Origin of the sequence: Sandarakinorhabdus sp. (assembly GCF_051860625.1) — a bacterium.
Classification (GTDB): Bacteria; Pseudomonadota; Alphaproteobacteria; order Sphingomonadales; family Sphingomonadaceae; genus Sandarakinorhabdus.
The window spans coordinates 1-174,761 of record NZ_JBHYDQ010000008.1; the positions used below are offsets into that span (position 1 = coordinate 1).

Below are 174,761 nucleotides of genomic sequence, written 5' to 3' on the forward strand. Positions count from 1 at the left end.
TCCCTTGGAGGGCCGACCAACCCCGCCCCCCCTCGGGGTGGTGGCGCCGCGGGCGCCGGAGGGGGGCTCCCAGCGAAAAGGCTGGGCGCCTGTTTCGGCTGGCGCCACCCCTCCGTCTCGCTTCGCTCGCCACCTCCCCTGGAAGGGGAGGAGCAAAAGGTTCAATCCGGCAGATGCACCGGCGGCGCTGGCCGTGGCTTGCGCAGGATCAACAGCAACGGCAGCACGGAAACCGCCATGATCGCCATCGCGCGGAACACATCCAGATAGGCGATCATCAGCGCCTGGCGGTTCACCGCGCCATCGATCACCGACACGACCGCGCCGGCCCCGGCCGCCGCCAATGTCGCTGGATCGGCCCACGGCACGCTGAACGGCGTGATGCCGCTGCCGATATCGGCGTGCGAAATCTGGGTCTGCCGCTCCAGCAGGGCCACCGCCACGCTGATGCCGATCGAACCGCCGATATTGCGCAGCAACATGTAGATGGCCGCCGCATCGGTGCGCAGTGCCGGCGCCAGGCTGGCAAAGGCCACGGTGTTCAGCGGCACGAAGATCAGCCCGAGCCCGGCGCCCTGGAAAAAGCCGGTGACGACAAACGGCCAGGCGCCCTGATCAGGCGAAAACAGGCTCATCCCCCACAAGGCCGCACCGGTGGAGACAAACCCCACCGCCAGCATGCCGCGCGGATCGACGCCGCGGCCCAGCAACTGCCCGGCCGACATCATGGCGATCATCATGCCGATGCCGCGCGGCATCATCAACTCGCCCGCCGCCACCACCGGATAGCCATAAAGCGTCTGCACCATCGTCGGCAGCAGCGCCGTCGTCGCCACCAGCAGAAACCCGACCAGGGTGATGAACAACATGCCGGTCAGCGCATTGCGATCGGTGAGCAGTTCACGATCAATGATGGCGCCGGGTCGCGACAGCGCGTGCACCCCAAACGCCCACAGCGCCGCGATGGCCAGGCCCGCCTCCAGCCGCACTTCCCAGCTTGCCAGCCAATCAAGCTGCTGGCCGCGATCCAGCGCCAGTTGCAGCGCCGCCATGCCCAGCGCCAGCAACGCAAAGCCCAGCATGTCGAACCGCCTGGCCGGCAATTTCGGTTCCGGCAGCGATGCGGCGGCCGTGGTGAAGCAGATCAGCCCGAACGGCAGGTTGATCAGGAACACCCAGCGCCAATCGAAATTCTCGGTCAGCCAGCCGCCCACCACCGGGCCCAGGATCGGCCCCACCATCACGCCCACGCCCCACCAGGCCATCGCGGGCCCGTGTTTTTCCTGCGGCCACACGTCCAGCACATAGGCCTGGCCCAGCGGCGCCAGAAACGCCCCCGAAGCGCCCTGGATGATGCGATAGATCACCATTTCCGAAAGACTGCCGGCCAGCCCGCACGCCAGCGAAGCGATCGTGAAAATGGCGACACTCCACAGGAACAACCGCCGCCGCCCGATGCGCGCCGCCAGCCAGCCGGTGATCGGTGTGGCGATGGCAGTGGCGACGATATAGCTGGTCAACACCCAGGTGATGCTGTCGGCGGCGGCATTCAGGCTGGGCTGCATGTGCGGCAACGCGACATTGGCGATGGTGGAATCCAGCACCGTCATGAAACTGCCGAGCATTACCACCATGGTGACGACGACCGGCGATGCGCCCGGCGTTGCAATCGCCGGCACAGAAGCGCCCGGGGCGCTGCTCACTTGGTGATCACCTTCACCTCGGCCGACAGGCCCGCGATCAGCGGCATCGGCAACTTGGCTTGCTGCGGCGCGTCCAGCTTCACCCGCACCGGCACGCGCTGCACCACCTTCACCCAGTTGCCGGTGGCATTCTGCGCCGGCAGCACCGAAAATTCGCTGCCGGTGCCAACCCCGATACTGTCCACCCGGCCGGGCAGCACGATATCGGGAAAGGCATCCAGCCGCACTTCGGCGCGCTGGCCGACCCGCATTTCAGCCAGCTCGGTTTCCTTGAAATTCGCCTCCACAAAGGCACTGTCCGTCACCATCACCGACAGGCCGGCAACGCCCTGGATCATCACCTGGCCGGGCAGCAGCCGGCTGGTCTGTGTCGCGATGCCATTGGCCGGGCTGCGGATCAGCGTGCGCGACAGATCGAATGCCGCCTGGTCGCGCGCGGCGGCCGCCGCCAGCACCAGCGGATGATTGGCTTCGCTGGTGGCGATGCCGGCGGCCTGGCGGGCGCTGCGATCATCGGCAAGGGCACGATTGAGTTCGGCGCGCGCATTGGCAACGGCAAATTGCGCCTGCTGCAAGCGCGCACGCGTGGCAAAGCCGCGATCGATCAGGGTCTGCTGCCGGTCCAGTTCGGTGATGGCAAAGGCCAGCGCCTCCCGCTTGGCCGCCACATCGGCAGCGCTGCCACCGGTGCCGGATTGCAACTGGCGCACCTGCAGGCGGGCATCGGCCAGCCGGGCTTCGGCCTGCGCCAAGGCGATGCGGAACGGCTCGTCGGCCAGCTCGATCAACACCTGGCCGCGCTGCACCGGCATATTCTCGGTCACGTTCACGCGCAGCACGCGGCTGGTCACGTCGCTGGATATCGCCACCTTGTCCACCCGCACATAGGCATTGTCGGTGCTGACCTGGCCCCGGCCGGACCACCACAGATACACACCCACCGCCACCACCAGCAGCGGCACCGACAGCATGATGATGCGGGTGCGGTTTCGCGATCTGGCCGGTGCTTCCGCCAGCGCGGCAGGCTTGATCGGTGCGTTCATGCTTCCCGCCCCAGATTGGCGCGCAGCTTGACCAGCAGCGCATGCAGCATCGCCTGTTCGGCCGCATCAAAGCCGACCAGCATTTCGGCGCGCAGTTCGGCCGCCACCGGCGCCAGATCGGCGAGCATGTTGTTGGCATGCGGTGTCAGGAACAACTGCCAGGCGCGGCGGTCGGCCGGATCGGCGCGCCGCTCCACCAGCCCGGCATCGGCCAGCCGATCGACCATGCGACCGACGGTGATCGTCTCCACCTCCAGCCGTTCTGCCAGAGCCGCCTGGTTGATGCCCTGCGCCCGCGCCAGCGCGATCAGCACCTGCCATTGCGCCCGCGACACGCCGATACGCCGGGCGCGCGCATCAAAGCGCCGGCGCAGCATCCGCGCCGCATCCGTAACCAGCACGCCGATGGTGTCGGGTACCGGAAAGGCAGCGGCGCCGACATCCGGCTCCGCGTGATCAGGCGGCGAATCGACAAGCTTTGGCGGCATGCAAAAAAATAGCATACATGCTTATCACCAGCCAGATGATGATCAGCACGGCGCCCTGCAGCCCTGCAAACTGACAGGGCGCCGCCGCCGGCCGATGCTGCGTCACACTGGCATAGCGGGCGATGCTGTGGTTAACCTGTGATTAGGCCGCAGGTGGCGGCGAGCGGGGGATCCTGGTGGCAATGGCGCAACCGACGGCAGGCAACAGATGATCGAGCTGACCGACGTCGGCCTGTTCAGCCATGGCATGGCACTGCTGGCCTATCTCGCGCTGGCGGTGGCTGCGCTGTCGCGCCAGCGTGGCACGCTCAACATCTGGCTGGCCGCCGCCGCGCTGGCCACCGCTGCCTGGGCTGGCAGCTTCGTGGCAACGATGCTGGTCGATCCTGGCTTCCAGATCTGGATTTCGCGTTTTCAGACCGTCAAGATCGGCGCCTGGATCGGGCTGTTGCTGTATCTGCTGCGGCCGGCCTGGCTGGGCGGCGAAGGCAATGATCGCACGGCCTTCTGGGTGGGCGGCGTGCTCGGCTTCGTGCTGGCGCTGCAACTGGTCATCGATCTGGCCGGCGCCGGGCAGGATAGCCTGATCGGCGAAGGCAATGTCTCCGCCAGTTTCTTCCTGGTGCTGCGCATCGCGGTGTCGGTCACCGGGGTCGTGCTCAGCCACAATCTGTTCATCAACAGCCGGGAGGCCGATCGCTCCGGCTTCCGCCTGATGGCCATCGGGCTGGCCGGGCTGTTTCTGTATGATCTCAATTTCTACACGCTGGCCTTCCTGCTGCCGCCGGGTTCGCCCGATCTCTACAATATCCGCGGTGCCGTCGATGCCTTCCTGGTGTTGCTGTTCCTGTTTTCCACCCGCGATGCCTGGGTGAAGGGCGCGCGCGTGTCGCGCACCGTCGCCTTCCAGACGGTCGCCTTTTCCGGCGTCGGATTCTATCTCATCGCGATGTCGCTGCTGGCCTATGCGCTGAAGCTGGTGGGCGGCAATTGGGGCGTGTTGCTGCAGGTCACCTTCCTGTTTGCCACCGCGGTGGTGGGCGCGGTCGTACTGGTGTCGGATCAGGTGCGGGCGCGGCTGCGCATGTCCATCGCCCGCAATTTCTATCGCTATCAATATGATTATCGCGCCGAATGGCTGCGCTTCATCACCACCGTTTCGGCACCGGGCGAAGCGGCCGCGTTGCCGGTGCGCGTGGTGCAGGCGGTGGCCACCGTGCTCGATGCGCGCGGTGGCTGGCTGCTGGTGCCCGAAGAGGATCGGCTGCAGGCCTTGGCCAACTGGCAGATGCCCGACAGCCAGCCCCAGGCCATCGCCATCGACAGCCCGCTGGTAACCTGGCTCGCGGCTGGGGATCGCGTGCTGGATCTCGATCTGATTCGCGCCGGCGAAGCCATGTCGCCGCCGCCGCTGCCCGAATGGCTGGCGGCCGATACACGGTTCTGGCTGGCGGTGCCGGCGGTCAATCGCGACAATCTGGCCGGCGTGCTGTTGATCGGGCGCAGTCTGGTGCCACGCAAGTTGGGCTGGGAAGACGAGGAACTACTGAAAACCCTGGGTCGCCAGGCCGGCAGCTATATCGCCGAAAGCAGCGGCCAGGCCGCGCTTGAGGAGGCCCAGCGCTTCGAGGATTTCAACCGGCGCTTTGCCTTCATCCTGCACGACATCAAGAATCTGGTCAGCCAGTTGTCGCTGCTGTCGCGCAACGCCGAGCGCCATGCCGACAATCCGGAATTTCGCGCCGACATGATCGAAACGCTGAAAGTCTCGGTGGAAAAGATGAACGCGTTGCTCGCCTGGCTGTCGCAGCGTGCCGGCGGCGGCACCGGCGATGATCAGGAGGTGCCGATCGCCGGCTTGCTGCGCCAACTGGTCAAATCGCGCCAGGCGGCCTGGCCATCGCTCAGCCTTAACCTGCCGGCCGACACGCCGCAGATCGTGCGCGGCGATGGCGGCCGGCTGGAACAGATGTTTGCCCATCTGCTGCAGAATGCGATGGATGCCTCGCCGGCCGGTGCGCCGATCCGCATCGATCTGGCGGTGGCCGGCAGTGACGTGGTGGTCACGCTTGCCGACCGCGGCCACGGCATGTCGGCGCGCTTCATCCGCCAGGAATTGTTTCAGCCGTTTCACAGCACCAAGGCCGGCGGCTTCGGCATCGGCGCCTATGAAGCGCGCGAGATTGCCCGCGCGCATGGCGGCCGGCTTGACGTGGCCAGCCGTGAAGGCGAAGGCACCAGCTTCACCATCACGCTGCCGCTTGCGCGTCCGCCGGGCCGGATGGCACACGGGATCAGCAAGCCTGCCGTGCTGGCAGGAGAGGAACAAGCGTGAGCGACAAGCCCAAGCTGCTGCCAAAATTGCTGGTGGTCGAAGATGATCCCGGCCTGCAGCGCCAGTTGAAATGGTCCTATGACGATCAGGAAGTGATCATCGCCGGCACCCGTGATGCCGCCATGGAGGCATTGCGCACCCATCACCCCGCCGTGGTCACGCTCGATCTGGGCCTGCCGCCCGATCCCGATGGTGTCAGCGAAGGCTTTGCCACGCTGGAGGCGATCCTGCAGGCGCGGCCGGCGACCAAGGTGATCGTCGCGTCCGGCCATGGTGCCCGCGAAAGCGCCCGCCGGGCCATCGCACTGGGCGCGTTCGATTTCTATCACAAGCCGGTCGATATCGACGAACTCGGCCTGATCGTGCGCCGTGCCTATCATGTCGCGGAACTGGAAGCCGAAAACCGCCGCCTGGCCGACAGCGCGGCCGGCACGGACAAGGTGCTGGGCACCATCGTCACCGGCGCGCCGGAAATGATCAAGGTGGCGCGCATGGTGGAGCGGGTCGCCAGCGCCAATGTGTCGGTGATGCTGCTTGGTGCGTCGGGCACCGGCAAGGAATTGCTGGCGCGCGGCCTGCACAATGCCTCTACGCGGGCGAAAGGCCCGTTCGTGGCGATCAATTGCGCTGCCATTCCGGAAAATCTGCTCGAATCCGAATTGTTCGGCCATGAACGCGGCGCGTTTACCGGCGCGGTGAAGATGCAGGAAGGCAAGATCGAACTGGCCGAGGGCGGCACCTTGTTCCTCGACGAAGTCGGTGATATCCCCCTGCCGCTGCAGGTGAAATTGCTGCGATTCCTGCAGGAACGCGTGATCGAACGCATCGGCGGGCGCAAGACGATCCCGGTCGATGTGCGCATCGTCTGCGCCACCCACCAGAATCTCGACGAGATGATCGTCCAGCAGCGGTTCCGGGAAGATCTCTTCTATCGTCTCGCCGAAATCGTCGTGCGCATCCCAGGCCTGAAGGAACGCCCCGGCGATGCAGCATTGCTCGGGCAATATTTCCTGACCAAGTTCGCGCGTGAGAATGGCCGTGAGTTCAAGGGCTTCACCCCCGATGCCATCGCCGCCATGGCCGATTGGCACTGGCCCGGCAATGTGCGCGAACTGGAAAACCGCATGAAGCGCGCGGTGATCATGGCCGAAGGCAATCGCCTGTCGGCCATTGATCTCGATCTGGTCGCCAAGAGCGATGAAGCCGCGCTGACTCTGAAGGCCGCCCGCGAAGGCGCCGATCGCATGGCCATCCGCCGCGCCCTGGCCCGCAGCGATGGCAACATGAGCACGACCGCCAAGCTGCTCGGCGTCAGCCGCCCGACGCTGTACGACATGATGAAGACCTACGGCATCGAAAATATCGACTGACCCCGGGACTGAATCCGGGATCGAATTTGACAGCGCTGTTGCATCTGGCGCCGCCAGCCTGTAACCCCCGCGCTGGCTCGGAGCGTAGCGCAGCCTGGTAGCGCATCAGACTGGGGGTCTGGAGGTCGCAGGTTCGAATCCTGTCGCTCCGACCATTCTCATTTCCCCCTTCTGTTTCCCCTCTCCCCTCGCGGGAGAGGGCGACTCGGCGAAGTCGAGCGGCCTGCCCTGTCCTACACGAACCAATAGGGTTAAACATGTTGCCTTCCACGCAAGGAAAGGCACCCCCCAATGTCCATCTTAAACGCCCTGATCGCCCCCGTCGCCGGCCTGATCGACAAGATCATCCCCGATCCCAAGGCCCGCGACGCCGCCAAGCTCGAACTGCTGAAGCTGCAGAACAGCCAGGAACTCGAACTGCTGAACACGCAATTGTCGGCCATCGTGGCGGAGGCGGGCAGCAACGATCCCTGGACCAGCCGCGCCCGCCCCAGCTTTCTGTATGTGATGTATGCGCTGCTGCTGTGGTCGATCCCGATGGGCCTGATCGCCGCCGTGCAGCCGCAAATGGCGCACGACATCGGCCAGGGCATGACCCGCTATCTGAACGGCCTGCCCGAACCGCTCTACGCCCTCTTCGGCACCGGCTACCTCGGCTACACCGCAGCCCGCCAATGGGGGAAGACGAAAGGCACGGACAAATAGGCCGACCCGCAACTCCTCTTGGCTGCGGGAGGGGAGCCTTTCGTGCGTGAACCTTCTGCTCCCCTCCCGCTTGCCGGGGGGGCTGGGGGTGGGCCTTCACTCCCCCCGATACACCCCCGCCAACCGCGCATAGCCCGCCGCCCCGGCCCGATTGCGCGCAATCTCCTCCGCGCTCAACAGCCGCAGCAATTTCGCCGGCCGCCCGGCCCATAATTCCCCCGTCAACACCCGCTTGCCCGGCGTCAGCAAGGCGCCCGCTGCCAGCATCGCGTCTGGTTCCACAACAGCGCCGTCCAGCACCACCGCCCCCATGCCGATGAACGCGTGATCCATGATCGTGCAGCCGTGGATGATGCAGCCATGCCCGATCAGCACATCATCGCCGATCACCGTGTCATACCGCCCACCGGTGACATGCACGATCGTTCCGTCCTGGATGTTGCTGCGCGCGCCCACCGTGATCGCCCCGACATCACCGCGCAGCACGCAGTTGAACCAGATCGAACTGCCCGCGCCGATCGTCACCCGCCCGATGATCTGCGCGCCGGGCGCGATGAACACATCATCGGCCAGTAGCGGCATCTGCGAACCAAATGGGTGAAGGCTCACGGAAACAGCGGCGCCTGTTCCAGGCCCATGGTTTCTGGCAAGCCGAACATCAGGTTGAAATTCTGCACGGCCTGGCCGCTCGATCCCTTCACCAGATTGTCGATGGCGGCGATCACGATGGCGCGGCCGGGCACGCGATCGGCGAAGACATTGATCACCACATGGTTGGACCCGCGCACCATGCGGGTGGCAGGCGCCACGCCAATGGGCAGCAGATGCACGAACGGCTCGGCGATATAGGCATCGGCCAGCACCTCGCGCAGATAATCCACGCCATGCGCGGTTTCGACCACGATGGTCACCAGCTCGCCGCGGTTCATGGGCACCAGGTGCGGCGTGAAGCTGATCGTCACGTCCCGCCCGGCGCGAAGGCTCAGTTCCTGCTCCATTTCCGGCATGTGGCGATGCCGGCCGATGCCATAGGGGTGCACGGCTTCGGCCACTTCGGGGAACAGATTGGCCTCTTTCAACCCGCGCCCGGCGCCAGACACGCCGGACAGCGCATTCACCGTGATCCGCTCGGCCGAAATCGCATGGCTCGCGACCAGCGGCAGCAGCGCCAGCAACACCGCGGTCGGGTAACAGCCAGGGCATGCGACGATCCGCGCCGCCGGCAACGAACGCCGCGCAAATTCGGTCAGGCCATAGACCGCACCGGCCAGCAATTCCGGCGCCGGGTGCGCGACACCATACCAATCGGCATAGGTGCCGGCATCCTTCAGCCGGAAATCCGCCGAAAGGTCGATGATGCGCTGCCCCGGCAGCCCGCTGAGCAATTCCGCCGACGCTGCATGCGGCAGGCAGCCGAACACCGCATCGATGCCGGAAAAATCGATCTCGTCGGCTTTCACCAGCGCGGGCAGGGCAGGGTAGGGCGCAAAATGCGGCCAGATCGCCGCCATCGTCTGCCCGGCCTTGGCATTGGCCGCCAGCGCGGCAATCTCCATGCGCGGATGCGTGATGGCCAGACGCACCAGATCGGCCCCGGTATAACCCGAAGCCCCCAACACCGCGATGCGCAACCGATCCGTCATGGAGGCGCGTTACGGCAGGGGATGGTGTAGTGCAAGGGACGCCGCTCAAGCCAATTTCAACGTCATTGCTGGAATGCAACGCAAAGATGGTTCCCACGCCGCCTTGAATGGCCTGTCAGAGGGGGCAGATTAACTTAAAATAAACGTTACTATGGCGTTATGATGTATATTTAGGGTTCACTGTGGATGGTAGATAAGCGTCCAAGTAATTTAGCCTAGTTAAACAGTCTGCGCCTATGGGATGTGTCGATATGGGAATCGTAAATTACTTTGAGGAGATAGTTGATCGTCATATTGAACAGTTATTTGAGTCGGAAGGTTACATTAGTAAAAATAGTTTAGTTCATGATCAAGAACAGCTGAAAAGTTGTTTTCGTCCGCTTCTGAGCGCGATCGAGTCAGCTTTGGAGAAGCCTGAATTTGATCTCATTGCTCAAGTTGAAAAGGCAACATGGGAAAAATCGAGGGCGGAAAACGAACTTAGGATTGTAAATGATGAATTATTATTGACAAAGGAAAGACATTCTATTACCGAAATTGAGCTTTCACTTGCTCGAGACGAAGTTCTTATTCTAAGAAAAGAATATGAAGAACTATCAACGGATTTCGACCGCTGGAAAAAGAACGTCTGGAAAAATGAAGCCAGTCTAAAAAGAACGATTGACGAGCTTCAAAAAGGCGCGCGTCAGATGCGTGATGATTGCCAAAAAGAGTTGCAAAATCTAAAAAATCAAATCATTAAAAATGAAAATTATTTTCGAGAAGAAATAGATACGCTTAACAAGGTAAAATTAGGTCTCAAAAATACTATTAATGCTCAACAGAGGTCAATCAAGGAACTTGAAAAGCAGGCAATGAGAGCGCAGGTTTCCTTCAGATATTAGATTTTTTTTGTGTACCGTGATGCAAGTAAAAACTTTAATCTCCGTCGCTTGATTCGGGAGATTCGGCCTGGTTTAGGCCGTTTCACGCGCCCAACAACCGCGCCGCCAGCGGCGCGTGATAGGTCAACACCCCCGCACAGCCCGCCCGGCGGAAGCTCATCAGCGCCTCCAGCACACCGCGGTCCCGATCCAGCACGCCCGCCGCAATCGCCGCCTCGATCATCGCATATTCGCCGCTCACCTGATACGCGAACACCGGCACATCGAACGCGTCGCGGATGGCACGGATGATGTCCAGATACGGCATCCCCGGCTTCACCATCACCGAATCCGCGCCTTCCGCGATATCCAGCGCAACCTCGCGGATCGCTTCGCGGCTATTGGCCGGGTCCATCTGATAGGTTTTCTTGTCGCCCTTCAGCACACCGCCACTGCCCACCGCATCGCGATAGGGGCCATAGAAGGCCGAGGCATATTTTGCGGAATAGGCCATGATCTGCGTGTTGTGGAACCCGTCCGCCTCCAGCCCGGCGCGGATCGCCGCCACCCGCCCGTCCATCATGTCGGATGGCGCAATGATATCGCACCCCGCCCGCGCCTGGTTCAGCGATTGGCCGATCAGCATCTCCACCGTCGCATCGTTCAGGATTTCGCCGGCCTCGCTCAACAGGCCGTCGTGGCCATGGCTGGTGTAGAGATCGAGCGCCACATCGGTGAGCACGCCAATCTCTGGCGCTGCATCCTTGATGGCGCGGATGGCGCGGCAGATCAGATTGTCCGGGTTCAGCGCCTCTGCCGCATCCTCGCTGCGCTTGTCGGCGCTGGTGTGCGGGAACAGCGCCACGGCCGGAATGCCGAGCGAAGCAGCCTCCTTGGCGGCCTTGGCCAGCCGGTCCACGCTCAGCCGTGATACGCCCGGCATGGTGCCCACCGGCACGGCCTGGTCATGGCCTTCGGTCGGGAACAGCGGCCAGATCAGATTGGCCGGCGACAGGCTGGTTTCGCGATGCAGATCGCGGCTCCACGCGGTCATGCGGGTGCGGCGGAGGCGAGCGGCAGGATAGGCGGCGTGAGTCATGCAGGTGGATTACCGTGCAGGATGGGCGCTGTCATCCTCCGCCATCGCCAGCGGGTCACGGCACAGCGCCGGGCCGCATCAAACACCGCCGCAGCCCATAAGGTTGAATTGCATTTCCGTAATTATCTGCTATTTCCCAAGGTCGAGAAAAGCGGCTCCTGATCATACCCGGACGTCCCGGGCAGTTGGCAGGGCAAATCCGCTGGGGAGTTCCCAATGCCTCGTTTCGCCGCCGGCGTCGTCCGTTTCCAGCAGGAAGTCTACCCCGAGCGGCAGGCGTTCTTCGAGAAATTGAGCAAGAGCCAATCCCCCGAAGCCCTGTTCATCACCTGCTCCGATTCGCGCATCGAAACCGCGATGCTCACCCAGACCGAGCCGGGTGACCTGTTCGTCTGCCGCAACGCCGGCAATATCGTGCCGCCGCACAGCAGCCAGACCGGCGGTATCACCGCCTCCATCGAATTTGCCGTGTCGGCGCTCAAGGTATCGCACATCGTCGTATGCGGGCACACCGATTGCGGCGCGATGAAGGGCGCTCTGAACCTCGACAAGCTGGGCGGGCTGCCGCACGTTCGGGAATGGCTCGGCCATTCGCGCGCCGCTGTGGAAATCGTCGCAGCGATCGGCGGGGATCTGAATGAACACGACAAGCTGTTGATGCTGCTGGAACAAAATGTCCTGCTGCAGCTCCAGCACTTGCGCACCCATCCCTCCGTCGCCGTCCGCCTGGCCATGGGCGACATCACGCTCCACGGCTGGGTTTACGACATCGCTGAAGGCGAAGTCCTTGCTGTTGACTTGGCCACCGGCAAATGGTCGCCCGTCTCCAATCGCTATGCCGACGCCTTTGCCAAGGCCGCCGCCGCAACCGAGCACGAGCACAGCCACGCCTGAACCGGCGTGGCCAGCCGGCGTCACATCACCGGCCGGCCGCCCAGTGTCTCCGATAATTTCGCCACGATTGCCCCGCGCGCGCGGGCCGAAAGCGCCTTGCGGTTCGGCGTTTCGGCCGGGCTGAACGGCGCCAGGAAATGCACGCGCGCTTCCCAGGTGCCGGGGCGCGACAGCAGACGCCAACTGTTGGCGGCGCCGGTTTCCATGCCGATCCACGCCAGGTTGCGCCCGGCTTCGTCGCAATCGATCACCACCGGTTGCACGGTCGCGCCCGGCGGCGGCGGGATCAGCATGGCAAACAGCGGCGCCTTGAACGGCAGCAGGCGGCGGCCATCGCTGGTGGTGCCTTCGGCAAACATCGCCACCCGGCTGCGCCCGGCAAACACCGCGCGGATGGCGGCGATCTGCGCGGGCACGCCCATGCGGTCGCTGCGGTTGACGAAAATCGTGTCGTTGATGCGGCACAGGAACGCCAGCCCCGGCCACAGCGCGATGCCATGCTGCGCGACAAACACCGCGCCGGTGCAGCCGCCCAGGATCAGCGCGTCGGTCCAGCTGAGGTGGTTGGCGATGTAGAACACGTCGCGGTCCACCGGCTGGCCGATCACCCGCACGCGGATGCCGCAGGCCCGCGCGCCCCAGCCCAGAAAGCGCTGCGCCCACGGCGTTTCCCAGCCCATCGCGCGCCACAGCAGTTGCGGCGGCACACAGATCGCCGCGATGGCCGCCAGCCACAGCGCGCGAGCCGCCACACGCGCGCCGCCAGCCGGATCAGCGGCAAAGGCTCGTGCAAACCGCGCCACCGCAGCGCCAATTCCCGGCACCGGCGGCGCGACGAAGCCGCTGGCATCCGGCATCGGCGGCGGCCAGTTTTCGGGCCATGAATCGGGGGCGGTGTCAGCGTCCATCGCAGCCCTTCTTGCCGCATCCCGCGCTGCGCCGCTATGGGGCAGTTCATGGCACAGATCGTGATGCTCGATTCAGGCGTTGGCGGGCTTTCGGTGCTCGATGATGTGCGCGCCCTGCTGCCGGCGGTGGACATCACCTATGTCGCCGACAATGCCGGCTTTCCCTATGGCACCAAGACGGAGATGGAGGTCGCCACCCGCGTCTGTGCGCTGGCCGGGCGGCTGATCGAGCGGTTGCGCCCCGATCTGCTGGTGATTGCCTGCAACACCGCGTCCACCATCGCGCTGGCCCACGCCCGCGCCGTATTGGATGTGCCGGTCGTGGGCACGGTGCCGGCGATCAAACCGGCCGCCGAAGCGTCGCGCACCCGCGTCATCGGCGTGCTCGGCACGCAGGCGACGGTGCGCCAGCCATATGTCGATCGCTTGTCCGCCGATCATGCCGGTGATTGTCTGGTCCTGCGCCACGGCTCGGCACGGCTGGTGGAATTGGCGGAGGCGCATCTGCGCGGTGAGGCGGTGACCGCCGCCGATGTGGCGCCGGAACTGGCCGGGCTGACCAATCAGCCGGGCGGTGACCGCATCGACCAGATCGTGTTGGCCTGCACGCATTTCCCGCTGCTGGAACCACAGCTTCGCGCCGCCGCTGCGCCCGGCATCGGCTTTGTCGATGGCGGCCCCGGCATCGCGCGGCGGGTGGCGCATCTGCTCGGTGCACGCGCCGGCCATGGAACCGGGCAGGGCCGCGCGATGTTTACCAACAAGGACTCAGAGGTTGACCTGCTCCGCCCGGCACTGCACCGCTACGGCCTCAACATCGATACATGAAGGCGAGCCATGGCCCTGGACGACGAGCAATTGAAGGAACGCATGAACCGTTTCGTGCCGCCCACCACCGAAATCCTGGGCCAGGAAATCCTGGAAATCGACAGCGCCGCCGGCCGCGTGAAGATGAAGTTTCAGCCCGTCGCCGCCTGCCGCAACCCGATGGGCAATATCCAGGGCGGTATCATGGTCGCCATGCTCGATGACGCTGCGGCGTTCGCGGCCATCGTCAAATCCGGCAAGCGCATCGGCATCCCGACGATCGAACTGAAGACCAGTTTCTTCGCCCCCGCCAAGTTCGGCGTGCCGCTGTTCGCCGAAGGCCGCTGCATCAAGCTGGGCAAGCGCGTCGCCTTCATGGAGGCCGATCTGTTCGACGAGGATGGCAAATTGCTCGCCCGGCTGACCACGTCGGCCATGCCCATCGACCTGCCGGAACCCGGCCAACTGGTAGAACGCAAATGACCAGCGAAGTCCTGTTCGAAACCCGCGGCCACGCCTTGTGGGTCACGCTGAACCGGCCCGAAGCGTTGAACGCGCTCAACCATCCGATGGCCGTCAGCATTCACCGCGCCATCATCGATGCGATGGCCGATCCCGCCATCGCCCATATCGTCATCACCGGCGCCGGTGACCGGGCATTTTGTGCCGGCGGTGATGTCGCGCTGCTGGGGCGCGAAGGCCGCCAGAACCGCGAACTGTGGGAAAGCTTCTTCCACGACGAATATCGCATGAACCAGGCCATCGCCCGCTGCGGCAAGCCGTGGGTCGCCCTGATCGACGGCATCACCATGGGCGGCGGGGTTGGCCTTTCGATCCACGGGCCGTACCGGGTCGCCACCGAACGCACGCTGTTTGCCATGCCCGAAACCGGCATCGGCCTGATTCCCGACGTCGGCGGCACCCATGCGCTGGCGGCGCTGCCGGGTGAGATCGGCGCCTGGCTGGCGCTGACCGGCGCGCGGCTGAAGGCGGCCGATTTGCGCTATTGCGGCATCGCCACCCATTATGTGCCGTCCACCCACCTGCAAACGCTGGGCGACCTGCTGAGCACCAGTCACGAGCCGGTTTCCGACATCCTCGCCGCCTTCGATGAAGACGCCGGCGAAGCACCGCTGGCCGCCTATCGCGATGCCATCGATTATCATTTCGGCCACGACAGCGTGGAGGATATAATCGCCGGCCTCGATCGCGGCGATGACTGGGCGCAGCAGCAGGCCGCCACCATCCGCCGCATGTCACCCACCAGTTGCAAGCTAAGCCTCGCCGGGCTGCGCCTGGCACGCGGCGTCGATATCGAAACCGCACTGATCACCGAATATCGCATGGTCTGCGAAATCCGGAACGGCCATGATTTCTTCGAAGGCATCCGCGCGCAGCTGATCGACAAGGATCGCAACCCGCAGTGGAACCCGGCGAGCTTCGAAGCGGTCAGCGAAGACGATGTCGCCCGCCACCTGGAAGTGCCGGAAACCGGCGATCTCAGCTTCGAATAGGCCGTTCGGAACCAGGCCTGCCACCACATAATCGGCACTCCTCGTGTCCCCATCGCCGCGCTGCACGATATCGGCGTGGCTGGCCATTTCGGCCGGCATCAACTGCCATTGCCGCCAGCCGGGCCGGGGGCTAATGGGCAGGGCAGATCGTCAAGGACGCGAAAGATGCCCGAAAATGCCCCAAAGCCGGTGATCGCGCTGGCGTCCGATCACGCTGGCTATGCACTGAAATCAGCGCTCGCCCTGGAATTGCGCGCGGCCGGGCATGACGTGCTGGATCTGGGGCCGGAAAACGAGGCCAGTGTCGATTATCCCGATTATGGCCGCGCGCTTGGCGAGGCTGTGGCCGCGGGCCAGGCGACGCACGGCATTGCGGTGTGCGGCAGCGGCATCGGCATTTCCATTGCCGTCAATCGCATCGCCGGTGTGCGCTGTGCGCTGGTCACCAGCGGCTTGATGGCGCGGTTGGCCCGCCAGCACAATGATGCCAATTGCATCGCGCTGGGCAGCCGGATAATTGGCATCGAGACGGCGCGCGATATCGTGGCCGAATTTCTGGCCACCAAATTCGAAGGTGGCCGCCATGCTGGCCGTGTCGCCAAGCTGGGTTGAGGAGACAGACATGAGCAGCCGTCCCATCGTGGCCCAGCCCGCCGACACCGGCTTTTTCGAAACGCCGGTGGCGCACAGCGATCCGGCGATTGCCGCCGCCATCGCATCCGAACTGGATCGCCAGCAGAACCAGATCGAACTGATCGCCTCTGAAAATATCGTGTCCCGCGCCGTGCTGGAGGCGCAGGGCAGCGTGTTCACCAACAAATATGCCGAAGGCTATCCCGGCAAGCGTTACTATCAGGGCTGCCACCCTTCGGACATCGTCGAACAACTCGCCATCGATCGCGCCAAACAGTTGTTCGGTGCCGCCTATGCCAATGTGCAGCCCCACAGCGGCGCGCAGGCCAATGGCGCGGTGATGCTGGCGCTGACCAAGCCCGGTGACACCATCCTGGGCATGAGCCTGGATGCCGGCGGCCACCTGACCCACGGCGCCAAGGCCGCGCAGTCGGGCAAATGGTTCAACGCCGTGCAATATGGCGTGCGCCGCGAAGACCATCTGATCGATTATGACGAGGTCGAACGGCTGGCCGTCGAGCACAAGCCGGTGCTGATCATCGCTGGCGGCTCGGCCTACCCGCGCATCATCGATTTCGCGAAGTTTCGTGCCATTGCCGACACGGTCGGCGCGCGGCTGCTGGTTGATATGGCGCATTTCGCCGGGCTGGTTGCCGCCGGCATCCACCCGTCGCCGATCCCGCACGCCGATGTGGTGACCACCACCACCCACAAGACCCTCCGGGGCCCGCGGGGTGGCATGATCCTGTCGCGCGACGCCGATCTCGGCAAGAAATTCAACAGCGCAGTGTTCCCCGGCCTGCAGGGCGGGCCGCTGATGCATGTGATCGCCGCCAAGGCCGTGGCCTTTGGCGAAGCGTTGCAGCCCGAATTCAAGGATTATGCCCGCGCCGTCGTCAGCAACGCGCAGGCGCTGGCCGCGCGGCTGGTGGACCGGGGCTGCGCCGTGGTTGCCGGCGGCACCGACACCCACCTGGCGCTGATCGACCTGTCGCCAAAGGGCATCACCGGCAAGCAGGCCGACGAGGCGCTGGAGCGTGCCGGCATCACCTGCAACAAGAATGGCGTGCCGTTCGATCCGTTGCCGCCGGCGCAGACCAGCGGCATCCGCGTTGGTTCGCCGGCCGGCACCACCCGCGGCTTCGGCATCGCCGAGTTTCAGCAGATCGGGGACATGATTGCCGACGTGCTGGACGGGTTGGCGGCAAACGGGCATGATGGCAATGCCGGGGTCGAACAGGCGGTCAACCAGCGGGTGCGGGCCTTGTGCGCCCGCTTCCCGATCTATCCGGTTGGCTGACCCGCGCCAGAGGAGCCAGCCATGAACGACCAATCGCGCGACGAAAAGCCGAAGGATTTCAACCAGAAGGTTGATGATATCGCCGGAGACGCATTGGAGGCCGGCAAGAAATTCGTGGAAACCGACGCCGGCCGCAAGGTCGCCGGCGCCACCGACACGATCTTCGAAACCGCCGAGGAACTGGCACGCAAGGCCGCGCAAAGCGAGCTTGGCCGCAAGGCGCTGGCCAGCGACGCCGGCAAGCAGGCCGCCGATCTGGCGAAACAGGCCGATAGCTGGACCAGGGACAAGATCCCCAACACCCTGGCGCGCAACGTTGCCATCGGTGCCGGTGCCGGCGTCGTCGCCAGCCTCATCCTGCCGTTTGGCGCAGTGCTGTGGGGCGTTGCCGGTGCCGGCCTGGGCTTCCTGCGCACCGTCACCAAGAAAAGCTGATGCGCTGTCCGTTTTGCGGCAATGACGACACCCAGGTGAAGGACAGCCGGCCGACCGAAGACGGGTCGGCGATCCGGCGGCGGCGGCAATGCCCGGCGTGCGGCGGCCGCTTCACCACCTTCGAACGCGTCCAGTTGCGCGAACTGGTGATCGTGAAGAAAAGCGGCAAGCGCGAACCCTTCGAGCGGGACAAGCTGGCGCGCAGCATCGAAATCGCCTGCCGCAAGCGCCCGGTGGAACCGGAACGCATCGAACGGCTGGTCAATGGCGTGGTGCGGCAACTGGAATCGCTGGGCGAAAGCGAGATCGAGGCGCCGGTGGTGGGCGAACTGGTGATGGCGGCATTGCAGGCGCTCGATCCAGTGGCCTATATCCGCTTTGCCAGCGTCTATCGGGATTTCCGCGAGGCGAAGGATTTCGAGACGTTCGTGGGCGGCCTGTCCGAAGCGGTGAACGGCACGACGCCGCAGCCGGAATGACCGTGCTGCCGCCCAATCCGCCGGCCCCGACCTGTCCGGCTATCGTGCTGGTGCGCCCGCAACTCGGCCAGAATATCGGTGCGGTGGCACGCGCAATGTTGAATTTCGGTTTTACCGATCTGCGGCTGGTGCAGCCGCGTGACGGCTGGCCCAATGCCGATGCCGGGCCGTCGGCGGCCGGCGCGGATGCGGTGATCGATCAGGCCCGTGTGTTCGACAGCTTGGGCGAAGCGGTCGGCGATTGTCACCTGACCCTGGGCACCGCGATGACCACGCGAGACATGATCCGCCGCGTCACCTCGCCAGCCGGCGCCGTGGCCGAAATGCAGGCGCTGCCCAGCCGCAGCGCGCTGGTGTTCGGCCCGGAACGCACCGGGCTGACCCGCGACGATCTGCTGGCCTGCCACGCCATCTGCACCATCCCCAGCAACCCCGATTTCGGCAGCCTCAATCTGGCGCAGGCGGTGGCGGTGCTGGGCTATGCCTGGGTGGTGGGGCAGGATACGCCGGCCGCCAGCCTGATGGTCAACCACGACGGCCCCGCCGCGCAGGCCGAATTGTCCGGCCTGATCGCGGCGCTGGAAGCAAGGCTCAGCGAAAACGGCTGGTATAATCCGGCGCCCGGCCTCGCCGAAACCTCGCGGCGCATGCTGGTCAATATCTTCACCCGCCCCGGCTTCACTGGCGCCGAAGTGCAATTCCTGCGCGGCGTGGTGCGCAGCCTGGCCACCCCGCGCAGCCAGCGCCAGGATCGCGGCTGAGGCGTGGCCCGGCGCCGTTGCTGCTGGACACAGGGTAAAGGACCGCACAGGGTTACCGCTTGGCAATGTCCTATCCGTCTCCCACCCATCCCGTTGTCCCGCGGTTCGGGATCGCCGTGGCCAATCTGCACGGCGGCACGGTGGTGGCCGCCAATCCGCTCTGGCACAGTCTCGGGGCCTTGCAGGATGTGCCGCAACGGGTGAAGCCGCGCGGCCGCGGCGCGGCGCCAGACTTTGTGCCGCTGCTGTTTGACGGCCATCGCCTGCCGGTGTGGACGGCGCTGGCCGCGCCCGCGCACAGCCGGCACTGGCCGGAGCTTGCGGCGCTGGCTGCGGCTGATCCTGCCTCCATCAATGCGCTGGCCTTTGTGCCCAGCCGGGTGGCCGCATTCCCGGCGCTGGCGGCCCGCACATTTCGCCTGGCCGAAGCCGAACGCGAAACGCTCGCGCTTCTGCTGATTTCGCACGATATTTCCGAACTTGCCGATCGCCTTGGTCTCAGCCGCGCTGGTGCCCGTCGCCGGGCCGAGGCGCTGTACCGCGCCATCGGCGTCAACAGCCTCAGCGGCCTGCAGGCGCAGACGACCCGGCTGCTCACCGACGAATTCGTGTCGGATCACCAATATGAACTGGGGCTGCAGGCCGTGCTGACACTGTCGCCGGCGCAGGCCAGTGTCACCCGCCTGGTCGGGGCCGGTTTTGCTGTGCCGGATATCGCCGCCCGGCTCGGCCTGTCGCAGCACACGGTCCGCGATCATGCCCGCGCCGCGCTGGACAAGGCGCTGGTGCCACGGCTGAAGGATCTGGCCCAGATCGCCAACGAAGCGGCGGCCGTGCACGCCATCGCCAATGGCAGCGATGGTCTGCATCATGATCGCGGCGATCTGCTGGATGCCACGCTGATCCTGCACCGCGGCGGGCGTCAGATCGGCGTGGCCGATTTCGGTCCGCAAACCGGTGTGCCCGTGCTGGTCTGCCACGGCGGCATGGCAACGCGCGGGCTGGGCAGCCATCTGCGCGCGGCGCTGCAGCGGCAGGGTTTTCGCCCCATCGGCATCGATCGCCCCGGCTTTGGCCTCAGCGATCCGGCCGATGGCAATCCGCAGTTCGAAACCGCGGCCGACGATATGGCCTTCGTCGCCGCCGAACTGGGCATCGGCCCGGCGCTGCTGTTTGCCAATGATGGCGGTGTCGCCAGCGCGCTGGCCTTCTGGCAACGCCATGGCGACCGCGCGGCCGCGGGCGTGCTGATCTCGCCGCGCCCGCCGGCTGGCCCGCGCGCCGGCAGCCGGATGGTGGACCGTTTTGCCCGCGCCGCCCTGCAGCGGCCCGAAGCCATCAACGGCCTGTGGAAACTCATCCGCCAGCGCGCCGGTTCGGCGCTGGCGGCGCGTTTGTCGGAACGGCTGTTCGCTGGCCATCCGGTCGATGCCGCGCTGCTGGCCAATCCCGACTTCCGCGACGGCCTGATTGCCGAGCTGCTGACCTGCGGCATCCGCAGCGGGCTGGGCATCAGCGCCGAACAGAGTGAATATCGCCATTGGCAGCCGCGCCCCGGCGGGCCATCATGGCCTTGGGCGATCATCCTGGCCGAACATGATCCGTTGTGGGCGCCTTCGCTGAAAACGGCCGACAGCCGCCGCGTCTGGGACGTGCTGGGCGATCCGGCCTGGCATGTGCTGCCCGGTGCCGGCCGCTTTGCCATCACCAGCCACGCCGATGCCATCGCCGCCATTGCGGCACAGCATTGGCAGGCGGCACGCGGTGCCGGTTGAGCCCTGAAAAGACGCGATTTTATCGAAAATAACCATAAGGGGGATCAATCGTCCTGCCCGATATGCTCCATCGGCCCTGCACTGTTCCGGGGACCGACAATGGCATCAGCACGCAACAATCTTCTCTTGTCAGCCTTCGTCATGCTGGGGGCGCTGGCCGCCGGGCCGGCGGTGGCCGCGCCTGTTGAAATGCGCATCACCCAGCCGGCTGGCAATGTCCAGTTCAGCTATTTTCTGTCTGGCCCGGATGTCTATCTCGATTACCAGCGCGACTTTCAGGCGGCGCAGTTCGCTGCCAGTCCCACCTGGGATTTCCGCTTCCGCTATGATCCCGCGCTGGGCGGTGATCATGGCTTTGAATTCGTCAGCGGCCAGTTCGGCAACTTCACCGATTTCGCGCTGTTCACCCCGACGATGCAATACACCGCCAACAGCGGCTTTTTCTTCCAGCTATCGCGCCGCGATCAGATCACGGGCACCCTGTCATACACCACCGATGTTTTCCTCCGCTTTCAGGATACCAACGGCTATTTCGGCGCCACCCCGCCGAGCAGCTTCGATGTCTCGCAGCTCAATTCGGTGCAGCTCAACTTCGAAACCCGGCGCGCCGGCGGTGTGGGCACGGGCTGGAGGATCGCCCGTATCGGCGCGTCGAGTGCCGAATTCTTTCCGGTCGGTGGCAATGGTGACGGCCCCGGCCCCGGCCAGCAGCCCATCGGGGCCGTGCCGGAGCCGGCCAGTTGGGCGATGCTGATCGCGGGCTTTGGCCTGGTGGGGGGGCGCTTGCGCCGCCGCCGGGTGCAACCGGCCTGACCGGAACAACAAAAAGGGCCACCAGCGCGCTGATGGCCCTTTCTGTCGAACGATCTGCCGTCGCCCCTTTGGGCACCCCCCAACTCAGGCGACGGCAGGATATTCAGTCGGTTCCGGATCGCGCAGCGAATAGCCGCGGCCCCAGACGGTTTCGATGCAGCCCGACGTCGGCGCACCGGCAAGAAATAGTTTCTTGCGCAGCTTGCAGACGAACACGTCGATGATCTTCAGTTCGGGTTCGTCGCGGCCGCCATAAAGATGGGTAAGGAACATTTCCTTGGTCAAGGTCATGCCCTTGCGCAGCGACAGCATTTCCAGGATGGCATATTCCTTGCCGTTCAACGCGACCCGCTTGCCATCCACCGTGACGCTGCGTGCCGCCAGATCGATCGCCACCGGCCCGGTGATGATCACCGATTGGCCATGGCCTTGGCTGCGCCGCACCAGCGCGTGCAGGCGGGCCATCAATTCCTGGCGATCGAACGGCTTGGTAACATAATCATCCGCACCGGCGCCGAACCCGCTCACCTTGGTGTTGGTTTCGGCATCGCCCGACAGGATCAGCACGGGGGTGTTGATCCGCAGTTGGCGCAACTGGCGCAACACTTCATGCCCGTTCATGTCGGGCAAGGTGAGATCCAGCATGATCACATCGAATTCATAGGTGCGGGCATACTCAAGCGCGAGTTCGCCCGTACTGGCAGTTTCATGCTCGATACTCGCATCATCAAGCATACGCTCGACACTGCGTGCCATGGCACGATCATCCTCGATCAATAGAACGCGCATGCAAAACTCTCCGGATTCGGATTGACCCCCACCAGACGTGACACGCCTGGTTCCGACCCCAACGAATGTGTAACCAGTATTGACGCCATGCGTAAATCCCCCTGCGGCAAATTTTCCGCAAATAATTCAGAATGTTCACTCATCATTAATGTTGGTTTCGGAACTGTCGAACAACGGTCGGTAAATCTGCACGCGTGTAACCCGCAATCCCGGGGTGCCGACCTTGTCCACCGCGCGTTGCCAAAGCTGAATTTCTTCAATGCTCAGGCGCCAGCGCTGGCAGGCACTGTCCAGGCTGATCCGTCCATCGTTGATGGCCTTCAGAACCGCAGCCTTGCGACTGGGTACCCAGCGCACCGTGTCGGCGGGGGGCAGCGCATCACTGCCGAAACCGGGCGGCGGTGGAGACATGAACGACATCTGACCTCCTGCGTGCGGTCCAAACTACGCGACCGTTACTTCAAAAGTTGCGTGATACACCTAACACGGCCATCCCGCCTGAGCCTTTACGGTTTCCTCACGCTTGACGGCGCGCATGGGCATCCCCATGCCGCAGTATCATGACACAGAACGTGACACTTGGCACCAATTTGTTAACCATACCGACAGATACGCGGGCCGTGCTGGCGCCGCTGGCCGGGCGGCGCGTGGCCGTGGCGATGTCGGGCGGGGTGGACAGTTCGGTGGTGGCGGCGCTGGCCCATGCCGCGGGCTGCGACGTGGTGGGCATCACGCTGCAGCTTTATGATCAGGGGGCCGCCGCGCGCCGGCCGGGCGCCTGTTGCGCCGGTGCCGATATCCGTGACGCCCGCGCGGTGGCCGAGCGTCTGGGGATTGCGCATTTCGTCATCGACATGGAAAGCCGGTTTCGCGCCAGCGTCATCGATGCCTTCGTCGATGCCTATGCCGCCGGGCGCACGCCGGTGCCGTGCGTGGAATGCAACCGCACCGTGAAGTTCACCGATCTGCTCGCCCTGGCGCGCGATCTTGGTGCCGAAGCGCTGCTGACCGGCCATTATGTGCAGCGCATCGCCGGCCCGGCTGGCGCGGAGCTGCACCGCGGCGCCGATCACAACAAGGACCAGAGCTATTTCCTGTGGACCACCACGCAGGACCAGCTCGATTATCTGCGCTTCCCGCTGGGGGCGCTGGCCAAGGCCGAGACTCGCGCATTGGCCGAAAGCTTCGACCTCAGCGTGGCGGCCAAGCCCGACAGCCAGGACATCTGTTTCGTCCCCGGCGGCGATTATGCCGCAGTGGTGGAACGATTGCGGCCGGAACTGGCATTGCCGGGCGATATCGTCGATGCCGGCGGCACGGTGCTGGGCCGGCACAACGGCATTCACCGCTTCACGGTCGGGCAGCGGCGCGGGCTGGAACTGGGCGGCCATGCCGCGCCGCTCTATGTGATCGGCATCGATGCCGCCGCAAACCAGGTGATCGCCGGACCACGCAGCGCGCTGGCGGTGGGATCGGTGCGGCTGGATGGCATCAACCGATTGGGGACATGCGATGGCCCGTTGCTGGTCAAGGTGCGATCCATGGCCCCCTTGGCGCCGGCGCGGCTGGCTGGCGATGTTATCACGTTCGACGCCCCGCAATATGGCGTTGCGCCGGGGCAGGCGGCGGTGGCCTATGTCGGGGAACGGCTGGTCGCTGGCGGCACCATCGCTGCGACGGTCGCGGCCTGAGCCGGACCCAGACACGGGCAGCGTCAAGCAACTGACAATGTGCCAGCCAATTGACACCTGCAACGTCAAGATTTTGACTCGCAACATCCTGTTAACCCGTCACATCCACGGCCCGCGTTAACTATCGCGGTTGGCACGCTAATTGCCTTGGGTTGGGGCATGAGCACACCCGTCCCCGCCCTGCCGCCGCCGGCACCGCACTGGTTGCCCGGCCTTGCCAATCTCGATCCCGCCGATCTCGTCATCGTCATCGGGGATCAACGGCCGCTCGTGCCGCCGCTTGAATCGCGGCTTGAATCCCGGCGTGCCCTGTATCTGGCGCCGGCCCGCCGCGGCCAGGCCCGATTGGCCGGCCGCCACCTGCATATCGATGTCGCGCCGGGCGACGAAGCCTGGGCGCTGGCGCTGGCTGCGGCCTTTGCGTTTCCGGATCGGCCGGCAGCGGCTGACCCGGCCAGTCTGGCCCTGCTGAAAATGGCCCGCCGCGTGGGGGCGACGCCCACCAGCGTGCTGATCGAAGGCGCCACCGGCACCGGCAAGGAAGGGCTTGCCCGGCTGGTCCATGCCGCGTCGCCGCGTCGCCACAAGCCGCTGGTGGCGGTGAATTGCGCCGCGCTGGCCGAACAGATGGTGGAGGCCACGCTGTTCGGCCATGAACGCGGCGCCTTCACCGGCGCCGTGCAATCCGCGCCCGGCCTGGTGCGCAGCGCCGACGGTGGCAGCCTGTTCCTCGACGAAGTCGCCGAACTGCCGCTGGCAGCGCAGGCCAAGCTGCTGCGCGTGTTGCAGGAACGCGAAGTGCTGGCCGTGGGCGCCACCCGCCCCGTGCCGGTGGATGTGCGCATCATCGCTGCCGGCAACCGCGATCTCGCCGCCGATGTGGCCGCTGGCCGGTTCCGGGCCGATCTCTACTGGCGGCTGGCGGTGTTCCCGCTGCGCACCCTGCCGCTGAACCAGCGGCCCGCCGATATCCTGCCTATAGCCGCGCACTGGCTGCTGAACCGTGCGGCCGGCGATGGCCTGGTACCGTGGCTGACACCATCCGCGCAACAAGCCCTGCTGGCCCATGATTGGCCGGGCAATGTGCGGGAACTCGGCAATGCACTGGATCGCGCCCTGGTGCTGTGCGACGGCCCCGATATCACGGCCTGCGATCTGGTGATCGACTCGCTGCCGACCCGGTTGCCACCACCGGCATCACTGGCGCTACCCGCTGTGACTGCCGGTTCGCTGGCACTGCCTGGCGCCGTGCGCGTCGCCGAGCAGGACGCCATCGCCCGCGCGCTGGCCGGCAATGCCAGTCGCCGCGACGCGGCCCGGTCCTTGGGCATTTCCGAACGCACCCTGCGCTACAAGCTGGCCAGCCATCGCCGGCCTGATGGCATGGCCGCGATGGTGCAATGATGCTGCCGCCGGTCGACAGCAGCGCCATCCTGAAGCTGCGCCAGCAGATACTGGCGCGCAACGACGCCCTGCGCGCGCCGCTCGATCAGGGCGTGGTGCTGCCCGGTGCCGAACAACCCCGCTTCGGCGCTGCGCTCGACAGCGCGCTGCGCCAGGTCAGCGCCATTCAGGATCAGGCCAGCGCCGCCGTGACCCAATATGAAACCGGCCAGAGCCACGATCTCGCCAGCGTGATGATCGCCCGCCAGAAAGCCTCACTTGCCTTCGAAGCCACGTTGCAGGCGCGCAATCGCCTGATCGGGGCCTACAAGGATGTGATGAACATGCCGTTGTGATGGTTGGGATTGCCTGAACCATGAGCGACGCTGCCGTCCTCTCCGTTGATACCGCTGTGCCTGCCGCGGCACCGGCGCCGATGGCGGATCGCCTGCGCGGGCTGGCCGGCAACCCGGCGGTGGTGCAGGCGCGCCCGGCCTTGATCGTCATTGCCGTGCTGGCGGCGCTGGCGCTCGCCGTGATGGCGCTGCGCACGCCGGAATGGCGGCCGCTGTGGCCCGGCCTGTCCGAAGCCGATGCCGCCGCCGTTACCGAGGCGCTGGCCGCCGCCAATTTCGATTACCGGGTCAACAGCGACACCGGCACTGTCGAGGTTGCGGCCGGCGATGTCGCCCGCGCCCGCATCCTGCTGGCCGGCCAGGGCCTGCCCAAATCCAGCGCCGCCACCGGTGCCGGGCTGGACAACATGCCGCTCGGCGCATCGCGTTCGGTCGAGGCCGCCCGCCTGAAGGCCGCGCTGGAACGCGAACTGGCGCTGTCGGTCGAAGCCATCGATGGCGTGAAGGCCGCCCGCGTCCATGTCGCCACCCCCGAACCGTCGGTGTTCATCCGCGACCGCGCCGCGCCATCGGCCAGCGTGTTCGTCACGCTGGCACCGGGCCGCAGCCTGTCCGAAGCGCAGGTGCGCGCCGTCATTTGGCTGGTCGCCACCTCGGTGCCGGGCCTTGCCGGCGATCGGGTGAGCGTGGTCGATCAATCCGGTACGCTTCTGTCGGCCGGCGTGTCGGGCGATGGCCAGCAACTCGCCTATCAGCAGCGGCTGGAAGGCCTGGTGCGCGAACGGCTGGTGAAATTGCTCACCCCGATGCTGGGCCCCGGCCGCTTCACCGCCGAAGTCGCGGCCGATGTGGATTTCTCGCAGAACGAAGCCGCCAGCGAACGCTACCAGCCGCAGGGCACCGTCAAGACCGAACAGACCAGCCGCAACATGGAGGGCACGCCGCCGCCGGCCGTCGGCATCCCCGGCGCGCTGACCAACACGGTGCCGCAAGCCGCGCAGGTAACCGGCAACCCGCCGCCGCCCGCTGCCGCTGCGGCCGCGCCGCCCACCGTGACCGCCGAAACCGCGGCCCGCATGTGGGAAATCGGCAAGGATGTGTCGGTAACGCGGGCCGGCGCACCGCGCGTCAAGCGGCTGAGCGTGGCGGTGCTGGTCGACAGTGCGGCGCTCGGCAAGACAGCGACAAAGGACATCGCCAATATCCAGCGGCTGGTGCGCGGCGCCATGGGCTATGACGCGGCGCGCGGTGATCTGGTGGAGGTGCAGATGCGTGCCTTCGCGATCGAGGATGAGACGCCCAAGGCCTGGTATCAGGCGCCGGCGGTGCAGGATTATGGCCCGTGGGCGGCGTTGGCTGGCGGCGTGCTGTTGCTGCTGCTGGTCGGCTTCCTGATGTGGCGCGGCCGCCGCAAGGCCAAGGCGGCAGCTCTTGCCGCTGCGGCAGCCGCCGGAGACGCCGGCGCGGCTGCAGCGGCCGCGGGCAGCACGCTGGGCAACATGCTCGGCGCCATCGGGCTGGGCGGCCTCGCCGAAGTTGCCGGGCTCGGCCCGTCGCCGCTTGCGGTCGGCGCGGACGGCGCGCCGCTGGACGGCGGTGAGCTGAAACGCGCCGCCCCGCAGGCGCTGGATTATCAGGACAAGCTGGGCCAGGCCCGCGATCTGGTGACGGGCGATCGCGACCGCGCGATGGCCGTGGCGCGGCAGATGCTGCTCGCCGACAATCGCCCGCAGCCTGAACCAGCCGCCACTGAACCAGAAGAACCGGAAGCGGAGGCCGCATGAGCGCGCTGCCCGCCGCCAAACCCGATCCCGCCGCGCATCTGACCGGTGCGCAGAAATGCGCCATCCTGCTGCTGGTGCTGGCGGAAACCCAGGCCGCCGAAATGCTGTCGGGCATGACCCCGGCCGAGGTCCAGCAGGTCGGCGAAGCGATGCTGACCGTCGCCGAAATCGCGCCGGACGCCATAGATGCCGTGCTCGATGAATTTCTGGCGCGCACCGCGCAGGTGACCGCGCTCGACAGCCAGGGCCGCCAGGTACGCCAGCGGCTGGGCAAGGCGCTGGGTACGCCGCGCGCCGAAACCATCATCGAACGCATCGGGCCACCGGCGGCCGGCCGGCGCTTTGCCGTACTCGATTGGGTGGATGGGCCGGCGTTGGCCAAGCTGATCGCCGATGAACATCCCCAGGCCATCGCCGTGGTGCTGGCGCATCTGCCCGAAGAGCGCGCGGCGGCGACGCTGGATGGCCTGCCCGAAGATCTCCAGCCCGAAGTGGCGGCGCGGCTGGCGACGCTGCAACCGGTCAACATCCAGGATCTGGCCGCGCTGGAGGCCGATCTGGAAGCCAAATTGCGCGGCGTTGGCACCAACCGCGACCAGGCGACGCTCGCCGGCACCGAATTCACCGCCGCCGTCATCAAGAAGGCCCGCGGTCGCGGTGCGCTGCTGGAGGCGCTGATGAGCGTCAACGCCGATCTCGCCGCCGAACTGGAAAGCCAGCAGTTCATTTTCGAAGATCTGCTCGGCCTGTCGCAGAAGGACATGCAACTGGTGCTGCGCGAGGTCGATCCCGGCCAGCTTGCCGTCGCGATCAAGGGCGCCAGCGCGTTGCTGAAGGATCAGATTTTCGGCGCCATGTCGAAACGCGCCGCGTCGCAATTGCAGGACGAACTGGCCGATCGCGGCCCGATGAAGCGCAGCGAAGTCGATGCGGCGCAGCGTGACATCTGCCGCACCGTGCGCCGGCTCGGCGACAGCGGCGCGCTGACCCTGCCCACCGCCGGGGAGGCGATGCTGTGAGCGTGCACGATCCCCGCATGTCTGCCCTGCTTGGGGCACCGGCACCCGCTGCCGGGCTGGCGCGCCTGCTGGCCAGCCTCAACCCGCCGCCGGAACCCGAACCGGCGCCGGAACCGGCCATCGATCTTGCAGCGCTGCTCACCGAAGCGCGCGCCGAAGGTGAGGCCGCCGGACGCACCGCCGGCGAAGCGCAGGGCAGGGCCGCCGCCGAAGCGGCATTGGCCCCGCTGAAAAGCGCGCTAACCGTAGCAGCCGATGCGGCCCGCGCCGCCTGCGCTATCGATGAGGAGGCGCTGCGGCCGTTGCTGATCGGGCTGGTGCAGGCCGTCGCGCAAACCGTGCTGATGGCCGAACTCACCGCTGGCCGCCGCGCATTGGCCCCGCTGGTCGCGGCTGCACTCGCCGAAGTTGCCGAATCGGCCTTGCCCACCTTGACCGCCCACCCTGACACGCTGGCGTTGATCAACGCCGATCTGCCGCCCGGCCTCATCACGCGCCCCGACCCCGCGCTGCCGCCTGGCCATGTCGCCGTGGCTGGCCCGGATTATCGCATCGAAGCCGGCCTCGCCGAGCGGCTGGCGCGCATCATTGCGGTGCTGCCATGACCGCGCGGCACCCCCGGCCCGGCCCGGCAACTGCGGCCCTCGCTGCCATGATCAACGGCTTCCGCCTGCCCGATCTGACCGTACGGCGCGGCGGCGTCGTGGTCGCCGCCGATGGCGCCATCATCGAAGCGCTGGGCATCCACGGCGCCATCGGCAGCCGCGTGACGGTGGGCGCCGCAGGGGCTGCGGCCGAAATCATCGGCTTCCGCGATGGCCGCGCGCTGCTGATGGGCCTGGCGCCGCTGGCCGGCATCACGCCTGGCACGTTGGTGCTGCCCGATCCCCATGGCAGCGCCATCCCGGTCGGCGCTGCGCTGCTCGGCCGGGTGATCGATGGGTTGGGCCAGCCGCTCGACGGGTTGGGCCTGCCCGTCACCACCGCGCTGGTGCCGGCCAGCCCGAAGCCGCTGCCGCCGCACGCCCGCGCCCGCGTCACGCAGCCGCTGCCCACCGGTGTCCGCGCGCTCGATGCACTGCTCAGCTTCGGCCAGGGCCAGCGCATCGGCATCATGGCCGGGACGGGTGTGGGCAAATCGGTGCTGCTCGGCCAGATCACGCGTTGGGCACAGGCCGATGTCGTGGTGGTCGCGCTGATCGGCGAACGCAGCCGCGAAATCAGCGACTTCATCGAAACCGAACTCAATGGCCCGGCCCGCCACCGCACCGTCACCATCGCGGTGCCAGCGTCGGACGCGATGCTGTGCCGGGTGCGCGGCGCGCAGCGGGCCTTTGCCATCGCCGAATGGTTCCGCAGCCAGGGGCAACAGGTGCTGCTCATCCTCGACAGCCTTTCGCGGGTCGTCCACGGCGCGCGCGAAGTGGCGCTGGCGCGCGGCGAGCCGGCCGGCGCGCGCGGCTTTCCGCCATCGTCGCTGCAACTGATCGCCGATCTCGCCGAGCGCGCCGGCGGGGATCGGGCCAGCGGCGGCGCCATCACGCTGGTGGCGACCGTGCTCGCCGAAAGCGATGACCGTGCCGATCCGGTGGTCGATGCCGCACGCGGCGTGATGGATGGCCATGTGCTGCTGTCGCGGCGCCTGGCCGGGCGCGGGCAGTTCCCGGCCATCGATCTGGTCAACAGCGCCAGCCGGGTGATGATCGATATCGCCGCGCCCCCGCACGAAGCCGCCGCGCGCAGCTTCCGCCGCATGGTGGCGCTGGCCGAGGAAAATCGCGATCTGGTGCTGATGGGTGCCTATGCCCCCGGCGCCGATCCGGAGCTGGACATGGCGCTGGCGCTGCAACCGGCGCTGGCGGCATTCATGATGCAGGCCCGCGATGTGGCGACCGACTGGCAAGACAGCATCGCCACCCTGATCGAACTGGTGGCACCATGAGCGCCATCGATCGCCTGATCCGCGTCCGCCGCATTCGTGAACGCCTGGCGCTGGCCGATCTGGCGCGGGCGCAAGGGCAGGCGGCGGCCGATGCTGCGCTGCTGGACCGTGTGCGCGGGCTGGTTGGCGGGCAGGCCGATGGTGTGCTCGCTGCCGCTGCCCGCTCGGCACGCGCCCGCATCGATGGCCAGTTGCAGGATATCGCCGCCGATGTCGCGCTGCGCCGCGACCGCTCCGCCGCCATCCGCGACGACGCCGGCCGGCAATTGGCCGCCGCCCGCGCCGCCGTCGATGCCGCCATCGCCCGCCGCGCCGAACAGGAGGGATCATGCTGAACCTGGGACCCACGCAGCCGCTGCTGCCCGGCGCGCTGCCGATCCTGACGCCGCCAACCAGCGTTGACGGCACGCCGCCGCTGGCCTTGCCCGTCGTGGCGCCGGCCCTTGACCTGCCGATCCTGGCTGCAGCGCCCGCCGTCGCGCCACCGCCCGCCCAGGATTTCGCCAGCGTCCTGGCAGCCACACCATCAGCGCAGCCATCGTCGCCGGAACAGGCCGTAGTCTTCGAACCCGATGGCGAGGCAGTCGACGCCGCGCTGGTCGTGCTGCCGCACCCCTGGGCGCTGATCCTGGTCCCCGAACTGGCCAATCTGCCCGCCCCGGCCCACGACACCGCGCCAGCCGGCGATGATCCGATACCGCTGCAGACATCGGCGCAAGCCGGTGCGCCCGCGGCCACCATCCGGCCGTCGGCAAGCCGCATGGCCGCCCTGTCGTCCGATCCGGCGCGACCGCCCATGCTGCCGGTGCTGCCGCCAATGCTGCCGGCTGCCGCCGCAGGCACGCGCGCAACCGCAACGCCACGACCAACGCCAGCACGATCATTGCCAGTATCGGCGATCGAGGCCGTGCAAGCCTCCGTCGTGATGGCCCCGCTGGCGACGTCGGCAGCATCGCCAATGGTCTCGCCAGCGGCGCAGCAGGATGGCGCGCCTGGCAGCACAGCGCCGAAGCTGTGGCCAACCCGTCCTGAAGCAACGTTGCCTGCACAAAAGATTGCCGGCGCAAGCCCCGTCGCGCATCGCCCCGTCGCCCATGGGCTTTCGGCAGCGCAAGGCGATACGGCCGTCAGACCGCGCGGGTGGCAGGCCAGCGTGCCGGCCGTGGCGCCTGGCCCCATGACGCCGGCTGCACCCGCAGCGCCAGCCGCCCAGATCCGGGTTGCGGCCGCCCCGGCCTTTGCGCCGCCGCCGGCGGATGCTGATGCGATACCGCACCCAGCGCCACCAGCCCGACCCACGCCGCTTCCCGCCGCGCCCGCTGCACTGGTTGCGCCCGGCCCGGTGCTGCCGCCCGCCGCAGGGCCACGGGCCACCCATCATGACCCGGCGGCCGCACCCGCCGATTGGCCACTGCCCGCCCGCATCGCCCGGCTGCGCGCCACGATGGCACCGGCGCTTCCGGCCGCCGGGCAGTCTGTCCCGCCGCCGGTCGCAACAGCCGGGCCAACCGCGCCGCCAGACCGGCCCTCACCACCGCCCGTGATCTCCGCCGCGCCCCCTGTGGTCAGCCTCCGCTCAGCATCGTCCGCGCCAGCGATGCCCATGCCATCTCAGCCTGCGCCGCCAGTCCAGCCAGAGGCGGCTGCCCCGCTTGCTCCGCCTGCGCAGCAAGCGCCCCCGCCCGTGGCGGCAGCACCCTGGCCGACGCAGCCAGCGCTTTTGCCGGCGCAGCAACCACAGCCGGCGCAGCGAGCATCATCGACGGAGCCGGCACTCCTGCCAGCCCAGCAAACACCACCGGCCCAGCAAACACCACCGGCCCAGCAAACACCACCAGCCCAGCAAACACCACCGGCCCAGCCAGCACCCTTGCCGGCGCAACAAGTACAGCCGGCGCTGGAAGCCCCCCCGCCGGCCCCGCAACCACAGCCGGCGCCGCAAACACCCGCGCTGGCGGCCGCCATTCCCACCCCGCCGCTGCCTGCTCCAGCGCCGGTGGCCGAGCGGACGACACCGCTGCGCGCCGTGCCCAGCCGGCCGCTTGCCGACCGCCAGCCGCTGCACCCGGCAAGGCCAGAACCCATTGACGTCGAAGCGCTGGCCCCGCCCGCCGCGATGCCAGCGTTGGATACCCCGCAGTCCACAACTGCGCCGCCGCCCGCCCCGGCCAGCCCGGCAGCGCCCGCCGCCGCCCCCGCCCCCGCCGCCGCCCCCGTCACGCCGCCGCCGCCGTCAGCCCCGGCCCTGCCGCCCGCAGCGCCCTTGCCCGAACCCACGCTCGCCATCGTGTCGGATCGGCTGGGCGATGTGCGCGTCTCCCTGTCGGGCAGTCTCGATCGGCTGGAGGTCACCCTGTCCGCCGCGCCCACAGCCGCGCCGATCCTGGCCAGCGAAGCGCCGCGGCTGGTGCAGGATCTCGCCGCCGCCGGCGTCGCGCTGGCCAGCTATGCCATCAACGGCCAGCGCGCCGATCTCGCCGCCGAAGCGGGCGGCAGCTTTGCCAGCACTGGCAGCCAGCACCCGCCCGGCCACAACGGCAGCGGCAGCCAGCAGCAGCATGGCCAGTCGCCGCAGCCGCCGGAACCCGCCCGCCGCAGCCGCCGCACCCTCCCAGCCCCTGACCGTTTTGCCTGAAGGATCCGACCATGGCCGATGCCAAGCCTGACAAGCCCGCCAAGCCCAAGCGCAACCTGATGGGCATAGTCGTGCCCGTGTTGGCCTTCGTGGCCGGGGCCGGCGCTGGCGGTGCCGGCGCAGCGATTGCCGTGTTGCAGTTTGCCGGTGGCAATGCCGGCCACGCACCCGCCGGCCATGCCGAGGTCGCTGCCTTGCCCGCCGGGCCGCTGGAATATGTCGAGATCGACAATGCCTTCACCAGCAACCTCGCCGATTCGGGGCGCTATCTGCAGGTCAAATTGTCGATCTCCACCTTCGGCGGTGAAGACGCCGTGGCCGAAATCGCCAAGCACAAGCCGGCCGTCATTTCGGCCGTGCTGGCCGCCTTGGGCGAAGTGCGCGACGCCGATATCGAGACTGTCCAGGCCAAGGACGCGCTGCGCGCCCGCCTGAAAGACGTGATCAACGCCGCCCTGAAGGCCAAGGGCCAGCCCGGCATCGTTGAAGAAGTCTTCTTCACCTCGCTGGTCGTGCAATGAGCCAATTGCTGATCCGCACCGAAGCGCCGACGCCGGACATGTTTGTCGATGATTGGCGGCCACGATCGGCGCAGGCGCCGCGCGACGACGGCGACGACACGCCGTTTGAGCCGCTGCTGCTGGCGCTGGAGGCGGAACTTGCCAATATGCTGGGCCTGCGCGTTGCCGTGCACCCCGGTCGCGGCATCCCGCCCGGCGCGCCCGATGTGGCGCTGGATCTGGGCGGTCTGCTCGCCACCATCCGGCTGGGCGGCGATCCGGGCCGCGCTCTGCCGCACCTGACCGGCATCACCACCGCGCGCCATGCCCGCCAGATCGGCGAAGCGCTGCTGCCGGTCGCGCACCGTTTGTGGCCGGCCGGCAGTCGGCGTCCGGCGCTGGTGGTCGATGTGATCGTGTCGCTGGCCGATGGTGGCAGCGTGGTCGGCAGCATCCGCTTGCCGGCGCCGGCCGAACCGGTGCCGCTGGTGCCGCCGCGCGCATTGGGTGCTGCCGCCTTCGATCTGCCGCTGCGCCTTTGCGTACGGCTGGCCGATGAGGTGGTGCCGCTCAGCCGGCTGCTGCCGCTGCAGCCGGGCCTGGTGGTCGGCTTCAACATCTGCCCCGACATGCCGGTGCTGCTCGGTGATCACCGCGTCGCCTTCGCCGCACTGTCGCCGCTGCCCGATGGCCGCCAGCAGGCCAGCATCACGTCCCTCGATCTCAATCCGACAGGAGAACGCGCATGAGCATCGATCCCGGCAATCTGCACGGCCAGCCCACCGAAGCCCCCGCCGATGTCGCCCGATTGGGGGCGTTCGGTGCCATCAGCGTGCGGCTGGCCATCGAGGTTGGCGGCATCCGCCTGAAACTCGCCGATGTGCTTGGGCTGGCGCCGGGCCAGGTGCATGTGCTCGATCGCCGTGTCGATCAGCCGGTGGATGTGCTGATTTCCGATCGGCTGGTGGCGCGCGGCGAGATTGTCTCGGTGGGCGACAAGTTCGGCGTGCGGCTGACCGAAGTGCTGCCGGGCAGCGGGCTGTGACCGCACTTGCGCTCGCCGCCGACTGGTTCGGCGGGCTGAAACGCCGCGCCGCCAATTTGTCGTTTCCTGCCCGCCATGCCCAGGTCGTACAGGCGCTGCAGATCGGCCCCGGCGCGCGGCTGCTGGTGGTGGAGTTCGGCGGCCGCCGCCTGCTGATCGGCCAGTCGCGCGCTGGCCTGGCGACGCTGGGTGAAGAGCCGACGCCGTGAACGAGGTGCTGAACCTGCCGCCGCTGTCGGCGTCTTTGCAGATCCTGCTGCTGATGTCGGCGCTCACGCTGCTGCCGGCCGCGCTGCTGATGATGACCGCCTTCACCCGCATCGCCATCGTGCTTGCCATACTGCGCCAGGCGCTGGGGCTGGGGCAGAGCCCGCCCAACCAGTTGCTGGTCGGCACCGCGCTGCTGCTCACCCTGTTTGTAATGAAGCCGCAGCTTGACCGGATTTACGATGGCGCCTGGGCGCCGATGGTGGCGGGCAGCCTGCCGGCCGAACAGGCCCTCGCCCGTGCCGGCGCCGAGCTGAAGGGCTTCATGCTCACCCAGACCCGCAAGCAGGACATCACCCGCTTCGCCGAAATCGCCGGCGGCGGGCCATATGCGAACGCCGCTGATATCCCGCTGGTGGTGGTGATGCCGGCCTTCGTCGCCAGCGAGCTGAAAACCGCGCTCGAAATCGGCCTCGTCATCTATCTGCCGTTCCTGGTCATCGATCTGATCGTCGCCTCGATCCTGCTGGCGATGGGCATGATGATGGTCTCGCCGGCCACTGTATCCTTGCCGGTGAAGATCGCGCTGTTCGTGATGGTCGATGGCTGGACCCTGGTATTGGGCGCGCTCGCCAAGAGCTTCGGCACATGAACGGCATCGCACCCCAACCGGATGATGTGATGCTCGCCGATCTGGCGCGCGAGGCCGTGCTGCTGTTCGCTGGCAGCGCCGCCTTGTTCCTGGTGCCGCTGCTGGTGGTCGCGGTGCTGGTCGGCCTCATCCAGACGATTTTTTCGGTGCAGGAAAGCAGCATCAGCTTCCTGCCCAAGCTGGCGGCGCTGGTGCTGGTGATCATCATCGCCGGCGAAGCCACCATGCTGGCGCTCGCCGATTTCCTCACCCACGGCCTGATCGACATGGTCGGAGCCATCAGGTGAATTTCACGCTGCCGGTCTTCGATGCGGTGCCGTGGTTCGTGCAGTTCACGCTGGCTGCTGTGCGCCCGCTGGCCTGCGTGGCGCTGCTGCCGCCGCTGGCCGGTGCATCGCTGCCGTGGCGGGCGCGGCTGGCGCTGGTGGCGGCGTGCGCGCTGTTCGGCGGCTTTCGCCCCGGCGCGCCGTTGCTGTCGGGCCTGATGATCCCGGGTGAAATATTGGCCGGACTGGTGGCGGGCTTGGGGCTGGCGCTGGCGTTCGGCGCGGCGACGCTGGCCGGTGAAATGCTGGCGCAGATGGTGGGCCTGGGCTTTGCCAATCTGGGCCCGATGGGCGGCAATGCCGGCGCGCTGTCGGGCCTGTTCACCACGCTGGCCTGGGTGGCACTGCTGGTGGGGGACATGCATCTCGATCTGTTCCTGGCGCTGGCCACTGGCGTGGGGCAACCCGTCGCCGACATGGGCCTGGGCGGGGTGGCGGCGCATGGCGGCCTGATGTTCCTGTGGGGGCTGAAGGTGGCGCTGCCGCTGCTGGCGGTGATGTTGCTGGCGCAAGGGCTGGTGGCGATCGCCAGCCGCGCCGCACCACAATTGTCGGCGATGGCGGTGGGGCCGGCGGCGCTGCTGGTGGCGTTCGTGCTGCTGTTGCCGCTGCTGGTCGATCATCTGCTCGGGCGGCTTAGCCAAGCCTTGGCCAGCGGATTGGGCCTGCTCTGATGGCCGGCGACAAGACCGAAAAGCCCACCCCACGCCGCCGCGAAAAGGCGCTGGAGGACGGCAATGTCTTCGCGCCCAAGGAAGTCGGCGCCGCCGGCAGCCTGGCGGTGGCCAGCCTGTTCCTGGCGCTGGCTGGCCCGGCGCTGTGGGCGGATCTGGCGGGCTTTCTGGCCGACAGCCTCAGCGATGCCGCCAGCGGCAATGTCGCCGCCCTGCTGCGCCGACTGCCGCTGCTGTGGCCGCTGGCGCTGTTCGCGGCCGTGGCGGTGACGGGCTTCGGCTTGGCCATGGCGACCACGCGCCACGTGGCGGCGAAACTGGCGGCACCGAAATTCGCGCGCCTGTCGCCGCTGCAGGGCCTGAAACGCATCTTCGGCTGGCAGGGCTTGCAGGGCGCCGCCACGGCGCTGCTGAAACTGGGCGGCATGGCCGTGCTGGCCTGGGCGCTGCTGGCGCCGCAACTGCCGATGCTGGCCGCCATCGAGGAAGGCGGCCTGCCGGCCATCGGCGCTGCGCTGCTGCGGCTGGCGCTGGCGGCAACGCTGTTGATGATCGTGGTGGCGCTGGCCGACGCCGGCTTTGCCTGGTGGCAGCGCGAGCAGAAATTGCTGATGACCCGCGAGGAGGTGAAGCGCGAATCCCGCGAAAATGACGGCGCGCCCGAACTGAAGGCCGCCGTGCGCCGCGCCCAGATGGCCGCCGCGCAGGGGCGGATGCAAAAAGGGGTCGCGGAGGCTGCGGTGGTCGTCGTCAACCCCGTCCACTTCGCGGTGGCGCTGCGTTACCGCGCCGGCGTCGATGAAGCGCCGGTGGTGGTCGAGAAAGGCCGGCTCGATATGGCCCACGCCCTGATCGCTGCCGCCCGCAGCGCCGGCGTGCCGATCATCCGCACGCCCAGATTGGCCCGCGCGCTGTTCTGGTCCGCCAAGCGCGGCCAGATGGTGCGGCCCGAACTCTTCCCGGCGGTGGCCACCATATTGGCCTTCGTCATGCGCTTCGATGATCCCGAAACCGAAGCCACGCCCGACGTGTTCGTGCCGCCGACCCTGGATTTCGATGAACATGGCCGGCCGCGCAAGGCCGGCGCGCCGCTGCCGTTGTAGGACGCACGATGGCCACCAACGCCCTTACTGCGCTCAACGCCGGCTCCGGACTGGACAGCCGCGCGCTGATCGATGGCCTCGTCGGCGTCGAACGCTCGTCGCGCAGCGAACCGATCACCCGCAAGCTCGACACGCTGAATGCGCGTATTTCCGCGCTCGGCCAGTTGCGCTCGGCGCTGAACGGTATCGCCAACTCGCTGGACACGCGGGTGCGGTCCGGCGAACTCGGCCTGCAACTTGCCAGCAGCGACAGCGCGATCGGCGTGGAGCGCATCGGCACCGGCCCCAGCGGCGCCGTGGCGTCGGGCGTCGCGGTCAACCGCCTCGCCACTGGCCAGCGCCTGACCAGCACGGCCCTGACCAGCGCCAGCGACGCGGTGGGGGAGGGGACGCTGACCATCCTCACCGGCCGCCGCACCCCCGATGGAGAAGGCAGCTTCAGCTTTGCCGCCGGCGCCGCGCCGTCGGTTAACATCACGATCACCCCCGACAACAACAGCCTGTCCGGCCTGGCCAGCGCGATCAACGCCAGCGGCGCCGGCATCACCGCCAGCATCATCGCCAGCCAAGGTAGCGCAACGCTGGTGCTGCGCGGGCAGGAAGGCGCCGACAACGCCTTCATCATCAGCGCCGCGCCAACTGGCGGTCCACCGGGCCTCGAACGCTTCAACCACACGCCCGGCGCTGAAACCCTGGTGCATGGCGAAACCGCGCAGGATGCCGAACTCGTGGTCGATGGCGTCGCCGTCACCCGCAGTTCCAACCGCATCGATGATCTGATCCCCGGCGCCCGGCTCAATCTGCGGCGCACGGCCAGCGGCGTTGCCATCACCGCGGCGCGCGACGGCCAGGCATTGTCCGGCGCGCTTGCCGATTTCGTCGGCACGCTGCAGGCGATGCGGCAATTGATCGGCGATTTCCGCCGCCCGTCGCAGGATGGCGAAGCCCCCGGCCCGCTCGCCACCGATCCCACCGCCCGCCTCCTCGATCAGCGGATCGTCCGGCTGGTGACAGCGGTGATCCCCGAAGCGAACGGGCTGCGCCTTGCCGATCTTGGCGTCAGCGTGGCGCGCGATGGCGGCATCAATGTCGATGCCGCGCGGCTGGCCAATCTGCCCGCAGCGCGCTTTGGCGACGCCGAAGCCCTGCTGCGCGAACTCACCGGCACGGCGCGCCCCGACAGGCCCAATCGCCTGCAGAGCATTGCCCAGATTGCCGGCACCGCCAGCGATGGCCTGGTCCGCCAGCGCGATGCCGCCACCCGCGATCTGGCACGCGTCGATATCCAGGTGGAGACAATGCGCACGCTGCTGACGCGCCAGTTCGCGGCGATGGACACGGCCGTGGCGCAATCGCGCGCCGTCGGCGCCCAACTCGATCAACTGATGGATAGCTGGTTCCGGGCGGAGCGCTAAGTCGCCCGCGCCTCGATATCGAAGCGCCGCATCTTTTCGATGAGGGTCGTGCGCTGCAACCCCAGCAGCCGGGCGGTGCGGGCGATGGTGCCGCCACTGATCGCCAGCGCCTCGCGGATATAGGCGCATTCCACATCGGCAAGCACCTGCCGCAGATCAATGCCGTCCGGCCCCAGGCCGCTGGGCAACGCCTGTGGGGCAGGGGCCACCGTGACCACCGCCACGGCGCGCGGTTCGGGCAGGCGCCGCGATGAGGTCAGCAGCCGGCCCAGGCTCTCGCGGCCGATGATGCCGCCGCTGTGGTGGATGCTGGCACGCTCGACGAAATTGCGCAGTTCGCGCACATTGCCCGGCCACGGCCAGGCCGCCAGCGCCGCCATCGCCGCCGGCGTGAAGCGCACATTCTGCTGACGCTGCGCCAGGAAATGCTCGACCAGCAACGGCACGTCTTCCGGGCGGTCCTGCAAGGGCGGCATGTCGATGTGGATCACATCCAGCCGGTACAGAAGATCGGCACGAAACCGCCCAGCAGCAATGGCCGCCTGCAGATCGACACTGGTCGCGGCCACCACCCGCACATCGACCAGGATCGGCAACATGCCGCCCACCCGTTCGATCACCCGTGTTTCCAGCGTGCGCAGCAACTTGGCCTGCATTGCGGCCGGCATGTCGCCGACTTCGTCCAGAAACAGGGTGCCGCCGTGCGCCGTTTCAAAGCGGCCGGCGCGGGCCTTCACGGCGCCGGTGAAGGCGCCCTGTTCATGGCCGAACAATTCGGATTCCATCAACTCGGCGGGAATGGCGGCACAATTGATCGCCACGAACGGTCGGGCGGCGCGGCGGCTTTTCTGGTGGAGCTTTTGCGCCACCACATCCTTGCCGCTGCCCGAGGGCCCGGTGATCAGCACCGAAGCATCGGCATCCGCAATCATCCGTATTTCTTCGCGAATGGCTGCGATCGCCGGGCTTACGCCTACCAATATTGCGAGTTGGGCTTCATTGGGGTGCAACACACGATCGGTTGCAGCACTGGTGGATTGTCTGGACTGACCGCGCATGTCGCAATCCTTAACGCAAAATCAACATCTGTTGCTATTCTGGAAATCTCTTGTTTGCAGCAACAAGCGTATCAATAAAGCTTAATGGCTTTTCTTCCAGAATGGATGCGACCACTATGATTGCGGGCGCACATGCCGCTTTGGCAGATCGAACCGGAACGGATTGCGAATGATTGAAACGCGCATCTTGCTGCTGGAAGGCGTGCCGCCGCCGGGCTTGCCAACAGCAGGTGCCGGTTGGCGGCTGGTGCCGGCGGGCGCTGATCCGCTGGCGGTGGCGGCCGATCTGGCGCTGGCGGGCGACGATTGCCCGCTGTCCGACCATGAACTGGATCGGCTGGCGCTGCCGCTGTTGGTGCACACCGCCGGCTCACCGCCGCCGCGTCTGCTGGATCGCGCCATCGGCTGGCTGCTGCCCGGTGACGACGTCAACGCGCTCGATCTGCTGGTCGCCGGCGAACGGCTGGGCGTGGCCGAGGTTTCCGCCACCGCCCAGCATATCGCCGCTTTGTCGGCCGACGCCCGCCGCATTGCCGAGGCGCTGGAGCATCTGGCGAAAAACGCCGACGCCGATCCCGGCATCCAGATCAGCGCGGCGCTGGTGCGGCGGCTGATCCGCCTGCGCCGCGACCGAGACCGGCATTTCCCGGCGGAAATCTTTGCCGATCCGGCGTGGGACATGCTGCTCGATCTGATGGCAGCGCGCATGGAGGGGATCGACGTGCCGGTCTCCAGCCTGTGCGTGGCGGCTGCCGTGCCGACCACCACGGCGCTGCGCTGGATCCGCGCCCTGTCCGAAGCCGGGCTGCTGGAACGGCGCATCGATATGGCCGACGCCCGGCGCAGCTTCGTCACCCTGTCCGACACGGCGCAGCTGGCCATGCAATCCTGGCTCAGGCGCTTTGCGACCCACTTTCAGCTGCGTTAGGCGCGGCCTTGCCCAGCAATTCCAGCACCGGCGCCAGGCTGCGATCGGGCGCTTCTTCCATCGGGATATGGCCGATGCCGTCCAGGATGGTGATGCGTGATCCAGGAATGGCCTTGCTGAACCAGGCGCCGACCGTCAGCGGGATGAAGCGGTCCTCGCGGCCCCAGATGATCAGCGTCGGCACCCGCAGCGTGTTCAGCTTGGCGGCGGCATTGTCGTCCGGCCCGGATTGGCCAAAGCGCTGCACGGTGGCGCGGCGATTGCCAGGAAACAGCAGCAACTCCCAATAACGGTCGATCATCGCTGGCGTGGCGATGGCCTGGTTGGCGATCGACTGCTTGAAACTGCTTTCGATCAGCGCCCGCGGCGTCACGGTCGCCATCACTTCCCGGATCACCGGAATCCGCGCCAGATTGAAACCGATCGGCGGCTTGCTGCCCTTGGGCCGCGGCATGCCGCTGGCATCCACCAGGATCAGCCCGGCCAGCCGGTCCGGATGCGCCACCGCATAGCGCCACGACACGCCGCCGCCCATGCTGTTGCCGCCCAGCACGAAGCGCTGCAGGCCAAGCCGGTCGACGAGCTTTTCAACCACCGCGACATAGGCCGCATTGGTATAAAGCCCCTCCCGCGTCGCGCCGGTCAGGCCATGCGCTGGCAGGTCGAGCGTGATCACCCGATACCCGCGCGCCGTCAGCCGCTCTGCCCACGGCTCCCAGGTGTGCAGCGAGGCGTTGGAGCCGTGCACCAGCACCACCGGGAACCCATCGCGCGGGCCTTCGTCGCGCATATGGATGGTGGTGCCCGGCTCCAGCTCGATGAATTGGCTGGCAGCGTTGGCATATTTGGCCTTCAGCGTTTCCGCCGGAATGTCGGGCGTGGCAAACACCGCCCAGGCCAGCGCCAGCAGCCCGGCGATCACCGCCAGGCCGATCAGCAAACGCTTGCCCCAACTGCGCCGCGTGCGTGCCGCCATCAAATCGTCTCGATGCGGACGGGCAGGCCATCCTTGGGCTTGGGGATCGGGAACATGGTGAAATCGCTCTCGACACTGCCCAGCGGCTTGTCGGCGATCACGCGATGGCCTTCCAGCAGCGCGAAAAAGAACATCTTCACCTGCATATAGGCGAAATGCTGGCCCAGGCACATGTGCGCACCACCGCCGAATGGCACCCAGGCATATTTGTGGCGGCCGCGGCTGTTTTCCGCGCTGAACCGCGTCGGATCGAAACGCTCCGGGTCCGGCCAATGTTCGGGCATGCGGTGGCTGACCATCTGGTTGACCCCGATATGGGTGCCGGCCGGGATGACATGATTCTGGAAGGTGAATTCCTTAAGCGCCCGGCGCGGCATCGACGGCACCGGCGGGATCAGCCGCAGCGCTTCCTTGAACACCTGCTCGGTCAATAACATCTCGCCGATATTGTCATAGCTCAGCGCGCCGTGGCGGGCGCGGATGCTGGCGATCTCTTCGCGCAGCTTGTCCTGCCATTCGGGATGCTTGGCCAGGCACCACAGCATCGAGGTGATCGACGATGTCGTGGTGTCATGGGCCGCCATCATCAGGAAATTCATGTGATCGATGATTTCCTGATTGGTCAGCAGTTCGCCATTCTCGTTGGTGGCGTTGCAGACCTGGGTGAAGATATCATCGCCTTGCTTGCCGCGCCGCTTGGGGATTTCCCGCCCGAAATAGTCACACATATAGGCCCGGCCATCGACGCCGCGCTTCATTGCAGTGAACGGCAGCGGCTTGCGGATCACCGCCACCGATGCCGCCACCATGTCGCAAAATGCCTTGTTGATGCGCTGCGCCTCCGGCCCCCACGGCACACCCAGAAAGCTGGTGGCGGCCAGATCGAGGGTGAGCGCCTTGATCGCCGGATAGGATTTGAACGACGTGCCGCGCGCCCACGTCGCCAGCCCACGCGCGATGCCATCATCCAGTTGCGCGAAATAATGGCGCATCGGCTCGGTCTTGAAGGCGACGGTCAGCGTCTTGCGGTGGATGCGATGCTCTTCGAAATCCATCAGCATCAGGCCGCGCGGGAACAGCAGTTCCAGGATTGGCGTCCAGCCCAGATCGTTGGAAAACAGCTTGTCGCGATTGAACAGCACCAGTTCATTGGCATCGGCGCCGATCAGGCTGACGCCCCAGCGGCCGATATCCTGCCGGCGAAACACGCTGCCATGCGCCTCCACCAGACTGCGGCTGGCGCCCAGCGGATTGGCAAGGAACTTCAGCGTGCGGAACAGCGGAAATCGCACCCGCTCCATACCGGGGATATGCTTCAGATCATCAAAGCCCGGATTGGGCAGATTGGCGGGGACGAACTCGCTGTTCGATACCGGGGCATTCATCGGCGCGCTCCTGGTGCATGACGCACGTGCGGAGCCGGGATACGCAAAGCTGCGGCACCGCGCAATGCGCACCGGTTCCCAGCGCCAAAGCGTCACGGATTGCGCCCCGGCCGCGCTGCCCCTTTCCCCGCCGCGCCATGCCGGCTAACAGCAGGCAAGTGAAGCCCGAATTTGATCTGGTGCTGGCCGGTGGTGGCCTGGCTAATGGCCTGATTGCGCTGCGCCTGGCGCAGCTGCGGCCCGATGTGCGCGTGGCCATCGTGGAGGCCGGGCCGTCGATCGGCGGTGATCATACCTGGTCGTCGTTCGGCCTCGATATCAACGCGGAACAGCGCCGCTGGACGCATCCGCTGTTTGCGCATCGCTGGGATTGTTATTCGGTGCGGTTCCCGCGCCATGCCCGCACCTTGGCGGTCGGTTATGGCACCAGCAATTCCGATCGCCTGGCAGCCGTCATCGCCGATGTCCTGCCGCCGGAGCGCATCATCACCAACATGCCGGTGGTGGCAATCAGCCCGACCGCCGTCACACTCGCCGATCAGCGCGTGCTCACCGCCAGCGGCGTGATCGACGGCCGCGGCCAGAAGAAAACCGATTCGCTCGATCTCAGGTGGCAGAAATTCCTCGGGCAAGAGGTGGAACTGGCCGAAGATCATGGCCTGACCGGCCCGATCATCATGGATGCCACCGTGCCGCAGCAGGATGGCTATCGCTTTGTCTACACGCTGCCGTTCGGGCCGCGCCATGTCCTGATCGAGGATACCTATTTCTCCGACGGCCGCGATCTGGCGCCCGAACTGCTGCGCCGCCACATTGCCGATTATGCCGTGCAGCAGGGCTGGACCATCAACCGTGTCATCCGCGAAGAGGCCGGCATCCTGCCGCTGGCCATCGGCGGCGACATCGCGAAATTCCTGGACGAAGGCACGCCCGGCGTCGCCCGCGTCGGGCTGGCTGCCGGCTTGTTCAATCCGGTCACCGGCTACAGCTTCCCCGATGCCGTGCGCATGGCCGATCTGATCGCGACCTTGCCGGATTTCGATGCCGCGACCGTCCACCGCGCTGCCCGTGATCATGCGATCCGGGTGTGGAACAGCCGGGGGATGTACCGCATCCTCAATCGCATGTTGTTCCTCGCCGCACAGGACGAGGAACGGCGCACGATCCTGGAACGATTTTACGAACATCCGGATGATCTGGTCGGCCGGCTTTATGCGGCCGACAATCACTGGAAGGACTGGCCAAAGGTGTTTTCCGGCCGGCCGCCCATCCCGCCGCTGCGGGCACTGGGCACGTTGGTCAAATATGAGCTGGGGTACAAGTGAGCACTGCAGCCGTGATCGGGTCGGGTTTCGGGGGCCTGGCCCTGGCCATTCGCCTGCAATCCGCCGGCATCCAGACCACCCTCATCGAAGCGCGCGATAAACCCGGCGGCCGCGCCTATGTGTTCGAAGAGGATGGCTTCAAGTTCGACGCCGGCCCGACGGTGATCACCGATCCGACCTGCCTCGAAGAATTGTTCGCGCTGTCGGGCCGCAAATTGTCCGATTATGTCGAACTGATCTCGGTTGCGCCCTTCTATCGCCTGCTGTGGGAAGACGGCACCGTGTTCGACTATTCGAACGACGAGCAATCGCTGTTCGCCGAAATCCACAAGCTGAATCCCAAGGATGTCGACGGCTACAAGAAGTTCCTCGAATTTTCCGACAATGTCTTCCGCGAAGGCTATCTGAAGCTCGGCCACGAGGCTTTCCTCGATTTCCGATCGATGTTGAAGGCGGCGCCGCAGATGATGCGCTATGAAGCCTTCCGGTCGGTTTATGCGATGGTCGCCCGTCATATCGAGGATGATCGCCTGCGCCAGGCCTTCAGCTTTCACACGCTGCTGGTGGGCGGCAATCCGTTCAAGACCAGCAGTATCTATGCTTTGATCCACGCGCTGGAGAAGAAATGGGGCGTCTGGTTCCCGCGCGGCGGCACCCACGCCCTGGTGCGCGGCATGGTGAAACTGTTCGAGGATATCGGCGGCCAGGTGCGCATGGGCAGCAAGGTGGAGGCGATCATGGCCGACAGCGGCCGGGTGACCGGCGTGCGCTGCGCCAACGGCTGGTCGGGTCGGTTTGATGCGGTGTGTTCGAACGGCGATGTCGTCAACACCTACAGGGAATTGCTGGGCAGTCATCCGCGCGGTATCGCGATGGCCGCCAGGATGATGCGGCGCAGCTTCTCACCGTCGCTGTTCGTCACCTATTTCGGCCTGAAGGGCACACGCCCGGATGTGAAACATCACACCATCCTGTTCGGCCATCGCTACAAGGCCCTGATGGACGAGATCTACAAGGGCGGCCAGTTGCCCGACGATTTCTCGCTCTATCTCCACCACCCGACCGCGACCGATCCGGACATGGCGCCCGCCGGCCACAGCGCCTTCTATGTGCTGTCCCCGGTGCCGCATCTCGGCAAGCTGAACATCGATTGGGAAAAGGCCGCGCCGCGCTATGCCGATGCCATCCTCGATGCGCTGGAACGCCGCTGCATCCCCAATCTGCGCCGCGATCTGGTGACGATGCGCACCTGGACGCCCAAGGATTTCGAAACCGTGCTCGGCGCCCACCACGGCAGCGCCTTCAGCCTGGAACCGGTGCTGTGGCAATCCGCCTATTTCCGCACCCACAACCGCGATGATGTGCTGTCCAACCTGTATTTCGTCGGTGCCGGCACGCATCCGGGCGCCGGCATCCCCGGTGTGGTCGGCAGTGCCAAGGCCACTGGCAAATTGATGGTCGAGGATCTGCTCGCGAAGAAGGCGGCCTGAATTCCTTCTCCCCTCCCGTTGAGCTGCGCTCGCCTTCGGCTAAGGGGAGGGGCCGGGGGTGGGGCCGTGCCGCCAGGCGCCATCCCACGCAACAACATTCCCCACCCCCAACCCCTTCCCCAAAGGGGAGGGGCGCGTTCGCAATTTACCCCGCTTGCGCCATGTTGCCCATGCGGGCAGGAAGTGACCCGTGTCTGATGTTCTTGCCAATGCCCGCGACGCCATCGCCCGCGGATCGAAAAGCTTTGCACTGGCCAGCCGCCTGTTCGACGCGCCGACCCGCGATCGCGCCATGCTGCTCTATGCCTGGTGCCGGCATACCGATGATGTGATCGACGGCCAGGTGCTGGGCGAAGGCCGCAACGATGATCGCCGCCCGCCCGCCGAACGCCTGGCCGAAGTGCATTGGCAAACCGAGCGCGCGCTGGCCGGCAATCCGGCGCCGGGCACCCCCTACGAAGCCCTGGCCCGCGTCGTGCAGGAAACCCAGATGCCGCCGCGCTACCCGCGCGACCTGATCCAGGGCTTCCGCATCGATATGGAGGCCCGGCCCTTCCTCACCTTCGATGATACGCTAACCTATTGCTATCATGTCGCTGGCTGTGTCGGCGTGATGATGGCCATCGTGATGGGCGTGAAGCCCGATGAGCGTGCGGTGCTGGTGCGGGCCTGCGATCTGGGCATGGCGTTTCAGCTCAACAATATCGCCCGTGATGTGGTGGAAGACGCGATGAACGGCCGCCGCTATATCCCCGATGATTGGCTGGCCAGCGTGCGGCTGGAGCCAGACAGTTTCGCCTACGCCCGCAACCGCCGGCAATTGTCGCGCCTGGTCGCCCGGCTGGTGTTCAAGGCCGAGGAGTATGAGGAATCCGCGCGTTTCGGCACGTCGGCGCTGGGCAACCGCGCCGCCTGGGCGGTGCTGGCCGCAGCGCGCATCTATGGCGGTATCGGCCGCAAGGTGCGCAAGCTGGAAATTGCCGGCCTGGAAAACCGCGTATCGACCACCAAGGCCGAAAAAGCCCGCGCGGTGTCCGCCGCCCTCGGTGAAATGCTGGTCCGCAAGCGCCGCTGGCCGATGCCGGGGCCAGAGCGCGAGGGCCTGTGGACAATGCCTGAGTAGAACCTTTGCTCCCCTCCCCTTCAGGGGAGGGGTCGGGGGTGGGGAATGTGCAACAGTGGGCGCCGCCGCTACCGCGCCCAATGCTCGGCGTTGTCGATCATCCCCATCTCGGCTTTCATCTTCGCCGACGCCCGGATCCGCCCGCGGCCATCGGCTTCCAATTGTGCTTTCAGCTTGCGGATCGGCGGCGCCCAGATGAAGCCGAAGCTCACGGTGCCGTGCTTGGTCTCCACCACATGATGCAGCCGGTGCGCCTGCACCACGCGCTTCATATAGCCCCATTGCGGGTTCCAGCGATGCTTGATGCGGCGATGCACCAGGATGTCGTGCAGGAAGAAATAGATGGCGCCATACATGGTGATGCCGGTCCCGATCGCGGTCAGCATGTGCAGGCCATAATGGGTGCCGATCATCAGCAGCACCATCGACGGAACGGCGCCCGCCACGCCGAACCAGTCGTTGCGCTCGAACTTGCCGACGCGCGGTTCATGGTGGGATTTGTGCAAGACCCACAGGAATCCGTGCATCACATATTTGTGCGACAGGATCGCCACCACCTCCATGACCGCCACCACCAGGAGGGCAATCAAGATGCCCTGCCACCAGTTGACATCGGCGAGCACGGGGTAGCGGCTGGAGAGCGAAGCGAGATACGCGAGCATGATTCACGCTGTAGCCAGAGCCCGCGCAATATGCATTAGGGATGTTGCCGCACCCGCCTTTCGAAAGCTTTTCCCATGCGCCTGGCTGGCCTTGCCCTCATCGTTTTGCCGCTGCTGCTCACTGCCTGCGCGACGCCGGCGCAGCGCATCGCCGGCAAGCTGACCGAACTCGGCGTGCCGCCCGGCCAGGCACAGTGCATGGGCGACCGGCTCGGCCAGCGCCTGTCTACTGGCCAGTTGCGCCGCCTGCAGGACATCGCCCGGCTGAACGGTGAGCGGCTGGAGCGCATGAGCATCCGCGAAATCGCCAATCGCCTGACCGACGATCGCGACCCGGCGCTGATCGCCGAATTCATCCGCGCCGGTATCGGCTGTGCGATCTGAACGGGTTCGGGGCGCGGCCCTGCTGATCCTGCTGCTGCTCGCGGCGTGCGACAGCACCGCCAAGCGCGAGACGCCCACCGAAGCCGAGCCCTACGCCGTGCTGGACAATCCGCCGGCCGATGAAACGCCGCTGCCGTTCGACGATGTCGCCCCCGAACCGCCCGCGCCGGAGGGCGGCGAACTCTATTTCCGCTATTGCCGCGAAGCCCGCGCCGCCGGCGTCGCCCCCATGTACCGCGGCGAACCCGGCTACGCCCCCCACCTGGATCGTGATGGTGACGGCATCGCCTGTGAGCCCTACAACGAGCGCTGATTAAGCGGCAGCCGTCTGCAACGGCGTAATGGCATCCAGCGCAGCACCAGCCGCGCGGCGGGCTTCGGCGAGATCAAACTGATTCTGCAAACGCAGGAAATAACCCGGCGAGAAACCGAAAAATCGGCCAAAGCGCAGATCGAATTCGGCATCGATGGCCTCTGCGCCGTTCAGTACGGCGTCGATACGGTCCGCCGCCAAGCCGGTCGCGCGTGCGACGTCTTCCGCTGATTGGCCCAGCGGTTCCAACAAGTCTTCGCGCAGCCCAAAACCCGGATGCGGGTTGGGCGATTCAATGATAGTCGGTGATCTCGACATCAAACGCATCCCCGTCACGCCACGCAAAACATACACGCCATTGCTTGCTGATGCGAACGCTATGTTGGCCCTTGCGGTCGCGTTGAAGGGCTTCAAGCTGGTTGCCAGGCGGTATGGCGAGGTCGTGTAGAAGAGCCGCGGCATCAATGCGGCGCAACATGACCAGCGCTCGTGCGAGGATGTCGGGCGGTAACCGTCTGACCTTTTCGCCGCGAAACAGTGCCGCCGTTTCCTTGTCGGCAAAGCCACGAATCATGGCCTCGTCTCCATATATCCATGATTGCATCGGCGTTGCCGCTGTAAATCACCAAGTCTTATCGCCCCGCACCGCGTCGTTTCCCGCTCATCCCCTTCTTCTGCATCTTGGAAAACCGCGTCGTCCGCGTTCCCGCCGCCCCGCCAGTCGCGCGCCCCTTCACCGGCGCCGTGCGCTGGTCTTGCGGCACGCCCAGTTCGTCCATTTCCAGCCGCCTGATCTGATCCCGGATGGCAGCGGCCGTCTCGAACTCCAGATCGGCGGCCGCCTTCTTCATCTGCTCTTCCAGATCGGCGATATAGGCCTTCAGATTATGACCGACGAGATGCTGGGTCTCGTCATCGCCGGTATCGACCACCAGCCCGTCCTTCATGCTCACATCGGCCAGCACATCGCCGATATTGCGCTTGATGGTGGTCGGCGTGATGCCGTGTTCGATATTATAGGCGGTCTGCTTGGCGCGGCGTCGATCGGTTTCGCCCATGGCGCGTTCCATGCTGCCGGTGATGCGATCGGCATAGAGGATCACGCGCCCCTCCACATTGCGCGCCGCCCGCCCGATGGTCTGAATGAGACTGGTCTCCGACCGCAAAAAGCCTTCCTTGTCGGCATCCAGGATCGCCACCAGCCCGCACTCGGGAATATCCAGCCCTTCGCGCAGCAGGTTGATGCCGACCAGCACGTCATATACCCCCAGCCGCAGATCACGGATCAGCTCGATGCGCTCCAGCGTTTCGACATCGCTGTGCATGTACCGCACGCGCAAACCTGCCTCATGCAGAAACTCGGTCAGATCCTCGGCCATGCGCTTGGTCAGCGTCGTCACCAGCGTGCGATAGCCTGCCGCGGCCACCTTCTTCGCCTCCTGGATCAGGTCTTCCACCTGATCCTCCACCGGCTTGATCTCCACCGGCGGATCGATCAGCCCGGTCGGCCGGATCACCTGCTCCACGAACACGCCGCCGGTCTTGTCCATCTCCCACGGGCCGGGGGTGGCGGACACGAAAAACGTCTGCGGCCGCATCGCCTCCCATTCCACGAACCGCAGCGGCCGATTGTCGATGCAGCTCGGCAGCCGGAATCCATATTCGGCCAGCGTCACCTTGCGGCGGTGATCGCCCTTGGCCATCGCGCCGATCTGCGGCACCGTCACATGGCTTTCATCGATGAACAGCAGCGCGTTTTCCGGCAGATATTCAAACAAGGTCGGCGGCGGCTCGCCAGGCAGGCGCCCGGTCAGAAACCGGCTGTAATTCTCGATCCCAGCGCAGCTACCGGTGGCGGCAATCATCTCCAGATCAAAATTGGTGCGCTGCTCCAGCCGCTGCGCCTCCAGCAACTTGCCTTCGGCGTTCAGCTCCTTCAGCCGCTCGTTCATCTCGTGGCGGATGGCTTCGGCCGCCTGTTTCAGTGTCGGCCCCGGTGTCACATAATGGCTGTTGGCATAGATCTTGATGCTCTCCAGCTTGGCCACCGTCTCGCCGGTCAACGGATCGAACTCGCTGATCGCCTCGATCTCGTCGCCAAAGAAACTGATCCGCCAGGCGCTGTCCTCATAATGCGACGGGAAAATCTCCAGACTGTCGCCGCGCACCCGGAAATTGCCGCGCGTGAAACTGAGGTCGCCACGCTTGTATTGCATCGCCACCAGCTTGCGGATCACCTCCTTCAAATCGGCCGATCCGCCCTTCTTCAGCGCAAAGGTCATCGCCGAATAGGTTTCCACTGAACCGATGCCGTACAGGCACGACACCGACGCAACGATGATCACATCATCGCGCTCTAGCAGCGCGCGGGTGGCGCTATGGCGCATCCGGTCGATGGCCTCGTTCACGCTCGATTCCTTCTCGATATAGGTATCGGTGCGCGCCACATAGGCTTCGGGCTGGTAATAATCGTAATAGGACACGAAATATTCGACGGCATTGTCCGGGAAGAAGCTCTTGAATTCCCCGTACAGTTGCGCCGCCAGGATCTTGTTCGGCGCCAATATCAGGGCAGGGCGCTGCACCGCCTCGATCACCTTGGCCATCGTGAAGGTCTTGCCCGAACCGGTGACGCCCAACAGCACCTGGTCGCGATTGCCGGCATTGGCCTCACTCACCAGTTCCTTGATGGCCGCCGGCTGATCACCGGCCGGCGTATATTCGGTCTTCAGCACGAACGGCCGCCCGCCTTCGGATTTCTCCGGCCGCGCCGGGCGGTGCGGGGTGAAATCGGGGTGGTCGGCTTCGGCAAGATTGGTGCGAATCTGAATGGCCATGGCTGCCACTATGCCGTGCGTGCGTGCTTTGTTCTAGCGTAACATGCGGCGGACAAGAGCGCGGTCATGCAGCCCGAAATGATGCCACAGCACCGCGCCGGCATGCGCCGCAAACGCCGCGACGAACAGCGCCGACAAGATCTGATGCACAGCGCGCGCCGCCTCCACACTCAACAGCGCGGGCAGGGCGATCCCCAGTACCGGCACCCGCAGCGCGCCGGACAGCAGCAACCCCGACACCGGCAACCCCGCCAGCAGCGCATACAGCGCCGCCTTGTTCAGCCGCGCCAGCGCATTGGGGCTGTCCGGCCCGGCGCTCGCCAGTTGCCAGCCCAGCCGCAACGCCAGCAGTACCAGCACCGCCAGCCCGACGCCCTGGTGCCCGTTCAGAAACTCGGCCCGAATGGCGCCCGCCGGCAGCACCACGACGAAGTATCCCATCGGCAGCGCACACAGCATGAGCACTGCGCTCGCCCAATGCAAGATGCGGCTGGCCTGGCCCCAGGCCGTCCGCCCATTGCGCCCCGGCACCGGACCGGCTTCGCGCCACTGGCCCGGCAGCAGCAACAACAGCCCCAGCAACACTGCCGCGCCGACCAGCCCCATCCCCAGCAACGCCAGCACCTGGCCCTGCTGGCCGGCGGCGTTGTCAAATGTGCCATCCTCAACCGCCAGCCAGATCGACCAGACATTGAAAAACAACGCGATGGCCGCCAGCACCTGCCCAGCAACCCGCGCCCAGCGATTGCCGAGATTGAGCAGCACAGCCACGCCCAGCGCGAGCAGCAAATAGGAAAGCGTCATCCCGGCTGCGTGGCGCACCCCGCCCATGCGCACAAGCGCCACAAATGTCGCTGCCGTTTCCAGCTCAGATCTGATTGCAGTTTGATAGAAGCGTTCAACTCCCTCCCCCTTGCGGGGAGGGCGACTCGGCGCCAGCCGAGCGGGGTGGGGGAGCCCGCCTGCTGCCGCACAAGCAACCCCCACCCCGGGCCTCGCCTGCGGCTCGTCTCCCGCCCTCCCCACAAGGGGGAGGGAGCTTTGTAGTCTTAACCTGAACGCGAACGAGTCTATATCAGCAACGAAATGCTGTTCCCGGCCGAATGCAGCAGCACCGGCAACAGCAAGCTACCCGTGCGCAGCCGCATCCACACCGCCAGCCCGGACGGCACGGTCGTCAACGCCATGGTGATCGCATCGAAGGAAAAGCCGCTATCGCCATAGCCAAAGGCGTGCGCCAGGCCGAACAACAGGCACGACAACAGCGCGCCCCAATGCCATTCCACCCCCAGCCACCGCCACCGCCCCCTGAACGCCTCGCCCAGCACCAGCAGCAACAGGCCCCGATAAAACGCCTCTTCCTCCAGGCTGGGCATGGTCAACTGGAACGCCAGCGTCTCGGCAGACGCATCGTCACCGGGAAACGCGACAGCCAGGGCAACGAAAAACAGGACATAAATCACGGCAACCGGCGCACAGGCCCGCACGCTCCCGGGCGCGTGGCGCAGGGTCAGCCCCGCACGCTGCCAGCCAAACCCCGGCAACGCCGCAATGCCCAGCGTCACCACCAGCGCCAGCCCCTTGCCCTGCCAGTTCCACGCCGCGCCCGGGATCATGTCGGGCAGCGCGCCGTAAAAATTGGTGAGCAGGCCATCATTCACCACCACCAGCACCGCCGCAGCAAGCAGCCAGCCCAAGCCGAAATTCCGCCGGTCTGCCAGGCCAACAGCCGTGCCGGCGCCGATCAGCATCAGGGCAATGCTGGCGATGCTGATGATGCTGTTCATGGCGCCATGCTCCCCGATTTGTGCGGGCTGGTTGGCAGTGGCGTGTTGCTGTGTCAATACAGTGGCACGCGGCGAATGGCAGGCAATCCAACAAGCCTATTTGCAATACATGTATCGCTGCCCTATCTTGTTGCCATGCCGATATCGCTCCGCCTTCCCCCCGACGTTGAGAACCGCCTCTCGGCGCTGTCGGCGCTGACCGGCCGCTCCAAGACTTTCTACGCCATCGAAGCCATCGTCGAACATATCGACGATCTGGAAGACGCGCATCTGTCCGCCGAAATCCTGGCCCGCGTCCGCGCCGGCACCGAAGCGCGCATAACCCTGAACGATCTGCTGGCCGAACATGGCCTGGCGGATTGACTTCGCCGACAGCGCCGCCAAGCAGCTCCGCAAACTCGATCCCCACGTCGCGCGCCGCATCCTCACCTTCCTGCGTGACCGCATCGCGCCACTCGACGACCCGCGCAGCCTCGGTGATGCGCTGCGTGGCAAGGAACTTGGCGATTTCCGGAAGTATCGCGTGGGCGATTGGCGCATCATCGCCGATCTGGAGGATGGTGTGATGTTGATCACCGTGATCCGGCTGGGCAATCGGCGTGAAACTTATCGTCGCTGAGGAGGCATTGAATGGCGCAGGGCAATTGCAACTGCGGGGCTGTGGCCTTCGAGATCGCCGCACCCCCGTCAGACGTATTCGTGTGTCATTGTTCAATCTGCCGCCGCTATACCGGCACCAATGGCATCGCCGTTGTCATCTGCGAAAAATCCGCCTTCCGTTGGCTGAGCGGTGAGGATCACATCACGCACTGGCAAAAACCCGATGCCGACTGGCACAGCTGGTTCTGCCAGACCTGCGGCTCGGCCTTGCCCGGCGAGAATGATGCCGCCCGCATGTTCATTCCGGCCGGATTGCTGACCGACAATGCAGGCGCGCTGATGGTGGCGCATCACATCTGGGTCGGATCAAAGGCGGATTGGGATGAGATCGGCGACAGCGGCCGCCAGCATCCGGGCGCCTTCCAGGCGTAGCGCGGGGCCAGGCAGGCAGGGGGCATGACAAGCGCCGCCGCACCCCGTAAAGCCGTCCCCGCCATGACGTACAGCAGCCAATTTCTGACCCGCCTCGAAACGCGCGGTTTCATCCACCAGGTGACCGATCCGGCCGCGCTGGATGATGCCGCCAAAAACAGCATCATCACCGCCTATGTCGGCTTCGATTGCACCGCGCCGTCGTTGCATATCGGCAATCTCGTTTCGATCATGATGCTGCGCCATCTGCAGCAATCCGGCCATCGCCCGATCGTGGTGATGGGCGGTGGGACGACGAAGATCGGCGATCCGTCCGGCAAGGATGAGGCGCGGCAGTTGCTGACCGACGATCAAATCCGCGCCAACATGGCCAGCATCCGGCGCATCTTCGAACGCTTCCTGACGTTCGGGGACGGGCCGACTGATGCAGTGATGGTCAACAATGATGATTGGCTGTCCGGCCTCGCCTACATTCCGTTCCTGCGCGATGTCGGCCGGCATTTCTCGATCAACCGCATGCTCAGCTTCGACAGCGTGAAGCTGCGGCTGGACCGCGAACAGCCGCTGAGCTTCCTCGAATTCAACTACATGATTTTCCAGGCCTATGATTATCTGGAACTCAATCGCCGCTTTGGCTGCACGCTGCAGATGGGCGGCAGCGATCAATGGGGCAATATCGTCAACGGCACCGATCTGATCCGCCGCGTGGATGCACGCGACGCCTATGGCCTCACCACGCCGCTGATCACGCGGGCCGATGGCGCCAAGATGGGCAAGACCGCCAAGGGCGCCGTCTGGCTGCACGAGGATCAACTGCCGCACTTCGATTACTGGCAATTCTGGCGTAACACCCACGACGCCGATGTCGGCAAGTTCCTGCGCCTGTTCACCGATCTGCCGCTCAGCGAAATCGCGCGGCTGGAAAGCCTGCCCGGCGCCGAGATCAACTCGGCCAAGGAAATGCTCGCCACCGAAGCCACCGCCCTGTGCCGCGGCCGCGCCGCTGCCGAAACGGCGGCCGAAACCGCGCGCGCCACCTTCGCCGAAGGCGGCGCCGGCGAAGACCTGCCGCAGTTCGCCACGCCGGCGCCCATCACCATCATCGACGCCCTGATCGGCCTGGGCTTTGCCGCGTCCAAAAACGAAGCGCGCAAGCTGGTCGCCCAGGGCGGCGCCCGCATCGATGGCGAAGCCGCCGCCACTGACGCCGCCATGGTCGCGCCGGGGCAGAAGGTCAGCGCAGGGAAGAAGCGGCACGGGATGATCGTCTAGGCCGCCCCCGGCAAATCGATCGCCACCGTCAGCCCCGGCTGATTGTCCGACAGCGTGATCGTGCCGCCATGCAGCCGGGCCACCGCGCCGGCCAAACTCAGCCCCAGCCCGGCGCCCTGCATCCCGCCCAATTGCGGCCCCCGCGCTGCATCGAGCCGGCCAAAACGGCGCAGCGCTTCGTGGCGGCGGCCGGCCGGGATGCCGGGGCCGCCATCGGCCACCCACAGCCGGCTGCCCGCCGCCGTCATCTGCGCGCCCACCTCGATCCGCTGGCCGCTGGCGCCATAACGCAGCGCATTGTCGATCAGATTGGCCAGCGCCCGGCCCAGCAACTGGCGATGGGCGCGGGCCGGCACCGGTTCGGGCGCCGTTACCACCAGCGTCACGCCGGCATCTTCGGCCAGCGGCTCATACATGTCGGCCAGGTCGGCGATCATCGCGGCCAGGTCGATTTCGGCGAAACTGTCCCGCCCGATCCCGGCTTCGGCGCGGCTGATTTCCAGGCTGTTGTCCAGCATCGCCAGCAGCGATTCGGCTTCGGCCGACACCGCCGCCAGATCATCGGCATCCACCACCGTGCCGTGCGACAGACGCTCGATGCGCGCCTTCAGCCGGGTCAACGGCGATCGCAGATCATGCGCCAGCCCGTCAGTCACCGTGCGCAGTTCATCCAGCAGTGCCTCCACCCGCGCCAGCATCACGTTGAAGGCCTGCGCCATCGAATCAAAGGCATCGGCCGGCGGCCCGGGCGGCAACGGCACCCGCGCCTCAAGCCGGCCGGCGGTCACATCCCCCACCACATCGGCCAGATCGCGCACCCGTTCGGTGATGATGCGGGTGATCATCCGGCTGGTCAGGAACGCCAGGATCATCGCCAGCGGCAGCGCCAGCAGCAAGGTGGTGGTCAATGTTTCCTGCAACTGCACTTCGGCAATCAGGCTGCGGCCGATCAACAGGCGATGCCCGTCCGGCATCGGTCGGCCGGTGACCATGAACGGCTCTCGCTCGCCGCGTTCATCGAGCATGGCTGGCACCCGATGATAAAGCGAATCGATCGGCACGCCGTCGGGCCAGCGCGGCAGATTGCCGAGCACCAGCCGGTTGCCGGGCGCGGCGAGGTGGATCACCAACGGCCCCGGCACCGCCAGTTCGCCTTCCAGGATGGTCAGTGCGGCCTGCTTGCCGTCATCGCGCCAGGCATCGGCCGCAGCATCCGCAATCGCATCGATGCGCCCCTGCGCTTCGCGCTCTACCTGGGCCTGGGTGGTGCGTTCCAGCAGGATCAGCAGCAACGCGCTGCCCGATACCAGCATCACGAACAGCAGCAGGCTGATCCGCGCCGTGGTGGTGCGCGGCGTGATGCCGGCCAGCCATTCGGCCCATAATCTTGCCCTGGTGGGTGTTGCCTCGGTCATGTCCGCGCTCAGGCGGACACCGGCTCACCACCCACAGCGCCGGCCACACGATAGCCGGCGCCGCGCACGGTCTCAACGATGCCGCCGGCGCCGCCTTCGTCCAGTTTCTTGCGCAGCCGGCTGACATGCACGTCGATCACATTGGTGCCCGGATCGAAATGATAATCCCACACCCCTTCCAGCAGCATCGATCGCGTCACCACCTGGCCGCGGTGGCGCACCAGATATTCCAGCAGGCGAAACTCGCGCGGCTGCAGGTCGATGCGGCGCCCGGCCCAGGTGACCCGGCGGGCGAGCAGATCAAGCTCGAGCTCGCCTTCCACCAGACGCGTCACTTCGGCGGTTGCGGTGCCGGTGGCACGGCGCTGCACCGCTTCCAGGCGCGCCAGCAATTCCGGCAATTCGAACGGCTTGGTGACATAATCATCGCAGCCGGCGCGCAAGCCGCGCACCCGCTCATCGAGGCTGGCCAGGGCCGACAGCATCACCACCGGCGTGTTGTGGCCGGCGGCGCGCAACTGGGTCAGCACGGTCAGTCCGTCCATGGTGGGCAGCATGCGATCGAGCACGATGGCCGCATGATGCCCGTGCAACGCCAGTTCCAGGCCCTGCTGGCCATCGCTGGCGATCTCCACCTGATAGCCGGCATCGGCCAGGCCCTTGGCAACATAGGCGGCCATGGTGGTGTCATCTTCGATACACAAAATACTGGCCATGGCGTGACTTTATGACACTCGCGTAAGAAAACTCAAGAGGCTAGGCCCGGCGGCGTCATTTTCTTTCGCGGTCTGTGTGCAAGCTTGCTACGCACCAGCAGCAATCGTCTTGAGGCCTATCGCGTGTCTGATCCAATACCAGACAATGTTCCACCCGGCAGGCAGCCACCGCCGCCGGGCAAGCCGCGCGTCGAACGGCGCGCGCGGCTGCCACGATTGTTCCTGTGGGTGGTGGCGATCACCATATTCATCGTGATTGCCGCCGGGCTCACCTGGCGGCTGGCCGGCAATCGCCTGTTGTCGGCTGCGCTGGTGCCGGGCGGCGCCTTCGATGCCGCCGCAGCCGGTGCGCCCTATGATTATGCAAGGCCGCAGGCCTGGGCGGCACGGCCCGGCATGGCCGATGATCCCACCGCCTGGCGGCCCACCGGTGCGCCGGCGCCAGCCAAGGGCGATGCGGCGGTGTTTTTCGTGCCGCCCACTGCTGCCTTCGGCCGCGCCCAGTGGAATGATCGCACCGATGCCGGCGACACCGGCAGCCGGCTGGCCGGTTTCCTGCGCACCGAAGCCAGCGCGCTCGCCGATGCCGGGCCGTTGTGGGCGCCGCATTATCGCCAGGCGGTGATCGGCAGCTTCCTGGCCGATGCGCCGGACACGCGCCGCAGTGCCGACGCGGCGCTGGCGCTGGCCTATGGCGATGTCGCGGCGGCGTTCGCGGCGTTTGTGGCGGCACAGCCCGCCGATGCACCGATCATCCTCGCCGGCCACAGCCAGGGCGCGCTGCACCTGCTGCGCCTGCTGAAGGAACAAGTGGCCGGCACGCTGCTGCAGGCCCGCATTGCCGCCGTTTACATGGTCGGCTGGCCGGTGTCGGTCACCGCCGATCTGCCGGCGCTGGGCCTGCCGGCCTGCACGATGCGGGGCCAGCCGGGCTGCATCCTCAGTTGGCAGAGCTTTGCCGAACCGGCCGATCCGGAGGCCGTGCTGGCGGTCTATCAGGCCGGCACCGGCCTCACCGGGGCACCGCGCCGCGACACCGCGATGCTGTGCACCAATCCGCTTACCGGCGGTGCGGCGCCGTCTGCACCGGCCAGCGCCAATCCCGGCAGCCTGGTGCCGTCTGCCAGCCTGGCGGCGGGCGAACTGGTCACGCCCGGCGTGCCGGCGCGCTGCGATGCCAGGGGAATATTGCTCATCGGGGAGGCGCCAACCGGCTATCCGGCGTTCGTGCTGCCCGGCAACAATTTCCATGTCTTCGATTATCCGCTGTTCTGGGCGGCGGTGCGGCAGGATGCGGCAGCGCGCGTGCTGGCGTGGAAGGCCGCAGCGGAGGCAGGGCGCTGATCACGGCGCTGATCACGGCGGCTCCGGCGGAATTTGCTGCCGCGCTGCCGGGCGGCGGCCGGCTGGCTGGCCTCGATGTCGGCACCAAGACGATCGGGCTGGCCACCTGCGACGCAAGCTGGAGCTATGCCAGCCCAGCGCACACGCTGGCCAAGGGCAAGTTCACCCATGATTTCGCCGCGCTGAAGGCCTGGGTGACGAGCGAACGCCTCGCCGGTCTGGTCGTCGGCCTGCCGCTCAACATGGATGGCACCGACAGTTCGCGCACCCAATCGGTGCGGGCCTTCGCGCGCAATCTGGCGCCGCTGGGCCTGCCGCTGCTGCTGTGGGATGAACGCTGGTCCACGGCGGCGGTGGAGCGTGCGATGATTGCCGAGGATCTGTCGCGCGCCCGCCGTGCAGAACGGGTGGACAGGCTGGCAGCGGCCTATATCCTGCAAGGTGCGATCGACGCGCTCTCGCGCCAGATACCCATGCCAGACACCCCAGACACCGAGGAGTGACCCATGAGCTGCCTTTCCCCCGCCGCACGCGCCGTCCTCTATGATCATGCCACCGAACGGCCGTTCACTTCGCCGTTGAACGACGAAAAACGCGCCGGTGACTTTCATTGTGCCGGCTGCGGCGCGCTGCTCTATTCGTCGGCGACCAAATATGAAAGCGGCTCCGGCTGGCCGAGCTTCTGGGCGGCCGAGGACGGCGCTGTGGCCACCACCACCGACACCAGCCACGGCATGGTGCGCACCGAAGTGCATTGCGCCGCCTGCCAGGGCCATCTTGGCCATATCTTCCCCGACGGCCCGGCGCCGACCGGCATGCGCCACTGCATCAACGGCCTGGCGCTGAACTTCGTGCCGGAAGACGCCGCCTGATGCGCCGCGCCCTGCTGGCTTTTGCTGCCGCGCCGCTGCTGCTGGGGCAAGCCGCGCCGGTCGAACCGCCGGTGTATAACGCGGCGGACAAGATCATCGCCGATGCCCCGGCTGCGCACTGGCTGGCCATCGATCCCGACGACATCATGGTGATGGAAACCGCCGCCGGCCAGATGGTGATCCAGCTTGCCCCGGCCTTTGCACCGGCGCACGTCGCGGCCATCAAGACGCTGGTGCGCACCGGCCAGTTCGATGATGGCCGGATTTCGCGCGTGCAGGATAATTATGTCGTGCAATGGGCGGCGCGGCCCGATCCGGCCAAGCCCAGGGCCGCGCCGCTGCCGGCCGAATATGAACGGCCCCTGCAGGGGCTGAATTTCACGCCGTCGCCCTATGCCGACACTTATGCCGAGGCCGGCTTCATCGCCGGTTGGCAGGCGGCGCGCGATGCCAAAGCCGGCCCAAATGGTGGAAGCGTCTGGCTGGCGCATTGCTATGGCACCGTCGGTGTCGGCCGGGACAATCCGCCCGATACCGGCGACGGTGCCGAACTTTACACAGTGATCGGTCACGGCCCGCGCCATCTCGATCGCAACATTGCCAATGTCGGCCGTGTGCTCGCCGGCATCGAACCGCACGCCGCCCTGCCGCGCGGCACCGAGGACCTGGGCTTCTACAAGGATGAAGCCAGCCGCGTGAAGATCCGCCGCGTGCGCCTGGCCAGCCAGATCCCCGGCTTCCCGCGCTGGCAGATGATGGACACCGCGTCGGCCAGCTTTGCCGCCGTCAACACCGCCCGCGCCAATCGCATCGGCTTTTTCGTCCGCCCCGCCGGCGCCGCCGACCTGTGCACCCTGAAAGTGCCGGTCAGGCCGATACCGTGACGCCAATCATCAAGCTGCTGCGTGCTGCCGAGTGGGCGCAGTTCCAGGCCGATGGCGCCTTTGCAGGGTCAGCCGACGATCTGCGTGATGGCTACATCCATCTGTCCACGCCCGACCAAACACCGGGCACGGTCGCCAAATATTTCGCCGGCGAGGTGGGCGCTGTCGCATTGACTGTGGATGCCGACGGGCTGGCCGATGAATTGCGCTGGGAACCGAGCAGGGGCGGGCAGTTGTTCCCGCACCTCTACCGCCCGCTGCGGCTCGACGAGGTGATCGACGTCCGCCGGCTGTAGGTAAGCCTGTAGGTCAGCCCGCCTGCGCCGCCTTGGCACGCACAAATCCCTCGCGCGCCTGGCACCGCGCCCAATAGGCCAGCAAATTCGGCCCCACCTCGCCCAGATGCCCCAGATTTTCCGCCAGCAGCAGCGCATAGGCCACCGCGATATCCGCCACGGTAAATTCCCCGCACAGAAATTCCCGCCCATCGGCCAGCGCATTTTCCGCCCACACCGTGCGCGCCACGAACCAGCGCCGATAATCGCTGGCCACCTTCGGGTTGCGGTTCTCCGGCTTTTCCAGCCGCGTGTATCGCAGCACCAGCGTCTGCGGAAATGTCAGCGTCGCGTCCGATTGGTGCAGGAAATTCAGATAATCGCCATAGCGCGCATCGCCCGGCAGCACCCGCAGCGCCTGCGCCCCATCTCCGCCATATCGTTCGGCCAGATATTGGCAGATGCCGGCGCTTTCGGTCATCCGCACATCTCCGTCCATAAAGAACGGGATCGTCCCCAGCGGATTGATGGCCAGAAATTCCGGCTCCAGCCAGCGCGGCGGAAACGGCAGCAGCACCAGTTCATAGGGCAGGCCCAGTTCCTCCAGCGCCCACAACACCCGAAAACTGCGCGCATCGCGGCAGTGCCATAGTTTCATCATGCCAAACCCCTTCATGATCCCATAATCCGCCCCATATTCATGGCGGCTTAAACTTGCCTCCGCAATCACGGGCGCATGAACAGGATGATGGAAACCATGGTGAGCAAGCTGAAGCTGCTGGGCGGCATCGGATTGGGCGTGGCGGCCGGCGCGGCCATTGCCGTGGGCGTCGCCAATGTCTCCGACACCGGGCGGGTCGCGGCGCAGATCCCGCCGATGGACACCAGCGATGTGCAGCGCGCGGTGCCGTCCGCCGGCCAGGTCGCGCTCAGCTTCGCGCCGGTGGTGAAATCCGCCGCGCCTGCCGTGGTCAATATCTTCACCGCCACCGTCGATCGCCGCCCGCGCAACGCCAACGAAGAATTCATGCAGCGTTTCTTCGGCGGCGCCCCCGTGCAGCCGCGCGTGCAGCAATCGCTGGGATCGGGCGTGATCGTCGGCGCCGATGGCTTGATCATCACCAACAACCATGTCGTCGAAGGCGCTGATCAGATCCTGGTCGCCCTGGCCGACCGCCGCGAATTCAAGGCGAAGATCCTGTTCGCCGATCCCCGCCTCGATCTCGCCCTGCTCAAGGTCGAAACCGAAGGCGCCGTGCTGCCCGTCATCCGCATGGCCGACAGCGACCGGCTGGAGGTCGGCGATGTCACCGTTGCCATCGGCAATCCGTTCGGCGTGGGGCAGACCGTCACCACCGGTATCGTGTCCGGCCTGGCCCGCACCGGCATCGGCGTGTCCGATTGGCAATTCTTCATCCAGACCGACGCCGCCATCAACCCCGGCAACAGCGGCGGCGCGCTGCTGGATGCGCAAGGCCGGCTGATCGGCATCCCCACCGCCATCTACAGCCGCACCGGCGCGTCGAACGGCATCGGCTTTGCCATCCCGTCCAAGATGGTCCGCGTCTTCCTCACCGCGGCCGACAAGGGCAAATTGGTCTCCGGCTGGATCGGCGTGGAGGGTGAGCCTTTGACGGCCGATACCGCCAAACAACTCGGCTTGGATCGCCCCGGCGGCCTGCTGGTCACCGCGGTGGTCCCCGGCAGCCCCGGTGCCAAGGCCGGCATCCAGATCGGCGATGTGCTGCGCAGCGTCGATGGCAAGGAAGTCGCCAACGGCGGCCAGCTCCGCTACAGCCTCGCCACCGAAGGCGTCGGCAAGACGCTGAACGTGCAGCTCTGGCGTGATCGCCGCGCCACCGAAGTCCCGGTCACGCTCGCCGCCCCGCCCGAAAATCCGCCGCGCAACCTCACCCGCATCACCGCGCGCTCGATCCTGGCCGGCGTCACCGTCGCCAATCTGTCGCCAGCCTATGCGCAGGAACTCGGCGCCGGCCTGCCCGAACAGGGCGTGGTCGTCGTCGCCATCGAAGCGGGCGCGCCCGCCGCCCGTTTCCTGCGCCCCGGCGCCCTGCTGGAGGCGCTGGGCGGCCAACCGGTGAAATCGGTGGCCGACGTGACCAGGCTGGCCGGCAACGGCGCCTTGGTCGTGCGCTTTGCGGTCGGCGAACAACGCGCCGAATGCGGAGTCAACAACGCCGGCGGGCTGAGCTGCCGAAGCTGAAACCACAGGCCCGATTGCCGCCAGTCACGCCGGGCGCGCTGCTATAGACATCGGCCATGCACATCTTCTCCCGCATCCCCAGCCCGCTTGGGCACCTCCTCGCCGTCACCGCGCCCGATGGCACCCTCCACGCCCTCGATTTCGCCGATTACGAACCGCGCCTGCGCACCCTGTTCGCCCGCCACCACCCCCACGCCGCGCTGACCCCCGGCGAAGCCCCGCCCGCGCTCACCACCGCGCTCGGCCGCTATTTCGCCGGCGAAACGCGCGTGCTCGGCACCATCCGCGTCGCCAGCTTCGGCAGCGCCTTCCAACAACGCGTCTGGTCCGCCCTGCGCCAGATTCCCCCCGGCGAAACCCGCAGCTACGGCGCGCTCGCCGCCACCATCGGCAGCCCCGGCGCCAGCCGCGCCGTCGGCCTCGCCAACGGCGCCAACCCCATCGCCATCGTCGTCCCCTGCCACCGCGTCATTGGCGCATCGGGCACGCTGACGGGCTATGCCGGCGGCGTGACGCGCAAGGCCTGGCTGCTCACCCACGAAGGCGCGCTGGCTGGCGCACCCTGATCGTTATTGGCCCTGCCGTTGCAATGTGAACAATTTGTGATCTGAATATTGATTGACGACCGTCGTTATTGCGTTAGTTTCCCAATAATGATGCGATCGTTTCTTGCCTTTGCCATAACCAGCCTTGTGGCGTTTGCCGCGCAGGCAACCGTTGTCACCAATCCGGTGCCCGCACCGATTGCCAGGGGCCTCACCGTTGGCCTCAATCTGTTCGGCCAGGCGCCGCACACCAATCTCAGCCCCAGCGTCGCGCGCCGCACCCTGCTGCAATCCGTGCAACCGGTTGGCGATGCGTCCGGCCGGCTGTTCATGCACGACACGCGGGGGCTGATCAGCGTGGTCGGCGCTGGCGGCGGCAATGGGCAGCCATGGCTGGATATCCGTGCGCTGCAACCCGGCTTTCTGGTCACCGCGCCCGTGTCGGTCACTGGCTTGATGGGCTTTACCCTGCATCCCAATTTCGCCGGTGATCCGGCCAGGCCCGGCTATGCAACCCTCTACACCATTTCCACCACGTCACCGCTCGGCACCGCCACGCTTGGCGGCAACGGCACCGGCGTCGCGCATGAAAATGTCCTGATGGAAATCCGCGTCGCCGATCCCGCGGCCAGCACGGCGGCTGTCGTGTCCCAGCGGGAGGTGATGCGGCTGGCCCAGCCCACGCACGACCATGGCCCCGGCAAGATCGGCTTCAACCCCAACGCCGCCCCCGGCACAGCCGATTATGGCAATCTCTATCTTGCCATGGGCGATGGCAGCACCGCTGGCGATCCCTTCAACAACGGCCAGGATCTCACCAGCGCCTTCGGCAAGATCCTGCGCATCAATCCGGCCCAGCAGGACAATGGCGCCGCCTATGCCATCCCCGCCGATAATCCCTTTGCCGGCGATGATGGCGCGCTCGACGAGATTTGGGCCTATGGTCTTCGCAACCCGCAACATTTCAGTTGGGACGAAGCCAGCGGCCAGATGCTGATCACGGATATCGGCCAATCCCAGTTGGAAGAAGTGAATGTGGGGGTGGCCGGCGGCAATTATGGCTGGCCACTGCGCGAAGGCACCTTTGCGCGCGGCGACAGCACTGATCCCAATGTCTATGATACACCCCTGAATGATGGCCGCTTCGTCGATCCCGTGGCGCAATATGATCACGAGGAAATTTTTCGCAGCGGCGAATATAATCTCTCCGCGATCGGCGGCGCCTTCACCTATGCCGGCAGTGCCGTGCCGGAACTGTTCGGCAAAACAGTCCTCACCGATCTGGTGTCCGGCCGCGTCTTCTACTTCGATCAACCACTGCTGCCCGGCGAGCCGACCGCCACCCTGTTCGAAATCGGTTTCCAACTGGATGGTGTGGACGCGACCTTCCGCGCCCTCGAAGGTACACGCTTCGGCGGCCGCCGCGTCGATCTGCGGCTCGGCACCGATGCCAACAACGAACTCTATCTGTTCAGCAAGACCAACGGCAATATCTACACCATGAATTCGCTGCTCGCCGTGCCGGAACCGGGCACCTGGCTGCTGATGATCGCCGGCTTCGGCCTGATCGGCACCCTCCGCCGCCGCACCCGCCACACAAGCGCAATCACCTCGCCCCGTTACTGAAAGGTCGCCTCGCGCCAAGCGCGGCGGGTGAGGGGGGAAGGCGCTGCCCAAGCAAGAAGTGCCTCCGGCGGGCAGGGACTCGTCCCTGCACCCATCAGTTTTCGGGCGGCCCTGTAATCTCGAACGTCACCCCGCACTTGATGCGGGGTCGCGCGCTGCTTTCTTCATCGCCTCGGTAATCGCCACCGTGTCCACGCTCACCCGCACCACCTTGGCGAGCAGGGCGATCATGCTCTCCTTGTAATCAGCAAAGCGATAGGTGTTGAACTTGGCCGCAATCGTCGGGTCGCGCGGCTTCTTTTCTTTGTGCTGGTCCAGCACCCAATCGATCGCGGAACGATTGCCCAGGCGATACTCCCACGCCTCGCGCGGGATGCCGCTGATCTGGGTATCGGCATCCACGATGACCGCACCGGCGCCGGGGTCGGAGCGCAGGATCGGCTTGGGCGCGGTGCCGGCGGTTGGGGCATATGAGGCCATTGAGGAAGTGCCGAAAGCTTAAGCGGAACGAGCGGATCTGATCTATTTTGGACCAAGAACCAACTTTGGCTAATGGGCAGACCATTGCGTCGGTGTCTGTCTCGCAGTAGAATCTGTGTATTAGGTGTTGCGACACAATAGAGAGCCAAAAATTTCTTAGGACATTCGGGCATGGGCATCGAAACGCAAGCAATTCTTCCCGGCCATCTGACTGTCGAGAAAATTTGTGGGCTTTTATCCGCTAATTGCAAATTGACCGTTGCCGGTGCCCGGCAAATGCATCGGCCCGACTACTATATTGTCGAGTTCTTTGACCGAAACGGCACCCCTCAGGCGGTAAACGTATTTCTCAATTCATTCGCTGCTTCGGACTATCAAGAGGTGTTTAAGGGCGACAGCACCTTAGTCACCATGGAGTTTAGCCCGTCAAACTTTGAAGTGGTAAATGCCCTTGCTAGCGTAACCGGGGGCTATATACAGCGAACGGCTGAAGAATCTTGGTTCCGAGCAGATGTTCAAGTGACTTAACAGCATTGGGCTTTGCTTGGCCCGAGGTTCGGAATGCACAAAGATTTAAGTTGAGTTTATGCTTCTTGCCAAAGCCCGAAGGATTTTTTCCTCGAAAACGCTCCTGTCTGGAGCCTTTGCGTAAAGCGCTGCTTGCGATAGATTTGCGTGACTGGTACCAACAGCACGGTCGACTACTAATCTATAAGGTCCATTGTCCACTATGCGATACAGTAGAAAAACAATATTTACGGAAGGATCGCTGATCGCGGTAGTAGTTAAAAAAGGAAATTTATTATATATATAATTGTAGACTTCGTCCTGCATAAGGGCTACCATCTTTGTATCCCAATGGTGATGGTAAAAGCCTTTTCTGATTAATTGCGTGATATAACGTTTGTAAACATTATCCCAATTTAGATTAAATGTTGGTGCTCTTGACAGCGTCTCGCCAAGTACAAGTGCATCATAGGCCGGTCGATATGAACCAGTTACATCGACTGCTTGAGCCTCTACACTAACGAAATTCGTAACGTGGGCTCCATCTAAATCTGCCACGACAAAGTCAACATTTCCGAAATCGCCAAGTTGAACTTCAGGCGCGATGACCTTGTGAATTGGAGGCATTGCCGTCCAGCAATTGTCAACTACGTCTTCAATAACGTCGCGCTCTAATAGTCTCTTCGGGCAAATGATAACGTGCTTTGCGCCACGAAAAACAGAGCAAACTGGAAGGGGTGCTTTCGACGCGGCTTTGACGCAGCGGGTTTTCGTGAAGGGGCATATGTAGCCCTCCGCCGCAGGGTCAAACCCCATTTGCGCGGGTCTACCCAGAACTTCGGCAATCAGAGTTGTAGGATCAACAGGCACGATCAAGCCACCATCTGGAGGTAGCCACGGGCTTCAGTCTGAATCTGCTTTGCGATGGCATAAGCTAACAGCGGCGGAACCGCATTTCCCACCTGTACGAACTGCTCGGTCATGCTACCGAAAAACTCAAAGTGATCCGGGAAAGACTGCAACCTTGCGGCCTCACGAACTGTAAAGGCGCGATCCTGGACTGGATGGATATATGCACCCCAATGAATATCGCACTTGGTTAAAATCGTGCAGGCTAATCCATCGGGTCTTGTCCGGCCATACCGTTTGGTGTGGTCGCTTCGTTTCGCTTTTTTCATTCCTGCCGGCAAAAGTGCAAGTGGAATGTCGCGCCAGGAACCGCCCTGCGGAATATATTTTAGACGCTCCTTGTTAATGCTGGATAACTTGGGCCCTCGATGATTCTTAACGCTTTGACTTTGGAAACGCATCTGTTCTTGATAAGCTGAGAACGGTTTTGACGCGTATTCAACGGCTCCTACCCCCCCCTCCTTCTCCCACACAGGTGGAAGATCGCCGATTGCATTCCAGATAGTGGTGAATGGCTTCTTAGCTTCGCCATGCGTCGCTGCGGGAAAGACATTAGGTAGGCCAAGACGGTTAGCAAGAAAGATGACACGCCGTCGTTCCTGCGGCACGCCGTAATCCTCTGCGCGCAACACGGAAAAATCAACAGCGTACCCCAAAGCTCTAATTTCACCAACGATATGACGGATCAGAGCGCCGCTCGAGATCGATAACAAACCGGTTACGTTTTCCATTACGATGTACTTAGGCTGCAACTCGCTTACAAGCCGCAGATACTCGCGAAAAAGTCCCGCCCGGGGGTCGTGTTCGCCGCGCCCATGGTTATAAACACTGTAACCTTGACAGGGCGGCCCTCCGACTAAAACGTCAAGCTGCCCGCGTTCTAACCCAGTGAGAATAGCTATTTGACCGAAGTTTAATTCTTGAACTGGGGCGGCCAAAAACTTGGCGCCATCGTGAGATCGAACAAAAGTTTCTCCGTACTTGGCTTCAATATCTGAACCGAGCAGTATCTCGTAGCCGGCTTGCCGGAAGCCTTCGCTTAAACCGCCGGCACCACAAAACAGGTCAATGACCGTCCACCTGCGTAACACACCTGTTCCCCTTTTTGGTGCGGCAAGCCTACGGACGTCGAACGAATTTGCCAACAGGAATTCCGGAATTGCAGGGGCACTAGACATTTACGATGAAGCGAAAGTTGGGGCAGGGACCGCCCGTAAACTGATGGGTGCAGGGTCTGCGACCCTGCCCGCCGGAGGCCCTTTTGCCTGTCGTCTGTCCTACGGCCCCTGATCCGGGTTATGCTGGCGATGATGAACAAGACCGCCATCTCAAGCCGCCATGACGCGCCGCCGCCAGGAGTGCCGAACAAATGGCACAGGCCGTGCCATCATATCTGCAAAAGGGTAACTTTGATCACCTTGTAAATTACAAATGCCGATGCGGCTCTTTCCAACACGCAATAAAATCAGGGAGTTGGGCGCGGCCGGCGGCGAAGCCGCCGAGTCCGCAGGCGCTTTGTAGGGAAGGAAGAAAAATGCGCGGCGGAGCCGCGTCGTCGAACGGGTTCAGGCGGCGGAGGGCCGCCCGCCCCGCCGGCCGGGCATTGCGCGGAGTCCGTGGCCGGCACGGCCACGGCCCGCTTAGCCAAACTCCATGATCACCGCGTCCACCGCCAGACTGTCCCCCGGCTTGGCCAGCAATTTCGCCACCACCCCGGATTTTTCGGCGCGCAGGATATTTTCCATCTTCATGGCTTCCACGGTTGCCAGTTGCTGCCCGGCCTCCACCTTGTCGCCTTCGGCCACGGCGATGGACACCACCAGGCCCGGCATCGGGCAGAGCAGATATTTGCTGAGGTCGGGCGGCACCTTGGCAATCATGAAGCGGGCCAGTTGAGCAGCCCGCGGGGTGAGGGTGCGGCATTTGTGGGCGCCGCCGCGGCTGGTGAGGATCAGGGTGCTGCCCTTGCGCTGCACGCCGATGGCAATGCCAACGCCATCGATATTGCCGGTGAAGATGGCATCGCCCACGCGCCAGCCGGATTGCACGATCAGGTCGCGGCCTTCGATCAGCACTTCGTGGCTGCCGGCCTCGCCCGTCACTTCAACCGGGATTTGTTCGCCGTCCAGTTCGACCACCCAGTTGATGCCATATTCGGCACCGTCGCCGGACAATTGCCCGTCGATCAACTGTTCGCGGGCGACCGTTTCGGTGTGGATGATGGCGGCCGCCGCCACCAGCGCATCCCGGGTCTCGGCCGACACCGGGGCACCGTGGAACCCGTCCGGATATTCCTCCGCGATGAAGCCGGTGGTGACATTCTCGCCCGCCTGGAAGCGCGGGTGCTGCATGATCGCGGCCAGGAAATCGATGTTGTGATTGATGCCCTTGATCAGATAGCGGTCCAGCGCATCGGCCTGGGCAGCAATGGCGCCAGCCCGCGTTGGCGCCCAGGTGATCAGCTTGGCGATCATCGGATCATAGAACATGCTGATTTCGGCGCCTTCGATCACGCCGGTATCGATGCGCACCAGACGGCCTGCATCGTCCGGGCCGGCTTCGGGGGGTTGGCAGCGGGACAGCCGGCCGATGGAGGGCAGGAAGCCGCGATACGGGTCCTCGGCATAGACGCGGGTTTCGATGGCGTGGCCGTTCAACTGCACATCGGCCTGGGTGAAGGGCAGGGGCTCGCCGTAGGCAACCCGGATCATCAGCTCGACCAGATCGAGGCCGGTGATGCATTCGGTGACCGGGTGCTCCACCTGCAGGCGGGTGTTCATTTCCAGGAAGTAGAAGCTGCGGTCGGCCCCGGCGATGAACTCCACGGTGCCGGCGCTGAAATAGCCGACGTTTTGGGCCAGCGCGACGGCCTGCTCGCCCATCGCCCGGCGCATGTCGGGGGTGACGAAGGGGGAGGGGGCTTCCTCGACCACCTTCTGGTGGCGGCGCTGGATCGAACAGTCGCGCTCGTTCAGATAGATGATGTTGCCCTGTTGATCGCCGATGAGCTGGATTTCGATGTGGCGCGGCTGTTCGACGAATTTCTCGATGAACACCCGGTCGTCACCGAAACTGGCCAGTGCCTCGCGACGGACCGAGTCGAAGCCTTCGCGGACATCGGCTTCGCTCCACGCCAGCCGCATGCCCTTGCCGCCGCCGCCGGCCGATGCCTTCATCATCACCGGGTAACCGATGCCGCCGGCAATCTCCACGGCATGATCGGTGCCGGTAATCTCCCCGACGAACCCGGGCACGACGCTGACCCCGGCCGCCTTGGCGCGGCGCTTCGATTCGATCTTGTCCCCCATCGCCGCAATCGCCGGGGCGGGCGGGCCGATGAAGGCGATGCCAGCGGCCGTCAGCGCCTCCACGAAGCTGGCGCGTTCGGACAGGAAGCCATAGCCGGGGTGGACAGCCTCGGCACCGGTGGCCTGGCACGCCGCAATGATCTTGTCGGCGATCAGATAGGATTCGGCTGCCGGCGACGGGCCGATGTGCACGGCTTCATCGGCCAGGGACACATGCAGGGACTGGGCATCGGCATCGGAATAAACCGCGACGGTGGCAATGCCCATGGCGCGGGCGCTGCGGATGACCCGGCAGGCAATTTCTCCGCGATTGGCGATCAATATCTTCTTGAACAAGGCACGGCCTCCCTGGCGCTTTGCGGCAAATTCATAGCGGGCATGGCGCGCGGTGCAACTACCGGTTTCTGGCGGTGGCTGCGCAGCGCAATCGATTTTGGCGATGACCGCAACCAAGACGCTGCGTTTTCCTACCCGCATCGACACAGGCATAAGCACGTCACGGAAGGGCGGCGGTGAACACACTCCCCCGAAGCAGCATCCCCCCGCTGCTGTTCATGCCGCCCCGCCGGGGCCATCTCCTCCCCCGAATGGCCCTGGCCACGGCCGGCGCTGCCTTCCCCCGGGGCGGCGCCGGCCACCGGCTTGATCCCGCCCGGCGCGCATTGAGCCGAAAAAAATGGCCGGCGCGGGTTGCCCCGGCCGGCCATTTTAACTGTTTGGCAGAATTGTTCAGCGCGTGGCGATTGCCGTGGCAAGGCGTGCGCGCGCTGCCTTGATCTGCGGCGCTGCCGCTTGCGTGGCTTCGGCCCGGCAGGCGTCAAGGTCGGCCAGTTCCTCGCGGGTGCCGAACACCGGCGTGCCGCACAGCCGGCCCAGCGCATTGCTCAGGCGGCGGTCGAATTGTTGCTGGCCTTCAGCGCTGGCCAGATCGAGGTCAGCTGTCTGGAATGTCACTGAAAATGTCTCGTAGCCACGCTCAGCGGCCACGGCCGGCGCGGCAACCATTGCCGCCATCGCTGCTGCCATCAAAATACGCATGATGTCTCTCCCTCTTCACGAAGGAGAGAATGCGCCAACCGTCATATGGTTGCAATAAGAATGTCATCAAACTGTCATCTATACGTCATTCAACCGCAACATTTCGGCTCAGCCGGGCCGGGCAATCATCAGCCACAGGGCTGCAATCAACGGCACGGTGGAAACCAGGCCCCAGAAAATCCAGCGCTTCGACAAGGCCTTGTAGGCATCGGGCACAGCGTCGCCGGCCGCGAACTGCCGCGCCAGCCGCGACGACTTGATCTGGATCGGCACAATCAACCCCATCCAGATCAGCCCGGCCGCAATGAAACAAAGCTGCGCCCACAGCATCCAGCCTTCCAGCAGCGGGAAATGCCCCTGGATGGCGAGGCCATAGCCACCAACCATGATCAGCACCACGCCCCACACCGTCATCGACCAATCGGTATAGGTGATTAATTTCTGCGCAAAGCCAAGCACTTGCGGTCGGCCATCACGATCGGCGAAGAATTTCCAGATGGCGGTGACGGTGATGTTGCCAAGCAGCATCACCACGCCGGTGATGTGCAGGAATTTCCAGACGAGATAGGTTTCAGGCACGCATCACAGCGGAATATTGTCGTGCTTCTTCCACGGGTTGCTGAGCTGCTTGGTGCGCAGCTTGCGCAGGCCCAGCGCGATCCGCTTGCGGGTGGCGTGCGGCATGATCACCTCGTCGATGAAGCCCATCGATGCCGCCACGAACGGGTTGGCAAAACGTGCCTCATACTCCGCGGTGCGCTGGGCGATCTTGTCCTTGTCCCCGATGTCCTGGCGGAAAATGATTTCCACCGCGCCCTTGGCGCCCATCACCGCGATTTCCGCAGTGGGCCAAGCATAGTTCAAATCGCCGCGCAGATGTTTGGAAGCCATCACATCGTAGGCACCGCCATAGGCCTTGCGGGTGATCACCGTGATCTTCGGCACCGTGGCTTCGGCATAGGCGAACAGCAATTTGGCGCCATGCTTGATGATGCCGCCAAATTCCTGCGCAGTGCCGGGCAGGAAACCGGGCACATCGACAAACGTCACGATCGGAATGTTGAACGCATCGCAAAACCGCACGAAGCGCCCGGCCTTTTTCGACGAACTGATATCCAGGCAACCGGCCAGCACCATCGGCTGATTGGCGACAATGCCCACCGTGTGGCCTTCGATGCGGGCAAAGCCGACGATGATGTTGCCAGCATGGCCGGGCTGCAATTCAAAGAATTCGCCATCATCGGCAACCTTCTGGATCAGCTCGTGCATGTCATAGGGCTTGGCAGCGCTCGCTGGGATCAGCGTGTCGAGGCTGGGCTCGCTGCGCAGCGGATCGTCGCTGGTCGGGCGAAACGGCGCGGCTTCTCGGTTGTTGAGCGGCAGAAAATCGAAAAACGCCCGGGTGCGCAGCAGCGCGTCGATATCATCTTCCAGCGCCAGATCGGCCACGCCGGATTTCGTGCTGTGGGTGATGGCGCCGCCCAGTTCTTCCTGAGTCACCACTTCGTTGGTCACCGTCTTCACCACATCGGGGCCGGTCACGAACATATAGCTCGAATCCTTCACCATGAAGATGAAGTCGGTCATCGCCGGCGAATAGACGGCGCCGCCGGCACACGGCCCCATGATCAGCGAAATCTGCGGCACCACGCCGGACGCCAGCACGTTGCGCTGAAACACCTCGGCATAGCCGCCCAGCGACGCGACGCCTTCCTGGATGCGGGCGCCACCGCTGTCGTTCAGGCCGATCACCGGCGCACCGACCTTCATGGCCGTGTCCATGATCTTGCAGATTTTCTGCGCATGGCGTTCCGACAGCGATCCGCCGAACACGGTGAAATCCTGGCTGAACACATAGACCAGCCGGCCATTGATCGTGCCGCTGCCGGTGACCACGCCGTCGCCGGGGATGATCGTCTCGGCCATGCCGAATTCGGTGCAATTATGCTCGACATACATGTCGAGTTCCTCGAACGAGCCGGGATCGAGCAGGATATCCAGCCGCTCGCGCGCCGTCAGCCGGCCCTTGGCGTGCTGCGCGGCAATGCGCTTCTCGCCGCCACCCAATTTGGCGGCCTCCCGGCGGCGTTCCAGTTCTTCCAATGTCTTCAGCATGGTCGTCCCCGTCAGTCTCTGCCTGTGCTTACCAGCGAGGGCAGATTGGTAAAGTCCTGATCGGCCTTCCCGATCCTCGATCTTGCAGCATCACCGCGCATTTGTTGCTGTACTGCGCCGCGGCGGCCCGCGCGCCGTTGCAGCTTAAGCCAGCAAGGCAAGCATCGCTACCGCTGCACCGAGGTCGGCCTGTCGTTCGGCATGGCCGGCCTCGGCCAGCGGGTCCTTGCCCCATTGGTCGGCCTGCCACAATTCATCGAGATGCCCGATTGACCAGGCCGTGGCGGCATCCATCGCGCCATCCGCCACCGCCAGCCCGATCAGCGCCGATCCCGAAATCGTCACCACCGGGTTCAGTGCCGCCAGCCGGAACGCATCAAAGGCGCGATAGGCAGAGGTGATGCGCGCCAGCGTCGCCGACGGTTGCGGCGCGTGGATGATGCCGGTCACCACGGTGAATTCGATGTCATAACGGCGGCGTGCCCACGCCAGCCACGGGTCCCAGTACGCCGCCTGGTGGTCGACCAGCGGCGCCGGATAATCGGCGCGATAGGCGAGCAGCTCGTTTTCGGCAAACACCGCCAGGCTGGATGCAAAGCCCGCCACATCGGGCATCACCCGGTCGATCGCGGCATTGGCCAGCCCGGTCAGCGGCAGGCTGCGCGGATTGACCCGTTCGCCTTGCGCATTCCATTCGCCGGCAATGCCCTCGGCCAGTGCCAGCGTCGGCACTGCCAAATTTGCCCGCGCCGGGGTGCGCAGCGGCCGGTCGTCCAGCGCCACCCCCCAGCCGCCATCCGCCGTGGTCACGCGCGCCGCCGTCCAGAATCGTTTCACTTGCGCGTCAGCCCCAGATGCCTGGGCCGCACGAACAGGCTCAGCCCGCCGATCAGCACGACGATCAGGCCCGGCACCTGCCCCATCGTCTGGCTCAGCCACAGCCCGGTTGCCATCACCGCCAGCCCGGCAAAGCGCACGCCGACATAGATCAGATAGCGTTTGCGGGCTTCGGCAACAGTCAGGCGTGGTTCGGTCATGCAATCTCCTTACCCGCGCCGGCCCCGCCACAGCAACACGAACGCCAGGCCAAATTGCAGCACCGCCGCCACCCAGAACAAAGCGCTGGGAATGCCGCCAGCCGCTCCGGCACTGCGCCGCGCCAGCACGACGAACGCCGCGCCGAACAGCAACGACAGGATTGCCAGCACCCGGCCCAGCCAACGCAATCGCCCGATCAGGCGACCTGATCGATCAGCCATTCAGCAAGGCCAGCAGTTCGCCGGCATCCATTGCCACGCCTTTGGCGCCAGCCTCGCGCAGCTCATCGGCTTCGTGATAGCCCCAGTCCACCCCGATACTGCGCACGCCAGCGGCGCGGCCCATCGCGATGTCGAAAATCGTGTCACCGATCATCACGGCCTGGCTGGCGTCGGCGCCAGCCTCGGCCAGTGCCGCGCGCAGCATCGATGGGTGGGGTTTCGACGGGTGACGATCGGCGGTCTGCAAAGACACGAACAGATGGTGGATGCCATGATGTTCCAGCGCCAGTTTCAGGCCGCGATCCGATTTGCCGGTGGCCACCGCCAGCGACCAGCCTTGCGCCGCCAAAGCATCGAGCAATCGCCTCACGCCAGGGTAAAGCGGCTCCGGGTCCAACCCTGAATCCGCCCGCAGCCGTTGAAACGCCGTCTTGTAATCATCGGCAAGGCGCATGTGCAGATCATGCGTCTCGTCGGGCAGCAGCGCCTGCATTGCCTCCACAAGACTGAGACCGACGACGCGCCGCGTGGCATGATCGTCGGGCGGTGCCAGGCCATGGCGGGCAAAGCTGCTGGCCATGGCGCGGATGATGTTGATCTGGCTGTCGATCAAGGTGCCGTCGCAATCGAAGACTGCCAATCTTGGGGCCAATTTCATGCTCTTGCCTTTCGGATGGCGGCAGCGCCGCCATGCTCGCCCAGTCGTTCCAGCGCCGCGATCACGCCGGCCACATCGCCAGCGCTGCGGTTCTGGCTGGCCTTCGATGTGGTGCGGATGGCGACAGGGATCAGCTCGAAACCGATGATCGCCTGCATCATCGCTTCGGCCCTGGGCCGGGCCATCTTGGCCATTGTCCAATCCTCGCCCACGCGTGGTTCGAAGGTGGCCGATGATTGGTTCAGCAGCGCTTCCAACGCGGCCAGGTCCAGCGCGCGCACCGGGCCTTCCACCTCCACCGCCGTGTAATTCCAGGTCGGCACATTGGCGGCCGGATCTTCATACCAGTTGGGTGAGACATAATGGCCCGGCCCGCCGATGCTGGCGATGGCGGTCAGGCCATCGAGATGCCGGGCCAGCGCATTGCCCTTGGCGAGGTGAAACATCAGGCTGCCGGCGTCCGTCACCAGCACCGGGGCATGCGCCACCCGCGGACCCTCCGGCGTCTGGCCAAAGATATGCGCGAAAGCCACCGCCGCCACAAAGCCCATGGCGTCGCCATCGTTCCGAAAGGCCGGATTTGGATGCATTGCTTTCCCTGCCGCAATATCCAGCCTGTCGGCAAGGAGAGTCGACGCTTCCTGCGCTGCCCGCTACCCCAGCACCATGGAAACACCGCCGCTCAACCCGATCCCGACTGGCGCGCCCAGCACCGAAGCGCGTGCGCCCGACGAGATCAAGGGCCTGACCTACCCGTGCGGCCGCTGGGTGCCGGGGCCGGGCGAAGCCCATGAAGTCGCACCCGGTGTGCATTGGGTGCGGATGGGCCTGCCGTTCGGGCTGGATCATATCAATCTGTGGGTGCTGGATGCCGGGGAGGGGTGGGCCATCGTCGACACGGGCGTTGGCCTGCCAGCCAGCAAGGCCAATTGGGAGGCGCTGCTGGCCGGGCCGTTCGCCGGGAAGCCCGTCACGCGCGTCATCGTCACCCATTACCACCCCGATCATCTCGGCATGGCCGGCTGGCTGTGCCGCAAATATGATGTGCCGCTGGAAATCACCCGCACCGAATATCTGCTGGCGCGCACGCTCACCCTCGATGTCCGCGATGCGCCGCCCGATGAAGCCGTGGCCTTTTCGGTCCGCGCCGGTTGGAGTGAGGAACAGGTCGCCGCCATGAAAGCCAAGGCCTGGGGCAATTTCGGCAAGATCATTTCCAAGATGCCCGCCGGCTTCAAACGGCTGCGCGATGGCGACATCCTGACCATCGGCGCGCGCCAGTGGCAGGTGGTGGTCGGCCGCGGCCATGCGCCCGAACATGCCTGTCTCGTTACTGAAGGCCTGATGATCAGCGGCGATCAGGTGTTGCCGCGCATCACCAGCAATGTGTCGGTCTATCCCACCGAGCCTTATGCCGATCCGCTGGGTGACTGGCTGGAAAGCATCGATCGCCTGCGCGCCATCCCCGCCGATGTGCTGGTGCTGCCCGCCCACAACGAGCCCTTTTATGGCCTCCACACCCGTCTCGATCAGCTTGCTGCCGATCATGCCGGCAAACTCGAAAAGCTGACGGCCTTTTGCGAAGTCCCGCGCACCGCGGTGGATTGCTTTGCCGCGCTGTTCCGCCGCCCGATCGGCGAGGCGGACTATGGTCTCGCCACTGGCGAGACGGTGGCGCATCTGCACTGGCTGGAAGAACGTGGTCGGGTGCGGCGGGTGAGTGACGCCAGCGGCGTGGACCGCTTCGTGGCGAACTGACGAAGGCCGGGCGGGTTATCGCGCCGGCGCGGTGGCCATCATCGGCACGATGGCAGACAGCAATTGCGATGAGGTGAACGGCTTTTTCATCAGCACGCTGTTCGCCACGCCCAGCGCGCGATGGTCCTGCTCACTGCCGCCCGACAGATAGACCACCGGCACATCCGGAATCAGCGATCGTGCCTGCTGGGCAAGGTCCCAGCCATCAACACTGCCACCCAGCCTGATATCGGTAATGACTGCCGAAATTTCCTGATGCCGGGTGGCCAGCACGGATTTCGCCAACGCGCTGGTGTGGACAGTGATCACGGCAAAGCCGGCAGCTTCGAGCATGTCATGCAGCATCAGCGCGACAAAAGCCTCGTCTTCCACCAACAAGATCAGCTGCGATCGACTCACCCGATGCTCCACACGCGGCAACCGTAAAAACGCACGGTCTTGGCACTAACCATCGTGATGCCGTTGGGTTGCAAAACCTGTGATGAACGGGAACGCAGCAGAGCTTCTAGGTCGCCACCGCCATCTCGTAGAGAAAATCGACGAACCCCGCTGTGCAGCCGGCCAGACCCTGCACAGCCGGATTGATGCTTTCGATCAGGAAATATTCGTCCGGCGCGTGAGCGCCAGCGCCATGGCCCAGGCCGAACTGGCCGGCGGGCAGGGACACTGGCGGCTGGGTGAAGACGCTGCCCGGCCACGACCCGGCGTTGCGCGGATAAAGCGTCGCCGCCGCGCCGAAGCGGGCATAGACTGCCTGCTGCGCGCGCACCACGCGGGCGTTCTCGGCGGTTTCGGTGGGATCATAGCCGCCGGACACTACCACCTCGATATCGCCGAACCCACGCTTGGCAAGGTGGGCGCGCAGCTTGGCTTCCGCCTCTTTGAAGGTCTGGTTGGGGACCAGCCGGCACTCCAGCTTGGCTTCGGCGCGGCCCGGCAGGATGGTCTTGCCGCCCGGCCCGGTATAGCCGGCGACCAGGCCCTGGATATTGACCGTCGGCTGCCCGGCCAGTCGTTCCAGCGATTGCTGCCAGGGTTCGTTGTTGATCCACATCTTCACGCCCATCGCGGCCTTGGCGGCCTCTTCGCTCTGCGCAGCGGCGGTCTGGGCGATCAGTTCCCTTTCCCGCGCGGTCAGCGGGCGGACATTGTCGAACCAGCCGTCGATGGCCGGGGTGAAGCCGTCTTCCTTCACCAGCGTGTTCAGCGCCTGCACCAGATGCCAAACTGGCGAATCGACATGGGCGTGCTGGCTGGAATGGATATCGCCCTTCGGCCCCTTGCCCCAACGTTCGCCGCTGGCGATGAGCTGAAACTCCATCGGGCCTTTCGACCCCAGATTGATCGACGTGCTGCCGTTGCGGCTCTGCCAGGCGGTGGGGATGATGATGCCGTCGCATTTCTTCAGCGCGGCGAGCACTTCGGGGGCCTGCACGATTTCATGGAAATTGGGCGAGGCAATCTCTTCCTCGCCCTCGGCGACCAGCACCAGATTCACCGGCAATTTCTGCCCCGCCGCGCGAAAAGCGTGGAGCGCGGCCAGAAACGCGGCTTCCGGGCCTTTCTGGTTGATGGCGCCGCGCCCGACGATCACCTGGCCCCAACCCGGCCGGTTGCTGATCCGCGCTTCGAACGGCGGGCTGGTCCACTCGGCCGGGTTCACCTGCTTCACGTCATACATGAAATAAAGGCCCACCGTGCGCTTGGCGCCGGCGTCCAGCGTCGCGAAAATGCCTGGCTGGCCCTTGGTCGGCATGCGCTTGACCATCTGGAAGCCGGCATCCTTGATCAGGTCCATGGTGAAGGCGCAGGCCTCCTCCATCTTCCAGTTTTCGGCCGCGATACCGGGATTGCGGATCCATTCCTGAATGCGCGCAATATTTTCCGGCAACTGGCGGTCAATGGCGGCGCGAATGCTTTTCTGCGCGGCGGCAGCCGGTGCGGTGGCGGCACGGGCAACCGCGGGCAAGGCGACGGCCGCAGCGGTTCCAGCCAGCAATGCACGGCGATCAATCGAGCTCATACGGAATATTTCCCAATTCGGTTGCGGCCACAGCCGCGCATTCTGGCCGGCGCACCCTGCCGATGACCTGACCATGGCAGGCCTGCCACCGACAGCCAAGCCCGACATTTCAGCAGCATCCCCTTGTTGCAGCGCAACAATCTGTCCGGTCGCATGGGCGTCATAATATTCATAGGCCAAGCTGTGGCGACAGATTGACACATGCGTCAGATTGGCTAAGGATTAATACGCTGCGATGTCACGCCGCGCCTTGCCCTTCCAGGGCGACCGGCGGCGAGGGGCTGCAGTCAGGAACTGGGTCGCACGCGTTCGACGAATTCAGGCCCATTCCGGCAAGCAGGCGGGGATGCCGAAGTCCTTCCGGAGTCGGCGATTTTTTCCGAGTGGGAGAGGAGTTACCATGGCTGACGATACCAAGGTCTACCCGACCGGGCTGACCGAAAAAGAAGCGATCGAAATCAACGAAGGCCTCAAGTGGGGCTCGCGGATTTTCGGCGCAATTGCCGTTCTGGCGCACATCCTGGCGTTCGCTTTGACGCCGTGGCTGCAGTAAGGGGAGTCTGACACATGAATGAAGGTCGTATCTGGCTTTATGTCAGCCCCAGCGTTGGCATTCCGCTGTTCTTCATCGCGATCTTTACGGTTGCACTCCTGGTGCACGCGTCGATCCTGATGAACACCACCTGGTTCGGTGCCTATTGGCAGGGTTCCGCCGCTGCGGCGCCTGCCGCTTCGGCTGCCCCGATGGAAGCTGCTCCGGCGGCTGACGCGATGGCGCCGATGGAAGAAGCTCCGGCACAATAATCCAATCGCCCGGTTCGCCGGGCCTCAAACCAATCGGCCGGCGTTCCCTCGTGGAGCGCCGGCCTTTTATTGTGCCGAACGCTCAATCCTCGCTGCGGTCCATCAGCGGCCACATCGCCACCAACGTGGCCACCATCAGCGCCAGCTCCAACATGAAGATCAGCACATAGCCGCTGGCTGCCAGCGGCAGGTCCATCCCGATATCGAAACCCTGGCCCAGATCGCGGATGATGCCGCCGATGGTGGCGCCGACGCCCTGTGATGTCGCCTGCACTGCGCCCCAGGCGCCCATGGCGATGCCGATCTGGCCCGTCGGCGCCAGCAGCATCGTCGCGGTCAGCGTGCCGTGCCCGAACAACCCGGTGCCGATGCCCGCCAGCAGCACCCCCAATGTGAAGATCGACGGCGTGTCCGACCCGGCGGCAAAGATGATCAGCGCATAGGCCGGCAAGCCGATCAGCGCGCCAAGGCTGGCCATGCGGAACGGATCGGCGCCCAGGCTGAGGATGTACGACGCATAGGCAAAGCCGAGCAGGCTGCCGAACGCCATGATCGCGCTGAGCATCGTCGTGGTGCCGACACCCAGGTTGAGCACTTCGCCGCCATAAGGCTCCAGCACGATATCCGACATCGAAAACGCCAATGTGCCCAGCCCGACCGCGATCAGGCGCAGCAGGGTCTTCTCCTTGGTAACGAAGATCGCCCAGCTTTCCTTGAACGTCGGCGCCGGGGCTTCGGGTTCGGTGCGGCGGTAATGCGGAATGCGGGCTTCCTGTTTCCACAGCGCCGTGAAGTTCAGCGCGATGGTCACCACGGCGCAGCCCTGCACCACCTGGATCAGCTTGCCCTGGCTGAAATCATCAAGCGCCCAGCCGAAGAAAAACGCCGCCACGATCGAGCCAAGCAGCAGCATCACATACATCAACCCGACCACATTGGGCTGTTGTTCGGGCTTGGTCAAATCAGTGGCCAGCGCCAGGCCGACGGTCTGCGTGGTGTGAATACCGGCGCCGACCAGCAGGAACGCCAGCGCCGCCGCCGGCTGACCCAACCAGACCCGTTCATCATAGGCTTCCTGCGCGCCGGCCAGCACCAGCAGCGCGAACGGCATGATCGCCAGCCCACCGAACTGCACCATGGTACCCAAATAGATATAGGGCACCCGCCGCCAGCCCAGCGCCGATTTATGGGTATCGGATTTATGGCCGATCAGTGCGCGAAACGGTGCTGCCAGCAGCGGCAACGCCAGCATCACGCCCACCAGCGTGGCCGGCACGCCAAGCTCCACGATCATCACGCGATTGAGCGTGCCGACCAGCAGCACCAGGCTGATGCCGACACTGACCTGGATCAGCGACAATCGCAGCAAGCGCGACAGCGGCAGCTCCGGGCTGGCGACATCGGCGAACGGCAGAAAGCGCGTGCCCCACGTCATCCAGACTCGAATCAACTGGGCGTTGACACCCTTTGGGGCGGGAACGGGCTCGGCAGGCATATTGTGTCTCAAAGCCGATTGCTCGGCGCTTGGCAATGGGTTGTCGGGCGTTGCGGGGGGTGTTTACCGCAGGTGTCGGCAGCCTCAGCTCCAATCGAGCACGACCTTGCCGCTCTGGCCGCTGGCCATGGTTTCGAATCCGGTGGCGAATTGATCGTGGCGCAGGCGGTGGGTGATGAGCGGTTCCAGATCGAGCCCGGATTCGATCACGCCCAGCATCTTGCGCCAGGTTTCGAACATCTCACGGCCATAGACGCCCTGGATGGTGATCGCTTTCAGGATGACCGTTGACCAGTTGACATGCACCGGGCCGGACGGAATGCCGAGCATCGACAATTTGCCGCCCATCTTCAGCACATCGACTGCCATGTCGAACGCGGCGGGCGCGCCGGAAATCTCCAGCGCCACGCCAAAGCCATCGGCAATGCCTTCGGCCGCCATCACGTCGCGAATATCCTCGTGGGCAACATTCACCGGCCGGCAATCGGTGAACCGCCCGGCCAGCGCCAGGCGATACGGATTGATATCGGTGATGATCACCCGGCGGGCACCGGCCTTGCGCGCCACCGCGGCCGCCATGATGCCAATCGGGCCGGCGCCAGCGACCAGCACATCCTCGCCCAGCAGATCGAACTGCTGCGCGGTGTGCACGGCATTGCCGAACGGATCGAGCAGCGCTCCGACATCATCAGAGACTGCATCGGGCAGCGACACCACATTGAACGCCGGGATTGCCAGATATTCGGCAAAGGCGCCCGGGCGATTGACCCCGACCCCTTGCGTGTCCGGATCGAGATGAAAACGCCCGGCCCGCGCGGCAGCGCTGTGCGGGTTGATGATATGGCCTTCGCCCGACACGCGCTGGCCCAGTTTTAGCCCGCGCGTCACGGCATTGCCGATCTCGATGATCTCGCCGGAAAATTCATGGCCAATGATCATCGGCACCGGGATGATCTTCGCCGCCCAATCATCCCAGTTGTAGATGTGCATGTCGGTGCCGCAGATCGCGGTGCGCTTGACGCGGATCAGCACATCGTCTGGCCCGCATTCCGGCACCGGCGCCTGTATCGCCCAGATGCCGGGGGCGGCGTGGGTTTTCGCTAGCGCGTGCATCATGTTGTTGGCTGCGATCATGCGACAACTCCCAGGCGGCGGCCAACCGCAGTGAAGGCAGCAATGGCGCTATCGATGTCGGCGCTGGTGTGCGCGGCGGAAATCTGGGTGCGGATGCGCGCCTTGCCATGCGGCACCACCGGATAGGAAAAGCCGATCACGTAAATGCCTTCGTCCAGCAGTTCGGCGGCCATCGCCTGCGCAGCGCGGGCATCACCCAGCATCACCGGAATGATCGGGTGATCGCCGGGCAGCAGGGTGAAGCCAGCGGCGGTCATGCCGGCCCGGAAGCGCGCGGCGTTGGCGACCAATTGTCCGCGCAACGCATCACCTTCAGCCGACCGCGCGATCGCCAGCGCCGCCAGGCTGGCACCGCATACCGATGGCGCCAGGGCGTTGGAAAACAGATAGGGCCGTGCCCGCTGGCGCAGCAGGGCAACGACGTCGCGGCGCGCCGCGATGAAGCCGCCCATGGCCCCGCCCAGCGCTTTGCCGAACGTGCCAGTAACGATATCCACCCGCGCCGGCGGATTGGCCACAAACGCCGATCCCCGCCCGCCCGTGCCCAGAAAGCCGGTGGCATGGCAATCATCGACCAGCACCAGCGCGTCATGCTTGTCGGCCAGCGCGGCAATGCCGGCCATGTCGGCGACCGAACCATCCATCGAAAAGGCACCATCGGTGGCGATCAGCACGGTCTGCGCGCCGTCAGCCCGCGCCTGCGTCAGGGCCGCATCGAGCGCGGCCATATCGCCATTGTCGAAACGGTAGCGCTTTGCCTTGCACAGCCGCACGCCGTCGATGATCGAGGCATGGTTCAGCGCATCGGAGATGATCGCGTCATTCTCGCCCAGCAGCGGCTCGAACACCCCGCCATTGGCATCGAACGCCGCGGCGAACAGGATGGCATCTTCCTGGCCGACATAATCCGCGATTTCGGCTTCAAGCTGCTTGTGAATGGCCTGGCTGCCACAGATGAAGCGCACCGAGGCAAGCCCTGCGCCCCATTCATCGGTGGCGCGATTGGCCGCCGTCGTCACGCGCGGATCATTGGCGAGGCCGAGATAATTGTTGGCGCAGAAATTCAGCACCGGCGCATCACGACCCGCCACCTGTACATGGGTGCCCTGCGGGCCGGTCAACACCCGCTCCGGCTTTTCCAGACCGGCAGCGCGGATTTCATTGAGGGTTGTGGATACGCGACTATAGAATTGCTGGCGCAATTCGGCCTCCCCATGCTGGTGACTGTGGTGCCCATTTTCGGGCGATTATCTCAGCAACCGCACTTAAACGGCCACTGGTGCGACTTGGTGTCAAGCGGCGCAAGGTCGCGGGGAGCCGCTCATGCACCACGAACTTCAGTCTGCATAACAACAATCGCCGCATTGGCCAGCGCGTCGGCACGCTCATTCTCGGCATGGCCGGCATGGCCTTTCACCCAGTGCCACGCGACCCGATGCGGCCGGGCCGCGGCCAGCAGGGCCTGCCACAGATCGTCATTTTTCACCGGCTTCTTGTCAGCGGTTTTCCAGCCATTCTTCTGCCAGCTGATCACCCATTTGGTGATGCCGTCGCGCACATAGACACTGTCGGTGGTCAGATCGACGTTGCACGGCCTGGTCAACGCGTTCAGCGCGCTGATCGCTGCCTGCAACTCCATGCGGTTGTTGGTGGTCAGCGCTTCGGCGCCGTTCAGCTCCTTTTCCTGCCCGCCAAAGCGCAGGATGGCGCCCCAGCCGCCGGGGCCGGGATTGCCCTTGCAGGCGCCGTCGGTGAAAATGGCGACTTTTGGCAGCGCCTCACTCACCCATCATCTCCGCATCTGCGGCCAGATACCAGGCCATGCGCCGCGCAAACGCCATCGGATCCTTGCGCGTCACCAGTGCATCGGCCGGCGTGTTGATCCAGTCATAGCCGCGGGTCAGCGTGAAGCGCAGCGCAGCGCCCGCCGCCAGCAGCGGTAGCGCCGCGCGCTCGACCGGGGTGAGGGCAATCACACTGGCATAGCCAGCCATCAGTGCCGCAGCGCGCTCTGGGAAGAACTGCCGGCCATCGCCCGAAAAACACCAGGCGCCGTGTGTGACCGCCACATCATAGGCGCGGGCATCGGTGCAGGCGAAATAGAAATCAATCAGGCCCGTCACCTTGCCGTCCAGCAGCAGCACATTGTCCGGAAACAGATCGGCATGGATGGTGGCCATCGGCAGTCCGGCCGGCCACTGCGCCGTGGCGGCGAGGCCCGCGTCCACCAGGCCGGGCAGCGCTGCATCAATCTCCCCCAGCCTTCCATCGCAGCGCGCGGCCAGCGGTGCCCAGGCATCGGGCCCCAGCGTGTTGGGGCGCACAGCGGTGAAATCTTCGGCGGCGCGGTGCATTTGCGCCAACGCTGCGCCCACGGCGTGGGCTTGCGCCGGCGTTGCTTCGTTCACGCTCACGCCGGGCAGAAATTCGATCATGCAGGCCGGGCGGCCATTCAGCCGTTGCAGGTGAACCCCGACGCGGTCGGCAATCGGCCCCGGCACTGGCAAGCCCTTGGCCGCCAGATGCCCCATCAGCGCCAGGAACCAGGGCAGATCGCCCTCGGCCACACGCTTTTCATACAGGGTCAGGAAAAAACGGCCGCGCGTCGTCTCGACGAGAAAATTGCTGTTCTCGACGCCCTCGGCGATGCCCTTGAAGCTGACCGCTTCGCCGACATCATAGGCTGCGAGAAAGCCCGCCAGATCATCGGCGCTGACCGGCGTGTAAACCGCCATGCTGAAATCTCAGGCCGTCAATGCACGCGGCAGCTTGAACACCACTTCTTCCACCGCAGTGGTGATATTCTCCGACGCAACAACATAACGATCGTTCAGCGCGGTCAGCACTTCCTGCACCAGCAATTCCGGCGCTGATGCACCGGCCGTGATGCCCACCGTGCTGATCCCGTCGAACCAGGCCCAATCGATGTCGGCGGCGCGCTGTATCAGCCAGCTTTGTGCGCCTTCGCGTTCGGCGACTTCGCGCAACCGCTGGCTGTTGCTGCTGTTCTGCGCGCCGATCACCAGCACCAGATCGCAGCGCGGTGCCATCGCCTTCACTGCCGCCTGACGATTCGATGTGGCATAACAAATGTCGTCACCGCGCGGGCCTTCGATGGCCGGGAAGCGTCGCTTCAGTTCGGCCACCATGTCGGCGGTGTCATCGACGCTGAGCGTTGTCTGGGTCAAAAACCCGAGACTGTCCGGGTCGGCCGGTTGGATACGTTGTGCGTCCTCCACCGTCTCGATCAGCGTCATCGCACCTTCGGGTACCTGGCCGAAGGTCCCGATCACCTCGGGGTGCCCGTGATGGCCGATGAACAGGATGTGGCGCCCGGCCGCGACCAGCCGTTCGGCCTGGCGATGCACCTTGGACACCAACGGGCAGGTGGCATCGACATAGGTCAGCCCGCGTTCTTCGGCCTTGGCCGGCACCGCCTTGGGCACGCCATGAGCGGAAAACACCACCGGCACGCCATCGGGAACTTCATCCAGTTCCTCGACAAAGATCGCGCCCTTGGCCTTCAGGCTGTCGACGACGAACTTGTTGTGGACGATCTCGTGGCGGACATAGACCGGTGCCCCCCAGCGCTCCAGCGCCAGTTCGACGATGTGGATGGCGCGATCAACGCCAGCGCAAAAGCCGCGCGGTGCGGCGACCAGCACATTCAGGGCCGGGCGGGTTGCGGTTGCGGTAACATCAAGGGCGGGTGCAGCGCTGCTCATGGCCCCGCATTACGCGAACTGCTTATGCCGCGCTACCCCCTGCGCAGTGGCTTGCCCCCGCGCCATTTGCCCCATAGGAGGGTGGCCATGGCCGCACCTTATTCGCCCGCGCTTCATCGTTTGGCTCGCCTGGGTCTGCTGGCAGGTGCGTTGTTTGCCCTGGCCGCTTGCGACCGCAATCCGCTGGTGGTCAATCGTTCGTCCTGCCCGGCGGTGGCGGTGGCAGCGTATGTCGGTGACGTGACGTTGTTCCGGCCTGGTCCGCCCGATCTGGCCAACATGGATGTGATTGCCACCATCACCAATGTGCGTGACATCTGCACCGAAACGCCGGACTTTTTCATGTCGCGCGTCACCTATGATGTCGTGGCGCGGCGCACCGACACGGCCGCAGCCCGCACGGTGACTCTGCCGCTGTTCGTGGCGGTGGTGCAGGCCGGCAACCTCGTGAACGCCAAGCAGATTTCCCAGGTGCAGGTGAATTTCGCTGCTGGTCAGGAACGCGCGTTGGCCACCGGCACGGCCACGGCCAATGTGTCCCGCCGGGCCGCCGCAGTATCGTCCGAGATTTTGGCGAAAATCAACCGCAACCGCAAACCCGGTGAGATCGACGCGGCCACCGATCCCATGGCCGATCCCGAAGTGCGCTCGGCCCTGCGCGCCGCCACCTTTGAAGTGCTGCTCGGCTTCCAGCTCGACGACAAGGCGCTGGCTTACAACGTCGCCAAATAGCCGCAGCTACATGACACTCTGGCAGGGTGGCAATCCGGCCATTGACACGGCCACCGCCATCGCCCAATCGCGGTGTGTCGCCGGGGGCAACCTTGGCGCCGCGCGCGGGAGAGTGTGGGGTTGGTCGCAAGGCCGATGCCCACCGCCGAAGGAGCAAGCCGCCCCCGGAATCTCTCAGGCAAAAGGACCGCGCCGGCGTATCAGCGACACTCTGGAAAGCGGGCAGGGCCTTTACGCCGTGCCCCACCGAAGGGGTAAGCCGCAGCTGTAACAGGCCACGGTCAAAGCTCTCAGGTCTGGCGACAGTGGGGGACAGGCGATCGGCAACCATGCCGGGCGCAACGCTGTTGCCGGGGACGATATGGCTGAAGCCGATCTGAAATCACTGCCGCTGGATGCGTTGCACCGCCGCCTGGGCGCGCGCATGGTCGGCTTTGCCGGCTATGCCATGCCGATCCAGTTTGAAGGCATCATCGCCGAGCATCTGTGGACGCGTGAGCACGCCGGCCTGTTCGATGTCTCGCACATGGGGCAGTTGCTGGTGGAAGGTGAGGGCGCGGCCGCCTGGCTGGAGACACTGGCGCCGGGCGATTTTCTGGCTCTGCAGCCGCACCGCACCCGCTATTCGCTGCTGTTGACGGATGATGGCGGCATCATCGATGATCTGATGGTCACCAACACCGGCCAAGACTCTGGGCGGTCTTTCTATCTGGTGGTCAACGGCGCTACCAAGGTCGGCGATATCGCGCACATGGCCGCGCGCTTGCCGGACGGCCTCACGCTCAAGCACATGGACGATCACGCGCTGCTGGCGTTGCAAGGGCCCGCCGCCGTCACGGTGATGAGTCGGCTGGACCTGACCCCGGTTGAAGCCGATCAGCCCGCGTTCAGCGATCTGAAATTCATGGCCGGTGCGCGCTATTGCTGGAGCGGTATCATGCTGGGCATCACCCGATCGGGCTATACCGGCGAAGATGGTTATGAAATCTCGGTGCCCGCCACGGCCGCCGAGGCACTCGCCGAAATGCTGCTCGCCCATGCCGAAGTCAAACCGATCGGGCTCGGCGCCCGCGATTCGCTGCGGCTGGAGGCTGGCTTGCCGCTTTACGGCCATGATATCGATACCAATATCACCCCTGTCGAAGCCGACCTGAGCTTTGCCATCTCCAAGCGCCGCAAACTGGACGGTGGTTTTCCGGGCGCCGATCGCATCCTTGATCAATTGTTCCAGGGCGCGCCGCGCAAACGGGTCGGCCTGGCCGTCGAAGGCCGGCTGCCGGCCCGCGAAGGCGCCACCATCTGGCAGGGCGACGCGCAAGTGGGCGTTGTCACCTCCGGCGGCTTCGCGCCCAGCCTGAACGTGCCGATTGCCATGGCGATGGTTCAAACCCCGCTTGCCGGCGACGGCACCGCGCTGGAGATTGATGTGCGGGGCAAGCGCATCGGCGCGCGCGTCGTGCCAATGCCGTTCAAGCAGAAAAATTACGTCAGGGAAGGGACCAAGTCATGAGCCGTCTGTTCACCGAAGATCATGAATGGATCGATGTCGATGGCGAAACCGCCACTGTCGGCATTACCGATTATGCGCAGGGGCAGTTGGGCGATGTCGTCTTCGTCGAATTGCCCGAATTCGGCCGTGAAGTGACCAAGGGTGGCGAAGCGGCCGTGGTCGAATCGGTCAAGGCCGCGTCGGATGTCTATGCGCCGGTGTCGGGCACCATCACCGAGTCCAACCCGGCGCTGACCGATGATCCGGCCTTGGTCAACACTGCTCCGGAAGCCGAAGGCTGGTTCTTCAAGCTGACCCTGGCGGATGCGTCCGAACTGGACGGCCTGATGGACAAGACCGCGTACGACGCGTTCGTCGCCGGGCTGTAAGTGACCACCGGGACGGCCACACGCTGGGATCCAGCCCTCTATGCCGCGAACGCCGCGTTCGTCCCGGCGTATGGCAACGCTGTGCTCGATTTGCTGGCGCCGCAGGCCGGGATGCGCATCCTCGATCTCGGCTGCGGCGATGGCGTGCTGACGCTGCAACTGGTCGAAGCCGGCTGCGACGTGGTGGGGGTGGACGCTGATCCGGCCATGGTCGCCGCTGCACAGGCCAAGGGCCTTGATGCCCGCCTTGGCGACGCCCGCACGCTGGATTTCGCATCCGAATTCGATGCCGTCTTCACCAACGCCGCGCTGCATTGGGTCGGCCAGCCCGATGTTGTCACCGCTGGCGTCAAGCGCGCGCTGAAACCCGGTGGGCGCTATGTCGGCGAATTCGGCGGCCACGCCAACATCGCCGCCATCCGCACCGCGTTGAAGGCCGTGCTCGCCAATCACGGCTTCCCGGCTGCCGGGGCTGAAACCAGCTATTACCCCACCGATACCGCGTTCCGCGCGGTGCTCGAACGCGGCGGCTTCGCGGTGGAATCCTGCGCCCTCATCCCGCGCCCCACCCCGCTGCCGGCCACCGGCATGGCCGGCTGGCTGGAAACCTTCCGCGGCGGCTTCATCGATGCTGCTGGCGTGCCCGATGCGATGAAAGACCAGATCATCGCCGAAACCGCCGCGTTGCTCGTCCCCGCGCTGCAGGCCGCCGACGGCGCCTGGATCGCCGATTATGTTCGCCTGCGCTTTGCCGCGCATCTTCCGGAGTAAGCCCCCCGTGCGTTATCTGCCGCTCTCCCCCACCGACCGCCAGGCCATGCTGGCCACCATCGGCGCTGCCGATATCGAAGCGCTGTTCGCCGATGTGCCGCCCGAAGCGCGGCTGGATGGCCCCATCGCAGGCCTGCCCAATCACGCCAGCGAAATGGCCGTCGAACGCGCGCTGATGAAGATGGCTGCAAAGAACACCACCGCTGGCTCCGCGCCGTTCTTCGTCGGCTGCGGCGCCTACAAGCATCATGTGCCGGCGACCGTCGACATGGTCATCCAGCGCGGCGAATTCCTCACCGCCTACACGCCCTATCAGCCGGAAATCGCGCAAGGCACGCTGCAAGTGCTGTTCGAATTCCAGAGCCAGGTGGCGCGGCTGACCGGCATGGAGGTCGCCAACGCCTCCATGTACGATGGCAGCACCGCAATGACCGAGGCGGTGTTCATGGCGCGGCGCATCACCAGGCGCGCCAAGTGTCTGGTTTCGGCTGGTGTCCATCCTCACTACACCTCCGTGCTGAACACGCTCACGCGCTTCACCGGCGATGTCGTGGTCGCCGCCACGCCGAGCCTGACGGCAGGCGCCCCCGGCGATGACCTCACCAGCCTGATCGCGCAAGTCGACAAGGACACAAGCTGCGTCATCGTGCAGAACCCGAATCTGTTCGGCCATGTCGCCGATCTCACCCCGTTGGCCGATGCCTGCCACGCCGCCGGCGCGCTGCTGATCGTTGTTGTCACCGAAGTGGTGTCGCTGGGCGCGATCAAATCGCCGGGCGAAATGGGCGCCGACATTGTGGTTGGCGAAGGCCAGTCGCTGGGTGCCGGGTTGTTGTTCGGCGGGCCGTATCTGGGCCTGTTCGCCTGCCGCGAGAAGCACGTCCGCCAGATGCCCGGCCGCCTGTGTGGCGAGACCGTGGATGCGGCTGGCAAGCGCGGCTTCGTGCTGACGCTGTCCACCCGCGAACAACATATCCGCCGCGAGAAGGCGACCAGCAACATCTGCACCAACTCCGGCCTGATCGCGCTGGCGTTCAGCGTGCATCTGACGCTGCTCGGCGAAAAGGGCCTGCGCCACCTGGCGGCGCTCAACCATGCCCGTGCGGTGCAACTGGCAGACCGGCTCGGCCGCGTGCCGGGCGTGACGCTGCTGAATGGCCCGTTCTTCAATGAGTTCACGCTGGCGCTGGGCCGCGAAGCCCGCCCCGTGGTGCGTGCGCTCGCTGACAAGGGCGTGCTGGGCGGTGTGTCGCTGGGCCGGCTGTGGCCGGGGGAGAAATCCCTGCACAATGCCATGATCGTCGCGGTGACCGAAACCGCCACCGATGAAGATTTTGATGCGTTCGAAGACGCGCTGGATGAGGTGCTGGCCTGATGACTGACATGAACAACGTGGGCCGTCCAAGCCGGCTCGATCTGGGTCTTGTTTCCGGCACCGGTGCCGTGGTGGAGACCTTCACCGGCAACCGCGCGCTGATGCTGGAAGAGCCATTGCTCTTCGAACGCGGCGCCGCCGATGGCAGCGGTGTCGATTTCGCGCCCGTGCCGCCCGTGCCTGACCGGCTGGGTGGCCTTGCCCGCACTGCGCCCATCGGCCTGCCCGGCTTTTCCGAACCGGAAGCCGTGCGCCACTACACCCGCCTGTCGCGGCAGAATTATGCCATCGATCTGGGCATCTTCCCGCTGGGCAGTTGCACGATGAAGCACAACCCACGCCTGAATGAGAAGATGGCGCGGCTGCCCGGCTTTGCCGACATTCACCCGCTGCAGCCGCAATCATCGGTGCAAGGCGCGCTCGAACTGATCGACGTGCTTGCCGATTGGCTGATGAAGCTGACCGGCATGCCGGCGGTGGCCATGAGCCCGAAGGCCGGCGCGCACGGTGAGCTGTGCGGCATGCTGGCCATCCGTGCCGCGCTGGATGCGCGCGGGGATACCCGCCGCGTCGTGCTGGTGCCCGAATCGGCCCACGGCACCAATCCGGCGACGGCGGCCTTCTGTGGCTTCACGGTGGAAAATATCCCGGCCAATTCCCGCGGCCGGGTGGATCTGGACGCGATGCTGGCCCGGCTTGGCCCGGATGTGGCGGCAGTAATGATCACCAATCCCAATACCTGCGGCCTGTTCGAGCCCGATTTGAAAACCATTGCCGATGCCGTCCACGCCGCTGGCGGCTATGTCTATTGCGACGGTGCCAATTTCAACGCCATCGTCGGCCGGGTCCGCCCTGGCGATCTTGGCGTCGATGCCATGCACATCAATCTGCACAAGACCTTCAGCACGCCGCACGGCGGCGGCGGGCCCGGCTCCGGTCCGGTGGTGCTGTCGGCCGCGCTGGCGCCATTCGCGCCGATCCCGTTCGTGCGCCGGACGGCAACTGGCCTCGAACTGGTCGAAGAAGATACGGCCGACACCCATGCCCCTGACAGTTTCGGCCGCATGGTGGCCTTCCACGGCCAGATGGGCATGTTCGTGCGCGCGCTTTCTTACATGATGTCCCACGGCGCCGATGGCCTGCGGCAGGTGTCGGAAGATGCGGTGCTCAACGCCAATTATCTGCTGGCCAGCCTGAAGGATATCTACACCGCGCCGTTCGCGGACGGCGGCCCGTGCATGCACGAAGCGCTGTTTTCCGATGATTTCCTGGAAGGGACGGGGCTGACCACGCTCGATCTCGCCAAGGCGCTGATCGACGAAGGTTTCCACCCGATGACCATGTATTTCCCGCTGGTCGTCCACGGCGCCATGCTGGTCGAGCCGACCGAGACAGAGAGCAAGGCCAATCTCGATCAGCTCATTGGCGCCATGCGCCATGTCGCGACCCAGATGCTGGCCGATCCGGAGGCCTGGCGCACGTCGCCGCACTTCGCCCCGCGCCGGCGGCTGGACGAGACGCTGGCCGCGCGCAAGCCGGTGCTGAACTGGAAGGATGAGGCAGCGTAAACCCCTCTCCCCTCGGGGGAGAGGGACGGGCCCGCCTCCCCAGCGGGAAGGATCATTGGCTCATCGCCTTTCGGGGGAGATGGCCAGCGAAGCGAGACAGAAGCGCAGCGTCCGCCGTAACAGGCAGGTCCCCAACAACAACATCGGCCGGCAGTCCGTCGACTGCCGGCCTTTTTCATGTGTGCGGATGCGCAAGCTCAGGTGGTGACCACCATCGGTCGCCGGCGCATGCCAGCGCCGACCAGGCCAAAGCCCAGCACCAGCAGCGCCCACGTTGCCGGTTCCGGCACGGCATTGAAGGCGCCGTCAACGGGCACAATGGTGCCGGAAAGGCGGTTCCACTGGCCGACCGTGTGGTTGTCGCTTTCATAGCCGCCGCCCTTGGTCTGGGTGAACACCACACGGTCAAAGCGGGTGCCGCCGCGGGCGTAGAAGTTCAGGAAGCTGTAGGGTTCTGCGCAATTCCTGTTGGCAAAGGCTGGATTGGGATTGCAGCGATAACTGGCGGCGCCCGGCAGGCCGGCAATGAAATCACGCGCATCGTTGGCGCTGAACGTGAACAGCAGGTCGTTTGCCTGATAGAATTGCACCTGATTGCCGGCATCGAGCGCCGACAGCCAGAAACCGAAATAGGTCACGCCGCCCGCCAGCGATGTGGAAAGATCGATGCTGTAGCCGGCGTTGGAGAATGTCACGGCGTAACGTCCGCCGCCGCCGGCGCCGCCATATTGGTCAGCCCCCATCACCTGGACACCCGAATAACGTCCGGTGAACGATGAACCGCCAAAATCGCTGATGAAGTCGAGAGACGTTCCGATACCAATGGAATCGAATGTTTCGACTCCGACAGCAGTGAAGCCCGCCGAACTATTCTGCGCCCCGGGTGCTTCTGATTCCAATGTCACCGTGAACGGGATCACGGCTTGGGCGCTGCTGGCCGCCATCAGGCTGGCCGCAAAGGCGATTGCCGAAAATTTCATCATGACGTGCTGAACTCGCTCGTTGTTCATAAGAGTTAATCGAGCGTTTCCGCCCGCGTGAAGCGGCGCAGTTACTGAGCGTTCGGTCCGCCGGCAAGGCGCAGCAGCGCCGATTACACCGATGAGTTTGCGCTATACTTTCGGGTAGTCGCGCCTTGCACGGCGGCTCATGGCCAGCGGGCGAGCACCATGTAATCGCTGCCGTCGCGGCCCAACTGGCTTTCCCACAGGGCAAATCCGGTCACCGGCCACTGCAAGCGCGATATTGGCGCCTGCGGCCAGCCACCTCCACCCAACATGGCCCTGCCGCGCGCCACGGTAATATGCGGCACGAAGGCGCGTGGTTCGGGCGGAATGGCAACACTGGCCAGCGCGGAATTCACTGCCTTGGCAAGTGCAGCCACCGGTTCTGCCGGGCGCACGCCAACCCACAAGCTGTCGATCCGCCCGCGATGCTCGAACAGACCGGCGTCGCCCAGTTCGGCCATGAACGGCCGCACATTCACTCGGCCCAGTGCCGCGGCCACATCCTGCGCGGTGTGGCGATCAACCTCGCCGATATAGCGCAGCGTCAGATGCAGTTGATCCTCGCGCTGCCAGCGCGCGCCGGCGACGCCGCCTATGCTGGCCAGCAGCGCCGCTTTCACCGCGGCCGGCAATTCCAGCGCGACGAAAAGCCTGATCATTTGATCGCGTCGAGCTCCCGCTCAACGCTTGGCAGGATGCGCTTGACCATCACGCTTACCCCCTTGGGATTGGGGTGCATGCCATCGGCCAGCACCAGCGTCGGTTGCGCCGCGACTCCGTCGAGGAAGAAGGGATAGAGCGTGACACCATTGGCCTTGGCCACCGCCGGATACAGCCCTTCGAAGTCGCGAACATAGGTCGCACCCAGATTGGGGCTGGCGCGCATGCCGGCCAGCATCACCCGCACGCCCTTGGCCTTGAAGGCCTTCACCATGGCATCGATATTGGCCTTGGCAGTGGCCGGCGATTGCCCGCGCAGCATGTCGTTGGCACCCAATTCCAGGATCACCAGATCCGGCTTGGTCTTCATGCCGGCCAGCACCCAGTTCAGCCGCGCCCGCCCTTGCGTGGTGGTGTCACCCGACACGCCGGCACCCACCACCGTCACGGCGCGGCCGCCAAGTCTGCGACTTTCCTTCAGCGCCTTTTCCAGTTGCGGCGCAAAGCCTTCACCGGGGCGCAACTGATATCCGGCCATCAGCGAATCGCCGAAGGCCAGCACAGTCATCGGGCGCTGCGGTGCTGCTGCAACAACTGCCTGCGACATGAACAGCGCGCCCATCATCAGCATCATCTGGTAAAGCCCGCGGCGACGTCCTACCTGCAATTCACTATCCTCTGTTTTTCTGCGGGACCTGATGCCCAACCCTGCTTCACCAGCCACTATTGTCATTGACGCTCGCGATGTCACCCTTCGGCTTGGCCAAGGTGATGCCGCCGTCGATGTGCTGCGCGGCCTAACGCTGGCCGTGCCGCAGGGGCAACGCATTGCCATTCTTGGTCCGTCCGGCTCCGGCAAATCCTCCGCGATGGCGGTGTTGTCGGGCATGGAGCAGGCCACGTCTGGCCGGGTCCTTATCGCAGGTGCCGATTTCACTGCCATGAACGAAGATGCGCTGGCCCGCGCCCGCCGTGGCCGCATCGGCATCGTGTTGCAGGCGTTTCATCTGATCCCGACGATGACGGCGCTGGAAAATGTCGCGGTCCCGCTGGAACTTGCCGGCGAAGGCGATGCTCAAACCCGCGCCAGGGCAGAGCTGGAATCGGTTGGCCTCGGCCATCGTCTTACGCACTATCCCACGCAATTGTCCGGCGGCGAACAGCAGCGCGTCGCCATCGCCCGCGCGCTGGTCGGCCGCCCGGCGCTGATTTTCGCTGACGAACCGACCGGCAATCTCGATGCGGCCACCGGCGAAACCATTGTCGATCTGCTTTATGGCCGTCTTGCCGAAACTGGTGCCACGCTGGTGCTGATCACCCATGATGCCGATCTGGCGGCGCGCTGCGATCGCATCATCACCATGCGTGATGGCCGCATAGTTGACGATACCATGGCCCTGGCGGCCGCTTGAGGAGGCAACACACGTGACGTTGTTCAGCTATTTCGACGATATCGATGAACTTGAAGGCTTTTTCGCGTTGCCGCAGGGCGAAGGCCCGCATCCGTGTGTGTTGATCGCCCATAATTGGGCCGGCCAATCCGAAGCCGACAATGGCGTGGCGCGCAAACTGGCGGCCATGGGCTATGCCGGCTTTGCCATCGATGTCTACGGCAAGGGCACGCGCGGCGATCCGATGGCCGACAATGGCCATTTGATGGGCCCGTGGATGGCCGATCGCGCCGGCCTGCAACGCCGCCTGCTGGCCGCCGTCGATGCCGCTGTCGCCAATCCGGCGATTGATTCGAACCGTATCGCCATCATCGGCTATTGCTTCGGCGGCCTGTGCGCGCTGGATGTCGCGCGTTCCGGCGATGCCCGCATCAAGGGCGCCGTCAGCTTCCACGGTGTCTATGCCCCCACCGGTCTGCCCACGCAGCCGATCACCGCCAAGGTGCTGGTGCTGCACGGCTGGGATGATCCGATGACCCCGCCCGATGCCACCGTCGCCCTGGGCCATGAACTGAATGCCGCCGGCGCCGATTGGCAGATTCATGCCTATGGCCACACGATGCACGCATTCACCGCGCCGCAGGCCGCCAATCCGGCCGGCGGCATCCAGTATAGCGCTGACGCCGATCGCCGGTCGTGGCAGGCGCTGACCAACTTTCTGGCCGAAACCCTCTGAGTCTCGCGTTCCGCCTGGCCTTGCGGGAATTGCGCGGCGGGCTGGCCGGCCTGCGCATCCTTGCCGTGTGCCTGGTGCTTGGCGTGGCGGCACTGGCCGGGGTCGGCAGCCTGGCCAGCGCCATCAACGCCGGACTCTCCGAGCGCGGGCAATTGCTGCTCGGCGGCGATGTCGCGCTGCGCGTCTCGGGTGCCGTGCCCAATGATGCGCAGCGCAAGACCGCTGCCGATCTTGGCACGGTCGGCGAAATCACCAAGCTGCGCGGCATGGTCTCGCGCGCGGAGTCCGGCACGCAGGCCGTGCTCGCCGAAATCAAGGCGGTCGATGCCAACTGGCCGCTCTACGGCCGCACCATCCTGTCGGGCGGTGGCCGCGTTCGCCCCGGCTATGCCGCTGCCCAGCCGGCGCTGGCCGACAAACTGGGGCTGAAGCCCGGCGACAGGCTGATGCTCGGCCAGGCAAGCCTGATCTACGCCGGTACCTTGATCGAAGAGCCCGACCGAGCCGGCGATGGCTTCGGCTTCGGCCCTGGCCTCGTCGTTCACGGCGATGATCTGAAAATGGCCGGGCTGATCACCTTGGGCAGCCTCTATACCACCGAACTGCGTATCCGCCTCGATCCCGGCATCAGTCTGGAATATGCCAAGGCCAATCTGGAAACCGTGGCCGACGGCGCCCGCATCCGCGATCGCAGCAATGGCGCGCCCGGCACCCGCAACTTCGTCAACCAACTCGGCCAGTTCCTCACCCTGGTTGGCCTGACCGCGCTGGTCGTGGCCGGGGTTGGCGTTGCTGGCGGCGTATCGGCCTATCTGGCCGCGCGCACCCGCACCATCGCCACCTTGAAAACCCTGGGGGCCGACAGCGCCACAGTACGCGCCATCTATCTGTGGCAATTGTCGATCGTCGCGGTTGCCGCCGTTTTCGTCGGCCTCGCCATCGGTGCCGCCACGCCCGCCGTCGTCGCGCGCCTCGCCGCTGCCACCCTGCCGGTCCCGCCGGCCACCGGCCTGCAATGGGCGGCGCTGGCGCAAGCCGCCTTCTATGGTCTTGCAATCGCACTTGCCTTTGCGCTGTGGCCGCTGGCGCAGGGCGCCCGCATGCCCGCCGCCCGGCTCTTGCGCAGCCTCACCGAAGCCCGCGTCCGCCCCGATGCTGGCACCATCGCCATCATCGCCGGCGCTGCCATTGCCGTGCTCGGCCTGCTGGTGTTCCTCGCCGAACAACGCATCTTCGTGATCGGCTTCCTGGCCGGCGCGCTTGGGCTGCTGCTGCTGCTCTGGTTGCTCGCCGGGGCCATCACCTGGGGCGCGGCGCGGCTGCCACGTCCGCGCGGCACGTTGGCGCGGCTGGCGCTGGCCAATCTGCATCGCCCCGGCGCACCGACCCGCAATCTGGTCGTCGCGCTCGGGCTGGGCCTCACCCTGTTCGCCACGCTCGCCACCATCGAAGGCAATCTCGCCGGCCAGATCAACCGCAGCATCCCCGATCGCGCCCCCAGCTTCTTCGTGCTCGATATCCCTAATGACGCGCGCGATGCCTTCCTGGCCAATATCGCCAAGGTCGCACCCGGCGCCACCATCGTCACCGTGCCCAGCATGCGCGGGCCGATCACCGCGGTGAACAATGTGCCGTCCGAGCGTATCGTCGCCCCCGAAGCCTGGATCCTGCGCGGCGACCGCGGCCTGTCCTACGCCGCCGATTTCCCGCCGGCCAACACGCTAGTGCAGGGCAAATGGTGGCCCCGCGATTATGCTGGCCCGCCGCTCATCTCCATCGATGAAGACGCGGCGCAAGCGCTGGACCTGAAGATCGGCGACACGATGACCGTTTCGGTGCTCGGTGTCGAAGTCACCGCAAAAATCGCCAGCACCCGGAAAATCGACTGGCAATCGCTCGGCTTCAACTTCGCGATCCTGTTCTCACCCGGCACGCTCGAAGCTGCCCCTCATGGCTGGATGGCCACAGTTCAGGTCGATCCTGCCCAGGAGCCCGCTGTGTCACGCGCGGTCGCTGGCGAATTCCCCACCGCCTCGATCATCCGCGTCAAGGACGTCATCGGCCAGGTGCAGGCGCTGCTCGGGCAACTCTCCGCCGCGATCCGCGCCGCGGCCAGCGTTACGGTTGCGGCCGGCATCGCCGTGCTGGTCGGAGCGCTGGCCGCCGGCGCCCGTGCCCGCACCTATGATGCGGTGCTGCTGAAACTGCTCGGCGCCACGCGCGGCCAGGTCGCGGCGGCTACATTGGCCGAATATGGCCTGCTTGCCTTCATCGTCTCTGGCCTGGCACTGGTGCTGGGCAGCGCCGCGGGGTGGTTTGTCGTCACCCAGGTGTTCAGCCTGGATTGGACGCCGGATTGGGGCGGCGTGATCGTCACGGTGGCGGTCGGCGCGGTCGTCACCGTCGTGCTCGGCCTGCTCGGCAACTGGCAGGCGCTGTCGGCCCGGCCCGCGGCTGTGTTGCGGCAATTGTAACTGCGGCCCTGTGGCCAACCTGCGACAACTCTGATGACAGTCTCGTAACCTGCAGGCATTGAAAATCGGTGCAATATGCCCGATATTGTTTGGGTGGCCGGCCCGTTGCCGGCAATATGGAGGAAAGACCAATGGCCAATCCAATGGACCCACGGCTCGCAGCCATGCGGGCCCAGGCCAGTGCAGACGCCGGTTACGACGCCGGCCTGCGCAGCTACATGCTCAGCATCTACAACTATATGGCGTCGGGCGTCCTGCTCACCGGCATCGTTGCACTGCTGGTTTATTCGACGCCGGCGCTGTTCGCGGTGTTCTTCAATCCGGTTGGCGCCCCCACCATCCTGGGCTGGATCGCAATGCTGTCGCCGCTCGCCATCATCCTCGGCATGAACTTCGGTCTCAATCGCATGAGCGAATCGACGCTGAAGGGCCTGTTCTGGGGCTTCGCCGCGCTGATGGGCGTGTCGATGAGCGTGATCTTCGCCCGCTACACCGGCGCGTCAATCGCGCAGACCTTCTTCGTGACCGCGGCTTCGTTCGCGGGCCTCAGCCTGTTCGGCTACACGACCAAGAAGGATCTGTCGGCGATGGGCCGCTTTTTGATGATGGGCCTGATCGGGATCATCGTCGCGATGATCGCCAACATCTTCATCCAGTCCAGCGGTTTGCAGCTTGCGGTGAATATCCTTGGCGTGCTGATTTTCGCTGGTCTGACCGCCTATGATACCCAGCGCCTGAAAGAACTGTATTTCCAGGTGGCCGGCACCGATTTCGCCGGCAAGTCGGCCGTGCTCGGTGCGCTGACGCTGTATCTGAACTTCATCAACCTGTTCCAGTTCCTGCTCAGCTTCATGGGCAATCGCGAGTAAGTTTCGCGATACTGGCACGATGATGGGCCCGGCAGGCAACTGCCGGGCCTTTTTTTGCCGCTTCTTACGGGGGAGAGGTCTGACCCGCATCGCGAGCCGTATGAGGGACGAGAGCAATCGAGGGGGCATGCCCCAAACAACTGTTGCAATTCGGCCACCAATTCCGGAATTCCCATCGAACATGATCGAGCCACAAAGTTAAAGCTTCCCTCGACCGCCCTGCCTGCGAACAATGAAAGAAAAATGCTTAAAAGCATTGCAACGAATGTTCTCGGGGGGATCATCAATCATGCGCACCATTACCACGCTCCGTTTTGCCATCTTGGCCGGCGCCAGTCTGCTGGAGACCGCCGCGACGGCGCAGCAGAGCGCGCAGAATGATGCGGACAATGACGACGCGATCATCATCGTCACCGCTTCCAAGCGCACCGCCACCCTGCAGGACACGCCGATTTCGGTGTCGGTGACGTCCGCCAAGGCGATCGAAGCCGCCAACGTTCGCGATCTGCTCGATCTGCAGACACTGGTGCCTTCTTTGCGGGTCAACCAGCTGCAATCGTCTGCCAACACCAATTTCATCATTCGCGGCTTTGGCAACGGCGCCAACAATCCGGGTATCGAACCGTCGGTGGGCGTGTTCATCGATGGTGTCTATCGCAGCCGCTCCGCCGCCCAGATCGGCGATCTGCCCAACATCGATCGTGTCGAAGTGCTGCGTGGGCCGCAATCGACGCTGTTCGGCAAGAATGCGTCGGCCGGCATCATTTCCATCGTCACCCAGGCGCCGCAGTTCGAATTCGGCGGCAATGCCGAAGTGTCCTATGGCAATTTCAACGCGCTGATCGTGCGCGGCAGCATCACCGGGCCGATTTCCGAAAGCGTCGCCTTCAGCCTCGCCGGCAATTACAACCGCCGCGACGGCTATGTCCGCGATGAAGCGCTTGGCATCGATTATAACGATCGCAATCGCTGGGGAATCCGCGGCTCCTTGCTGTTCAAGCCGAGCGATGATTTCAAAATCCGCTTGATCGCCGATTATGACAAGATCGACGAAGTCTGCTGCGCGGTCGTCAACATCGTCGACGGCCCGACCGGAAATGCCGTACGCGCCGTGGGTGGCCGCATCGAAAGCAACAGCCCGTTCGCGCTGCGCCAGTTCACCAACTTCGCGTCCGTGAACGACATCAAGAATTATGGCATTTCGCTGCAGTCCGATGCGCGGATCGGCAATTTTGACCTGACCACCATTTTGGCCTGGCGCGGCGTTGACAGCTTCACCGATCAGGATTCTGATTTCACCAGTGCCGATCTGATCGGTTCGAACTTCAACACCACCGGCATCGATACTTACACCGCCGAAATGCGGCTGGCCTCCAACTTCGACGGCCCGTTCAACTTCCTGGTCGGCGGGTTCTACTTCCACGAAGATATCCAGATCGATTCCGGCCTCACCTTCGGTCGCGATTTCCGCAACTATGCCGGCGCGCTGTCTGGCGGTGCCTATATCAATCTCGAACCCACGCTGCGCGCGCTGCTGCCGGGCACGCCGGCCGGCGCCTTCGGCTCGCAAGGCCAGGGCCGGTTCGAAGATTTCAGCTATCGCAACCGTGCCTTCTCGCTGTTCGGGCAGGCGGATTTCGAAGTCACCGACCGCCTGACCCTCACCGCCGGCGGCAATTACACCACCGATCGCAAGAATGTGGCCAGCAACAACACCACCACCGATGTCTTCTCCGGCCTTGATCTGGTGCTGGCCGGCGTCCGTGCCGGGGTGCCGGCGCAGGTCGCCGCCAATCCGCAGTTCAATCCCTTCCTTGGGCTGCGTGCCTTGCAGTTCCTGCCGCCGTTCCTCAACTTCCCCAATGCCGTGGAAGACGGCCGCACCCGCGACAATAATTTCAGCTACACGCTGCGTCTGGCCTATAAATTCAGCGAGGAAGTGAGCGCCTATGCCAGCTATGGCACTGGCTTCAAGGCATCCTCATTCAACCTGTCGACTGACAGCCGGCCGTTCGCGACACAGTTCATTCCCGGCTCGCCGGCGCAGGTGCCGGCGCCGGCTGCCTCGCCGATCCGCACGGCTGGCCTTGCCGTCACCAACCTCGGCACCGGCACGCGCTTTGCCGGCCCGGAAGACGCCGAAGTCTATGAGGTCGGCGTCAAGGGCAGCTTCACTGGCTTCCGCTTCAACCTCGCCGGCTTCTACCAGGTGCTGCGCGGCTTCCAGGGCAATGTGTTCAGCGGCACCGGTTTCGTGCTGGCCAACGCGCCGCAGGCATCGGTGCGGGGTATCGAACTTGATACGGTGTTCACGCCGGTCCGTGATTTCAGCATCACCGCCAACTTCACCTTCCTCGATGCGCGCAATGATGATTTCCCGGGTGGTTCCGCCCTGCTGAACGGCAGCTTCCAGGTGGTGCCCGTTGATCTGTCCGGCCAGCGTTTTGCCGGCACGCCGGAATTCGCGCTCTCGGTGGCAGCGGACTATACGGCGCGCTTCGGTGATGACATGCGCGCGCTGTTCCACGTCGATTTCTTCAGCGAAAGCCCGGTGCAGATCGCGCAAGGCACCGTGCCGCTGCGCCGTGAAGCCTATGCGCTGAATGCGTCCGCCACGCTGGCGTTCAAGCAGGGCTTCGAAGTGTCGGTGTGGGGCCGCAACCTGACCGACGCGACCTATCTGACCACCATCTTCCCCGGCGTGGCCCAGGCCGGCACCTTGTCCGGCTATCGCAACCAGCCGCGCACCTACGGCGTGCTGGCCCGCTATCGCTTCTGATCGGCGGGCGGCGGGCCGATCAGCCCGCCGCCGCCAGCTCCACCCAGTCTAGCCGATCCTGGCCGAAATGCATCTGGCCGGCGACAAAGCAGGTCGGTGCGCCGAACACGCCGCGCGCCACCGCAGCCTCGGTATTGCTCATCAGGCGGGCCTTGGCGTCGGGGCTTTGCGTCAATGCCAGCAGGGCAGGGGCATCATGACCACCCGCAGTCAGGGTGGCAGCCAGCACATCGGCATCGGCCAGATTCAGCCCCTGCTGCCACAGGCCGGCAAACAACGTGTCGACCACCGCGCCGAACTGGGCATCGCCCTCCAGCCCGGCCAGCATCCGCATCATCGCCAGCGTGTTGACCGGGAAAAACGGGTTCTTGCCCAGCGTCACCCCATCACGCGCCGCCCAGCGCGCCATGTCCTCGTTCATCCAGCGGCCCTTGGCAGCCACCGCGCCGGGCGGGGCACCGCCGGTGGCCTTGAACACGCCGCCCAGCAGGATCGGCACCGGGATCAACACGGCGCCGGTGCGCGCAACGATGCCCTGCAGCCGGTACCAAGCCAGATAGGCGGTGGGCGACCCCACATCGAACAGAAATTCAATCGCGTTTGGCATCGTAAGGCTCCTTCACCAGCGTTCGATCCAGGGTCTCAGGTCAAGCTCGTGCGTCCACGCATTGCGCGGCTGCTGGTGCAGGCGCACATATTCGGCGGCGATGGCGTGCGGATCGAGGATGCCGTCCTCGCTCCTGGTCGCATAGCGATCGGGGAAGTTGCTGCGGATGAAATCGGTGTCGATGGCGCCATCGATGATGCTGTGGACGACATGGATACCCTTGGGCCCCAGTTCGCGCGCCATTGCCTGCGCCAGGCTGCGCAGCGCGAACTTGCCGCCAGAAAAGCCGGCAAACCCCGCCGAGCCCCGCAAGCTGGCGGTGGCGCCGGTGAAGATGATCGTGCCTTGCCCACGCGGCACCATGCGCCGCGCCGCCTCCCGCGCGGTGATGAAGCCGGCGAGCGCGCACATCTCCCAGATCTTGGTGTAGCGCCGGACGGTCTCGTCCAGGATGCCCATCGGCGAATTGGCGCCGATGTTGAACACCAGTACGCGGACCGGCCCGATTTCGGCCTCCACCCGGTCGAACAGCGCGATCATTGCGGCCTCGTCCCGCGCATCGGCGCCAATCGCCACGCATTGGCCGCCATTGGCCAGGATGCGGTCACGCAGTGGCGCCAATTGGTCACCATTGCGCCGTACTGGAACAGCAATCAGGCCGTTTCGCGCAAACGCCTCGGCCACTGCACCACCCGTGGCATCGCCAGCCCCGATGACCACCGCGACGCCCGGACTATCTGCAATTGCAGTCATATCATGGTCTCCAGCCGCTCATGCGCTTCATCCAGCAGGAACCGCAGTGCTGCCAGTCGGCCACCGCCCAGTCGTTCAACCATGGCGTCCTGAGCCGCCTGCCAGCCAGCTTGCGCGGCGGCACGGCGCTGGTGGCCGGCGTCGGTCAGCCACACCAGCCGGCCGCGCTTGTCGGTGGGATCGACGCGGATCGCCACCAGCCCGTCGGCAGCCAACGGCCTAACCAGCCGCGAAACCGTGGAAGCATCCGCCGCCAGCAGCGCTGCCAACGCGCCAATGCCCAGCCCACGCCGCCGCGACAGGCAGGCGAGCAGCCCGAACTGGCCGACGGTCAGGCCGTGGCCCGCCAGCGCTTCGTCATAAATCTGGCTGACCCGCCGCGACAGCCGCCGCACCTTGGCCGCAGTGCACAAGTTCGCCGGTCCGGCTGCAGAATCGTTCGATGTCACACCATCAGCATAATCTGCAATTGCAGCTAATCAAGCCACCAGGGGCCCCGATCAGCGCTTCAACCAGGCCAATGTCCGGCCCCAGGCCAGTTCCGCCGCGGCCTGGTCATAACGGGCTGCGGCGGTGTCATTGTTGAACCCGTGATTGGCACCTTCATATGTGTGCGCTTCGAACTTGGTGCCGGCGGCTTGCAGCGCAGCTTGCCAGGCCGGCGCCATCGCATTCACCCGCTCGTCCAAGCCCGCATAATGCAGAAGCAATCTGGCCTTCACCCGCGATGCACCAGCCACATCCTGCGGCGCTGCGCCATAATAGGCGACCCCGGCCCGCAGCATCGGCCCGGCCTCCACCGCCAGTGCATTGACCATGCCGCCGCCCCAGCAAAATCCGACGGCTGCCGGCACGCCGACGCCGGGCGCAGCCTCGATCAGCCATTTCAGGGTCGCTACGCCATCAGCCACCGTCTGCGCGCGGTCCAGCTTGCCGATCATGGTGCGGGCGACATCTTCGGCACTGTTGGTCCCGTCGCCTTCGGTGGGCGTGCCGCCCAACGGCGTCAGAAAATCGGCGGCAAACACCATGAAGCCCGCCACCGCGAGCCGCCGCGCCAGATCGCGATTATGCTCGTTCAGCCCGCGATTTTCATGGACCAACAACACCCTGGCCGCCTTGCCGGGATCCTTGACCGATCGCGCCAGATAGCCGCGCATGGTCCGGCCTCCGCCCAGATCGGCAACGACTTCGCCTGCCGAAACGCGGCGGTCATCCGGTGCCACCAGCGGCGCCGCATCGGCACGCGCCGCGATCAGGCCCAGCATGCTGCCAGCCGCCGCCGCGCCGCCGGCCAGTCGCGCCATCTCTGCCATCAGCGTGCGCCGGTCAATCCCGTGTCCGTGGGTGAAGCGGTCATACAGGTCGATCATCGCCTGGGTGGGCTGCGAATGCGTCATCGGTGAATCCTTCCGGCAAAGCCGAAGAATAGGCCGAACCCGCAGCAGGGCAAGGCGATCAGGGTAATTCGGGCCGGGCGCGCAATGCAGCCAGGGCTGCCGGCGTGTCGATATCGTCCAGGCAGGCATCCGATGGGGCCGGCACGTGGCTGACGGCAAATTGCTCGATCACGGCCCGGCCTCCGACATCGCCGCTCAGCGTCAGCAGGCGCGGGAAGGCCGCGCGCGGCCAGCGCACTGGATGGCCGCGCCGCCCCTGCCACACTGGTACCACCACTTCGCCCGGTGCCACCGCCAACGCCTTGATCAGCGCCGGTTCGATGCGCGGCATGTCGGCCAGACACACCAGAACGGCGTCCCAATCGGCCGGCACCGCAGCGATGCCGGCGCCCAGGCTGCGGCCCATGCCGTCTTGCCAATCGGCTGCCTCCACAAAATGCGCCGCCCGCCCTGCCAGCGCCGCGCGAACGCCCGCGGCCGCATGACCCAACACCACCACCGGCGGCGGCAAGCCAGCGGCTGCAATCGCATTCACCACATGCGCCACCAGCGCCTTGCCTTGCCATGGTTCCAGCAGCTTGTGCGGCCCGCCCATGCGGCTGGCGCGGCCGGCCGCCAGCACGATTGCGCCCACCTTGCCTGGCCGGCGCGCGGCGGCACGCGGTTCCGGGCGTTCGGCGTCGGGCAGCAATCCGCCTTCGCCCATCGCCGCGATGTCGGCGCCGGTCACCGGCAGCCCGGCCAGCAGACGTTCCAGCACCAGATCAAGGCCATTGCGTTTGGGGCTGCGCGCACAGCCGGGCAGTCCGACCACGGGCCGACCATGCAATTGCCCCAGCACCAGCAGATTGCCGGGATCGACCGGCATGCCAAGCCGCGCCACCACGCCGCCCGCCGCCACGATGGCCGCCGGGATCACGTCGCCGCGATCGACACTGGCCGATGCGCCGGCCAGCAGCAGCACATCGGCGTCCACCGTCGCCAGCCGTTCGGCCAGCGCGGCAGCGTCATGCGGGCAGGGGGCCATCATGTTCAGGTCGCTGCCCAGTGCCGCGATGCGCGCTGCCGTCACTTGCTCCAGCTTTGCCAGAGCCTTGGCGCTGGTGCCGGGCAGGCTGGTCGCCAACAAGGCCACCCGGGCCGGGCGGAACGCCGCGACCGTCAAGGGCCGCGCCATGGCGATGGCTGCCGCCAGGACCGGCTCGGTCACGGCATAGCGAATGATCTTGATGGTGGCGACAATGGCGCCGGCGGCAACCCGCGCAAAGGGTGACAGAGTGGCCAGCGTGACCGCTTCATCGACGGCGTTGATTGCCGCCACCAGCCCCGCCGGCAGGCACAACAGCCCAGCCTGCGTCGCCGCCAGATTGACCCGGCCATGCACCGGCGGCAGCGCGACCAGGCCGGTGCCGGCCAGCGCCGCCGCCAGCCGCGTGGCAGCGGCATCCTCGCCAACATCATCGGGCGCCAGCTGTGCCACCACCACGTCGGTTACGCCGGCCGCCGCCAGCGCGGCCACATCGTCCGCCGTCAGTCGATGGCCCTTGGCCAGCCGCCGGCGCCCAAGTGCCTGGCTGTGCGCCAACAGCGTGCCTTGCGCGGCTGCCAGCGGCACCGGCCCGAATTTCATGGGGTCACAAGCGCCCCGCGCCAGGCGGCCACCAATTGCGCCGCGATCGACAGCGCAATTTCGGCCGGATTGGCCGCACCGATGTTCAACCCGGCCGGGCCATGGATACGCCCCAGGTCGTCTGCGCCAAAGCCTTGCGCCGCCAGCCGTTCCAGCCGCGCCGCATGGTTCTTGCGGCTGCCCAGCGCCGAAATATAGAAGGCGGGGCTGCGCAACGCCGCCGCCAGCGCCACATCGTCCACCTTGGGATCATGCGTCAACGCCACCAGCGCCGTCGCGGCATCCGGGCGCAGATCGGTCAGCGCCTCATCTGGCCAGCGCCGATCAAGCACCACCCCGGCAAAGCGATCATCGGCCGCAAACAGCCCGCGCGGATCGATTACCGTGGCCGCAATGCCCAGGCCCAGCGCCAGCGGGACCAGCGCCTGCGCGATGTGCACTGCGCCGATGATCATCAACCGGCGCGGCGGCGGATAGGCACGCACGAACGGCCCAGCCTCGCCAGCCACTGCCTGGCCGGTTGCCGGATCGCTGCTGATGCTGCGCGCCTCGCCCGCTGACGTCGCGGCCAGCACATCCGCCACCAGCGCCGCGCTCAGGCCATCGTCGGCCAGCCGCTGCACCAGGATCGAAATGCGGCCGCCACAGGCCAGCCCTGCGCGCCAAGCGACATCATCGGCAACGCCAAAGTCCAGAACGGCATGGCCGGCGCCCGCCGCGATCAGATCCTGCGCGGCCAGGATGACATCGGCCTCCACACAGCCGCCCGAAACGCTGCCTTCAAACAGGCCATCCATGCGCACTGCCAGATGGCTGCCCACCCGGCGCGGCGCCGATCCCCACGTGGTCATCACCGTGGCGATGGCGACCCCATGCCCGGCCTGTGCCCATTCCAGACCGGCGGCCAGCGTCGCCAGATCGTCGTCGCGGCCGCTCACAGATGATTCCATTGCCAGGCGAGGAACAGCATCACCAGCAGGATCAGCCCGCCGCCCCACAGCATCGGCGACAAGCCGGCCGGTTCGGACGGCGGCGGCACATTTGCATCTTCAGCCTCCACAATGGCCGTGTCGATCACCGGCCCTTCCACTTCCGTCTTCAGCTTGGCGAAGAAGCCTTCTGCATATTGCTTGGCCGTCCCCTCGATCAACCGCGCGCCCAGTTGCGCCAGCTTGCCGCCAACCTGTGCCTTCACCACATAATCGAGCTGCGTCACGGCCGGGCCCACCTCGGTCAGCACCACATCCGCGCTGCCCTTGGCAAAGCCCGCGACGCCGCCCTTGCCTTCGCCCACCAGCCGATAGCGTTCGGGCGCGACGATATCCTCCAGCCGCACCGTGCCGGCAAAGCGCGCCCGCACCGGACCGACTTTGGCATTCATCTCGCCATCAAAGGTCGGCACATCACCATCGCTGCGCACCAGCCGCTCCACGCCATCGATGCAGCGGGCCAGCACGTCAGGGTCGTTCAGCGCCGCCCAAAGCTTCGCGCGGGGTGCCGCAATCTCCACTGTTCCCGCCAGTTCCATGCGCGCCTCGTTTTCTGCTTGTTGGCTTGGCCGCCTTCGCTTGTCGGGCTCCAGTACGTCAAGTCAACCATGTTGCAAAAGCATGATTGCAAAATTGAAACATATCATTCATGCATGGGGGATGCGGGGGCTTGTCGGTTGCGTTGTTCGGGGGACAAGAAATGAAAACGGTGGAAACAGCCGCGGTCGCGCCGGCTGAGGACGAGATCGTCGTGCGTGGCACGATGAAGTGGTTCGATCCGGTCAGGGGCTATGGCTTCATGGTCCCGGTCACCGGCGAAGGCAGCGACATTCTGGTGCATTTCAGCCTGGTGCGTGAACTGGGGCGGCGCTCGCTGCCGGAAGGCGCCACACTCACGTGCGCCGTCGTGGCCCGGGAACGCGGGCGGCAGGCCAAACGCATCATCGACATCGATCTGTCCACCGCCATCGGCCCGGATCCCGAAACCGCGGCAGCCCGCGCCGCAGATCGTGTCGATCCGCGCGCCATGATTGCCGCGGCCGGTCCATTCGAACCGGTCACGGTCAAATGGTTCAATCGTTTGAAGGGCTATGGCTTTGTGATAAGGCCAGATGCGATGGACGATATCTTCATTCACATGGAAACGCTGCGCCGTGCCGGCCTGTCCGATGTCCAGCCCGGCCATCCGCTGCAGGTGCGGGTCGCGCCTGGCCACAAGGGCCCGCTGGCCGTGGTTGCGGTGCCGATGGGCGCGCCGATTCCTCCAGACGAAGGCGACGCGTGAAGCATTATATTCTGGCGGCGGCCCTGCTGCTGGCCTCGCCAGCTTTGGCGGCCACGCCCTGCCCCAACAGTGGGCTTCGTACGGCAAAAGTCGTGTTTGAAACCGCCAAGGGCCGGTTTCCTTACCAGGTGGAAGTGGCCGCCACGGTCGAACAGCAGGCCTGCGGCATGATGTTCCGCGAAACCATGAAGCCGGGCACCGGCATGTCGTTCCCGATGCAGCCACCGCGTGAAACCGGTTTCTGGATGGAAAACACCATATTGCCGCTGGATATCATCTTCGTGTCGCCGCAGGGGCGGGTGCTCAACGTCCGCCAGGGCCGGCCCTATTCGCGCGACGTTCTGACATCCGCAGGCATAACTGCCGATGTAATCGAATTGGCGGCTGGTGAAGCCAAACGCATCGGCCTGAAGGCTGGCGATCGCGTTCGGCGCTGATCGTCAGGCAGCTCTGATCATCAGGCAGCGTCCGGATCGAGCAACCGCTGCCACCAATTGAGGCGCGGACGCGGCGTCGGGCGCAATTGTTCGATACGCCAGTGCGGCAAGCTTTCCGGCGCTACTTCGCCACCCTTGGGATCGACAATAATCAGCATCCACGCATTTTCGCCCTGACGCCGCGCTGCCAGCCGCAAATTGGTGTCAGCCAGAACAAATTCATGGCGATTGCGCACCAGATGCTCAAGGAGATTGGCCGGCGTATCGGCCCAACCTGGCCCAACGATGCGATCCAGAATCACCCCGCGGGGTGATTGCTGGGCGTTCAGCGCCGATACAACATATTGGGCCATACCAAAGAGGTATGACTAACAGATGCTTAACGCAAGAGAAGTGTCTGTGACATTTGGGTATAATTCGATCCACTTTGGCGGCGATGCGGTAGAACGAATTGAGTTTGCAGCAGATTGCCAAATATGCTGCGGCGGCTCGCCGCACAAAAATGGCGATGGCACATGGTTGCCGCATCCCGCGCCAACGGACCGCCTCGAATCAACTGGCCAGCGACCTTTGCCAGCAGCAGAAAGCCCGCCGCGGGCGCTTGCCCGTCAGCGGCGGAAGAATCGCCGCTGATTCATGGGCATCGGGGTGGTTTTCTCGCGGAACACGATGCGGCCCTTGTCCAGATCATAGGGCGTCATTTCGACATGCACCCGATCACCAACGATCGAGCGGATGCGATTCTTGCGCATCTTGCCTGCGGTGTAGGCGATGATCTCGTGCTCGTTTTCCAGCTTCACGCGGAAACGCCCATCGGGCAGGATTTCGGTGATCTCACCTTCAATCCGAATGATTTCCTCTTTCGGCATGTTACGCCTGAATCCCGCTGGCAAACCGCATGAAATATCCTGTTGTTGCACGTGAAAAGCCACGCCATCCATCGGGTGGCGCCGCGCTGCGCTTGCCCCTTGGCCTGTCGCTCACGAAAAAGCAACCCATCCCCCTTGGCAAGCGCCCCGGTTCGACCGCATGTGTGGCCGCATCTCTACAGGACTACGCCCATGAAAAGCCGTGCCGCCGTCGCCTTTGCGCCCAATCTGCCACTGGAAATTGTCGAAATCGATGTGGAAGGGCCAAAGGCCGGCGAGGTGCTGGTGGAAATCATGGCCACCGGCGTGTGCCATACCGATGCCTATACGCTGGAAGGCAAGGACAGCGAAGGAATCTTCCCGGTGATCCTGGGCCATGAAGGCGCCGGCATCGTGCGCGAAGTGGGCGCCGGCGTCACCAGCGTGGCCCCCGACGATCATGTCATCCCGCTCTACACGCCCGAATGCCGCCAGTGCAAAAGCTGCCTGTCGGGGAAGACCAACTTGTGCACGGCGATCCGCAGCACCCAGGGCAAGGGCGTGATGCCCGACGGCACCACCCGCTTCAGCTACAAGGGCCAGCCGATCTATCACTATATGGGCTGCTCGACCTTCTCGAACTTCATCGTGTTGCCCGAAATCGCGGTGGCGAAAATCCGTCAGGACGCACCGTTCGACAAGGCCTGCTACATCGGCTGCGGCGTGACCACTGGCGTGGGCGCCGTGGTCAACACCGCCAAGGTGCACGCCGGCGCCCGCGCCATCGTGTTCGGCCTGGGCGGCATCGGCCTCAACGTCATCCAGGGCCTGCGGCTGGTGGGCGCTGAACAGATCGTTGGCGTCGATATCAATCCGGATCGCGAACATTGGGGCAAGCAGTTCGGCATGACGCACTTCGTCGATCCGCGCGACATTGGCGAAGATCTGGTCGCGCATCTGGTGGCGCTCACCGAAGGCGGCGCCGATTACACCTTTGATTGCACCGGCAACACTGATGTCATGCGCATTGCGCTGGAGGCCTGCCACCGCGGCTGGGGCGAATCGATCATCATCGGTGTCGCCGAAGCCGGCAAGGAAATCAGCACGCGCCCGTTCCAGCTCGTCACCGGCCGGGTGTGGAAAGGCACGGCGTTCGGCGGTGCGCGCGGGCGCACAGATGTGCCGAAGATCGTCGATTGGTACATGAACGGCACCATTGCCATCGATCCGATGATCACCCACATCCTGCCGCTGGAAAAGATCAACCAGGCCTTTGATCTGATGCACGGCGGCGAAAGCATCCGCACGGTGGTGCTGTTTTGATCGAGACGCTTGGCCGTGCCGCCTGCCATGGCGGGGTGCAGTCATTTCACAGCCATGCCAGCCAGGCGTGCGGCACGGTGATGCGCTTTGGCGTGTTCACGCCGCCCGGTGCCATGGACTTTGCCGGCCCGTTTCCCGTCCTCTGGTGCCTTGCCGGCCTGACCTGCAATGAAGAGACGTTCGCCATCAAGGCCGGGGCGCAGGCGCTGGCGGCCGAACTGGGCTTGATGCTGATCACGCCGGACACCTCGCCGCGCGGGGAGGGCGTGGCCGACGATCCGGCGTGGGACATGGGGCAGGCGGCGAGTTTCTACCTGAACGCCACCAATGAACCCTGGGCGGCGCATTTCCAGATGCAGACCTGGCTGATCGACGAACTGCCGGCGCTGATCGCCGCCAATTTCCCGGCCGATCTGGCGCGGCAAGGCATCACCGGCCACAGCATGGGCGGCCACGGCGCGCTGACGCTGGCGCTGAAACATCCGGGCCGGTTTCGCAGCGTGTCGGCCCTCGCGCCGATCGTGGCGCCCACACAGGTGCCATGGGGCCAGAAGGCGCTGCCGGCTTATCTCGGCGACAATACCGCTGCCTGGGCCGCGCATGATGCCTGCGCGCTGATCGATGCCGGCGCGCGGGTGGCGGACTTGCTGGTCGATCAGGGCGAGGCGGACCAGTTCCTTGCAGAACAGTTGCGCCCGGACCTTCTGGAGGCCGCCTGCGCCCGCGCCGGTATCCCGCTCACCCTGCGCCGCCATCCGGGCTACGACCACAGCTACTGGTTCGTGCAGAGTTTTGTCGCAGACCATCTGCGCTGGCACGCAGCGCGAACTTAAGCCGCATCGCATTCGATCCTCCCCCTCTGGGGGAGGTGGCAGCCGTAGGCTGACGGAGGGGGTGGGGGCGGCATTATTCCGCTTGGCAGCGCCATGGAACCATAACAACTTTAGCCCATGCCCAACGTTCCGCGTCCCACCCGCGACCTTGCGCGAACATTGCGCCGGCAGATGACGCTGCCGGAAGTCATGCTGTGGCAGCATTTGCGCGGTTCCCCTGCCGGCCTTCGCTTCCGGCGTCAGCACCCGGTGGGGCGTTACGTTTTGGACTTTTATTGCAGCAGTCGCGCGCTGGCGGTGGAAGTAGATGGTTACGTGCATCAGCTCGCTGCTCAAACCAGCCATGATGAGGTGCGTGATGCCTGGCTGGCTGACCAGGGCGTCACGATCATGCGCATTCCGGCGACAGATGTGCTGAGGGATGTCGATGCCGTGGTTGGTGCTGTTCTGGCTACCGCAAGGTCGCTGTCGGTGCGGTGAGTGAGTCGCCCCCTCCGTCAGCCTGCGGCTGCCACCTCCCCCAAAAGGGGGAGGATCGAAGGGCTCAAATCCCCCGTGCCACCGGCACCTCGATCAACGTCGGCGCATCACTGCGCAGCGCCGCTGCAAACGCCTCGATCAACCCGTCAATCGATTCCACCCGTACCCCGGCCACGCCATGCGCCGCTGCCAGCGCCATGAAATCAATCGCCGGTTCCTGCAAATCCATCGCCACGAACCTGCCTTCGCGCGCGCTGTGATCGCCGATCGCGCGGGTGCGCTGTTTCAGGATGCGGTAGCTGGCATTGTTGAACACCACCACCACCACCGGCAGCCTGTAATGGGCCAGTGTCCACAAGGCGGCGGCCGAATACATCAGGCTGCCATCGCCGGTCAGCGCCACCACCGGGCGATCGGGATGCGCCAGTTTCATGGCGGCGGCCTGGGGCAGTGCCACGCCGATGCCGCCGCCGCGCATGCCGAACCATGAATCGGGCCGCATCGCCGGCAGCAGGCTGCGCACCACATTCATGCCGGAGGACAGCAATTCCTCGATGATGATCGCATCATCCGGCATCACCTCGCCCAGCCGCTTCAGCACCGCCAGTGGGTCCATCGGGCTGGCATCCATCGCGGCTTCGGCTTTCGCCAGCAGCGCGGCCTTGGCCTCCGCAATACCCGTTGCCACGCCGGCACGCCGTTCATCGCCGCAGCCCGCCACCAGCGCCGTCAGTTCGGGCAGGGTCGCCTTCGGGCAGCCCTGGATGGCAGCGCCGGCTGCGAAATTCTTGCCGATCTGCCACGGCTCATCATCCAGATGCACCACGGGCGTGCCAGGCGCCAACGCCTCGACCCCCGTCGCCTGGCTTTGCGTCAGCAGGTCGGCGCCGATGGATATCAACAGATCATGATCCTGCATCGCCTTGCGCAATGCCGGTGTCATGCGTGGCACCGTGCCCGCAAACTGCGGATGGTCCGACGGGAAGGCAGCGCGGTTGGCCATGCCCTCCATATAGACCGGCGCGCCCACGGCTTCGGCAAACGCCACCATCTCCGCAAACGCAGCGCGGTTGGCCACGCAATCGCCAGCAAAGATAACCGGCCGCTCCGCGCTGCGGATCATCGCAGCGGCCCTGGCAATCTCTGCCGCGTCGCCGCGCAAGCCGGCCCCGATCCGCGTCGGCGCACCCAGATCGAGATCATCGGGGGCAATGGCCGTCAACACATCGCCGGGAATGGACAGGAACACCGGGCCGGTGGGCGCGGTCAGCGCCACTTTCGCCGCCCGCCGCACCGCGCGCGGCAGTTCCTCGATGCTGTTCACCTCGAACGACCATTTGCACAACGGCCGCGCCATTGTCGCCAGATCATCCCACAGCAGCGGCTCGGTCAGGCGGATGCCCATGTCCTGCTGCCCGGCGGTCACCAGCACCGGCGCACCGGCCTTGGCCGCGTTGTACAACATGCCCATGGCATTCCCCAGGCCCGGCGCCGCATGCAGATTGCACACCGCTAGGCGGCCCGTGGCCTGCGCCCAGCCATCGGCCATGCCCATCACCACCACCTCGTTCAGCCCGAGGATGTAGCGCAGCCGCGCCTCCACCACGAAGGCGTCGAGCAACGGCAGTTCGGTGGTGCCGGGATTGCCGAAGATATATTCCACACCCTCGCTGTGCAGGATATCGAGCAGGATATGCTTGCCAGCCCGGCTGACGGCCCCGCTCATGGGATAATCTCATCTTCGGTCACCGGCGGCAGCCGCACGCTGCCATCCAGCAAACCGGCGCCGGGCAGATAGGCGCGGAACATCAGCACGAACGGGCCTTTGGGGGCTGGCAGCCAGTTCACCACCCGCTCGCCACCGGGCCGCGTGTTCTGGATGAACAATTCGATGCTGCCATCACGATCGGGCCGCAGATGCCGCGACCGGTCACCCACCGCAAAGCGATTCAATTCATTGGGCACAAAGAAGAGCCGACCATCCGCAGCCTGTTCATACATGGTGAGCGACCAGAAGCCGCCCACTGGCAGGTTGCCGGGAATGCGCAGCCGCCAGCTCTTGTCGCCGGTCAGGGTGCGGCCCTCGCCATCGTTGCGCGCCGCCACATAAATCGCCTCGAGGCGTGGCAGGGCGGCCAGCCCGCCCATCGCGACCATGCTGCGCAGATCGTCATCTTCGCCATACAGCGCCATGTTGAACGGCGGATACACCCAGCCATTCACGCCGCCGCCCGCCATCATGCCGCCCTTCAGCTCATTGATCAGCGCCGGCAGGCTGTCATCCCACAATGTCCGTTGCTCGGCTGTCAGGCTGTCCCACGCCTGGCCGATGCCGGCTTCGGCAAAGCCCCGCGCCCGCGCCATCAACAGTTCATCGCCAGACCGTTCGATGGCGGCATTCACCGTGGTGATGAACGCCCGACCATAGGGCTGCGCCGGCACTTTCAGATCAAGCGGCGTTTCCCCGCCAATGGCCGACAGCGTGAAGCGTGTCAGGCCATCGGCGGCAGCGGCGAGATCCTCCGGGCCATTGACGACCACCCGCACCAGCAACCACGCATCATTCGACTGGCTGCGCACAATCGTCACGCCGGCCGGCAAATCACCGCGCCACGCCGGCCCAACGATCGCATAGCGCCCGCCATCGACGCCCACAGTGCGCGTGCCCAGCACCGCAGTCACATCGCTGGTGATGGTCATCAACGAAGCGACATGATAGCGCGGCAGCGGCGGCATCGAGAAAAATACCGGGCCATCGCGCAGATCGAGCCACGCCGAAGCATAGAGCGTGTCGTTGTTGGGCGTCGTCACGTCGCGCATCGTGGCATCGGCCAGCGTCACCCGCGGCACCAGCGCGTTCACACCAGTGCCGAACCCGGCTTCAGCGATGCGATCGAGTTGCACCTGACGCGTGCGCAGCATTTCATACGGCGCAAAGCCAAAGCGGAACGCGCGGCGCAGCGCCGCGATCGCCGGCGTGTCAGGCAAGGCGGCAATTGTGGCAGCCGGCTTTGGCGCCGCCGCTGGTTTCGGCGCGATTTTCGCTGCCACTGGCTTCTTCACCGGCGGTGCGGCGGCAGCCGGCGCCGCAAAGGCCAACAGGGCCGCAATCATCGCTATGTGGCGGCGCATCGTCCATCCTCCCTGATCATTTTGCCCGTCCATGCCCAAGGGGGGTGCGCGCGTAAAGTGCAGCGTCGCGAATCGCACCACCCGACCGGGAGAACCATCATGAGCGAAGCCTATATTGTTGCTGCCAAACGCACTGCCGGGGGTCGGCGCGGCGGGCTGCTGCGCGATTGGCACCCCGCCGATCTCGCCGGCAAGGTGCTGGATGCCCTCGTCGACGAGAGTGGCGTCGATCCCGCGCTGATCGAGGATGTCATCATGGGCTGCGTTGGCCAGGGCGGTCAGCAGAGCACCAACGTGGCGCGCAACGCTGTGCTGTCCTCGAAACTGCCCGAATCCGTGCCTGGCACCTCGGTCGATCGCCAGTGCGGGTCCAGCCAGCAAGCCATCCACTTCGCCGCCGCCACGGTGATGAGCGGCCAGATGGATGTGGTGATCGCCGCCGGCGTCGAATCGATGACGCGCGTGCCGATGGGCATGACCGTCAGCCTGCCCGCCAAGGCCGGCATGGGCATGCCCTATGGCGAGGGCATGGCGGCGCGCTATCCGGGCATCCAGTTCAGCCAGTTCACCGGCGCCGAGATGATCGCGGAGAAATATGGCCTGACCAAGGATATGCTCGACGAGTTCGGCTACGAAAGCCAGGTCCGCGCTGGCCGTGCCGCGAAGGATGGTTCGTTCGCCAACGAAATCGTGGCGGTGGACGTGACCACCCATGATGGCGCACCGCACCGCCATACCCAGGATGAAGGCATCCGCTTTGACGTGTCGCTGGACGGGGTGAGGGGCGTAAAGCTGATCAACCCCGATGGTGGCCGGTTGACGGCGGCGACCAGCAGCCAGATTTGCGACGGCGCGTCGGGCGTGCTGATCGTCAACGAACGCGGCCTGAAGGCGCTGGGCGTCAAGCCGCTGGCGCGCATCCACACCATGACCGTGGTCGGCGAAGACCCGGTGATCATGCTGGAAGCCCCCATCGGTGCCACCAAGAAGGCGCTGCAGCGCGCCGGCATGAGCATCGGCGACATCGACCTGTATGAGGTGAACGAAGCCTTCGCCTCCATCCCGATGGCCTGGCTGCAGGTGCTCGGCGCCGATCACGCGCGGCTGAATGTGAATGGCGGCGCCATCGCGCTTGGCCATCCGCTCGGTGCCAGCGGCACCAAGCTGATGACGACGCTGGTGCATGCCCTGCACGCCCGCGGCAAGCGCTGGGGCTTGCAGACGATGTGCGAAGGCGGCGGGCTTGCCAATGTGACGATTGTGGAGGCTCTGTAGGTCTTGTGAAGACCCACCCCCAGCCCCTCCCGCAAGCAGAAGGGGGAAAGCGCTCACGACTCCCCTCCCGCTTGCGGGAGGGGCCGGGGGTGGGAAATGCAGCAGGCGCGGACAGTCGAAAAAAGGAACACCCCATGACCTACACCCAGATCGCCCTCGACATCGACGGCCCCATCGCCACCATCACCCTGGATCGCCCGGAAAAGCTCAACGCCTTCACCGGCGTGATGATGACCGAGCTGATCGCGGCCTTCGACGAGACCGACGCGAACGACGCCGTGAAAGCTGTCATCGTGACGGGCCGTGGGCGCGCCTTCTGTGCTGGGGCTGACCTGTCGGCCGGAGCCGCCACCTTCGATTATGAAAAACTGGGCGGCCACCGCAGTGCCAACCCGGCGGGCGAGGATGGCCAGATCGATTGGCGCCACCCCGCCACCCGCGACGGCGGCGGCCAGGTGACGATGCGGATCTTCCGCAGCCTGAAACCGGTGATCGCCGCCGTGAACGGCCCCGCCGTGGGCATCGGCGCTACCATGCAACTCGCCATGGACATGCGCTTGGCCAGTGACACCGCGCGCTTCGGCTTCGTGTTTGCCCGCCGCGGCATCGTGCCGGAAGCCGGTTCGAGCTGGTTCCTGTCGAAACTGGTCGGCCTGCCGCAGGCGCTGGAATGGTGCATGACCGGCCGGGTGTTTGACGCTGCCGAAGCCGAAAAGGGCGGCCTCACCCGCTCCACCCATGCCGGCGACGATCTGTTGCCCGCCGCCCGCGCCCTGGCGCTGGAAATTGCCGAGAATACCGCGCCGGTCTCGGTGGCGCTCACCCGCCAGATGCTGTGGCGCATGGCCGGCGCCCCCAGCCCATGGGACGCGCACCGGCTCGATTCAAAGATGGTCTATATGCGCGGGCGTTCCGGCGATGCGAAGGAAGGCGTCGTCAGCTTCCTGGAAAAGCGCAAGCCTGCCTATCCCGATACCGTCAGCGAGAATATGCCGGCAGAGGTGTTTCCGTGGTGGCCGGAAGAGAGCTGGTAATTATCGCCGTTGCAGCGGCGAGTTGGTAAAGCTCAGGCCTGTTCCAGCAATTCGGAGGCATCCAGCCCTAGCCGGTTGATCCGCGCCAGCACGCGCGGCCATTCGTCGGTCAGGAACTGCTCACGCTCTTGCGTCAGCAGATTGTTGACCGCGCCTTCGGCGGCAAACAGCCCCACACCCTTGCGTGCCCGCACCAGGCCGCCGGTCTGCAGATCCTGATAGGCCTTGGCCACGGTGAGCGGATTGACCCCGGCTTCGGCCGCCAGCGCCCGCACCGACGGCAGCATGGCGCCATCGCCCAGCGTCAGGATCCGCTCGACGATGACGTCGCGGATCTGGCGGTAAATCGGGCGATCAGTGCTGAACATCACTGTGGTATGGGGCCAGCACAGCGCAAGGTCAACCGTGTTAACCATCTAGACCAGCAGAAATTGGCGCAAAGCCTGTCAGAACGTCGGCGCGATCACAACAACCAGAGCGCCTGCAATTCCCGCACCATGCCCGCCGGCAATGCATCAATCCCGTCGCCGGCACCATCCACCAGATCCGCCGGCGCATCCGCTGCCGCCAGATAGCGCCAGCCCTGATGCGCGCGCAGCGGCCGCGGCTGCACCAGCACCGGGCCCGGCACCAGTTCGATGGCGCATTTCTCGCCCCATGGTGTCGTCGCCATGGCGATGGACAGGATGGTCTGCCGCGCCACCAGCCGATGTGCGATGATCCAGAAGATCGATCCGCCGATCAATTCCTCGGCACGTTTCGGCATGAAGCGTGTGTGGGCGCCGGCGCGGGTCTCGCCCCAGAAATGCGCCTGCCGTGCCGCCAATGTCTCGATATCGGGGCAGCCCGCCGCCACCTTGGTCAAGTGCAGCATCAGCCGAGATATTCCACGCCCACCAGCGTCGCCAGGCCCAGAAACGCGAAAAAGCCCATCGAATCCGTGATCATCGTCACGAATACCGACGATGCCACCGCCGGGTCCGCCTCCAGCCGATCGAGCGTCAGTGGCACCATCACCCCGGCCAGGCCGGCGATCAGGATATTGAATTGCATGGCCACCGCAATCACCAGCCCCAGCGTGACATTGCCGAACACCAGGCTGACGCCCAGCGCCATCAGCACGGCCAACGTCAGGCCATTCAGCAACGCCACCCGGATTTCCCGCCACACGGTGCGGCGCGTGTTGCTCTCGGTCAGTTGGTTGGTGGCCAGCGCGCGCACGGTGACGGCCATCGTCTGATTGCCGGCATTGCCGCCGACACTGGCCACGATCGGCGACAGCGCCGCCAGTGCCACCAGCGCCTGAATGCTGTCCGAAAACGCCCCGATGATGCTGGCCGACACCAGCCCGGTCAGCAGATTGGCGACCAGCCAGCGCGAGCGCGTGCGATAGGTGGTGAACACCGGTTCGTTGATGTCGCCATCGCCGGCGCCCGACAGTTTCAGCACATCCTCGCCGGCTTCGGCCTGGATGATGTGGACCACGTCATCCACGGTGATGACGCCCACCAACTTGCCGGCATCATCGACCACGGCCGCTGAAATCAGCGCATATTTCTGGAACAGCAGCGCGACCTCTTCCTGGTCCATGGCGACAGGGATCAACGTCTGCTCGCGCTTCATCACATCGCCCACCGAAATGTCGGGCGGCGCGGTCAGCAGCCAGCTCAGCCGCATGGTGCCGATCGGCTGGCGCGCAGCGTCGATGACGAAGATTTCCCAGAAGTCCGTCGCCGGATCGATGGTGCCACGCACGCGCTCGATAACTTCGCCCACGCTGATGGTTTCCGGCACCGCCACCAGGTCGCGCTGCATCAGGCGGCCGGCGGATTCTTCGGGGTAATTCAGCGCAGCTTCGATATCGGCGCGGTCTTCGGGGGCCAGCGCGCGCAGCACCTCGCGCTGTTCGTCGGCCTCCAGATCCTCGATGACCGCCACCGCATCATCGGTATCGAGCTGGGTGACGACTTCGGCCACCGCGCCCGGCGACAGCGCGCCGAGCACATCCTCGCGGACATAGTCATCCAGCTCGGCCACGACTTCGGCATTCAGCAGATCACCCAGCGCCACCGCCAACGCACCACGATTGTCCGCAGCAATCGCCGCAAACAGATCTGCGACGTCGGCCGGGTGCAGCGGCGCCACCAGCGCGCGGACATGATCGATATCGTCGCTGTCCAGCGCATCGGCGACATCGCCCACGAAGGCACGGCTCAACTGCCCTTCCTGCAGGGCATCGGGCGCGTCGTCGTCGCGATAATCCAGGCGGGCATCCTCGCTCACGCTGGCGGTTATACGCGCAACAACGACAAGCGCCAGCTTGGGTGCGCGCCCCCGGCAAATGCGTCGCACGTGGACTTGCGGGGCCATGGCGGATCGTTACATTCCCGCCATGGTCCGCGTCTCGTCATCCGTCTGGCCGCTTTATGGCGCGGCGGGAATCGCAGTGGCGGCTATATTGTTTGCCTGGCCGGAGCCACTGGCGCAGGGTTGGGAATGGGCGTCCCTGGCGGCAGCGGTGCTTGGCATATTGGGCAGCATGCCGTTCTGGCGCGCGGCGCAGGCGGATCAGATGGCGGCCGGCAAGTCCGGTATCGGCGGGCTGATCCTGGCGATCTTAGCCGGCATGCTGGTGGCGATCACGATGGTGCATCTCGGCAATGCGGCGCTGTCACCGGGGCCAGTGCGCGAGGCCGTTCTGAACGTGACCAGCAAATACATCAGCCGCGGCCGGCGCGGGCGCAGGGAATATCGCGTGGTGACCTCGCCAGTGCCGGGCGACAGCGGCACCACCACCCACGGCGTCGGCGGGCTGGCCAGCACGTCGGGCAGCTATGATGATTATATGGTGGGCGGCTGCATGACGCTCAGGTGGCGGCTGGGTTGGATGTGGCCGGTGGTGGTCAGCCGCCGCGCCAGCCCGTGCCCGCCGCAGTCATTTCCGGCCAGCGCTTCCGATCTGCCCTTGGCGCGTCCTGGCCCGGCCTGGGGCGGCATCCAGCAACGGCTGGCCCGCGATGTCGCCGCGCTGCCGCTGCCCCCAGAAGGCGTGCGCGTCGAATTTGCCGTCACGGCCGATAGTGTCGGCCGCATCACCGCCCTCACGCCGTTGCCGGGCAGCATCGTCTTGTCACCCGTCGCCACCGAAATCGTCAGCCAGGCCATCATGCGCCAGCCCGGCGCGCTGACCCAGGCCGGTGACTATCGCATGTGGCTGGTGCTGCGGCCGGCAGCCTAGCAAGCTGCGTTTGCGTGGCTTAAGATTGGACAACGGGGAGGGGGGTATATGCAGATCTGGTTGCCGGTCATCATCTATGGCACCACCGTGGCGCTGGGCCTGGTGCTGGGCTGGTATTTCCTCAGCAGCAAACGCCCGCCAAAGGCCATCCAGGCCATCCATTTTCTGACCGGCTTCGGCGGGCTGGAGGTGGTGATGCTGGTCAGCAAGCTGAATCGCGGCACCGCGCCGTTGGGCGACGATGTGAAGATTGCGCTGGTCCTGCTCGGCCTCGCCGTTGTCTCCGGGCTGTTTGCCGGCATCATGGCCAAGCCGCGGCCCGACATCATCGGTCCGGCGTTGCTGGCGCATGCCACCATCGGCGGCACCGCCTTCCTGCTGCTCGCCAACTGGGCGATCAGCGCTTAGTCGGTATCGGCCTCCGGCCCCGGCACAGCCACCATTGGCCCGAAATCATGATCGCGGAACACGGCAGCAAAGCGCGCTTCGTCGATCGCGCCTTCCCAGCGCGACACCACGATGGTCGCCACCGCATTGCCGATGAAATTGGTCAGCGCCCGGCATTCCGACATGAAGCGATCGATGCCCAATATCAGCGCCATGCCGGCAATCGGCACGCTGGGCACGATCGACAGTGTGGCCGCCAGCGTGATGAACCCGGCGCCGGTCACGCCCGCGGCGCCCTTGCTGCTCAGCATCGCCACCCCCAGCAACAGCGCCTGTTCGCCCAGGCTGAGATTGATGCCGGTGGCCTGCGCGATGAACAGCGCCGCCAGCGTCATGTAGATGTTGGTGCCGTCCAGATTGAAGCTGTAGCCGGTGGGCACCACCAGGCCCACGATCGGCCGCGGGCAGCCGGCGCGCTCCATCTTCTCCATCAGGCTGGGCAGCGCGGACTCGGAACTGGATGTGCCCAAGACCAGCAGCAATTCCGCCTTGAGGTATCGCAGCAGCGTGAAGATCGAAAAACCCGCCCCGCGCGCCACCAGCCCCAACACCACGATCACGAACAGCAGCGACGTCAGATAGAAAGTGGCGACCAGCGCCGCGAGATTGGCAATCGATCCGATGCCATAACGGCCGATGGTGAAGGCGAATGCCCCGAATGCCCCGATCGGCGCGGCGCGCATGAAGATCGCCACCAGCCTGAAAAACCCGGCGCCCAGCGCATTGAACAAGCGCACCACCGGCCGCGCCGCCTCACCGGCGCTGGCCAGCGCGATGCCGAAGCTGATCGCGAAGAACAGCACCTGCAGCAGATTGCCATCGACGAACGCCCCCACCACCGTTTCCGGAATGATCCCGGTCAGGAAAGCGGTGATGGTCTGGTCCTTGGCCTTCTTCACATAATCATCGACGGCGCCGGTCTCCAGCGTCGCCGGATCGATGTTCATGCCGGCGCCGGGCTGCACGACATTGGCCACCACCAGCCCGATGATCAGCGCGATGGTCGAGAAAAACAGGAAATAGGCAAAGGCCTTGCCCGCCACGCGCCCGACGCTGCCCAGATTCTGCATGCCGGCGATGCCCGACACGATGGTCAGGAAAATCACCGGCGCGATGATCATCTTGACCAATTTGATGAAGGCATCGCCCAGCGGTTTCAGCGCCACGCCGGTATCCGGCGCGAAATGGCCGATCAACCCGCCGGCCACGATCGCCACCAGCACCTGCACATAAAGTTGCGCATAGAGCGGGGTGCGCTTGCGCGGTGCCGCCAACATGCCTGCCGAAATCGCGATTGTCCGTCTCCCCCCCAAGCTCCCCAAGGCTTCGCTTCGTTCTGAAACGTCGCGGGCGGCCACGCAACGCCGGATTTCGCGTCAGGCGATGGCGATGATCTCCACCGGCTGGCCGGCCAGCATCACCACATCGCCGATGCTCTTGCCGATCAGCGCGCGCGCCAGCGGCGAGACATAGCTGACACTGGCTGCCTCTGGGCCGGCCGCGGGATCGGCCTCGTCATCGCCGACGATGGCATAGCATTGGACGCGGCCATCCTTGCGTTCGAAGCTGACCCTGTTGCCGAACACCACCGTTTCGCCGGCGGGCTGCTCCTCGATGACCTGCGCCGACGCGCGCCGGGCCGACCAGTAACGCAGATCGCGGGTGGCGCGCGCCATGGCGGTGCGATCGGCGCTGATCGCGTCCCCGGCCTGTGCCTCGGCATAGGCGGCACGTGCCGCATTCAGTTCCGCATCGATCTGCGCCAGCCCGCGCGGCGTCACCAGATTGGCATGGGCCGGGATCGGCCGGTCGGGCAGATTGGCGGCGACCGCTTCGGCGTCGGATTCCTTGGTGAAGGCTACACTCATGGCCCTGCTATGCCGGCATGCGCTCAGGGCAGCAACAGGCTGCCGTCGCCATAGCTGTAGAAGCGATAGCCGCTGGCGATGGCATGGGCGTACGCGTTGCGCATCACCTCCAGCCCCATCATGGCACTGACCAGCATGAACAGGGTCGATTTCGGCAAATGGAAGTTCGTCACCAGGCCATCGACGGCCCGCCAGCGATAACCGGGGTGGATGAAGATCGCTGTGTCCCCGGTAAACGCCCGGATCACGCCATCATCGCCGGCCGCCGATTCCAGCAGCCGCAGCGATGTGGTGCCCACCGGAATCACCCGCCCCCCCGCCGCGCGTGCCGCGTTCAATCGCGCGGCCGTCGCGGCATCGATGCTGCCCCATTCGGCATGCATCTGGTGGTCTGCCAGCCGCTCCGCCTTCACCGGCAGGAACGTGCCGGCACCGACATGCAGCGTCACCGTCTCGCGCCCCACCCCGGCGGCAGCCAGCGCGTCCCACAGCCGCGGGGTGAAATGCAGGCCCGCCGTCGGTGCCGCCACTGCGCCGTCTTTCGCTGCATGCAGCGTTTGATAATCCGTCAGATCGGCCGCATCGATGCCGCGGCGCCGCGCGATATAGGGTGGCAGCGGCATCTGCCCCACGCCATGCAGCGCCGTCTCCAGCGGCGCGCCATCGGTGTCGAACTGCCAGAGTACGCCGTCGCCGGTCTTTTCGATCACCGTGCCAGCCAGCACCACGCTGCCCTGGCCAAAATCGATCACATCGCCGTCCCGCAGCCGCCGCGCGTTCTTCACGAAACTCCACCAGCGATTGGCCGCCTCGCGCTTGTGCAGCGTCACCCCGATGGTCGCATCGCCCTTGCGGGCAAATAACTGCGCCGGGATCACGCGGGTGTCGTTCACCACCAGCACATCGCCGGCACGCAGCAAGCGCGGCAGATCGAGAAACCCATGGTCGCCCAGCACGCCGGCATCACGCCCGCTGACACAAAGCAGCCGCGCCGCATCACGCGGGTTCACCGGCCGCAGCGCAATGCATTCGGGTGGCAAATCGAAATCGAAATCGGAAACCAGCATCGGGGGAACAGCCCTTTGGCGGTGAAAGAAAATGCCTTAGCGCGGCGGCTGCGGTCCTGAAGCCCCAGGCGCCGGCCCGGATGTCGGCGGCGGGAAATTCAGCGCCCCCGCCGGGATCGGAGTCGCTGCCGGCTTCAACGCCGCGAAATCGGGCGGTGGCACCTTGTCGGCCGCGATGCTCGCCTTGACGATCCGGGTCGGATTGTCAGGCGGTTCACCTTTTTCGATGCCGTCCACCCATTTCATGCCGTCCACCACTCGGCCCCACACCGTGTAGTTGCGATCCAGCTTCAGCGTCGGCATCAGCACGATATAGAATTGGCTGTTGGCGCTGTCTTCGCTCTGCGCGCGCGCCATGGCGACCGCGCCGCGAACATGCGGCAGATCGTTGAATTCGGCCTTCAGATCCTCAAGCTTTGACCCGCCCGTGCCTGTCGCGGTCGGATCGCCGCCCTGCGCCATGAAGCCATCGATCACCCGGTGGAACACCGTGCCGTCGTAAAATCCTTCGCGCACCAGCGTGCGGATGCGCTCGATATGCTTGGGTGCCACATCGGGGCGCATGATGATGCGCACGCGGCCGCCCGATGACAGATCGAGCACCAGGATATTCTCCTCGCTCACCTGGTCGATCATGCCCTGCAGGCCCGACGGCGCCGCCATTTCCGGCAACTTGGGCGGCGCCTTCAGATCCTTGGGGTCAACGCGCGGCGCCTGCTGTGCCAGCGCGCTGCTCGCGCCCAGCAGGCTCACCGCAAACAATATGGTCAATCGCATCACTGGCCCTTCATCCCGGTCTGCCGGACGCGGGCCTCCACATCGGTGGCCACGGCGCTCGGCACGAACTTGTGGATGTCGCCACCATAGACAGCGATTTCCTTGACCAGACGTGAAGCGATTGGTTGCAGGGCGACATCGGCCATCAGAAACACCTGCTCGATATCGTCGTTCAGGGCCCGGTTCATGCCCGTCATCTGGAATTCATACTCAAAATCGCCAGCGCCGCGCAGGCCGCGCACGATCACCGTAGCGCCCAGGCGCTCGGCAAACGACATCAGCAGCTCATCGAATTCGGCGACTTCCACATTGGGAATATCGGCCGTCTCGCGCATGATCTGCGCCTTGCGTTCGGCCAGGGTGAACATCGGCGATTTGGAAGGGTTGGTGGCCACACCGATCACCAGCCGATCCACCAGCCGGGCGCCGCGCCGGATGATGTCCATGTGTCCCAGGGTGATGGGATCGAAGGTGCCGGGATAGACGCCGATGCGGGGTGCCAAAGCAGTCATTGGGTGTGGCTCCTTACCGGTCACGCTCGACGGCAAAACGCGCGATCGCGCGCAGCAGATCCGCCTCCGGGCCAAAGCCGGACAATTGGCCGATGGCCTGATCGATCAGCGCCGATGCCTGATCGCGGGCACGTTCCAGCCCGAGCAGCGACACGAATGTCGCCTTGCCGGCGGCGGCATCCTTCTGCACCGCCTTGCCGGTCTTGGCCGACGTGCCTTCGACATCGAGCAGATCATCGGCAATCTGGAACGCCAGCCCCAGATCGCGGGCATAGCCACGCAGGCTCTTCTTCTCGGCTTCGCTGGCGCGGCCCATGATCGCGCCGGCCTCCAGGCACCAGACAATCAGTGCGCCGGTCTTCAACTGCTGCAACCGGGTGATGCCGGCCAGATCATATTTCACGTCGCCGGCCACCAGATCCATCATCTGCCCGCCCGCCATGCCCGCCGGGCCCGACTGCAACGCCAATTGGGTGATCAGTTCCAGACGGGCGACCGGGTCGTCGTGGGTGGCCGGGTCGGCCAGAATTTCAAACGCCAGATCATGCAGGCAATCGCCGGCCAGCACCGCCGTGGCTTCGTCGAAGGCCAGGTGAACGGTCGGCTTGCCGTGACGCAGATCATCATCGTCCATGCAGGGCAGATCATCGTGAATCAGGCTGTAGACATGGATACATTCGATCGCCAGTGCCACGCGCAGCGCACGTTCCCGGTCCACTTGGAACAAGTCGCACGCTGCCACCACCAGCAATGGCCGCATGCGCTTGCCCCCGCCCATGGCCGCATAGCGCATCGCTTCATAAAGCCGGGCGCGGCTGTCGGATGGCACTGCCAGCAGCTTGTCGAAGCGCTGGTCGATGGCCTTTCCCATGGCATCAAGCGCCGGTTTCAGCATCAACGGAGCGGGGACCATCGCAACAGCGCCTTTACTGGGCATCAAAAGGGCGGGTGCCGGCGGCTTCACCGGCGGCGCTTTGCTGGATTTGCTCGATGCGCATGCGGGCATCGGCCAGCCGTGCCTCGCACAGGCGCTTCAGGCTCTGGCCCTCTTCATACAGGCTGATCGAGGCATCCAGGCTGAGTTCGCCAGATTCCAGTTGGCGCACGATATCTTCGAGGCGCTTCAACGCAGCCTCGAAGCTCGGCGGGGGTGCGGCTTGCTTGTCCATCGTGCCCGTAATTGAACGGGCGGGAGCGCGGGGTCAAGCCGCGCTGAACAGCGGCAGCCACAGCGGCAAGCACAGCAACAGCAACTTAGCGCACTGCCCCTTATGCTGGCTGGCCAAAGCGTCCGCGCGGCGCGATGCTTGGACCTGCGCTTCAGGAGACAAGCCATGCCGACCACCACCACCGCTGCCGTGCTGCGGGAACGCGGCGGGCCTTACCGCCTGGAAACGCTGGAACTCGCCGATCCGGGGCCGGGGCAGTTGCGGGTCAAGCTGGCGGCGTGCGGTATCTGTTTCACCGATGTCGGCGTGCAGCGTTACGAACAAGGCACGCCGCTGCCGCAGGTGCTGGGCCATGAAGGCGCAGGTATTGTCGAGGCGGTGGGGGCTGGTGTGACCAATGTGGCGCCGGGCGACCGCGTGGTCCTCAGCTACGCCAGTTGCGGTGCGTGCAACAATTGCGGCCATGATCATCCGCAATATTGCAGCAATTTCATGATGTTGAACTATGCCGGTGTATTGTCTGATGGCCGTGCGCCATTCGCGCAGGGCGACGCGGCGGTCTATGGCGGCTTTTTCGGCCAATCCAGTTTTGCCACCCACGCCATTGCGTACGCGCGCAACACGGTGAAGGTGGAGGCTGACGTGCCGTTCGCGCTGCTGGCGCCGTTTGGCTGCGGCCTGCAGACCGGCGCGGGCACCGCCTACAACACACTGGATGTGCAGGCCGGCCACAGCTTCGTGGTGATGGGCGCCGGTTCGGTTGGCCTGGCGGCGATGCTGGCGGCGGTGGACCGTGGTTGCCACAGCATCATCGCGGTGGACCGGGTGGCGGCGCGGCTCGATCTGGCGCGCACTCTGGGCGCCACGCACACCATCCTCGCCGACGGTCAGGATGTGACGGCTGCCATCCGTGCCATCTGCGCCACTGGCATCGATCGCATTGTCGATACCACCGGCGTGTCGGCGGTGGTGCGTGCCGGGCTGGAGGCGCTGGCCAGCCGCGGCGAGATGGCAATGCTGGCCGTAACCGCACCGGGCACCGAAATCAGCTTCAATCCCAACACGCTGCTGGGTGGCCGGTCGTTGAAGGGCGCGGTTGAGGGCGATGCCGATCCGCAGACCTTCATCCCCTGGCTGATCGGACGCCACACCGCCGGCCGCTTCAATCACGCGCCACTGGTGACCGAATATCCGCTGGACGCGATCAACGAGGCGGTCGCGGACATGGCCGCCGGGCGCGTGGTTAAACCGGTGCTGGTGATGGACTAACATCTTCTCCCCTCCCCTTCAGGGGAGGGGTCGGGGGTGGGGACGTGCCGCGAGGCAAAACTCGGAATGAAAGTGGTTTGGACGCCGTGCGCCTCATGCCGAGTGCGGGCGTGCAAATGCATTCCCCACCCCCAACCCCTCCCCTGAAGGGGAGGGGAGCAGTGGTCACTTCCCCGTAAACGCCGCCGGCCGCTTCTGCAGAAACGCACTCACGCCTTCGACGAAATCCGCACTGCGCCCGGCCAGCAACTGGTTGCGGCGCTCGACCATCAGCCCCTCGCTCAGCGACTTGTCCAGGCACTCGCGAATCCCGGCGCGGATCAGCGCATAGGACTGTGTCGGCCCGGCGGCGAGTTTCTGCGCGACAGCGGCGGTGGCGGTTGCCAGCTCCGCATCATCCACCACCTTGTAGACCATGCCCCAATCCAGCGCGGTCTCGGCCGAAATCCGCTCGCCCAGCATCATCATCGCCTGCGCCCGCGCCCGCCCGACCATCCGCGGCAGCATCCAGGTCGAACCGACATCGGGCACCAGCCCGATATTGACAAACGCCTGCAGGAAATACGCCGACCGCCCCGCGATCACGATGTCGCCCGCCAGCGCATAGGAGCAGCCAGCGCCCGCGGCCGGACCATTGACCGAGGTGATGAACGGCACCGGCAGCGCAAACAGCCGCTCCAGCAGCGGATTGAAATGCGATTCGAGCACCGAACCGGCATCCGGCGGGCCCGATCGTTTCGCCCCACCACCAGCACCGCCACCCGCCAGATCGGCGCCGGAGCAAAAGGCGCGGCCAGTGCCGGTGAGCACCAGCACCCGTGCCGTGCCTTCATCGCGCACACGGTCCACCGCGTCGATCATCTCCTCGATCACCCCGACATGCAGGGCGTTCATCACCTGCGGCCGGTTGATGGTCAGCGTGGCGATGCCGTTCTCGGTCTCGAAATTGATGTGGCTGTAGGTCATTGGGTGGTCCTCCCGTTTGGCCGGCAGGATATGGGGGCGGGCAGGGGCCGTCACCCCATCAATCAGCCAAGGTATCCCAATGTCTCGAGAATGGCCGCCAGACAATCGCGGCCCAGCAGCTTGCTCCGCTCCGGCGACCAGCCATATTCGGCGCAGGGCAGATCATCATTATCCTTGAATGGCATTTCCAGCGTCATGGCGAGGCAGCCGAAGCGCTCGGCAAGCTGATTGGTGCTCATCGCCAGATTGGCCGTGCCGGGCCGCGCGCGCGGGTAACCCCTGGCGGTCTGGAAATCCGGCGAAATCCGCGCCAACCGCGCCTTGTAGCCATTGAGCAGCGCAAGCTGTTTTTCGGTGATCGACGGGATGCCATCAAAGCCGGCGATGAACACCTGCGGGATGGCCTCGTCGCCATGCACATCCATCGCGATGTCGCAGCCGGTCTGTTGCATGGCACCCAGCACACACAGCACTTCCGGCGATTTGTCGGCCGATGGCGCCGCCCATTCGCGGTTCAGGTTCACGCCGGCGGCGTTGGTGCGCAAATGGCCACGCACTGAGCCGTCCGGGTTCATGTTGGGCACGATGTGAAACGTCGCCAATTGTCGTAACTTGCGCGCCACCGGGTCAGCCGGGTCGGTCAGGCGTTCGAGAGCACCCTCCATCCACCATTCCGCCATCGATTCGCCCGGATGCTGGCGGGCATAGAGCCAGACCTTGCGCGGGCCATCGCCGATCACCAGCCGATCAATGGCGCGGCCATCCAGGCTGTGGCCAAGCACATCGGCTGCCACGCCGGGCCGCGTGGCGATGCGTGCGATCAGATCATGATGCCGCTCCAGCGAGTACGGCGCGAAATAGGCGAACCAGAGCTGATCCACGGACGGCGTGATCGTGATGGTCAACGTGCCGTTTGCGGATTTCGGGTCGAATTCCGTCTCGGCCCGGCGCCAGGTCTGGCGATCCTCCGACATGGCCGCGCGATAGCCGGGCCAGCCGCCGGGATAGGCGCTGCCATTCAGATCGATGATGCGGATCACGCAGCGCTGCCCGCGCGCGCCAGACAGGCGGAAATGAAACCATTGATAGAAATCGCTGTGCGCGTCCTTGCGGATGCTGAGCACGATCTCGTGCGGCCCGATGATGCGCTCGACGTGGATATTGCCGGAATCGAAATTCGAATCGATGCGAATCATGGTGCAGGCTTCACAATCACGGTCTGGCCGCTGGGGCCGGGAAAGCCGGCCAGCAAGGCACGGGCGAGGCGGGCCGCGGTCGCGTCCTGCATTGTGCCAGACGTGGCGGCGCGGCCTTCCCAGATCACGTTCGGGTCACCGCCGCGCCGGATCTGGAGGGTGAGGACAGCATTGGACACGATCTGCGTGGTTTTGGTCACCGGAACACTCATTCCGGACGAAACCCCACCACGGCGGCCCCCGAACCCGCCACCAAAGCCCACCGAAAGGCCCGATCTGGCCGGTTGCTCGCTGCTGCTGCGCTCCAGCCGGATGGTCGCGGTCAGCACCGCCGGCTGCCCGGTCGGCACCGGCTGAAACCCGGCCCGCGCCAGCTCGGCCGCCACTGCATCGGCGTCGGCCTGGAAGGCCAGGCTGTCGCCAATCATCGCCTCAGCCGGGCCTATCGTGATCGTCGAGCCCGCCAGGGGTTGCGACAGGTGAAAGCGCGTCACCTCCACCTTCGACGGGCCAGTGACGCAGCCCGCCAGCAAAGCAATCGGCAACGCCATCAGAAGGATAGGTTTCATGAGTATGTGGTCGCATGGCCGGGGCGGCAGCGCAACCAGCGTGGTTGACAAAGCGCCGGCCCTCCCATAACGCCTCCATTCCATTTTCACATCCCTGATCCAGCACCGGAATTTGCCATGAAGGTTCGCAACAGCCTCAAGAGCCTGAAGGCTCGCCATCGTGATTGCCAGATCGTGCGCCGCCACGGCCGCACCTATGTGATCAACAAGACCAACCGTCGCTTCAAGGCCCGCCAGGGCTGAAGCTCGTCGCCGCTTGCGGGCGGCGCACCGGTTGATCGATGCACCCCTGCCGTTTGGCGGGGGTGTTGTCGTTTGTGGGTGGTGCAGCCATGTCGTTGAAATCGGTTGTGTTTGATGTCGGCAATGTCCTCTATGGCTGGGATATTCGCGCGCTCTACGCCAAGCTGATCGACGATCCGGCGCGGCTGGACTGGTTCTGCAGCCATGTCGTCACGCCGGAATGGCATTTCCAGCATGATGCCGGGCGGCCGTTCGCGGAAACCTCGGCCGAACTGATTGCGCAATATCCGGCCGAAGCGGATTTGATTCGCGCCTTCGGCCCCCGTTTCAACGAGACGGTGACTGGCCTGGTGCCAGGCATGGCAGCGCTCGTGGATCGGCTGACAGCGCGCGGCATCCCCTTGTATGGCATCACGAATTTCTCTGGCGATTTCTGGCCGGCCTTCCGCGCGACAGCGCCGCTGTTCGATCATTTTCAGGATATCATCGTGTCGGGTGACGAACGGCTGACCAAGCCCGACCCGGCCATCTACCAACTGGCGCTGCGCCGCTTCGGCCTGGCACCTCGCGAGGCAATCTTCATCGACGATCGCGCCGAAAATGTCGCCGCCGCTGCCGCCAACGGCTTCGTGGCGCATCATTTTTCGGATCATGACCGGCTGGTCGCCGATCTGGTCAGCCTGGGCCTGCTCAACGATTCTTGAGCTCGTCGCCGATCAGCCGCACGACATGGACCACGTTGGTTGTGCCCGGCGTCGAAAACGGCACACCGGCAATCAGCACCAGCGGATCGCCGCCCTTGGCCAGCCCCGAACGCAGCGCCATGCGCTTGGATTTGGCCACCATATCCTCGAAATTGGCGACATCGCGGGTGACGATGGCATGCACGCCCCACACCAGCCCCATTCGCCGCGCCGTTGTCTGGCTGGGCGTCAGGCACAGCACCGGCACCGACGGGCGTTCGCGCGCGGCGCGCCCGGCGGTCGATCCGGATATGGTGAAGCAGGCAATCGCCCGTGCCCCGATGGTGCGGCTGATATCGGCCGCCGCCGCAGTGATTGCCGCTGCTGTTGATCGACCGGCACTGATCTGGGTGAAATGCACCCGGCGGTCATAACCGGGATCAGCCTCGACCTGGCGGGCAATGGCATCCATCATGGCAACGGCTTCTTCGGGAAAGGCGCCAGCCGCGCTTTCGGCGGACAGCATCACCGCATCGGCGCCATCATAAATTGCGGTTGCAACATCAGAGACTTCGGCGCGGGTCGGGCTGGGTGCCGTGATCATCGATTCCAGCATCTGGGTGGCCACCACCACCGGCTTGCCCACGCTGCGGGCCAGGGCAACGATGCGCTTCTGGGCCGGCGGCACATTCTGCGGCGGCAGTTCCACCCCCAGATCGCCGCGCGCCACCATCACCGCATCGGCAAGCTCCAGGATCGCTTCCAGACGCTCAAGCGCCGCCGGCTTTTCGATTTTGGCGAGCAGCGCGGCGCGGCGGCCGATCAGGTGGCGGGCCTCGGCGACATCTTCGGGGCGCTGCACGAACGACAGCGCAATCCAGTCCACCCCGACATCAAGTGCAAAATCCAGATCGGCACGGTCTTTCAACGTCAACGCCGGCAGCGGCACCACCACATCCGGCACGTTGACGCCCTTGTTGTCCCTGATGGTGCCCGGCACGTCGACAATGGTATCGATGGCGTCTGCCGATACGGCGGTGACGCGCAGCACGATCTTGCCATCATCGACCAGCAGGCGATTCCCGACGCTGAGGGCGGCAAAAATTTCCTTGTGGGGCAGTTGAACGCGCATCGCGTTTCCGGCCGTTTCGTCCCGATCAAGGCGAAAGGGCTGATCCTTCAGCAGCGCGGCACTGCCGCCAACCACGCGGCCCACCCGCAGTTTGGGGCCCTGCAAATCGGCAAGGATCGTAATCGGCCGGCCGCTCGTCCGCTCGACGTTGCGGACGGCGGCAATCAGCGCCCCCTGGCTTTGATGGCTGCCATGGCTCATGTTGACGCGAAACGCATCGGCGCCGGCCGCATGCAGGCGGGCGATCATCGCCTCGCTGCTCGACGCCGGTCCCAGCGTGGCGAGCACCTTCACCTGGCGGCTTCGGGGTTGAAAAAGACCGTTCATCGTGCGCCTGTCATCCATCGCTGGCACGATAATCAGAGTATCAGCGATATGCGACCGGAGAGTGCCAAAGCCATGACGATATTTGCTGATGATGCAACCCGCGACCGGGTGGAGGCGGCGGCCTTCCGGCGCCTCATGCTGCACCTTGCGCAGCGCAGCGATGTGCAGAACATCGATCTGATGGGCCACACCGGCTTCTGCCGCAACTGCCTGGGCGACTGGTTGCACGAGGAGGCCGAAAAACAGGGCCTTGTGCTGTCGAAGGACGATGGCCGCACCCATGTCTATGGCATGACCCAGGCCGAGTGGAAGGCGCTGCACCAGCAGCCGGCAACCCAGGAACAGCTCGACCGCATGGCCGAATCGCTGGCGAAGAACGAGGCGGTTCGGTAACCCCCTGGGACCGAATTCAGACAGGGACCAGCATGACCGAAGAGAATGTCTCCGCCACGCAACTGCGCCAATATATCGAGCGCATCGAAACGCTGGAGGAAGAGAAGAAGGGCATCGCTGACGATATCAAGGATGTCTATGCAGAAGCCAAGGCGACCGGCTTTGACCCCAAGACGATGAAGGCCTTGGTGCGCCTGCGGAAAATGGAAGCCGCGGCCCGGCAGGAAGCCGAAGCCCTGCTGGAAACCTACAAGGCCGCGATCGGCCTTTGAACGGGGGACATGACATGAAGCTGTATGGGGGAAAATTGTCGCCATTCGTGATGCGGCCACTGCTGGTGAGCCGCGCCAAGGGCGCAGAGGTTGAACTTGATAGTTTCGAGGGCGGCATCAAATGCCCGGAATATCTGGCGCTTTGCCCGACGGGCAAGATGCCGCTGCTGGTCGACGGCGATCTGGCGTTGCCGGAAAGCCAGGTGATCGCCGACTATCTGGATGCGGCGCTGCCCGGCCCGTCGCTTATGCCCGAAGATGCAGCTGATGCCGCCATGGTGCGCCTGATCATCCGCCTCGCCGACGTCTATATGGTGCCGGCGCTGGGCGGCCTGTTCCGCGGCCGTGAACATCCCGACGGTGTGCCCGCCGCCCTGCAATCGATGGGCGAAGCGCTGGGCTATATCGAGCATTATCGCCGTGCCGAGGATGAATTTGCGTGGGGGCACAGCTTCACCCAGGCCGATGCTGCGCTGATTCCGCTGTTTTTCTTTCTGGATGCCCTTGATGGCCCGATGCCGACCAAGGCGCTGGTTGCCGCGCGTCCGGGCCTTGCCGCCTGGTGGGATCGTGCCAAGGCCAGCAGCCTGGGTGCGCAGGCCGTCACCGAACAGGCTGCAGGTCTGAAGGCGATGATGGCGGCCCGGCAGGGCTGATTGCCGCCATCGCAGGCAGCGTCTAGGGTGCAAGGCCAAAGGGGAACAGCGATGCATATGACGTTGACCATCAACGGCCAGGATCACGATGTGGAGGCACCGGCCGCCGCGCTGCTGGTCGAGGTGCTGCGCGATACGCTGGGCATGACCGGCACGCACATCGGCTGCGACACCAGCCAGTGCGGCGCCTGCAATGTGCTGGTGGACGGCAAGGCGGTGAAATCCTGCACCTTGCTGGCCGCTCAAGCGCAAGGCGCGGCGGTGACCAGCATCGAAGGTCTGGCCAACGGCGATCAGCTCCATCCGATGCAACAGGCGTTTCGTGAGGCCCATGGCCTGCAATGCGGGTTCTGCACGCCGGGCATGGTGATCGCCGGGCTGGAAATCGTGCGCAAGCATGGCACCAGCCTGACGCCAGAACTGGTTGCGCACGAACTGGAAGGCAATTTGTGCCGCTGCACCGGTTATATCAACATCATCAAGGCGGTGGTTGCTGGTGCAGCCGGTATGGCCAGCCTTGGGGAGAGCCAGCATGCGTGATTTCGCCCTGCAGCGTCCAGCCAATCTGGCCGATGCGGCATCAGCCTTCGCCTCCGGCGGGGAGGCCGCCTATCTCGCTGGCGGCCACACGTTGATCCCGGCGATGAAATCCCGGCTGCGGATGCCCGATGCGTTGATCGACCTGTCGGCGCTGGGTCTGAACGGTATCACCCGTGACGGTGACCACCTGTGGATCGGCGCGATGACCACCCACGCCGATGTCGCGGCCGGCGCCACCGCCATCCCCGGCCTGGCTGCGCTGGCCAATCTGATCGGGGACAATCAGGTGCGCAACATCGGCACCATTGGCGGCAGCCTGGCCAACAATGATCCCGCGGCCGACTATCCGGCCGCTGCCCTTGCGCTCGATGCCATCATCGAAACCGATCGCGGCAGCCATGTGGCGGCGGATTTCTTCCAGGGCATGTTCAGCACCGCCTTGGCCGACGGCGAGATCATCACCCGCGTCGGCTTCGCGATCCCGCAAGCGTCGGCCTATGGCAAGTTCCGCCATCCGGTGTCGCGCTATGCCATGGTCGGCGTCTATGTCGCACAGCACGCTTCCGGTTGGCGCGTCGCAGTCACCGGCGCCGGCCCGGGCGTGTTCCGCTGGAGCGATGCCGAAGCCGCGTTGGCGGCCGGCACCGAAGCGCCCGCGCTGCCCGCCGATGATCTCAACAGCGACATCCATGCCAGCGCCGAATATCGCGCGCATCTGTGCGGCGTGATGCTGAAACAAGCGGTGACCTTGCTGTGCTGATTGCAGCCCTGCCGCGCCATTGCTAAGCCCGCGGCTTCCTTTTTCAACCAGTTGATCGATCATGGCCGGCCACAGCAAATTCAAGAACATCATGCACCGCAAAGGTGCCCAGGACAAAAAGCGCAGCGCGCTGTTTTCCAAACTCAGCCGCGAAATCACCGTGGCGGCCAAGATGGGCATGCCCGATCCCGCCGCCAACCCGCGCCTGCGTGCTGCTGTGCTCGCCGCCCGCTCCGAAGGCATGCCCAAGGACAATATCCAGCGCGCCATCGACAAGAGCCAGGGCGGCGACACCGCCAATTATGAAGATGTGCGCTATGAAGGCTTCGGCCCCGGCGGCGTGGCGTTGATCATCGAAACGCTCACCGACAATCGCAACCGCACCGCCACCAATGTGCGCACCATCGTGGCCAAGAATGGCGGCAATCTGGGTGCCTCGGGCAGCGTGTCGCATGGCTTCGAGCGGCTCGGCCTGATCACCTATACGGCCAAGGCTGGCAGCAACGACCGCGTGTTCGAAGCCGCTCTGGAAGCCGGCGCCGATGATGTCCAATCCAGCGAGGACGGCCACGAGATATGGACCAGCGTCGAGGCGCTGCACGAAGTCGCCAAGGCATTGGAGGCCGTGCTCGGCGAAGCGGAATCGACCAAATTGGCCTGGAAGCCGGGCCTGATGGTCAGCGTCGGTGCCGATGATGCCGCGCAGTTGATGAAGCTGATCGACACGCTGGACGACGATGACGATGTGCAGACCGTGTGGGGCAATTATGACGTGCCCGAAGACGTGCTTGCCAATCTGTGAGGCTGGCAGCGGCGATCATGATCATGGCGAGCACGCCCGCGGCCGCCGATGCCGTTGCCGACATCAAGGCGGCGCGCGCCGCCTATAATGCCGCCATTGCCGCGCGCGATGTTGCGGGCGTGCGTGCGGCCTTTGGCGATGGCTATATCGGCATTGCCGGTTCCGGCGGCGAAGCGATCATCGGCGCTGATGCCATGACGGATTATTTTGCTCGCGCCTTCAAGACGCCGGGATTCCTCGGCTTCGTCCGCACGCCCGACGTGGTGACCGTCGCGGTCCCACCCGTGCGCGCCATGGAGCGCGGACACTGGTCGGGCGGCAGCGTCTCTGGTCGGTTCAGCGGCGAATATCTGGCCGTGTGGGTGCCGACCGCCACAGGCTGGAAACTGCGCAGCGAGAGCTTTGTGACACTTGCCAACGGGGCACCAAATTAACTCCCCTCCCCTTCAGGGGAGGGGCTGGGGGTGGGGAAGATGGCGACGGTTGACGAAAAGCTGCTTCACGACCGCGCCCGCACCATGCGGACCAACCAGACCCCGGCCGAGCGGCGAATGTGGGCCATTTTGCGTGGCAGCCGGCTAGGTGGACTGAAGTTCTGCCGCCAGGCTGTCATTGGCAGCTATGTCGCCGATTTTCTGTGTCCTGCGCTGGCGCTGATTGTCGAGGTGGACGGTGCCAGTCATACCGATCCGGATCGGGATGCACGGCGGGATTCAACGCTGGCGGCGCAGGGCTATCGGGTGTTGCGTTTTGCGAATTGGCAGGTTCTGGAACAAGGCGAAATGGTTGCAAAATCTATCCTGGAACACGCGAACCAGTTGCCCGCGCGCTGGACCAATGGGCCGCGCAATGGCTCTCGGCCTTCGTTCCCCACCCCCAGCCCCTCCCCTGAAGGGAAGGGGAATTGAGTTCGCGGCTCATCCTGGGCCTTGATCCGGGGCTGGCGGCGACGGGCTGGGGCGTGATCCGGGCTGATGGCAACCGGCTCAGCCATATTGGCCATGGCACGGTGCGCACCGCCGCCAGCGCGCCCTTGGCAGAACGGCTGGCCACCCTCTACGATGCGCTGATGCAGGTGATGACAAGCCATGGCTGCAATGCGGCGGCGGTGGAGGAAGTGTTCGTGAACACCAATCCGCAATCGACGCTGAAGCTGGGCCAGGCGCGCGGGGTGGTGATGCTGGCCGCCGCCAAGGCCGGCCTGCCGGTGACGGAATATGCGACGCGGCTGGTAAAGAAAGCGATCGTCGGCGTGGGCAGCGCCGACAAGACCCAGGTGCATGCCATGGTGCAGCGGCTGTTGCCCGGCGTAGCGGTGACGGGCAGCGACGCCGCCGATGCACTTGCCGTGGCGATTGCCCATGCACATCTCGGCGCCAGTGCGCAAAAGGGCCTGACATGATCGCCCGATTGAAGGGCCTGGTCGACAGCGTCTCGGCCGATGCCCTGGTGCTGGATGTGAACGGCGTCGGTTATCTGGTCCAGGCCAGCAGCCGCACGCTGGCCGCCCTCAACATCGGGCAGACGGTGGTGATGCACATCGAAACCCAGGTGCGCGAGGATGCAATCACGCTGTTCGGTTGCGTGACCGAAACTGAACGGGCCGCATTCCGCGCGTTGATCACCGTGCAGGGTGTGGGCGGCCGGGTGGCGCTCAACATCCTGTCGGTGCTGACGCCGGATCAGGTGGCGCATGCCGTGGCGGCCGGCGATGCGGCGTCACTGGCCCGCGCCAATGGGGTCGGCCCCAAATTGGCGGCGCGGATCACCAATGAGTTGAAAGGCAAGTTGGGCGGTGTGGCGCTGTCCGCCGGCGCCCCGATCGCGGTGCAAGCGGGCAACCGTTTGCTGGAGGACGCGATGGCAGCGCTGGCGGCGCTCGGCTTCCGGCCGATGGATGCCAGCCGGGCGGTGAGCGACGCACTGGCCGAACTTGGCGAAACGGCGGCACTGAATGATGTGGTGCGGGTGGCCTTGAAGAAGAGTGTGCAGTGACGAAGAATTTGGCCTTCCCCACCCCCAACCCCTCCCCTGAAGGGGAGGGGAGACCATCTGCTCCCCTCCCCTTCAGGGGAGGGGTTGGGGGTGGGGAAGGGCGCACGACCCCATGACCGCCGATCTCTCCCCGCAACGTCGCCTCGACGATATCGACGCCGCGCTGCGGCCCAAGGGGCTGGATGAATTCATCGGCCAGGCGGCACTGCGCTCCAACCTCAGTGTGTTCATCAACGCCGCCCGCAGCCGCGGTGAGGCGATGGACCATGTGTTGCTGCACGGTCCGCCGGGCCTGGGCAAGACCACGCTGGCGCAGATCGTGGCGCGCGAACTCGGCGTGGGCTTCCGGGCGACATCCGGCCCGGTGATTGCCAAGGCCGGCGATCTGGCGGCGATCCTGACCAATCTCGAACCGCATGATGTGCTGTTCATCGACGAAATCCACCGCCTGTCACCGATGGTGGAGGAAATTCTCTACCCGGCCATGGAAGACCGCGTGCTCGATATCATGATCGGCGAAGGCCCGTCGGCGCGCAGCGTGCGCATCGATCTGCCGGCGTTCACGCTGGTCGGCGCCACCACCCGCGCCGGGCTGCTCACCACGCCGCTGCGTGATCGCTTCGGGATTCCGCTGCGCCTGAATTTCTACAGCATCGATGAACTGGAACAGGTGGTGACGCGCGCCGCCCGGCTGCTCGATCTGCCGATCACCACCGATGGCGCCCGCGAAATTGCGGCGCGCGCCCGCGGCACCCCGCGCATCGCCGGGCGGCTGCTGCGCCGGGTGCGGGATTTTGCCGGCGGCAATGCCGTGGACCAGCGCCTGGCCGATCAATCGCTCAGCCGGCTGGAGGTGGACCGGCTCGGCCTCGATGCCATGGATCGGCGCTATCTGATGATGATCGCCGACATTTATCGCGGTGGCCCGGTGGGCATCGAAACGCTGGCCGCCGGCCTGTCCGAACCGCGCGACACGCTGGAAGATGTGATCGAACCCTTTCTGATCCAGCAAGGCCTGGTGGCCCGCACCGCACGGGGGCGCATGCTCACCGGGCCGGCGTGGAAACATCTGGGCCTGGTGGCGCCGGCGAGCCAAGCCATATTGCCGCTGCTCGATGAAGAATAACCGGCGCCTGTAACCAACAGCCGCTGCCCTACGAAAGGTCGATCATGCACAATCATCTCCTCGCCTTCCTCGCCCCGGTTGTCATGGCGGCCACACCCGCGCTGGCCATTCCCGCCGTCGGGGAAAAGGCCCCCGCCGTCGCCGGCACCGACATCAGCGGCAAGCAGCGCACGCTGCAACAACTCGCCGGCCGCAAGGGCACGGTGCTGATGTTCTTCCGCTCGGTGGCCTGGTGCCCCTATTGCAAGGCGCAGATGATCGCGATGAACGATGGCGCGGCGGCCCCGCTCGCTAGCCGCGGCTATACGCTGGTTGGCCTGTCCTATGACGATACCGCCGTGCTGGCCAAATTCGCTGCCGAACGCAAGGTGGCGTGGCCGCTGTTGTCCGATCCGCAATCGAAAGTGATCGATGGCTGGCAGTTGCGCGATCCGGCCTATCCGCCTGGCAATCGCGCCCATGGCGTGCCGCGCCCGGCGATTTACGTGATCGATCAAAAAGGCGTGATCCGCGCCCGCATGATGGAAGATGATTATCGCAAGCGCCCGCCGGTGGAGGTGGTGCTTGCCGCGGTGGACGCACTCGGCCAGTAACAACCCCGATAAGGGGGCGTGCGATGATGTTACCGATGGAGAGCGTGCGCGCGGCGTTTCCGGCGCTGGCGTTGCAGGATGATGACCAGCCGCGCTGCTATTTCGATGCGCCGGCCGGCACCCAGGTGGCCGGAAGGGTGATCGAGGCGATGGGCTACGCCATGGTGCAGGCATGCGCCAACGATGGCGGGCTGTTCCGCACCAGCCAGGCCGCCGGCGCGATTGCCGATCATGCCATTGCCAGCGCCGCGGCCTTTTTCGGCTGCGGTGATGATGAAGTGATCTTCGGGCTGAACACCACCAGCCTGTTTTTCCAGATGGCGCCGCTGATCGCCCATGATTGGCAGGTCGGCGACAATATCCTGCTCACCCGCATGGATCATGATGCCAATGTCTCGCCGTGGTTGCAGGCGGCGCAAGCGCGTGGGCTGGAGGTGCGCTTTCTGGAATGGGATCACGAAACATTCGCGCTGAAGCTGGAGTCATTGCCCGACCTGATCGACGCACGCACCCGCGCCGTGGCGGTGGGCCACGCCAGCAATTTCCTGGGCACGATCAACGATGTCGCGGCGGTGTGTGCGGCGGCGCGGGCCGTCGGCGCCATCAGCATTGTCGATGCCGTGCAATCGGCCCCGCATCTCGCGCTGGATGTGGCGGCGATCGGCTGCGATCTGATGGCCGCATCGGCTTACAAATTCTTTGGTCCCCACGCGGCGATCCTGTTCGTGTCCCGGCGCCTGCAGGGGATCATCCCGCCCCTGAAAGTCCGTCCGTCCGCCGATGTGATGCCCACGCGGCTGGCGCCCGGCACGCCAAGCTTCGAGGCGATGGCAGGCACCGCGGCGGCCATCGATCACCTGGCCTGGCTGGGAGAGGCGGCCGGCACCGTCTCGCCCGATCAGCCGCTGCGGCAAAGGCTGCTGGCCGGGCTGGCGGCAGCGCAAGCCCATGAAACCGATTTGATGCGCCGCTTTCTGGATGGGATCGGCGCCGTACCGGGCGTGACTCTGCACGGGATCGCCAACGCAAACCGTCTGCACGAACGCGTTGCCACCTTCACCTTCGAACTGGCTGGGAAATTCAGCGCCGAAGTCGCCGCTGCACTCGCCGCCCGCAACATGTTCGCCTGGCAAGGCTATTATTACGCTTGGGAACCGGCGACGGTGCTCGGGCTGAAGGATCGCGGCGCGGTGCGGGTGGGCTTCACCCATTACAACAGCATGGCCGAAGTCGATCTGCTGCTGGAGACGCTTGGCCAGATCGCCGGCAGTTGATCCACCGGCCCTGTCCTACACAGCCAAATCCTGTCATCATTGCGGCGTCCACAGCTGTTTCCCGGCGGGTTTTCAGGGGGGCTGCGCCAGCGTCAATCCCGCCAGAATCGGCCAAAGCGTCAAAACCGAACAGATGGATCACGCCTCCATGCATGCGAATATGCCACATTTGCCGCTGGATTTTGCGCAACGCCATGGGCAAAGCCACATGTCATGACCACGGCTCCGCGCACCCTCTATCAGAAAATCTGGGATGATCATGTTGTCGGCACGCTGGACGACGGCACCGCGCTGATCTTCATCGATCGCCACCTGATCCACGAAGTGACGACCCCGCAGGCGTTCGAAGCGCTGCGGCTGGCTGGTCGCAAGGTGCGGCGCCCTGATCTGACGCTGGCGGTGCCCGATCACAATGTGCCCACGACAGATCGCCGGTTGCCGATCCTCGATCCGATGTCGAAGGCGCAGTTGGCGACGCTTGAGCAGAATTGTGCGGATTTCGGCATCGAGCTTTACGCCATCGATGCGCCGGAACAGGGCATTGTCCACGTCATCGGCCCGGAACAGGGCTTCACCCTGCCAGGCGTGACCCTGGTCTGCGGCGACAGCCATACTGCCACCCATGGCGCTTTCGGGGCGCTGGCCTTTGGCATCGGCACGTCCGAAGTCGAACATGTCTTCGCCACCCAGACGCTGCTGCTGCGCCAGTCGAAGTCGATGGAAGTACGGGTCACCGGGGCGCTGGGTTTTTCGGTGTCGGCCAAGGATGTGGCGCTGGCCGTGTGCGGCGTGCTGGGCTCCGGTGGCGGTGCTGGCCATGTGATCGAATATACCGGTCCGGTGATCGAAGCGCTGTCGATGGAAGGCCGGATGACCTTGTGCAACATGGCCATCGAGGCCGGCGCTCGCGCCGGGCTGGTGGCGCCGGACGCCAAGACCTTTGACTATGTGCAGGGCCGGCCACGTGCGCCGAAGGGGGAGGCCTGGGATCAGGCCATGGCCTGGTGGCAGACGCTCCATACCGATGCCGGCGCGCAATATGATGCCACAATCACCATCGACGGCAGTGCCATTGCGCCGCTGGTAACCTGGGGAACCAGCCCGGAAGATGTGGTGGCAATCACTGGCATGGTGCCCGAACTCGACAGCTTCGCCGATCCCGGCAAGCGCACGGCGGCCGCCAAAAGCCTTGATTACATGGGGTTGGCGCCGGGGATGCGCATGGAGGACGTGGCCGTGGAGCATATCTTCATCGGCAGTTGCACAAACAGCCGCATCGAGGATTTGCGCATTGCTGCCGACGTCGTGAGGGGCCGCCGCGTGGCCAGCACCGTGCGTCAGGCGCTGGTGGTGCCCGGCTCTGGTCTGGTCAAGCGCCAGGCCGAAGCCGAAGGGCTGGACCGCATCTTCACCGAAGCCGGTTTCGAATGGCGTGAGCCGGGCTGTTCGATGTGCCTTGGCATGAACCCGGATCAGGTGCCGGCCGGCGAACGTTGCGCCTCCACGTCGAATCGCAACTTTGTCGGCCGCCAGGGGCCGGGTTCTCGCACCCATTTGCTGTCGCCGGCGATGGCCGCGGCTGCTGCGCTGACCGGTCGCTTGACAGACGTACGCCAGTTGATGCGCTGAACATCACGCAATTGCTAGCAAATTGATAATAATCGCTGCTGCATGACTCGTTGGTGACCGTACAGGTAATCATTTGTAAACGCCTCTTGCCATAAGTTGCGCTCGAATATGTCGACGGGGCATTGGCAACAGCGGTGAAGATGGGTCGGCTTTCAGGTGAGGACGTGCCGGGCTGGCTGACAAGCTTGTCCCGCAGCGTTGTCGCGTGGCTGGCGGCGCTCTTCATGGCATTGGCGCTCGCTACGCCCGTACAGGCGGAACAGCATCAATTGCCATTCCGTCTGGTGGACTGCGCACAGGAAGCGGCGAACTGCCCTGCTCAGGACGGCGATGGCTGGACGTGGTTCTCGGTCGACGCTGGTCTTGTCAAGTCCTTGCCGTCGCCCTGGAATCTGCTTGTCGACAACACGCGCTTCTCGGCGATGCTGGTGCAGGTCGAGCACGAAGGCGGCCTGTATCAGGTGCGGCGCGGCCAATTCGAACTGGCCCAGAATTGGTCGCTTGGCAACAATCTACGGTTTGAAGTGCCGGTGCCTGGTGCCGACGTGACAGCAGTTCGCATCGGCTTCCGCAACATGGACGCCCCCGGCTTGATGCGCTCGGTCAAGGCGATGGATGAAACTGGGCATGAACGCCATGTCCTGGGCTGGACCGTACTTATTGCCCTGGTGATGGGGGTGCTGTTTTCGGCCTTCGCCTATAATGTGTTTTTGCTGACCTGGCTGAAAACCTCATTCCAGCGCTGGTATGTTGTCTGGGTCGCCAGCGCGCTTTGTTACCTGCTGGTCTGGACCGGGGCCATGCTCAATATCCTGCCCTTTCTGGCGGGCCCGGCGAGCGCGCGCACGTCTGTCCTGTTGATTGGTCTGCTGCTGGTATCGGGTGCGGCCTTCTTCTTTGCATTGATCGAAAAGGACAAGCTGCCGTCAAAACTGGTCAATTTTGGTCAGTTGGCCGGGATGCTGGTAGCCATCACGTCGGTGGTCGCGGCGTTCGACATGGTGTTTCCGGCCTGGTTCAGTGATCGCATGCTCAATCTGGCAATGATCAGCGTTACCTTGGCGCTGATCGTGGGCAGTGTGTTTGCCGCGATGCGCGGCAGCCGCGCCATCTGGTTCTACATTGTCGGCTGGGCACCGGCGCTTGCGCTGCTCGGTATGCGCATCGCGCGCAATTTCGACCTGCTGCCGCAGGATGACATCGTGGACAAGGCCGGCTTCGCCGCCATCGGCTGGGAATCCTTGCTGCTCAGCCTGGCGATTGCTGACCGCTTTCGCCAGTTGCGGCGCGATGCCGACGCCGCCGACGCCGAGCGGGAGACATTGCTGCGCTTTGCGACAACCGATCCACTTACCGGCCTTGGCAATCGTGCCTTGTTCCAGAATTTGCTCGAACAACCAGCGCAGCGCAAAGGCGGCATTGACGTCATTGCGATCGACATCGACTATTTGAAACAAACCAATGACATGGCAGGCCATGATGCTGGTGACGCCCTGATCGTGGCAGTTGCCGAACGCCTGGCGGCGGCTGCCGGCCCGCAGGCGACAATCGCGCGCATCGGCGGTGATGAATTCGTGATCCTGCTGGAAGGTGCGGCGCGTGCGCGGCTGTCTGCGGTGCGCCAGATGATTGCCCTGTCGGCCGGCGTGCCGCTGCGCCATGCCGGCTATGATCTCAGCATCTCCATCTGCGCGGGCCATGCCGCCAGCGAGGAACGCGGCGTGCCGATGGCGCGCATCTTCAAGCAGGCCGATCTGGCGATGTATGCCGCGAAGGCCGCAGGACGCGGTTGCTGGCGCAGCTATGATACCAGCATGGCAGACGAGGCGTTCGCCCGCAGCTGCATGATTGCCGAAGCCCGGGCCGGGTTGGCGACCGAGCAATTTCTGCTGCATTATCAGCCCGTGCAGCGGTTTGATGGCGTGGTGGTGGGATATGAGGCCTTGCTGCGCTGGCAGCACCCGCGGCTCGGTCTGCTCGGCCCTACTGATTTTCCGGATGTGATGAAGGAAGCCGCGATTTTACCGAGCCTGCAGTCATGGGTTCTGGACACGGCGCTGGCGCAGGCCGCGCTGCTGCGCTCCGAAGGTGCTGATCTCAGCATGTCGGTGAATTTCGTGACGGGGCAGTTGCAGGGAACCGCTGCTGCCGTGGCCATCCTCGATGATCTCGCCCGCCATCGTGTGCCGCCGCACGCCTTGGTGGTAGAGGTGACGGAGACGGTGGTGATGGGCGGCCTCGGCGGTGCCCTGATCGAGTGTCTGGAGTGTCTGCGCGACGCTGGCGTCCACGTTGCACTTGATGATTTCGGCACCGGTTTTGCCAGCTTGATCCATCTGCGGGAGGTGCCAGCCAATATCGTCAAGATTGACCGCAGCTTCGTGGCCAGCATGGTCGATTCGGTCACCAGCCAGCAGATCGTGCGCGCCCTGGTGGATCTGGCGCACAGCCTGGGCAAGCAGGTTGTGGCCGAAGGCGTCGAAACCGATGGGCAACGGTTGCTGCTGCGACAGATGGGTTGCGATCTGGGTCAGGGGTGGCTGTTTGGTCCACCGGTGGCGCAACCGCTGCAACGCGCTGCCGCCTGAACGATCAGGTTTCGCGGCCCTGCATCGGATCGAGCACGCTGTCTTGCGCCGTACCAGCCAGCGCGGGGTAATCCGTGCTGAAATGCAGCCCCCGGCTTTCCCGGCGGCTGCGGGCTGAACGCACGATCAGATCGGCCACCGTCACCAGATTGCGCAGCTCCACCAGATCGGCTGTTATCCGGAAATTGCCGTAATATTCCTGCACTTCCTTGCGCAGCGTTTTCACCCGGTGGGCAGCGCGGGCCAGCCTTTTGTCGGTGCGCACGATGCCGACATAATCCCACATGGTACGGCGCAGCTCGTCCCAGTTGTGGGCGATCACCACTTCCTCGTCGCTGTCGGTCACCCGGCTTTCATCCCAGGGCTTGATGTCCGGCACCGGCGCCGGGCGGCCTTGCGCCACGATATCGTCTGCCACGGCCTGGCCGAACACCAGGCATTCCAGCAGGCTGTTCGATGCCAGCCGGTTGGCGCCATGCAGGCCGCTCTGCGTCACCTCGCCGGCCGCCCACAGTCCATCCAGATCCGTGCGGCCCTGCAAGTCCACCATCACGCCGCCGCAGCTATAGTGCGCGGCCGGCACCACCGGGATGGGTTGGCTGGTGCAATCGATGTCGAGTTCCAACAGACGGGCATGGATGGTCGGGAAATGTCCCCGCACGAAGTCGGCACCAAGATGAGTCAAATCCAGCAGCACATGCGCCAGGCCAAGGCGCTTCATTTCGGCGTCGATGGCGCGGGCCACGATATCGCGCGGCGCCAGTTCCAGCCGATCATCATAACGGTGCATGAAGCGGCTGCCGTCGGGCAGCTTCAAGTGTCCGCCTTCGCCGCGCGCCGCCTCGGTGATCAGGAAATTGCGCACGGTGGGGTGAAACAGACAGGTCGGGTGGAACTGGTTGAACTCCAGGTTGGAGACCCGGCAGCCCGCGCGCCACGCCATGGCGACACCATCGCCGGTCGCGCCATCGGGATTGGTGGAATAGAGATAGACGCGGCTGGCGCCACCGGTGGCAAGCACGGTGGATGGCGCCAGGATACGCACGACCCGGCGCTTTTGGGTGTCCAGCGCATAGACGCCGTGGCACCGTCGTTCCGGAAAGCGCCGGCCAACAACGTGGCGGTGGGTGATCAGATCAACCGCTGCCATGTGCGGAATCAGGCTGATGTTGGGATGCGCCGCTGCTGCCCGGATCAACGCCTGCGACACCGCCCAGCCCGTTGCATCATCGACATGCACGATGCGGCGATGGCTGTGGCCGCCTTCGCGGGTCAGATGCCAGCGTTCCGAGACGGTCTCGCCGGGATTGAACGGCACGCCCAGCGCGGCCAGCCGATCGATCGCGGCCGACGCATTGCTGGCGACATATTCCACCGCGGCGCGATGGTTCAGGCCGGCGCCGGCGACCATCGTGTCCTCGACATGCGCCGCCACCGTATCGCCGGCATCCAGCACCGCTGCGATGCCGCCTTGCGCCCAGGCTGTCGAACCCGCCGTCAGGTCGCCCTTGGCCAATACCGCCACGCGGCCATGTTCGGCGAGATTGAGCGCCGCCGTCAGGCCGGCTGCACCCGATCCGATCACCAGCGCATCAAATTGCAGGGCTTCAGGCGGCGGCATTTTTGGCTTTTGGGCCACTCGTCAGCTCCAGGAACACATCTTCCAGATCGGCTTCGCGGGTGGAGACATCCACCACACCCAGACCGGCCGCAGACACCATCGCCAGCACGGCGCCCGCATTGGTGCGGCGCTTGTCGAAGGTGATGGCCAGTTGCCGCGGCCCCTTCAGCTCGACCGACTTGCAACTGCCCAGTTCGGGCGGCGCGACCGCAAGATCACGGTCCACCACCAGTTCCAGCACCTTGTCGCCGGTGGTGCCGAGCAATTTGTGGGTCTCGTCATTGGCCACGACCGTGCCGTGATTGATGATGGCAATGCGGTCGCACAGGCTTTCGGCTTCTTCGAGATAATGGGTGGTCAGCACGATGGTGGTGCCGCCCGCATGCAGTTGCCGCACATAATCCCATAGCAACTGGCGCAATTCGATGTCGACCCCGGCGGTGGGTTCATCGAGCACCAGCACCGGCGGCGCGTGCACCAGCGCCTTGGCGACGAGCAGGCGCCGTTTCATGCCACCCGACAGGGTCCGCGAATAGACATGCGCCTTGTCGTCGAGCCGTACGGCCTTCAACAATTCCATCGTCCGCCGCTTGCCGCGCGGCACGCCAAATAGGCCGGCCTGCAATTCCAATGTTTCGAACGGCGTGAAGAAGGCATCGAACACCAGTTCCTGTGGCACGATGCCGATGCTGGCCTTGGCGTTGCGCGGGTGCTCGTCGATATCGAAGCCCCAGATGCGGGCGCTGCCGCCGGTCTTGTTCACCAGCCCGGCCAGGATGTTGATCGTGGTCGATTTGCCGGCACCGTTGGGGCCGAGCAGGCCAAAGATCGAGCCACGCGGAATTTCGAGATCAATGCCGTTCAGTGCGCGCTTGCCGCCGGCATAGACTTTGGTCAGGCCGGAAAGGCGGATGGCGGGCTCGCTCATGTTATCAGGGATAGACGGTGGGGCAGGGCCGGGCAAGGGGCTGGGGGCTGCGGCTTTTGGTGGGGGCTATGTGGCGGGGGCACGGCCGGCGGCGTAGCCGCCGAGTCCGTGCGGCTTGAAGGAAGCAAGAAGAAAGAACGTGGCGAAGCCACGCCGTCGGACGACACACGAAAAGGGCGGCCTGTTGGGGCCGCCCTTTCTGGTCGCCGGCCGATCTTGCCGGAGTCGGAAAATAGCTGCGCTATTTTCCGACTCCGGCTGCGATGCGATCAGAAGCGATACACCGCCTCCACCCCGAACAGCCGCGGCAGGCCGCGAATGAAGGTGGGGATGCCGAAGGCGCCGCCGGTGTTGCCGGCGTCCATCACATATTCCTCGTTGAACAGGTTGTTCGCAAAACCGATGATCTCCCACTTGGCGTCGGGGTGACGGATGCCGGCGCGCAGATTGACCAGCGTGACCGGGCCTTCCGAAATCAACGGGTTGTTGGGGATTTCGAAGAACATCGACGAACGATGGGTGACGGTGGGCGTGGCGAAAAGTTCCAGCTTTTCGCCCACCGGCACGCGCACGGTGCCGCCGATGGAGCCCTGCCATTCGGATTGCAGGCGGAAACGATCGCCAGCGAAGTTGCCGAAGCGCGGATCATCGTTGATGCGCGCATCGATATAGGCGCCGTTGGCGAACAGATTGAGATTGGGCGAGATATTGGCGCTGATCTCTGCTTCGATGCCCTTGTTGGTGGCATCGGCGTTGACGATCAATGCCGGCGCCCCCTGTTGTGGCACGCTGATCTGGAAATCCTTGTACTTCAGGATGTACGCGCCAAGGCTGAAATTGACCTTGCCGAACGAGGCTTTTACGCCGCCTTCGAAATTGTCGATGATCTCGGCCGGGAACACCCGCACGTTCGGCGTCAGCACGCCGCCAGTGCGTCCGGCGGTGACCTGCACCACCGGGGAGCGGCGGCCACGCGAATAGGTGGCATACAGGTTCACATTGTCCGTGGCGCGGAACAGCACGTTGGCACGCGGCAGGAAGGCGTTGAAACGCCCGCGGCCGGTCAGCACCTGGCCGGCGGTGTTGATACCACCCGGAATCAGCGGCGCACGCGTGATGACCGTGTTTGGAATGTTGGTCGAAATGCCGCCCTGGCGGTTTTCGGTCAGCCAACGCCCGCCGACATTGATTTCCAGGCGCGGCGTCGGGATGAAGGTGGCATCGGCGAAGACGCTGAAGGTGTCGATTGTCGCCGAGTTGTTGAACAGTTCGGCGGCGTAAGGCAGCACGGTCGCGGCGCCGCCGGTCAGGATCGCCGTGGCGCGCGCCGCTTCGACCACACCGGTGGCGTTGTTGATGCAGGCAAGGCCCGGCACCAGCCGCGCGGCGCATTGCAGGAAAATGCCTTCTTCAGAACTGAACGGCACACGCTGGAAGCCGGTTTCCCAGAAATAATTGGCACCGAAGAATGCCCGGAAGGTGTCGCTGGTGTAGTTGGTGCGGGCTTCGAAGCTCAGTTGCTCGCCGCGGGCATCCTCGGCAAATTCCAGATACCAGGCCTGGGTACCGTCGGCGTCGAACACTTCAAGGCTGTCGAAGTTGCGATAGCCGGCGATGGCCGTCACGCTCCAGCTGTCGTCGATCTTGTAGCTGCTGGTCAGGTTGAGATCATAGACGTTACGCGTCAGGCTGGGCTGATCGGCGCCCAGCACGGCCAGGCTGACCGGCGAACCCGCGGCTTCCTTGAACGTGAACGGGCTGGTGGTGCCGCCGGTCGGCGCAAAGGTGCCCGACGAGAAGGCCGTGCCCGGCGCGCGCTGGCCATCATAGGTGCCGACCAGATCAAGCGTGAAATCGGCGGTCGGCGTGTAGCGCAGCGACACGCGTGCGCCATATTGGCCCTGGCCGTTCAGATCATCGATGCGCGGACCGTTCGGCGTCTGCGAGCCTGGACGGCCGGCAATGTTTTCGACCACACCGTCGCGCAGCTTGATGGCGCCGGCCACGCGCACAGCGATGATGTCGTTGCCGACGTTGACGTGGCCATCGATCCGGCGCTGATCAAAATTGCCATAGCCGACACGCACTTCGCCGGACGTGCCGGCGCGCGGCTTGGCGGTGATCACCGATACCACACCAACCGCAGCGGCCGTGCCGAACAGCGTCGATTGCGGGCCCTTCACCACTTCGACACGTTCAAGATCATAAAGATCGAAATAGGAACCGCGTGAGCGGGAGACATCGACGCCGTTCAGATACACGGTAACGGCCGGCGCGCCCTGCGACGAGCCGCTGTCCGACGTGATGCCGCGGATCACGAAGCCGGGGTTGTTGGGCGATTGTTCCTGCACATTGAGGCCGGGCACATAGGCCGACAATTGGTCGAACTGGGTCACGCCGATTTCGCGCAGCGACCGCCCGGAATAGGCGGTGATCGTCACCGGCACGTCATTCTGCTTCTGTGCGCTCTTCTGCGCGGTCACCACCAGCTCTTCACCGATGGTTTCGCCAATCGCTGCAGTGGCCTGCTCATCGGCGTCGGCAGCCATCGCGGGCAGGGCAGCAAACAGGCTGGCGCCAGCCAGCAGGAACATATGACGCATTTTCGAAACCCCTTGTTGATGGCAACGCATCTCGGATGGTGCGCTGCAGCACATCGCGGCCTCTGCCGCCGATAGATTGCAAGGTGATTGCAACGATGTGACAAATTCGTTGCACAGGCCTGCGGCATGATGACTTTTGCGGTTGGTGCTGTTACGGCCACACCATGCAATCGACGAACAGCCACGCCCTGCCGCCGCCTGAGGTTTATGTGACCGATGTTGCGCGCATTTGGTGCGATGGCGATGAACGTGGCGGTGACGGCCATCCGCGCGTGTTCATCCAGATTGGCGCGTCGGGCTTTGCCGATTGCGGCTATTGCGATCGACGCTTCATCCTGTCGGGTAGCCCGGCCGACAAGCGTTGATCGGGGCGTTGATCGTGGCGTTGATCGGGGGTCGCGCGGTGGTGGTGCCAAATTTTCGGGCTGCTCCCGCCCTCGCTGCTCCGTCTCTGGCTATGCTCGCTCTGGTTTTTCTGGCAGCGCCAGCCAGTGCCGCCAAGGTGGCAGCCCCGCCGGTGCTGACCCTGCCGGTGGCGGACAATGGCAATCCCTATATGCAGGTTGCCGTGAAGAAGGCGATGCTCAACATCCGCATTGGCCTGTCGTTCGATACCGCGCTGGTGCTCAATCTGGCAGCGGGTGAGCGCGCGGGCCTCAAGCCATTTCCATTGCTCGGCAAGCGCACGGTAAAGAACAGCTTCATTCCCGGCGGCGCCGCGACCGTGCGCTTCAACCTGACCGGGGTGACGCCGGCCGGGCTGCCGAACAAGACCGTGCCGGTGGTGTGGGTGGACAAGCCGGTCGCCGCCGACGCCGATGGCATCTTGACTGTGGGCGCGTTGAAGGCAGACCGGGTCGATATCGTGTTGCGGCCAACGCCGGCCGGCAGCAAGACCTTTGTGCTGGCCAAGAAGGGCACCGGCGAGACCGGAATCAAGACCAGGGTCGGTGACGAGAATGTCGATATCAGCCTGGAATTGAACCATCCGACCACGGTGGCCAATGCCCGCGCCGGGGAGGCGCTGATCAAGGCCGGATTGGTGCAGCGTGCCGCAGCCGTGGATTATTGGCGGCCGTTTCCGGGTGTGGCGCTGCCACTGCAGTCGCTGACGCCGCGAGCAGGCGCGGCATTGCTCGGGCTGCCGTTGCGCACCCTGGGCACCCGCGTGTCCGAAGCCGAAGCGCGCCGCATCGATGCGCGCGCCAAGGGCACTTCGACCGAAAGCGACGATGAAGATACGATCACCGTCACGGCCGGCCGGGAACGCCAGGGGCGAGGCCGCAGCCCGTGGATCCTGATCGGCCGCGATGTCCTGGATGATTGCAGCCGCATCAGCTTCGATCGCGCTGGCAAGCGCTGGGTGTTGACCTGCAAGTTCGATTAGACTGATCGCGTCGCCACACCCCTTTCCCTTTCGGCACGGCTGGCCCATATCTTGGCAATGACCAACACGCCCGATGCCAACACGCTGTTTTATGCCGATACCGGCCTTGATCCCGACCGCACCGCGCGGCTGGTGTCAGACACGCTGAACGGCTGTGACGACGGCGAACTCTATCTGCAATATGCGGTGTCGGAGAGTTTCGCGTTTGATGATGGCCGGCTGAAGGCGGCCAGCTTCGACACGCAGAAGGGCTTTGGCCTGCGCGGTGTCGCCGGCGAGATGACGGCCTTTGCCCACGCCAATGAATTGTCGGAGGCCGCGATCCTGCGGGCGGCCGACACGATCAAGGTGGTGCGCGATGGCCATGGCGGCACGCTGGCATTGGCGCCGCGCCCGACCAATGCCCGGCGCTATACCGACATGAACCCGCTGGCCGGGATCGATTTTTCCGCCAAGGTGGCGTTGATGCAGCGTATCGATGCTGCCGCTCGCGCCCGCAATCCGCAGGTGGTGCAGGTTTCGGCCAGCCTGCTCGGCAGTTGGAGCGTGGTGGAGATCCTGCGCGGTGACGGCAGCCGGGTGCGCGATGTGCGGCCGCTGGTGCGGTTGAATGTGCAGATCGTTGCCGAAAAGAACGGCCGGCGCGAAACCGGATTTCATGGTCTGGGTGGGCGCTATCTGTATGACAGCCTGTTCGAGGATACCGCGTGGGAAGGCGCCATCGATATCGCGTTGGCGCAGGCGCTGACCAATCTCGATGCGGTTGATGCGCCGGCCGGCCAGATGACGGTGGTGCTCGGCCCCGGCTGGCCCGGCATCCTGCTGCACGAGGCCATCGGCCACGGCCTGGAAGGCGATTTCAACCGCAAGGGCACCAGCGCCTTTTCCGGCCGCATCGGCGAACGGGTGGCAGCGCCCGGCGTGACCGTGGTCGATGATGGCAGCATCGATCAGCGCCGCGGCAGCCTGACCGTGGACGATGAAGGCACGCCGACCAGCCGCACTGTGCTGATCGAGGACGGCATATTGAAAGGCTATATGCAGGATCGGCTGAATGCCCGGCTGATGGGCGTTGACCCCACCGGCAATGGCCGCCGCGAATCCTTTGCCCACGCGCCGATGCCGCGCATGACCAACACCTTCATGCTGGGCGGCAGCGAAGACCCCGGCAATATCCTGTCCAGTGTGAAGAAGGGCATTTACGCCAAGAGCTTCGGCGGCGGCCAGGTCGATATCACCAGCGGCAAGTTCGTCTTCACCTGCACCGAAGCCTATGAGATCGAGGGTGGCAAGCTTGGCCGGCCACTGAAAGGCGCGACGCTGATCGGCAACGGTCCCGATGTGCTGACCCGGGTGAAGGCGATCGGCAACGACATGGCGCTGGACGAAGGCGTCGGCATTTGCGGCAAGGGCGGGCAGAGCGTGCCGGCCGGTGTGGGTCAGCCGACGTTGTTGATCGATGGCCTGACCGTTGGCGGCACGGCGGCCTGAAGCGGGGGAGAAAGCATGTCGGAGTTTTTCGATCACATAACGCCCGAACATGCTGATTTCATTGCGCGCCAGCCAGTGTTCTTTGTTGCCACCGCCGCGCCGGACGCCCGCATCAATCTCAGCCCCAAGGGCCTCGACACGTTCCGCGTGCTCGATGGTGGGCGAGCCTGCGCCTATCTCGATTATGGCGGCAGCGGCAACGAAACCCACGCGCATCTCGCCGCCGACGGTCGCATCACCATCATGGTCTGTGCCTTTGACCAGCCAGCCCTGATCTACCGCATCTATGGCCACGGCCACGCCGTATTGCCGCAGGATCAAGCGTGGACCGAACTCGCCAGCCATTTCACCATCGAACGCGGCGTGCGCCAGATCTTCCGCATCGCGGTCGAAAGCACTCAGACCAGTTGCGGCTGGGCCGTGCCGCGCATGCAGTTGGTGGCCGAGCGCCAGACGCTGCGCAAATATCATGTGCAGGATGATCCCGTCGAACGCCTGACCAAATATCAGGAGCGCACCGTTTCCATCGATGGCCTGCCGGTGCGGCCGCCCGCCTTCCTGCCGTACGACTGATGGGCCTGGCCTGCATCGACACGCTGTTTTCGCCCGTCGAAGCTGAAATTGTGCGCTGCCGGTTGGAATCCGCTGGCATCATGGCCGTGCTGTTCGATGCCGGGATCGCCAGCCTGATCGGGCCCGGCGTGTCGGGCATTCGGGTGATGGTCGATGCCGACGATGAGGCACTGGCCCGCGCCGAACTCGCCCGCCCGGTCTGAGCATCGCCTCACCGGCAAACACCCCATATCGGCAGCGCCGCCCCTGCTGCACTTATGCACCGTTCGAAGGGGCCAGAGTGCAGATGAAGCTGATCACGGCGATCATCAAGCCGTTCAAATTGGAAGAAGTGCGCGCGGCCCTGATGGATGGCGGCGTGCAGGGGATGACGGTGACCGAAGTGCGCGGTTTCGGCCGGCAGAAAGGCCAAGCCGAAACCTATCGCAGCGCCGAATATAATTTCAATCTGGTGCCCAAGTTGATGATCGAGATCGTCGTGGAGGATGAAGATGCGGCGCGGCTGGTCGACTGCATCATGCAGGCCGCCCACACCGGCTGCATCGGCGACGGCAAGATTTTCGTGACTGGCATCAGCCAGGCCATTCGCATTCGCACGGGTGAGATGAATGAAACTGCGCTTTGATCTGGCACGGCGGGTTGCCGGCCTGTCCCTGATGTTGATGCCCGCTGTGGCGATGGCGCAAGAAGCGGCGCCAGTCCCCGAAAAGGGCGATACGGCCTGGATGATGGTGTCCACGCTGCTGGTGCTGCTGATGATCCTGCCGGGGCTGCAGTTGTTTTATGGCGGCCTGGTGCGGGCCAAGAACATGTTGTCGATGATGACTCAGGTCGGCGCGGTCACCTGCCTCGTCATGCTGCTGTGGGTGACGTTCGGTTACAGTCTGGCGTTCGGGCCCGACTCCGCCGCGCCGTTGACCCCCTTCATCGCCGGTCTTGATCGCCTGTTCCTGGCCGGCATCACGCCCGACAGCACGGTCGCCACCTTTACCGACGGGATCGTGATCCCCGAATATGTCTTCATCTGTTTCCAGATGACGTTTGCGGCCATCACCGTGTCCATCCTGCTCGGCGCGGTGGTGGAGCGCATGAAATTCAGCGCTGTGCTGCTGTTCACCTTGATCTGGATGCCTTTGGTCTATCTGCCTATCGCCCACATGGTCTGGGCCGGGTCCGGGCTGTTCTTCGCGATGGGCGCGCTGGATTTCGCCGGCGGCACCGTGGTGCATATCAACGCCGGCGTGGCCGCACTGGTCGCTGCGATCGTGGTCGGCAAGCGGCTGGGCTACGCCAAGGATTCGATGGCCCCGCACAGCCTGACGCTCACCCTGGTTGGCACCGGCATGCTGTGGGTCGGCTGGTTCGGCTTCAACGCCGGCTCCGCGCTGGAGGCCAATGGCTCGGCGGCGCTGGCAATGATCAACACCTTCGTTGCCACCGCTGCGGCCGGCCTCGCCTGGCTGGCGCTGGAGGCGTTGGCCGGGCAGCGCCCGTCGGCACTGGGCCTCGCCTCCGGCATTCTCGCCGGCCTGGTCGCGGTCACGCCGGCGGCGGGCAATGCCGGGCCGTTCGGTGCCATCGTCCTGGGCGCCGTTACCGCAGCAGCCTGTTATCTGGCGGTGGCCAGGATCCGGCCGCGCCTGGGCTATGACGATTCCCTCGATGCGTTCGGCATTCACGGCGTCGGCGGCATTATGGGCGCCATCGGCACGGCCATCGTCTATGCGCCGGCGCTGGGTGGCCCCGGCGCCGCAGATTACGACATGATGACCCAGCTCGGTACACAACTGCTGGCGGTGCTCACCACCATCGGCTGGTCGGTGGCCGGCACGCTGGTGGCGCTGTTCATCACCAAGGCCATCACTGGCCTGCGGGTGGCGCCGGATGCCGAGCGCGAGGGCCTCGACCTGGCTGAACATGGTGAGCGGGCGTATAATCTCTGAAATCTTACTGGCATGGCGGCCGAATTGGGTTATCACGCCGCAATGCCTACGCTTGTCCTGCTTCGCCACGGCCAGAGCCAGTGGAACCTCGAAAACCGCTTCACCGGCTGGTGGGACGTCGGCCTGACCGAAAAGGGCGTCGCCGAAGCCACCGATGCCGGCCGGCGCATGGCCGCAGCCGGCCTGGATTTCGATGCCGCCTTCACCAGCGTGCAGAGCCGCGCCATCAAGACGCTGAACCTGGCGCTGGAAGCCATGGACCGCCTGTGGCTGCCCGTCACCAAGAACTGGCAGCTCAATGAACGCCACTATGGCGGCCTCACCGGGCTCAACAAGGCCGAAACCGCTGCCAAGCATGGCGAGGACCAGGTGCTGATCTGGCGCCGCAGTTTCGATGTGCCGCCGCCGCCGCTGGAGCCAGGCTCGGCCTTCGATCTGTCCACCGATCGCCGCTACGCCGGCATTGCGGTGCCCGCTGCCGAAAGCCTGAAGGACACGATTGCCCGCGTCCTGCCCTATTTCGAAGCCGAAATCGCGCCGCAACTGCGGGATGGCAAACGCGTGATCATCGCCGCCCACGGCAACAGCCTGCGCGCGCTGGTCAAGCATCTGTCGAACGTGTCCGACGCCGATATCCTGCACGAGGAAATCCCGACCGGGCAGCCGATGGTCTATGATCTGAACGACGATCTGACCGCCATATCGCGCCGCTATCTGTAACGCCCGGCGCGCGGGGTATGGGGCCTTGCAGCCACTTTTTTTCTGCTGCCCCCTTTCTGCCGTCGTTGATGGCCTGAAATTCCAACAAGTGCATTTTACAAGGTTAGTAAGGTTCGTGTTTTGCAGCTTTTCTACGCCTTAAAACATATCTTCAACTCGCGGTTTTCAGCTGAGGCGACCGCATCATATGACAGGCTTTGGCGGTGTAGGACAGCGGCCAAGCGGGCCGTGGCCGTGCCGGCCACGGCCCGCGCAGCCCCCGGCCCCCGGCCTTCGCCGGGGCAGGCTTGCGGCTCCGCCGCGCATGTTATTTCCTTTCCATGAACACCCCAGTGGACTCGGCGGCTCAGCCGTCGGCCGCACGCGTGGAGATGATAGAAGAGGGATAGAGATGCCTCCGGCGGGCAGGGACTCGTCCCTGCACCCATCAGTTTTCGCGCAGCCCTCCACCCCCACAACGTCGCCCTGGCGAAAGCCGGGGTTGGGCGTGCTACCGCAACGAACGCGACCATGTTGTATGAGTTTAGTATAGTGTTCCCGGAAGTCTTGGTGGTTGGTCGCATCGGTGATCGGGTTTGGGCGGTCGTGTGTGTGAGGCGGGGGGCGGCCGTGCGGATCATCTCGGTCCGCCGCGCTGGCAGGCAAGAGGTGGCACGTTATGAAGGCGACTGATCTCGACAAGCGCTTCGACGCTGGCGAAGATGTGAGCGATCAGATCGACTGGTTGCGCAGCAAACGGCCCAACACCGAACACAGCCGAGTGAACGTCGAATTCCCCGCCTGGGTGGTGAAAGGCCTCGACCAGCACGCCCAGCGCCTGGGGGGCACGCGGCAATCGCTGATCAAGATTTGGATTGCGGACCGGCTGGGGTGAGGGGGCTTGAATTAACTATGCTGTCCTCGCAACCCTATTAAGTGTGGAAAATAATATACTATTCTGCAATTCGAGTATATTCCTCCCGCAATGCCGATGCCCCATCCTCTAGATCCTGCGTTTGCCAAGATCAAAAGAGCCGATACCCACATCAATGATCTCGATGTAGCCGTGCGCTCCTTCTTAAGGACGGACCCTTATCGACTGATATCAGAGATAAATGCTGAAGGCACTGAAGAAATCTGGAGTTTCAAGATCGATGATTTGCCTAATTTAATCAACGATATCGCTGCCGATGCCGTTCACAATCTCAGGACTCCACTCGACAAAATGTTAGTCGCCGCCGCAGTGAAAGCGGACATGTCGCCCGATTACGTGGGGTTCCCAGCCGGACAGTCAGCTGAACGATACAAGCAAGCTGTCGAAAGGCAGAGAGGTCGACTCCCCGAGCATGTCATAAAGTTCCTTGAAGTTGCAGAAGTTTATCCGGAAGGGAAAGACGCGCTGCTGTTCGCTATCCATGATTTGGATATTCGAGATAAACATCGGGAGATGGTCGTTCCGATCAATCTTGGCTTCAGCGAGCGCCGCTACGGCTCTTTGAGAACCTTCGGGGGCTATCCTCTCAGGTGGGGTTCGCGGCGAGGTACGCATATGGTTCCGGCTCCTGATGCACGTCCTGGTAAGTGGGACATGATCCAAGCAGTCGAGCGGCTGAGGCCTACACTTAGGATGAATGCACTCACTCAAGAGCGTTACTTGGAGTTTAAGGCGCCGCATGATGATATGGAAGTCATGACCACCACGCCAGGAGCAACGGTACAGATAGATATAACGCCAACTCTGAATTTGGCATTCAGTGGAATCCGAAATTTAGAAGCAAAGCCAATTATAAATGTTCTCAATCAGATGAGTGATTCAGTTACGGAAATATTGATAGAATTCCGAAGCCGATTCTTCTGAGCTATGGCATGCACAAGGGCAATTATATAGTTAACTGAGAACGCAGTTTCCGGGACACTATGCTAAATTGGCCTCCACCTAATTCGCGAAATGCAGCCGAACCCCGGATCAAGTCCGGGGTAACGTGTGGAGGTGGAGGTGGATTCCGCGCCGGGCTCAGGATGCGATAGGTAGGGAGTGCTACCTGAAAACTGATGGATGCAGGGACGAATCCCTGCCCGCCGGAGGCCCATTTTGCCTCAATTCCCTCAGTTATCATCCCCTAAGCCGTTATGCGGCAGTGGCAGTCAGGCCGCCTTGTTGCCTATCAGGGGTAGCGACACGGCTTCCACGCTGTCGAGATCGAGGCGGCCGGAGGCGTGATCGATGTCGAAGCCGATAATGTTGCCGTCGGTATCGAAATCGGCGTTAAGGCCGTCGGCCAATTCGCGTGTCTCCGCGGCGGGCAGGTTTCGCAGGGCGATGTAGAGGCTGTCTGTTTCAGGATAATAGTGGAGTTTCATGGCGGTTCTTCCCGATATCGCTTCAATCGAAAGTTTGAAGGAAGCCAAGCCCCGGATCAAGTCCGGGGTGACGTGTCGGGGTGGAGGGCTGCCCGAAAACTGATGGGTGCAGGGTCCGCGACCCTGCCCGCCGGAGGCCTCTTCTTGGTTCTTACGATCGTGCTGGCAGCGCCCCTTCCGTCGCCCTGTGGGCGCCACCTCCCCCAGAGGGGGAGGATCATTCTCAGTTATCATCCCCCATCCGCAGCGCCGCGATGAACGCCTCTTGCGGGATGTCCACATTCCCGTACTGGCGCATCCGCTTTTTGCCTTCTTTCTGCTTGTCCAGCAGCTTGCGTTTGCGCGACGCGTCGCCGCCGTAGCATTTGGCGGTGACGTCCTTGCGCAGGGCGGCGATGGTTTCGCGGGCGATGACTTTGCCGCCGATGGCGGCCTGGATCGGGATCTTGAACAGGTGGCGGGGGATGAGGTCTTTCATGCGTTCGCACATGTGGCGGCCGCGGGCTTCGGCGGCGCCGCGGTGGACGATCATGGAGAGGGCGTCGACCGGTTCGTTGTTGACCATGATCGACATTTTCACCAGGTCGCCTTCGCGGTGGCCGATCTGGTGGTAATCGAAGCTGGCGTAGCCGCGGCTGATGGATTTGAGGCGGTCGTAGAAATCGAAGACGACTTCGTTCAGCGGCAATTCGTAGACGACCTGGGCGCGGCCGCCCACATAGGTCAGGTTTTTCTGGATGCCACGCCTGTCCTGGCAGAGTTTCAGGATGGAGCCGAGATGTTCGTCGGGCACGTAGATGGTGGCTTCGATCCAGGGTTCATCGATCTTCAGGATCGTTGACGGGTCGGGCATGTCGGCCGGGTTGTGCAGCTGGATCTCGGCGCCGTCGCGCTGGACGATGTGATAGACCACCGACGGCGCGGTGGTGATCAGATCGAGATCATATTCGCGGGTGAGGCGTTCCTGGATGATTTCGAGGTGGAGCAGCCCCAGAAACCCGCAGCGGAAGCCGAAGCCCAATGCGGCGCTGGTTTCCATTTCGAAGCTGAAGCTGGCGTCGTTGAGGCGCAGGCGCGAGATGGATTCGCGCAGTTTTTCGAAATCGGCCGCATCGGTGGGGAAGAGGCCGCAGAAGACGACCGGCTGCACTTCCTTGAAGCCGGGCAGGGCTTCGTTGGCGGGGCGCTTGGCATCGGTGATGGTATCGCCGACGCGGGCCTGGGCGACTTCCTTGATCTGTGCGGTGATGAAGCCGACTTCGCCGGGGCCGAGTTCGGGCAATTGTTCGATCTTGGGGCGGAAGGCGCCGACGCGATCAACGAGGTGCGTGCTGTCGGCGGCCATGAACTTGATGGTCTGGCCCTTGCGGATGGCGCCATCGATGATGCGCACCAGCACGACGACGCCGAGATAGGGATCGTACCAGCTGTCGACCAGCATCGCCTTCAGCGGGCGTTCGCGGTCGCCCTTGGGCGGCGGGATGCGGGTGACGATGGCTTCCAGCACTTCAACGATGCCGATGCCGGATTTGGCGGAGGCGAGGACGGCGCCGGAGGCGTCGAGGCCGATGATATCCTCGATCTCCTTCTTTACCTTTTCAGGATCGGCGGAGGGCAGGTCGATCTTGTTGATGACCGGCACGATTTCGTGATCATGCTCGATGGATTGATAGACATTGGCGAGGGTTTGCGCCTCGACGCCCTGGGCGGCATCGACGACCAGCAGCGCGCCTTCGCAGGCGGCGAGGGAGCGGGAGACTTCGTAGGCGAAATCGACGTGGCCGGGCGTGTCCATCAGGTTGAGGATATAATCCTTGCCGTCACGCGCGCGGTAATCGAGGCGGACGGTCTGCGCCTTGATGGTGATGCCGCGCTCCTTCTCGATGTCCATGTTGTCGAGGACCTGTTCGGACATTTCGCGCAGGGCGAGGCCACCCGTGGTCTGGATCAGGCGATCCGCCAGCGTGGATTTGCCATGATCGATATGGGCGATGATCGAGAAATTGCGGATACGGCTTTGGTCGGCTGTCATGCCAGCGGCATAAGCTGCGGCGGCGCGAAGGGCAATGCGGCGTTGACGCCGGCCCCGCTTGACCAGCGCGGCCGCGCGCCATAGCGGAACGGCACTGGATCAGGAGACCCGAATTGACGTTATCGATTGCCATCATCGGTGCCGGCCCGGCTGGATATTACACGGCCGAGGCTGCGCAGAAAATGTGGGGCAATGGCGCCCGTATCGACATCATCGATCGGCTGCCGACGCCTTATGGTTTGATCCGCGCCGGGGTGGCGCCGGATCACCAGTCGATCAAGGCGGTGACCAAGCGGTATGAGGCGACCAATCTGGCGCCGAACACGCGGCTGGTCGGCAATGTGATGGTTGGCCGCGATGTGAGCGTGGACGAACTGCTGGGGCTGTATGATGCAGTGGTGCTGTCGGTGGGGGCGCCGCTGGACAAGCCGATTGGTATTCCGGGGGATGATCTGCCCGGCGTGGTGGGTTCGGCGGCGTTTGTGGGCTGGTATAATGGCCATCCCGATCATGCCGGCCTGGCTGTGGACCTGTCCCATCACGGCGCGGCGATCATCGGCAATGGCAATGTCGCCATCGATTGTGCGCGGATTTTGGCCAAGACGGTGGATGAACTGGCCGGCACTGATATCGCCGGCCATGCGCTGGACGTGCTGAGCCGCAGTGCGGTGCGCGATGTGCATATCGTGGGGCGGCGGGGGCCGCATCAGGCGAGCTTTACGACGAAGGAAGCCGGCGAGCTGGGCCATCTGACGCGGGCGCATCCCATCGTGAAGCCGGGCGATCTGCCGCCGGTCGAAGAGGATGCGGCGCTGGAGCCGGGGCACCGCAAGATGGTGACGCATCTGCGCGGCTTTGCCGGCCTGGAGCGGGGCGACAAGCCGGTGACGATCAACTTCGAATTCTTCCGACGCCCGGTGGCGGTGGAGGGGCAGCACAAGGCCGAGCGGCTGATCGTGGAGACGACGCGGCTGGAGGATGGCCGCGCGGTGGGCACCGGCGAATTGCACGCGATCCCGTGCGGGCTGGTGATTGCCTGCATCGGTTATCGCACGCAAGCCATTCCGGGCGTGAACTGGTCGGATGCGCTGGGGCGGTTTCCCACCGATGCGGCGGGGCGGATTGCGCCGGGCCTGTATGCCAGTGGCTGGGCACGGCGCGGGCCGTCGGGAACGATCGGCACCAACCGGCCGGATGGCTTTTCGGTGATCGAGGCGATGGTGGCCGATGGCATCGCAGCCAGCGCAAAGGCCGGCCCCGACGGGCTGGATGCGCTGTTGGCGAGCCGCGGCGTGTCGCCCACGGATTTTTCGGGCTGGCAGAAGATCGAGGCGGCGGAAGTGGCCGGCGCCCGGCCAGGCGCGCCGCGGGAGAAGATCACGGATATCGCTGCCATGCTGGCCGCCATCTGATGGGCGCCAGGCGCTGGCTGCTGGGGGGCACGCTGGCGCTGGCTGGCGTGCTGGCGGTGCTGGTGCTGGAAACCAGCCCGGCCGTGCCGCCGGCGCCGCCGCCTGGCCCGGAACAGGTGATGCAGGGGCGCAAGGCCTTCACCCGGTTCCGGATTGCGACGATTGAAGGCGACGGCACGCTGCCGGTGCGCTTTACCGCTGATGATGTGGCCAGCATCGCGGCGCTGGCCGGGCGCGGCCTGGGCGTGAACCGCACCGCGGCCAGCATCAGCCCGCAAGGCGCGGTGGGCGCGATGAGCATCGATCTGCCCGCCGGGCTGTGGCTGAACCTTTCGGCGCGCGCGTTGCCGGCGGAATCGGGCTTCCCGCCGCTGGAATTGCGTGCCGGCGATCTGGTGATCAGCGGCGGCGCGGCACGGCTGGTGGTGCAGGCGGCGCGGCAGTTGCTGGTGTGGCGCGGGGTGCCGCTGCAACCGATCGATCGCATGGTGCAGGGGCTGGATGTCAGCAACTCAAGCCTGCGGCTGCAACCGGGGCCGGGCATGGGCCAGACCGGGCTGGTCAGCGGCCTGATCGGGCTGGGCGGCGATCAGATCGATCAAGCGCGCGTGCAGGCGATTTTCTGCACTCTGGCGCAGCAGCAGCGCACCCGGCCGTCAACCGATCTGGCTGTGCACGTCGGCCGCATGATCGACGCGACGCAGGCTGGCACGGCGGCCCAGGCGGTTGCCGAACATCGCGACGGATTGGTGGCCATGGCCCTGCTGGTGGCGGGCAAGGCCGCGCTGCGGCTGGTCGATTCCGATAAATCGCCATTTGCCGCCTGTCCGTTGCCGGAAACGCGCATCGTGCTGGCTGGTCGGCCGGATTTGGCCAAGCATTGGGCGATTTCGGCCGCCCTGGCGGCGGTCGGCGGCCAGCGCACCGGGCGCCTGCTGGGCGAATGGAAGGAACTGGCCGACAGCATGGCCGGCGGTTCCGGGTTTTCCTTTGCCGATCTGGCGGCGGATCGCGCCGGGCTGAAGGTCGGTGTGGCGGCCGTCAATCCGGCCCAGGCGCTGGCGCTGCGCGCCGATCTGCAGCGGCGCGACAATGAAGGCCTGTTGCCGCGCACCATATTGGGTCTGGCCGAGGGCATGAGCCAGGAGCGGTTCAGGGCGCAGTATCGTGACACCGACAGCGAGCGCTTCGCGGCCGCCGTCGCCGAGATCGATCGCATGCTGGCGCGTGGCAACACGCCGGGCGCCACGCTTGGCACCAAGTGAGGGGCACCACCAAGTGAGGGGCAAAAAAAGCCGGTGCGACCGGTGATCAGCCGTTGCGCCACACGAAACCCGCCGTTATAGCCGCGTTTCCGCGAAGCGTCGGGGCGTAGCTCAGCCTGGTAGAGCGCTGTCTTCGGGAGGCAGAGGCCGGAGGTTCGATTCCTCTCGCCCCGACCAGCGGAAAGAAGGGGTTACGGCTTCCCGGGCCGCCCTTCAAACACCGGAACAGGAACCGTCAGGATTCTGGTGTGCGGGCAGGCGGTTGAACATTATGCCGCCATGGCCCGGATGAAGCGCTCACCGACGATGCCGGCAGCCAATATTGCGCCTATGGTTATCAACCGAAGCTGCAGGTCTATGGCCTGCAGCCATCGATGAGCGGCCCGGGTCGCTGCCATGACAACGCCAGCGTCGAGACGTTTTTCAAATCACTGAAGGCAGAGATGATCTGGCGGCAAACCTGGCCAACGCGCCGCGAGGCGCAAGCGGCTATGTTCCAGTAGATCAATGGCTTCTACAAGAGCCGTCGCAGCCACTCGTGCCTTGGCGGAATCAGCCCACTCGCATACGAGGCCAAAGAGGCATCGCGCGTAACCCGACTGGCGCTGAAGGGGATTTCGGCCTGGCCCCTGGTGGCCGCCCGATGGCCAATTTTGCCCGTCGGTTGATGTTGCCGGTCAACAATGACACCCCGCTGCGCGGTTTACGAAGGCGAGGCTGTGGCTGCAACATATTGATTCAACAAGGAATCGAAAGCTCGAACTTGACGATGTTCACATCGTCAACCTTGTAGGTGATGTCCCCTCCGTGCAATTCGGCGCAGCGTTTGACGATGAAGAGGCCCAGCCCCATTCCGCCATAGCGGCTGTCCGATCCGCGCTTTTCATAACCGAACATGTCGCCGTTCATCAAGGACTGGTCGGCCATCGTGTTGCTGATTGTGAACGTGGCGACCATCCTTTGCTCGTCCAGGCCGACCACAAACACCACATCCTTGCCCAAGGGCGAAAATTTCAGGGCATTTTCCAGGAGGTTGCGTATCGCAAGCCTGAGCAGCACGGGATCAACAGCGGCGAAAATCGCATCTTGCTCATATCGGTCCGTGATGCGACCCACATCAGCCGGATCAATGTCGAGAATTGCCAACCTCGCGATGCTGTGCACGTCTGACTGTTCGAGGGCGGGCTGACGACCCGAACTGACCAGGGTCGCACCGATGATGGAGTTGGATATTGCCAACACCACGTTGCCAACCGTGCGCTGCGCCCGGTTGGCCACTTCAATCAAACGTTCCGGGCTACGGGTGCCGCTCGCAAGATCGTTCAGGATGGTTTGCAACGCTGCCTGCGCGTTGTTCAGCGGCTGGCGAACCTCGTGGGTCAGCATCCGCAGCAGGCTCATCCGCTCGGCGGCAACGTCCAACAGCCTCTCTCGTTCCTCAGCCAAAGCGAGTGTCCGGGCCTCAAGGCTCGCTGCACGCCGCTCGAAAAAGATCTGATCCCGGGCACTGCGTCCGGCAATCAGGGCCAGGAACGAAACCTGGATGATGAGGGAGGACGATATCAGCATGACCAGGTTGGTCGCCTGATCCGAATTACTCTTCATGAACGTGGTGTAAGGACCAAAAGGATAAGCGTCCACTACCCTGGAACCCATCCCCACGGCCGATACTGCCAGTGCTATTACTGAAATCCATTGAGCCTTTATGCCCGCCCATGCTTCATTGGTTAGTGTAAAATACAACGAAGCGAGGCAGATAAATACGCCTCCCGTGAGGAGTAACAGCAGCTTAAATGGTGTATTCGGAAAAATTATCAGCAAAATGCCAAGTAGAAACGTGATCCATACAGAAATTATTGGGATAGTGTCGCAACGCATGCGAATCTTGCTGTAGCCATAGGCCAGAACCCTCAGCGCGCCGCCAAACAGACTGAGCGTTGCGCTAAAGGATGCAAGCCAGATCGGGATATCTTCATACGGAGCGCCGACAATGGCAACTGAAATGGCGGCCAGGACATTTGCGCAAGACCAAATATAAACGTCTTTACGGCCGGGATAGAGGACCAACAGCAGTACTGCGAAAATAATATTTTGCCCGCTGAATAGCAGCGTGAGCGGAAGGATGGTTGTGTCAAGCACCTTGCTGTTCTCAATTGTTCTCAAGCAGGATGATCTCGGAGATCTGGTACCCAACCCCATGCACCGTTCTGAACGGCGCCGCGCAATCGGCAAGCTTTTCCACTTTTCGGCGCAGGCGAAACACGGCAGCATCAAGATTGCGATCGTCCGCACTGGGCACAATCCCGGCAGCTTCTGCAAGGTGCGCACGGGCAACGGGCGCCGGCCCGGCTTCGAGCAGAATGCTGACAATGCGGCCCTCGGTTGTCGTCAGTTCCAAAGGCTTGCCCGCTGGTGAAACGAGCATGCGCGCATCGCGGCTTATGGTCCATTGGCCGCGTTTCAGCGCCGATGCCCCCAGCCGGCGCCAGATCGATTGGATCGCGTGATAGACCTGATCGAAGCGAAGGGGCTTGTTGACAAACATGTCCGCTCCGGCGGCGAGAGCAGAATTGAACGCGTCAGGGCCAAGCCGCCCGCTGGCAACCAGGATGCCGGCAGAACTTTGTCCACGTAACAGCGTTGTGAGGTCCACGCCGTCGATGCCCGGCAGGCCCAGATCAATGATGAAGAATTCATACTGGGACAGGCTATTGGATTTGAGCAGTTCCTCAGCCGACGCGTAGGCGGTGCAGCGGGATTTCCTGGCACCCAGATACTTACTCAAAAAGTGAACAAATTCCTCATCATCGTCAACGATGCAGATATTTTCTGGAAAATCACTCACAGTTATTCCATCTATGGTTGCACGTGTAATGCTGTATTATAAATACGTAGCATGAAAATAGTCGTGTGCAGATTCACGCGGTACGTGAAAACTACAATTTATGTCAGGCAATTAGTGCGAAGTCATGACTGATCGCAGAAATCGATTCGGTATTAGGCTGACCATAAAGTCCAGCAGTGCTGTATCCTTTGGCAGCATATCGATCACTTATGATCGAAATAACACAAAAAAATAGTCCGGTTTCGGATTTGGTTGGCGCAGAAAGAGCAGGTAGTGAACATATATTGCCATCGCACCCAATAACGTACGGTGTGCAACAGCAGACGTAAAATATTGATATCAAAGCCATAATAGCTGCCTTGGTTGGCCGGGAACGGGAAGGCGTTCAATCATATATTACTGACGCCCCGGCATTGACGCCTCGCCGCCAATCATATCCTAACCACATATGCGAAATAAGTTAGTCATAGCTTTGATGCTCGGATTGAGCGGGTGTGTTGCGCTTACGTTTCCGGACGCCCGCGGGATGACCGTGAGCACTGCGCCCGCGCCCATGCAGAGCGGTCCAAGCCGGGCCATCTCCAGCGCGCTCGAATGCATGCGCAAGGGCGGCAAACTTGGCGGTATCCGTTTTGCCGTCGCGGTTTACGCCGATGGCACTGGCAAGTCGAGCTTTGGTTTCGAGGGGGCTACCGGTTCGTTCCTGCCGCAGGGCACAACCGCCATGTGGGCCGCCCAGTCGGTGATGATGGCTGGCGGCCAGGCCATGAATTGTTACGAATTGAACACCGAGCGCGCCATCCGCCAGTTTGGCGGGGCTGGCGTTGAAAAGATGATGACCGAGCGGCTCGACAATGCGGCTCCCACCGGATGGATACCAGGCTGTGTGGTTTAATCGGACTATAGCGTTTTTGGGCGTGGCAAGGGTTCTGCATCTGCAAATTGTCGCAGAGCGGTCACGCCTCAGTAGCAGTGAAGGGGTCAAGGACATGAACGTGCGACATGCCCGCCTTGCGGCGGGAACTGGTCCCGCCGTGTCGTTCGCGGTAATCTCGCGGAAGGCGGTGCGCACCATTGCTGTTGTCACGGTGCTGTTTGGAAGCGACGCAATATCGACCATATTCGGTGGCAATACGGCGCGCGCCAATGGCGTGAGCGAGAATTTCTCGTGGCAGTTTATGTCGAGCGGCGACCGGGTGAATCGGGCATTTCTGGAGGATCTTCGGCGCAAGAACGAGAGCGGCTACTATCAACCCGCCAGGATCACCAATAACATCGAAAGACAGTATAACTGCAGTGTCTCGTCCAGCGCGACCGGCAATGTTGGTTCCAACAGTACCTCAAACGCCGGCCCCACGACCAATGGTGCAGCGGCGAGCGGCAAGGCCAACGAAAGCTTTGTCTCGTCCTCCAAGGGTGCCTCCGGCGTGAATAGCGCCAATGTCTCGTCTCAGAACCCTGGGATCGGCGAAGCGGCTTATTGGGACGGTACACGGTGGGCAACCAGCGGGTATTTCTCCAATGGCGTCAATACCGCGGCAGACATCATGCAGAACCAGAGCAATCAGGGTGATGTGACGACGGCTGCCACGGGTGACGTGCGCAGCGTTTCAGGCAACAGCACCAACTACCAGGCGCTCAACTCCACCCAATCGAACCCGGGTGATCAGGTCGCAAATGCTAACGGATCCACCGCATGCACGTTCGGCACGGCCGAATAATGGACGTTGTGCGTGGTATCCCGGCCAAAACTCAGTTTGGCAAGGTTGGCGCTCTGATGGCGGGCCTGTCTCTGGTGCTCGGCGGTTGCGCGACATCGCCGCCCCGCGGTGTCAGTTTCCAGCAGCTTGGGCCCGGTGAAGTCGCCGTGCCGCTCGGCGCCGCGGTCCGCGACAACCGAACGCCGCTTGAAGCCGTGATGGCCTGCTATGCCGACAATCTGATTCAGGCCCGTGACACGGTCAAAGCGCGCTCGCTGGTCTTCAGTGTGGGGGACATCAAGGATTTTACCGGGAAATACTCGATCAACGAAGGCAACGCCGTTACCCAGGGCGGATCGTTGATGGTGTATTCGGCGCTGGGAAAGCTCAATGGCGCCGTTGGGCTGGTCGAGCGGTTCGATTCCGGCATTGCCGAGCGTGAGCTTGGCTACATGGATCGCCGCCAATTGGGCGATGGCCGCACCTATGAGGTCAACGGCCAGAAAGTGCCCTGGGTGCCTTATTACGGCGGCTCGCTCGCCATGTCGGATTTCTACATCGTCGGCGGCATCACCGAGGTGAACTACAACATCAGCTCGGGCGGCACCGAGATTTCGGTCAACAATGTCGGTGCGAAGTCGCGGCGTTTCAACCAGAGCGTCGCGGTCGATCTCAGGCTCGTCAATTCGCGCACACTGGTGGTCCAGAAAACGGTGTCGCTGCAGAAACAATATACCGGCTATGAAGTTGGTGCAGGCACCTTCCGCTTCTTCGGCTTGAGCCTGTTCGACATCAACATCGGTGCCAAGGGGCAGGAGCCCCTGCAACTGGGCATCCGGACCACATTGGAGGAAGCAACCCTTCGGCTTGTCGCGTCCGCCACCGGCGTCGATGCAACAGCCTGCCTTGGTCTTGTCGACAACAAGGTGCCGGCGGACGCGGCCGACAAGCTGCGGGGCGCGTACACGGTCGTTGACGGCCAGGCTGTCGCGGTGCCGGGCTAGGCAGCGGCGCCGGCCGTGAAACCCGATCAGGCGGTCAAGCCCCGTGCTGGTGCGGCCCCCCGTTCGGCCTACCGGTCAGCCCCCCGTGCGGCCGCCGCGACGGCCCGGAAGGCTCCAGCAGCGGCCCTGGCTGCGAAATCTGCCACAATGCCCGGCAAGGCTGCGGCGCCCGCCCGGACACCCGGCAACGGGATCAAGCCCGCTGCTGCCCCGCCGCCGTCTGCCGCAGTTGGCGCCTATGCCGCCCCGGCAGCGCCGGTGATCTCGCGGGGGCCATCGCTCAACATGGCGGAGCAGGGGGTGCGCGGCGCGGCCAGCGGCATCCAACTGGTGTTCGAATTCGGCGACACGGCGGTTGGCGGCGGCATGCAGACCGCGCTCGATCAGGTCGCGGCTGCGTCGAAGCAGGGCGTGGTGACCTTCTCCATCCTCGCGCGGGAAACCGAGCTCTGGGATCCCGCCAAGCGTGACGCGCTGCTCAACCAGCGACTCAACGCCATCATGACAGCCCTTGGCAACCGCGGCGTGCCAACGGCCTCCCTCATCGTGACGTGGCGGCCAGACAAGGCCGACACCTCGATCAACCGGGCCGGTCCCGGTCTGCAGCTTCTCGCATCCGTGAAGGCGGGTGGCTGACCGGCACAAAACAATAAAAACAAGATACGACCTAAATCAACCAAAACAGGGATATGAAAATGACGACGATCAAAATGACACGCAATCGCCTGCTGGCCACGGCCGGCATCATCATCATTGCATCGACCAGTGCGTCGGTCGGCAACGCCCAGATTGTCAGCAATTCGGGCGAGTCCATCATCGGCATTACCCAGAGTGGTACTGGATTCACAATCGGCGCGAGCGTACTGGAGAGCACTGGCGGCTTCGACATAACGTCCGGCGACGTAACCAATTCCACGGTTACCCTGGGCACCTCGTCCCTGTCGCGCAACGTGACCTCGGCCAGCGGCACGGGCAACGATGCGACCCTGAGCGTCACCTCCTCGGTGAACGCTGATACGGCCGTCGCTGCCAACCAGCAATCCACCGCCTCGGCGCTGACCGCAACCTCGACGGTGCTGGCCGAAGTCGCCATCGGCCTGTCGCAGTCGAACACCACGGTGGTTGCCACGGTGAGCAACGACATTGACATGACGATCACGTCAACGGCGGTCACCGGCAGCACGATCCAGGCGAGCTCCAACATTCAGGAAGCCTTCGGCCAGCTCAACAACGCCCGCAACACCATCACCACGGCGGTGAACAGCACCGATGCCACTTCGGCGATCGCCAGCCTGCAGGCAAACAGCGCTTCAACCCTCACGGTTTCGACGACCGGTGTTATCAACTTGGACCTCGACGCAACCGGGACCAGCCTGGTCGAGTTGAGCGGCAACACTCAGCGCGCCGTGGCCGTGGGCAGCACGGGCACCAACACCCAGACGCTGACCGGCAATAATGTGACGCTTGCGGCCAACGATGGCGGCAACGCGACGGCGGGAACCGGTGCCGTGACCGTCGGTGGTTACATCACCTCGTCGGCGCAGACGCTGGCTGCTGACAGCAACGTATCGGCCTCGATCGGCGACCCCACCCTCGTTACCGGTCTTGATGCCTTCGGCACGCTGGTCACCGGAACCTTGACCGCTTCGACCCTGAGCACCGACAGCAACACCGGCGTCGCCCTCGCCCGCGGCAACGAAGTGACCAATGCCACCAGCTTCACGGCAAACAGCCTGACCACGGCCGGCACCGGCACCACCGCGACGGGTATCGCGTCGCTGCAGACGGCGGATGCTTCGACGGTGACGGCCACCGCCTATAACGGCACGGGCGCCATGGCGAACACCGAAATCACGAGTACCGTCAAGGATTCAACAGTGTCCACGTCGCGTAACGCGACGACGGCCTTTGCCGGATCGAACAGCGGGATCAACACCCAGGCCATCGATGTCTCCAACATCACATTGGCAACGACCGGCGGCGCTGCCACGGTGGGCGCAACAGCGGCCGGAACCGGCAGCTTCGTGACCGCATCGACACAGAGCCTGACAGGGGCGAGCAATGTCAGTGCAACGGTCGGCACCGCGGACGGGTTCAACACGATTGTGGGCGGCGCGCTGGAGACATCGACCCTGCGCACCGACAGCAACACCGGCACCGCGGTTGCCCGCGGCAACGAAGTGCTCAACAGCACCACGTTGACCGGCAACAGCATCACTGCCGTTGCTGGCAACGTTGCGGCCATCGGCTCGCTCCAGACGGCTGCTGGTTCGGACGTCACCGCTGACTCGTTTGCAGCCGGCGGGCTGGCCGAAACCAAGATCACGGGCGCTGTGACCAGTTCGACGGTATCGACGTCGCAAAATATCGCAACGGCCGAAGCGTCTGCCAACCGCGGTTCCAACGCGCTGACGGCCAATGTGACGGACCTGAAGGACGGCGTTGCCTACCTCGGCACCGCCACTGCAGCATCAGGTGCCGTCTCGACGGCAAGCTTTGCGGTGGCGAGCAGCCAGACAACGGATGGCGAATCCGACGTGACGGCAAGGATCGGCAGCGGTGGCGGCCCCACCGTGCTGACATCGGTGAATGACGCCGCTGGCGTGACGGGTTCGACGATCGAATCCGACGGCAATCAGCTTCGCGCCACGGCCACGGGCAATCTGATCGTTTCCGGCACCAACAGCATCACGCTGACCGGTTCGGCGATCGATGCCAGCACCGCCCTGACCAACTTCCAGAGCGGCGCCGGTGACGTGACGTCATCGATTGGTGGCACCACCACGGCCGCCGGTGTCACCGTCGCCATCGGGGGTACCGGCGCCTCCAAGATCGATGCGAGCACCGTCAGCGTTGACGGCAACATCGCAGCGGGTGCGGCGACGGGCAACAGCGCCGTCAACCGCATCACCGTGGCATCGTCGGAACTGGCGCAGGGGACTGCGCTGACCACGGCCACGGCCACGCAGACAACCGATGTCGCAAGTGCGGACAATGCGCTGTCGAGCAGCCAGTCGCTGGACGGCACCACGGCGGCCATCGCAAGTACGGTCAACGCCAAGTTCGACATCACGACCCTCGGCGTCGATAACGCTGACGCGATCACGGGCAGCTCGCTGTCGGTCTCGTCGAACGCCCAGTCGGCATTTGCCAATGGCAACACCGTGACCAACGCCATCGCCCTGAGCGGCAACAGCGTGACCACTTCGGGCGCGCTGCTGTCCGAACAGACTGTGGCTGCAGCAAGCCTGACAGCATCATCGACGATGACGGCGCAGGCGGACGCAGCGATCACCGGTTCGACCCTGGCGCTCAACGACAACAGCAACCGGTCCTCGGCCGCGCTGAACACAGCGACCAACAACCTGTCGGCCACCGCCAGCAGCCTGGCCTCGGTATCGACAGGCGCCGATGCCGATCTCAAGACGACCGGGGGCGTAGCGCCCGTTGTCAGCGGTGACCTGGTGCTCAACAACTTCCAGGCGGCCACAACGGCTGGGGCCATCGCGTCAACCGCCACCACCACCGTTGGCAACAACGATGGCGGCGACAAGGACCAGATCCTGAACAGCACGGTCAGGGCCAGCCGCAACGTCACGATTGCGGAAGGCATGTCGAACGTGGCGACCAACACCGCCACGCTTTCGGCGACGACCGGTCTTTCGGCCACGGGCGGCGTGCTCAACACGCAGGCCAATGCCGCCACGGTGGACAGCACCGCCATCAGCACGGTCGGATTTGCGGTCGGTGCTGCGACCAACGGTG

At 64.8% G+C, this 174,761-nt stretch carries 186 protein-coding genes, 2 tRNA genes, 1 pseudogene and 2 riboswitches; of the genes and pseudogenes, 113 read left to right on the top strand and 76 right to left on the bottom strand.

The features are described 5' to 3' along the window. Positions 1–161 precede the first annotated feature (161 nt). Genes ACTIEZ_RS08795 through ACTIEZ_RS08805 form a run of 3 tightly spaced genes read right to left on the bottom strand, consistent with a single transcriptional unit; the run spans position 162 to position 3,234 of the window. Positions 162–1,703: an MDR family MFS transporter gene (locus ACTIEZ_RS08795; RefSeq protein ID WP_439546298.1), complete on the bottom strand. Its 1,542-nt coding sequence runs from the start codon at positions 1,701–1,703 to the stop codon at positions 162–164. Further along, positions 1,700–2,746: an HlyD family secretion protein gene (locus ACTIEZ_RS08800; protein ID WP_439546299.1), complete on the bottom strand. Its 1,047-nt coding sequence runs from the start codon at positions 2,744–2,746 to the stop codon at positions 1,700–1,702. Before ACTIEZ_RS08800 ends, ACTIEZ_RS08795 begins: the two co-directional genes overlap by 4 nt. Then, a complete protein-coding gene (locus ACTIEZ_RS08805; protein WP_439546300.1) occupies positions 2,743–3,234 on the bottom strand; it encodes a MarR family winged helix-turn-helix transcriptional regulator in 492 nt (163 codons plus the stop codon). Before ACTIEZ_RS08805 ends, ACTIEZ_RS08800 begins: the two co-directional genes overlap by 4 nt. A gap of 208 nt (positions 3,235–3,442) precedes the next feature. Here ACTIEZ_RS08805 and prsK point away from each other — a divergent pair, with 208 nt between their 5' ends. From prsK to ACTIEZ_RS08825, 4 genes are all read left to right on the top strand, one after another. Continuing rightward, positions 3,443–5,569, top strand: a complete 2,127-nt coding sequence (gene prsK, locus ACTIEZ_RS08810) for an XrtA/PEP-CTERM system histidine kinase PrsK (protein ID WP_439546301.1) — start codon at positions 3,443–3,445, stop codon at positions 5,567–5,569. Further along, a complete protein-coding gene (prsR, locus tag ACTIEZ_RS08815; RefSeq protein ID WP_439546302.1) occupies positions 5,566–6,939 on the top strand; it encodes a PEP-CTERM-box response regulator transcription factor in 1,374 nt (457 codons plus the stop codon). Before prsK ends, prsR begins: the two co-directional genes overlap by 4 nt. Positions 6,940–7,017: 78 nt before the next feature. After that, a tRNA-Pro gene (locus ACTIEZ_RS08820) sits at positions 7,018–7,094 on the top strand. Between the two features lie 136 nt (positions 7,095–7,230). Beyond that, positions 7,231–7,644, top strand: coding sequence for a holin family protein (locus tag ACTIEZ_RS08825; protein ID WP_439546303.1), 414 nt, complete (start codon positions 7,231–7,233; stop codon positions 7,642–7,644). 96 nt (positions 7,645–7,740) lie between these two features. On the opposite strand, the gene ACTIEZ_RS08830 is transcribed toward ACTIEZ_RS08825, so the two are convergent. Then, a complete protein-coding gene (locus ACTIEZ_RS08830; protein WP_439546304.1) occupies positions 7,741–8,253 on the bottom strand; it encodes a gamma carbonic anhydrase family protein in 513 nt (170 codons plus the stop codon). Then, entirely contained in the window at positions 8,250–9,287 is a 1,038-nt protein-coding gene (argC, locus tag ACTIEZ_RS08835; protein WP_439546305.1) for an N-acetyl-gamma-glutamyl-phosphate reductase, read from the bottom strand. The genes ACTIEZ_RS08830 and argC overlap by 4 nt, the downstream gene beginning before the upstream one ends. Before the next feature lie 251 nt (positions 9,288–9,538). On the opposite strand from argC, the gene ACTIEZ_RS08840 reads away from it, so the two are divergent. After that, positions 9,539–10,171: a hypothetical protein gene (locus ACTIEZ_RS08840; RefSeq protein ID WP_439546306.1), complete on the top strand. Its 633-nt coding sequence runs from the start codon at positions 9,539–9,541 to the stop codon at positions 10,169–10,171. 82 nt (positions 10,172–10,253) lie between these two features. Here ACTIEZ_RS08840 and hemB read toward each other — a convergent pair whose 3' ends face one another. Continuing rightward, on the bottom strand, positions 10,254–11,249 hold the full coding sequence (hemB, locus tag ACTIEZ_RS08845) for a porphobilinogen synthase (protein ID WP_439546307.1): 996 nt from the start codon (positions 11,247–11,249) through the stop codon (positions 10,254–10,256). A 216-nt stretch (positions 11,250–11,465) separates the two neighbouring features. Between hemB and ACTIEZ_RS08850 the strand changes: the two genes are divergently transcribed. Next, positions 11,466–12,143, top strand: a complete 678-nt coding sequence (locus ACTIEZ_RS08850) for a carbonic anhydrase (RefSeq protein WP_439546308.1) — start codon at positions 11,466–11,468, stop codon at positions 12,141–12,143. 20 nt (positions 12,144–12,163) lie between these two features. On the opposite strand, the gene ACTIEZ_RS08855 is transcribed toward ACTIEZ_RS08850, so the two are convergent. After that, positions 12,164–13,051, bottom strand: coding sequence for a lysophospholipid acyltransferase family protein (locus ACTIEZ_RS08855; protein ID WP_439546309.1), 888 nt, complete (start codon positions 13,049–13,051; stop codon positions 12,164–12,166). A gap of 48 nt (positions 13,052–13,099) precedes the next feature. Between ACTIEZ_RS08855 and murI the strand changes: the two genes are divergently transcribed. From murI to ACTIEZ_RS08905, 10 genes are all read left to right on the top strand, one after another. Beyond that, entirely contained in the window at positions 13,100–13,879 is a 780-nt protein-coding gene (murI, locus tag ACTIEZ_RS08860) for a glutamate racemase (protein WP_439546310.1), read from the top strand. A 9-nt stretch (positions 13,880–13,888) separates the two neighbouring features. Further along, positions 13,889–14,341 (top strand): PaaI family thioesterase, encoded by a 453-nt coding sequence (locus tag ACTIEZ_RS08865; protein ID WP_439546311.1) that lies wholly within the window; start codon positions 13,889–13,891, stop codon positions 14,339–14,341. Next, positions 14,338–15,372, top strand: coding sequence for an enoyl-CoA hydratase/isomerase family protein (locus tag ACTIEZ_RS08870; protein ID WP_439546312.1), 1,035 nt, complete (start codon positions 14,338–14,340; stop codon positions 15,370–15,372). The genes ACTIEZ_RS08865 and ACTIEZ_RS08870 overlap by 4 nt, the downstream gene beginning before the upstream one ends. 165 nt (positions 15,373–15,537) lie before the next feature. Further along, a complete protein-coding gene (rpiB, locus tag ACTIEZ_RS08875; protein ID WP_439546313.1) occupies positions 15,538–15,984 on the top strand; it encodes a ribose 5-phosphate isomerase B in 447 nt (148 codons plus the stop codon). Between the two features lie 10 nt (positions 15,985–15,994). After that, on the top strand, positions 15,995–17,305 hold the full coding sequence (gene glyA, locus ACTIEZ_RS08880; protein ID WP_439546314.1) for a serine hydroxymethyltransferase: 1,311 nt from the start codon (positions 15,995–15,997) through the stop codon (positions 17,303–17,305). 21 nt (positions 17,306–17,326) lie between these two features. Beyond that, positions 17,327–17,740, top strand: a complete 414-nt coding sequence (locus ACTIEZ_RS08885; RefSeq protein ID WP_439546315.1) for a hypothetical protein — start codon at positions 17,327–17,329, stop codon at positions 17,738–17,740. After that, complete coding sequence (gene nrdR, locus ACTIEZ_RS08890) at positions 17,740–18,219, top strand: transcriptional regulator NrdR (RefSeq protein ID WP_439546316.1); 480 nt, start codon at positions 17,740–17,742, stop codon at positions 18,217–18,219. Before ACTIEZ_RS08885 ends, nrdR begins: the two co-directional genes overlap by 1 nt. Further along, positions 18,216–18,980: an RNA methyltransferase gene (locus ACTIEZ_RS08895; RefSeq protein ID WP_439546317.1), complete on the top strand. Its 765-nt coding sequence runs from the start codon at positions 18,216–18,218 to the stop codon at positions 18,978–18,980. Before nrdR ends, ACTIEZ_RS08895 begins: the two co-directional genes overlap by 4 nt. A 65-nt stretch (positions 18,981–19,045) precedes the next feature. Then, entirely contained in the window at positions 19,046–20,755 is a 1,710-nt protein-coding gene (locus ACTIEZ_RS08900; protein WP_439546478.1) for an alpha/beta fold hydrolase, read from the top strand. 99 nt (positions 20,756–20,854) lie between these two features. After that, positions 20,855–21,568 carry a PEPxxWA-CTERM sorting domain-containing protein gene (locus ACTIEZ_RS08905; protein WP_439546318.1) on the top strand — a complete coding sequence of 238 codons (714 nt, stop codon included), beginning with the start codon at positions 20,855–20,857 and terminating at the stop codon, positions 21,566–21,568. Between the two features lie 84 nt (positions 21,569–21,652). Here ACTIEZ_RS08905 and ACTIEZ_RS08910 read toward each other — a convergent pair whose 3' ends face one another. After that, positions 21,653–22,357 (bottom strand): response regulator transcription factor, encoded by a 705-nt coding sequence (locus tag ACTIEZ_RS08910; protein ID WP_439546319.1) that lies wholly within the window; start codon positions 22,355–22,357, stop codon positions 21,653–21,655. A gap of 135 nt (positions 22,358–22,492) precedes the next feature. After that, positions 22,493–22,777: a DUF1153 domain-containing protein gene (locus tag ACTIEZ_RS08915; RefSeq protein ID WP_439546320.1), complete on the bottom strand. Its 285-nt coding sequence runs from the start codon at positions 22,775–22,777 to the stop codon at positions 22,493–22,495. Between the two features lie 140 nt (positions 22,778–22,917). Here ACTIEZ_RS08915 and mnmA point away from each other — a divergent pair, with 140 nt between their 5' ends. From mnmA to fliD, 18 genes are all read left to right on the top strand, one after another. Further along, positions 22,918–24,048, top strand: a complete 1,131-nt coding sequence (gene mnmA, locus ACTIEZ_RS08920; protein WP_439546321.1) for a tRNA 2-thiouridine(34) synthase MnmA — start codon at positions 22,918–22,920, stop codon at positions 24,046–24,048. A 159-nt stretch (positions 24,049–24,207) separates the two neighbouring features. Beyond that, the gene (locus tag ACTIEZ_RS08925) at positions 24,208–25,452 is read left to right on the top strand and encodes a sigma-54 interaction domain-containing protein (protein ID WP_439546322.1); all 1,245 of its coding nucleotides are present in this window, start codon (positions 24,208–24,210) and stop codon (positions 25,450–25,452) included. Beyond that, on the top strand, positions 25,449–25,787 hold the full coding sequence (gene fliE / locus ACTIEZ_RS08930; protein ID WP_439546323.1) for a flagellar hook-basal body complex protein FliE: 339 nt from the start codon (positions 25,449–25,451) through the stop codon (positions 25,785–25,787). The genes ACTIEZ_RS08925 and fliE overlap by 4 nt, the downstream gene beginning before the upstream one ends. 20 nt (positions 25,788–25,807) lie before the next feature. After that, positions 25,808–27,571, top strand: coding sequence for a flagellar basal-body MS-ring/collar protein FliF (gene fliF / locus ACTIEZ_RS08935; RefSeq protein WP_439546324.1), 1,764 nt, complete (start codon positions 25,808–25,810; stop codon positions 27,569–27,571). Further along, positions 27,568–28,590, top strand: a complete 1,023-nt coding sequence (locus ACTIEZ_RS08940) for a flagellar motor switch protein FliG (RefSeq protein WP_439546325.1) — start codon at positions 27,568–27,570, stop codon at positions 28,588–28,590. Before fliF ends, ACTIEZ_RS08940 begins: the two co-directional genes overlap by 4 nt. Positions 28,591–28,607: 17 nt before the next feature. Beyond that, the gene (locus tag ACTIEZ_RS08945) at positions 28,608–29,195 is read left to right on the top strand and encodes a FliH/SctL family protein (RefSeq protein WP_439546326.1); all 588 of its coding nucleotides are present in this window, start codon (positions 28,608–28,610) and stop codon (positions 29,193–29,195) included. Continuing rightward, complete coding sequence (locus ACTIEZ_RS08950; RefSeq protein WP_439546327.1) at positions 29,192–30,532, top strand: FliI/YscN family ATPase; 1,341 nt, start codon at positions 29,192–29,194, stop codon at positions 30,530–30,532. Before ACTIEZ_RS08945 ends, ACTIEZ_RS08950 begins: the two co-directional genes overlap by 4 nt. Continuing rightward, on the top strand, positions 30,529–30,867 hold the full coding sequence (locus tag ACTIEZ_RS08955; RefSeq protein ID WP_439546328.1) for a hypothetical protein: 339 nt from the start codon (positions 30,529–30,531) through the stop codon (positions 30,865–30,867). The genes ACTIEZ_RS08950 and ACTIEZ_RS08955 overlap by 4 nt, the downstream gene beginning before the upstream one ends. Then, on the top strand, positions 30,861–33,167 hold the full coding sequence (locus tag ACTIEZ_RS08960; protein WP_439546329.1) for a hypothetical protein: 2,307 nt from the start codon (positions 30,861–30,863) through the stop codon (positions 33,165–33,167). Before ACTIEZ_RS08955 ends, ACTIEZ_RS08960 begins: the two co-directional genes overlap by 7 nt. An 11-nt stretch (positions 33,168–33,178) precedes the next feature. Beyond that, complete coding sequence (locus ACTIEZ_RS08965; protein ID WP_439546330.1) at positions 33,179–33,688, top strand: flagellar basal body-associated FliL family protein; 510 nt, start codon at positions 33,179–33,181, stop codon at positions 33,686–33,688. Then, positions 33,685–34,416 (top strand): hypothetical protein, encoded by a 732-nt coding sequence (locus ACTIEZ_RS08970; RefSeq protein WP_439546331.1) that lies wholly within the window; start codon positions 33,685–33,687, stop codon positions 34,414–34,416. Before ACTIEZ_RS08965 ends, ACTIEZ_RS08970 begins: the two co-directional genes overlap by 4 nt. After that, positions 34,413–34,712 (top strand): FliM/FliN family flagellar motor switch protein, encoded by a 300-nt coding sequence (locus tag ACTIEZ_RS08975; RefSeq protein WP_439546332.1) that lies wholly within the window; start codon positions 34,413–34,415, stop codon positions 34,710–34,712. Before ACTIEZ_RS08970 ends, ACTIEZ_RS08975 begins: the two co-directional genes overlap by 4 nt. Then, positions 34,709–34,921, top strand: a complete 213-nt coding sequence (locus ACTIEZ_RS08980; RefSeq protein WP_439546333.1) for a flagellar biosynthetic protein FliO — start codon at positions 34,709–34,711, stop codon at positions 34,919–34,921. The genes ACTIEZ_RS08975 and ACTIEZ_RS08980 overlap by 4 nt, the downstream gene beginning before the upstream one ends. After that, complete coding sequence (fliP, locus tag ACTIEZ_RS08985) at positions 34,918–35,571, top strand: flagellar type III secretion system pore protein FliP (RefSeq protein ID WP_439546334.1); 654 nt, start codon at positions 34,918–34,920, stop codon at positions 35,569–35,571. The genes ACTIEZ_RS08980 and fliP overlap by 4 nt, the downstream gene beginning before the upstream one ends. Next, entirely contained in the window at positions 35,568–35,858 is a 291-nt protein-coding gene (locus ACTIEZ_RS08990; protein ID WP_439546335.1) for a flagellar biosynthetic protein FliQ, read from the top strand. The genes fliP and ACTIEZ_RS08990 overlap by 4 nt, the downstream gene beginning before the upstream one ends. Next, entirely contained in the window at positions 35,855–36,571 is a 717-nt protein-coding gene (locus ACTIEZ_RS08995) for a flagellar biosynthetic protein FliR (RefSeq protein WP_439546336.1), read from the top strand. Before ACTIEZ_RS08990 ends, ACTIEZ_RS08995 begins: the two co-directional genes overlap by 4 nt. Continuing rightward, entirely contained in the window at positions 36,571–37,674 is a 1,104-nt protein-coding gene (locus ACTIEZ_RS09000; protein WP_439546337.1) for an EscU/YscU/HrcU family type III secretion system export apparatus switch protein, read from the top strand. Before ACTIEZ_RS08995 ends, ACTIEZ_RS09000 begins: the two co-directional genes overlap by 1 nt. A gap of 8 nt (positions 37,675–37,682) precedes the next feature. Then, the gene (gene fliD, locus ACTIEZ_RS09005) at positions 37,683–39,089 is read left to right on the top strand and encodes a flagellar filament capping protein FliD (protein WP_439546338.1); all 1,407 of its coding nucleotides are present in this window, start codon (positions 37,683–37,685) and stop codon (positions 39,087–39,089) included. Here the strand turns inward: fliD and ACTIEZ_RS09010 are convergent. Continuing rightward, positions 39,086–40,147: a sigma-54 interaction domain-containing protein gene (locus tag ACTIEZ_RS09010; RefSeq protein ID WP_439546339.1), complete on the bottom strand. Its 1,062-nt coding sequence runs from the start codon at positions 40,145–40,147 to the stop codon at positions 39,086–39,088. The genes fliD and ACTIEZ_RS09010 overlap by 4 nt on opposite strands. Before the next feature lie 169 nt (positions 40,148–40,316). Here ACTIEZ_RS09010 and ACTIEZ_RS09015 point away from each other — a divergent pair, with 169 nt between their 5' ends. Next, entirely contained in the window at positions 40,317–41,075 is a 759-nt protein-coding gene (locus tag ACTIEZ_RS09015) for a hypothetical protein (RefSeq protein ID WP_439546340.1), read from the top strand. On the opposite strand, the gene ACTIEZ_RS09020 is transcribed toward ACTIEZ_RS09015, so the two are convergent. Both ACTIEZ_RS09020 and ACTIEZ_RS09025 read right to left on the bottom strand, forming a co-directional pair. Continuing rightward, positions 41,041–42,051: an alpha/beta fold hydrolase gene (locus tag ACTIEZ_RS09020; RefSeq protein WP_439546341.1), complete on the bottom strand. Its 1,011-nt coding sequence runs from the start codon at positions 42,049–42,051 to the stop codon at positions 41,041–41,043. The genes ACTIEZ_RS09015 and ACTIEZ_RS09020 overlap by 35 nt on opposite strands. Further along, the gene (locus ACTIEZ_RS09025) at positions 42,051–43,436 is read right to left on the bottom strand and encodes a cytochrome P450 (protein WP_439546342.1); all 1,386 of its coding nucleotides are present in this window, start codon (positions 43,434–43,436) and stop codon (positions 42,051–42,053) included. The genes ACTIEZ_RS09020 and ACTIEZ_RS09025 overlap by 1 nt, the downstream gene beginning before the upstream one ends. Before the next feature lie 158 nt (positions 43,437–43,594). Between ACTIEZ_RS09025 and crtY the strand changes: the two genes are divergently transcribed. From crtY to ACTIEZ_RS09040, 3 genes are all read left to right on the top strand, one after another. Next, entirely contained in the window at positions 43,595–44,761 is a 1,167-nt protein-coding gene (crtY, locus tag ACTIEZ_RS09030) for a lycopene beta-cyclase CrtY (RefSeq protein WP_439546343.1), read from the top strand. Next, on the top strand, positions 44,758–46,251 hold the full coding sequence (locus ACTIEZ_RS09035; protein WP_439546344.1) for a phytoene desaturase: 1,494 nt from the start codon (positions 44,758–44,760) through the stop codon (positions 46,249–46,251). The genes crtY and ACTIEZ_RS09035 overlap by 4 nt, the downstream gene beginning before the upstream one ends. A 190-nt stretch (positions 46,252–46,441) precedes the next feature. Further along, complete coding sequence (locus ACTIEZ_RS09040) at positions 46,442–47,374, top strand: phytoene/squalene synthase family protein (RefSeq protein WP_439546345.1); 933 nt, start codon at positions 46,442–46,444, stop codon at positions 47,372–47,374. Between the two features lie 68 nt (positions 47,375–47,442). Here ACTIEZ_RS09040 and ACTIEZ_RS09045 read toward each other — a convergent pair whose 3' ends face one another. Further along, positions 47,443–48,036, bottom strand: coding sequence for a sterol desaturase family protein (locus tag ACTIEZ_RS09045; protein ID WP_439546346.1), 594 nt, complete (start codon positions 48,034–48,036; stop codon positions 47,443–47,445). Positions 48,037–48,111: 75 nt separating this feature from the next. On the opposite strand from ACTIEZ_RS09045, the gene ACTIEZ_RS09050 reads away from it, so the two are divergent. Together ACTIEZ_RS09050 and ACTIEZ_RS09055 are read left to right on the top strand one after the other, a co-directional pair. Continuing rightward, positions 48,112–48,420, top strand: coding sequence for a hypothetical protein (locus tag ACTIEZ_RS09050; RefSeq protein ID WP_439546347.1), 309 nt, complete (start codon positions 48,112–48,114; stop codon positions 48,418–48,420). Then, a complete protein-coding gene (locus tag ACTIEZ_RS09055) occupies positions 48,410–48,733 on the top strand; it encodes an excalibur calcium-binding domain-containing protein (RefSeq protein WP_439546348.1) in 324 nt (107 codons plus the stop codon). The genes ACTIEZ_RS09050 and ACTIEZ_RS09055 overlap by 11 nt, the downstream gene beginning before the upstream one ends. On the opposite strand, the gene ACTIEZ_RS09060 is transcribed toward ACTIEZ_RS09055, so the two are convergent. The 5 genes from ACTIEZ_RS09060 to ACTIEZ_RS09080 form a co-directional block, all read right to left on the bottom strand. Then, entirely contained in the window at positions 48,734–49,051 is a 318-nt protein-coding gene (locus ACTIEZ_RS09060) for a HigA family addiction module antitoxin (protein WP_439546349.1), read from the bottom strand. Next, positions 49,026–49,307, bottom strand: coding sequence for a type II toxin-antitoxin system RelE/ParE family toxin (locus ACTIEZ_RS09065; protein ID WP_439546350.1), 282 nt, complete (start codon positions 49,305–49,307; stop codon positions 49,026–49,028). Before ACTIEZ_RS09065 ends, ACTIEZ_RS09060 begins: the two co-directional genes overlap by 26 nt. Positions 49,308–49,365: 58 nt before the next feature. Beyond that, entirely contained in the window at positions 49,366–51,570 is a 2,205-nt protein-coding gene (uvrB, locus tag ACTIEZ_RS09070) for an excinuclease ABC subunit UvrB (RefSeq protein WP_439546351.1), read from the bottom strand. Between the two features lie 33 nt (positions 51,571–51,603). After that, entirely contained in the window at positions 51,604–52,374 is a 771-nt protein-coding gene (locus ACTIEZ_RS09075) for a cytochrome b/b6 domain-containing protein (RefSeq protein WP_439546352.1), read from the bottom strand. Between the two features lie 266 nt (positions 52,375–52,640). Continuing rightward, on the bottom strand, positions 52,641–53,357 hold the full coding sequence (locus ACTIEZ_RS09080) for a CPBP family intramembrane glutamic endopeptidase, BDIM_20840 family (protein WP_439546353.1): 717 nt from the start codon (positions 53,355–53,357) through the stop codon (positions 52,641–52,643). 135 nt (positions 53,358–53,492) lie between these two features. Here ACTIEZ_RS09080 and relB point away from each other — a divergent pair, with 135 nt between their 5' ends. From relB to tyrS, 4 genes are all read left to right on the top strand, one after another. Continuing rightward, entirely contained in the window at positions 53,493–53,720 is a 228-nt protein-coding gene (gene relB / locus ACTIEZ_RS09085) for a type II toxin-antitoxin system RelB family antitoxin (RefSeq protein WP_439546354.1), read from the top strand. Next, complete coding sequence (locus tag ACTIEZ_RS09090; protein ID WP_439546355.1) at positions 53,704–53,976, top strand: type II toxin-antitoxin system RelE family toxin; 273 nt, start codon at positions 53,704–53,706, stop codon at positions 53,974–53,976. The genes relB and ACTIEZ_RS09090 overlap by 17 nt, the downstream gene beginning before the upstream one ends. Before the next feature lie 11 nt (positions 53,977–53,987). Beyond that, entirely contained in the window at positions 53,988–54,389 is a 402-nt protein-coding gene (locus ACTIEZ_RS09095; RefSeq protein ID WP_439546356.1) for a GFA family protein, read from the top strand. A gap of 63 nt (positions 54,390–54,452) precedes the next feature. Beyond that, a complete protein-coding gene (tyrS, locus tag ACTIEZ_RS09100; protein WP_439546357.1) occupies positions 54,453–55,661 on the top strand; it encodes a tyrosine--tRNA ligase in 1,209 nt (402 codons plus the stop codon). Here the strand turns inward: tyrS and ACTIEZ_RS09105 are convergent. Together ACTIEZ_RS09105 and ACTIEZ_RS09110 are read right to left on the bottom strand one after the other, a co-directional pair. Continuing rightward, positions 55,658–57,076: an ATP-binding protein gene (locus tag ACTIEZ_RS09105; protein WP_439546358.1), complete on the bottom strand. Its 1,419-nt coding sequence runs from the start codon at positions 57,074–57,076 to the stop codon at positions 55,658–55,660. The genes tyrS and ACTIEZ_RS09105 overlap by 4 nt on opposite strands. Before the next feature lie 8 nt (positions 57,077–57,084). Then, on the bottom strand, positions 57,085–57,792 hold the full coding sequence (locus ACTIEZ_RS09110; RefSeq protein ID WP_439546359.1) for a response regulator transcription factor: 708 nt from the start codon (positions 57,790–57,792) through the stop codon (positions 57,085–57,087). A 123-nt stretch (positions 57,793–57,915) separates the two neighbouring features. Between ACTIEZ_RS09110 and ACTIEZ_RS09115 the strand changes: the two genes are divergently transcribed. Genes ACTIEZ_RS09115 through ACTIEZ_RS09135 form a run of 5 tightly spaced genes read left to right on the top strand, consistent with a single transcriptional unit; the run spans position 57,916 to position 61,188 of the window. Further along, the gene (locus ACTIEZ_RS09115) at positions 57,916–59,136 is read left to right on the top strand and encodes a DUF3089 domain-containing protein (protein WP_439546360.1); all 1,221 of its coding nucleotides are present in this window, start codon (positions 57,916–57,918) and stop codon (positions 59,134–59,136) included. An 8-nt stretch (positions 59,137–59,144) separates the two neighbouring features. Beyond that, the gene (gene ruvX / locus ACTIEZ_RS09120) at positions 59,145–59,639 is read left to right on the top strand and encodes a Holliday junction resolvase RuvX (RefSeq protein ID WP_439546479.1); all 495 of its coding nucleotides are present in this window, start codon (positions 59,145–59,147) and stop codon (positions 59,637–59,639) included. Positions 59,640–59,642: 3 nt separating this feature from the next. After that, complete coding sequence (gene msrB / locus ACTIEZ_RS09125; protein WP_439546361.1) at positions 59,643–60,008, top strand: peptide-methionine (R)-S-oxide reductase MsrB; 366 nt, start codon at positions 59,643–59,645, stop codon at positions 60,006–60,008. Continuing rightward, a complete protein-coding gene (locus ACTIEZ_RS09130; protein ID WP_439546362.1) occupies positions 60,008–60,892 on the top strand; it encodes a peptidylprolyl isomerase in 885 nt (294 codons plus the stop codon). Before msrB ends, ACTIEZ_RS09130 begins: the two co-directional genes overlap by 1 nt. Next, complete coding sequence (locus ACTIEZ_RS09135) at positions 60,889–61,188, top strand: DUF952 domain-containing protein (protein ID WP_439546363.1); 300 nt, start codon at positions 60,889–60,891, stop codon at positions 61,186–61,188. The genes ACTIEZ_RS09130 and ACTIEZ_RS09135 overlap by 4 nt, the downstream gene beginning before the upstream one ends. 13 nt (positions 61,189–61,201) lie before the next feature. On the opposite strand, the gene ACTIEZ_RS09140 is transcribed toward ACTIEZ_RS09135, so the two are convergent. Then, positions 61,202–61,828, bottom strand: a complete 627-nt coding sequence (locus ACTIEZ_RS09140) for a glutathione S-transferase family protein (RefSeq protein WP_439546364.1) — start codon at positions 61,826–61,828, stop codon at positions 61,202–61,204. Between the two features lie 75 nt (positions 61,829–61,903). On the opposite strand from ACTIEZ_RS09140, the gene ACTIEZ_RS09145 reads away from it, so the two are divergent. The 3 genes from ACTIEZ_RS09145 (at position 61,904) to ACTIEZ_RS09155 (ending at position 65,562) form a co-directional block, all read left to right on the top strand. Then, positions 61,904–63,391 (top strand): Do family serine endopeptidase, encoded by a 1,488-nt coding sequence (locus tag ACTIEZ_RS09145; RefSeq protein ID WP_439546365.1) that lies wholly within the window; start codon positions 61,904–61,906, stop codon positions 63,389–63,391. Positions 63,392–63,447: 56 nt separating this feature from the next. After that, positions 63,448–63,957, top strand: a complete 510-nt coding sequence (locus ACTIEZ_RS09150; RefSeq protein ID WP_439546366.1) for a methylated-DNA--[protein]-cysteine S-methyltransferase — start codon at positions 63,448–63,450, stop codon at positions 63,955–63,957. An 87-nt stretch (positions 63,958–64,044) separates the two neighbouring features. Further along, a complete protein-coding gene (locus ACTIEZ_RS09155; protein ID WP_439546367.1) occupies positions 64,045–65,562 on the top strand; it encodes a PQQ-dependent sugar dehydrogenase in 1,518 nt (505 codons plus the stop codon). 126 nt (positions 65,563–65,688) lie between these two features. On the opposite strand, the gene ACTIEZ_RS09160 is transcribed toward ACTIEZ_RS09155, so the two are convergent. After that, positions 65,689–66,042, bottom strand: coding sequence for a type ISP restriction/modification enzyme (locus ACTIEZ_RS09160; RefSeq protein WP_439546368.1), 354 nt, complete (start codon positions 66,040–66,042; stop codon positions 65,689–65,691). Positions 66,043–66,213: 171 nt separating this feature from the next. Here ACTIEZ_RS09160 and ACTIEZ_RS09165 point away from each other — a divergent pair, with 171 nt between their 5' ends. Beyond that, positions 66,214–66,570 carry a hypothetical protein gene (locus tag ACTIEZ_RS09165; protein ID WP_439546369.1) on the top strand — a complete coding sequence of 119 codons (357 nt, stop codon included), beginning with the start codon at positions 66,214–66,216 and terminating at the stop codon, positions 66,568–66,570. Positions 66,571–66,615: 45 nt separating this feature from the next. Here ACTIEZ_RS09165 and ACTIEZ_RS09170 read toward each other — a convergent pair whose 3' ends face one another. The 11 genes from ACTIEZ_RS09170 to ACTIEZ_RS09220 all read right to left on the bottom strand — a co-directional run bounded on the left by ACTIEZ_RS09170 (position 66,616) and on the right by ACTIEZ_RS09220 (position 76,426). Beyond that, positions 66,616–67,419, bottom strand: coding sequence for a hypothetical protein (locus ACTIEZ_RS09170; protein WP_439546370.1), 804 nt, complete (start codon positions 67,417–67,419; stop codon positions 66,616–66,618). Between the two features lie 2 nt (positions 67,420–67,421). Next, positions 67,422–68,636 (bottom strand): DNA cytosine methyltransferase, encoded by a 1,215-nt coding sequence (locus ACTIEZ_RS09175; protein WP_439546371.1) that lies wholly within the window; start codon positions 68,634–68,636, stop codon positions 67,422–67,424. Positions 68,637–69,098: 462 nt separating this feature from the next. Further along, entirely contained in the window at positions 69,099–71,102 is a 2,004-nt protein-coding gene (locus ACTIEZ_RS09180) for an acetyl-CoA carboxylase biotin carboxylase subunit (RefSeq protein ID WP_439546480.1), read from the bottom strand. 393 nt (positions 71,103–71,495) lie between these two features. Next, positions 71,496–71,804 carry a UrcA family protein gene (locus ACTIEZ_RS09185; protein ID WP_439546372.1) on the bottom strand — a complete coding sequence of 103 codons (309 nt, stop codon included), beginning with the start codon at positions 71,802–71,804 and terminating at the stop codon, positions 71,496–71,498. 108 nt (positions 71,805–71,912) lie between these two features. Further along, positions 71,913–72,383, bottom strand: a complete 471-nt coding sequence (locus ACTIEZ_RS09190; RefSeq protein WP_439546373.1) for a DUF2269 family protein — start codon at positions 72,381–72,383, stop codon at positions 71,913–71,915. A 3-nt stretch (positions 72,384–72,386) separates the two neighbouring features. Further along, positions 72,387–73,919 (bottom strand): acyl-CoA carboxylase subunit beta, encoded by a 1,533-nt coding sequence (locus tag ACTIEZ_RS09195; protein WP_439546374.1) that lies wholly within the window; start codon positions 73,917–73,919, stop codon positions 72,387–72,389. 144 nt (positions 73,920–74,063) lie between these two features. After that, the gene (locus ACTIEZ_RS09200) at positions 74,064–74,756 is read right to left on the bottom strand and encodes an ATP12 family chaperone protein (RefSeq protein WP_439546375.1); all 693 of its coding nucleotides are present in this window, start codon (positions 74,754–74,756) and stop codon (positions 74,064–74,066) included. Further along, positions 74,753–74,956, bottom strand: coding sequence for a hypothetical protein (locus ACTIEZ_RS09205; protein WP_439546376.1), 204 nt, complete (start codon positions 74,954–74,956; stop codon positions 74,753–74,755). Before ACTIEZ_RS09205 ends, ACTIEZ_RS09200 begins: the two co-directional genes overlap by 4 nt. 9 nt (positions 74,957–74,965) lie before the next feature. Continuing rightward, on the bottom strand, positions 74,966–75,178 hold the full coding sequence (locus tag ACTIEZ_RS09210) for a hypothetical protein (RefSeq protein ID WP_439546377.1): 213 nt from the start codon (positions 75,176–75,178) through the stop codon (positions 74,966–74,968). After that, on the bottom strand, positions 75,171–75,836 hold the full coding sequence (locus tag ACTIEZ_RS09215; protein WP_439546378.1) for an HAD-IA family hydrolase: 666 nt from the start codon (positions 75,834–75,836) through the stop codon (positions 75,171–75,173). The genes ACTIEZ_RS09210 and ACTIEZ_RS09215 overlap by 8 nt, the downstream gene beginning before the upstream one ends. Continuing rightward, positions 75,833–76,426 carry an FMN-binding negative transcriptional regulator gene (locus ACTIEZ_RS09220; RefSeq protein ID WP_439546379.1) on the bottom strand — a complete coding sequence of 198 codons (594 nt, stop codon included), beginning with the start codon at positions 76,424–76,426 and terminating at the stop codon, positions 75,833–75,835. The genes ACTIEZ_RS09215 and ACTIEZ_RS09220 overlap by 4 nt, the downstream gene beginning before the upstream one ends. Positions 76,427–76,502: 76 nt before the next feature. Between ACTIEZ_RS09220 and ACTIEZ_RS09225 the strand changes: the two genes are divergently transcribed. Further along, entirely contained in the window at positions 76,503–77,594 is a 1,092-nt protein-coding gene (locus ACTIEZ_RS09225) for an MBL fold metallo-hydrolase (RefSeq protein ID WP_439546380.1), read from the top strand. A 15-nt stretch (positions 77,595–77,609) separates the two neighbouring features. Here ACTIEZ_RS09225 and ACTIEZ_RS09230 read toward each other — a convergent pair whose 3' ends face one another. Next, entirely contained in the window at positions 77,610–77,993 is a 384-nt protein-coding gene (locus tag ACTIEZ_RS09230; RefSeq protein WP_439546381.1) for a response regulator, read from the bottom strand. Positions 77,994–78,099: 106 nt separating this feature from the next. Next, a complete protein-coding gene (locus ACTIEZ_RS09235) occupies positions 78,100–79,617 on the bottom strand; it encodes a M20/M25/M40 family metallo-hydrolase (RefSeq protein ID WP_439546382.1) in 1,518 nt (505 codons plus the stop codon). A gap of 400 nt (positions 79,618–80,017) precedes the next feature. Here ACTIEZ_RS09235 and ACTIEZ_RS09240 point away from each other — a divergent pair, with 400 nt between their 5' ends. Both ACTIEZ_RS09240 and ACTIEZ_RS09245 read left to right on the top strand, forming a co-directional pair. Then, complete coding sequence (locus ACTIEZ_RS09240) at positions 80,018–80,170, top strand: light-harvesting protein (protein WP_439546383.1); 153 nt, start codon at positions 80,018–80,020, stop codon at positions 80,168–80,170. 14 nt (positions 80,171–80,184) lie between these two features. Continuing rightward, entirely contained in the window at positions 80,185–80,421 is a 237-nt protein-coding gene (locus ACTIEZ_RS09245) for a light-harvesting protein (protein WP_439546384.1), read from the top strand. Positions 80,422–80,503: 82 nt separating this feature from the next. Here the strand turns inward: ACTIEZ_RS09245 and ACTIEZ_RS09250 are convergent, their stop codons facing one another. The 6 genes from ACTIEZ_RS09250 to ispH all read right to left on the bottom strand — a co-directional run bounded on the left by ACTIEZ_RS09250 (position 80,504) and on the right by ispH (position 86,775). After that, positions 80,504–81,916, bottom strand: coding sequence for a BCD family MFS transporter (locus ACTIEZ_RS09250; protein ID WP_439546385.1), 1,413 nt, complete (start codon positions 81,914–81,916; stop codon positions 80,504–80,506). Positions 81,917–82,000: 84 nt separating this feature from the next. Next, the gene (gene tdh / locus ACTIEZ_RS09255; protein WP_439546386.1) at positions 82,001–83,050 is read right to left on the bottom strand and encodes an L-threonine 3-dehydrogenase; all 1,050 of its coding nucleotides are present in this window, start codon (positions 83,048–83,050) and stop codon (positions 82,001–82,003) included. Continuing rightward, a complete protein-coding gene (kbl, locus tag ACTIEZ_RS09260) occupies positions 83,047–84,252 on the bottom strand; it encodes a glycine C-acetyltransferase (RefSeq protein ID WP_439546387.1) in 1,206 nt (401 codons plus the stop codon). Before kbl ends, tdh begins: the two co-directional genes overlap by 4 nt. A 119-nt stretch (positions 84,253–84,371) precedes the next feature. After that, the gene (gene rnhA / locus ACTIEZ_RS09265) at positions 84,372–84,836 is read right to left on the bottom strand and encodes a ribonuclease HI (protein WP_439546388.1); all 465 of its coding nucleotides are present in this window, start codon (positions 84,834–84,836) and stop codon (positions 84,372–84,374) included. Further along, entirely contained in the window at positions 84,829–85,785 is a 957-nt protein-coding gene (gene thrB / locus ACTIEZ_RS09270; protein WP_439546389.1) for a homoserine kinase, read from the bottom strand. Before thrB ends, rnhA begins: the two co-directional genes overlap by 8 nt. 9 nt (positions 85,786–85,794) lie before the next feature. Further along, entirely contained in the window at positions 85,795–86,775 is a 981-nt protein-coding gene (ispH, locus tag ACTIEZ_RS09275) for a 4-hydroxy-3-methylbut-2-enyl diphosphate reductase (protein ID WP_439546390.1), read from the bottom strand. Positions 86,776–86,862: 87 nt separating this feature from the next. Here ispH and ACTIEZ_RS09280 point away from each other — a divergent pair, with 87 nt between their 5' ends. From ACTIEZ_RS09280 to gcvPB, 6 genes are all read left to right on the top strand, one after another. Next, entirely contained in the window at positions 86,863–87,507 is a 645-nt protein-coding gene (locus tag ACTIEZ_RS09280; RefSeq protein ID WP_439546391.1) for a hypothetical protein, read from the top strand. A 95-nt stretch (positions 87,508–87,602) separates the two neighbouring features. Further along, positions 87,603–87,707, top strand: a riboswitch (glycine riboswitch). 1 nt (position 87,708) lies between these two features. Then, positions 87,709–87,823: riboswitch (glycine riboswitch) on the top strand. Between the two features lie 45 nt (positions 87,824–87,868). Continuing rightward, the gene (gene gcvT / locus ACTIEZ_RS09285) at positions 87,869–89,017 is read left to right on the top strand and encodes a glycine cleavage system aminomethyltransferase GcvT (protein WP_439546392.1); all 1,149 of its coding nucleotides are present in this window, start codon (positions 87,869–87,871) and stop codon (positions 89,015–89,017) included. After that, on the top strand, positions 89,014–89,385 hold the full coding sequence (gcvH, locus tag ACTIEZ_RS09290; RefSeq protein ID WP_439546393.1) for a glycine cleavage system protein GcvH: 372 nt from the start codon (positions 89,014–89,016) through the stop codon (positions 89,383–89,385). Before gcvT ends, gcvH begins: the two co-directional genes overlap by 4 nt. 81 nt (positions 89,386–89,466) lie before the next feature. Then, a complete protein-coding gene (locus ACTIEZ_RS09295; protein ID WP_439546394.1) occupies positions 89,467–90,156 on the top strand; it encodes a class I SAM-dependent methyltransferase in 690 nt (229 codons plus the stop codon). A gap of 7 nt (positions 90,157–90,163) precedes the next feature. Next, entirely contained in the window at positions 90,164–91,531 is a 1,368-nt protein-coding gene (gcvPA, locus tag ACTIEZ_RS09300; RefSeq protein WP_439546395.1) for an aminomethyl-transferring glycine dehydrogenase subunit GcvPA, read from the top strand. Continuing rightward, entirely contained in the window at positions 91,531–93,099 is a 1,569-nt protein-coding gene (gene gcvPB, locus ACTIEZ_RS09305) for an aminomethyl-transferring glycine dehydrogenase subunit GcvPB (protein WP_439546396.1), read from the top strand. The genes gcvPA and gcvPB overlap by 1 nt, the downstream gene beginning before the upstream one ends. Positions 93,100–93,296: 197 nt before the next feature. Here gcvPB and ACTIEZ_RS09310 read toward each other — a convergent pair whose 3' ends face one another. From ACTIEZ_RS09310 to ACTIEZ_RS09320, 3 genes are all read right to left on the bottom strand, one after another. Next, complete coding sequence (locus tag ACTIEZ_RS09310; RefSeq protein ID WP_439546397.1) at positions 93,297–94,082, bottom strand: Npun_F0296 family exosortase-dependent surface protein; 786 nt, start codon at positions 94,080–94,082, stop codon at positions 93,297–93,299. A gap of 164 nt (positions 94,083–94,246) precedes the next feature. After that, the gene (gene thpR / locus ACTIEZ_RS09315; RefSeq protein ID WP_439546398.1) at positions 94,247–94,765 is read right to left on the bottom strand and encodes an RNA 2',3'-cyclic phosphodiesterase; all 519 of its coding nucleotides are present in this window, start codon (positions 94,763–94,765) and stop codon (positions 94,247–94,249) included. After that, entirely contained in the window at positions 94,762–95,400 is a 639-nt protein-coding gene (locus ACTIEZ_RS09320) for an arylesterase (protein WP_439546399.1), read from the bottom strand. Before ACTIEZ_RS09320 ends, thpR begins: the two co-directional genes overlap by 4 nt. A gap of 64 nt (positions 95,401–95,464) precedes the next feature. Between ACTIEZ_RS09320 and ACTIEZ_RS09325 the strand changes: the two genes are divergently transcribed. The 5 genes from ACTIEZ_RS09325 to ACTIEZ_RS09345 all read left to right on the top strand — a co-directional run bounded on the left by ACTIEZ_RS09325 (position 95,465) and on the right by ACTIEZ_RS09345 (position 103,015). After that, positions 95,465–96,178 (top strand): ABC transporter ATP-binding protein, encoded by a 714-nt coding sequence (locus tag ACTIEZ_RS09325; protein ID WP_439546400.1) that lies wholly within the window; start codon positions 95,465–95,467, stop codon positions 96,176–96,178. 13 nt (positions 96,179–96,191) lie between these two features. Beyond that, positions 96,192–96,893, top strand: coding sequence for a dienelactone hydrolase family protein (locus tag ACTIEZ_RS09330; protein ID WP_439546401.1), 702 nt, complete (start codon positions 96,192–96,194; stop codon positions 96,891–96,893). A gap of 20 nt (positions 96,894–96,913) precedes the next feature. After that, positions 96,914–99,367: an ABC transporter permease gene (locus ACTIEZ_RS09335; RefSeq protein WP_439546402.1), complete on the top strand. Its 2,454-nt coding sequence runs from the start codon at positions 96,914–96,916 to the stop codon at positions 99,365–99,367. 131 nt (positions 99,368–99,498) lie between these two features. Then, entirely contained in the window at positions 99,499–100,236 is a 738-nt protein-coding gene (locus tag ACTIEZ_RS09340) for a Bax inhibitor-1/YccA family protein (RefSeq protein ID WP_439546403.1), read from the top strand. Positions 100,237–100,525: 289 nt separating this feature from the next. Continuing rightward, complete coding sequence (locus ACTIEZ_RS09345) at positions 100,526–103,015, top strand: TonB-dependent receptor (protein WP_439546404.1); 2,490 nt, start codon at positions 100,526–100,528, stop codon at positions 103,013–103,015. Positions 103,016–103,034: 19 nt separating this feature from the next. On the opposite strand, the gene ACTIEZ_RS09350 is transcribed toward ACTIEZ_RS09345, so the two are convergent. From ACTIEZ_RS09350 to ACTIEZ_RS09380, 7 genes are read right to left on the bottom strand one after another with little or no spacing between them, the layout of a single operon-like run. Next, positions 103,035–103,622 carry a 2-hydroxychromene-2-carboxylate isomerase gene (locus ACTIEZ_RS09350; RefSeq protein WP_439546405.1) on the bottom strand — a complete coding sequence of 196 codons (588 nt, stop codon included), beginning with the start codon at positions 103,620–103,622 and terminating at the stop codon, positions 103,035–103,037. Between the two features lie 12 nt (positions 103,623–103,634). Next, a complete protein-coding gene (locus ACTIEZ_RS09355) occupies positions 103,635–104,375 on the bottom strand; it encodes an SDR family NAD(P)-dependent oxidoreductase (RefSeq protein WP_439546406.1) in 741 nt (246 codons plus the stop codon). After that, the gene (locus ACTIEZ_RS09360; protein ID WP_439546407.1) at positions 104,372–104,824 is read right to left on the bottom strand and encodes a MarR family winged helix-turn-helix transcriptional regulator; all 453 of its coding nucleotides are present in this window, start codon (positions 104,822–104,824) and stop codon (positions 104,372–104,374) included. The genes ACTIEZ_RS09355 and ACTIEZ_RS09360 overlap by 4 nt, the downstream gene beginning before the upstream one ends. 51 nt (positions 104,825–104,875) lie before the next feature. Continuing rightward, positions 104,876–105,775 carry a dienelactone hydrolase family protein gene (locus ACTIEZ_RS09365; RefSeq protein WP_439546408.1) on the bottom strand — a complete coding sequence of 300 codons (900 nt, stop codon included), beginning with the start codon at positions 105,773–105,775 and terminating at the stop codon, positions 104,876–104,878. A gap of 58 nt (positions 105,776–105,833) precedes the next feature. After that, complete coding sequence (locus tag ACTIEZ_RS09370) at positions 105,834–107,405, bottom strand: NTP transferase domain-containing protein (protein WP_439546409.1); 1,572 nt, start codon at positions 107,403–107,405, stop codon at positions 105,834–105,836. Beyond that, the gene (locus ACTIEZ_RS09375) at positions 107,402–108,355 is read right to left on the bottom strand and encodes an XdhC family protein (RefSeq protein ID WP_439546410.1); all 954 of its coding nucleotides are present in this window, start codon (positions 108,353–108,355) and stop codon (positions 107,402–107,404) included. The genes ACTIEZ_RS09370 and ACTIEZ_RS09375 overlap by 4 nt, the downstream gene beginning before the upstream one ends. Further along, positions 108,340–108,933, bottom strand: a complete 594-nt coding sequence (locus tag ACTIEZ_RS09380; protein ID WP_439546411.1) for a CoxG family protein — start codon at positions 108,931–108,933, stop codon at positions 108,340–108,342. The genes ACTIEZ_RS09375 and ACTIEZ_RS09380 overlap by 16 nt, the downstream gene beginning before the upstream one ends. A 161-nt stretch (positions 108,934–109,094) precedes the next feature. Here ACTIEZ_RS09380 and ACTIEZ_RS09385 point away from each other — a divergent pair, with 161 nt between their 5' ends. Beyond that, positions 109,095–109,679 (top strand): cold-shock protein, encoded by a 585-nt coding sequence (locus ACTIEZ_RS09385; RefSeq protein WP_439546412.1) that lies wholly within the window; start codon positions 109,095–109,097, stop codon positions 109,677–109,679. Further along, positions 109,676–110,116: a DUF192 domain-containing protein gene (locus ACTIEZ_RS09390; RefSeq protein WP_439546413.1), complete on the top strand. Its 441-nt coding sequence runs from the start codon at positions 109,676–109,678 to the stop codon at positions 110,114–110,116. Before ACTIEZ_RS09385 ends, ACTIEZ_RS09390 begins: the two co-directional genes overlap by 4 nt. Before the next feature lie 20 nt (positions 110,117–110,136). Here ACTIEZ_RS09390 and ACTIEZ_RS09395 read toward each other — a convergent pair whose 3' ends face one another. Continuing rightward, complete coding sequence (locus ACTIEZ_RS09395; protein ID WP_439546414.1) at positions 110,137–110,469, bottom strand: hypothetical protein; 333 nt, start codon at positions 110,467–110,469, stop codon at positions 110,137–110,139. Positions 110,470–110,724: 255 nt separating this feature from the next. Then, positions 110,725–110,985, bottom strand: coding sequence for a translation initiation factor IF-1 (gene infA, locus ACTIEZ_RS09400; protein WP_017668801.1), 261 nt, complete (start codon positions 110,983–110,985; stop codon positions 110,725–110,727). A 192-nt stretch (positions 110,986–111,177) separates the two neighbouring features. On the opposite strand from infA, the gene ACTIEZ_RS09405 reads away from it, so the two are divergent. The 3 genes from ACTIEZ_RS09405 (at position 111,178) to ACTIEZ_RS09415 (ending at position 113,600) form a co-directional block, all read left to right on the top strand. After that, positions 111,178–112,287 (top strand): S-(hydroxymethyl)glutathione dehydrogenase/class III alcohol dehydrogenase, encoded by a 1,110-nt coding sequence (locus ACTIEZ_RS09405; protein ID WP_439546415.1) that lies wholly within the window; start codon positions 111,178–111,180, stop codon positions 112,285–112,287. Further along, positions 112,287–113,120 carry an S-formylglutathione hydrolase gene (gene fghA, locus ACTIEZ_RS09410; protein ID WP_439546481.1) on the top strand — a complete coding sequence of 278 codons (834 nt, stop codon included), beginning with the start codon at positions 112,287–112,289 and terminating at the stop codon, positions 113,118–113,120. Before ACTIEZ_RS09405 ends, fghA begins: the two co-directional genes overlap by 1 nt. Positions 113,121–113,237: 117 nt before the next feature. Then, positions 113,238–113,600 carry an endonuclease domain-containing protein gene (locus tag ACTIEZ_RS09415; RefSeq protein WP_439546416.1) on the top strand — a complete coding sequence of 121 codons (363 nt, stop codon included), beginning with the start codon at positions 113,238–113,240 and terminating at the stop codon, positions 113,598–113,600. A 64-nt stretch (positions 113,601–113,664) separates the two neighbouring features. Here ACTIEZ_RS09415 and ACTIEZ_RS09420 read toward each other — a convergent pair whose 3' ends face one another. Both ACTIEZ_RS09420 and ACTIEZ_RS09425 read right to left on the bottom strand, forming a co-directional pair. Further along, complete coding sequence (locus tag ACTIEZ_RS09420) at positions 113,665–115,326, bottom strand: thiamine pyrophosphate-binding protein (protein ID WP_439546417.1); 1,662 nt, start codon at positions 115,324–115,326, stop codon at positions 113,665–113,667. Beyond that, a complete protein-coding gene (locus ACTIEZ_RS09425; protein ID WP_439546418.1) occupies positions 115,323–116,732 on the bottom strand; it encodes a DUF1254 domain-containing protein in 1,410 nt (469 codons plus the stop codon). The genes ACTIEZ_RS09420 and ACTIEZ_RS09425 overlap by 4 nt, the downstream gene beginning before the upstream one ends. A 99-nt stretch (positions 116,733–116,831) precedes the next feature. Here ACTIEZ_RS09425 and ACTIEZ_RS09430 point away from each other — a divergent pair, with 99 nt between their 5' ends. Both ACTIEZ_RS09430 and ACTIEZ_RS09435 read left to right on the top strand, forming a co-directional pair. Next, positions 116,832–118,007, top strand: a complete 1,176-nt coding sequence (locus ACTIEZ_RS09430) for an acetyl-CoA C-acetyltransferase (protein ID WP_439546419.1) — start codon at positions 116,832–116,834, stop codon at positions 118,005–118,007. Between the two features lie 134 nt (positions 118,008–118,141). Beyond that, positions 118,142–119,041: a crotonase/enoyl-CoA hydratase family protein gene (locus tag ACTIEZ_RS09435; RefSeq protein ID WP_439546420.1), complete on the top strand. Its 900-nt coding sequence runs from the start codon at positions 118,142–118,144 to the stop codon at positions 119,039–119,041. Positions 119,042–119,073: 32 nt separating this feature from the next. Here ACTIEZ_RS09435 and ACTIEZ_RS09440 read toward each other — a convergent pair whose 3' ends face one another. The 3 genes from ACTIEZ_RS09440 to mgtE form a co-directional block, all read right to left on the bottom strand. After that, the gene (locus ACTIEZ_RS09440; RefSeq protein WP_439546421.1) at positions 119,074–119,409 is read right to left on the bottom strand and encodes a GntR family transcriptional regulator; all 336 of its coding nucleotides are present in this window, start codon (positions 119,407–119,409) and stop codon (positions 119,074–119,076) included. Between the two features lie 95 nt (positions 119,410–119,504). Continuing rightward, complete coding sequence (locus ACTIEZ_RS09445; RefSeq protein ID WP_439546422.1) at positions 119,505–119,915, bottom strand: DUF1489 family protein; 411 nt, start codon at positions 119,913–119,915, stop codon at positions 119,505–119,507. Continuing rightward, complete coding sequence (mgtE, locus tag ACTIEZ_RS09450) at positions 119,915–121,324, bottom strand: magnesium transporter (RefSeq protein ID WP_439546423.1); 1,410 nt, start codon at positions 121,322–121,324, stop codon at positions 119,915–119,917. The genes ACTIEZ_RS09445 and mgtE overlap by 1 nt, the downstream gene beginning before the upstream one ends. 85 nt (positions 121,325–121,409) lie before the next feature. Here mgtE and ACTIEZ_RS09455 point away from each other — a divergent pair, with 85 nt between their 5' ends. Both ACTIEZ_RS09455 and ACTIEZ_RS09460 read left to right on the top strand, forming a co-directional pair. Then, a complete protein-coding gene (locus ACTIEZ_RS09455) occupies positions 121,410–122,279 on the top strand; it encodes a hypothetical protein (protein WP_439546424.1) in 870 nt (289 codons plus the stop codon). Positions 122,280–122,327: 48 nt separating this feature from the next. Beyond that, a complete protein-coding gene (locus ACTIEZ_RS09460) occupies positions 122,328–122,687 on the top strand; it encodes a hypothetical protein (protein WP_439546425.1) in 360 nt (119 codons plus the stop codon). On the opposite strand, the gene ACTIEZ_RS09465 is transcribed toward ACTIEZ_RS09460, so the two are convergent. The 7 genes from ACTIEZ_RS09465 to ACTIEZ_RS09495 form a co-directional block, all read right to left on the bottom strand. Next, a complete protein-coding gene (locus ACTIEZ_RS09465; RefSeq protein WP_439546426.1) occupies positions 122,684–124,003 on the bottom strand; it encodes a dicarboxylate/amino acid:cation symporter in 1,320 nt (439 codons plus the stop codon). The genes ACTIEZ_RS09460 and ACTIEZ_RS09465 overlap by 4 nt on opposite strands. 99 nt (positions 124,004–124,102) lie before the next feature. After that, positions 124,103–124,594, bottom strand: coding sequence for a transcription elongation factor GreA (gene greA, locus ACTIEZ_RS09470; RefSeq protein ID WP_439546427.1), 492 nt, complete (start codon positions 124,592–124,594; stop codon positions 124,103–124,105). Between the two features lie 23 nt (positions 124,595–124,617). Then, on the bottom strand, positions 124,618–125,661 hold the full coding sequence (gene queA / locus ACTIEZ_RS09475; RefSeq protein ID WP_439546428.1) for a tRNA preQ1(34) S-adenosylmethionine ribosyltransferase-isomerase QueA: 1,044 nt from the start codon (positions 125,659–125,661) through the stop codon (positions 124,618–124,620). A gap of 36 nt (positions 125,662–125,697) precedes the next feature. After that, positions 125,698–126,438 (bottom strand): peptidylprolyl isomerase, encoded by a 741-nt coding sequence (locus ACTIEZ_RS09480; RefSeq protein WP_439546482.1) that lies wholly within the window; start codon positions 126,436–126,438, stop codon positions 125,698–125,700. After that, positions 126,438–126,950: a pantetheine-phosphate adenylyltransferase gene (gene coaD, locus ACTIEZ_RS09485; protein ID WP_439546429.1), complete on the bottom strand. Its 513-nt coding sequence runs from the start codon at positions 126,948–126,950 to the stop codon at positions 126,438–126,440. Before coaD ends, ACTIEZ_RS09480 begins: the two co-directional genes overlap by 1 nt. 13 nt (positions 126,951–126,963) lie before the next feature. After that, positions 126,964–127,863, bottom strand: coding sequence for a polyprenyl synthetase family protein (locus tag ACTIEZ_RS09490; RefSeq protein ID WP_439546430.1), 900 nt, complete (start codon positions 127,861–127,863; stop codon positions 126,964–126,966). A gap of 13 nt (positions 127,864–127,876) precedes the next feature. Continuing rightward, the gene (locus ACTIEZ_RS09495) at positions 127,877–128,119 is read right to left on the bottom strand and encodes an exodeoxyribonuclease VII small subunit (RefSeq protein ID WP_439546431.1); all 243 of its coding nucleotides are present in this window, start codon (positions 128,117–128,119) and stop codon (positions 127,877–127,879) included. A 165-nt stretch (positions 128,120–128,284) separates the two neighbouring features. Here ACTIEZ_RS09495 and ACTIEZ_RS09500 point away from each other — a divergent pair, with 165 nt between their 5' ends. Continuing rightward, positions 128,285–129,388 (top strand): NAD(P)-dependent alcohol dehydrogenase, encoded by a 1,104-nt coding sequence (locus ACTIEZ_RS09500; RefSeq protein ID WP_439546432.1) that lies wholly within the window; start codon positions 128,285–128,287, stop codon positions 129,386–129,388. A 165-nt stretch (positions 129,389–129,553) separates the two neighbouring features. Here ACTIEZ_RS09500 and ACTIEZ_RS09505 read toward each other — a convergent pair whose 3' ends face one another. From ACTIEZ_RS09505 to ACTIEZ_RS09515, 3 genes are all read right to left on the bottom strand, one after another. Further along, positions 129,554–130,354, bottom strand: a complete 801-nt coding sequence (locus ACTIEZ_RS09505; RefSeq protein ID WP_439546433.1) for an enoyl-CoA hydratase-related protein — start codon at positions 130,352–130,354, stop codon at positions 129,554–129,556. 62 nt (positions 130,355–130,416) lie between these two features. Continuing rightward, complete coding sequence (locus ACTIEZ_RS09510) at positions 130,417–131,550, bottom strand: M14 family metallopeptidase (RefSeq protein WP_439546434.1); 1,134 nt, start codon at positions 131,548–131,550, stop codon at positions 130,417–130,419. Beyond that, positions 131,547–132,119, bottom strand: a complete 573-nt coding sequence (locus ACTIEZ_RS09515) for a DUF4136 domain-containing protein (protein ID WP_439546435.1) — start codon at positions 132,117–132,119, stop codon at positions 131,547–131,549. Before ACTIEZ_RS09515 ends, ACTIEZ_RS09510 begins: the two co-directional genes overlap by 4 nt. Before the next feature lie 117 nt (positions 132,120–132,236). Here ACTIEZ_RS09515 and ykgO point away from each other — a divergent pair, with 117 nt between their 5' ends. Together ykgO and ACTIEZ_RS09525 are read left to right on the top strand one after the other, a co-directional pair. Further along, positions 132,237–132,362 (top strand): type B 50S ribosomal protein L36, encoded by a 126-nt coding sequence (gene ykgO / locus ACTIEZ_RS09520; protein WP_439546436.1) that lies wholly within the window; start codon positions 132,237–132,239, stop codon positions 132,360–132,362. 89 nt (positions 132,363–132,451) lie between these two features. Next, positions 132,452–133,066 (top strand): HAD family hydrolase, encoded by a 615-nt coding sequence (locus ACTIEZ_RS09525; RefSeq protein ID WP_439546437.1) that lies wholly within the window; start codon positions 132,452–132,454, stop codon positions 133,064–133,066. On the opposite strand, the gene pyk is transcribed toward ACTIEZ_RS09525, so the two are convergent. Further along, entirely contained in the window at positions 133,053–134,504 is a 1,452-nt protein-coding gene (gene pyk / locus ACTIEZ_RS09530; RefSeq protein ID WP_439546438.1) for a pyruvate kinase, read from the bottom strand. The genes ACTIEZ_RS09525 and pyk overlap by 14 nt on opposite strands. A 72-nt stretch (positions 134,505–134,576) precedes the next feature. Here pyk and ACTIEZ_RS09535 point away from each other — a divergent pair, with 72 nt between their 5' ends. From ACTIEZ_RS09535 to ACTIEZ_RS09605, 15 genes are all read left to right on the top strand, one after another. After that, positions 134,577–134,897, top strand: a complete 321-nt coding sequence (locus tag ACTIEZ_RS09535; RefSeq protein WP_439546439.1) for a DUF1244 domain-containing protein — start codon at positions 134,577–134,579, stop codon at positions 134,895–134,897. Between the two features lie 32 nt (positions 134,898–134,929). Then, a complete protein-coding gene (locus ACTIEZ_RS09540) occupies positions 134,930–135,169 on the top strand; it encodes a DUF2312 domain-containing protein (RefSeq protein WP_439546440.1) in 240 nt (79 codons plus the stop codon). A gap of 14 nt (positions 135,170–135,183) precedes the next feature. Further along, positions 135,184–135,825 (top strand): glutathione S-transferase family protein, encoded by a 642-nt coding sequence (locus ACTIEZ_RS09545; RefSeq protein ID WP_439546441.1) that lies wholly within the window; start codon positions 135,184–135,186, stop codon positions 135,823–135,825. Positions 135,826–135,876: 51 nt separating this feature from the next. Then, positions 135,877–136,365: a (2Fe-2S)-binding protein gene (locus ACTIEZ_RS09550; protein WP_439546442.1), complete on the top strand. Its 489-nt coding sequence runs from the start codon at positions 135,877–135,879 to the stop codon at positions 136,363–136,365. Next, positions 136,358–137,125, top strand: a complete 768-nt coding sequence (locus ACTIEZ_RS09555; protein WP_439546443.1) for an FAD binding domain-containing protein — start codon at positions 136,358–136,360, stop codon at positions 137,123–137,125. The genes ACTIEZ_RS09550 and ACTIEZ_RS09555 overlap by 8 nt, the downstream gene beginning before the upstream one ends. A 61-nt stretch (positions 137,126–137,186) precedes the next feature. Beyond that, positions 137,187–137,927 (top strand): YebC/PmpR family DNA-binding transcriptional regulator, encoded by a 741-nt coding sequence (locus ACTIEZ_RS09560; RefSeq protein WP_439546444.1) that lies wholly within the window; start codon positions 137,187–137,189, stop codon positions 137,925–137,927. A 23-nt stretch (positions 137,928–137,950) separates the two neighbouring features. Then, entirely contained in the window at positions 137,951–138,361 is a 411-nt protein-coding gene (locus tag ACTIEZ_RS09565; protein WP_439546445.1) for a DUF4440 domain-containing protein, read from the top strand. 39 nt (positions 138,362–138,400) lie between these two features. Further along, positions 138,401–138,835 carry an endonuclease domain-containing protein gene (locus ACTIEZ_RS09570; protein ID WP_439546446.1) on the top strand — a complete coding sequence of 145 codons (435 nt, stop codon included), beginning with the start codon at positions 138,401–138,403 and terminating at the stop codon, positions 138,833–138,835. Continuing rightward, complete coding sequence (gene ruvC, locus ACTIEZ_RS09575; RefSeq protein ID WP_439546447.1) at positions 138,832–139,329, top strand: crossover junction endodeoxyribonuclease RuvC; 498 nt, start codon at positions 138,832–138,834, stop codon at positions 139,327–139,329. The genes ACTIEZ_RS09570 and ruvC overlap by 4 nt, the downstream gene beginning before the upstream one ends. Further along, entirely contained in the window at positions 139,326–139,922 is a 597-nt protein-coding gene (gene ruvA / locus ACTIEZ_RS09580) for a Holliday junction branch migration protein RuvA (protein ID WP_439546448.1), read from the top strand. The genes ruvC and ruvA overlap by 4 nt, the downstream gene beginning before the upstream one ends. Positions 139,923–140,034: 112 nt before the next feature. Beyond that, positions 140,035–141,048, top strand: a complete 1,014-nt coding sequence (gene ruvB / locus ACTIEZ_RS09585) for a Holliday junction branch migration DNA helicase RuvB (protein WP_439546449.1) — start codon at positions 140,035–140,037, stop codon at positions 141,046–141,048. A gap of 44 nt (positions 141,049–141,092) precedes the next feature. Further along, the gene (locus ACTIEZ_RS09590; protein ID WP_439546450.1) at positions 141,093–141,641 is read left to right on the top strand and encodes a peroxiredoxin family protein; all 549 of its coding nucleotides are present in this window, start codon (positions 141,093–141,095) and stop codon (positions 141,639–141,641) included. Between the two features lie 23 nt (positions 141,642–141,664). Continuing rightward, a complete protein-coding gene (locus ACTIEZ_RS09595; RefSeq protein WP_439546451.1) occupies positions 141,665–142,915 on the top strand; it encodes a cysteine desulfurase-like protein in 1,251 nt (416 codons plus the stop codon). A gap of 213 nt (positions 142,916–143,128) precedes the next feature. Then, positions 143,129–144,544 carry a 3-isopropylmalate dehydratase large subunit gene (gene leuC / locus ACTIEZ_RS09600; RefSeq protein ID WP_439546452.1) on the top strand — a complete coding sequence of 472 codons (1,416 nt, stop codon included), beginning with the start codon at positions 143,129–143,131 and terminating at the stop codon, positions 144,542–144,544. A gap of 140 nt (positions 144,545–144,684) precedes the next feature. Further along, entirely contained in the window at positions 144,685–147,132 is a 2,448-nt protein-coding gene (locus ACTIEZ_RS09605) for a putative bifunctional diguanylate cyclase/phosphodiesterase (RefSeq protein ID WP_439546453.1), read from the top strand. Between the two features lie 4 nt (positions 147,133–147,136). Here ACTIEZ_RS09605 and nadB read toward each other — a convergent pair whose 3' ends face one another. From nadB to ACTIEZ_RS09620, 3 genes are all read right to left on the bottom strand, one after another. Continuing rightward, the gene (gene nadB, locus ACTIEZ_RS09610; RefSeq protein WP_439546454.1) at positions 147,137–148,753 is read right to left on the bottom strand and encodes an L-aspartate oxidase; all 1,617 of its coding nucleotides are present in this window, start codon (positions 148,751–148,753) and stop codon (positions 147,137–147,139) included. Then, on the bottom strand, positions 148,740–149,681 hold the full coding sequence (locus ACTIEZ_RS09615; RefSeq protein WP_439546455.1) for an ABC transporter ATP-binding protein: 942 nt from the start codon (positions 149,679–149,681) through the stop codon (positions 148,740–148,742). The genes nadB and ACTIEZ_RS09615 overlap by 14 nt, the downstream gene beginning before the upstream one ends. A gap of 269 nt (positions 149,682–149,950) precedes the next feature. Then, positions 149,951–152,284, bottom strand: coding sequence for a TonB-dependent receptor (locus tag ACTIEZ_RS09620; RefSeq protein WP_439546456.1), 2,334 nt, complete (start codon positions 152,282–152,284; stop codon positions 149,951–149,953). A 164-nt stretch (positions 152,285–152,448) separates the two neighbouring features. On the opposite strand from ACTIEZ_RS09620, the gene ACTIEZ_RS09625 reads away from it, so the two are divergent. The 10 genes from ACTIEZ_RS09625 (at position 152,449) to ACTIEZ_RS09670 (ending at position 160,235) form a co-directional block, all read left to right on the top strand. Further along, entirely contained in the window at positions 152,449–152,649 is a 201-nt protein-coding gene (locus tag ACTIEZ_RS09625; RefSeq protein WP_439546457.1) for a zinc-finger domain-containing protein, read from the top strand. A gap of 92 nt (positions 152,650–152,741) precedes the next feature. Continuing rightward, complete coding sequence (locus tag ACTIEZ_RS09630; RefSeq protein ID WP_439546458.1) at positions 152,742–153,671, top strand: hypothetical protein; 930 nt, start codon at positions 152,742–152,744, stop codon at positions 153,669–153,671. A 57-nt stretch (positions 153,672–153,728) separates the two neighbouring features. Further along, positions 153,729–155,162 carry a metalloprotease TldD gene (gene tldD, locus ACTIEZ_RS09635; protein ID WP_439546459.1) on the top strand — a complete coding sequence of 478 codons (1,434 nt, stop codon included), beginning with the start codon at positions 153,729–153,731 and terminating at the stop codon, positions 155,160–155,162. Positions 155,163–155,177: 15 nt separating this feature from the next. Then, a complete protein-coding gene (locus ACTIEZ_RS09640) occupies positions 155,178–155,735 on the top strand; it encodes a pyridoxamine 5'-phosphate oxidase family protein (RefSeq protein WP_439546460.1) in 558 nt (185 codons plus the stop codon). Then, positions 155,735–155,938: a putative signal transducing protein gene (locus tag ACTIEZ_RS09645; protein WP_439546461.1), complete on the top strand. Its 204-nt coding sequence runs from the start codon at positions 155,735–155,737 to the stop codon at positions 155,936–155,938. The genes ACTIEZ_RS09640 and ACTIEZ_RS09645 overlap by 1 nt, the downstream gene beginning before the upstream one ends. An 83-nt stretch (positions 155,939–156,021) precedes the next feature. Further along, positions 156,022–156,360, top strand: coding sequence for a P-II family nitrogen regulator (locus tag ACTIEZ_RS09650; RefSeq protein WP_439546462.1), 339 nt, complete (start codon positions 156,022–156,024; stop codon positions 156,358–156,360). After that, positions 156,344–157,678 (top strand): ammonium transporter, encoded by a 1,335-nt coding sequence (locus tag ACTIEZ_RS09655; protein ID WP_439546463.1) that lies wholly within the window; start codon positions 156,344–156,346, stop codon positions 157,676–157,678. The genes ACTIEZ_RS09650 and ACTIEZ_RS09655 overlap by 17 nt, the downstream gene beginning before the upstream one ends. Positions 157,679–157,720: 42 nt before the next feature. Beyond that, on the top strand, positions 157,721–158,398 hold the full coding sequence (gene gpmA, locus ACTIEZ_RS09660) for a 2,3-diphosphoglycerate-dependent phosphoglycerate mutase (RefSeq protein ID WP_439546464.1): 678 nt from the start codon (positions 157,721–157,723) through the stop codon (positions 158,396–158,398). A 658-nt stretch (positions 158,399–159,056) separates the two neighbouring features. Then, on the top strand, positions 159,057–159,272 hold the full coding sequence (gene brnA, locus ACTIEZ_RS09665; protein ID WP_439546465.1) for a type II toxin-antitoxin system BrnA family antitoxin: 216 nt from the start codon (positions 159,057–159,059) through the stop codon (positions 159,270–159,272). A 90-nt stretch (positions 159,273–159,362) separates the two neighbouring features. Further along, positions 159,363–160,235, top strand: coding sequence for a hypothetical protein (locus ACTIEZ_RS09670; RefSeq protein WP_439546466.1), 873 nt, complete (start codon positions 159,363–159,365; stop codon positions 160,233–160,235). 287 nt (positions 160,236–160,522) lie between these two features. Here ACTIEZ_RS09670 and ACTIEZ_RS09675 read toward each other — a convergent pair whose 3' ends face one another. Together ACTIEZ_RS09675 and lepA are read right to left on the bottom strand one after the other, a co-directional pair. Beyond that, on the bottom strand, positions 160,523–160,738 hold the full coding sequence (locus tag ACTIEZ_RS09675; protein WP_439546467.1) for a DUF2283 domain-containing protein: 216 nt from the start codon (positions 160,736–160,738) through the stop codon (positions 160,523–160,525). A gap of 223 nt (positions 160,739–160,961) precedes the next feature. Beyond that, entirely contained in the window at positions 160,962–162,770 is a 1,809-nt protein-coding gene (lepA, locus tag ACTIEZ_RS09680; protein WP_439546468.1) for a translation elongation factor 4, read from the bottom strand. 113 nt (positions 162,771–162,883) lie between these two features. Here lepA and ACTIEZ_RS09685 point away from each other — a divergent pair, with 113 nt between their 5' ends. The 4 genes and pseudogenes from ACTIEZ_RS09685 to ACTIEZ_RS09700 form a co-directional block, all read left to right on the top strand. Then, positions 162,884–164,182: an FAD-dependent oxidoreductase gene (locus ACTIEZ_RS09685; protein WP_439546469.1), complete on the top strand. Its 1,299-nt coding sequence runs from the start codon at positions 162,884–162,886 to the stop codon at positions 164,180–164,182. Then, positions 164,182–165,447, top strand: coding sequence for a hypothetical protein (locus ACTIEZ_RS09690; RefSeq protein ID WP_439546470.1), 1,266 nt, complete (start codon positions 164,182–164,184; stop codon positions 165,445–165,447). The genes ACTIEZ_RS09685 and ACTIEZ_RS09690 overlap by 1 nt, the downstream gene beginning before the upstream one ends. Before the next feature lie 100 nt (positions 165,448–165,547). Then, a tRNA-Pro gene (locus ACTIEZ_RS09695) sits at positions 165,548–165,624 on the top strand. A gap of 128 nt (positions 165,625–165,752) precedes the next feature. Continuing rightward, positions 165,753–166,031, top strand: a pseudogene (locus ACTIEZ_RS09700) (IS3 family transposase); the annotation flags it as partial. Positions 166,032–166,185: 154 nt separating this feature from the next. On the opposite strand, the gene ACTIEZ_RS09705 reads toward ACTIEZ_RS09700, so the two are convergent. Next, complete coding sequence (locus ACTIEZ_RS09705) at positions 166,186–167,586, bottom strand: sensor histidine kinase (protein WP_439546471.1); 1,401 nt, start codon at positions 167,584–167,586, stop codon at positions 166,186–166,188. Between the two features lie 10 nt (positions 167,587–167,596). Continuing rightward, entirely contained in the window at positions 167,597–168,292 is a 696-nt protein-coding gene (locus ACTIEZ_RS09710) for a response regulator transcription factor (protein ID WP_439546472.1), read from the bottom strand. A 475-nt stretch (positions 168,293–168,767) separates the two neighbouring features. On the opposite strand from ACTIEZ_RS09710, the gene ACTIEZ_RS09715 reads away from it, so the two are divergent. The 5 genes from ACTIEZ_RS09715 to ACTIEZ_RS09735 form a co-directional block, all read left to right on the top strand. Beyond that, positions 168,768–169,187, top strand: a complete 420-nt coding sequence (locus ACTIEZ_RS09715; RefSeq protein ID WP_439546473.1) for a hypothetical protein — start codon at positions 168,768–168,770, stop codon at positions 169,185–169,187. A 94-nt stretch (positions 169,188–169,281) separates the two neighbouring features. Beyond that, positions 169,282–170,013 carry a hypothetical protein gene (locus ACTIEZ_RS09720; protein ID WP_439546474.1) on the top strand — a complete coding sequence of 244 codons (732 nt, stop codon included), beginning with the start codon at positions 169,282–169,284 and terminating at the stop codon, positions 170,011–170,013. Beyond that, on the top strand, positions 170,013–170,996 hold the full coding sequence (locus ACTIEZ_RS09725) for a CsgG/HfaB family protein (protein ID WP_439546475.1): 984 nt from the start codon (positions 170,013–170,015) through the stop codon (positions 170,994–170,996). Before ACTIEZ_RS09720 ends, ACTIEZ_RS09725 begins: the two co-directional genes overlap by 1 nt. A gap of 147 nt (positions 170,997–171,143) precedes the next feature. Continuing rightward, the gene (locus ACTIEZ_RS09730; protein ID WP_439546476.1) at positions 171,144–171,632 is read left to right on the top strand and encodes a hypothetical protein; all 489 of its coding nucleotides are present in this window, start codon (positions 171,144–171,146) and stop codon (positions 171,630–171,632) included. Between the two features lie 59 nt (positions 171,633–171,691). Continuing rightward, a partial coding sequence (locus ACTIEZ_RS09735; protein ID WP_439546477.1) for a beta strand repeat-containing protein occupies positions 171,692–174,761 on the top strand: 3,070 nt, incomplete at its 3' end.

Bases quoted from the DNA above. Each gene is read 5' to 3' on its own strand.
- ACTIEZ_RS08800 (WP_439546299.1), bottom strand. From the start codon at position 2,746: ATGAACGCACCGATCAAGCCTGCCGCGCTGGCGGAAGCACCGGCCAGA.
- ACTIEZ_RS08805 (WP_439546300.1), bottom strand. From the start codon at position 3,234: ATGCCGCCAAAGCTTGTCGATTCGCCGCCTGATCACGCGGAGCCGGAT.
- prsK (WP_439546301.1), top strand. From the start codon at position 3,443: ATGATCGAGCTGACCGACGTCGGCCTGTTCAGCCATGGCATGGCACTG.
- ACTIEZ_RS08825 (WP_439546303.1), top strand. From the start codon at position 7,231: ATGTCCATCTTAAACGCCCTGATCGCCCCCGTCGCCGGCCTGATCGAC.
- argC (WP_439546305.1), bottom strand. From the start codon at position 9,287: ATGACGGATCGGTTGCGCATCGCGGTGTTGGGGGCTTCGGGTTATACC.
- ACTIEZ_RS08840 (WP_439546306.1), top strand. From the start codon at position 9,539: ATGGGAATCGTAAATTACTTTGAGGAGATAGTTGATCGTCATATTGAA.
- hemB (WP_439546307.1), bottom strand. From the start codon at position 11,249: ATGACTCACGCCGCCTATCCTGCCGCTCGCCTCCGCCGCACCCGCATG.
- ACTIEZ_RS08850 (WP_439546308.1), top strand. From the start codon at position 11,466: ATGCCTCGTTTCGCCGCCGGCGTCGTCCGTTTCCAGCAGGAAGTCTAC.
- ACTIEZ_RS08855 (WP_439546309.1), bottom strand. From the start codon at position 13,051: ATGGACGCTGACACCGCCCCCGATTCATGGCCCGAAAACTGGCCGCCG.
- murI (WP_439546310.1), top strand. From the start codon at position 13,100: ATGGCACAGATCGTGATGCTCGATTCAGGCGTTGGCGGGCTTTCGGTG.
- ACTIEZ_RS08865 (WP_439546311.1), top strand. From the start codon at position 13,889: ATGGCCCTGGACGACGAGCAATTGAAGGAACGCATGAACCGTTTCGTG.
- ACTIEZ_RS08870 (WP_439546312.1), top strand. From the start codon at position 14,338: ATGACCAGCGAAGTCCTGTTCGAAACCCGCGGCCACGCCTTGTGGGTC.
- rpiB (WP_439546313.1), top strand. From the start codon at position 15,538: ATGCCCGAAAATGCCCCAAAGCCGGTGATCGCGCTGGCGTCCGATCAC.
- glyA (WP_439546314.1), top strand. From the start codon at position 15,995: ATGAGCAGCCGTCCCATCGTGGCCCAGCCCGCCGACACCGGCTTTTTC.
- ACTIEZ_RS08885 (WP_439546315.1), top strand. From the start codon at position 17,327: ATGAACGACCAATCGCGCGACGAAAAGCCGAAGGATTTCAACCAGAAG.
- nrdR (WP_439546316.1), top strand. From the start codon at position 17,740: ATGCGCTGTCCGTTTTGCGGCAATGACGACACCCAGGTGAAGGACAGC.
- ACTIEZ_RS08895 (WP_439546317.1), top strand. From the start codon at position 18,216: ATGACCGTGCTGCCGCCCAATCCGCCGGCCCCGACCTGTCCGGCTATC.
- ACTIEZ_RS08900 (WP_439546478.1), top strand. From the start codon at position 19,046: ATGTCCTATCCGTCTCCCACCCATCCCGTTGTCCCGCGGTTCGGGATC.
- ACTIEZ_RS08905 (WP_439546318.1), top strand. From the start codon at position 20,855: ATGGCATCAGCACGCAACAATCTTCTCTTGTCAGCCTTCGTCATGCTG.
- ACTIEZ_RS08910 (WP_439546319.1), bottom strand. From the start codon at position 22,357: ATGCGCGTTCTATTGATCGAGGATGATCGTGCCATGGCACGCAGTGTC.
- ACTIEZ_RS08915 (WP_439546320.1), bottom strand. From the start codon at position 22,777: ATGTCGTTCATGTCTCCACCGCCGCCCGGTTTCGGCAGTGATGCGCTG.
- mnmA (WP_439546321.1), top strand. From the start codon at position 22,918: ATGACACAGAACGTGACACTTGGCACCAATTTGTTAACCATACCGACA.
- ACTIEZ_RS08925 (WP_439546322.1), top strand. From the start codon at position 24,208: ATGAGCACACCCGTCCCCGCCCTGCCGCCGCCGGCACCGCACTGGTTG.
- fliE (WP_439546323.1), top strand. From the start codon at position 25,449: ATGATGCTGCCGCCGGTCGACAGCAGCGCCATCCTGAAGCTGCGCCAG.
- fliF (WP_439546324.1), top strand. From the start codon at position 25,808: ATGAGCGACGCTGCCGTCCTCTCCGTTGATACCGCTGTGCCTGCCGCG.
- ACTIEZ_RS08940 (WP_439546325.1), top strand. From the start codon at position 27,568: ATGAGCGCGCTGCCCGCCGCCAAACCCGATCCCGCCGCGCATCTGACC.
- ACTIEZ_RS08945 (WP_439546326.1), top strand. From the start codon at position 28,608: ATGTCTGCCCTGCTTGGGGCACCGGCACCCGCTGCCGGGCTGGCGCGC.
- ACTIEZ_RS08950 (WP_439546327.1), top strand. From the start codon at position 29,192: ATGACCGCGCGGCACCCCCGGCCCGGCCCGGCAACTGCGGCCCTCGCT.
- ACTIEZ_RS08955 (WP_439546328.1), top strand. From the start codon at position 30,529: ATGAGCGCCATCGATCGCCTGATCCGCGTCCGCCGCATTCGTGAACGC.
- ACTIEZ_RS08960 (WP_439546329.1), top strand. From the start codon at position 30,861: ATGCTGAACCTGGGACCCACGCAGCCGCTGCTGCCCGGCGCGCTGCCG.
- ACTIEZ_RS08965 (WP_439546330.1), top strand. From the start codon at position 33,179: ATGGCCGATGCCAAGCCTGACAAGCCCGCCAAGCCCAAGCGCAACCTG.
- ACTIEZ_RS08970 (WP_439546331.1), top strand. From the start codon at position 33,685: ATGAGCCAATTGCTGATCCGCACCGAAGCGCCGACGCCGGACATGTTT.
- ACTIEZ_RS08975 (WP_439546332.1), top strand. From the start codon at position 34,413: ATGAGCATCGATCCCGGCAATCTGCACGGCCAGCCCACCGAAGCCCCC.
- ACTIEZ_RS08990 (WP_439546335.1), top strand. From the start codon at position 35,568: ATGAACGGCATCGCACCCCAACCGGATGATGTGATGCTCGCCGATCTG.
- ACTIEZ_RS09000 (WP_439546337.1), top strand. From the start codon at position 36,571: ATGGCCGGCGACAAGACCGAAAAGCCCACCCCACGCCGCCGCGAAAAG.
- fliD (WP_439546338.1), top strand. From the start codon at position 37,683: ATGGCCACCAACGCCCTTACTGCGCTCAACGCCGGCTCCGGACTGGAC.
- ACTIEZ_RS09010 (WP_439546339.1), bottom strand. From the start codon at position 40,147: ATGCGCGGTCAGTCCAGACAATCCACCAGTGCTGCAACCGATCGTGTG.
- ACTIEZ_RS09015 (WP_439546340.1), top strand. From the start codon at position 40,317: ATGATTGAAACGCGCATCTTGCTGCTGGAAGGCGTGCCGCCGCCGGGC.
- ACTIEZ_RS09020 (WP_439546341.1), bottom strand. From the start codon at position 42,051: ATGGCGGCACGCACGCGGCGCAGTTGGGGCAAGCGTTTGCTGATCGGC.
- ACTIEZ_RS09025 (WP_439546342.1), bottom strand. From the start codon at position 43,436: ATGAATGCCCCGGTATCGAACAGCGAGTTCGTCCCCGCCAATCTGCCC.
- ACTIEZ_RS09045 (WP_439546346.1), bottom strand. From the start codon at position 48,036: ATGCTCGCGTATCTCGCTTCGCTCTCCAGCCGCTACCCCGTGCTCGCC.
- ACTIEZ_RS09050 (WP_439546347.1), top strand. From the start codon at position 48,112: ATGCGCCTGGCTGGCCTTGCCCTCATCGTTTTGCCGCTGCTGCTCACT.
- ACTIEZ_RS09060 (WP_439546349.1), bottom strand. From the start codon at position 49,051: ATGTCGAGATCACCGACTATCATTGAATCGCCCAACCCGCATCCGGGT.
- ACTIEZ_RS09065 (WP_439546350.1), bottom strand. From the start codon at position 49,307: ATGATTCGTGGCTTTGCCGACAAGGAAACGGCGGCACTGTTTCGCGGC.
- uvrB (WP_439546351.1), bottom strand. From the start codon at position 51,570: ATGGCCATTCAGATTCGCACCAATCTTGCCGAAGCCGACCACCCCGAT.
- ACTIEZ_RS09075 (WP_439546352.1), bottom strand. From the start codon at position 52,374: ATGACGCTTTCCTATTTGCTGCTCGCGCTGGGCGTGGCTGTGCTGCTC.
- ACTIEZ_RS09080 (WP_439546353.1), bottom strand. From the start codon at position 53,357: ATGAACAGCATCATCAGCATCGCCAGCATTGCCCTGATGCTGATCGGC.
- relB (WP_439546354.1), top strand. From the start codon at position 53,493: ATGCCGATATCGCTCCGCCTTCCCCCCGACGTTGAGAACCGCCTCTCG.
- ACTIEZ_RS09090 (WP_439546355.1), top strand. From the start codon at position 53,704: ATGGCCTGGCGGATTGACTTCGCCGACAGCGCCGCCAAGCAGCTCCGC.
- ACTIEZ_RS09095 (WP_439546356.1), top strand. From the start codon at position 53,988: ATGGCGCAGGGCAATTGCAACTGCGGGGCTGTGGCCTTCGAGATCGCC.
- tyrS (WP_439546357.1), top strand. From the start codon at position 54,453: ATGACGTACAGCAGCCAATTTCTGACCCGCCTCGAAACGCGCGGTTTC.
- ACTIEZ_RS09105 (WP_439546358.1), bottom strand. From the start codon at position 57,076: ATGACCGAGGCAACACCCACCAGGGCAAGATTATGGGCCGAATGGCTG.
- ACTIEZ_RS09110 (WP_439546359.1), bottom strand. From the start codon at position 57,792: ATGGCCAGTATTTTGTGTATCGAAGATGACACCACCATGGCCGCCTAT.
- msrB (WP_439546361.1), top strand. From the start codon at position 59,643: ATGAGCTGCCTTTCCCCCGCCGCACGCGCCGTCCTCTATGATCATGCC.
- ACTIEZ_RS09130 (WP_439546362.1), top strand. From the start codon at position 60,008: ATGCGCCGCGCCCTGCTGGCTTTTGCTGCCGCGCCGCTGCTGCTGGGG.
- ACTIEZ_RS09140 (WP_439546364.1), bottom strand. From the start codon at position 61,828: ATGATGAAACTATGGCACTGCCGCGATGCGCGCAGTTTTCGGGTGTTG.
- ACTIEZ_RS09145 (WP_439546365.1), top strand. From the start codon at position 61,904: ATGAACAGGATGATGGAAACCATGGTGAGCAAGCTGAAGCTGCTGGGC.
- ACTIEZ_RS09150 (WP_439546366.1), top strand. From the start codon at position 63,448: ATGCACATCTTCTCCCGCATCCCCAGCCCGCTTGGGCACCTCCTCGCC.
- ACTIEZ_RS09155 (WP_439546367.1), top strand. From the start codon at position 64,045: ATGATGCGATCGTTTCTTGCCTTTGCCATAACCAGCCTTGTGGCGTTT.
- ACTIEZ_RS09160 (WP_439546368.1), bottom strand. From the start codon at position 66,042: ATGGCCTCATATGCCCCAACCGCCGGCACCGCGCCCAAGCCGATCCTG.
- ACTIEZ_RS09165 (WP_439546369.1), top strand. From the start codon at position 66,214: ATGGGCATCGAAACGCAAGCAATTCTTCCCGGCCATCTGACTGTCGAG.
- ACTIEZ_RS09175 (WP_439546371.1), bottom strand. From the start codon at position 68,636: ATGTCTAGTGCCCCTGCAATTCCGGAATTCCTGTTGGCAAATTCGTTC.
- ACTIEZ_RS09185 (WP_439546372.1), bottom strand. From the start codon at position 71,804: ATGCGTATTTTGATGGCAGCAGCGATGGCGGCAATGGTTGCCGCGCCG.
- ACTIEZ_RS09195 (WP_439546374.1), bottom strand. From the start codon at position 73,919: ATGCTGAAGACATTGGAAGAACTGGAACGCCGCCGGGAGGCCGCCAAA.
- ACTIEZ_RS09205 (WP_439546376.1), bottom strand. From the start codon at position 74,956: ATGACCGAACCACGCCTGACTGTTGCCGAAGCCCGCAAACGCTATCTG.
- ACTIEZ_RS09210 (WP_439546377.1), bottom strand. From the start codon at position 75,178: ATGGCTGATCGATCAGGTCGCCTGATCGGGCGATTGCGTTGGCTGGGC.
- ACTIEZ_RS09215 (WP_439546378.1), bottom strand. From the start codon at position 75,836: ATGAAATTGGCCCCAAGATTGGCAGTCTTCGATTGCGACGGCACCTTG.
- ACTIEZ_RS09220 (WP_439546379.1), bottom strand. From the start codon at position 76,426: ATGCATCCAAATCCGGCCTTTCGGAACGATGGCGACGCCATGGGCTTT.
- ACTIEZ_RS09225 (WP_439546380.1), top strand. From the start codon at position 76,503: ATGGAAACACCGCCGCTCAACCCGATCCCGACTGGCGCGCCCAGCACC.
- ACTIEZ_RS09235 (WP_439546382.1), bottom strand. From the start codon at position 79,617: ATGAGCTCGATTGATCGCCGTGCATTGCTGGCTGGAACCGCTGCGGCC.
- ACTIEZ_RS09240 (WP_439546383.1), top strand. From the start codon at position 80,018: ATGGCTGACGATACCAAGGTCTACCCGACCGGGCTGACCGAAAAAGAA.
- ACTIEZ_RS09245 (WP_439546384.1), top strand. From the start codon at position 80,185: ATGAATGAAGGTCGTATCTGGCTTTATGTCAGCCCCAGCGTTGGCATT.
- ACTIEZ_RS09250 (WP_439546385.1), bottom strand. From the start codon at position 81,916: ATGCCTGCCGAGCCCGTTCCCGCCCCAAAGGGTGTCAACGCCCAGTTG.
- tdh (WP_439546386.1), bottom strand. From the start codon at position 83,050: ATGATCGCAGCCAACAACATGATGCACGCGCTAGCGAAAACCCACGCC.
- thrB (WP_439546389.1), bottom strand. From the start codon at position 85,785: ATGGCGGTTTACACGCCGGTCAGCGCCGATGATCTGGCGGGCTTTCTC.
- ispH (WP_439546390.1), bottom strand. From the start codon at position 86,775: ATGAGCAGCGCTGCACCCGCCCTTGATGTTACCGCAACCGCAACCCGC.
- ACTIEZ_RS09280 (WP_439546391.1), top strand. From the start codon at position 86,863: ATGGCCGCACCTTATTCGCCCGCGCTTCATCGTTTGGCTCGCCTGGGT.
- gcvT (WP_439546392.1), top strand. From the start codon at position 87,869: ATGGCTGAAGCCGATCTGAAATCACTGCCGCTGGATGCGTTGCACCGC.
- gcvH (WP_439546393.1), top strand. From the start codon at position 89,014: ATGAGCCGTCTGTTCACCGAAGATCATGAATGGATCGATGTCGATGGC.
- gcvPB (WP_439546396.1), top strand. From the start codon at position 91,531: ATGACTGACATGAACAACGTGGGCCGTCCAAGCCGGCTCGATCTGGGT.
- ACTIEZ_RS09310 (WP_439546397.1), bottom strand. From the start codon at position 94,082: ATGATGAAATTTTCGGCAATCGCCTTTGCGGCCAGCCTGATGGCGGCC.
- thpR (WP_439546398.1), bottom strand. From the start codon at position 94,765: ATGATCAGGCTTTTCGTCGCGCTGGAATTGCCGGCCGCGGTGAAAGCG.
- ACTIEZ_RS09320 (WP_439546399.1), bottom strand. From the start codon at position 95,400: ATGATGCTGATGATGGGCGCGCTGTTCATGTCGCAGGCAGTTGTTGCA.
- ACTIEZ_RS09325 (WP_439546400.1), top strand. From the start codon at position 95,465: ATGCCCAACCCTGCTTCACCAGCCACTATTGTCATTGACGCTCGCGAT.
- ACTIEZ_RS09340 (WP_439546403.1), top strand. From the start codon at position 99,499: ATGGCCAATCCAATGGACCCACGGCTCGCAGCCATGCGGGCCCAGGCC.
- ACTIEZ_RS09345 (WP_439546404.1), top strand. From the start codon at position 100,526: ATGCGCACCATTACCACGCTCCGTTTTGCCATCTTGGCCGGCGCCAGT.
- ACTIEZ_RS09350 (WP_439546405.1), bottom strand. From the start codon at position 103,622: ATGCCAAACGCGATTGAATTTCTGTTCGATGTGGGGTCGCCCACCGCC.
- ACTIEZ_RS09355 (WP_439546406.1), bottom strand. From the start codon at position 104,375: ATGACTGCAATTGCAGATAGTCCGGGCGTCGCGGTGGTCATCGGGGCT.
- ACTIEZ_RS09365 (WP_439546408.1), bottom strand. From the start codon at position 105,775: ATGACGCATTCGCAGCCCACCCAGGCGATGATCGACCTGTATGACCGC.
- ACTIEZ_RS09370 (WP_439546409.1), bottom strand. From the start codon at position 107,405: ATGAAATTCGGGCCGGTGCCGCTGGCAGCCGCGCAAGGCACGCTGTTG.
- ACTIEZ_RS09375 (WP_439546410.1), bottom strand. From the start codon at position 108,355: ATGGAATCATCTGTGAGCGGCCGCGACGACGATCTGGCGACGCTGGCC.
- ACTIEZ_RS09380 (WP_439546411.1), bottom strand. From the start codon at position 108,933: ATGGAACTGGCGGGAACAGTGGAGATTGCGGCACCCCGCGCGAAGCTT.
- ACTIEZ_RS09385 (WP_439546412.1), top strand. From the start codon at position 109,095: ATGAAAACGGTGGAAACAGCCGCGGTCGCGCCGGCTGAGGACGAGATC.
- ACTIEZ_RS09395 (WP_439546414.1), bottom strand. From the start codon at position 110,469: ATGGCCCAATATGTTGTATCGGCGCTGAACGCCCAGCAATCACCCCGC.
- infA (WP_017668801.1), bottom strand. From the start codon at position 110,985: ATGCCGAAAGAGGAAATCATTCGGATTGAAGGTGAGATCACCGAAATC.
- ACTIEZ_RS09405 (WP_439546415.1), top strand. From the start codon at position 111,178: ATGAAAAGCCGTGCCGCCGTCGCCTTTGCGCCCAATCTGCCACTGGAA.
- ACTIEZ_RS09415 (WP_439546416.1), top strand. From the start codon at position 113,238: ATGCCCAACGTTCCGCGTCCCACCCGCGACCTTGCGCGAACATTGCGC.
- ACTIEZ_RS09420 (WP_439546417.1), bottom strand. From the start codon at position 115,326: ATGAGCGGGGCCGTCAGCCGGGCTGGCAAGCATATCCTGCTCGATATC.
- ACTIEZ_RS09425 (WP_439546418.1), bottom strand. From the start codon at position 116,732: ATGCGCCGCCACATAGCGATGATTGCGGCCCTGTTGGCCTTTGCGGCG.
- ACTIEZ_RS09430 (WP_439546419.1), top strand. From the start codon at position 116,832: ATGAGCGAAGCCTATATTGTTGCTGCCAAACGCACTGCCGGGGGTCGG.
- ACTIEZ_RS09435 (WP_439546420.1), top strand. From the start codon at position 118,142: ATGACCTACACCCAGATCGCCCTCGACATCGACGGCCCCATCGCCACC.
- ACTIEZ_RS09440 (WP_439546421.1), bottom strand. From the start codon at position 119,409: ATGTTCAGCACTGATCGCCCGATTTACCGCCAGATCCGCGACGTCATC.
- ACTIEZ_RS09445 (WP_439546422.1), bottom strand. From the start codon at position 119,915: ATGCTGCACTTGACCAAGGTGGCGGCGGGCTGCCCCGATATCGAGACA.
- ACTIEZ_RS09455 (WP_439546424.1), top strand. From the start codon at position 121,410: ATGGCGGATCGTTACATTCCCGCCATGGTCCGCGTCTCGTCATCCGTC.
- ACTIEZ_RS09460 (WP_439546425.1), top strand. From the start codon at position 122,328: ATGCAGATCTGGTTGCCGGTCATCATCTATGGCACCACCGTGGCGCTG.
- ACTIEZ_RS09465 (WP_439546426.1), bottom strand. From the start codon at position 124,003: ATGTTGGCGGCACCGCGCAAGCGCACCCCGCTCTATGCGCAACTTTAT.
- greA (WP_439546427.1), bottom strand. From the start codon at position 124,594: ATGAGTGTAGCCTTCACCAAGGAATCCGACGCCGAAGCGGTCGCCGCC.
- queA (WP_439546428.1), bottom strand. From the start codon at position 125,661: ATGCTGGTTTCCGATTTCGATTTCGATTTGCCACCCGAATGCATTGCG.
- ACTIEZ_RS09480 (WP_439546482.1), bottom strand. From the start codon at position 126,438: ATGCGATTGACCATATTGTTTGCGGTGAGCCTGCTGGGCGCGAGCAGC.
- coaD (WP_439546429.1), bottom strand. From the start codon at position 126,950: ATGACTGCTTTGGCACCCCGCATCGGCGTCTATCCCGGCACCTTCGAT.
- ACTIEZ_RS09490 (WP_439546430.1), bottom strand. From the start codon at position 127,863: ATGGTCCCCGCTCCGTTGATGCTGAAACCGGCGCTTGATGCCATGGGA.
- ACTIEZ_RS09495 (WP_439546431.1), bottom strand. From the start codon at position 128,119: ATGGACAAGCAAGCCGCACCCCCGCCGAGCTTCGAGGCTGCGTTGAAG.
- ACTIEZ_RS09500 (WP_439546432.1), top strand. From the start codon at position 128,285: ATGCCGACCACCACCACCGCTGCCGTGCTGCGGGAACGCGGCGGGCCT.
- ACTIEZ_RS09505 (WP_439546433.1), bottom strand. From the start codon at position 130,354: ATGACCTACAGCCACATCAATTTCGAGACCGAGAACGGCATCGCCACG.
- ACTIEZ_RS09510 (WP_439546434.1), bottom strand. From the start codon at position 131,550: ATGATTCGCATCGATTCGAATTTCGATTCCGGCAATATCCACGTCGAG.
- ACTIEZ_RS09515 (WP_439546435.1), bottom strand. From the start codon at position 132,119: ATGAAACCTATCCTTCTGATGGCGTTGCCGATTGCTTTGCTGGCGGGC.
- ykgO (WP_439546436.1), top strand. From the start codon at position 132,237: ATGAAGGTTCGCAACAGCCTCAAGAGCCTGAAGGCTCGCCATCGTGAT.
- ACTIEZ_RS09525 (WP_439546437.1), top strand. From the start codon at position 132,452: ATGTCGTTGAAATCGGTTGTGTTTGATGTCGGCAATGTCCTCTATGGC.
- pyk (WP_439546438.1), bottom strand. From the start codon at position 134,504: ATGAACGGTCTTTTTCAACCCCGAAGCCGCCAGGTGAAGGTGCTCGCC.
- ACTIEZ_RS09535 (WP_439546439.1), top strand. From the start codon at position 134,577: ATGACGATATTTGCTGATGATGCAACCCGCGACCGGGTGGAGGCGGCG.
- ACTIEZ_RS09540 (WP_439546440.1), top strand. From the start codon at position 134,930: ATGACCGAAGAGAATGTCTCCGCCACGCAACTGCGCCAATATATCGAG.
- ACTIEZ_RS09545 (WP_439546441.1), top strand. From the start codon at position 135,184: ATGAAGCTGTATGGGGGAAAATTGTCGCCATTCGTGATGCGGCCACTG.
- ACTIEZ_RS09550 (WP_439546442.1), top strand. From the start codon at position 135,877: ATGCATATGACGTTGACCATCAACGGCCAGGATCACGATGTGGAGGCA.
- ACTIEZ_RS09555 (WP_439546443.1), top strand. From the start codon at position 136,358: ATGCGTGATTTCGCCCTGCAGCGTCCAGCCAATCTGGCCGATGCGGCA.
- ACTIEZ_RS09560 (WP_439546444.1), top strand. From the start codon at position 137,187: ATGGCCGGCCACAGCAAATTCAAGAACATCATGCACCGCAAAGGTGCC.
- ACTIEZ_RS09565 (WP_439546445.1), top strand. From the start codon at position 137,951: ATGGCGAGCACGCCCGCGGCCGCCGATGCCGTTGCCGACATCAAGGCG.
- ACTIEZ_RS09570 (WP_439546446.1), top strand. From the start codon at position 138,401: ATGGCGACGGTTGACGAAAAGCTGCTTCACGACCGCGCCCGCACCATG.
- ruvA (WP_439546448.1), top strand. From the start codon at position 139,326: ATGATCGCCCGATTGAAGGGCCTGGTCGACAGCGTCTCGGCCGATGCC.
- ruvB (WP_439546449.1), top strand. From the start codon at position 140,035: ATGACCGCCGATCTCTCCCCGCAACGTCGCCTCGACGATATCGACGCC.
- ACTIEZ_RS09590 (WP_439546450.1), top strand. From the start codon at position 141,093: ATGCACAATCATCTCCTCGCCTTCCTCGCCCCGGTTGTCATGGCGGCC.
- ACTIEZ_RS09595 (WP_439546451.1), top strand. From the start codon at position 141,665: ATGATGTTACCGATGGAGAGCGTGCGCGCGGCGTTTCCGGCGCTGGCG.
- leuC (WP_439546452.1), top strand. From the start codon at position 143,129: ATGACCACGGCTCCGCGCACCCTCTATCAGAAAATCTGGGATGATCAT.
- ACTIEZ_RS09605 (WP_439546453.1), top strand. From the start codon at position 144,685: ATGGGTCGGCTTTCAGGTGAGGACGTGCCGGGCTGGCTGACAAGCTTG.
- nadB (WP_439546454.1), bottom strand. From the start codon at position 148,753: ATGCCGCCGCCTGAAGCCCTGCAATTTGATGCGCTGGTGATCGGATCG.
- ACTIEZ_RS09615 (WP_439546455.1), bottom strand. From the start codon at position 149,681: ATGAGCGAGCCCGCCATCCGCCTTTCCGGCCTGACCAAAGTCTATGCC.
- ACTIEZ_RS09620 (WP_439546456.1), bottom strand. From the start codon at position 152,284: ATGCGTCATATGTTCCTGCTGGCTGGCGCCAGCCTGTTTGCTGCCCTG.
- ACTIEZ_RS09625 (WP_439546457.1), top strand. From the start codon at position 152,449: ATGCAATCGACGAACAGCCACGCCCTGCCGCCGCCTGAGGTTTATGTG.
- ACTIEZ_RS09630 (WP_439546458.1), top strand. From the start codon at position 152,742: ATGCTCGCTCTGGTTTTTCTGGCAGCGCCAGCCAGTGCCGCCAAGGTG.
- tldD (WP_439546459.1), top strand. From the start codon at position 153,729: ATGACCAACACGCCCGATGCCAACACGCTGTTTTATGCCGATACCGGC.
- ACTIEZ_RS09640 (WP_439546460.1), top strand. From the start codon at position 155,178: ATGTCGGAGTTTTTCGATCACATAACGCCCGAACATGCTGATTTCATT.
- ACTIEZ_RS09645 (WP_439546461.1), top strand. From the start codon at position 155,735: ATGGGCCTGGCCTGCATCGACACGCTGTTTTCGCCCGTCGAAGCTGAA.
- ACTIEZ_RS09650 (WP_439546462.1), top strand. From the start codon at position 156,022: ATGAAGCTGATCACGGCGATCATCAAGCCGTTCAAATTGGAAGAAGTG.
- ACTIEZ_RS09655 (WP_439546463.1), top strand. From the start codon at position 156,344: ATGAAACTGCGCTTTGATCTGGCACGGCGGGTTGCCGGCCTGTCCCTG.
- gpmA (WP_439546464.1), top strand. From the start codon at position 157,721: ATGCCTACGCTTGTCCTGCTTCGCCACGGCCAGAGCCAGTGGAACCTC.
- brnA (WP_439546465.1), top strand. From the start codon at position 159,057: ATGAAGGCGACTGATCTCGACAAGCGCTTCGACGCTGGCGAAGATGTG.
- ACTIEZ_RS09670 (WP_439546466.1), top strand. From the start codon at position 159,363: ATGCCGATGCCCCATCCTCTAGATCCTGCGTTTGCCAAGATCAAAAGA.
- ACTIEZ_RS09675 (WP_439546467.1), bottom strand. From the start codon at position 160,738: ATGAAACTCCACTATTATCCTGAAACAGACAGCCTCTACATCGCCCTG.
- lepA (WP_439546468.1), bottom strand. From the start codon at position 162,770: ATGACAGCCGACCAAAGCCGTATCCGCAATTTCTCGATCATCGCCCAT.
- ACTIEZ_RS09690 (WP_439546470.1), top strand. From the start codon at position 164,182: ATGGGCGCCAGGCGCTGGCTGCTGGGGGGCACGCTGGCGCTGGCTGGC.
- ACTIEZ_RS09715 (WP_439546473.1), top strand. From the start codon at position 168,768: ATGCTCGGATTGAGCGGGTGTGTTGCGCTTACGTTTCCGGACGCCCGC.
- ACTIEZ_RS09720 (WP_439546474.1), top strand. From the start codon at position 169,282: ATGAACGTGCGACATGCCCGCCTTGCGGCGGGAACTGGTCCCGCCGTG.
- ACTIEZ_RS09725 (WP_439546475.1), top strand. From the start codon at position 170,013: ATGGACGTTGTGCGTGGTATCCCGGCCAAAACTCAGTTTGGCAAGGTT.
- ACTIEZ_RS09730 (WP_439546476.1), top strand. From the start codon at position 171,144: ATGCCCGGCAAGGCTGCGGCGCCCGCCCGGACACCCGGCAACGGGATC.